Genomic DNA, 230,686 nt, shown 5'->3' on the forward strand with positions numbered 1-230,686 from the left:
CGTGGATGCGGTCCTTGCTGTCGATCCGGGCGACGCGCTGGAGAGCGACAGCATCGACGGCACGGTCGATTACGGAGTCGCCTTCGGCGTGATCGAGAAGATCGTCACCGGCGAGCGCCGCTTCCTCATCGAGGCGCTGGCGCTGGCTGTCGCCAAGGCGCTCATCGCGCGCTATCCGCAGATCAGGCGCGCCGAAATCACGGTGCGCAAGCCGAATGCGCCGGTCGCCGGTGTGCTCGACCATGTCGAGGTGACCGTTGTCTGGCCGGGTTGAGGTGCGCGCCTTTCTCGGCCTCGGAGGCAATCTCGGCGATCCGGCGGCGTCCATGGCTTCCGCCCTGAAGATGATCGACCGGGACGCCGCGACGCGTGTCGTCGCGGTATCGTCGCTTTACCGCACGCCGCCCTGGGGCAAGACCGACCAGCCGGATTTCCTCAACTGCGCCGCCGAGATCGCGACCGGCCGCGATCCGCGCGAATTGCTGGACCTGTGCCTCGCGACCGAGCAGGCGCTGAAACGGGTCCGCGCCGAGCGCTGGGGTCCGCGCATCGTCGATCTCGATGTGCTGGTCTACGGCGATGCGACCATCGAGCAACCCGGCCTGGCCATACCGCATCCACGCATGCTGGAGCGCGCCTTCGTCATGGTGCCGCTGGCCGAAATCGCCCCGACGCTCACGCTGTCGGGCCGCAGCGTCGCCGATCACGCCGCCGCTCTCGATGTCGAAGGCATCACACGGCTGGAAACGCCCGCCGCGTGGTGGCGCGGATAGGCGTTGGGATTTCAGCCGGCGAAGCCGCCCTCGTCGAGAAACGCCTGTTCATCCGGTGTCGTCTCGCGGCCCAATATGCGGTTGCGGTGCGGAAAGCGGCCGAAACGCCTGACGATGTCGTGATGCCCGACGGCATGCTTCAGGAATTCGCCGCCGAGCGGTTCATTGAGCTGCACCGCGAGTTCCTGATCCGTCAGGTCTTCGGAATGCGAGAACGGCAGATAGAAGAACACGCGGGCGGACGCTTCGATCTTCTGGTCATGCCCCGCGGCGAGCGCCTTGCGTGCGAAATAGCGGGCAAGGGGATCCGTGGCGTACATGTGGCCGGTGCCGCGAAAGCTGTTGCGGGGAAACTGGTCGAGCAGGATCATCAGCGCGAAGGCGCTTTCGAAATGCTCGATCCAGTCGTCGTGCTCGCGGCGGGCAGCGGCGAAATGCTGGTCGAGAAAGCGCGCCTTGAATTCGGCGTCGAACGCCTCGTCCTTCGCGAACCATGCCTCGAAGCCCGCGTCCAGCCAGAAGCTGGCGCAGGCCTTGGCTTTCGGATCGGGTGATCCCGTCACGGCGTCCTCCTATCCTGCATTGTCTTCGGCGAGGTCGTTCGGCTGCCGGCCCAGGGCGTCCTGCGTCTCTTCGTTCATGGCGCGGCCTGGCCGCTTCGGTGGCGTCAGCGGCGTCGGAACCGGCATGTTGCCCTTGAAGTATCCGCGGCCGGCCTGCAGGCCGCCTGTCATCTGGGCTTCCAGCCGCGCGCTGTCGCGTCGACGGACATCGGCGATCACGTCCGCCGCTTCCTCTTCGTCGATGCCGAGCGTTTCAAGCACCGCCTGACCGAAGGACAGCGCGGATTCGAATGTCTCGCGGACCTGATAATCGACGCCGATATTGATCAGGTCCAGCGCGATGCCGCGGTCGAACGCCCGCGCCATGATCTTGGCCAGCGGAAACTCCGATTTCAGGACTTCGGCGATCCGCACCGCCGTCTCGCCCTTGTCGACGCAGATCAGGACGGCCTGGGCGCGTCCGGCACCCGCCGCATGCAGTATGTCCGGCCGCGTGCCGTCGCCATAATAGACCTTGAAGCCGAAACTGGCGGCCGCCTGGATCATCTCGACGTCATTGTCGATGATCGAGACGTCGACGCCGCGCAGAAGCAGCGGCTGGCTGGCGATCTGACCGAATCGGCCGAAGCCGATGACAAGCACGCTTCCTTGCAGCCCGTTCGCCGCCTCGACGCCGTCGAGCGACACCTCCTCGCGCTTCGGCAGGAGACGGCGCATCCCGATGATCGCCAGCGGCGTCAGCACCATGGAGATGATGATGATCGCCGTGAGCGTGGCGTTCTCCTCGCCGTTTATGATGCCGACGGCCATTGCCGACGAATAGAGGACGAAGGCGAACTCGCCGCCTTGCGCCATGATAACGGCGCGCTCCAGCGCTTCGGCGTGCCCGCTCTTCAGGAGGCGCGCGACGAGATAGATGCCGAGGGCCTTCACCACCATGTAGACGATCACGAAGGCGGCGATGAGCTGCCAGTTCGCCGCGACCACGGTCAGATCGAGCGACATGCCCACGGCCATGAAGAAGAGACCGAGGAGGATGCCGCGGAACGGTTCTATGTCGGCCTCGAGCTGGTGGCGGAAGGTCGATTCGGACAGCAGCACGCCGGCGAGGAAAGCGCCCATCGCCATGGACAATCCGCTGGACTGCATGACGAGCGCGGCGCCCAGCACCACAAGCAGCGCCGCCGCCGTCATGACCTCGCGCGCATGCGCGTCCGCCAGAATGCGGAAAAGCGGGTTGAGCAGGTAGAGACCGGCGACCACCAGCGCGACGATCGCGGCAAGCCCGATCCCGACGTCGACGAAGCGCTCGGCGAGGCTGGTCTCCACAGCCCCCGGCGCGAGGAAGGCCACCAGCGCCAGCAACGGCACGATGGCCAGATCCTCCAGAAGAAGGATGGAGACGATCCGCTGTCCTTTCGGTTCGGCGATTTCGCCGCGCTCCTCGAGCACCTGCATGACGACGGCGGTCGACGTCAGCACGAAGCCGGCGGCGGCGACGAAAGACGCGGCGATCGGAAAACCGGCGGCGAATCCCACGGCGGTCAGCAGCAGGGCGCAGAGCCCGACCTGAAAGATGCCCAGCCCGAAGATCTCGCCCCTCAGGTTCCAGAGCCGGCTCGGCCGCATCTCCAGCCCGATGATGAAAAGAAACATGACGACGCCGAGTTCGGCGACGTGCAGGATTGCGGCAGGGTCCGAGAATACGCCGAGCCCGAACGGGCCGATGACGAGACCGGCGGCAAGATAGCCGAGTATCGAGCCGAGCCCGAGACGCTTGAAGATGGGGACCGAAATCACGCCGGCGCCGAGCAGGGCGACGACGCTGATCAGTTCGCTATTCGCTGCTTCCGCCGCCATGCGTGGCCCGTTCCCGGTCAGAGTGAGTTCATACGCGGCAAGGGCGCATGCACGTCAACATAATGAACGTTCGGCGGAATCCAACCTGCAACAGACGCGCTTGTCGGCGCGATGACGAGAGAATGGCTGTGATGAGAGGAAAAGCGCGGCTTGGCCGGCACGATGCCTGCCGGATCGCGACGTCAGTCGATGGAGCCGACCGTCGCGCCGTCGACACGCCTGAGGTTCACGCCGATCACCGGCACCAGCTTCTTGTCGACCTTGACCGACACGGTGACGTTCATCGTGTTGTCGTCGGGTATGCGCGCCTGCATGACGCCGTCGAGCTGTGCGCGGTTGACCGCGAGGATGACTTTCTTTTCGTCGACGACGTTGCCCGAGACGATGTCGAGGCCCTTGCCGGCGGCGCCGTCCATGAACTTGCCCTTGTAGTTGCGGCCGTTGTGTTCGAACGACGCTGACATCTTCTGCGTGAACACGCCGACACGGCAGTCGCCGTCGAGCGACATGCCGGCCTTGCCGGATTTCGCCGAACCGGTGAAGTTGCACACGAATTTCGTACCCTTGTATTTGCCCGCGACGATCTCCCCGGGGCCGGTCCATGTGCCGGAAACGTTGCGGAAAAACGCTCCGTCGCGGTCTCCCGCGGACGCCGGAACGGAGAACGCCGCGGCAGCGGCCAGCGATAGACAGGCAAACGACAGGGCACGCTTCATCGGGACTTTCCGCAGGCAGAGAAGGCTGAACTGATCGACCCGAACCATGCCCAAGAATGGTTAACGGTTTCTTCGACCGGGAGCCAGACGCCCGCTGGATAGCCTTGCAGCCGAAGCCGCGAAATCCCTGCGGCGCTTACTTTTCCTGCGTTTTCCGCGCCGTGAAAGTGGTCAGCGCCGAAAGGAAATCGCCGAGGCCCGGACGTTTCGTGGCCGCGAAGGGAAGCGGGCGTGCGGTCTCCATGGCGGCGACGCCGATTCGCGCCGTCATCATGCCGTTGATGACGCCCTCTCCGAGCTTGGCCGAAAGCCGCGCGGCCAGGCCGTGGCCGACCAGTTGCTGCACGATGCTGTCGCCGGCCGCGATCGAGCCGGTGACCGCGAGATGGGCGAGCACGTCGCGGGTAAGGCGAATGAAGCCGAGCGTGCCCGGCCGGCCGCCATAGAGCTGCGACAGCCGGCGGATAAGCCGGCCCGATTCGAATACGACATAGGCGATGTCGACCAGCGAGAGCGGGCTGACCGCCGTGACCAGAGAAACACGCTTGGCGGCGTCGAGCACCAGCGTCTTGGCCTGTATGTCCAGCGGCAGGAGAAGCTCGGTTTCCGCGAGCCGCACCAGATTCGCGCCGTCGATGATATCGCCGCGCAAGTCTTCGAGGGCGCGTCGGCCGGCGGCGGTTTCCGGTCGCGTGGCGAGCAAGGCGATAAGTTCGTCGGTGACGGATCGCGCGGCCTTGGGATCGTCGCGAAGGATTGCGTCGGCGCCGCGCTGGCGCAGTTTCTCGACGGAGGCGAGGCGGAACAGGGCCAGCATTTCGCGCGCAAGGATGATGACGAGCGACAATGCAACCGCCGCCGCCGCCGCAACGCCGACCCAGCCAAGCCAGTCCGCGCGGCTGAAAAGGTCGCGGATGAGCTGATCCGTCCAGAGGCCGAGCGCCAGTGTCAGCAGAGCGCCGAGCGCGCTCCAGAAAATAGCCGCGAGCCGCGAGCGGCGGCGCGGCGCGACAGGCAGCGGCGGTTGGTCGGCGGCTTGCGCTTCGACGTCGAACACGTCGATCTCGGCAGGCACGACGACCGCGGTATCGGGTCGGGCGGCGCGCGGCTTGCGCACCTGCGGTTCCGACGGACGCTCGGCTTCCGGCACCGGTTCGGTTTCGGTTGTTATGCGGAAGGATGCGGGTTTGCGTGGCGTCGTCATGCCAGGCGGTCTCCGAGCAGGAACTGCAACGCCCGGTCGAGGCGGATATGCGGCAGCGATAGCGTCACCCCCTCGGTGGAGCGTTCCAGTTTCGGCGGCCGGAAACGGACGAAGCGCAGCGCAAGCTCCCCCGGCGCCGCCTTCAGCGCCGTTTCGGGCGAGACTGGCAGGTCGCCGGGAAACACCGCCGTCTCGGTCTTGCCGTCAAAGGTCTCGTCGCCGATCGTTTCGCCCTTGAGCGGCGTGCCGATGATGACCGGCAGCGTCTCCCGTCCGTGCTTCACCGTGCCCTCGCGCGTGGCGCGCACGGCCGCCATGGCGAGGACCTCGACCTCGGCGCCGGAGAAATCGGCGCGTTTGATGGCGCGGTCGGCAAGCCGCCGGACGATGGTCTGCAGCCGGTCGTGACTTTCATGATGCAGGTGGTCGGCCTTGGTCGCGGCGATGAGGATGCGGTCGATGCGCCGCGAGAACCAGTCGGTTAGGAAGCTGCCGCGTCCCGGCCGGAAGCAGGCAAGGATCTCCGTCAGCGCGCGTTCGAGATCGGCCACCGCGTCCGAACCGGCATTGAGCGATTGCATGGCATCGACGAGCACGATCTGGCGGTCGAGCCGCGTCACATGCTCGCGGAAAAACGGCTTCACCACATGCGACTTGTAGGCTTCGTAGCGGCGCTCCATCATCGCGTGCAGCGATCCGGAACGTGCGCGCTTGTCAGCGAGATCGGGCAGGGGCGCGAATGTCAGCGCCGGAGACCCTTCGAGATCGCCCGGCATCAGGAAACGGCCCGGCGGCAGCGTGGAAAGCGCGCGCTCGTCATCCTTGCAAGCCTTGAGATAGGCCGAAAAGGTCTCGGCGAGCCTGCGTGCCGTCATCTCGTCGGCATTGGCGTCGGGATCGACGGATTGCGCCGTTGCACGCCACGTCTCGGCAAGGTCATGACGGTTCGCGAGTTCCGCCAGTTCGAAGGACTCCATCGAGAATTGCCGGTAGGATTTGCCGAGCAGAGGCAGGTCGAGCAGCCACTCCCCGGGATAGTCGACAATGTCGACCGAGAGTTTTCCGGCGGAGAACATGCGGTTCCAGCCGGAAGCCGACTCGTATTCGATGGTGAGGCGCAGTTCGGAGATCGCGCGCGTCGAATCCGGCCAGACGCGCGACTTGATCAGCGCCTGGACGTGGTCTTCGTATTGGAACCGCGGCACCGCGTCGTCCGGCTGCTCCTCCAGGTAGGCGCGGCTTATGCGTCCCGACTTCTGAGCCTCGAACAACGGCAGGCGGCCGCCATGCAGGATGTTGTGGACCAGCGCGGATATGAAAACGGTCTTTCCCGCCCGTGACAATCCGGTGACCCCCAGGCGGATCGATGGCGCGAACAGACTTCCCGTCCGCTCCGACAGCGTATCGAGCGCGATCAGCGCCTCGTCGGCAATGGTGGTGAGTGAGGCCAATCGCTGCTCCATCCGCAACAGCGATATAGGGGTGAAAGCGGGAATTTGAAATGCGGGCGCGCCGCCTCAAATGTTTCCGGGGTGGAGGAATGCGTCGAGCCAGCCTTTGCCCGGCGCGACCTGCGAAAGTGGCCCGTCGAACCGGATGACCGCCAGCCCGGCTGTGGGGAAGCCGCCTGCGAGCACGCCGAGCGCATTCATGTCGCCGCCACCCGGGAGCGCCGTGCCCAGATCCTCCATCATCGGATTGTGGCCGACCAGAAGCACGCTCTCGGCCGCGCCGACCGTGCGTATCGCGTCGAGATATCCGCCTGCATCGGTGCTGTAGAGTGTTTCGGAATAGGCAACGTTTTCGGCCTTCAGGGAAATGGCCACCCCTTCCAGCGTCTCGCGGGCTCTCAGCGCGGCCGAGCAGAAGATCAGTGCGGGCTTGTATCCATCCCTGGCCATCGCCGCGCCCATGGCGCGCGCATCGCGACGGCCCGTCTCGTCCAGCGGGCGGTCGTAGTCGCGCATCCCGGGCAGCGCCCACCCGGCTTTCGCGTGTCGAAGCAGAAACACCCGGCTCAAAATCAATGGCTCCCGTGCCTGCGGTCCAAACCTTCCGCAATTGCTTTAGCGGCAGGCGCGGTGGTGTGCAATTGCCTTGGTTCTCGGCAGGTTGCGGCACCGTTATGACAAAAGATTCAGCAGTTTATACCGCAGCGTTGCATAAGGATCACGACACCTCATGCGGCGTTAACATTCCGATGATCGGCGCGCGATAAATCTTGTTTCGACAATCTTGCCCGAATATATAGGCGCCGAAATGACGGGTCTTGGGATGAGTCGAATGAGTGCGCTCGTGGAAGCAGACTATACGCCGTCCGAAGAGGAGCCGTTCATGAACGAACGGCAGAAATCCTACTTCAGAGCCAAGTTGATCGCCTGGAAGAACGATATCCTGCGTGAAGCACGCGAAACGCTGGAAATCCTGCAACAGGAAAATGCCAACCACCCCGATCTCGCCGATCGCGCCTCCTCGGAGACCGATCGCGCCATCGAATTGCGGGCGCGAGACCGGCAGCGCAAGCTGATCTCCAAGATCGACGCAGCGTTGCAGCGCATCGACGAAGGCACCTACGGCTATTGCGAGGAGACTGGCGAACCGATTTCGCTGAAGCGCCTCGACGCCCGGCCGATCGCGACCTTGTCAATCGAAGCGCAGGAGCGCCACGAGCGCAGGGAAAAGGTCTATCGCGAAGACTGATCGGTTTTCGCCGGGGTACGGCGGAATCGTCAGGCCTGACTTTTACTTCTTTCCGCCGGACAGCTCGCCGAGAAGACGCGTCATCTCTTCCTCCAGCGAGGCCTCGGGCCGTTTCGCGGTTTTGTCGCGTTCGTTGTCGAGGGAGACTTCAAGCTCATGGAGCAGCGTTTCGTCTATGTCGTCCACGGCGGGCTTTGCCGCCGGCGGCGCGGGACGGGGCGCAGCTCCGGAAGGCAGCGGCGCGGCCTGACGCGGGATGGAGCGGATCTCGGAGGTCGGTTCGTGCGGCCGCTGGGTGACGGGCTGCGCGACGGGACGTGACGCCGGAGCACCGCTTTGGGCGGGGCGCGGAGCGGTTCCGGCGGCGGGAGGCGGCGCATCCGCGGGCCTTGGCCGCTGCGCGGCCGTCTGATTCGCTCCTTCCGGGGGCGCGGGACGGCGCACCGGCGCGTTGAGCCTGATGTTCTGCTCGACGACGATGTCGCTGGTCCCGCCGATCAGCAGCAGGTGCTCGACATCGTCACGCCGTACGAGCACCAGCCGGCGATGACTGTCGACCGCCGTCGCGTCCATGATGGCCAGCCGGGTCTTGCGGTTGCGCCCGCCGGCGACGAAGGTGCCCGACGACGCGCGGCGGATGACCTTCACCACGATCAGAATGGCCACCAGCGCGGCGAGCGCCGCCAGCGTCCAAAGCACCGCAGGCACATATTGCGGTCCTGCAATGCTTTCCAACCATTCGAGCATAAGGCTTCCCCATACGACCGACTGAAAGAGTAGACTTTAGACGAGTGCGTCTGCAAGTTGCCAATATAGCGCGCCGTGGCAAGGGTTTTCGCCAGCTTTTTCCGTCAGGCACTTCACGCGATTCGCAGAATATGATCCAAGCGCGAGAGGGAATCGCGCTACCGGGGACGCCGAGCAGAGGGCAATGGCCAAAGAGAATCGCAGCGATTTCAACCCGGCACCGGTCGTCGACAACGTCATGCGGCCGGGCGCCATCACGCGCCTCATCATCTTCATCATCGTGCTGATCGGCGGAGCGTTCGTCTTCGGCTTCTTTCGGGACCGTTTCGGCAATCCGTTCCTGCTCGGCCTGCTCGGCGTTCTGGCGATGATCGGCGTCGGCTATCTTTTCGCCACGGCGATTGGCTTCGTGCAGATCGCGCCGCGGTCGGGCGGCGGCGATCTCTCAAAGTCTTTCGTCGACTCCATGAAACAGGGTCTCCTGGTCACCGACGGGCGCGGGCACATCATCTATGCCAACCGCGCCTATGGCGACATGACCGGCGCCGCCTCGGCGGCCGACCTGCGCCCGCTGGAAAGCATCCTGTCGGACCTGCCCGACGCGTCCGCGCTCGCTTACCGTCTGGCCAAGGGGTTGAAGGACGGCGCGGCGGGGGACGGCGAATTCCGGCTCCAGCAGTCGCTCAGGCCGGGCGGCGAAGCCGGCGCGCACTGGTACCGGGTGCATGCCCGCCGCTTCCCTTCGCCCGGTCATCGCGAGCCGTTGCAGGCCTGGCAACTGGCGGACATCTCCCACGAACGTGCCGAGCAGGAGCGGTTCTTCCTCGACCTGCAGAAGGCGATCGACCATCTCGATCACGCGCCGGCTGGTTTCTTCTCCGCCGATCCGGACGGCAAGGTCACCTATGTGAACGCCACGCTGGCCGAATGGCTCGGCATCGACCTCGCGAGCTTCAGCCCCGGCTCCATTTCGCTGCACGACATCGTCGCGGGTGACGGCATGGCGCTCGTCCGCTCGGTGAAGGCCGACCCCGGCACGACCCGCAACGCCGTCATCGACCTCGATCTTGCGACCTCCAGCGGGGAAGCGCTGCCGGTGCGCTTCATGCACCGCGTCACGGCGAGCCGCGAGGGCCAGCAGGGCGCGACGCGCACCATCGTGCTCAATCGCGCGGAGGGCGAGGACGTTTCGGCCGAACTGCGCGCGTCCGAGGTGAGATTCACGCGCTTCTTCAATTCGACGCCGATGGCCATTGCCGGGATCGACCAGCGTGGCCGCATTCTGCGCACGAATGCGCCGTTCCTGTCGCTTTTCGCCAGCGTGGTCGACCGGGATGCCGTCGACCGCCGGATAAGGCTGGACACGGTGATCCACGAGCGCGACCGGGCGGCCTTTGCGAGCGCGGTCGAGAAGGCCAAGCAGCATCAGGCGGATATTCCGCCCATCGATACGGTCCTGCCGGACAATGAGGAGCGCCATGTGCGCTTCTACGTCAACGCCGTGGTCGACGGTATCGGCGACGAGGGCGCGGAGGAGGCTGCGATCGTCTACGCGGTCGAGACGACCGAGCAGAAGGCCCTCGAAAGCCAGATGGCGCAGAGCCAGAAGATGCAGGCTGTCGGACAGCTCGCAGGCGGCATCGCGCACGATTTCAACAATGTGCTGACCGCGATCATCATGGCGTCGGATCTTCTTTTGACGAACCATCGTCCGTCAGACCCGTCCTTCCTCGACATCATGAACATCAAGCAGAACGCGAACCGCGCCGCCTCGCTCGTCCGCCAGCTGCTTGCCTTCTCGCGCCGGCAGACGCTGCGCCCGGAAGTGCTCAGCCTGACCGACGTTCTGGCGGATTTGCGGATGCTGCTGGCGCGGCTCGCGGGCAACGACATCACGCTGAAGATCGACCACGGCCGCGATCTGTGGCCCGTCCGGGCCGATCTCGGGCAGTTCGAGCAGGTCATCGTCAACCTGACGGTCAATGCGCGCGACGCGATGCCGGACGGCGGCGGGCTGACGGTGCGCACCCGGAACGTCACCGCCGCCGAATGCGCCGACTACGGCTACCGCGAACTGACGCCGGCGGATTACGTGCTCGTCGAGGTGCAGGACACCGGCACCGGCATAGAACCCGAGGTGATCAAGAAAATCTTCGAGCCGTTCTTCACCACCAAGGAAGTGGGGAAGGGCACCGGCCTCGGCCTTTCCATGGTCTACGGCATCGTCAAGCAAACGGGCGGCTTCATTTTCTGCGAATCCGAGGTCGGCGACGGAACGACGTTCCGCATCTTCCTTCCGCGCCATATTCCGGAGGTCAAGCCGGCCGATCCCGCCCTTCCGGAAGGCGGCGCGGCTGCCACCGCATCCGCCAAGCCGGCCGAGGCGAACAGGGATCTTTCCGGTTCGGCCGTGGTGCTGCTCGTCGAGGACGAGGACGCGGTTCGCATGGGCGGCATGCGCGCGCTGAGATCGCGCGGCTATACCGTGCATGAAGCATCGTCCGGCGTGGAGGCTCTGGAAATCTTCAACGAACTGGAGGGCAAAATCGACATCGTCGTCTCCGACGTCGTCATGCCTGAGATGGATGGGCCGACCTTGCTCGGCGAACTGCGGAAGCTTCAGCCGGACATCAAGTTCATCTTCGTTTCCGGCTATGCGGAAGATGCATTCGCCAAGAACCTGCCAGCCGACCAGAAGTTCGGCTTCTTGCCGAAACCGTTCTCCCTGAAGCAACTCGCCACCGTGGTGAAGGAAGTGCTGGAAGGCTGACCGACGCCACGCGGACAGACCACGCCGGTCGGCCGACCCGAAGCCGCGAAAAGAGTTATTCCTATTCGCGCCCCGGCTCTTATTGTGCGATGATGCCGCCGGGATCGCGGTTCTGGGGATTGGGATGACGCCGCATCTGGAGGCCGCGTCGGGCGACTATGCGGAAGCCGTGCTTCTTGCCGGCGACCCGGACCGCGTCGCGTTCATTGCCAAGACCATGCTTGAGAACGCCCGCTGCATCAACAGGGTGAGGGGCGCGCTCGGCTTCACGGGCTTTCATCGGGGCAATCGCGTCAGCGTGCAGACTTCCGGCATGGGGCATGGGTCGTTTGCCATCTACGCCAACGAGCTTGTGACGTTCTATGGCGTCAAAACTCTGATCCGGGTGGGCAGCTGCGGCAGCCTGACGCCCGAGATCGGACTGCGGGAAGTCGTCGTCTCGGAGAAGGCGGTCACCGATCAGGTTTCCGGTGGCAGCACCTTCGGCACCGTCGAACATGGCATCCGCGCGGATGCCGGCCTGCTGGAATTGACGCGACATCTGGCGCCCGAAATCGGATGCCCGGTTCATTGGGGCCTGACGGGCGCGAGCGACTATTACTACCATCCGCTCGGTCTCGCGCGGATGTCCGGCCTTATGGCCGACCGCGCGATCGCCATCGATATGGAAACGCATGCGCTTTATGCGCTGGGGGAGCGTCTCGGCATCCGCGCCTTGTCCATATGCACGGTCGTCGACAGCCTCGTCGCAGGCGACGCGATCGAACGCGCCGAACGGCAGGCGGTGTTCGCGCCCATGGCGCGTCTCGCGCTCGATGTCGTCGCACACGCGGCCGCCTGAGCGCCGGACAATTTCACGCCAGCCTGCATTCCGGCTAATATTACAAACAGATTGGTGAGTCGGGTTGCGCCGCTTCCGCAAGGGAGCAAGGTTGGCGCAGGCGTCGAGCGATAGAAGGAGTTCAGTTCCAAGTCGGTTCATTGCGTTGGCAGGTTTTGGGGGCACGAAACCAATGCAGGACAATATCGAGGACTGGGCCAAGCGGCGGCTGACGGAGCGCGTCGACTTGCAGACGGCAATCACCATATTGCGTGAGCGAGGCTACGACATCGATGAGATGCTCGCGGAACTGACGCGTCTTTTCTACGTCGATCTCGACGAATTCAACGAACTGGTCCAGGCGGCCTGATCGCTCTTTCGGCGGGATTGCGCGCGAAGCAGGCGTCCGGGCGGCGTCTGCTTGGACATTTTCCATTTTTCGCCGCAATTGACATACAGGCAGAATCACGGCGGGTGGACGCACGAGAACGTGATCCGAGCTGGAGAGAGGGATTGATGAAGACCAAGATTATTGCGGCCGTTGCGGCCACCGCGCTGCTGGCCGCGTGCACGACCGATCCCTATACCGGACAGCAGAAGGTGTCGAACACCGCCGGCGGCGCCGCGATTGGTGCGGGGCTCGGCGCTTTGGCCGGCATCGCGCTCGGCGGCGGCAACGACCGCCGCAATGCGCTGATCGGCGCGGGCGTCGGCGCTCTGGCCGGCGGCGCGATCGGCAACTACATGGACCGCCAGGAGGCCGAGCTGCGCGCCCAGCTTCAGGGGACGGGCGTCAGCGTGACGCGCAACGGCAACCAGATCATCCTGAACATGCCTTCGAACATCACCTTCGCGACCGATCAGGACCAGGTGATCTCCAGCTTCTATCCGACGCTGAACTCCGTCGCGCTGGTCATCAAGAAGTTCAACCAGACCATCGTCGACGTCTACGGCCACACCGATTCGACCGGCAGCGACCAGCACAATCAGGATCTGTCGGAGCGCCGCGCCATGTCGGTCGCCAACTACCTCTACAATCAGGGCATCGACGGTCGCCGCTTCGCTGTGCAGGGCTACGGCGAATCCCGCCCGATCGCGTCGAACAGCACGCCTGACGGCCGCGCCGCCAACCGCCGCGTCGAAATCCAGCTTTCGCCGTTGTCGTAACCTGTGAAACTTAGAGCTCGCGGGCGATCCGCGCCGCGAGCCGGGCGTTGTTCTCAACCAGCGCGATGTTGGTCTTGAGGCTGGCGCCGCTGGTGATCTCGAGAAGTTTGGCGAGGAGGAAGGGCGTGACCTCCTTGCCGCCGATCTTCTGATCGACCGCCGCCTGCTGAGCCGTCTCGATATATCCGGCCATGATTTCGGCAGGTATTTCCGATTCCGCCGGAACGGGATTGCCGACGAGCATCCCCCCGCCCAGCCTCAGAGCCTGCCGCGTCACGAAGAAGCGCGCGATCCGCTTCGGATCGTCTAGCCGCAGCGGCGCCTTGTGGGGCGACTGCCGCGACCAGAAGGCCGGCATCACGTCCGACCCGAACACGACCACGGGAACGCCGCGCGTCTCCAGCACCTCCAGCGTCTTCTCGATGTCGAGTATGGCCTTCGCGCCTGCCGAGACCACGATAACGGGTGTGCGCGCCAGTTCGTCAAGGTCGGCGGAGATGTCGAAGCTGGTCTCTGCCCCCTTGTGGACCCCGCCTATGCCGCCGGTTGCGAAGACGCGGATGCCGGCGAGCGCGGCCGCGATCATCGTGGCGGCGACGGTGGTGCCGCCGGTGCGCCGCTCCGCGACGGCGAAGGCCAGATCGGCGCGCGACAGCTTCATCGCGCCGGAGACCTGGGCGAGAGCTTCCCGCTGGTCCGTGGAAAGCCCGATCTTCAGCCTGCCGTCCACCACCGCTATGGTGGCGGGCGTCGCGCCTTCCTCGGCGATGATCGCTTCCACGCGCGCGGCCATCCGGGCGTTGTCCGGGTAGGGCATGCCATGCGTGATGATCGTGCTTTCCAGCGCTACGACCGGCGTGCCGGCGGCAAGCGCAGCCGCGACAGGCGCGTCGATGTCGATGAACTGGCGAGCGGCTTCAGGTGTCATGGGAACTCCGGATTTCCCCTCATGCCACTTCGACCGCGGAAGGCACAAGCGCAAGCGTCGATTCGAAAGCCTTATCGTCGAATGCCGGAACGGCGGTCTCCACTCCGATTGCGAGATGCGCCGCCGCTACGCCCTCACGCAGGGCTTCCGGCAGCGCCATTCCTTTCAGGAGCGCGGCGACGGATGCGCCGGCGAGCGCGTCGCCAGCGCCGGTGACGTCAACTATGTGGCGCGGCTTCGGCGGAACGACACGCCAGACCTTGCTCTGGTCGAAGGCGAGGACGGCTCGCTCACCCTCCGAGATCACGCCCCGGCCGAGACCGGCGCGTCGGAGCGCTGCGACGAATTGAACGGCGTCGTCCCCGCCGGCTTCCCCGGCTCTCGCCAGCAGGGCGGCCGCCTCGCGCCGGTTCATGAACAGGCAGGAGAGTTTCGGCAGAACGCCGGCGAGGCGCACGGCTTTCGCGGGCGAGATGGCTATGGCAAAAACCGGTATGCCGGCGGCGGCCGTCGTCAGACGCTCCAGCGCGGCGTCCGGCAAATTGGCGTCGGTCAGCAGCGCATCGGCGTCAAGAAGCTCGGCGCGGATCTTGGCGCGGCGCATCTGCTTGGGAAACGCCGTGTCGTAAAGGTCCATGTCGGCAAGTGCGGCGACCACATCGCCGTCGCGATCGAGCAGCGCCGTGTAGCTCGGCGTGGCGCGGTCGAGGAAGATGGCAGATGCGTCCGCGATCCCCTCCGCAGCCATGGTTTCCGCGACCCGCATACCGGCGCCGTCGCCGCCGCGCACAGACATCAGCGTGCCGCGTGCCCCCCGGCGCACCGCCGTGCGCAGGGCATTGAACGTGCCGCCGCCGACATCCTCGCGCATCGTACCGGGGATCGAGGCTCCCGCGACGAACTCGGCGGTCATGCGGCCACGCCGGTCTATATGGGCGCCGCCGACGGCGAAAATATGCGGGACGCGGAGAGTCGATGCCATGCAACACGCCTGAAAACCGGAGCGCGACCATAGGCGGCGTCAACGGAACGTGCAATTGCGACGGCGGGATCGGCCGGCATTTGATCCAGCGTCATCCGAGACGCCGTGCCATGCCCCGAAACCGGTGGCGCCACGCCTGCGATCGGTGCTTATTCTGAGCCGGAGGGGAAAACATGCGACCGACAGAATATCCGGATTTCGGCCTGACCGAGGAACAGCGCCACGAGGCGACCTTCGGTCATTACTATGAATATCCCGGCATGGATGGCGAGCGCGGGGAGATCTGGTGCTACACCGACCGCTTCTCCTATCGGCCGGGCGACACGGCGGCGTTCAAGGTCAGTTCCACCGCGCCGCGTTTCGACATCGCGATCGCGCGAGACGGCGCGGCTGAAACGCCTGTCTGGTCGCGATCCGGCATAGCGGCGCGCTGGCAGGACACGCCGGACCAGTGTTCGGTCGAAGGCTGCGGCTGGGAGACCACCTTCGAGCTGCCCATCCCTCCGGAATGGCCGTCCGGCGCCTACAAGGTGGCGTTGAAGGCTGATGGACGCGACGGAAGCCCGGTCACGAGCGAGCATATCTTCATTCTGTGTCCCGCGCGTCCGCAGCGCGGCCGTATCCTGCAGGTCGCCGCCACCGGCACCTGGACCGCCTACAACACCTGGGGCGGCTCGAATCATTATCAGGGCATCACCGGGCCGGGCCGCAATGAATATGCGCGGCAGGTCAGCACGCAGCGGCCGTGGTGCCGTGGCTTCGTGACGCTGCCCGCCGACGCGCCGCGCGTGCCGATCGAGATCGCGCTGCCGCCGATGACGAAGCCGCGCTATCCGCATATGGAATGGGCTTACGCTACCGGCCATTCCAAGAAATACGCATCGGCGGGCTGGGCGAGTTACGATTCGCACTTCTTCAAATGGGCGGATCGGACGGGCTGCGGCATCGACCTGATCAGCAACCACGAGCTGCATTTCTCGCCGGAAATCCTCGACGGCTACGACCTGATCGTCTGTGTCGGCCATGACGAATACTGGTCTTGGGAAATGCGCGATGCGGTCGACGCCTATCTGGAGAAGGGCGGGCGCGCGGCGCGTTTCGCCGGCAATTTCCTCTGGCAGACGCGGCTCGAGGACGAGGGCCGAAGGCAGGTCTGCTACAAATACAATGCCCGCAAGGAAGATCCGGTCTACCGCTCCGCCGATACCTCCCGCACCACCAATGCGTGGGACGCGCCTGAGGTCGGCCGCCCTGCGACATCGACCTTCGGGCTGAATGCGCTGAAGGGCGTCTACGCAGGTTGGGGCGGCTGCCTGCCGCGCGGCGTTCGCGGCTTTCCGATCTACCGTCCCGAGCACTGGGCGTTCAGGAACACCGGTCTCTATTATGGAGACGTGCTGGGGCAGGAGAGCCACATCTTCGGTTATGAGGTCGACGGGCTGGATCATGTCATCCGCAACGGCTTGCCGGAGCCGACCGGAACCGATAATCCGCCGGACGGCGTCCAAATCCTTGGCGTCGGCCTCGCCACGCAGGTCGAGGAGAGCGCCGATGTTCCGACCGGCTGGCTGAACGACGAGGATGGCCGTTTCGCCGCTGAAACGCTCTACGGCTCCCCGAGCGACGAGAACCTCGAAAAGGTGAAGCGCGGCAACGGCATGATCGTCAACTTCGCCAAGGGCAAGGGCGAGGTCTTCCACGCCGGAAGCTGCGAGTGGGTGGCCGGCCTGCTGCGCGGGGATGCGATGGTGGAAAGGGTGACGCAGAACGTCATGGACAGGTTTTTGGGGAAATCCGCATCGTGACGGCGCCGATCAAAAATCTCTTCTACTACACGCGCCTGCCGCGTCCGACGGTCGAGCGCGCCGAGGGTATCTATCTCTGGGACAAGGCCGGAAAGCGCTACATCGACGGGTCGAGCGGCGCGGTGAATGTCAATATCGGTCACGGCAACCGCAACGTGATCGACGCCGTATCGCGCCAGATGGACAAGGTCTGCTTCGCCTACACGATCCACTTCGAGAACGAGCCGGCGCTGGAACTCGCCGCCGATCTCGCGCGGCGCATCCCCGGGATGGATCGTATCTATTTCGTGTCAGGCGGCTCCGAGGCTGTCGAAGCCGCGCTGAAGCTGGCGCGGCAGTGGGCCGTCGCCATCGGCCAGCCGAAGCGCCGGATGATCATCGGCCGCATGCCGTCCTATCACGGCATCACGGTCGGCGCGCTGGGTGTGACCGGCGACCATGTGCTGACGGACGCCTTCGAGGACATCGGCCGCTATATGCCGCTGATCCCCGCGCCGATGATTCACCGCGACCGCGACAACCTGTCGGACGACGCGCGCGGCCTGCGCTATGCGGACATGCTGGAGGCGAAGCTTATCGAGGAAGGCCCCGAAAGCGTGCTCGCCTTCATCATGGAGCCGGTCGGCGGCGCGGCTACTGCCGGCCTCGTCGCGCCTGACAGCTATTATCGGCGCATCCGCGAGATCTGCGACCGCTATGGCATCCTGCTGATCCATGACGAGGTGATGAGCGGGGCAGGGCGCACCGGAAAATTCCTGGCCGGCGAGCATTGGAACTGCCGTCCTGACATCGTCATTCTGTCGAAGGGCCTGAGTTCCGGCTACCAGCCGCTCGGCGCCATCGCCGCGCCGGATCGCATCGTGGCGCCGATCATCGGCATGGGCGGCTTCCTTCACGGACACACCTATGCCGGCAATCCGGTCGCCTGTGCGGCGGGGCTGGCGGTGCTTGCCGAAACCGACAGGCTGGGCCTGATCGCGCGCGCGGAGGAAATGGGCGCGATCCTGCGTGCCGAGCTGGTGTCGATGGCGAAGCGGTTTCCCTTCGTCGCCGATATTCGCGGCAAGGGCCTGCTGCTCGGCGCGGATATCTACGCCGATCCCTTCACAAAGACCCCGCTGGCGCCGGAGAAATTCGCCAACACGCGGCTTATCGATCTCGCGTTCGAACGCGGGCTGATCGTCTATTCGCGGCGGGTCAAAGGCGGCGCTTTCGGCGACAATTTCATGGTCTGCCCGCCTTTGATCGTCACCCGGGAGCAGATCGGCGAGATCATGTCGATCCTCGGCGACTGCCTCCAGCTTCTGGCGGATGAATTCCACCTGCCGGTGGATGGCTGACATGGCTTCGGCGGATGGCGTTCGAATCCGGCAGGCCACCTCGGTGGATGCCGAGGAGATCCATCGCGCGCTGCTCACCCTTGCGACGCATATCGGCGACATCGCCAAGGTGAGGAGCACGCCTGAAGATCTGCGTCGCTACGGGTTCGGCGCCGATCCTGCCTTCGAATGCCTGATTGCCGAGAAAGCTGGAGAAACCGCCGGCATCTGTCTGTTCTTCCGAAGTTTTTCGACCTGGTTCGGCCGACCCGGCGTCTATGTGCAGGATCTGGTCGTTCACGACAGATTTCGGGGTTTGCGGATTGGCGAACGGCTCCTGCGCCGTGCGGCCGCGATCGCCAGGCAGCGCGGCTGCGTCTATCTGCGGCTCGCGGTCGACCATGAAAACCCGTCCGCGATGAAGTTCTATGAGCGGCTCGGGCTCGTGCACCGCTTTGACGATCTGATCTATGCCGCTTATGGCGAAGCCTTCGACGCGCTGGCAACCGAGCGGGGGGACGAGTCGTGAAAGCATTCTATGCCGAGGAGCAGAAACGCCACGATCCCAGGGCATTCCTGTCAAGCGGCGCGCCGCAGCCCAATCCGGAACAGCCGGAACGCGTCGAGAGGCTGCTGACCGGCGCGAGGGCGGCCGGCTGCGCGATCGAACGGCCCGCGGACTTTGGGCTGGCGCCGATCGCCGCCATCCATACGCCCGAATATCTGGCGTTCCTGAAGAACATCTTCGTGCGCTGGCAGCGCATCGAAGGCGCTTCCGAGGAAGTCATTCCGAACATCCATCCGCTGGCGCGCGACGGCTCCTATCCCGCTTCGGCAGTCGGGCAGGCGGGCTATCACATGGCGGACACGGCGTGCCCCATCTCTGCCGAAACCTTCGACAGCGCCTGCTGGAGTGCATGGAGCGCCGTGGCGGCGGCGGAAGCCGTAACGGGCGGAGAGTCGGCGGCTTACGCCCTTTGCCGGCCGCCGGGCCACCATGCCTTTGCCGATGTCGCCGGCGGTTTCTGCTTCCTCAACAATTCCGCCATAGCCGCCCAGCGCCTGCGCCGCACGGTCGAGCGCGTCGCGATCCTCGACGTGGATTTGCACCACGGCAACGGCACGCAGGGGATTTTCTATGCCCGCCCCGACGTGCTGACCGTGTCGCTGCATGCCGATCCCGTGCGTTTCTACCCGTTTTTCTGGGGACATGCGGACGAGCGTGGAGAGGGACCGGGCCTCGGCTACAACTACAATCTGCCGCTGCCGCGCAAATCCGGAGACGACGTGTTTCTCGAGGCGCTGAAAAATGCGTTCGAGCGCATTCGGGCGTTCGCGCCGGATGCGCTCGTCGTCGCGCTGGGTCTCGATGCCTTCGAGGGCGATCCGTTTGGCGGGCTTTCGGTGAGCACGCCAGGTTTCGCGCGCATCGGCGAGGCGATCGGCGGGCTGAAGCTGCCGAGCGTCATCGTGCAGGAAGGCGGCTATCTGTGCGACGCGCTTGGCGACAACCTGAGGTCGTTCCTGACCGGATTCGGCAACGCGCGCGGATAACCGGCCGCGTAAAGCGGCCGGTCCCTTCAGTTCGCGAGGGCGCGGGGCGGAAGAGCGTCGATCCCGAGCAGCGTGTTGATGGGCCGCGACTTCACCAGATCGGCGATGCTGTGGCGCATCAGGACCTCGAAAAACGCGCCGAGCGCCTCGCGCAGCGCCGCATTGAGACCGCAGGAATCAACGAGCGGACAGTCCGTAGCGTCATTCTCGAAGCACTCCGCCATGGCGAAATTCTCCTCGGTGACGCGAATGACGTCGAAGAGCGTGATGTCGGCGGCCGGACGGCCGAGCTTCACGCCGCCATTGCGGCCGCGAACAGTCGTCACCAGCCCGTTTTCGACGAGCGGCTGCAGGATCTTGAAAAGGAAGAGCTCCGATACGGAGTATGCGGCCGCGATCTCCGGAATGCGCGAGAGGTGGCCCTCATTGGCCGCGCAATACATCAGGATGCGGATGGCGTAGTTGGTTTGGCGCGTCAGGCGCATGGCACAGATTCCATTAAGCGTGGGTGGACTATGGCCCATAGATTAGAATAATTCCAGACATGATCGCCAAAAATATGAATGCGAATGTCAGGAATTTATGTTCAGCGGCATATGCCGCTCTTGCTCGCGTTCATATGGGAAGCTTGTGGCTTGAAATCATGGGACCAGCGCCGCAAATCCCTTGCCATGACAGAAACTAGACTCCCCGATCCTGCCGCTGCCGAGCCGCTTTCGGAGCAGGAGACCGCAAAGATCGCGATCCTGCGCCGGACCAAGATGCTGGCGACCGGCGCGCTCGTGGCCTGCGTGCTGCTTTTCATCGCGGCGAAACTGCTGGAAAGCCGCTGGCCGGTTTTCGGATTCGTCGCGGCCTTCGCCGAGGCGGCGACCATCGGCGGTCTGGCCGACTGGTATGCGGTAGTCGCCCTGTTCCGCCATCCGCTCGGCCTGCCGATCCCGCACACGGCGATCATCCCCGAGAATCAGGGCCGCATCGCGGACAATCTTGGACGATTCATCGAGAACAATTTTCTGGCGCCCGAACCGGTGCGCGCCAAGCTGCAACAGGTGGATTTCGCCGCGCTTGTGGCTGACTGGCTGTCCGACGGCGAGCGGGCGAGGGGCCTTTCCGGCTTCGTCGCCCGTCTCGTGCCGAAGATGCTCACCTCTGTCGAAGGCTCCGGCCTGCGCGACTTCGTCGGCAAGCGCCTGACGGAGCAGCTCGACCGGATCGAGGTGGCCCCGCTCGCCGCCGACCTGCTGTCGGCCTTCACGGCGGACCGCAGGCACCAGAAGCTGTTCGATCAGCTCACTCGCGCGCTGGGAAAATTCCTCAGCGACGAGAACGCCCTGGCGGTTATGCGGGAGAAGATCAGGCAGGAGCTGCCGACCGTCTTCAACATGTTCAAGGCGGACGCCTTTCTTCTCAGGAAGATCGTGGCGTCGGCCGACGCGCTGCTGGAAGAGGTGCGCGGCGACCCCCACCACCCGCTGCGTGGCGAGTTCGACCATTTCATCGACGGATTCATCGAGCGGCTCCGCAAGTCGAAGGATTACGCGAAGCGGGCCGAGCGGCTGAAGCGTGATTTCCTGGCGCGTCCCGAGCTGAAGGACCTCACCGAGGACATGTGGCAGAGCTTCCGCGCCTTCGTGGAGCAGGACGCGGCCTCGGACAACTCGGTCATCCGTCAGCATCTTTCGGGTATGTTTGTCGAGGTCGGCCGCCATCTGGCGACGGACGAGCAGATCCGCGCCGACATGAACCGGGGTTTTGTGGTGGCGCTCACCGCCTTCGTGGAGAATCAGAAAAGCGGCGTTTCGGCATTCATCGCCGATCAAGTGAAGGGCTGGGATCTGGCGCAGCTCGTGCGCGTCATCGAGACCAATGTCGGCCGCGACCTGCAATATATCCGCTTCAACGGCATGCTGGTCGGCGGCCTCGCCGGGCTGGTGCTCCACACGATCGAGCTGCTGTTCCTGCGCTGACCTCAGAACCGCGTGATGACGCTGATGCCCGTTCCCTCGAAGCGGTCCATGGCCATCAGCGCCGCCGGCGCTTCCTCCAGCGAGATGCGCTTGCCGACCAGCAGGTCAGGCGACAGCTTGCCGGCCGAGATCATGTCCAGCATCGGCTTGTAGCGGAACGCCTGCATGCCGTGGCTGCCGCGGATTTCCAGCTCGAAGGCGATCACCTTCGCCATGGGGATCGCCGCCTTGGCGTGGTCGCCGAGCATCAGGCCGACCTGCATGTGACGGCCGCGCCGGCGCAGGTTCGATACGGAGTTGAAGCATGTCGTCGGGTGGCCGAGCGCATCCATCGACATGTGCGCGCCGCCATTCGTGACCTGCTTCACCGCCTTGACGACATTCGGCGTTTCGCTGGCGTTGAGCGTCGCGACGGCGCCAAGCTGCTTTGCGAAAGCGAGCTTCTCGTCGCTGAGGTCGATCGCGACGACATTCGCGCCCATGGCGCTGGCGATCATGATGGCAGAAAGGCCGACGCCGCCGCAGCCATGCACCGCCACCCATTCGCCCGGCTGCACGCGCCCCTGATCTACGACGGCGCGGAACGACGTCACGAACCGGCAGCCGAGGCTCGCGGCCGTCGCGAACTCCATATCGTCCGGCAGGCGGATGAGATTGGTGTCGGCGTGGTCGATCGCGACATATTCCGCGAAGGAGCCCCATGCGGAAAAGCCAGGCTGGAACTGACGCTCGCAGACCTGATGGTTGCCGGAGGAACATTCGAAGCACTGGCCGCATGCTGCGACGAACGGCACCGTGACGCGGTCGCCGGTCTTCCAGCGTCCGACCGATTTTCCGGTCGCGGCTACCGTTCCCGCCAGCTCGTGCCCCGGCACATGCGGCAGGCGGACGTCCGGATCGTGTCCCATCCAGCCATGCCAGTCGCTGCGGCAGAGCCCGGTCGCCTCCACCTTGATGACCACGCCGTCATCGGCGGGCGCGGGATCCGGCACGGTCTCGACAGTCGGCGGCTGGCCAAAAACTTCGAAAAGGACGGCTTTCATTGCGATACTCCCGAACTGTCCGCCCTGATGCCGGCAGCGGACGTGCGGAAGTGGCTACACGCGCGAGCCACTGCGGACAAGGAGAAGATCGGGTTGCCGCGTTGCGCCAGCCGGCGTGACGGGCCTTGCTCAACGCTTGAGTGAAAGGCCCTTGAAGCTTGCCGTCTGGTCGCGGATCGCCGCTTCCGCCGGCAGGCGCTCCATGCTGGACGCGCCGTAGAAGCCGTGCATGCGCTCGCAATTGGAGAGGATGTAGGCCGCGTCGTCCGGCATCGAGATCGGGCCGCCATGACAAAGCATGATGACGTCCTTGCGCACGGAGCGCGCCGCTGCGGATATGGCGTCGATCTCTTTCACGCAATCGTCCAGCGATTTCGCGCTCGTAGCCCCGATCGTCCCGCCGGTCGTCACGCCCATATGCGCCACGATGATGTCCGCGCCGGCCTTCGCCATCGCCTTCGCTTCCTCGGGATTGAAGACGTAAGGCGTCGTCAGCAGGTCCATGGAATGCGCGAGCGCGATCATGTCGACCTCCAGCCCGTAGCCCATGCCGGTTTCCTCGAAACTCTGCCGCATCGCCCCGTCGAAAAGGCCGATGGTCGGAAAATTCTGGACCCCCGAAAAACCCATCTCCTTCAGTTCGGCGAGGAAACGCGGCATCAGCACGAACGGATCGGTGCCGTTGACGCCGGCCAGCACCGGCGTTTTCTTCACCACCGGCAGCACCTCGACCGCCATCTCCTTCACGATCTTGTTGGCGTTGCCGTAGGCGAGCAGGCCTGCCGCCGAGCCGCGCCCCGCCATGCGGTAGCGGCCGGAATTGTAGATGATGATGAGGTCGATGCCGCCGGCTTCCTCGGCCTTGGCCGAAAGCCCGGTGCCAGCGCCGCCGCCCACGATGGGCTTGCCCGCCTCGATCATGGCGCGGAATTTCGTCAGTATGTCCTTGCGCGGAATTGCCGGCATCGTCGTCTCGTCAGTTTGCGATTTCCTTGAAGGCCGCCACGGCGGCCTCGGCGAATTCAGGGTCGTTGATGTGCAACGGCAGCCGGATCAGACGCCGGTCGGGAGCCGCCTTCAGCGCCGTTTCGATCGCCTCGAAGAGCGCGTCGTCCGCTTCCGGATTCCAGAAGGCGTTGCCTTCGATATCGAGCGCCGACACGCCTTTCTCCGGGATCAGGAACCTGACCGGCCCGTTGCAGGCATTGAGTTTTCCGGCGATCCAGCGGCCGATTTCGCGGCACTCCTCCTGCGTCGTCCGCATCAGTGTCACGTTGGGGTTGTGCTTGTAGAACAGCCTGTCCCTGAAGTGTTCGGGGATCGTCGGCGGCGCCCAGAAATTCACCATGTCCAGCGCACCGACTGAGCCCACATAGGGAATGCCGGTGCGCGCGATCGCGCCGAACCTGTCCTGTGTGGCGGCCAGCACGCCGCCGACCAGCAGGTCGCAGACCTCCGTGGTCGTCATATCGAGCACGCCGGCAAGCAGACCGCTGTCGGCAAGCTTCTCCATGGAGCGGCCGCCCGTGCCGGTGGCGTGGAAGACCATGCAGTCATAGTCGCCGCGCAGGCGTTCGACCATCGCCGTCACGCACGGCGTGGTCACGCCGAACATGGTGAACCCGAGCGCCGGCTTGCCTTCCGTGCTTGCGGCCGGCGCCTTCGCCATCCCGGCGATGGCATGGGCGGCGTTGCGCAGGATGACGCGCGACAGCCGGTTGAGACCGGCCATGTCGGTGATGGACGGCATCATGACGATGTCGGAAACGTCCACATAGGGCGACACGTCGCCGGACGCGAGCGTCGACACCATGAGCTTTGGCAGGCCGAGCGGGAGCGCCCGCATCCCGGCCGTGATGATCGACGTGCCGCCGCCGCCGCCGATGCCCACGATCCCGGCAATATCGGTGCGGCTGGTGACGAAAGCGGCGAAGGCTTCTCCCATCCGCGCCACGGCGGTGCCGCGGTCGTCGCCGCTGAGAACCGCGTCGACGCCATCGGGATGGTGATCCGCGACCTCCCGGGCCGAAACGTCGACGGGCACGGTCGGCATGCGCGTCCCGACGTCAACGCGCACTGCTTCTGCCCCCGCTGCCGTGACGGCGTCAGCCAGATAGGCGAGTTCCTCGCCTTTCGTGTCGGCGGTGCCGGCGACGTAGATCCTCCCCATCGGTCCTCCCGCGCGACGTTCTCGCGTCGTATCCCGCCGTTCGCCGGCAGTTGCATGCAAAATGAGACGAGAGTATCGTATTGATATGGACGTCTCACGTCAACAAACGGAAACCCGCATTGAGCGTGGTCCCAGGGCGCGGACACGCAGGCTCATGCTTGCCGCCGCGACACGGCTGATGCAGGCGGGAACCATCCCGTCCGTCACCGATGTGGCGGAGGCTGCGGATGTCTCGCGCGCCACGGCCTATCGCTATTTCCCGTCGCAGGCCGCTCTGGTTCATGCCGTCGTCGACGAGGCGCTGGGACCTATCCTGGACTGGAAGTCGGGATCGCGAGACGCGCGCGTCCGCACGAAATCCCTGCTGACGGCGTCGATACCCCGCATCGAGGCATTCGAGGCGACCTTTCGCGCCGCGCTGAAACACGCGCTCGACCAATGGGCGATGCGCAACGCCGGCACCGAGAGCAGCGAGCCTCAATTCACGCGCGGCCATCGTATCGCGCTGCTGCGCGACGCGGTGGCCCCGCTTGCGGGCAGCATGGCGCCGCACATGCTCGACCGGCTTACCAAGGCGCTTTCGCTCCTGTTCGGCATCGAGGCGCTCATTATCCTGAAGGACATATGGGGCATGGAGGGCGAGGAGTCGAGGGAGGTTATTTTATGGGCGGCAGACCTTCTCGTCGCGTCCGCGGACAATCACGGGAGATGAAAAGTCACGACCGTTTGCGCCTTAACTGGTCCGACCAATCCTTGCGGTTATGGCTGGGGGCCGATTGGAAGCTTCTATGTTAAATCGATTACAACATCGCTTTGACGCTTGGAATAAAGGCGATAAGCTGCGATCTTGGGTGTCGAATTTGTGTTTGGAAGAAAGCCCTTGACCATCATCGACCATTGGTAATACCAGATTATCGTGATAAGGATGGCCGCCGGGAGGCAAGGAAAGGGCCTCGATCCGACTGTCGAAAGTCGAACACAGGGAGGTCGGATCGGGCAGGGACGAGGAACGGAGTCTGCCGTCTGGCAGTGTGCCGGAGGCGCAAAGGCGGCATCTGGCAGGGTGGAACGGAAGCGCGAAGGGAGGAGAACCGATATGCGCAAGGGATTGGCTGGCTTGTTGGCCGGTATTTCGATGCTGGCCTACAGCGGCTCGGCATGGTCGCAGGAATTGACGATATTTTGGGCGGAATGGGACCCGTCCAACTATCTTCAGGAACTTGCGAACGAGTACGAGAAGGAAACCGGCGTCAAGGTCACGGTCGAGACGACGCCGTGGTCGGATTTCCAGACGAAGGCCTTCACCGAGTTCAACGCGAAGGGATCGGCCTATGACATGGTCGTCGGCGACTCCCAGTGGATCGGCGCGGCTTCCGAGGCTGGTCACTATGTCGACCTGACCGACTTCTTCAACAAGCACAAGCTGAACGAGACGATGGCGCCGGCCACCGTGAAGTATTATTCGGAATACCCGTCCGCTTCCGGCAAATACTGGTCGGTTCCGGCCGAGGGTGACGCCGTGGGCTGGTCCTATCGCAAGGACTGGTTCGAGGACCCCAAGGAAATGGAAGCGTTCAAGGCCAAGTACGGCTACGACCTCGCGCCGCCGAAGGACTGGAAGGAGTTGCGCGACATCGCCGAGTTCTTCCACCGCCCGGACGAGAAGCGCTACGGCATCGCCATCTACACCGACAATTCCTATGACGCGCTGGTGATGGGTGTCGAAAACGCCATCTTCTCTTATGGCGGCGAGCTTGGCGACTATGCCAATTACAAGGTCGACGGCATCGTCAATTCCGATAAGAACGTCAAGGCGCTCGAAATGTATCGCGAGCTCTATGGCTTTACGCCTCCTGGCTGGGCAAAGTCGTTCTTCATCGAGGATAACCAGGCGATCACCGAAGGCTTGGCGGCGATGAGCATGAACTACTTCGCCTTCTTCCCGGCACTCGTGAACGAGGCCTCGAACCCGCACGCCAAGAACACCGGTTTCTTCGCCAATCCGGCTGGTCCTGACGGCGACCAGTATGCGGCGCTCGGCGGGCAGGGCATCTCGATCGTGTCCTATTCGCAGAATCAGGAAGAGGCGTTCAAGTTCCTCGAGTGGTTCGTGAAGGACGAGACCCAGAAGCGCTGGGCCGAGCTTGGCGGCTATACCTGCAACGTCTCGGTTCTCGAAAGCGCCGAGTTCCAGAACGCCACGCCGTATAACAAGGCGTTCTACGACACCATGTTCAAGGTGAAGGATTTCTGGGCGACGCCGGAATATGCCGAACTGCTGATCCAGATGAACCAGCGCGTCTACCCGTTCGTGACGGCGGGGCAGGGCACCGCGAAGGAAGCGCTTGATAACCTCGCGGCGGACTGGAACGCCACGTTCAAGAAATACAACCGTCCGCAGAACTGAGGACGACAGATCCGGAGGGGGCGGCAGTCCCGCCCCCTCCGTTTTCTTTCCGGAATGCTCTCAGGGGAGGAGAGTCGGTGGCCACAGCCGTCATGACAAGGCTTGATCCGAAATCGCGCGCCGCCTCCCGCGGCATGAGCGATATCACGATCCGCAACCTCTTCATCATTCCGACGATCCTGTTCCTGATCGTCTTCAACATCTTCCCGCTGATCTATTCGCTGGGTTATTCGTTCACCGACTTCCGCGCCAATACGAATACCGGCTGGAATTTCGTCGGCCTTCAGAATTACCGTGAACTGCTCAACGACCCCTTCATCTGGTCGAATTTCTCGATCACGGCGAAATACGTCATCGTCTCGGTGGTCGGGCAGGTCGCGGTCGGCTTCGGCGTGGCGATGCTGCTCAACCGCGAAATCCCGTTCAAGGGGCTTATCACGACGCTGCTTCTGCTGCCTATGATGCTGTCGATGGCCGTCGTGGGCCTGTTCTGGAAGCTGCTCTACGATCCGTCCTTCGGCATCATCAACTATGCGCTCGGCCTCGGCACCTTCGAATGGCTGTCGAACCCGGACATGGCTCTTTATGCCGTCGCCATCACCGATATCTGGATGTGGTCGCCTTTCGTGATGCTGCTCTCGCTGGCCGGGCTGTCCGCTGTGCCGAAGCATCTCTACGAGGCCGCCGCCATCGACCGTGCGGGACCGTTCTACACCTTCTTCCGCATCACGCTGCCGCTTGTCGCGCCGATCCTGATGATCGCCATCATCTTCCGCACCATGGAGGCCTTCAAAACCTTCGACCTGGCCTACATCCTGACAAGCCAGCCGACGACCGAGGTGATCTCGATACGGCTCTACAAGATGGCGTTCCAGGAATGGCAGACGGGCCGCTCCTGCGCGCTGGCCTACATCGTGCTCGTCATGGTGCTTGCCATCACCAACATCTACGTCAAATATCTAAACAAGGTGAAGGAGCGCTGAGACGACCATGGCCGCCGTCACCACATCCTCCGAACGCACGCTGAACAAGCTCGCCATCGTCGGCGTGCTGATCGTGACGCTGATCTTCCTGGCGCCGATCTACTGGATCGCCTCCACGGCCTTCAAGCCGCGCAACCTGTCGACCACCATTCCGCCGACGGTCGTGTTCACGCCCGAAATCTCGCCATGGGTGAAGCTCTTCACCAAGCGCTCGCAGATGCGGGCGCCGGTCAACCCCGAGGAATACGAAGCCGCGCCCTGGTGGGAGCGACTGGTTTTCGACGGCGGCGAGAAGGTGGTGCGTGACGGCAGGGGCAATGTGCAGTGGTCGGGCTACCCCAGCCGCTTCATGAACTCGCTGATCGTGGCCATCGTCTCGACGGTGCTGGCGGTCGGCATGGGCACCTTCACGGCCTACGGCTTCTCGCGTTTCAAGGTGAAGGGGGAGGGCGACCTGCTCTTCTTCATCCTGTCGACCAGAATGCTGCCACCCGTGGTGGTGGCTATCCCGATGTTCCTGATGTACCGGGTCGTCGGCCTCAACGACACGCATTGGGGCCTGATCATCCTCTACACGGCCTTCAACCTGTCCTTCTCGGTCTGGCTGATGAAGGGCTTCATGGACGAAATCCCGAAGGAATATGAGGAGGCTGCGCTCGTCGACGGCTACACGCGCATGCAGGCTTTCTTCAAGGTCGTGCTGCCGGAGGCCGCCACCGGCATCGCCGCGACCGCCGTGTTCTGCTTCATCACGGCGTGGAACGAATATGCCTTCGCGCTCATCATGACGAACCGCCGCGCCCAGACCGCGCCGCCCTTCATCCCTTCGCAGGTCGGCTCCGGCCTGCCCGACTGGACCGTCATCGCGGCCGGCACGCTGCTGTTCCTGCTGCCGGTGGCCGTCTTCACCTTCCTGCTCCGCAAGCATCTCCTGCGCGGCGTTACGTTCGGAGCGATCCGCAAATGATACGGTCGGACAAGCTTCAGAGGGTAGCGGAAATCGTCATGGTTCTCGGCATCGTGGCGCTTTGCCAGCCGTGGAACCTGTTCCTTCACCGCTACGGCCTCACCATCGTCATTGTCGGTCTGATCACCTTCATGCTGACCAACTGGTTCGGGTCGAAGCCCGAGGCGGCGCCGAAGGCCGAGCACGGGGAAGGTCACTGATGACCCAGATCGAGCTACGCGGCGTCCAGAAGTTCTTCGGGGCGGTGCAGGTAATCAAGGACCTCAACCTGAAGATCGAGGACAACGAGTTCATCGTGCTGCTCGGCCAGTCCGGCTGCGGCAAGACGACCACGCTGCGCGCCATTGCCGGGCTGGAGACCATCGACGAGGGCGACATCCTCATCGACGGCCAGCCCGTCCAGCACCTCAAGTGCTCGGACCGGGACATCGCCATGGTGTTCCAGTCCTTCTCGCTCTACCCCCACATGACCGTCTACGAGAACATCGCCTTCCCGCTCAGGGCTACGCGCATGAGCAAGGGCGAGGTCGACAAGGCGGTGCGCGAGATCGCCAAAATCCTGCGCATCACCGAGCTTCTGGACAAGAAGCCCTCGGCGCTTTCGGGCGGCGACATGCAGCGTGTGGCGATCGGCCGGGCTCTCGTCAGGCGGCCCAAGGCCATGCTGATGGACGAGCCGATCGGCGCGCTCGACGCCAAGCTGCGCGAGGAAATGCGCGCCGAGATCAAGCGGCTGCATCTGAAGCAGGGCTCGACCACCATCTACGTCACCCATGACCAGATCGAGGCTATGAGCCTCGCGGACCGCATCGTCATCATGCACGAAGGCGTTCTGCAGCAGGTCGGCTCGCCGGCGGAAGTCTACGCACACCCGACCAACATGTTCGTAGCGCAGTTCGTCGGCAGCCCGGTGATGAACATCGCCGACGCCACCGTTTCCTCCGCCGGCAAGGAAGCCACAGTCGCCGTCGACGGCACAGGAGAGGGCTTTGCCTTTCCCATCCAGCTCCTCGGCATGCTCGACGCTGCGAATGGCAGCAAGGACAGGCTGGCGCTCGGCATCCGGCCGGAAGGCGTTCTGGTGGCCCGCGAGCCGCAGCAGGGATATCTGCCGGTCGAGGCCCACATCATCGAACCGCTCGGCTCCTACGACATCGTCGATCTCAAGGTCGGCTCACAGATGCTTCGCGCTCGCACCCGTTCGGGCTTCGTGCCGCAGGCCGGCGAGCGCGTCTTCGCCCGCATCGACCCCGCCCAGGCCCATTTCTTCGACAAGGCGAGCGGCAACTCGCTCGGCGTGAGGCTCTGAAGATGGCGCATATCCAACTGAAGAACATCACCAAGACATTCGGCCGCCACGTCGCGTTGAAGGATCTGAGCCTTGAGATCGCGGACGGCGAGTTCTTCGTGCTGCTCGGTGAGACCGGAGCGGGCAAGACCACCACCTTGCGCCTCATCGCGGGTCTGGAAAAGCCCACGGACGGCCAGGTCTTCATCGACGGTGTCGATGTGGCGGACTGGGGCGCGGCGGAGCGCGACGTGGCGCTGGTGCTGCAGCAATACTCGCTCTATCCGCGCTATACGGTGCGCGAGAATCTGGAGTTCCCGCTGAAATCGAAGATCCGGCGCGTGCCGGACGCCGAGATCAAGGAACGCGTCGCCCGCGCGGCGAAGACGCTGCGAATCGAGCATCTGCTGGAGCGCAAGACGGACCGCCTCTCGGGCGGCGAGATGCAGCGCGTCTCGATCGGCCGCGCCATCGTGCGCAAGCCGCGCGTCTTCCTGATGGACGAGCCGCTGTCGGCGCTGGACGCGAAGCTGCGCGAGGCGCTTCGCACCGAGCTGAAAAACATCCAGATGAACCTCGGCCAGACCTTCCTGTTCGTCACGCACGACCAGATCGAGGCCATGTCGATGGGCGACAAGGTCGGTGTGCTCAACCACGGCAGTCTGGTTCAGGTCGGCACCCCGCAGGAGATCTACAACAATCCGCGCGACACCTTCGTCGCATCCTTCGTCGGTTCGCCGCCGATGAATCTTCTCGATGGCCGTCTCGTCGGCGGGCGCGCCGTGTTCCAGCCGATGAGCTTTGAATTGCCCTATGAAGGCGTCGCGAAGGCGGGAACGCCGATGGACGAGCGGCCGCTGACCTTCGGCATCCGGCCGGAGGACGTTGCGCTCGATCCCGCAGGCCCCGTGGAAGCGAAGGTTCACGATGTGGAGAATCATGGCGTCGAGAAGATCGTTACGCTGCGGGTTGGCGATACGATGCTACGGGCAACGACATCGGCCCGCACGGATGTCAGCATCGAGGATTCCGTGCGTTTCGGCTGGAATCCCGGCAAGGTCGCGATCTTCGACAAGGGCTCGGGCGTCAGCCTGCGGCATGCGGGGTAGACGCTTGGTTCGGAAGGCTTGAGCCGCAAGGATTTGCGCCTTACTCTCCAAAGCGAATGTTGCCCCTCATCCGCCTGCCGGCGTCTTCTCCCCGCAAACGGGGAAAAGGCCGCTTCTTCAGCCTTTCCGGATGTTCTTCAACACTGGTGGTGAGCGAAGCCGAAGCGGCAGCCCGCCTTCTTCCCATTTGCGGGGAGAAGACGCCGGCAGGCGGATGAGGGGCCGTGCACGCGCCGGGTTTCAAGACGTAGCCCCCCAGCCAACACATTTCGAAGGAAGCTTTCATGACGAAACGTATCGTTTTCACCGGCGGCTCGGGCAAGGCCGGCAAGCATGTCGTGCCATGGCTGAAGGAGCGCGGCGACTACGACATTCTGAACGTCGACCTGAAACCGCTCGATTGCCCGGGCGTCAACACGCTGATCACCGACGTCACCGACAGCGGACAGGTCTTCAATGCCCTGTCGATGCATTTCGGCTTTGACGGCTATGAGAAAGCCGCCGTTCCGGCCGCGCCGGACGCGGTCGTTCACTTCGCGGCGGTTCCCCGCGTCCTGATCAACCCCGACAACGTCACCTTTTCCGCCAACGTCATCAGCACGTACAACGTGATCGAAGCGGCGATGAAGCTCGGCGTCCGCAAGGTCGTCATCGCGTCGAGCGAGACGACCTATGGCGTCTGCTTCACCGAGGGTGAGAAGGATTTCAAGCAGTTCCCTCTTGAGGAAGACTACGAGATCGATCCGATGGACAGTTACGGCCTGTCCAAGCAGCTCAACGAGCACACGGCGCGCGCCTTCGCCGCCCGCTACGGCGCCGATATCTACGCGCTGCGCATCGGCAACGTCATCGAGCCGCACGAATACGGCCCGTTCAAGACCTATGCGGCCAATCCGCCGCTGCGCAAGCGCAATGCGTGGAGCTATATCGACGCGCGCGACCTCGGCCAGATCGTGCATCTCTGCCTTGAGAAGGACGGCCTCGGCTTCCAGGTCTTCAACGCGACCAACGACACCATCACCGCCAACGAGCCGACTGCCGAATTCCTGAAGAAATGGGCGCCGGATACGCCGGTCACGCGCCCGCTAGAAGGCTTCGAGGCGCCGCTTTCCAACCGCAAGATCCGCGAAGTGCTCGGCTTCAAGGAAGAGCACGACTGGCGCAAATACGCCTGATCCCAAGAAAATCGGCGAAGGCATGGCGGATGACGCGCCATGCCGTTTCAGGCGACAAAGCGTTGCGGCCCGCCTACGCCGCCCATTTCCTGGCAAGGAACGCTGCGCGCTGGAATTGCGGCGCGACCTCGATCTCGTGCCCGAGGGTTGCGGCTGCCCGCCAGGGCCAGCGCGGATCGGCGAGAAGGGCGCGGCCGATAGCCACGATGTCGGCGCGGCCCCCTGTGATGATATCGTTCGCCTGATGCGGCTCGTCGATCATGCCGACAGCCCGGACGGGAATATCGACGCGCTGCTTCACATACTCGGCCAGATGCACCTGATAGCCCGGCCCGGACGGGATTTTTTGAGCAGGCGAATTGCCGCCGCTAGAGCAGCAGACATAGCTGATGCCTACGGCTTTCAACGCCTTGACTACCTCGACCGTATCGTCCTCGACCAGCCCGCCATCGACCCAGTCCTTCACCGAAAGGCGGATGCCGAGCATCAGATCGGGTGCTGCCTTGCGCACTTCCCGCGCGATCTCCACGACGAAGCGCATGCGGTTTTCGAGGGAGCCGCCCCAGTCGTCGGTTCGATGATTGGAGAGCGGCGAAATGAACTGGTGGATGAGGTAGCCGTGCGCGCCGTGCAATTCGATGAAATCGAAGCCGGCGCGGGCGGCACGGCGGGCAGCAGCGGCATATTTGCTAATCATTGCCGCGATCTCCGGCTCGGTCAGCGCATGCGGCGTGTGCCAGCCGGCATCGAACGGGATCGCCGAGGCCGAAACGGTCTGCCATGGGTCCTGATCCGGGGCGAGGGGACCGCCGCCTTCCCATGGGCGCTGGCATGAGGCCTTGCGGCCGGCATGCGCGATCTGGGTGCCGAACTTCGTGCCGGGCGCGGCGACGCGTTTCGCCGCGGCCAGCGCCCGCTCCGCCGCGGCTTCGTCGGCGTCCGAATAGAGGCCGAGACAACCATGGCTGATCCGGCCACGCCGTTCGACATCGGTCATTTCGACGGTGACCATCGAAGCGCCCGACATTGCGAGATTCATCCAGTGGTAGAGATGCCAGTCGCTCGCCGCGCCGTCATTGGCGGAATACTGGCACATTGGCGCAACGGCGATGCGGTTCGAAAACTCCAGCGCGCCCAGTGTGATGGGCGAGAAAAGATCGGTCATGGGAAAAAGGCTCCGGTAGGATAGATCAATAATCTAGGATGCATGCCGCACCGCACAATAGGCGATTTGGCGGCCCCTGATGCCGGGTGGGATACCGCGGGCGTGCTATATTGGAAAACGGCTGCGATAGCGTTCGACTGCTTCGGCATTGCGCAGGTTGAGCGGCAGTTCGCCCGCAAGAACGCGCAACGCTTCCTCGACGGCGCCGAGACCCATGCGCAGCATGCTGTCTTCGGTAATCCCCGCCATGTGCGGCGTGATGATCACATTGTCGAAACTGAAATATGGATGATCCGGCGGCAGCGGCTGCGCAGCGAAGACATCCAGCGCCGCGCCGCCGATGCGTTGTTCCCTGAGCGCTCTGATCAGCGCGTCGTCATCGATCACCGGGCCTCGCGATACGTTTACAAGAAGGCTGTGCGGCTTCATCCGGGCGATCCGCTCGCGATTGACGAGACCCGTGGTCTCCGGCGTCAGCGGGCAGCACAGGACGATGATGTCGGCCTCGCCCATCAGCGCGTCGAGATCGGCGAACCTCACGCCTTCGGACAGGCTTTCGGCGCGGCGGCTGTTGGCGATCACCTCCATGCCGAAGCCGTGGCGCGCGATCGACGCGATGGTCTTGCCGATATTGCCCATCCCGACGATGCCGAGGACCTTGCCGGAGAGGTCCGATCCGCGTTCGGCATGCGCGCGGCCGGCAAGCCAGCCCTTTTCCCGCAGATCGCCGTCGACCTTGCGGAAGCGGCGCAGCAGCGCGATCGCGGCGAAAAAGACGTGTTCGGCGACCGTGCGCGCATTGGCGCCGGGCACGTTGGCGATAAGGACGCCTGCGCGCGTCGCCGCCTCGTACGGGATCATGTCGATGCCGGCACCATGACGAACCGCTACTTTCAGCCGCGGCGCATTGTCGAAAAGAGCTGGGGGAAGCGGCGCACGAACGATGATGACATCCGCCTCGCGGCCTTCGCGTTCGAGTGTTGCCGCATCGAGCGCGGACGCGATGGAGAGCTTCGCCGCGCTCGCCAGCCGCGCCTCGGCGCGGGGATGCAGCGGGTGGGTGGAATAGACGATCGGCTCAGGCATGCTGAAGGGGACGATCCGCCTCGTTCGAGGCCTCCGAAGGCTCGATAAGGCCTTTCCAGTAGCTCTCCGCGCCTTGCAGGTGCGCGCTCATCAGCGCCTGGGCGAGATTGCCGTCGCGCCGCAGCAGGGCGTCGAATATCTGCAGATGCTCGGCATGGGATTTCCGGCCGCGTTCCGGATCGTTGAAATAGATCGGCAGCCGCCCTTCGCCCATCACATAATAGACGCTGCAGATACGATGGAAGACGCTGTTCTTGGTGGCGCGGACGATCTCCAGATGAAAGTCGCGGTCCTCCAGCGCCAGGCCCTCGCCGGCGGCCAGCCGATCCTCGGAGGACTTCAGGATCTCGCGCAGCCTTTCGTAGTTCTCCTCGGTGGCGCGGGAACACGCCAGTTCCGCCGCCTTGATCTCGTGGATCTTCCGCAACTCGACCGTTTCATAGATCTGCACAGGGTCGAGCGGCACGCCGGCCTTGGCGAAAAGCGCCATCGCCTCCACGCTCGCCTGCCGGGTAGTGAGGTAGATGCCCGACTTCGCGCGCCGCTCCACGATGCGCATGGCCTCCAGAATCGCAAGCGCCTCGCGGATCTGGCCGCGCGACACGGCGAAATGGTCGGCGAGCTCGCGTTCGGAGGGAAGCCGCCTGCTCTCCGTCCTGGAACAGGTGAAGAGATAGGACGCCAGTTCGGCGAGCAGATTCTTCTCGGTCATGTCCAAGGCTCTAGCCCTTCATGGCGTGTGCCTTCAAGAAACTTTCAGAGACCGTGACGCCAAGTCCCGGCCGATCCGGAATGGCCACCGCCCCGTCCTTCAGGTCGACGTCCTCCTCGACGAGATCGTGCAGCATCGGATTGGCGCCGAGCGAGTATTCGACGATGAAGCTGGCCGGCGATGCCGCGCAGACATGCAGGCCGGCATAAAATGCCGGCGCGCCCGCCCACAGGTGCGGCGCCAGCCTGAGATTGAACGCCGACGCGATCGCCGAGATGCGCATCGCCTCGGTGATGCCGCCGCAGAAGGCGAGGTCCGGCTGGAAGATGTCGGCGGATTTCGCCACGGCCATGTCCCGGAAGTCGAAGCGCGTCGTCTCGCTTTCTCCCGCCGCGATCGGCACGATCGATGCCGCCCGCACCTCGGCCATGCCGGCCTTGTCGTCGCCGACGACGGGTTCCTCGAACCAGGCGAGGTTGCTTTCCTCGCTGAGCTTCGCGAACCTTTTCGCATCCGCCACGGTGTAGGTGCCGTGTGCGTCCACCATCAGGTCGATATCGGGTCCCAGCGCCTCGCGCGCCGCCTCGACCCGCCGCGCGGAAATGTGCGGCGCGCCGTCCATGGCGCCGACGCGCATCTTCACGGCCTTGAACCCGCCCTTCGCTATGTAGCCGAGCAGTTGCTCCCCGATCTCGTCCGCGTTCGCCCAGCCGCCGGAAGCGTAGGCCTTCATCCGGTCGGTCTTGCGGCCGCCGAGCAGGCGCCAGACCGGGACGTTCAGCGACTTGCCCAGAATGTCCCAGAGCGCAAGGTCGACCGCGCTGATCGCGGCCATCGAGATGCCGCGGCGCGAAAGCTGTGGCATGGCATGGCCCGACAGTTTTGCCGAGTGATGCCGCACGCCATTGTAGAGCGTATCCCAAATATCGCTGATGTCGCGCGGATCGCGGCCGACCAGATGCGGGCCGACCTCGTGGTTCAGCATGTGCACGAGCGCGCCATAGGTCCCGGCGCTGCCGGCCGCGTTCTTGCCTTCACCCCAGCCGACGATGCCGTCATCGGTCTCGATGCGCAGGATCGCCGCATCGAACGTCGCGATCTGCCCGAAGTCGCTCCGGTGCTGGTTGGCGGCAGCGATGGGTACGCTCACCCACCAGGCTTGGACACTTCTGATTTTCATTCTGGTCCTCGGCCCTCGCGCAACACCCGCGCGAGGGCTCAAGAGTGCTCGGGGAGGCTACTTGATCAGCGGCAGGATCGTTTCCGCCGTGATCCGCATCTGGTCCGTGTAGAATTTCTCGGTCAGAACGCTGGAGCCGTGATCCTGGATGAACTTCAGCTGCTCGGGCGAGATATCCACCGGATTGCGCTCCACCATTTCGGGATAGCGATTGGCCGGCGTGCGATCCACCGGGGCGACGAACTCGTTGGTCAGCGCCCCGTCATAGCCGACTTCCCGCAGGGTCTTGACTAGCCCCTTCCAGTCGATCGTGCCGAGACCGGCTGCAAAGCGGTTGTTGTCGGCCACATGGAAGTCGAAAAGCCGCTTGCCGGCCTTGCGGATCGCTTCGTGAACGTCGAATTCCTCCATGTTGAGGTGATAGGCGTCGAGGCAGACGCCGCATTCCGGGCTCACCGCGTCGGCCAGCGCCAGCGCCTGCTCGCCGCGGTTGAAGAGATAGGTCTCGAAACGGTTCAGCGGCTCGACCGCGATCCTGACGCCGACCTTCCTGGCGTGGGCGAAGCATTCGCGGGTCGCGTCCACCACCCAGGTCCACTCCTCTTCCTCCGTGCCGTCGGGCACCACCTTGCCGACGGTCGCCGGCACCAGCGTGATGATCTCGCCGTCCAGTTCGCTCACCATGGTCAGTACGTCCTTGACGTACTGGACGGAGCGCTCCCGCTGGCCCTGATCCTTGGCCGCGAGGTTGCGTTCGCCGAGCATGAGCGTCACCGCGCCCCAGCAGCGTATGCCGTGCTCCTTCAGCAGCGCGCGCGTTTCGGCAGGCTTGTACTGTTCAGGTTCGCCGGAGATCTCGATCGATTCGTAGCCGAACTTCTTGATGCGCTTGAGCGTCACCTCGAGCGGCTCGGCGCGCATCCAGTTGTGGGTCGAAAGATGCATGGTCTCTTCCTCTTCAAATCGCCTGATATCGCCCGTGGAACGCGGGACGGCTCTCCTCCCCAACAGCCGATCTTGAAAACTGGTTCGACCAATTGGGCTCCAGCGGCTTTCTAACGGATTTCCCATATTGCCGCAAGAAGGCGAGGCTCAGGCGCGGAACAATCGGCTAGGCATTTGTAATCGATATGAAAAATATGATGCTCTGGATAATTTTCCGGATTCGTTGCGTCATGCGCTTGCCTTGACCTTTTTCAAAGACTTGGTAATACCAGAGCGTGGAGGTGAGCTTGTCGGCGCTTGGGTGGCGCGGCGATCTCGCAGGGAGGGCAGGTGCATGCCGGCCATCGCTTCGGGCGGGACGCGGTGGCCGGTGCACTTCCGCGACGATTTTTCCGTGGGGTTTTGCCGGCTTCGGTGATTTGATGGCCGGCGATATATAGCGAACGCGCCTCCGGCGCGGCTCTGGAGGAGGAGCTTTCGAAATGCCAACGACGATCAAGGGGCCGGCGATCTTCCTGGCTCAATTCGCGGGCGACGCCGCACCGTTCAATTCGCTGCCGGCCATCGCGAAATGGGCCGCCGGGCTGGGTTACAAGGGCGTCCAGATACCGACATGGGACGGGCGTCTGTTCGACCTGAAGAAGGCCGCCAGCTCGAAGACTTATTGCGACGAGGTCAAGGGCATCTGCGCCGACGCCGGCGTCGAGATCACCGAGCTTTCCACGCACCTGCAGGGGCAGCTTGTCGCGGTGCATCCGGCGTATGACGCCCAGTTCGACGGCTTTGCGCCGGCCGAAGTCCACAACAATCCGAAGGCCCGGCAGAAATGGGCGGTCGATCAGATGAAGCTGGGGGCCAGGGCATCGAAGAACCTCGGGCTTAAGACGTCGGTCACGTTCAGCGGCGCGCTGGCGTTCCCCTATCTTTATCCGTGGCCGCAGCGTCCCGCCGGCCTGATCGAGGAAGCGTTTTCGGAGCTCGGCAAACGCTGGAAGCCGATCCTCGACGCCTATGACGACGCCGGCGTCGATGTCGGCTACGAGATCCATCCCGGCGAGGACGTCTTCGACGGCGCGACCTTCGAGATGTTCCTCGATGCCGTCGGCGGCCATGCGCGCTGCAACATCAACTATGACCCCTCGCACTTCCTGCTGCAGCAGCTCGACTATCTCGCTTTCATCGATATCTACCACGAGCGCATCAAGGCTTTTCACGTGAAGGATGCCGAGTTCAATCCGGACGGCCGGCAGGGGGTCTATTCGGGGTATCAGGGCTGGGTGCAGCGCGCCGGTCGCTTCCGCTCGCTCGGAGACGGGCAGGTGGATTTTTCGGGCATCTTCTCCAAACTCACCGCCTATAACTACGATTCCTGGGCGGTGCTGGAATGGGAATGCTGCCTCAAGCATCCGGAAGACGGCGCGGCCGAGGGCGCCCCGTTCATCCAGAGCCACATTATCCGGGTCACCGAAAAGGCGTTCGACGATTTTGCCGGCGGCGCGACCGACAAGAAGGTGCTGCGCGGAATGATGGGCATCTGACAAACGACGACAGTCGACAGCAGGCAATCGGCAGTCGGAGGACGCATCGCCTCTGATCAAACGGCTGCCGAACCCCGACTGCCAAATCAGGGAGGAGACGTTTCATGGTCAGCGGCAGGCAGGTTGAATCGGGCAGCGGCCCGATCCGCTATGGCATGGTCGGCGGCGGGCAGGGCGCCTTCATCGGCGGCGTGCACCGCATCGCGGCGCGCATGGATGGCGAATTCCAGCTTGTCGCGGGCGCGCTCTCTGCCAATCCCGAGAAGGCGCGCGCGTCGGGCGTGGAACTCGGGCTCGATCCGGATCGCGTCTACGGTTCCTATCAGGAGATGGCGAAGGCCGAGGCAAAGCGGCCGGACGGCATCGAGGCGGTGGCGATCGTGACTCCGAACCACGTCCATTATCCCGCCGCGAAAGCGTTTCTCGAAGCTGGCATCCATGTCATCTGCGACAAGCCGCTGACCTCGAACCTCGCCGATGCCAAGAAGCTTGCCGCCCTTGTCGAAAAATCCGGCAAGGTCTTCGTGTTGACGCACAATTATACCGGCTACCCGATGATCAGGCAGGCTCGCGAGATGGTGGCCAAGGGCCAGCTCGGCGAACTGCGCGTCGTGCAGGCCGAGTATCCGCAGGACTGGCTGACGGAAGCGATCGAGCAGACCGGCCAGAAACAGGCGGCGTGGCGCGTCGATCCGGCGCAGTCGGGCGTCGGCGGCTCGACCGGCGACATCGGCACGCATGCCTACAATCTGGCGCGTTTCGTCACCGGTCTGGAACTCGACAGCCTGTCGGCGGACCTCGATTCCTTCGTGCCGGGTCGCCAGTTGGACGACAACGCGCATGTCATGCTCCGCTTCAAGGCCAAGGGAAGTGGTCATCCGGCAAAGGGCATGATTTGGGCGAGCCAGGTCGCCCCGGGTCACGAGAACGGGCTGAAGCTGCGCGTCTACGGCACCAAAGGCGGTATCGAATGGGTGCAGGCTGATCCGAATTATCTCTGGTTCACGCCCTACGGCCAGCCAAAGCAGCTCATTACACGCGCCGGTGCGGGTGCCGGCGTGGCGGCCTCGCGCGTGACCCGTGTTCCGTCCGGTCATCCGGAGGGTTATCTCGAAGGCTTCGCCAACATCTATCAGGAAGCCGCCCGCGCCATTCGCGCCGCTCGCCGAAAGGGCGGCAAAATGCTGAAGGACGTCATCTATCCGACGGTTCAGGACGGCGTCGAAGGCGTGGCCTTCGTCGAGGCCTGCGTGAAATCGTCGAAGAAGAACGCAGCCTGGACGAAACTGTAGCCGGCAGGAAAGAGGCGCAAGCGTCGCGACGCGCTGCCCTGATCGGACCACGCCGCACCCCCTCTTCGTCATCCCATGGCAAGCGCAGCGAAGCGGAGCGCGACCATAGGATCCATGCCTGACCATCGCGGACCGATGATACGCCGGGCGACGGGCGCCCGTTCCTGCACAGCCACGCCTTCAGTGGCGTTCAGGCATGGATCCTCGGGTCAAGCCCGAGGATGACGAAGCGGAGAGGATGGCGCGACCGGCCGGCATGGCAGGCGCCGCAGACCGTTCCCCAAACGGGGATAAGTCCGCCGCCAGGGAGCGCGACTTTCTGGACAGTGCGCGGATCGGCGGCTAAAAGCCCACATCCTGTTGCCGGCCTCGGGAGCGCCGGCAATTCTCTTCAAGGGCGTTTCGATGAGCGGCGTAAGCGAGATCCGGTCGACCTTTCTCGACTATTTTCGGAAGAACGGGCATGAGATCGTGGCCTCCAGCCCGCTCGTCCCGCGCAACGACCCGACGCTCATGTTCACGAACGCCGGCATGGTGCAGTTCAAGAACGTCTTCACCGGGCTGGAGCAGCGTCCCTACAACCGCGCCGCGACGGCGCAGAAGAGCGTGCGTGCCGGCGGCAAGCACAACGATCTCGACAATGTCGGCTACACTGCGCGCCATCTCACCTTCTTCGAGATGCTCGGCAACTTCTCCTTCGGCGACTATTTCAAGGAGAACGCCATCGAGTTTGCCTGGAACCTGATCACGAAGGATTTCGGGCTGCCGAAGGACAAGCTGCTCGTCACCGTCTACCACACCGACGACGACGCGGCGTCGCTTTGGAAGAAGATCGCCGGTTTTTCCGACGACCGCATTATCCGCATTCCGACCTCCGACAATTTCTGGGCGATGGGCGATACCGGCCCGTGCGGTCCCTGCTCGGAAATCTTCATCGATCGCGGCGAGCACATCTGGGGCGGTCCTCCCGGCAGCCCGGAGGAGGACGGTGACCGCTTCCTCGAATTCTGGAACCTCGTCTTCATGCAGTTCGAGCAGGTGACGAAGGAGGAGCGCGTGCCGCTGCCGCGTCCCTCGATCGACACCGGCATGGGGCTGGAACGCATGGCGTCCATCCTGCAGGGCGTGGAAAGCGTCTTCGAGACCGACCTTTTCCGCCATCTGATCGACGCGACAGCTTCTGCGCTGGGGCAGGGGCCGGATGCGGAGAACGTCGCTTCCTTCCGCGTGATCGCGGACCATCTGCGCTCGTCGTCCTTCCTCGTCGCCGACGGCGTCCTGCCGTCGAATGAAGGCCGTGGATACGTGCTTCGCCGCATCATGCGCCGCGCCATGCGCCATGCGCAGCTTCTCGGTTCGAAAGAGCCGCTGATGTGGCAACTCGTGCCCGCGCTGGTGCGCGAGATGGGCACGGCCTATCCCGAACTCGTGCGCGGCGAGGCGCTGATCACGGAGACGCTGAAGCTGGAGGAAACCCGCTTCCGCCAGACCCTTGCGCGCGGCCTGACGCTGCTTGCCGATGCCACTGCGGATCTCAAGGCCGGCGACATGCTGGATGGCGAGACCGCGTTCAAGCTCTACGACACCTATGGGTTCCCGCTCGATCTGACGCAGGATGCGCTGCGCCAGCGCAGCATCTCCGTCAATCTGGACGGCTTTCAGGACGCCATGGAGCGTCAGAAGGCCGAAGCACGCAAGAGCTGGGCAGGCTCCGGCGAGGCCGCGACCGAGACGATCTGGTTCGGCATCCGCGAGAGGACCGGCGCGACGGAATTCCTTGGCTACGATACCGAGCAAGCCGAGGGCGTCGTGCTGGCGCTCGTCAAGGACGGCAAGGAAGTGTCCGGGGCGGCCGAGGGCGACACGGTTTCGCTGGTGGTCAACCAGACGCCCTTCTACGGCGAGTCCGGCGGCCAGATGGGCGACACGGGCGTCATTCATGGCGAGGGCTTTTCCTTCACCGTCATCGACACGCAGAAAAAGGCCGATGGCCTTTTCGTCCACAACGGCAAGGTGACGAAGGGCACGTTCAAGGTCGGCGCGGCCGCCGAGCTGAAGGTCGCGCATGAGCGCCGCTCGCGCCTCAGGGCAAACCATTCCGCAACGCACCTGCTGCATGAAGGCCTTCGCGAGGTGCTCGGCACCCATGTGGCCCAGAAGGGTTCGCTGGTGGCGCCGGAGCGTCTGCGCTTCGACTTCTCCCATCCCAAGCCGATCTCGGTGGAGGAGCTGGAGCGCGTCGAGGAACTGGCCAACGAGATCATCGTCCAGAACGCGCCGGTGACGACTCGCCTGATGAGCGTCGACGATGCGATCGCCGAGGGCGCCATGGCGCTGTTCGGCGAGAAATATGGCGACGAGGTCCGTGTCGTGTCGATGGGCACCGGCCTGCATGGCGCGAAGGAGAACCGGGCCTACTCGGTCGAACTCTGCGGAGGCACTCATGTCAGGGCGACGGGCGACATCGGCCTCGTGCGCATTGTTTCCGAAGGCGCGGTGGCTTCGGGCGTGCGCCGCATCGAGGCGTTGACCGGCATTGCAGCCCGCCAGCATCTGGACGAGCAGGACCGCCGGCTGAAAGCCGTCGCGGCCGCGCTCAAGGTCGGGCCGGGTGATGTGCTCGGTCGCGTCGAGGCTCTGATGGAGGAGCGCAAGAAGCTGGAGCGCGAGCTCACGGAGGCCCGCAAGAAGCTGGCGCTCGGTGGCGGCAGCTCTGGCGCGTCGGCGGATCAGGGCGAAAGCGTTGCCGGCGTCGGCTTCCTCGGCAAGGTTGTCTCCGGCGTCGCGCCGAAGGATTTGAAAGGGCTGGCCGACGAGGGCAAGAAGTCGCTCGGCTCCGGCGTCGTCGTATTCGTCGGCGACGCGGACGGCAAGGCGAGCGTCGTCGTCGCGGTGACGGAGGACCTGACGTCGCGCTTCAGCGCCGTCGATCTCGTTCGCCTCGCCTCAGCCGCGCTTGGCGGACAAGGAGGCGGCGGGCGTCCGGATATGGCGCAGGCGGGCGGACCGGACGCATCGAAGGCGAATGAGGCGATTGCCGCCGTCAAGGCGGCGATTGCCGGATAAGATGAAGGTAGCGCCGATCAGGCCGGCGCCACCCTTTTTTCGGAATCAGTCGCTCCAGCGTTGCATCGCGCCCACCGCCGACGCGTCCGCGTTGAGGATCAGGCGATTGTTCGTTCGCGCGAAATGTTCGAGAGGCACCACGATGTCGCGGTCCGGATACCCGGCCCGATTGTCGAAATCGATCACCAGCGCCGTGGGCGTCGTCCTGTCGGCCCCGACCACATCCTCGACTTCGCCGATCTCGGTGCCGTCCGTGAGGTAGACGTCCCAGTCGTCGACCGTGTCGGCATTCGCGCCGAGCGCCGGTACCTCGACCTTGTCGTCCACCTCCACGAGGGTCTGCTGGGCATAGGCAGCCGACATGGCAGCCGCGACGGCAAGGAGCGATATGACGATGCGCTTCATTCTTATTCAGTCTCTCGTTGATCGGTGAATGTGGCTAACCCTGCATCCTCGGTTTGGTTGCGATAGTCGGAACACATTGCGCGGGCGTTTGCAGGATGCGCCGTTCTGTGAACAGCCTGTTCGGCGTTCCCTCACTTGTGTGAACGATGAATCTCACCGATTTTTGGCGGAGAAAGCAACACGAAATTCTGGCGAGGCGAGGATGCCATTCACGCGACGGACAATCCTTGCAGGTGCGGGGCTTGCCGCCTTGGGCAACAGGGCCGCTGAAGCGGCCACGGAGAACACGATGAGCGAACTGCCTTTTTCCGGCACCACGCCGATCAGCATTTCCAGCGTCGGGCTGAAGGCGCGAGATGCCGAAAACCTTGCCGCCTATTACAAGGCGCTGCTCGGCTTCACCGAAATCTCGCGCTCCGGCGGCAACATCACGCTCGGCGCGCACGGCAGGCCGCTGCTCACGATTGAATCCGCGCCGTCCGCGAAGCCAGATGATCCGCGCGCCGCAGGCCTGTTCCATAACGCTTTCCTGCTGCCGTCGCGCGCCGATCTCGGCCGCTGGATACGCTTTGCCATAGAGAATCGCATCGCAGTCGACGGCGCCTCGGACCATCTGGTCAGCGAAGCACTGTATCTCACCGACCCGGAAGGCAACGGCATCGAGATCTACGCCGATCGGCCGAAGGGCAATTGGGAGTGGGACGGCGATCAGGTCGCCATGGCCACGAAGCGGCTCGACATAGACGGCGTCATCGGTTCGATTCCGGCTGGCGATGCAGAATGGAAAGGCGCGCCCGAAAACACGATCATCGGCCATGTGCATCTGCGCGTCGGCGACCCCGGTGAGGCGGAACGGTTCTGGCACGACGCCTTCGGCTTCGACACGGTGGCGAAGTATGGTCCTGCTGCTGTGTTCCTTTCCTCCGGCGGTTATCACCACCATATCGGCGCCAATGTCTGGCAGAGCGTCGGCGCGGGGAAGCGTGATGCGGATCGTTCGGGGTTGAGCTGGGTTGAATTGCGCGCCAGCGAAGGAAAGTATGCTGGCGAGACGGTCGACCCGTGGGGCACGGTGATCCGGACGGTCGAGGCAGCGCCGGCGTGAGGATACCGGCGACGGCTTGCGGCTGTCAGGCCTCGCCGAACACCCGCCTGAAGATCGTGTCGACGTGCTTGGTGTGATAGCCAAGGTCGAACTTTTCGCGGATTTCCTCTTCGGAAAGGGCTGCGCGCACATCCTTGTCGGCGAGCAGTTCCTCAAGGAAATCGGCACCTTCCTGCCAGACCCTCATGGCGTTGCGCTGGACGAGCCGATAGGCGTCCTCGCGGGAAACGCCGGCCTGCGTCAGCGCCAGCAGCACGCGTTGCGAATGCACCAGGCCGCGGAATTTGTTGAGGTTCTTTTCCATATTGTCCGGATAGACGACCAGCTTTTCGATCACGCCGGTCAGGCGCGCCAGCGCGAAGTCGAGCGTAACAGTGGCATCCGGCCCGATCATACGCTCGACCGACGAATGCGAGATGTCGCGCTCGTGCCAGAGCGCGACGTTCTCCATCGCCGGCAGGGCGAGGGCGCGCACCATGCGGGCGAGGCCCGTCAGGTTTTCCGTCAGCACGGGGTTGCGCTTGTGCGGCATCGCCGACGAACCCTTCTGGCCCGGCGAGAAATATTCTTCCGCTTCCAGCACTTCGGTGCGCTGGAGGTGGCGAATCTCGATCGCCAGCCGCTCGATGGAGGAAGCCACGACACCGAGTGTCGCGAAGAACATCGCGTGCCGGTCGCGCGGGATGACCTGCGTCGAGACGGGTTCCGGCGTCAGGCCGAGCTTTGCCGCGACGTGCTCCTCGACATAGGGTTCGATGTTGGCGAAGGTGCCGACCGCGCCCGAGATGGCGCAGGTGGCGATCTCGTCGCGCGCCGCGACGAGGCGGGCGCGGCAACGCGAAAACTCCGCATAGGCCTGCGCCAGCTTGACTCCGAAGGTCGTCGGCTCGGCATGGATGCCGTGGCTGCGGCCGATCGTGACCGTATCCTTGTGCTCGAAAGCACGCTTTTTCAAAGCGGCAAGCAGCCTGTCGACATCGTCGATGAGAATGTCGCTTGCGCGCTTCAACTGTACAGCGAGACAGGTATCGAGCACGTCCGACGAGGTCATGCCCTGATGGATGAAGCGCGCATCCGGCCCGACGAACTCGGCCAGATGCGTCAGGAAGGCGATGACGTCGTGCTTCGTCTCGCGCTCGATCTCGTCGATGCGGTCGACGTTGAAAACAGCCGCGCCGCCTTTTTCCCAGATGGTGCGGGCGGCTTCCTTCGGGATCACGCCGAGTTCGGCGAGCGCGTCGCAGGCATGCGCCTCGATCTCGAACCAGATGCGGAAACGGGTCTCGGGCGACCAGATAGCGACCATTTCCGGCCGCGAATAACGCGGGATCATGAGGGGCGACGTCCAGGCTGGCTTTCGTTGCCCGCCTCCTAACAGCCAATCAGTCTTGGTTCAACGCGGCAGGCGCGCAAACCACAGTGCAGCGGCGAACAATGCGAGAAGCCCGAAGGGGAGATAGAGGCGCAATCCGAGAACAGCGAACTGGTAGAGCGCGCCTGCGACGGTGAAGACGAACTGGAACGCCCACGTCAAGCTGAACGCCGGTGCATGCCACTCGGTGTAGTAGCTGCGGTAGTCAAGCGCATAGATCGTGGCTGTGAGCCCGATCGTCATGACGCCGAGCGACAGGAAGAGGGCTGCGAACGCTGCTTCCCGCTTTCCGCCCGCGGACAAAAGACGGCCGAGCCACAGCGCAGGTACGAACGCGATTAACGCCCCCGCCAGATAAAGAGCTGCAATTTCCCGTGCTTTCGCCGCCGTCTGCCATCCGTCCGCATGGAGAGCGAAAAGCGCGCTGGCCATCATGGCGGCCGCCCATAGGGCCGAACCCGCTAAAGCTGCGCGGATCGAAGGGAAGGCGTTGCGCAGGCGAGCCGCCGCAGACACGCGCGGGGCCGCGTCGCTCGCGACGGTTTCATGATCTCGCGAGAGAGCGACGCGGCTCACCGGCGACCCGTCACCGCAATCCAGCGGAAGTCTGGTCCCTCGAAGCCGACGCGCTGGATGGCGACGAGAACCGCATAGGCGCTGAAATGCTGTGGCCCGAAGGTCTGCAGCCCACCCAGCCGGTAGCCGATGGCGCAGCCGCGGCTTTGCGGTACGAATTTATCCTCGTGCAGGACTTCCGTCTTGCCGTTTTCCGCATCCACGCTCAGCAGCCGGAAGCCCTTGAGTTCGCCAAGATCGAAACAGCGCTGCTCCCCGCCGGGCAAGGGAAATTCCTCGAGCCGAAACTCGACAGGCGGCTCGATCGGCGGGAAATAGGGCTGGGGGGACGCCACGATGCGGTGCGGATCGGCGTTCAGCTCGGTCACGGCGTTGAATGCCGCGGTAAAACCCCGGTTTGCGTCGAGGATATCCTGCGGCACGATCTTCTCGCCGGCTTCCCGTGCCTTTTTCCGAGCCTCGGGCACATTCGCATTCTCGTCTTCCAGCGTCACGCGAACCGGCGATCCGTCCACGAATTCGTCTGTGGCGGTGTCGATATAGAACCGGTTGGCATAAGGGAAACCGGAGCCGTCCTGGACGCCATATTCCTCGAAGGCGAAGATGCCGCCGTCTTTGCTGAAGCCGAGAATGTTGAGCTCCGCCGTATCGCCCGCCAAGACCGTCACGGTGAAGGCAGGAAAGCAGAGCGCAAAGAACGCCGCCCCGGAAATCGCCCTGTGCGTGAATTTCAGCATGCCCGACTCTACCCGCTCGACGTAACCGCAACGTAAAGGCGTCAAGGTTCGACGCAGCCGTCAGATCTCTGCCCGGCGATTGCCGCTATTCGGGGCGGGAAGACCATACCGGAAAGATATCGTTGGCGGCCGGTGTCGCGGCGTAAACGGCCCGGGCGATGGCGCGCGCCATGGTCGCGCTGGCCGCCGCATAGTGGTCGATGGCGTCGTCGAGGGCGAGACGCTTGCCGCTGTTTCCCGTCGCCAGGGCAAACACCAGATCGCCGTCGGCCGGCGTGTGGGTGGGCCAGATCGCGCGCGCGAATCCGTCATGAGCGGAAATGGCGAGGCGCTTTGCCTCGGCCTTGGTAAGGATCGCGTCGGTGGCGATCACGGCGATCGTCGTATTCTCCAGCCCTCGCGACTTGTCGCGAAACTTGAGCCGAACCTTTTGCGCATCGGATGGCAGCGGCGACGGAAAGCCGAGACCGCCGAATTCGTCACCGATCTCCCATGGAGCAGCCCAGAAGTGACGCGAACTCCCGACGGTCACGGAGCCGACCGGGTTGGCGACGACGAGCGCGCCGACCGTCACGCCGTTCGGCAGGATCGTGGATGCCGAACCGAGCCCACCCTTCAGCCCGCTGGAGAGCGCGCCGACGCCCGCACCGACGGTGCCGAGCGGAAAGTCCGCCCTTGCGTCGTTCGCTGCTTCGTAGCCCAGTTCGCGGTAGGGTGGGTAGCGCCCCCAATTCTTGTCGCCGCCATTCGTCAGGTCGAAGCAGATCGCTGCGGGAACGATGGGTATCAGCTGGTCGCGCACGGCAAATCCCACGCCGCGTTCGCGCAGCGCCGCCTGAACCCCGGACGCGGCGTCAAGGCCGAAGGCGGACCCGCCGGACAGCACTACTGCGTTGACGGTCTCGACTGCATTATGAGGCTCCAGCAGGTCGGTTTCCCGCGTTCCGGGTGCGCCGCCAAGCACCTGCACGGCGGCCGTCGCCGGTTCGTCGCAGACGACGACGGTCACGCCGGACTTCAGCTTGTGATCCGCGGCGTTGCCGACGCTCAGACCCGCAACGTCCGTGATCAGGTTCTTCGGGCCGGCATGAAAGCTCATTCGGATTCCAGCGGCCGGAAGCGGCCGCCCTCGAAGCGGTAGATGCGATACGGGTTCTCGGTCAGGTCGCCCTTGGCGTCGAACTTCATCGGCCCGATCACGGTTTTGAACGTATTCGCGTCGAGCGCTTGTGCTATTCCGTTCGCGTCGCCCGTCCGAAGTGCTTCCGCCGCGATCTGGACTGCCGCGTAAGCAGGCAGGACATAGCCTTCGGCGACGGTTCCGCCGGACTGGATCGAGTCCACGACGGTCCGATCCGCCACCTCAGCCCATTCGGGCATGGCGATCATCAGCGTGCCCTCGGCAACGGTCATCTCGCCGGGAGCGGCACGCAGCGTCTCGCCGCCCGCAATGATGAGTGGCGCGTCCAACTGGCCCGCGTCGCGCCCCATGATGGCGATGTCCTCGCGGTCCCCGCCCGCCAGGACATGCGTGGCGCCGGCCTTCCTCAGGCGGCCGACAAGCGCGATCTGGTTGTCCATCTGCGGCCGGAACGTATCCACGAAGACCGGCTTCAGGCCGGACTGCTCGGCCGCGAGGCGGAAGGTCTCGGCCAGTTCGCGTCCATAGATCGTGCCGTCGTCCACGATGGCGAAAAGGTTATCGCGCCACAGCCGCGTCAGAATGGATGCGGCCGCATTGCGCTCGCTCTCGGCACGCGGCCCGGCGCGGTAGATCGGCCAGCCGGTCTTGATGCGGCGATCCGTGATGCCATCGGTGCGCACGCCGACGGCTATGGCAGGAATATTCGCCGCCTTCAGCACGGGCAGGGCCGCCTCGATCGTTTCCGTGCACAGATAGCCGACGACGATGGATACTTTTGCGGCGGCGAAACGTTCCGCCGCCGTCTTGCCGCCTTCGGCCGTGCAGGCGTCGTCGACGATCTCGATTGTCACGCCGAGCGACGCTGCGGCGGCCCTCGCGCCGGCCTCGATCTGCCGGCCCAGTATGGCTGATGCGCCGGACAACGGCGCCGACACGCCGATGCCTTCCGCATGCGCGGCGGATGCGGCGAGGCTAGCGGCAACTGCCGCTGCTATATGAAGTCCGGTCAGGCGCAACTCAGCTTTTCCACCGCCTTTGGCGTCGCGCGATTGGTAGTGACTCGCGCGCCCATGTGCAATCAACGTTTCTTGTGGGCCCGCAAGCCGCGCCATATATACGGAATGCTGAAGTCCGGAATCGATCTTGCTGAAAAAACCCGTTATCGAGCCGCAGAGCTATCGCGACGCCATGAGCCGCTTCGCGGGAGCCGTGCATGTCGTCACGACGGACGGTCCCGCCGGTCGACGCGGAACGACGATCATCGCCGCCTGTTCGGTGTCGGATGAGCCGCCGACGGTGCTGGCCTGTCTCAACCGTCACAATCCCAACAATGACCTGTTCGTCCAGAACGGGAATTTTGCGCTGAACACGCTGGCGGTGAAGCACGAGCCGATGGCGGTGGCGTTTTCCGGCGTGACGGGTCTGGCGACGGAGGAGCGCTTCGCGTTCGGACACTGGGATGCGCTGTCGACAGGCGCCCCGACGCTCACCGATGCGGTTGCGGTCTTCGACTGCGAGTTGATCGACTTCAAGGACATCGCCACGCATCGCGTGCTTTTCGGCCGGGTGACAGGCCTGCGTATCGGCGATAATTTGCGGCCGCTGATCTATCACGACCGCGCCTATCACGTCCTCTAGCCCAAGGCGGCACATGTCCGAAGTCTCCCCGCGTCCCGTGCCGCAATCGATCGACGAAACGCTCGAAATGCTCGCCGGAGCCGATTACGTCGCCGACCGCGCTCTCGCCACGGTGCTCTTCCTAAGCCTCCGCATGAAACGGCCACTCTTTCTTGAGGGAGAGGCCGGTGTCGGCAAGACGGAGATCGCCAAGGTGCTTGCCTCTGCGCTGGGGCGCCGGCTCATCCGCCTGCAATGCTACGAAGGCCTCGACGTGGCGTCGGCCGTCTATGAATGGAACTACGCCGCGCAGATGATCGAAATCCGCATGGAGGAAGCGGTCGGCGCGGTGAAGCGCGAAGACATGGAGCGCAACGTCTTTTCTGAAAAATACCTGATCCGCCGGCCGGTGCTCGATGCGCTCACCGGCACGAAGGGCGCCGCGCCGGTCTTCCTGATCGACGAGCTCGACCGTACCGACGAGGCCTTCGAGGCCTTTCTTCTGGAAATCCTCTCCGATTTCCAGGTGACGGTGCCCGAACTCGGCACGATCAAGGCGGAGGAGCCGCCGATCGTCATCATCACCACCAACCGCACGCGCGAAATCCACGATGCGCTGAAACGCCGCTGCCTGTATCACTGGGTCGACTACCCGAACGCGGAACGCGAACTGGAGATCGTCGCGCGCAAGGTTCCGCAGGCCAACAGCAGGCTTTCCGCGGAGGTGGTGAAGTTCGTGCAGAAGCTGCGCGAGATCGAACTGTTCAAGGTGCCGGGCGTTGCCGAAACCATCGACTGGGCAGGCGCGCTGACCGAGCTCGACAAGGTCGCGCTCGATCCCGAGACGGTTTCGGACACCATCGGCGTGCTGCTGAAATATCAGGACGACATCGCCCGCATCGAGCAGGGCGAGGGCCGCCGCCTGCTCAACGAGGTGAAGGCGGAACTCGCCGCGGCGGAGTAGGCTGCTGCCATGAACACCTCATCCGCAAATCCCGACGGCCGCATCGCCGACAACATCGTCTATTTCGCGCGTGCGCTTCGCAAGGCCGGCATGCGGGTCGGGCCTGCCTCGGTGAAGGATGCGATCGAGGCGGTGCTGGTCGCGGGCATCGGCAGCCGCGACGATTTTTACTGGACGCTGCATGCAGTGCTCGTCACCCGCCACGAGGACCATCCGGTATTCGACGAGGCCTTCCGGCTGTTCTGGAAATCGCGCGAGCTGATCGAGAAGATGATCGCCATGTTCTCGCCCATGGCTCCGGACCATCGCGAGAAGCAGAAGCCGCGCGCGGCGGAAAACCGAGTCAGCCAGGCGATGTTCGAGGGCCACCAGAAATCGCAGCCACAGAAGGAGATTCCGGAGATCGAGGTCGATGCGCGGCTCACCGTTTCCGGCAACGAGGTGCTGCGGGCGAAGGATTTCGCGCAGATGACGGCGGCGGAACTTGGCCACGCGAAGAAGGCGATTCAGGATCTGCGTCTGCCTTTCGACTCTGTCGTGACGCGGCGTTTCAAACCCGATCCGCGTGGCCGCCGCGCCGATCCGCGCGCCATGATGCGCTCGGCCGTCCGTACCGGCGGGCAGTTGATCCTGCCAAAGTTCCGCTCGCCGCGCGAAGTGCATCCGCCGCTGGTGGTGCTGGCCGACATTTCCGGCTCGATGAGCCAGTACACGAGGATTTTCCTGCACTTCCTGCATGCCCTGACCGAGAAGCGGCGGCGCGTGCACACCTTCGTCTTCGGCACGCGGCTGACCAATCTGACGCGGCAGATGCGCCATCGCGATCCCGATCAGGCATTGGCCGAATGCGCGGGCGCTGTGAAGGACTGGTCCGGCGGCACGCGCATCGGCGACACGTTGAACGAGTTCAACCGGCTGTGGTCACGACGCGTTCTGGGGCAGGGGGCTGTGGTGCTCTTGATTACCGACGGTCTGGAGCGCGATGATGTGACCGGCCTTGCGGAGGAGATGGAACGGTTGCGGAAATCATGCAGGCGGCTGATCTGGCTGAACCCCTTGCTGCGCTTCGACGGCTTCGAGCCGCGTGCGCGCGGGGTGAGGGCGATGCTGCCGCATGTCGATGAATTTCGCGCGGTCCATAACCTGAATGCGCTGGCAGATCTCTGCGAGGCCCTGTCCGGCACGCATACCGGCCAGAAATCCGATCCACGCCGATGGTTCGCGGCAAGCCGTGTCGCCTGATCCGCGCGAAGACAGGAGATGTTTCCCATGGAGAGCCTGCATCTGGATGAAAGCCGCGATCCGTTGCTGATCGCGGAGGACTGGGCCGGGCATGGACGCAAGGTGGCGCTGGCGACCGTGGTGGAGACATGGGGGTCCGCGCCCCGGCCGGTCGGCAGCCATCTGGTCATAGATGCCGACGGCAATTTCCACGGCTCCGTCTCCGGCGGCTGCGTGGAGGGCGCCGTCGTGTCGGAAGCGCTCGACGTCATCGGCAACGGCGAGCCGAAGATGCTGGAATTCGGTGTCGCCGACGAAACGGCGTGGCGTGTCGGCCTCTCCTGCGGCGGGCGCATCAAGGTCTATGTCGAGCGGGTGGGCTGAACATGGACCCGCACTCCCTGAAGACAGTCAATGCCGAACGCCGGGCGCGCCGCGCCGTTATTCTGATGACGGACATGAGAGGCGGGACCGATCGGATCGTCCGGGAAAATGAAGCCGACACTATTGGCGGCGAACTCGGAGAGGCAGTGCGCAATGCCTTCTATACCGGCGTGTCGCAGACGGTGAATGTCGGCGAAAAATCCTGTTTCCTCAACGTCTACATGCCGCAGCCGCGATTGGTCGTGATCGGTGCGGTCCACATCAGTCAGGCGCTGGCGCCCATGGCGAAGATCGCGGGTTATCCGGTCGAGATCATCGACCCGCGAACCGCTTTCGCGAGTGCGGAGCGTTTCCCCGACACGGAGTTTTCCGCAGAGTGGCCGGAAGACGCGCTGAAGGCGAGGCCGCTCGACCCGTATTGCGCGCTGGCCGCTGTCACCCATGATCCCAAGATCGACGATTTCGCGCTGAAGGCCGCGCTCGATGCGGACTGCTTCTATGTCGGTGCGCTTGGCAGCAGGAAGACACACGCGAAGCGCGTCGAACGCCTGCTCGCAACGGGCGTCCCGGCGGAGCAGATCGAGCGCATCCATGCGCCGATCGGCGTGAACATCGGTGCGCTGACACCTGCCGAGATCGCTGTTTCCATATTGGCTCAGGTCGTCGAGGCGTTCCGCTCCCGGCGGCGCGCGCTACGCGAGGCGGCGGCATGAAATTCGGTCGGGTCCCGATCGCGCAGGCGGAAGGCGCGCTGCTCGCGCACGCGACGGCGGCGGGAAACGTGCGGCTGCGCAAGGCGCACAAATTGACCGTCGAGGATGTGGCGGCTTTGCGGGCCGCAGGTGTCTCGGAGGTGATCGCGGCCACGCTCGCGGAAGACGACCTGGACGAGGATGAGGCCGCGCTCCGCATCGTACGGGCGATGGCTTTCGATGGCGTCGAAATCCGTCCGCCTTCGACGGGCCGTGTCAACCTGCATTCCAGGGGCGGCGGCGTCTTCACGGTAACCCGCGATATGATCGATCGCATCAATGCAGTCGATCCGGCAGTGACGATCGCGACATTGGCCGATTACGCCGCCGTCGAGGCGGGCCAGATGGTCGCGACGGTCAAGATCATTCCCTTCGCGGTCGCTGGAGCGATCGTCGCGAAGGTCGAGGAGATTTGCCGCGAAGGCAGGATATTTGCGGTATCGGCCTTCCGGCCGAGCAAGGTGGCGGTGATCCAGACGGAACTGCCGACGGTGAAGCCGAGCGTGCTCGACAAGACCATCCGGGTCACGGAAGAGCGGCTGGCGCGCTCCGGCAGCCGCCTGATCGCGGAACGCCGCTCCGCGCATACCGCCGAAGCCGTCGCCGGGCAATTGAAGCCGCTGCTGCGTGACAGCGACATGGTTCTGGTATTCGGCGCTTCCGCCATGAGCGATTTCGACGACGTCATTCCGGCGGCGATCCGTCAGGCGGGAGGTTCGGTCGTCCGTGCCGGTATGCCGGTCGATCCCGGCAATCTGATCGTGCTCGGCCGCATCGACGGCAAGCCCGTCATCGGCGCGCCTGGCTGCGCGCGCAGCCCCAAGGAAAACGGTTTCGACTGGGTGCTGGACCGCCTGCTGGCCGGCATCGACGTCACCAGCCGCGATGTCGCGGCCATGGGGGTGGGCGGCCTGCTGATGGAGATTGCCAGCCGGCCGCAGCCGCGCGAGGCGCCGGTCCCGCAGAAGCGCGGAACGGTCGAGATCGTGCTTCTCGCCGCGGGCCGTTCCAGCCGCATGGGCGGACCGAACAAGCTTCTCGCGCTCTTTGATGGAAAGCCGCTGGTGCGCCGCGCCGCCGAGCGGGCATTGGCCTCCCGCGCCGGCCGCACAATCGCCGTCATGGGCCATCAGAAGGAGCGCGTCCGCGCCGCCCTGCAGGGTCTTGATCTGCGGCTGGTCGATAATCCGGATTTCGCCACGGGCCTCGCAAGTTCGCTGAAGGCAGGCGTCGGTGCGGTATCGACCAGCGCCACCGGGGCGATGATCGTGCTTGGCGACATGCCCGGCGTGTCGCGCGCCGATCTGGACCATATGATCGACGCGTTTGTCGCCGATGGCGGACGTTCGATCGTGCGGGCGTCGTTTCGTGGAAAGCGCGGCAATCCCGTCATCCTGCCCCGCAGCCTCTTTGCGGCTGTCAGCCGGCTCGAAGGCGATGTCGGCGCCCGTTCTCTGATCGAGTCGGAAGGGGTCAACGTCATCGATGTAGAGATAGGCGAGGCGGCTTTCATCGATGTCGACACGCCCGATGCGCTCGCCGAGGCCGGCGGTGTGTTGCAGGATTGAGCGAATGCGCATCCTGAATCGCGCGCTGGCGCTGACGGCAGTCGTGGCATCGACCTTCTGGGCTACGATAGCGTCTGCGGACTCACTGAAACCCTACAAGGATGACCTGTTCGCCTATCCCGGCATCCTCTCGGATCAGGGGGCCTACAAGGTCGTGGACTATTCGGAGGCGCGCGACATCAACGGGCGCGACGAAGTGCCGGAGCGCCGCGTGCGTGCGAAATATGTCTCGCTCGGCGTGCGCAAGGTGCAGAAGGATCTGGCCCTGAAGACGGACGACGGAGCGACGATCCGGCATTTCGCGGTCGGCAGGACCGAAGGCGCCCGCTTCATCGTGCTCTACCTGCACGGGCAGGGCGGCAGCCGGAAGCAGGGCGTCGACGACTTCACCTTCGGCGGAAACTTCAACCGAATCAAGAACATCGCCGCAGCCAATGATGGCCTCTACCTGACCCCCGATTTCCCCGACTTCGGCAAGGGCGGCGTGCGCACGGTCTCGGCGCTGATCGGCTACTACGCCGCCCGCTCGCCGGGATCGCCGGTGATCGTCGCCTGCGGTTCGATGGGAGGCCAGATCTGCTGGGGTCTGGCATCCAGCACTGTCGGTGAGCGCCTGTCGGGCCTGCTTCTGTTGGGCTCGCTCTGGGACGACGGCTTTCGTTCGTCGCCCGCGTTCGGGCGCAGGGTGCCTGTCTTCTTCGGCCATGGCAGCGAGGACACGGTGTTTCCGGTCGAGAAGCAGGAGGCGTTCTTCCGCTCGCTCGGCGCGAACTATCCCGCGCGCTTCGTGCGGTTCGAGACGGGAACTCATGGCACGCCCATCCGCATGTCCGATTGGCGGGAGGTGCTCGACTGGATGCTGGCGCTGGCGCGATAGCCTCAACGCTTGAGGTGTCGCGTGATCCGGCGCTCGATCCAGTCTATCGCGTGGCGCAGCGTTTCGACGATCGCCAGATAGATCAGCGCGGCCCAGATATAGGTCTGGAAATCGAAACTGCGCGAAAAAGCCTGTCGCGTCATTCCCATCAGGTCGAAGACGGTGATGAGGGCGACGATGGCCGATCCCTTGATCATCAGGATGATCTCGTTGCCGTAAGGCCGCAGCGCCACGATCAGCGCCTGCGGCAGGATGATCTTGCGCAGCGTCAGCAGGCGCGGCACGCCGAGCGATGCGGCCCCTTCCCATTGACCTTTCGGAACGCTCTGGATGGCGCCGCGCAGGATCTCGGCCTGATAGGCGGCGGTATTCAGGGTGAAGGCGAAGACGCCGCAGTTGAAAGCGTCCTTGAAGAAATCCCACAGGCCAACCGCCTGAAGCTGTGGGCGGAAGGAGCCGAGGCCGTAGTAGATGAGAAAGGTCTGCGCGAGGAGCGGCGTGCCCCGGAAGAAATAGACGTAAGCATAGGAAAGTGTCTGCAACACCGGGTTCGACGAGAGGCGCGCGTAGCAGATCGGCACGGAAAGAATGGCGCCGAAGAAGATCGAAAGCACGACCAGCTTGATCGTCACCCAAAGGCCGCTCATGTAGCCGGGAAAATAGCGTTCCACGAGCTCTGGATTCCAGGACGTCACGAGATACAGCACCAGCGCGATGCCGAGCACGATCCAGAAGCCGACCAGCACGTTGCCGATCTTGCGCTCCAGCGTCCACCGCCGGACTTCCGGAGGCCGTTCGACCTCGGCGGCAGGCGTTTCGGCGATCGCGCTCATCGTTGCACCGCCTGCCTGCCGACGCTCCGCTCGATGGCGTTGATGCCGACGGAAGAGATGATGGCGAGGACGAGATAGATCAGGCAGGCCAGACCGTAGAACAGAAACGCCTCCTTGCTGACACGGGAGGCGATGTTGGTCTGCCTGAGAATGTCCGAAAGGCCGATGGCCGAGACGAGCGCGGTGTCCTTGAGCAGGATCAGCCAGAGATTGGCGAGGCCGGGCAGGGCGATGCGCACCAGTTGCGGCAAGATGACCAGCCGCATTGTCTGTCCGCCGGAGAGGCCTACGGCATATCCGCCTTCATACTGGCCGCGCGGTATGGCCCGGAAGGCGGACAGGAACACCTCGCTGGCATAGGAGGAAAACACCACGCCGAGCGCCACCATGCCGGACACGAAGCTGTTCACCTCGACCGTCGCATCCGGCATGACGAGGCGCACCGCGCTCTGAAGTCCGATCTGCACGCCGAAATAGACCAGAAAAAGCGTCAGCAGCTCCGGTAGGCCACGGAAGATCGTCGTATAGACATTGCCCGCGAGGCGCAGGGACGGTTCCTGCGACTGCTTTGCCAAAGCCACGAAAAAGCCGATGAGCAGACCAAAGGGCAGCGTCGCAAGCGCAAGAGAAACGGTGATGAAGACACCGTGCGCGATGTCGTCGAGCCAGCCCTCCGGCCCCCAGCTCAGAAGTGTCCAGACGCTCTGCATCGGCTCGCTACGTTCCCCTTAGCCGCCGTGTCGTTGAAATGCGGACGGCGCTTTTCACGCCGCCCGCTGCGTCAAGGGAGATCAGTTTTCGGCGCCGTAGACGTCGAATTTGAAGTACTTGTCGTTGATTTCCTTGTATTTTCCGTTGGCGCGGATGGCCTTGATCGCAGCGCTGAAGCGGTCGGCCAGCGCCGTCTCACCCTTGCGGACGGCGATGCCCGCGCCCGGTCCGAAGATCTCGACCGGCTGGGGTTCCGGCACGCCGAGGATCTTGCAGCACGCGCCGTCAGGAGAATCCAGCCATTGGCTGAGCACCACTATGTCGTCCTGAATGGCGTCGAGACGGCCATTGGCGAGATCGAGCTGCTCCTCGGGGCTTGACGGATAGCCCTTCACGTCGCTGTCGGTGTAGGTCTTCTGGGCGTAGTTCAGGTGCGTCGTCGAGGTCGCGGCACCGATCGACTTGCCAGCCAGATCTTCCTTGGTCACGCCCTTGAGTTCGGTGTCCTTCGGAGCCGCAAGCGCCGACGGCGTGTTGTAGTACTTCTCCGAAAAGTCCACTTTCTGCTTGCGTTCGTCGGTGATCGACATGGACGCGATGATGGCGTCGAACTTGCCGGCCTGCAGCGCGGGGATGATGCCGTCCCAGTCCTGCGTGACGAATTCGCACGTCACCTTCATCTCCTCACAAAGCGCATTCGCGATGTCGATGTCGAAACCTTCCAGCTTGCCGTCGGCGGTCAGGTTGTTGAAGGGCGGATAGGCGCCTTCCGTGCCGATCTTCAGCGTCTCTTGCGCCTGCGCGGCGCCGAGCGAAAGCGCCAGCGCGGCGGCCGAGACGGCCAGGATTAAACGCTTGGAAATACGCATGATGTTCCTCTCTGTTTGCTTCTGGCCGTCTTTGACATGACGACCGTCGAGCGGCGCTCCCACCGCTCGCTGGGCGGATATTCCCACTCTTTTTTCACAAAAAGCAATCTCTAAACCGTTTGATTATGCATGGCTTTCGCGCAATAGCGCCGCTTGCCGTAACGTCATATGGTTGGAGATTCAGCCAGGCCTGCTTCAGCGGCGGGTCAGCTTCATCGTCTTTTCGATGAAGTCCGCGACCACTGCGACGTCGTCCACGTCGAAGACCGGAAGGGCCTCGTCAGGCTGGGGGCGATCGGCCGCGACCGCGACGATGTTCGGGTCGCCCGGCGCCAGCGGCCGTGTGTCCTTCGCGCCCAAGCGCCGCACCTCGATTTTTTTATGCGTCTCGCGCTTATAGCCTTCCACGAGCACCAGGTCGCAGGGCGCAATGCGTTCGAGAATGGCGTCGAGCGCCGGCTCGTCTTCACCGCGCAGTTCGTGCATGAGCGCCCAGCGCCGCCCCGAGACCACCGCGACTTCGCGGGCGCCTGCGGCGCGATGCCGGAAACTGTCGGTGCCTTCGATGTCGATGTCGAAATCGTGGTGCGCATGCTTGATGGTCGAAACGGACCAGCCGCGACCGCTCAATTCCGCCACAAGCCGCTCCGTCAGCGTGGTCTTGCCGGAATTCTTCCAGCCGGTGATGCCGAAGACGCTATGTCTCATGGTTGGAACCCCGCCATGATGCGCTCCGCCGTCTCGAGGTCGTCCGGCGTATTGATGTTGAAGAACGGATCGATCTTGCCGCCGCCCGTGTCGAGAAGGGCAAAGTCGACGTAACGATGCGGCCTGGTCTCGATCAACCGGAGCACGCTCGTCTTTTCTCCCGATTGAAGAAACGCAAGGACGGGATCGATGGCGCTCACAGGCCAGAGGCTGAAAACGGGGTGCGGGCGGCCTCCGCTTCTCGCGACATGGATCGCATCACCATCGCCCGTGTCTCGAAGCCGCATCACGAGGTCTTGCGGAAAGAACGGCATGTCGGTGGCGACCGAGATCACGTGGCCGAAGCCACGGTTCCGCGCCCACTGAAGGCCTGTCAGGATTCCAGCCAGCGGCCCGGCGAAGCCGCCGATACTGTCAGCGACGACATCGATGCCGAGAAAGCCGAAGCGTCCGGGATCGCCGTTGGCGCTGATCACAAGCTCTTCCACCTGCGGCCGCAAGCGTTCGACGACGAGCGAGACGAGCGGTTGTCCGGCGAGCGTCACGAGGCTCTTGTCGGAACCCATGCGCCGCGCGCGTCCGCCTGCGAGGACGACGCCGGCAACGTTCAACCGCATCTCAGGAGGCCGATCCTGCGGCCGGTCGCGCATGCCGCCTCATAGCCCGTCCGGGAACATTTCGGCGTTCGTGCTGCCGGATGCCACCTTGGCGCGTCCGGTCACGCGCTCTCGGTAGAGCGTGTAGATTCCCGATCCGATGACGAGCACGGCGCCGGTCAAGGTCGGCAGGTCCGGAAAATCCGAAAAGAGGACAAGTCCCATCAGCAACGCCCACAGAAGCGATGTATAGCGAAATGGCGCGACAAACGAAATGTCGGTCCCTCGGACGGATATTATGATCGTCTGATAGCCGACGAGAATCAGTATGCCGGCGCCGAACAGCAGAACAAGATCGTATGGGGAGATCGGCGACCAGCCGCCCATGGGGACGATCAGCAAAGCGCCGAACACGGCAACGACGCCGGCCGTAACGATCGACAACTGAAGAGTTCCCACGGAATGCGGGATACGGCTGGTGGTGAGGTCGCGCAGGGCGCAGAACACGACGCAGATCAGCGTGAAGACAGAATAGATCGTGAAGCCCTCTAGGCCGGGCCGCACGATGATCAGGATGCCGATGAAACCCACCATGATCGCGATCCACCGTCGCCAGCCGACGGGCTCCCGGAAGAAGAGGACCGCACCCAGCGTGACCGCCAGCGGCAAAGCCTGGAACACCGCCGACACATTCGCCAGAGGCAGGTGGGCGAGCGCGATGAGATAGAACAGCGTCGCACCCAGTTCGCCGATCGTACGCAGGCCCACTATGGGTTGAAGCGTGTTGCGAAATCCTCCGAGCCCATCCTGGTACCATGCAAGCACGAGCAGGAGCATCGTCGCGAACAAGCCCCGGATGAACATGACCTGCCCCATGTTCATGTGCTCGGAAACGGCCTTCACCAGCGCGTCGTTCAGCGTGAATGCCGCCATGGAGACGGACATGAACAAGGCGCCGCGAACATTTTGCGAGAGAGCCAACAGGTAACCGGGATTTTGAGCGTATTGACGGGTCCTGACGTCAGTTCTCTAGCCATTTGGCTGTGGATCGCAACGGAAAACCCCGCCTGTGCCAGCAGCCTCCCGCTACTGGCGAGCACGCCGACACACGGATTCGCTGCGGCGCGAGAGCGTCCGCGCCGCGGATGTTCTCGCCTGCGATGGTTCGGAGATCATGCCGGGAGTCGCCCGGCAGTGCGGGCGGACCGCCGTCAGATCATGTAGTCGCCGCCATTGACGTTGAGGCTGGCGCCGACGAAATACGATCCTTCGTCCGAAGCCAGCAGGAGGAACACGGGCGCCACCTCGTCGACCTCGCCGAAGCGGCCTATCGGCAGTTCGCCCTTCTTCCTTTCAAGCCAGTCCTGCGGCAGGCCGCTGAGCAGCGGCGTATTGATCGGACCGGGGTTGACGCAGTTCACGGTGATGCCGTCGCGCGCGACCTCATAGGCGAGGGCGCGCGTGAAACCCATGATGCCCGCCTTCGCCGCGACGTAGTGGACCATCGTCGGCGCGCCCTTGTGAGCGAGCTGCGAGGAAAGATTGATGATGCGGCCCCACTTCTTCCTTTTCATCGCCGGCAGCACGGCGCGGGTGAACAGAAAGGTGCCGCGCAGGTGAACGTCGATCATCCGGTCCCACATGTCTGTGGGCATGCCGTCGAGCTCATGAGTGGTGTCCATGCCGGCATTGTTGACCATGATGTCGACGTCGCCCAGCGCCGCGACCAGAGACTTCAGGCCGGCCGCCACGTCTTCCTCCTTGCTGACATCGCCGGTCGCGATCGCCGCCTTGCCGCCCGCGGCGGCGATCTCGTCTGCGACGGCCTTGGCGTTGGCGGCGTTGAGATCGAAGATGCCGACGTACGCGCCTTCACTGGCGAAGAGTTTGGCCACGCCCCGTCCTATGCCGCTCCCGCCGCCGGTGATGACGGCAACCTTTCCGTCGAGCTTGCCCATGATCGATCTCCTGCTTTTCACTCGAGTTCAGTTTGCGGCAGCGACCGGAACGCCCGCGCCGAGAATCCTGTCCGCCTCGCTCTGGAAGCGGCCGAAACTGTCGAAATTCTTGTCCAGCGCAGCGACCTCCTCGTGTCGGTAGCAGCGCACCGTATGGTTCTCCGCAACTGTCTCGACCGGCGGCATCTTCTCGCGGCACGGATCGATGACCATGGGGCAGCGGCCGGCCAGATAGCAGGCGGGCGGCAGGTTGATCGGGCTCGGGATTTCCCCGGCAAGCCTAATCTTGCCGCCGGCGCGGATGCGCGGATTGGGCAGCAGCACGGATGACAGCAGCGCGACGGAATAGGGATGTGAGGGCTGCGCGAAAAGCTTCGCGGACGGTCCCTGTTCCACGATCTTGCCGAGATAGAGAACGGCGATGCGGTGGCTGATATGGCGCACCGCCGAAAGGTCGTGGCTGATGAAGAGATAGGCCGTGCCGAGTTCGCGCTGGATGCGGATGAGAAGGTCGATGATTTCCGCTCGGGCCGTGGGATCGAGCGCCGAAGTCGGCTCGTCGAGCACGACGATCTCCGGCTCGGAGATCATGGCGCGCGCCACGCCGACGCGCTGTTGAAGGCCCATGCTGATTTCGGCCGGATAGCGCTCCAGAAGCGCTTCGGCCAGCCCGACGCGGCGGGCGGCCTGGCGCACCTTCTTCTCGCGGTCCGGCCGCGTCAGTTTCAGGGCGCGCAGCGGCTCGTCGATCTGCTCGAAGACGCGCATCCGCGGATTGAGGGATTCGGCCGGCTCCTGGAAGACAAGCTGCAGCTTGCCCCGCAGGTCGGGCGAACGGACCGTCCGGCGGCCGCCAAGCACCATGCCATTGTATTCGATGCGTCCGCCGGTGGGTTCGATGAGGCCGAGCACGCAGCGGCCGATCGTGGTCTTGCCTGAGCCCGACTCCCCGACCAGCGCCAGCGTCTCCCCCTTGTCGAGCGAAAAGGAGACCCCGTTGACGGCGCGCACGACGGATTTCGAGCCCGCGATCGGAAAGTGCTGGACAAGCTCGTCTACGGTCAGGACGCTCACGGCCGCTCCACCGGAAAATGGCAACGCACGAAATGTCCCGGCCGGCGTTCCGTCAGCGCCGGATGATCGCCGCGGCAGCGCTCCTGCGCTCGCACGCAGCGGTTCTGGAAGGAGCATCCGACCGGGCTCGGACCGATGTTTTCCCGCACCTTGTCTTCGCCCAGCCAGTAGCGCCGCAAGCGCTCGTTCTGGGCGAAAGCGGCCAGCAGAAGAACCGTGTAGGGATGCTGCGGATCGTCGAAGAAGACCTCACGGTCGGCCACCTCCATGATCTCGCCGGCATAGATGATCGCGATACGCTCGCAGTAATGCGCGGTGATGCCGATGTCGCGGGTGATGAACATCATCGACGTGCCGCGCTCGCTCACGAGATTGCGGATCAGTTCCAGCACCTGCGCCTGGACGGTCACGTCGAGGCCGCTCGTCGCGTCGTCGGAGATGATGAAGCGCGGCGAGCAGGCGAGCGCGATGGCGATGACCACACGTTGCGCCATGCCACCGGAAAGCTCGTGCGGATAGGCGTCCAGCCGCCGTTGCGGGTCGGGAATGCTGACCTGCTTCAGAAGGTCGAGCGCGCGTTCGCGTATCTGCCTGCGATCCAGGTCGAGATGATGGCGCAGGACGTTGCCGATCTGCTGCCCTACGGTCTGCAGCGGGTCGAGTTCGCCGCGCGGATTGGAGATGATCATGGCGATGTCGCGTCCGCGCATGCGCCTGAGCGACTCTTCGTCCAGCTTGCCGAGGTCCTTGCCCTCGAATTTGACCGTTCCGGTGGTGATTTCGCCGGGCTGCGGCACGAGCCGCATGATCGCGCGCGCCAGCATGGTCTTGCCGGAGCCGGATTCGCCGACGAGACCCAGAATCTCGCCGCGACGGATCGTCAGGCTGACATCCCTCAGCGCCTCGGACGACGCTGTCCCGTAGCGCGGAAACGCTACCGACACGCCGTCGCATTCGAGCAGCGGTTCCGCCGTCGCCGGCCCGGCCCGTGTCTCGTCTTTTACGCTCGCGGCCATCAGCGCATCCTCGGATCGATGGCGAAGTAGATCAGGTCGACGATCAGATAGATGACCAGCGACAGGATGGCGGAATAAAGCACGAAACCGAGGACCGGATTGAGGTCTGCGTTCAACACGCCCTGCACCGCATACTGTCCGGCTCCGCCCCAGCTGAACACGATCTCGACCAGCACCGCGCCGCCGATGAGAAAGCCGTAGAGCACGCTGACGATGGTGATGATCGAGGGCAGGGAGTTCCTGAGCGCCTTGCGCGCCACCACGTTCCGGGGCAGCCCGCACATCTCGGCATAGCGGCTGAAATCGGCCTCCAGCATGCGCTCCATCGTCGACACCGTCATCTTCAGGATCGGCGCGGCGTTGATGATGCCGAGCGTCAGCACCGGCAGGATGAGATGTCCGGCCGCATTCTTGAGCGCCGGCCAGTTGCCGCTGATCAGGCTGTCGATGAGGAGCGAACCGGTGACGTCGGGCGGCGGAATGATGGTGAAGTCGATGCGGCCGAGAGGCGCCGGGACCATGCCAAGCATCGTGTAGAACACGAAGATCAGCACAAGGCCGAACCAGAAATCCGGCAGGGCGCCGGCCGCCAGCCCGTAATAGTCGGCGAACTTGCGGACAATGCCGTCCTTGTTGCGGGCGCCGACGACGCCGAGCGGCAGGCCGATGGCGAGCGCGAGCAGCAGCGAAAGGGTCACCAGTTCCAGCGTCGCCGGAAAGCGCTGCGCGAGGTCCGACGTCACCGGCATCGTCGTCTGCCAGGAGGTTCCGAGGTCCCAGTGCAGCACGCGCCAGAGATAGATGCCGAACTGCTCGACGATGGAGCGGTCGAGGCCGAGTTCGGCGCGCAGCCGGGCGAGGCCTTCGTCCGTCGCGAACGGGCCGAGCATCATCACCGCCGGGTCGCCGGGAATGAGTTTCAGGAGAAGGAAGGTGACGAGCAGGATGCCGATCAGTTGCGGTCCGACGAAGATCAGGCGGCGGCCGATATAGGTGAGGATCTGCATGGCCTCCTCCTATGCCCGGCCTGACGCGGCGGCGATGGCCTTGCGGCTGCGCCGGTCGCGGATTTCGCCGGCCATCCGGCCGCGGCGAACGGGATCGGCCAGCACCTCGACGCTGGCGCCGACGAGCGAGAACCCGAAGATGGTTAGCGCGAGCGCGAGGCCCGGGAAGATCGAAGGCCACCAATGCCCGGTGATGATGTTCTGGTAGCCCATGGCGATCATGCTGCCCCATTCGGGCGTCGGCGCCTCGACGCCCGCACCAATGAAGGAGAGGGCAGCTGTGAGCAGGATCGCCCAGCCGATATTCACCGAAAGCTGCGCCAGCACTGGCGCCATGGCGTTCGGAATCACATGCCTGGTCAGGATGCCGAGGTCGGACGTGCCGGCAATGTAGGCCGCTTCCACGTAGCGGAGGCGCCGCACCGACAGGACCTGGCTGCGCATCAGGCGCAGATAGATCGGCGCGTTCACGAAGGCGACCGCCAGCACGATCGAGTGCAGGCTCTGCCCCAGCACGGCGACGACGGCGATGGCGAAGACGAAGACCGGAAAGGCCTGGATGACATCCGAGCTGCGCATGATGAAACCCGATACCATGCGGCCGAGACCGCGCTTGGTCTCGTAATAGCCGGCAACCGCGCCGAGGATCGAGCCGATCACGGCGGACACGACGGTGCCGGCAAGCGCAATGGCAAGATCGATGCGCGGCGCGTAGATGACGCGTGAGAAGATGTCGAGCCCGGTCGCGTCCGTGCCCATGATATATGGCCATCCCGGCGGTTGCAGGAATGCCGAGGGATTTGCCTGTTCGGGATCGAAGGGCGCAATGAGCGGCGCGAAGATGGCGAGCAGCGTGATCAGGAGCACAATGCCATAGCCGAGCGCGAACTGCGGGCGTGTCCGCAGCACGGCCAGAAAGAAAGACCAGCGACCAGAGGCGGGCGCCGCGCCCGCCTCCTCGTCTTTCGCTGCCTGGGGCGCGGCCGCGCCCTGGGGGGCCGACGTCACGTCAGGCTCAGCGGCTGAAGTCCTGGAACCGGATGTTGTTGGACGTGTAGTAGGTCCAGCCCTTCAGATCGGCCTTCCGGGCCATGGTGTAGTTCGGATAGGTCACGAAGGTCCAGGGAGCCTCGTCCATGATGATCTTCTGCGCTTCCTTGGCCTTGGCGAGGCGGACATTCTCGTCGGCTGTCGCCGCCATTTCAGCCAGCAGTTTGTCGACCTCCGCATTGGCGTAGTTCGAGTAGTTCACGTAGCTCTTGCTGTCGAAGTAGAGCGTCAGCGAATAGCCCGGGTCCGGGCACCATGGGCTGTCGACGTAGAAGATCATCGGCTGCTTGCGGTCGGTGACGAAGTTGTAGAACGAGCCGGCCGGCACCTTCTTCAGTTCCAGCTCAACACCGATCTTCTTCAGCGCGGACTGGTAGATGATGGCGATGGGTTCCTGCACCGGGTCGCCCGCATTGTAGGCGAGGGTGCTCTTGAAGCCGCTACCCATTCCGGCCTTGTCCAGAAGCTCCTTGGCCTTGTCGAGATTGTGCTCGTAGCTGTAGAACTCGCCCGAGAAGCCCGGATAGATGTTGGGCATGCAGCCGTTCAGCGGGCTGGCGAGATCCTGGTAGACAGCCTTGATTACTTCCTGCTGAGGGAAGGCGAAGTTCATGGCGCGGCGCACGTCGACATTGTCGAACGGCGCGATCTTGGCGTTGAGCTCGATCCAGATCATGAACGAAGCCGGCACGGTCTCGACCGCGACGCTCGGCACGTTCTTCAGGCTGATGATCTCCAGCGGCTGCAGGTACTGCGCGATGTCCACCGCGCCGCCCTGCAGAAGCTGGACGCGCGACGCCGAGGTCGGCACCTCCTTGAACACGACGGTATCGATCGCCGGCTTGCCGCCATAATAGTCGGCGCGAGCCTGGAAGACGGCCTGCTGGCCGCGCACCAGCTGCTGTAGCTGATAGGGGCCGAAGCCGGCGCTGTTGTTCTCGATGAACTTGCGCGCCCACGGATCGTCCGTGCCGCCTTCCGCCTTGCATTTCACGCTGTCGTAGACGGGCGTATAGAGATTGGTGTGAATCTTCAGCAGAAGCGGGTTCGGCTCCTCCACATTGAAGGACACCACGTATTTGTCCTCGACCTTCACGTCGTCGGGCTTCTTGAGGCCGGTCACGGCCGTATAGAAGGCGCCCAGCGCGCCGAGTTCGAAGGCGCGGTTCCAGGTCCAGCGCACGTCCTCGGCGGTGAGTTCGTTGCCCCAGTTGCTCATCACGCCCTGACGCAGCTTGAAGACGGCGCGCTTGCCGCTCGGATCGAGCTCCCAGCTTTCCGCCAGCTTGCCGACCATGTTGACACCGCCGGGCTTGTCGCCGTGGAATGCGATGTCCTCGCGGCGGGCGTCAGGGGCCTGAGCATCGGGAATCTTCTCGAAGCCGAGCAGACCGTCATAGAGCGCCGCGATCGCCTCGAACGTGCCGAGGCTGACGTCGAAATTGCAATCGAGGCTCTGCGGCGTAGCGGGCGCGGCAATAACGAGCGTCGAGCCCGCCTGGGCATAGGCGGACGGGATATTCAGAATGCGCGGCATCACCGCGGCGGCGGCAGAGGCAGAAGCCGCCTGCAGCATGTTGCGGCGGTTGAGTTTCGGCCCGAGAAAATCGCGAAATGACGACATGACAGTTCCCCTTCTTATATTTGGTGACGCTTTGGGTGCCGTCTGCCGCCAGGACAGATACCGCACCTGCGAACGGATCGACTATGCGATGCGGGCACTGCCGAGTCTAATAATGAAAGGGACATCATTGATCTGAAACGAGCATCAAATCGGATGACGGGAGCCCTATCAGTCCATCCAGCCCGGGCTGCGACGCGTGTTGGTGAAATCCGGATTCCAGTCCACCTCGGGTAGGCTGACCGGATAGCCGTGCGCATAGTCGTAGGGCGGGCGTATCACGTATTTCCGCGTGAAGGGCGCCCATTCATACGCCTCGCCGGAGCGGATGATGTGGGGCCAGTCGGGCTGGGCAAAGAGCGGCCTGCCGACCGCGACGAGATCGCCGGCTCCGGTCTCCAGAGGCTCCTCGGCGGTGGCGCCGTCGATGATGCCGCCATTGACGATCACCGGCTTTCCGCTCGCCTCCCGCAGGGCCTTTGGCATCGGCGTCGGATCGGTATCGTCCCTGTTCTGGTTCCAAGCGAAGCTCGACCAGTGCAGCGCATCGGCATCGCAATCCGCCAGCGCGCGGCCGATTTCCCGGGCATAGGCGACGCCGCCCGGCCATGCGCCGGCGAAGTCGTCGACGCCGTCCTGGCTGAGACGCAGGGTGATGACCTTGTCCGGGCCGATGGCCTCCCGGACCCGCCGGCAGGCGAGCTTGGCCAGGCGGACATTGTTCTCGGCCGATCCGCCGTAGTCGTCGGTGCGCCGGTTGGTTTTCGGATGGATGAACTGGTAGAGCAGGTAGCCGTTCGCGCCATGAATCTCGACGCCGTCGAAACCCGCCTCGACCGCGCGGGCCGCGCCTTCCGCAAAGCCGTCGGCGACGCGCTCGATCTCCGCGATTGTCAGCGCGCGGGCCGGCGGGAAGGTCACCTTCGGCCAGTCGCCCGGAATGCTCCTGTTGTTCTTCTCGTCGTCATTGTCCGTGTAGAGGACCCAGCCCGGACTCTGCGTATCGCTGGCGCTCACGGGTTGCTCGCCGGGATGGATGCAGCGGGGATCGCTGACGCGTCCGCCGTGCATGAGTTGCAGGATGATGGGAGTCTTGTGCGCGTGCACGGCGTCCACGACCTTCCGCCATCCCTCGATATGACGCCGCGTGGCGATGCCGGGCTGGTTCAGATAGGCGACGCATCCCAGTTCATCGTTCTCGAAGGTTCCTTCGGTGACAATCATGCCGACGCCGCCCCGCGCCCGCCGGGCATAGTAGGCGACCATTTCGTCGTTCGGCGTTCCGTCGGCTTCCGCTGCCTGCCGCGTCAGGGGCGCCATGACGATCCGGTTCTTGAGCGCGAGCTTTCCAAGCTGGAATTGCGAGAAGATTCTGGAAAACGGCTTTGTCACATTGATCCCCTGCGAAAATGCCGGGCAGGCCCGAGTGGCTGTCCGGTTTCATCATTGCTTTTTGCGCATTAGTACAGAGGCGCTGTTTTCCGTCAACGTGGAAGTATGGATATTCGGTTTTCCGGCACCGCCGGCGCTTGGTGGAGCGAAGCGCCGCGACAGGATCATCGCCGCCAAATCAGATTTCTGCAATGATTTTAGTGTATTTCCGGGTTCTTCTGATCTTTGTGCAGCCTTGATGGACGGTTGCCCCTTTTAGGACGCTGCACCCCTCCCATCCCTGAATGCGCCACATAGGCAGGAGCAGACACTCCCGGGCAATCCGATCAGGTCGTATTGATGCATAATTCCTGTTTTATTGATGCTATTTTCTCATTATTCGTGTGGTTCACGCATCAGATTAGGAGTGGCTTCCGGAAATAACCCACCTGCCGGGGATCATCTGCGACACTTTCGAGAAGAGCCGGGTACGCGCGGCAAGCATAACGCGCGCCTGAAACTGCGTAGCGCTTGGTTGAGCGGGCCGGGAAGCTAAAGGTCGCAGCCGGCCGCTCGGAAAGGATCGGACGCCGTGCCTGCGGGCGCCGCCGACAGGAGCAGCAATACCTGCATACTTGCCAACGCCTGCAAGACGGGCCGCGGTGACACCGAATTGATTGAAAAGACTGGCACGCCCAACGGGAATCGAACCCGTGTTTCCGCCGTGAAAGGGCGGCGTCCTGGACCGCTAGACGATGGGCGCGCAGACAGCGGGCTTATAGTCAGCTTGTTTCGTCCCGGCAACCCGCTGGAACCGGAAATCTTCGACTTTTTTCAGGCCTTTCGGCGACGGCAGCGCCAGTTCCAGTCGCGCTCGGGGCCGATGTCGACATGCACGGATTCGGTGTGGCAGTAGGTGCCCACTCCGCCGCGGCCGGGGAGCGACCGCACGTAGTTAGCGATCTCCCACTTGGTGACGCCGGCGACCTGAATGTCCGCCGCGGCGCAGTACATGTGCTGCGAGCGCTTGGCGCCATTCACCCGCCTGTTGTAGCTCGGGCTGCGGTAGCCTGAAGTGACGACGACCTTGCGGCCAAAGTGTCCTTCGATCTGCCGCAGCATCTTCACGAGGCCGGGTTTCAGGCAGCCGACATCGACGCTGTCCGTCTGCCGCAGCAGGCCGTTGGGCGCGAGACGGGCCATGCCGGCCGCCGAGGCGACGCGCACTGCCGGAAACTCGTCCTCCTCATGCAGGTCGACGTCGCTGTCATCATCGAGGCCGGAACGGCGCTTGATTTCGAAGAGGGCGCTTTTGCGAACGCCGGGAAGCGCATCGCTGCCCCAGGACCCGGTGACGGAGCCGGAGAGTTCGGACTGGTCGGAGGGTTCGAGAGACGCCAGTTTGACCAGTGGAGCGGCCGGCTTCCTTTGCTTTTCCGTCGATCCATCGTCGTCGTTCGACGCGGTGGCGAGTTGTTTGACCTTGGTCGCAGCCGGCGCCGGCGCGGCCGCCGCCTGATTCGACGAGAACAGAGACGACAGGAAACCGCGCTTCTTCGGTGCCGGCGCGAGCGCGGCCGGATCTGCTGCCGTGAGCACCTGCTCTGTCCGCGTGTCCGGACCGGCGGTGAGAATCTGCTCTTTTGCGCGAGGCTGCTTTTCGGCTTCCGGCGCGGCAGCCGTAGCCACGGTCTGGCTCAGGTCTGCCGTGTCTGGTTTGGTTTCGGCGGTTGCCGCTGCGCCGGAGGCTTCCGCCGCCGCGGCGACGCCCGCCTCGGGAAAGGACGAGGCCGGCTTGCTGCCCGGCAGATAAGCCACTTGGTCGGGGAGATTGCCGTCGACCGTCGTGGCCGTCTCGGTGACCGCGCCGTCGTTCGCGGAATCGGCTTCAGGCGTCAGCCCGGGATTGGACAATGCGAAACTTGCCTGGCCGTCGGGCGACGTGGAGCAGGACGCGGCGATCAGGCAGGCGGCGGCTCCGAGAGCATACAGGAACTTCTTCGCGGAACGCGATCGCGCAAGGTCCAAAATCGCTTCCCTCTCACTACGGCACCGGCTGGCGGAACACGCCGGATGGTCTGTACGGCACCGGGACGGAGCCCGGCTCGAATCGCCTTGGCGGCAGACTGCAAGCCCTCTCCGCCGGGCTATGGCTCAAATGAGGCGAGAACAAGGTTCACGCCACCTTTTCGCCCGGATCGAGGCAGCGCGTCAACGCCCGTGCGTTTCGTTTTCCCTGCTTTCCGCAACGCCGTTCTGCGCTCAGACGCGCACCTTCACATAGCTGCCGGGTGCGTCGCCGAGGGTCTTCGACGCGCCGGGAAGCTTGCGCGCGGGCACCTTCCTGTTGTCCTTACCCTCGATCCAGCGCTGCCAGTGGCTCCACCAGGAGCCGGGGGTCTCGGCCGCCTTCGCCACCCAGTCCTCGAACGCGCCCGTCGGCTTGCCGTCTGTCCAGTACTGGTACTTTTGCGAGGTGGCGGGATTGACGACGCCGGCGATATGGCCCGAGCCTGCCATGACATATTCGACCTCGCCTCCGAAATACTGGCAGCCGAGGAAGACGGAGCGCGCCGGGGCAATGTGATCCTCGCGCGCGGCGAGGTTGTAGACCGGGATCTTGATGTCGCCGAGAGACACGGCCTGCCCGGCCAGTTCCATCCTGCCTTGCGAGAGGTTGTTCTCGAGATAGCAATTGCGCAGATAGAAGGAGTGATTGGCGGCCGCCATGCGGGTGGAATCCGCATTCCAGTAGAGCAGGTCGAAGGGCAGGGGCACCTTGCCGCGCATGTAGTTGTTGACGACGTAGGGCCAGATCAGATCGCCGGCGCGCAGCATGTTGAAGGCCGTCGCCATCTTGGTGCCGTCGAGATAGCCCTTTTCGTCCATGGATTTTTCGAGCGCGGCGATCTGGTCCTCGTCGACGAAGACCTTCAGGTCGCCGGCATGGGTGAAATCCACCTGCGTGGTGAAGAAGGTGACCGACTTGATGCGGTCCTCCCGCTCCTTGGCGAAGAGCGCCAGCGCCGCCGCCAGCAGCGTGCCGCCGACGCAATAACCGATGGAATTGACTTCGCGTTCGCCGGTCGTCTTCTCCACGGTGTCGAGACCGAACTGTAGCCCCTCGCGGATATAGGCCTCCCAGCCCTTGCGGCCGTGACGCTCGTCAGGGTTCACCCATGAGATGACGAAGACCGTGTGGCCCTGCGACACCGCCCAGCGGATGAAGGATTTTTCCGGGTTAAGGTCGAGAATATAGAACTTGTTGATCCATGGCGGGCAGATGAGAAGGGGCCGCTTCAGCACCTTCTCTGTCGTCGGCGCATACTGGATGATCTCGGCCAGCGCGCTGCGCGCAACCACCTTGCCGGGTGTCGTGGCGATGTTCTCGCCGACTTCGAACCGCGAATAATCGGCCTGGCGCAGCTTCAGGTCGCCATGGCCGGCCTCGATATCCTCGGCGAGCATCTGCATGCCGCGCACGAGGTTCTCGCCGTTGCTGGCGACGGTTTCGCGGAACAGTTCGGGATTGGTGAGGATGAAGTTCGAGGGCGAGATGGCGTGCGAAAGCTGTTTTACGTAGAAGCCGGCCTTGTGCTTGGTGTGCGGGTCGAGTTCGGCGTTTTCGACGAGATCGTTCGCCCAGCGCGAGGTGACGAGATAGGTCTTTTTCAGAAAATCGAAGAATGCGTTCTTCCCCCATTCGGGGTCCTGGAACCGCTTGTCGCCACGCTCCGGCACGATGGCGTTCGCCGGCTCCTCGCCGCCGCTGCGCTGGATCGCGTCGTTCCAGACGTCCATGTAGCCGGCGAAGAGCCTCGTCTGCGCCTCAAGCGCGCGCGCGGGATCGGAAAGCCAGTATTCGGCGAGTTTGGAGAAGGTCTTGACCATGTCGGCCATCGGCTCGGCGACACTGTCGCGCACTTCGCCCTTTTCGCGGGGGGCCACCCATGCGGATGCGGCCTTGCCGGCCTGCTCGACCATCTTGGCAAAATTGATGGCGAACTTTTCCGGGTCCTTGATCAGATATTGGTCGACCGGGGACTTGTCGCCCGTGCCCTTTTTTGAGTCGGCATCGTTCGCCATGATCGCGCTGGTTCCTCCTCCGGACTTTTTTCTTGACACAATATCATGTCAACTTCGACAAGGTCCAACGCTCTGACCAGCAAGAAGAATCAGAAATATGACATATCACGCTGATACGGCAAGGATTTTGGCTGGCAGGGGAGGGGTTGCCGCGGTGCTGCTGTGCAGCATGGCGTTGCTGGGCGGATGCGCGTCGGACATCAACGAGGGTGTCGGCCCGGCCAGCACCGCGCCATCGCTCAGCGGCTCGCAGCCGCAGGACACGGGAACCTACCCGAACCTCAACATCAGGCCGCAGGCCGCCGCGTCGCAGATCACCCCAGAGCAACGTGCGGCTGCCGGAGCAAACCTTACCTCCGCGGCGCGGAGCGCGCAGGCCGGCGCGGGCGGCCGGACGATGTCCGCCGAGGAGCAGGCGCGGCTCAAGAAACTCGCCGACGACAAGGGCGCCAGCGTGCTCGCGGAAATCGAAGGGAAACAATGATCCCGCCGGCGGGCCGATCCTATCGACCGGCCGGGCGAATACGTGTATAGCCGCCGCGAATTTCCACCTACCCTCTGACTGGTCGCCACGATGGAAGAGTTTCACAAGGTCCGCCGCCTTCCGCCCTACGTCTTCGAGCAGGTGAACCGGCTCAAGGCCAGCGCGCGAGCCCGTGGCGCCGACATCATCGACTTGGGCATGGGCAATCCCGATCTGCCGACCCCCAAAGCCATCGTCGACAAGCTCTGCGAAGTGGTTCGCGACCCGCGCACGCATCGCTATTCCTCCTCGCGCGGCATTCCCGGCCTGCGCCGCGCCCAGGCCAATTATTATGCGCGCCGTTTCGGCGTGAAGCTCAATCCCGAGACGCAGGTCGTCGCGACGCTCGGCTCCAAGGAAGGCTTCGCCAATATGGCGCAGGCGATCACAGCGCCGGGCGACGTGGTGCTGTGCCCGAACCCGACCTATCCGATCCACGCCTTCGGCTTCATCATGTCGGGCGGGGTTGTCCGCTCCATTCCGGTGGAGCCGGACGAAAATTTTATCCCGGCGCTCGAGCGCGGCGTGCGGCATTCGATCCCGAAGCCGCTGGCGATGATCCTCAACTATCCGTCGAACCCCTCGGCGCTGGTCGCCAGCCTCGATTTCTACAAGGACGTCGTGGCCTTCGCCCGCAAGAACGAGATCGTCATCCTGTCCGATCTCGCCTATTCCGAAATCTATTTCGACGGCAATCCGCCGCCGTCAGTGCTGCAGGTGCCGGGCGCGATGGATGTGACGGTCGAGTTCACCTCCATGTCGAAGACCTTCTCCATGCCCGGCTGGCGCATGGGCTTCGCCGTCGGCAACGAGCGGCTTATCGCCGCCCTGTCGCGGGTGAAATCCTATCTCGACTACGGTGCCTTCACGCCGATCCAGGTCGCGGCGACGGCGGCGCTCAATGGGGACGGTTCGGACATCGCTGAGGTACGCGCCGTGTACCACAAGCGCCGCGACATCATGGTGGACGCGTTCGGTCGCGCCGGATGGGACATTCCGGCGCCTCCTGCGTCGATGTTCGCATGGGCCCCGATTCCGGAGCAGTTCCGCCATCTGGGCTCGCTGGAATTCTCGAAGCTGCTCATCGAGCACGCCGACGTCGCGGTGGCGCCGGGCGTCGGCTTCGGCGAGTACGGCGACGACTATGTGCGCCTCGCGCTGGTCGAGAACGAGCACCGTATCCGGCAGGCGGCGCGAAGCATCAAGAAGTTCCTGGCGATGACGGAAAAGCAGCCGAACAACGTCGTTCCGCTTGCGGCTCGTCGCGGCGCCTGAACTGATCCGAAATCCAGACTGAGAGAGGCGGGACGCGATGGCGGAAGCTTTGCGGATCGGCATTGCCGGACTTGGCACGGTGGGAAGCTCTGTCGTCCGGCTTCTGGCCGGGAAGGCGGCGGAGATCACCCGCCAGTGCGGCCGGCCGGTCGTGGTTGCGGCCGTCTCCGCGCGCGACCGCAAGCGCGATCGCGGGATCGACCTTTCCGGCGTGGAATGGTTCGACGATCCGGTCGCGCTGGCGGCAAAGGCCGACATCGACGTTTTCGTGGAGCTGATGGGCGGCGACGAGGGCGCGCCGCGCGAGGCGGTGAAGGCCGCGCTGGAAGCCGGCCGCCATGTCGTCACCGCGAACAAGGCGCTGCTTTCCAGGCATGGCGTGGCGCTGGCGGAGATCGCCGAGAAGAAAGGCGTCCTGCTGAACTACGAGGCGGCCGTCGCTGGCGGCATACCGGTCATCAAGACCATGCGCGAGGCTCTTGCCGGCAATACGGTGACCCGTGTCTTCGGCATCCTCAACGGCACCTGCAATTACATATTGACGCGCATGGAGCGCGAGGGCCTGTCTTTCGAGGCCTGTCTGGCGGATGCGCAACGGCTTGGCTACGCCGAAGCCGATCCGACCTTCGACATCGAGGGCAACGACACTGCCCACAAGCTGTCGATCCTGACCAGCCTCGCCTTCGGTTGCAGGATTTCGGCGGCAGACATCTATCTGGAAGGCATTTCCAACATCACGCAGGCCGACATCCGCGCCGCCGGCGAGCTCGGCTACCGGATCAAGCTGCTCGGCGTCGCGCAGCGGACGGAAAGCGGCATCGAGCAGCGTGTACATCCGACGATGGTGCCGACCGCCTCGGTCATCGCGCAGGTGCATGGCGTGACCAACGCGGTCGCCATAGAGACGGACATTCTGGGCGAATTGCTTCTCTCCGGCCCCGGCGCGGGCGGCAACGCGACCGCCTCGGCCGTGATCGGCGACATTGCGGATATCGCAAAAAGCCGTCCCGGTTTCCAGCACGGCCCGGTCTTTGGCCGCCCGGCGAAGGAGCTGAAACCCTATAAGAAGGCGCAGATGCGCAGCCACGCAGGCGGCTATTTCATCCGCCTTACCGTGCATGACCGTATCGGCGTCTTCGCGGCGATCGCCAAGCGCATGGCGGACAACGAGATTTCGCTGGAATCGATCGTCCAGCACGCCGTCGGCTCGCAGGCGAATGACCAGAAGACGGTGATTCTCGTCACCCACGAGACCACCGAGGCAGCGGTCAGGAAGGCCGTGGACGGCATCACCAAGGACGGGCATCTGACGGACAAGCCGCAGGTGATCCGCATCGAGCGGGCCGGGTGACGACATTCTCCGCGCCCCGGGAAAGCCGGCGTCGGAATCGCCGGTTCAAGAGCCGGAATAGGCGAAGATCGGCATTTGCAGATCGGCGCTGCGCGTCCGTTTCGTCTTAAACCGATCTTATGCCGGCTGCCTGACTTGCGGTTGTCACGAGGCTTTGACACAAGCCTTGCAATCGCAAGGAACAGGGAACCATCATGGACTCTCCGAACAGAGATGCTGCAATGCCGACCGTCGGCGGCCTCGACCGAATTCTGACGATCGAGCTGGTGCGCGTGACCGAACGCGCCGCGGTGGCGGCGGCCCGCCTGCGCGGCCGCGGCGACGAGAAAGCGGCCGACCAGGTCGCCGTCGACGCCATGCGCTCCGAGCTCAACCGCCTGCCGATCAAGGGCACGGTCGTGATCGGCGAGGGTGAGCGCGACGAGGCGCCGATGCTCTATATCGGCGAAAACGTCGGGACGGGCGAGGGGCCGGCAGTGGACATCGCGCTCGACCCGCTGGAAGGCACCACCATCTGCGCCAAGAACCTGCCGAACGCGCTCGCGGTCGTCGCCATCGCGGAAAAAGGCAGCCTGCTCAACGCGCCGGACGTCTACATGGACAAGATCGCCATCGGCCCCGGCTATGCGGAGGGGACCGTCGACATCGACGCGTCGCCGGCCGAGAACATCGAGAGGCTGGCCAAGGCCAAGGGCGTGCCGGTGAGCGAGATCACGGCTTGCATCCTCGACCGGCCGCGCCATCAGAAGCTCATCGAAGCGGTTCGCGCCACCGGCGCGGCGATCCGGCTGATCGGCGACGGCGACGTTGCCGGCGTCATCCATACCACCGATCCCGATGAAACCGGCATCGACATCTATCTCGGTTCGGGCGGAGCGCCGGAAGGTGTGCTCGCGGCCGCAGCGCTGCGCTGTATCGGCGGCCAGATGCAGGGCCGTCTCATCCTCGACACGCCGGAAAAGGTCGCGCGCGCGGCGAAGATGGGGATCGCCGATCCGACGCGCGTCTATCGCGCCGAAGACATGGCGCGGGGCGACGTGCTTTTTGCCGCGACCGGCGTGACCGACGGCAACATGCTGGCCGGCGTCAAATTCGGCAAGGACTCGATCCGCACCCACACCATCGTGCTGCGCTCCTCGACCCGCACGGTGCGCGAGATCAAGGCCCGGCATCAGGACACGGACAAGTTCGGCCCGAACTGAGCGCCGTCAGGTGCTCAGTGTGTTGGAGGCGCGCAGACTTACCCCGGTGATGCGGAAGACGCCGTCGGGTTGCAGTTCGAGCGTGTAGACCGCCTCATAGTCCTTGCCGTCCGGCCCGACGATCAGCACCTGCTGCGTGATCGAGTTCGGGCCGGTCTGCTCGACCTTGCCGAAGGCATAGCTCTTCGGCCGGTAGACCGGCATATAGCCGCCGGTCACCATGCCCATGAATGCCTCGACGGTCGGAAAGATGCGCTGCACATTCGGCGCGGCGTAGCCGTAGGCGGTCTGCGTATCGTCAGCAAGGAAAGCTCTGATCTGGCTGTCTATAGTCGTCTGCGCGGCTTTGAACTCGGCCTCGCCGGCCAGCGCGGCGGCGACGGGCGCGAGCAGCGTGGCGCATATGATCAAGACGATCCGCAGCATGGCTTTTTGCATCCCGCATTCCGGTCGGTTTTGTCGCATTATACGGCAATAGCGGCGCGCCGGTTTACGTCTGCGGCAAAATTCCTTGGCAGCGGGCCGCATCTTGCTCTAAGAGCCGACACGATAAACCGGCGGTGCGATGATGAGAGCCTTCTTCGTGCAGATCAAATGCGAGCTCGGCAAGAGCTACGAGGTTGCAAGCGCGCTTGCCGATGCCGAGATCGCTTCGGAGATCTACTCCACCGCGGGCAGCTTCGATCTCCTGGCAAAATTCTACGTCGAGGAAGACGAGGTCGACATCGGCCATTTCGTCAATGAGCGGGTCCAGGTCATCCCGTACATCAAGGACACCTATACGATCGTTACCTTCCGGGCTTTCTGAAGCCCGTCCTTTGGGCGTTTTCTGCCTCTTGTCGCATCATGCTGGCGTGAATCTGCCCACATTTCGCGGTTGAAGCCGCGCACAGCCCGCATCCTGCTAAATGCGCTTGCATTTCTCCCCCGAGCCCGTTGAATAGGCGGCACAGGGGAGATTTTGTTTGGTCGCTTTCGACGAAATGCATCCGGAAGGCGCTGGTATTCGCAAACCATACGCCGCCTACGAAAGCTGGCTAAGCACCCAGGACCCCAAACGGCTTGCCGACAAGATGCGCGACGCCGAACGCGTTTTCCGCAGGACGGGCATCACCTTCAATGTCTACGGGGAGGAGGAGGCTGCCGAGCGTCTCATCCCCTTCGATATCGTTCCGCGTATCCTGTCGGGCTCCGAATGGCGCAGGCTGACGCAGGGCATCGAGCAGCGCGTGCAGGCGCTCAATGCGTTTCTGGACGACATCTATCACCGGCAGGAAATCCTGAAGGCCGGCCGCGTGCCGCGCGACCTCATCGCCAAGAACGAGGCGTTTCTGCCCGAGATGATCGGGGTCAGGCCGCCCGGCGGCGTCTATACGCACATCATAGGCGTCGACATCGTCCGCATCAGCGAGGGCGAGTTCTACGTGCTGGAGGACAATGCGCGCACGCCGTCGGGCGTCTCCTACATGCTGGAGAACCGCGAGACGATGATGCAGCTCTTCCCGGAGCTGTTTCAGCGCGTGCGCGTGCGGCCCGTCGAGAACTATCCGCAGCTTCTGCGCAAATCGCTGTCATCCGTCGCGCCCTCCGCGGTGAAGGGGACGCCGACGCTGGCGGTGCTGACGCCGGGCAGCTACAACGCGGCCTATTTCGAGCATGCCTTCCTCGCCGACCAGATGGGCGTCGAGCTGGTCGAGGGGCAGGATCTCCGCGTCGTGGACGGGCACGTCGCCATGCGCACGACGGAAGGCTACAGGCAGATCGACGTGCTCTACCGCCGCGTCGACGACGCCTTTCTCGACCCGCTGACCTTCCGGCCGGATTCCGCCCTCGGCGTGCCGGGCATCATGGATGTCTACCGCGCCGGCAACATCACCATCGCCAATGCGCCAGGCACCGGCATCGCCGACGACAAGGCGATCTATTCCTATATGCCCGAGATCATCGAGTTCTACACGGGTCGCAAGGCGATTCTCGGCAACATCCCGACCTGGCGCTGCTCCGAACCTGACAGCCTGAAATATGTCCAGGAGCATCTGGCCGAACTGGTGGTGAAGGAAGTCCACGGCTCCGGCGGCTACGGCATGCTTGTCGGCCCGGCGGCGTCGAAGAAGGAGCGCGAGGAGTTCGGCAAGAAGCTCGCGGCCAAGCCGTCGAACTACATCGCCCAGCCGACGCTTTCGCTCTCGACGTGCCCGATCCTCACCGAGAGCGGGCTCGCTCCGCGCCACGTCGACCTGCGCCCCTTCGTGCTTGTGTCGGACCGCATCCAGATCGTTCCCGGCGGATTGACGCGCGTCGCGCTCAAGGAAGGGTCGCTGGTGGTGAATTCCAGCCAGGGCGGCGGGACGAAGGACACGTGGGTGCTGGTGGATGAGTAGGAGTGAACAGTGAGCGGTGAACCGTGAACAGTGACACTTCGGTTATAGAGGCTGGCGTGCCGGCCGCTCGTGCAAACGAACAGCTTCCTGCTGTGAAGTCATATCGTGACTTGCGTGTCTGGAGTGCGTCGATTGATCTCGCGGCCGAATGTTACACCCTTACCAAGACTTTCCCCACGTCCGAACTTTATGGGCTGACCTCGCAGATTTGGCGCGCGGCAACCTCGGTTCCGGCCAATATTGCGGAGGGATATGGGCGGGGGACGCGCCCTGGCTTTGTTCAGTTTCTCCGCATCGCCCAAGGTTCCCTGAAGGAACTGGAGACGCATCTTGTCGTCGCGAAGCGGGTCGAAATCATAAGCAGTGCCTTGCTTGCGGGCATTCTTCAGAAAACGGACGAGGCAGGCGCGATGCTGTATTCGCTTATTCACAAACTGCAGACCAAGAGCGAGTTCCGTGAATGAACACTGATCACTGTTCACTGTTCACTGTTCACGGGTCGTCATAATGCTCGGTCGCACAGCCAACGGCCTCTACTGGATGAGCCGCTACATTGAGCGCTCGGAAAACATGGCGCGGCTTGTGGACGCCGGCCTGCGCATGGCGCTGACACGCACCGAAAACACGGCTGAGGAATGGTCGTCGGTCGTCACCAGCGCCGGCGCGGAATTCGCCTTTGCTGACGCCCATGGCAACGACTTCACCGAGGCCACCGTCTCCGACTTCCTGCTGCGTGACCGCAACAACCCGTCGAGCGTCATGTCGGCCATGGAGACGGCGCGGCAGAACGCCCGCATGGTGCGCACCGCGCTGACGCGCGAAACCTGGGAAGCGATCAACGAGGCGTGGATGGCGCTCAGGCGCCTGCTCGCGGACCCGATCGACGGGCGCGAACTGCCGGCGGTGCTTGACGCCGTGAAGCGGGAGTCGGCGCTTATCCGCGGTTCGTTCTACAGCACCATGCTGCGCAACGAGATTTTCGATTTCTACCAGATCGGCACCTATATCGAGCGCGCCGACAACACGGCGCGCATCCTCGATGTCAAATACTACGTGCTGTTGCCGTCAATCTCATGGGTTGGCTCGTCGCTCGACAATTATCAATGGGAATCGATCCTGCGCTCCGTGTCGGCGCACCGCTCCTACCGCTGGGTCTACGAAGCCGAGTACAAGCCGACGAACATCGCGGATTTTCTGATCCTGAATGGTCGCATGCCCCGTTCGCTGGCCTTTTGCTACAGGATGATCTCCGAACATCTCGGCTTTCTCGCGACGACCTACGGGACGCGCCATCCGAGCCACGATGCGCTCGATCGGATCTTCGCGAAGATGCGGGTGGGGTCGATCAAGGAAATCATCGATTCAGGGCTGCATGAATTCCTCTCGGATTTCATCCGCGAGAACAATCAGTTGGGAGATCAGGTCGCGCTTGACTACCGGTTCCACTGAGACGCTTAGAGCATTTCCTGTGAACTTTGGGTCACTCTGCCGGAGGACATTTGGCCCAAGGCCGAGGGTTACGGCGAATGTCGTGGTGATGCCACGGCCGAGCCGGAAGCCGAAGGATTCGGGCCAAATGCACCCGGCCCGAAGGGTTTCCCGCTGGCGGGCGCCCGCGGCGTCAGCCGGACTTGGCCGTATCACCGGTACGACCTGCGCCGCCTTCCTGGCGGATCGCCACGCCATCGGAGAAACAGAGCAGCCCAAAGTTCACAGGAAATGCTCTAGATGAGACTGAAGATCGCTCATCGCACCGAATATCAATACGACGCGCCGGTGCCCTATGCGCTGCAAAGGGTACGGCTGGTGCCGTTGAACAACGACCTGCAGGCCGTGTTGTCATGGTCCCTTGAAATCGAGGGTGCGCGGGAGGAACTGCGTTTCGTCGATCATTTCGGCAATGACACACGGCTATTGAGCGTCAGCGGCGGGCCGCATCTGATCGCGGTCGAAGCCGCAGGGGAGGTTGAGACAAGCGATCGCGCGGGCGTGTTCGGGACTCATCGCGGCTTCGCGCCGCTCTGGCTTTTCGTGCCGCATACGGCGCTGACCGAGCCCGGCGCGGGGGTGACAGGGCTGGCGCAGTCGATCGCCGCCGGTCCCGATCTGGAAAGGCTGCATGGCCTGATGGCCCTGATCGGCGAAAAGGTGGCTTACGAGCCCGGCGCGACGACGACGGTGACCACCGCCGAGGACGCGCTGGCGAAAGGTGCCGGCGTCTGTCAGGACCACACGCATGTCTTCCTCGCCGCGGCGCGGCTCATGGGTTTTCCAGCTCGCTACGTCAGCGGCTATCTCATGATCGGGAGCGCCGGCAAGCAGGTCGCCACGCATGCCTGGGCCGAGGCGCATGTGCAAGGTCTCGGCTGGGTCGGCTTCGACGTGGCGAACGGCATATCGCCGGACGACCGATATGTGCGCATCGCGACAGGCCGGGATTACCGCGATGCCATGCCTGTTTCCGGGATTCGGCTGGGGCAGGCCGACGAACGTCTTGAAGTGAGGATTACTGTAGAGCAGTAATCGCGGCGGCGAAAAGAAACGGGAATCGGCGCGGCCGATCTTCACCTCATGACTTATTGTGTCGGCCTCCAGATCGACCAGGGCCTTGCCTTCATGTCCGACACGCGCACCAATGCCGGCGTCGACAATATCTCGACTTTCCGCAAGATGCGCATCTGGGAGGAGCCAGGCGAGCGCGTCATCGTGCTGATGTCCTCGGGTAATCTTGCCACGACCCAGTCCGTGGTGAGCCTGCTCGACGAGCGTTCCAAGGCCGTGTCGGAACGCGCGCCGACCTTGCTGGAAACGCCGTCGATGTACCAGACGGCCCGGCTCGTCGGTAATACGGTGAAGGAAGTGATCGCGAATTCCGCCCCGGAGGGGCAGAAGGCCGAATCCTATTTCAATGCTTCCTTCATTCTCGGCGGACAGATCCGGGGCGGCGAGCCGCGCCTGTTCATGATCTATCCGGAAGGCAATTTCATCGAATCCAGCGAGGACACGCCGTTTTTCCAGATCGGCGAGACCAAATACGGCAAGCCGATCATCGTGCGCACCTACGACCGCAAGATGGACTTCGCCGAGGTCGCCAAGCTGCTGATGGTGTCCTTTGACTCTACGCTGAAATCGAACCTCTCGGTCGGCCTGCCGCTCGACATGATGTTCTATGAGCGGGACACTTTCCGCGTAGGATTGAAGCGGCGCATCACGCAGGACGATCCTTATTACCGGACGGTCTCCGACGGCTGGTCGAACGCGCTGAAAAGTGCGTTCACGGCGCTGCCGGACTATCCCGAGCAATAGTTCGCCGGAGGTCGGTCATGGATAGTGAGGCCTTTCGCAAATGGTCGCATCGCGCGGCCGATTGGGGCGCGGACTATCGCGAAGGCATTCGCGGCAAGCCGGTGCGGGCGCAGACGAAGCCGGGGGAGATCGGTGGGTCCATAGCGGACAGCCCGCCCGAACAGCCGGAGACGATGGAAACGATCTTCGCCGACTTCGAGCAGAAAATCCTTCCCGGCATGACGCATTGGCAGCATCCGCGCTTCTTCGCCTACTTTCCGGCCAATGCCGCGCCGGTCTCCGTGGTGGCGGAGTATCTGGTCAGCGCCATGGCAGCGCAATGCATGCTCTGGCAGACCTCGCCTGCCGCGACGGAACTCGAGATCAAGGTCACCGGCTGGATGCGGCAGGCGCTCGGCCTGCCGGAAGGGTTTGCTGGAGTGATCCAGGATTCGGCCTCGACCGCGACGCTTGCCGCCGTGTTGACCATGCGGGAGCGGGCGCTCGATTGGCGGGGCAACAGGACGGGCCTCTCCGGACAGCCGCGCGTCCGCATCTACGCGACGGATCAGGTGCATACGTCCATCGACCGCGCCATCTGGATATCCGGCATCGGCGAGGAAAATCTCGTCCGCATTCCGACGACGGGACCCTTGCGGAGCATGGATGCCGGTGCGCTGGATGCGGCGATCGCCGCCGACCGCGAGGCGGGACTGCTGCCAGCTGGCATCATCGCCTGTGTCGGCGGCACCAGCGTCGGCGCGACGGATGACATCGCGGCAGTCGCTGAGGTGGTGCGGAAACACGGCCTCTATCTCCATGTCGATGCCGCATGGGCCGGTTCCGCGATGATCTGCCCCGAGCACCGCCATCTTTGGGCTGGCGTCGAGCAGGCCGATTCCATCGTGTTCAATCCGCACAAATGGCTCGGCGCGCAGTTCGATTGCTCGATCCAGTTCCTGCGCGAGCCGGAAGACCTCGTGAAGACGCTCGCCATAAAGCCGGAGTACCTGAAAACGCATGGCAGGGACGGCATCGTCAACTTCTCCGAATGGTCCGTGCCACTCGGCCGCCGCTTCCGGGCGCTGAAGCTCTGGTTCCTGCTCAGGGCGCATGGGCTCGACGGGCTGCGCGCGATGATCCGCAACCATGTCGCATGGTCGGCGAAGATCGCGGAACGTCTCGGTGCGACGACCGGCTTCGAGATCGTCACGCCCCCGATGCTGTCGCTGTTCGCATTCCGCCATAGGGGCGGGAAGGATATGGACGCGCACAATCTGGCGCTGGTCGAGGCCATCAACGCGGACGGCCGCATCTATGTCACCCAGACGCGGGTGGATGGCCGCGTCGCGATCCGCTTCCAGGTCGGGCAATTCGAAACCACCGAAGCGGATGTCGACGCCGCATACGATGTCATCACGCAGACAGCGGCGGCGCTGAAATGACACCCGCATGGATATGGCGCCCGCTGAATCCATTGTCGATTTCCGAAAAATTCGTTTGCCGGCTCAGCGCAGTGGCATCGGCTTTCGTTTTTTGCTAGAAATCGGGAAAACGAAAGTCTGAAAGGCTACCTTATGTTCCTGCCGCCCCGTCACGCCGAGATCGTCCAGATGGCGAAGGACACGGGGAGGGTGCTGGTCGACGATCTCGCGACGCATTTCAACGTGACGCCTCAGACCATCCGCAAGGATCTCAACGATCTCTGCGAGCAGCGGCTGCTCACCCGCATCCATGGAGGGGCGCTGTTTCCCTCCGGCATCGAGAATGTCGAGTATGAGGCGCGGCGCAAGATAGCCGCCGACGAGAAGGATGCGATCGGCGCCGCGGCTGCAAGGCTGATCCCGGACAATGCCTCGCTGTTCATCAATATCGGCACGACCACCGAGGCGGTCAGCAAGGCCTTGCTCGACCATACCGGGCTCATGATCATCACCAATAATATCAATGTTGCCAACAGGATGCGCGTTTATCCTTCGATCGAGGTCGTGATCGCCGGCGGCGTGGTGCGCGGCTCGGATGGCGGCATCGTGGGTGAGGCGGCGGTCGATTTCATCAAGCAGTTCAAGGTCGACTATGCCGTGATCGGCGTGTCGGCCATCGATCATGACGGCGCGCTGCTCGATTTCGATTTCCGCGAGGTGAAGGTGGCGCAGGCGATCATCGCCAATGCCCGGCACGTCATCCTGGTTTCCGACAAAACGAAATTCGAACGCACCGCGCCCGTCAGGATCGCGCATCTCTCCCAGGTGGACACGTTCATCACGGATCGCTGCGAGATTCCCGCGATCCGTAAGATCTGCGTGGAATCGGAAGTCGAGCTCATCGAAACCTCCATTTGACCGGATTCATCGAAGCGTCCGAATTTCGTTTGACATTCGTTATTGGTTCGAAATAATCCTCTCACGTTTTCGAATTGGCAGAGAAATGCTGCACTGCGAAAACGGGGAGGGGAAATTTGGACGAAGGTCCGATCTACGACGTTTTCGTCATCGGCGGGGGCATCAACGGATGCGGCATCGCGCGTGACGCCGTCGGACGCGGATTCAGCGTCATTCTGGCGGAGATGAACGATCTCGCGAGCGGCACGTCTTCCGGTTCCACCAAGCTGATCCATGGCGGCCTGCGCTACCTCGAACACTATGAGTTCCGGCTGGTGCGCGAAGCGCTGATGGAGCGCGAGGTGCTCTGGAAGATGGCGCCGCACATCATCTGGCCGATGCGCTTCGTTCTGCCGTTTTTCAGCGGCGGCCCGCGTCCGGCCTGGATGCTCCGGCTCGGCCTTTTCCTCTACGACCACATCGGCGGCCGCAAGCTCCTGCCGGCGACGAAGACGCTGGACATGACGCGCGACCCGGCTGGGAAGCCGTTGAAGCCGCTGTTCACCAAGGCCTTCGAGTATTCGGACGGCTGGGTGAACGATGCGCGCCTCGTCGTGCTCAATGCCCGTGATGCTGCCGACCGGGGCGCTGTCATCCGCACCCGCACCAAGGTCGTCGGCGCACGCCGGGCGGGGGACCACTGGCTCGTGACGATGGAGGCGACGGACGGCCATTGCGAGATCGTCAAGGCACGGCTCGTCGTCAATGCGGCGGGGCCGTGGGTCGATCATGTGCTGTCGGCGGCGGTCGGGCAGAACGACGTCCACAATGTCCGCCTGGTGCAGGGCAGCCATATCGTCGTCGGCAGGAAGTTCGATGACCCTCGCGCCTATTTCTTCCAGAACAATGATGGCCGGATCATCTTCGCCATTCCGTATGAGGAGGACTTCACCCTCATCGGCACCACCGACCAGGATTTTCACGGCGATCCGCACGATGTCCGCATCAGTGACGGCGAGATCGACTACCTCTGCGCCGCCGCCAGCGAGTATTTTGCGAAGCCGGTCACGCGCGGCGACATCGTCTGGACCTATTCGGCCGTGCGTCCGCTTTTCGACGACGGCGCGTCGAAAGCACAGGAGGCGACACGGGATTACGTGTTGAAGGCGGAAGCGCCTGCCGGGCAGGGTGCGATCGTCAACGCCTTCGGCGGCAAGATCACCACCTATCGCCGTCTCGCGGAATCGATGCTGGAGAAGATCGAGGAGGTGCTCGGCAAGCGGGGAAAGTCCTGGACGGCGACCGCGCCGCTGCCCGGCGGCGATTTTCCCGCGACCGGCTTCGATGCGCAGGTCGCGAAGCTCAAGGCCGAATATCCGTTCCTCGACGCGCGTCTCGCGCGGCGGCTCACCCGCCTTTACGGCACACGCGCAAGGTCGATGCTCGGCCTTGCGCGGTCGCTCGGTGATCTCGGGCGGGATTTCGGGGGGGATTTGTATGAGGCTGAAGTGCGGTATCTTGTCGAGCACGAATGGGCCGCGACGGCCGAGGACATTCTGTGGCGCCGCACCAAGCGCGGGCTGAAACTGTCGCCCGAGCAGGCCGCCGCGCTCCAGGCGTATCTGGATAGAAACGGCGCAGGCGGTCGGCAGGCAGCGGAGTAAGGTTTCCGGAAGCTCAGGGAGGAGCAGCGGAATGCTTGAGTTGAGGAACGTGACGAAGGCGGTGGGAGGCGTGGATCATATCCGCGACGTTTCGCTGACGCTTCAGCACGCTTCGCTGAACGTGCTTCTCGGGCCGACGCTATCCGGCAAGACCAGCCTGATGCGCCTGATGGCGGGACTAGACACGCCGACCGTGGGCACGATCTGGTTCGACGGCCAGAACGTCACCGGCGTGCCGGTGCAGAAGCGCAACGTCGCCATGGTCTACCAGCAGTTCATCAATTATCCCGCGATGACCGTTTACGAGAACATCGCCTCGCCGCTGCGCGTTGCCGGCGCTGCCAGGGACCGCATTGACCGCGAGGTGCGGCGCGCGGCCGATCTCCTGAAGCTCACGCCCTATCTCGACCGCACGCCGCTCAACCTTTCCGGCGGCCAGCAGCAGCGCACCGCTCTGGCTCGCGCCATCGTCAAGAACGCCAAGCTGGTGCTGCTGGACGAACCGCTCGCCAATCTCGACTACAAGCTGCGCGAGGAATTGCGCGAGGAACTGCCGAAGATTTTTGCCGAGACGGGCGCGATCTTCGTCTACGCCACGACCGAACCGCATGAGGCGTTGCTGCTCGGCGGCAACACCGCGACGCTCTCGGAGGGGGGCGTCACGCAATTCGGGTCGACTGTCGAGGTCTTCCGCCAGCCGGCGGACCTCGTCACCGCCCGGACCTTCGCCGATCCGCCGCTGAACACCATCGTGCTCAGGAAGGTCGGCCGGAATTTCCAGCTTGATGGTGGGGTGAACCTCCCGGTGCCGGCGGCTTTCGCCGGTATTGCCGACGGCGCATATACGATCGGCTTTCAGCCCCACCATCTTTCTTCTTCGCGCCCGACGCAGGATGCGGTCGCCCTCACGGCCAAGGTGATCGTCACTGAAATCACCGGCTCGGAAAGCTTCGTGCATCTCGACTTCGCCGATGCGCGTTGGGTGATGCTGGCGCCGGGTGTGCGTGTCTACGAACCCGACGACGCCATCGAGGTCTTCATCGATCCGCGTCACATCATGGTCTTCGACCAGAGCGGCCGCTCCATGAGCGCGCCCGCAAGGCTGGCGGCATAGGAGAGGTCATGGCGCGCATCGATCTCGACCACATACGTCACGCCTACGGCTCCAATCCCGGGCCTGACGCGGTTTACGCGCTCAAGGAAGTGCACCACACCTTCGAGGACGGCGGCGCCTATGCGCTGCTCGGACCGTCGGGCTGCGGAAAGACGACCCTGCTCAATATCATTTCGGGTCTGCTGCATCCGTCGCACGGCCGCCTGCTTTTCAACGATCAGGACGTCACCGACCTCTCCACGCAGCAGCGCAATATCGCGCAGGTGTTCCAGTTTCCGGTCATCTACGACACCATGACCGTCTACGACAATCTCGCCTTCCCGCTGCGCAATCGCGGCGTGCCGGAGGCCGATGTCGATCGCAAGGTACGCGAGACGCTGGATATGATCGATCTTGCGAGCTGGGCAAAGCGCAAGGCGAGGGGACTCACTGCCGATCAGAAACAGAAGATCTCGCTCGGTCGCGGGCTGGTGCGCTCGGACGTCAACGCCATCCTCTTCGATGAGCCGCTGACCGTCATCGATCCGCATATGAAATGGGTGCTGCGCTCCCAGTTGAAGCAGCTTCACCGCCGCTTCGGCTACACGATGGTCTATGTCACGCATGACCAGACCGAGGCGCTCACCTTCGCCGAGCACGTCGTCGTCATGTATGACGGCCAGATCGTGCAGATCGGCACGCCGGCCGAGCTGTTCGAGCGGCCGCGCCATACCTTCGTCGGCTATTTCATCGGCTCCCCCGGCATGAACGTGCTGCCGGTCGAGATCGAGGGCCGTGACGCCGTGATCGGCAGCCAGCGGATTGGACTTCCCGGCGCGCCGAAGGCCGCGACAAGCCCGGACGAACTCGGCATCCGCCCCGAATATGTGCGTGTCGGCGCCGAGGGCATGCCGATCTCCATCCGCAAGGTGGAGGATATCGGTCGCCAGAAAATCGTACGCGCCAGCCTCGAAGGACGCGAGATCGCGGCGATCGTCGGCGAGGACCAGAGCATTCCGGCGGACCCGAAAGTGGCCTTCGATCCGGCCGGCATCAACCTCTATGCCGGTTCCTGGCGCGTCGAGATGGAGCGTTAGCCATGGACAAGCCGTGGAACAACAGAGCGTGGTCCATGGTGCTGCCGGTGCTCGTGCTGGTGGCGTTCTCGGCGGTCATCCCGCTGATGACGGTCGTGAACTATTCGGTTCAGGACACTTTTGGGAACAATCAGTTCTTCTGGGCGGGCACCGAGTGGTTCGAGGATGTGCTCGGCTCCGATCGCTTCTGGCAGGCCATGGGCCGCAACCTCGTCTTTTCCTTCATCATCCTCGCCATCGAGATCCCGCTCGGCATCTTCATCGCCTTGAACATGCCGAAATCCGGATGGGGCGTACCGGTCTGCCTTGTGCTGATGGCGCTGCCGCTGCTCATTCCGTGGAATGTCGTCGGCACGATCTGGCAGGTCTTCGGGCGCAACGACATCGGCCTGCTCGGCTATTACGTCAATGCGATGGGCATCGATTTCAACTATGTCCGCGACACCTATGACGCGTGGTTCATCGTCATCCTGATGGATGTCTGGCACTGGACCAGCCTCGTCGTGCTGCTCTGCTACGCCGGTCTCGTCTCGATACCCGACGCCTATTATCAGGCGGCGAAGATCGACGGCGCCTCGCGCTGGGCGGTATTCCGCTACATCCAGTTGCCTAAAATGAACCGCGTGCTGCTCATCGCCGTTCTGCTGCGCTTCATGGACTCGTTCATGATCTACACCGAGCCCTTCGTGGTGACGGGCGGCGGGCCGGGCAATTCGACGACCTTCCTGTCCATCGATTTGGTCAAGACCGCGCTCGGCCAGTTCGACCTCGGCCCGGCGGCTGCGATGTCGATCATCTACTTCCTGATCATCCTGCTGCTGTCGTGGGTCTTCTACACGGTCATGACCAATGTCGGGGCGGATCGGACGAAGGAGGGCGGCCATGGCTGAGTCCGACGCGACGACCATGCGCGACGACAAGCTGCCGTCCTCGCAGCCTATTCCCGGTACTGCCGCCGCAAGCGCGGGGCGGGACAGCGTTTCGCGCGCCATGCGTCGGCGCGGCGACCAGTCGCGCTTCTGGTGGCTGGTGCCGACGCTTTACATCGTCTTCCTGCTGCTGCCGATCTACTGGCTCGTCAACATGAGCTTCAAGACCAATACGGAGATCGTCACCGGGCTGACGCTCTACCCGCATCAGCCAACACTCAGGAACTATGCCGTCATCTTCACCGACGCCTCATGGTATTCGGGCTACATCAACTCGATCACCTATGTCGTCATGAACACGGTGATTTCCGTTCTGGTTGCGCTTCCGGCGGCCTACGCCTTCTCGCGCTACCGGTTCCTCGGCGACAAGCATCTGTTCTTCTGGCTGCTGACCAACCGCATGGCGCCGCCGGCCGTCTTCGCGCTACCCTTCTTCCAGCTCTATTCGGCCTTCGGGCTGATCGACACGCATATCGCGGTGGCGCTGGCACATTGCCTGTTCAACGTGCCGCTGGCGGTGTGGATTCTCGAAGGCTTCATGTCGGGCGTGCCGAAGGAGATCGACGAGACGGCCTATATCGACGGCTATTCGTTCCCGCGCTTCTTCGTGAAGATATTCATGCCGCTGATCGCGTCCGGCATCGGCGTGGCAGCCTTCTTCTGCTTCATGTTCTCATGGGTGGAACTGCTGCTCGCCCGCACGCTGACCACGACCAGCGCCAAGCCGATCGCGGCGGTCATGACGCGCACCGTGTCTGCATCCGGCATGGACTGGGGCCTGCTCGCCGCCGCCGGCGTGCTGACCCTCATTCCGGGCGCGCTCGTCATCTGGTTCGTGCGCAACTACATCGCCAAGGGCTTTGCCCTGGGGAGGGTATGATGACCGCCACACGCCGTTGGCAGCTTCCCCTCATTGTCGTTCTCGTGGCCTATGCCGTTCTGGCAGGCCTGCTCGCGGCCGTGGTTCCTGTCAAGAACGAGGCACGCGACTGGACCGCGCCATTGATCAACGGCGGCTGGATGGCGTGGACCTTCCCGACGGCGCTGTTCTTCCTGACGATCTTCCTGCTGCTCGCCCTGATGGCGGTGTGGGAATATGCCTCGCCCGGCGGCAATCCGCGGGTTGGGATTCTCCACTTCGAGACGACGCGCGGCGATCGTCTCTTCATTTCGCTGCTCGGCAGCGCCTTCATCCATCTCGCATGGCTGGGTCTTGTCGGACCCAGCCTGTGGTGGGCTCTCGCTCTATCGATCGTCTACGCCGTGGGGGTGTTTCGATACGTCTAGGGAGGGAATGAGTTGGAGCGGCCGCGTGCCGGCGACCGCTCCGATCGCACTTGAAACCTGATAACTGTGGAGGAAACGAAATGCGACGGCAGCTTCTAGCATCAACGACGGCCCTCATTCTACTGGCAGGCGCGGGCAGCGCCTATGCCGGGATGGACGAGGCCAAGGCCTTCCTGGACAAGGAAATCGGCGACATGTCGACCCTCGACCGCGCCGCGCAGGAAGCCGAAATGCAATGGTTCATCGATGCGGCAAAGCCCTTTGCCGGCATGGATATCAAGGTCGTTTCGGAAACGATCACGACGCACTCCTATGAGTCCGAAGTGCTGGCGCCGGCTTTCTCCGCCATCACCGGCATCAAGGTCACCCACGACCTGATCCAGGAAGGCGACGTGGTCGAGAAGATTCAGACCCAGATGCAGACGGGCGAGAATCTTTACGACGCATGGGTGAACGACTCGGACCTCATCGGCACGCACTGGCGCTACCAGCAGGTGCGCAACCTCACCGACTTCATGGCCAACGAAGGCAAGGACGTCACCAATCCGAATCTCGACCTCGCCGACTTCATCGGCACGTCCTTCACCACCGCGCCGGACGGCAAGCTCTACCAGCTTCCCGACCAGCAGTTCGCGAACCTCTACTGGTTCCGCTACGACTGGTTCAACGACGAGAAGAACAAGGCCGACTTCAAGGCGAAATACGGCTACGATCTCGGCGTTCCGGTCAACTGGTCGGCCTATGAGGACATCGCCGAGTTCTTCACCGGCCGCGAGATCGACGGCAAGAAGGTCTACGGCCATATGGACTACGGCAAGAAGGACCCGTCGCTCGGCTGGCGCTTTACCGATGCCTGGCTCTCCATGGCCGGCAATGGCGACAAGGGCATCCCGAACGGCAAGCCGGTCGACGAGTGGGGCATCAAGGTCGACGAGAATTCTCGGCCGGTCGGCTCCTGCGTCGCGCGCGGCGGCGACACCAACGGTCCTGCGGCGGTCTATTCCATCGAAAAGTATCTCGAGTGGATGAAAGCCTATGCCCCCGCGTCGGCGCAGGGCATGACCTTCTCCGAATCCGGACCGGTGCCGAGCCAGGGCGAGATCGCCCAGCAGATGTTCACCTACACCGCCTTCACGGCGGATTTCGTGAAGGAGGGCCTGCCGGTCGTGAATGCGGACGGCACGCCGAAGTGGCGCTTCGCTCCGAGCCCGCACGGCGTCTACTGGAAGGACGGCATGAAGCTCGGCTATCAGGACGTGGGTTCCTGGACGCTGATGAAGTCGACGCCGGACGACCGCGCCAAGGCCGCCTGGCTTTATGCGCAGTTCGTCACCTCCAAGACCGTCGACGTCAAGAAGAGCCATGTCGGTCTCACCTTGATCCGCCAGTCGAGCATCGATCATCAGAGCTTCACCGAGCGCGCGCCGAAGCTTGGCGGACTGATCGAGTTCTATCGTTCGCCGGCCCGCGTGCAGTGGTCGCCGACCGGTACGAACATTCCCGACTATCCGAAGCTCGCGCAGCTCTGGTGGCAGGCGATCGGCGATGCCTCGTCGGGCGCCAAGACCGCGCAGGAGGCGATGGACTCGCTCTGCGCCGAGCAGGAAAAGGTGCTGGAGCGTCTGGAACGCGCCGGCGTGCAGGGCGACATCGGGCCGAAGCTCGCCGAGGAGCACGATCTCGAATACTGGAACAAGGATGCGGTCGCCAAGGGCAACCTCGCGCCGCAGCTCAAGATCGAGAACGAGAAGGAAAAGCCGGTCACCGTCAACTATGACGAACTGGTGAAGAGCTGGCAGAAGTAATCCTTTCGGAACTCGCCAATACCGGGGAGGCGGCCTTGCCGCCTCCTCTCCATGTCAGGAGGCCTGAATGACCGGTTTCGTGCTCGCCATCGACCAGGGCACCACCTCCAGCCGCGCCATCGTGTTCGACCGCGACATGAAGGTGGCGGGTGTCGGCCAGAAGGAGTTCAGGCAGCATTTTCCGGCTTCCGGCTGGGTCGAGCACGATCCGGAGGAAATCTGGTCGACGGTGCTGGAAACCTGCCGCAAGGCGCTGTCCACGGCGGATATCAAGGCATCTGACGTCGCTGCCATCGGCATCACCAACCAGCGCGAGACCGTGGTCATCTGGGACAAGGCCACCGGCAAGCCGATCCACAACGCCATCGTCTGGCAGGACCGGCGCACCGCGCCGCTCTGCGCCAAGCTCAAGAAGCAAGACCTCGAAGCGAAATTCACGAAAAAGACCGGCCTGCTGCTCGACCCGTATTTTTCCGGCACCAAGATCGCGTGGCTGCTGGACAAGGTGAAGGGCGCCCGCCGCCGCGCCGAGAACGGCGAACTGCTCGTCGGCACCATCGACAGCTTTCTGATCTGGCGGCTGACCGGCGGCAAGGTGCACGCCACCGATGCCACCAACGCCTCGCGCACGTTGATCTACAATATAGAGACGAACCGATGGGACGCGGAGCTCCTGAAGATCCTGCGCATACCGGAAGCGATGCTGCCGCAGGTCAAGGATTGTGCCGCCGATTATGGCCGCACGGAGCAATCGCTCCTCGGAGCCGAAATCCCCATTCTCGGCGTTGCCGGCGACCAGCAGGCGGCGACCATCGGTCAGGCCTGTTTCAAGCCGGGCATGATGAAATCGACTTACGGCACCGGCTGCTTCGCGCTGCTGAACACCGGCGCCGACATCGTGCGTTCGAAGAACCGGCTGCTGACGACGATCGCCTATCGCCTGAATGGCAAGACCACCTATGCGCTGGAAGGCTCGATCTTCATCGCCGGCGCCGCCGTGCAATGGCTCCGCGACGGGCTGCGCGTTATCGGTCGCGCTGACCAGACGGGTGAGATGGCCGCGCTCGCCGATCCCTCGCAGGACGTCTATCTGGTTCCGGCCTTCGTCGGGCTGGGGGCGCCGCATTGGGACGCCGAGGCGCGGGGCGCGATGTTCGGCCTGACCCGGAACACCGGTCCCGCCGAATTCGCGCGAGCCGCGCTGGAGGCGGTGGCCTACCAGACGCGCGACCTGCTTGACGCCATGAAGAAGGACTGGAAGGGCGGCTCGGCGAAAACGGTGCTGCGCGTCGATGGCGGCATGGTCGCGTCTGACTGGACCATGCAGTGCCTTGCCGACATACTCGACGCGGCCGTGGACAGGCCGACGATCCTTGAAACCACGGCTCTCGGGGCGGCATGGCTCGCCGGCTCCCGGGCCGGCGTATGGCCGAAGGCTGCTGAATTCTCCCGGAAATGGGCGCTCGACCAGAGGTTCCAGCCGGCGATGGACGAGAAGACACGCGGCCGCAAGCTCAAGGGCTGGCGTGATGCGGTGCGGCGCACGCTTTCCGCGTGAACAACATCCCAGAAAGAAGGCCCGATGAGCGGGCCTTCGATCCGGCTTGGTCGTAACCGCGATCAGCTATAGGGCGAATAGCACTGCTTGCGCGGGCCGTTGTAAGGCTGGAACGTGTTGTCCGAAGCCCTGTAGGAGCGATAGCGGTTGTAGCACCACTGGGTGTGCGCGCTGCCGCCGTCACGATAGATGACGCGCGGCTGGTTCAACGTGTTGCCGATCACCGCGCCTGCGGTGAAGGCAGCCAGCGGGAACCACCAGCCATTGTTGTGACGGCGATAACCCTTACGCCACTCGCGGTAGCCGCGATGGCCGTTCCAGTAGCGATAGTTGCCGCGATCACGCCAGCGCGCATCATTGCGCCAACTGTTGTTGCCTCGCCACTGCCGATCGCCGCGTCGCCATTCACCGCGAAACTCACGTTGGTTCGGCACGCCAAGACCGTGTTCAGGATTGCCGCCGCGCCGCTGGCCACGGGGTATCCAGATGCGCTCCTGCACCTTGATGGCGTCGTTCGCCTGGGGTACGGACGGCTGAACCACCGGCGCGGCATTCATCGGCACCGCCGATGCCGCGACCATCGAAAGACTCATCGCGGCGGCCATCAGACCGGAAAAAAGTTTTTTCATCTCGGATCTCCTCGAGAAATTCGAACAATCCCTTCCAGAACTCAATATAGGGTGCAAGGTTCCGAAAACCGACTCCTTGCCGCTCAATTTTCCGACACACCCGCGTCTGCGAAAGTCGCCATGCCACTATGGCATGCAGCGGCCGAGCGCAGGATATGCACCGCGAGGCAAGCGCCGGAAGCTTCGCCGAGACGCATTCTCATTTCAAGGATCGGACTCAACCCGATCTTTTCGAGCAGGCGCGTGTGTCCAGCCTCGGCCGACCGATGCGCCGCCTGCGCGTGGTCGAGACCGCCTGTCGCCAGCAATCCGAGCGGCGCCACGGCTGCGGTTGACACGAAACCGTCGACCAACACGGCCGCACCCTTGTGCCGTGCGGCGAGAGCAGCGCCGAACATCGCCGCCAGTTCCCGCCCGCCAACCCGGCGCAACACCTCCAGAGGGTCACGCAACGCATCCCCGTGACGGGCGATCGCGGCGTCCACCACATCGGCCTTCCGCTTGAGTCCGGCATCGTCGACCCCCGTGCCGCGACCGACCCAATCCGTCCCGTCTCCGCCGAACAGCGCAGCCGCCACCGCCGCCGCCGTTGTCGTGTTGCCGATGCCCATTTCTCCGATACAGAGGAGTTGCGTCCCGGTCGAAAGCGCCTCGTAGCCTGTCGAGACCGCCTTCAGGAAATCCGCTTCCGACATGGCCGGCGCTTCGGTAAAATCCGCCGTAGGGCGCTCCACCTCCAGCGCGATCACCTTCAGTTCCGCACCGGCGGCCTTTGCCAATTGGTTGATCGCCGCACCACCCGCCGCGAAATTCGCCACCATCTGCGCCGTCACTTCGGCCGGAAAGGCGGAAACGCCGCGTCTCGTGATGCCGTGCGAGCCGGCGAACACCAGGACTTCGACCTTTTCCAGCGTCGGGATCGCCTTTCCCTGCCACCGCGCGAGCCACACGGCCAGATCCTCCAGCCGCCCGAGGCTGCCCTGCGGCTTGGTCAGCGTGCCTTGGCGCGCCAGCGCTTGCGATGCCGCATCTTCGTTTCCGGCCGGCATATTGGCGCAGGCCTCGCGTAGCGCGGCCATGGTTTCGAATGCGGGCACGGGCGATCTCCTTGGCAAACGGCTATGAATGAAGGGACAGGGCGACCAGCAACACGATGATCTCGCTGCCCTGCTGCAACGTGCCGAGCACGTCGCCTGTCTGGCCGCCGATCTGGCGTTCGCTGAGCGATTTCAGCAACAGGAACCATACGACCAGCACGGCGGCCGAAAGCAGCGCTGCGAAAGGGCCAAGCGCCAGCAGCCCGACCAAGCCGAGAGCAGCGGCGAGCAGGCTCGTGTTGAAGGAAACCGTGCCCGCGTTCGCCGATAAGCCAGTGGCGCGGGCAGGCGGCAGCACGGTCATCATCGCCGGCATGATGCTACGCGAAGCCATGTGCACGGCGACGAATAGCGCGAACATGGAAATCGACCCCGACAGGGCCGCGAGCGCCGACCAGCGCACCAGCACCGTGAGAAGCAGCGCCAGCACGCCGAACGTGCCGATGCGGCTGTCCTTCATGATCTCCAGCTTGCGCTCGCGCGTCGCACCGCCTCCAAAACCATCCGCGACATCGGCAAGGCCATCCTCATGCAGGCAGCCGGTCACCAGCATGGTCGTGGCGAGCGCTATCGCCGCCGCGATTTCGGGAGGCAGGTTCAGCCACGATGCAATGCCGAACGCGCAGGCGCCGACGACACCGACGAGAATGCCCACAAGCGGCACGGCCCAGACGGCATCGGCCAGCCGCCTGTCCGTGATGCCGCCTGCCGGAATACGCGTGAAAAAACCGACGCAAAGGAGCGTGTCGCCGAGAATAGTCGCGAACAGCCCCGGCTTCACCTCAGCCTCGCGCAATCGCGTGGAAGAAGCTGCCAGTGACGTGCCCACGCCGCCCGCCGGCCGGCCCGAGCGGTTTGCCGAGCCCGTCGGCCAGTTCGACTAGCGGCTCGTCGCTGCCGGCTGAGACCACGCTGGCATAGTGGAATTCATGTCCCCGGATCGTATCGCCCTGTCGGCCGAGCGCGCAATCGGCCAGAAGCGTCGCCTGCCGATAGCCGAGGTTCATCTTGCGCTTGGCGAAGCTCGTCGCATGCCCAAGCAAGTCGAGCATTTCGTGCGTCTTGCCGCCCGCATCCTCGATCGAAGCACCGAGCGCCATGTAGCCGCCGCACTCGCCATGCACCGGCTTGGTCTCCGCGAATTTCCTCACACCGGTCCGGAATTTCTCCGCTTCCGCCAGCCGCTCGCCGTGGAGTTCGGGATAACCGCCGGGCAGCCAGCAGACATCGCAACCCGGGGCAGGGGCTTCGTCGGCCAGCGGCGAGAAGAAGGCGAGTTCCGCGCCCTTCGCGCGCCAGATCGATTGCAGATGCGGGTAAAGGAAGCCGAACGCCGCATCGTTTGCCAGCGCGATGCGCTGGCCGGGCGGGTTGATCGTCTCGGGCGGCACATCCTTGCTTCCGCCGATATGCGCGAAAGGCGCGGCGGCGGCAACGATGCGGTCGAGATCGAGCGACTTTTCCATGACATCGGCCAGCCGGTCGATGAATGCGTCGAGTGCAGAATGTTCCCGCGCCTGCACCAGTCCGAGATGCCGCTCCGGCAGTTCCATATCCGGGTTGCGCATCACCGTTCCGAGCACCGGCAGGCCGATCGCCTCGACCGCATCGGCGCATTGCGCGCGATGACGCTCGCTCGCCACCTTGTTGAGCACGACGCCGGCAATCCGCACCTGCGGATCGTAGACCGCAAACCCCTTGGCAACGGCGGCCGCCGTCCGCGACTGGCCGGAGACGTCGAGCACCAGCACTGTCGGCAGCCAGAAGCGGGCCGCAATATCCGCCGCTGCGCCGGAACGGCGCTTGCCCGCCTCGATGCCGTCGAAAAGGCCCATCGCACTTTCCGCGATGATGATGTCTGCGTCTGCGCTCAGGCCTGCCGCCAGATGGTCGAGCAATGCCGGCGCCATCGCCCAGCTGTCGAGGTTGACGCCCGGCCGGCCCGTCGCTGCGGCATGGAACTCCGGATCGATATAGTCCGGGCCGGATTTCGCGCCGCGCACCCTGATGCCGCGTCGGGCGAGCGCTCGCAGCAGGCCGATGGTGACGCTGGTCTTGCCGGAACCGGAGCGCGGCGCGCCGATGATGAGACCACGCGCCGTCATGCGCTGCGCATGCTCCGCGCCAGTTCGATCAGCTCCGCCCGCATGGAAACGATCTCGCCGACGATGATGAGCGCCGGCGACACGATGCCCGCCTTCGCCGTCTCGCCCCCGATATTCGCCAGATCGGAGACGACCACCCGTTCGTCAGGCGTGGTCGCAGCCATCACCACCGCCACCGGCGTCGTCGGTTTCAGCCCGCCGGCGACCAGCGACGCGGCGATCGGCACGAGGTTCCTCAGTCCCATATAGACGACGATGGGCTGGCCGGTCTTTGCGAGCGCCGCCCAGTCGAGATCCTGCGCTGTTCCGTCGGCGGCGTGTCCCGTTGCAAGGATGATCGCCCTGTTCATGCCGCGCATGGTGGCGGGTATGCCGACGCTCGCCATGGCGCCGAAAGCCGACGTCACGCCCGGCAGGATGTGAAACGGAATGCCGGCATGCGCCAGCGCCAGCGCTTCCTCGCCGCCGCGGCCGAATACGTAAGGGTCGCCGCCTTTAAGCCGCAGCACGCGCTTGCCGCGTCGCGCGAGCGCGATCAGCAGCGCGGTGATCTCGTCTTGCCGCACGGATTCCTTGCCGCCGCGCTTGCCCATGAAATGCAGTTCCGCGCCGTCGGCGACGTTCAGCACGGCGCTGTCCACCAGCGCGTCATAGACGATCGCGTCAGCCTGGCTCAGCGCCGAGACGACGTCGAGCGTCAAGGCGCCGGCGCTGCCCGGCCCGGCGCCCGCCAGCCACACATGGCCGGGCTCGAGGTCCTTCAGTTTCGGCGCGAGGCGGGCGATCGCCTTGTCGAGTGTCATGTCTGTCCGGCCCTTCCGGCCTTTTCGCCGTGACGCGATGCCGGGTGCGCCCTATAGGAGATTTCATGAGCAATGACGAGCAGCCCCTGCGACGCGGCTGGACGACCGGCACCTGTTCGGCCGCCGCCGCGAAGGCTGCGTGCGCCGCACTCCTGACCGGCGTTTTCCCCGATCCCGTCGAGGTAACGCTGCCCGGCGGCCAGCGGCCGGCTTTCGCGCTGGCCAGATGGGAGCTTCGCGACGACGAGGCGGTCGCCGCCGTGGTCAAGGATGCCGGCGACGATCCCGATGTCACTCACGGCGCGGTGATGACGGCGACCGTGCGACGCGCCGCGCCGGGTTCCGGCATCACCTTCATCGCCGGTCCCGGCGTCGGCACGGTCACGCGCCCCGGCCTGCCGATGCCGCCCGGCGAGCCGTCCATCAACCCGGTGCCGCGCCGGATGATCGCGGAGGCCATCGCCGAAGTGGCGGGCGAGGGCGCTGATTTCGAGGTCGAGATTTCCGTGCCCGACGGTGAGAAGATGGCGCTGCGCACGCTCAACGGCCGCCTCGGCGTCGTCGGCGGCATTTCCGTCCTCGGCACGACCGGCATAGTCGTGCCTTATTCCTGCTCGGCCTGGATTCACTCCATCCATCGCGGCATCGACGTCGCCCGCGCCGCCGGGCTCACGCATGTCTCCGGCGCGACCGGCTCGGCCTCCGAGGCGGCGGCGCAGAAATTCCACGGCCTGCCGGAAATCGCCCTCATCGACATGGGCGATTTCGTCGGCGGCATGCTGAAATACATCCGCGCCCATCCCGTGCCCCGCGTCACCATCGCCGGCGGCGTCGCCAAGATGACCAAACTCGCGCAGGGCATGCTCGACGTGCATTCCGCGCGTGGCGCGCCGGACCTGACCGCGCTGGCAGAATTCGCCATCGGTCTCGGCGCGAGCGCGGCGGTCGCCGAGCGCATCGGCGCTGCAAACAATGTCGCGGAAGCATTTGAGATCGCGAAAGAAAACGATCTCGCTCTCGGTGACGTCGTTGCCGAAAAGGCATGGGAGACGGCTGCGCCGATCCTGCGCGACGCCGATGTCGAACTCGAAATCCTCGTCTTCGACCGCACAGGCGAGCTGATGGGAAGGGCGCCGTTCCGCCGTCATCGCGAGTCGCGTCCCCTGAACCGCCGCTGATAATAGGCGTCGTAGAGCGAGCTCTCGCGAAAACCTTCCGCCGCCAGCGAACGCCCCACGAAGATGATCGCGGTCCGCTCGATCGGCGCCGCCGCATGCAGTGTCCCGATCGTGCCCAGCGTGCCGCGCAGGATGCGCTCTTCCGGCCACGACGCGTTCGCCACAATGGCCACCGGGCAATCCGCGCCGTAGAGCGGCGTCAGTTCCGCCACCACGCGATCCAGCGCGTGGATCGCCAGATGGATCGCCAGCGTGGCGCCCGTCGCTCCGAAAGCGGCGAGCGTCTCGCCCTCCGGCATGGGCGAGGCACGCCCGAAAACGCGCGTCAGCACGAGGCTCTGCGCCACTTCCGGTATCGTCAGTTCGCGCCCGAATGCGGCCGCCGCCGCCGCGAAGGAAGGCACGCCCGGCGTCAGCGTATAGGGAATGCCGTTGCGCTCCAGCCGCCTGATCTGCTCGGCCACCGCGCTCCACACGGAAAGGTCGCCCGAATGCAGACGCGCCACGTCATGTCCCGCGCGCTCGGCGGCAAGATATTCGGCCTCGATCTCGTCGAGCGACATGGGCGCGGTGTCGACGATCCTCGCGGTGGGCGGGCAATAGGCGAGCAGATCGCGATGAACGATGGAACCGGCAAAAAGACACACGGGGCTTTTCGCGATGAGGTCGCGTCCGCGCACTGTGATGAGGTCCGCCGCGCCCGGTCCCGCGCCGATGAAGTGTACTGTCATGGCAGCAGTTCCATCTCGGCCAGCGCGCAGGTGACCGGTCCCGCGACGACGCGCGGCCCAAGCAGCGCGCCGTTCTCGCCTGCCGTCGCCAGCGCGGATGCCTCCGAGAGTGACGGTGAACCGGTCGCTTCCGCCGATCTTTCGGAATGCGTCGCCAGAAGCGACGCGACCTCCGCCAGCGCCTCGTCGCCGACATAGTGCAGCGGCACGCCGAGCATGCCGGCGGCGACCACGATGGCCGTCTCGTCGCGCTTGGCGGCGCCCGTCGCGAGCCGCGAGAGGTCCGCGCGCGCTCGGCGGTATTCGGCGAGCGCTGCGTCGATTGCGTCGATCACCGCCGTCGCCGCCACGCCTTTCCTGCATCCGATGCCCGCGACGATCATGGTTTTTCCCATGTCCATTGCGTCACCGGCATCGCCGCCCGCCAGCCATGCATGGAACCGACCGGCTCGGCGCGGGAAACGGCGATCCGCGTCAGCGTTCCACCATGCCGCGCTTGAAGGTTGAGCAGGACGGCCTCCATCTCCAGCGTCACCGCATTGGCGACCAGCCGCCCGCCACGGCGCAGGGCCGCCATCGCCGCGTCCATGACGCCCGCTTCGCTGCCGCCTCCGCCGACGAAGATCACGTCCGGCATCGGCAGTCCGGCCAGCGCAGCCGGCGCAGCGCCCTCCACGATCTTCAATCCCGGAACGCCGCACGCGCGTGCATTGCGCCCTATGCGCTCCGCGCGCTGCGCATCCGCCTCGATCGCAACGGCGCGCATCGACGGGTCGGCCAGCATCCACTCGATGGAGATCGAGCCCGAGCCCGCGCCGATGTCCCACAGAAGCTCGCCCCAGCGCGGCGCAAGCGACGACAGCGTGACCGCCCGTATCTCACGCTTGGTGATCTGCCCGTCATGCTCGAACAGCGCGTCACTCAGGCCCACCGTCAGCGGCAGCACGCGTGCGCCGCCTGCGGCCTCGACCGCGATGGCGACTACGTTGAGGGGCTGGATATCGTCCAGATCGAAATCGTCCGCGCGGGCGGTACGGATGCATTCGCCGTCCCCGCCCAGCGCTTCCAGCACGGTCAAAGCCGAACCGCCGAAACCGCTCTCCGCCAGCAGCGCTGCGATCTCCGCCGGCCCGTTTTCGTCAGAGGTGAGCGCCAGCACGCGCCGGCCGGGATGCAGCAGCGGCCGGATCAAATCCAGCGGCCGGCCGTGCAGCGAGATCGTTTCCACCTCCTGCAGCGGCCATCCGAGGCGCGAGGCCGCGAGGCTGAAAGCGGACGGCGAGGGGAGGACCAGCATGTCCTCCGCCGGGATCACCCGTGAAAGTGTAGCGCCGACACCGAAGAAAAACGGGTCGCCCGATGCCAGCACGCAGACCTTGCGGCCAGCCAGTTCGCGGACGGCGGCCATGGCGCTGTCGAACGGCGTCGGCCAGGTCCGCGCCTCGCCCGTGACGAGCGTCTTCGCCAGCGCCAGATGGCGCTCGCCGCCGAACACGAATTCCGCCTCGGCGACCAATCTTTTGGCCTCGTCGCCGAGTCCCGCGACGCCGTCCTCGCCGATGCCGATGACGGTAAGCCACTTTTTGGCCGTTGAAGTTTTCCGCTCGCCGATCCTAGAAAGCATGATGGCTCACCGGATTCTGATCCTCGGCGGCACCACGGAAGCGCGCGAACTCGCTGCGCGCTTGGCGCAACGCGCCGATCTGGCGATCACGCTGTCGCTCGCCGGCCGAACCGCCAATCCGGTCGCTCAGCCCGTGCCGGTGCGTGTCGGCGGCTTTGGCGGCACGGAAGGTCTGGCGCGCTATCTTGCGGCCGAGCGCATCGATCTCCTGATCGACGCGACCCATCCCTTCGCCACGCGCATATCCGCCAATGCCACGGCCGCGGCAAAGGCGAGTGCGGTTCCCTTGCTCACCCTGCGCCGGCCGGAGTGGAAGGCGGTCGCGGGCGACGACTGGACGTTTGCGGATACGATCCCCCAAGCGGTTATCGCGCTCGGAACCGAGCCGAGAACGGTTTTCGTCACGCTCGGCCGGCAGGAGCTGAAGCCGCTGGAGGCCGCGCCGCAGCATTGCTACGTCATCCGCAGTGTCGATCCGGTCGAGCCGCGTCTCGCCATGCCGCGGGCCGAATACATCCTCGATCGCGGTCCTTTCGAGGAAAGCCGCGAACGCGCGCTGCTCGAACGTCTCGGCGTGGAGGTCGTCCTCTCCAAGAATAGCGGCGGTTCCGCCGCCTACGCAAAGCTCGCGGCGGCGCGCAGCCTCGGGATTCTGGTCATTCTGGTCCGCCGCCCGCCGGTTGTCGGCAAGGCTGTCGAGACTGTCGACGCGGCGGTGGAAGCGGTCGCTCATCTCTTGCCGCCTGTTGCCTGACGCGGCGAATAGACCAGCGGCGCGCGGCCTTCGCGCTCGACGATGCGCGTTTCCGGCGAGCCGATGATGATGCAGGTCGCCATATCGGCCTGCGCCGGATCGGTATCGCCCAGCGTAAAAATCCTGATCGCCTCGTCCGGCCGGAATGCCGCCCGCCCGAAGATGACCGGCGTCTGGCCGGGCAATATCTCCTGCAGCGCCTCGAACGTCTTGCCGAGTTGCCAGGGCCGCGCCTTGCTGATCGGATTGTAGAGTGCGATCACGAAGCCCGCGCCGGCTGCTGCGCGCAACCGGCTTTCGACCAGTTCCCACGGTTTCAGATTGTCCGACAGCGAGATGGCGCAGAAATCGTGCCCCAGCGGCGCGCCGGCTCGCGCGGCCACGGCCAGCATCGCCGTGACGCCCGGCACCACCGACACGTCGATATACCGCCAGCTTTCCGGGCCGTGCTCGATCGCCTCGCAGACCGCCGCCGCCATGGCGAAGACGCCGGGATCGCCGCCTGAAACCACGGCCACCTGCTTTCCCGAGGCCGCGGCTTCCAGCGCGGCGCGGGAGCGGTCCAGCTCCTCGCGATTGTCCGAGGCGTGGCGCGTCTGCTCCGGCCGCAGCGTCAGACGGTCGAGATACGGCGCATAGCCGTAAAAATCCGTGGCGGTCGCGACGGCCGCCGAAGCTTCCGGCGTCACCTGCGAGGCATCGCCGGGGCCGAGCCCGATCACCGTCAGCCTGCCGCTCAAAGCACCACTCCGGAGGCGAGCACACCCGGCCGGTTCGCCCAGCCGGCGACGAGGATGATGCTGAAATAGGGGGCCTTGTCGTCCGCTTTGTCGGCGAGCCGCATGGAAGCCGCGTTCGCCATCGTGCCGCGCTCGACATACATCGCGCCGTCGAGCTTGCCGGAGGCGGCGAGAGCGCGCCTGATCTTCGGCAGGTTGCGGCCGACCTTCATGATGACGGCCGCGTCCGTGTCCGACAGCCGCCGCGTCAGTTCGAATTCGCTCATCGTGCCGGGCAGGACCGACAGCACGTCGTCGCCCTGCACGATGGGCTGTCCGGTGCTCGACCAGCAGCCGGCCATGGCGGAAACGCCGGGTATCACTTCGGTCGGGAAGCGATGCGCCAGCCGCACATGCAGATGCATGTAGGAGCCGTAGAAAAATGGATCGCCTTCCGAGAGCACCGCCACCGTGCGCCCCGCGGCGAGATGGCTTGCCACCGCCTCAGCCGAGCTCTCGTAGAAGGCGAGGATCTGGGCCTTGTAGTCGTCGTGATCCTTGTCGATCTCCGTCGTCACCGGATAGTGCAGCGGCAGTTCGGTGATGCCCGGCCGCACATGCGCTTCAACGATCGCGCGGGCATTGCCGTTAGAGCTGCGCTTGGCGAAATGCGCCAGCACATCCGCTTGAGCCAGCGCGCGCACGGCTTTCAGCGTCAAAAGCTCAGGATCGCCCGGGCCGGTGCCGACGCCGATCAGCCTTCCGGTCTTTTCCGCCAGACTCATCAGATGCCTGTTCTGGCGAGCGCGTTGAGGGCCGCAGCCGTCATGGCGCTGCCGCCCATGCGGCCGCGAACGATCGCGAATGGCACGCCGCGCGGATTCTCTGCCAGCGCGTCCTTGGATTCCGCCGCGCCGACGAAACCGACCGGCATGCCGAGGATGACCGCCGGCTTCGGCGCGCCTGCGTCGATCATGTCGAGCAGATGGAAAAGCGCTGTCGGCGCGTTGCCGATCGCCACAACCGCCCCTTCGAGCCTGTCGCGCCATAGCTCCAGCGCGGCTGCCGAGCGCGTATTGCCGAATTTTGCCGCGAGCAATGCGGTGCGTGGGTCGCGCAGCGTGCAGATCACCTCGTTGGAGGCAGGCAGACGGGCGCGCGTGACGCCATGCGCCACCATCTCGGCATCGCACAGGATCGGCGCTCCGGCAGCCAGCGCACGTTTGCCCGCTTCCGCGAAATCGGGCGAAAAGACGAAGTGTTGCGCCGCTTCCACCTGTCCGCAGGCATGGATCATGCGGATGGCGATATCGGCTTCCGCCTCCGAGAAGCGGGACAGATCGGCCTCCGCGCGGATGATGGCGAAGGAACGCTCGTAGATCGCCGTCCCGTCCTTGATATACTCATGCGCTGTCATGCCGAATTCCCGTGCCGCATCGCCATGCGGATACTGTTTCGCGTCCCATGTCGCGCCTGCTCATAACGCGTTGGAAAGCGGCGGCAACTTCTCTTTCGGCGACACGGTCCAGTTCGACACCGCTGCCTCCATCGACGATGCGCGCCCCGTCCGGCGTCCCAATGATCGAAAAGGCCGGGGAAGGTGGTTTTGAGCAGCCTTTTTCGCAGCCGGAGACATGAACGAGACCGCTTTCCGGCAAGACGCTGCGGGCAGCGATTTCGGTCGCGATATCCTTCGTATGAATTGTCGCGGAGGTACATGCTGGAGCCCCCGCGCAGGCGACAATGCGCAACCGCGCATCTTGTGGATCGACGATGAACCCGATCTGCTCCGCCGCCCGCTTGGCGGCATTGGCGGTTGTTTCATCGTCGCAGATAGCCAGAAGGGCATGGCCGAACGCGAGACGGAATTCGCGAATTCCTATCTTCTCAATGGTTTGCGAGAATATTTTGATCTGCTCTGTCGTGGCTTGCCCGAACGGCAACGCCATTCCGAAAGCAATGCGTCCTGCTTTCAGCCGGAAGAAGCCGACCGGAAGTCTTGGCGACTCGGGCGTATCCAATTGTTTGTCAGCGCTTGCCCACCGTCGTTCCGACGAACCAAATTCTTCGACGCCAGCTGCTTGGCATGCTTGAGAAATTCGCTCCGCGCTCAAGTCCTTGCCGCGCGCGGCACGTCCCAATTCCACGACGGCGCGAAGCAGTTCGATTGCGAGCGGGATGGCGCGGTCATTCGGCACGATGGCGACGGGTCGGGCGTTTGTCTCCGTCCCGCCAACCGAAACCCTCCATCGTACGGACGCATCGGTGTTCACGGCGGTCAATCTCACGTCGGCGAGCAGGTCCGCCATCGACAGTTGGCCGCCGCCATCCACCACAATCGAGAACTTCGGCGCCAGCAGCCTGCGAAAATTCTCTTTTTCAATTCTATCAATAATTTGATCGGCGGTGCTGCGGCCATCCATAAGCTCAGAAGGGTCCAATCCGGCGAGTGGATCCGTCTCCACCGGAACGCCCGAGCGCACATTGATTCCGTTATTCAAAACCTCATCTGAGAAGAGCTGCGCGCTTTCCTCGGTGAGCCCCCTTATCTGAAGACTGCCGCGCCGGGTCACCTCCAGAATGCCGTTGCCGTGCCGTTCGGCGGCTTCGGCAATAAGCCTGAGATGATGCGGTGAGATGGAACCGTCCACCGTGTTGATGCGCGCCAGCAGCCCGTCGCCGGTCGGCATGGGTGCGGCGAGGGAAGGGCAGGCGTTGCGGCGCATGGAGGCGCTCATGGCCTCTGTCCGGCGTTGGTTTCGATGCTTTGAACACTGTTCAATGACTGTCGGACGGTCGTGCGGGCTTCGATTTCACCTGTTTGAACAGTGTTCATTTCCGCTTTGGCTTCCGCGATCAGGGCCGCGAGGTCGTCATCAACCGAGTTGCGCAGCGGATGCCACAGATTCCGCCTTCGAGCGGAGGCGAAACGCTCGGCGACAAATCTGGCAGCGGCCGGATTCTGGTCGAGCATGAACGCGCGGACTTTCGGATCGCCGACATAGGCGTCGTAAACCACACCGATCAGGTCGCCCGGAATCGCGGCGGTGGTTTCGGCGAAACCGATGAGCCTGTCTACCGTCTCGGCGAATTCCGCCGCGCCCCGCGGTCCATGGCGCATCTGGCCCTGAATGAAACGGGAGTTTACGGCGCGAGCGCGAACGGTGCGTGTCACGGCCTCGGCGACGGAGCGGGCGCGGGGCTTTTGCGGGTCGGTCGTGTCGAGCGCGACGAGGTCCGCCTTGCCGCCGAGCGCGGCCAGTGCTGCCGAAAATCCGCCGATGAAGGCGACGTCGGCCGAACCTTCCAGAATATCCCGGCCGGGATCGTCGCCGGAATGGACGAGGAGATCGGCGTCGGCAACCTGCGCGGCGAATGCGCCGGGCAGGGCGATCCCCTCGCCATCGGCACCGCCGAAACTGTGCGATGTCGCGGCGAGATAGGTGTGGCCGAGTTCGGCGCGATCCTGCCACACCCCGTTGGAGAGCAGGCTTTCTATGCCCGCGCCATAAGTGCCCGGCGAGGAACCGAAGATGCGGGAGAGGCGGGGCGACGCAGACTGTTGGTTGCGGGGCGAGGCGGCACCCCCACCCCTAACCCCTCCCCACAAGGGGGAGGGGGACACGGTTGCACTGGCGCGACGGATCGCTCCGTCCGTGCCTTGTGGCGGGGTGGTGTCTAAGTATTCCCCTCCCCCTTGTGGGGAGGGGTTAGGGGTGGGGGTATTTCTCTCAAGATCGCTTTGCGTGGAGACGGTCGCTCCATCGGTCTTAGCAATTGACGACGATGTCAGACTACGCAGCGCCTCCGCCAATGGATTGACATCATTTGGTTCGTCGCGCTCCGCTACGGCGGAAACCGCAGCGCCCATGAGCGCGATCTGGGTCGGGAACATATCGCGGAAAAGGCCCGATATGCGCCATGTCACGTCGACGCGCGGACGGCCGAGCGCGGCGGGCGGCAGCACCTCGATGCCGGTGATGCGGCCGGTAGCGAAATCCCATTGCGGGCGGCAGCCCATCAATGCAAGGCCCTGCGCGATCTCCTCGCCGCCGGTGCGCAGCGAGGCCGAGCCCCAAAGGTCGATGACCAGCGAACGCGGCCATTCGCCATGATCCTGCAGGTAGCGGCGAAGCACTTCGTCAGCCGCCATCTTGCCCAGTTCAAAGGCGGTCGGCGTCGGCATGGTGCGTGGGTCGGCGGCAAAGATGTTGCGGCCGGTCGGCAGCACGTCGGTTCGGCCACGTGCAGGGCTGCCGGAAGGGCCGGGCGCGACGTGCCGGCCATCGAGAGCGGCAAGAAGCGCATCGTGCTCGGCGAGCGCGCTCTGGACGCGCATAGTATCGGTCTCGTCACCGTCGGCGCGGCCGAAGACGTGCAGTCCATCCTTGATGGCGAAATCCTTGAGGTCGCAGAGCCAGGCGTCGATCCGCATCAGGGCCGCGTCGGGATCGTCGGCCGCATCGACGCCGGCTTCCCTCGCGAGGCCGGACTTCTGCGCCGTCTCGACAATGAGCTTCGCGAGGCGATCGCGGCGGCGGCGGTCGAGCCCGTCAGCCTGTGCATATTCATCGACAAGCCGTTCAAGAGTCTGATGATTTTCATCGAGCCCGGCGGCGGCGAGCGGCGGCGGCAGATGGCCGATGGTGACGGCCGCAATCCGTCGCTTGGCCTGCGCCGCCTCGCCCGGATTGCTGACGATGAAGGGATAGATGACGGGCAGCGTGCCGGTGACCACCTCCGGAAAGCAGGATTCGCCAAGCGCCACCGTCTTGCCGGGCAGCCATTCGAGCGTGCCATGCGCGCCGACATGGACGATGGCATGACAGCCGAGCGTCCGCCGAAGCCACAAGCCGAAGGCGACGAGTTCGTGGCGTGGCGGCAGGGCGGGGTCGTGATAGTCGGCGCGCCGGTCTTCCGAACGTCCACGGTCAGGCGCGAGAGCGACGGTGACGTTGCCGAACTGCGCGGCGCGGAAGGAGAAATGCCGTTCCGCAACCTGCGCGGCATCTCCCCATGCGCCGGCGATCTCCTGTCGCGCCTCGATGGGAAGCGTCGCAAAGGCCATCGCATAGTCCGAGCATGGGAGAGCCGGCACCGGACATTCCAGAGCACGCATCAATTCCTTGGCAGTTTCCGGAATATTTTCAACGCGATACCCGGCGTTCTTCAGATCGTTCAGCATGGAAAGAACGCTCTGCGGAACGTCTAGACCGACAGCGTAGCCGCTGCGGCCCGGCGCGCTGGGATAGTCGGGAATGAGAATTGCCAATCTGCGGTCGGCGGATGGCGTCTGCTGGAGACGTATGAATGACGCGATGCGCGCGGCGGCCTGCGCGACGCGGCCGGGCTCCGGGCGGTTGACCTGTCCGAGCGAGCCAAGCGCCTCCGCCTCTTCCGCTGCGGCCTTGAAGGAAATCGCGCCGGCGAGGATGCGCCCGTCGAGTTCCGGCAGGACGACATGCATGGCGAGATCCGCGGGCGCCAATCCGCGCTGGCCGCTTTTCCACGCCTCCCGGCGCGTGGTGGCCATGACGGCCTGAAAGACCGGGATCTTCAGGCGCTCGAACAGCGTTTCGCCGCCTTCGGAACCAGCGGAGAAAGCGGTGGTGGTGACAAGCACCGCCGGATGGAGCATCGAAACGGCCGCTTCGACGAATTCCACGGCAGTGCGGTCCTTCAGGCTCGACACGAAGATGGGGACTGCCGCGATTCCTCTTTCCGCGAGCGCGGCGGACAGCGCATCGATCGGCGCGATATCCGAGGCGAGCAGCATCGAGCGATAGAAGAGTAGGGGCGCGACGGCTTTTGCGCCGGCGCAATGCTCGCGAGCCTGCTCGGACGAGACGGGGCCAAGGTCCGGCAGATAGTAGCCGGCCTTCGGCAGGGGGCGCGCATCTTCGAAGAAGAGTTCCGCGCCGGCATGGGTCGAGAGACGCTTCAGAAGCTCGGCCATGTTTTCGGGGCCGCCCTCGCGAAAATAGGCGAGCAGTGCGTCGAGCTCGTCGCGCGGCAGTGTGGACATTTCCGCAAGCCGCTCATCCGTTTCGCGGCATTCGCCGGGCAGCAGCGCCAGCTTGATGCCGCGCTGGCGGGCGGCCGCCGAAAGCTGCTCGACGCCGTAGCGCCACCAGTCATAGCCGCCGAGAAGACGGACGAGGATGACTTTCGCCCGTCGGGCGACCCGGTCGATCCAGATATCCACGGACATCGGATGGCGCAGTTCGCGCAGCGCCGTCAGCCGCAGCGAGGGCAAGGTGTCATTCGTGTTCGCATGAGCCGCCGAAAGAGCGGAGAGATCGCTGTCCGTGAAGGAGAGCGCCAGTATTTCGGCCGGTTCCTGACGCAGATCGACAGGCTCGACCAGATCGTCGAGCGAAGCCGTCGTCGTCGCCAGAATGTGCATGGCGTACTATCGCACCTCGACCCTATGCCGTCAGGATACGCTCGACGGCGGCGCGGTCCAAGCCTTTGAGGCCGATGACGACGAGGCGCGTCCGGCGATCCTCGGAGGCTTCCCAGGCGCGGTCGTAGTAGTGCGAGACGCGCGGCCCGACGGCCTGCACCAGCAGCCGCATCGGCTTGCCCTCGACATGCACGAAACCTTTTAGGCGGAGCACGTTGGCGGCTTCGGCGGCTTCAGTCACCTTGCGCGCCAGTTCGTCCGGGTCGGAGACGGCTGGAAGTTCCAGCACGAAGGTATCGAAATCGTCGTGCTCGTGGTCGAGTTCGTCGTCGTGATGCGTCTTGCGGTTCTCGATGTCGTCCTCGACGGCCAGGCCAAGGCCGAGCAGCACGGACGGGTCGACATTGCCATGCGCCGACGGGACGATCTTCACGGCGCGGCCGAGATGTTCGCTGACGATGCCCCTGGCCTTCGCGGCACCGTCGCCGTCGAGAAGATCGCTCTTCGACAGGATGATGAGATCGGCGCAGGCCACCTGATCCTCGAACACTTCCTCGACGGGGTCTTCATGGTCGATGGAATCGTCGGCCGAGCGCTGTGCTGCAAGGGCATCCATGTCTGAGGCGACGCGGCCCTCCGCCAGCGCCGGGCCATCCACCACGGCCACGACGCCGTCGACGGTCACGCGCCCCTTGATCGCGGGCCACTGGAAGGCCTGCACGAGCGGCTTGGGCAGAGCAAGGCCGGAGGTCTCGATCAGGATGTGGTCGACCTTGGGCTCGCGGGCGAGAATATGGTCGAGCGCGGGGACGAAATCGTCCGCCACGGTGCAGCAGATGCAGCCGTTTGCGAGCTCCACGATGTTCTCCTCCGGACAGACATCGATGCCGCAGCCCTTGAGGATTTCGCCGTCGACGCCGACATCGCCGAACTCGTTGACGATCAGCGCGAGACGCTTGCCTTTGGTGTTTTCGAGCACGTTGCGGATGAGCGTCGTTTTTCCGGCGCCGAGAAAGCCTGTGATGACGGTGCAGGGAACGCGGTCGACGGCGGTCATGAAACGGAATCCTTATGGGAGAAGATCGGCGGGATGCGGGCGACGAGGCCGCGCTTGAGGGAATCGGGACGGCCGCGCCACGGCATGAGGCCATCCTGCGACGCAGCAAGGAGACGCGCGCCTTCGATCAGATCGGCGCCGCAGGAAGGCGTGAGGTCGCCGAAAACATAGCTCCAGCCACCTACGCGCAGGATGGAGGCCGACAGCCGGCGCTTGCAATTGCCGAGGCATTCGACGGTTTCGACGCGGAACGACGTACCGGCGGCGACCCATCGCGTCTCGTCGGCAAGGCGCTCGCCGGGGCGGGGGCGGGCGTCCGAACCGGTCTCGTCGCGGCAGGAGCTGCATATAACGATCGCGATGCGCGCATCCTCGAGGGTGCTCCCTTCGGGGGCACGCATCTCACCGGCAGCAGTTTCGCAGTCGACCTTCACAGACGCTCCTCGCCCCGGTCGCCCGCCGGGCATTGGCAAACTCGTCGTGACGGCAGGTCTCCTGGCTCGCGCGTCGTCGCTTGTCGCCGCCTTCCCGGACATCTCCAGTGGCAATCGGCGGAAGCTGGGCGCCTACAGTTGCGGGGACAGCTGCGGCGTCGAATTTTCCTACCGCATTCCCTCTTAGCTCCGCCCGATGAAAGGCGAAGACCGTCAGGCGGCATTTAGGCCGCGTCGCATCCGGCTGTCAACGCGGCGCAAATATGGTTTGCCGCACGGGCGATTTGGGCTATGAATCCGGTGTCGTCGGTTCCGAATGGACCAAAGGGAATGCGGTGCGGGGCTTTCGCCCCAATGCCGCTGCTGCCCCCGCAACTGTATGCGGCGAGCCGGGTCCGAACGCCACTGGGAAACCGGGAAGGCGGATCAGGCGTCAAAGCCGCGAGCCAGGAGACCTGCCGGCGACGAAACTTGGCTTGAGGCCCTCGGGTGGAGGGCGAAAGGAAGAACTGATGAACGCGACTACCACACTCGGCGCCGTCTCCTCGCAATCGCGCACCATGCAGCTTGCGATGGCCGGCCTGCTCGGACTCTTCATCGTCGGATTCGTGGGCTTCTCCCACATGGAAGTGGTCCACAATGCGGGCCACGACTACCGGCACTCGATGAACTTCCCCTGCCACTGAGGGGATTCCGATATGACCTATTTTCGTAACGTCGTGTTCGTCGCGGCGATCGCGGGGCTTATCGCCGGCGTCGCCATGACCCTCATGCAGGCTTTCACCACCGATCCGCTGATCCTGCAGGCGGAAACCTTCGAGAATGCGGCGCCGGCCGAGGATCACAGCCACGCTGCAACCACAGCTGAAGGCGGGGAAGCTGCGACTGCCGCGCACGATCACGGAGAAGAGGCATGGGGACCGGCCGACGGGGCCGAGCGCATGTCCTATAATTTCCTGGTCAATCTCGTCGGCGCCATCGGCTTCGGCCTCGTTCTCGTCGTGGCGTCGGAGTTCGCCGGCGGTATCGCGAACTGGCGGCAGGGCATGTTCTGGGGCCTTGCCGGCTTCACCGTCTTCACGCTGGCGCCGAGCCTCGGGCTGAATCCCGAACTGCCCGCCATGCCCGCGGCCGATCTTCTGGCGCGTCAGGTCTGGTGGATCGGCACGGCGGCCGCGACGGCTGTAGCGCTTTACCTGATCTTCCTGCGCAAGACGGCGGCTCTCGCCGCGCTGGGCGTGGTCATCCTGGTGCTGCCGCACATCATCGGTGCGCCGCAACCGGAAGATCATGCGACTCCGGTCCCGGAAAACCTGCATCATTCGTTCATCGTCGCCTCGACGCTGACCAATCTGGTGTTCTGGGTGATCCTCGGCGCGGCGGTGGCCGTGGTGCGGGCGCGCTTCGCGCAGCCGGTCGAGGCGACGCGCAAGAGCTTTGCCTGAGGGACGGCTGACCTTCGTTATCGGCGGTGCGCGCTCGGGCAAGAGCCGCCACGCCGAGGAACTGGTCTCGAAACTCGCGCCGCCATGGACATATATCGCGACGGCGCAGGCCTATGATGCCGAGATGCGCGAGCGGATCGCACATCATCGCGCGCGGCGGGACGGGCGCTGGATCACGCTCGATGCGCCGCTCGACCTTGCCGGAGCGCTCGCTGCCGTCGGGGAGGGCGTTCCGGTGCTGATCGACTGCCTGACGCTCTGGCTGTCGAACCGGATGCTTGCGGAGCACGATGTCGAAGCCGCGTCAGCGGAACTGGTCGCGGCACTGAGATCAAGGCGCGGGCCGATATTCGTCGTGTCGAACGAAGTGGGGCTGGGCATCGTGCCGGACAATGCGCTCGCGCGACGGTTTCGCGATGCGCAGGGGCGGCTCAACCAGCAGGTGGCGGCGATCGCCGACGAGGTGATCCTCATGGTCGCCGGCCTGCCGATGAAGGTGAAGTGAATTGACCGTTTCCGGGACAGAGGCAGAGCGTCACAAGGCCAAGATGGCCAAGCGCAAGGCTGTGCAGGACGCCGAAGTGGCGTCGAAGACGGTCGAGAAGGGATTGCTGATCGTCAACACCGGGCCGGGCAAGGGCAAGTCGACGGCCGCCTTCGGGCTGGCGCTCAGGATGCTCGGCTATGGCCGGAAGGTCGGCATCGTGCAGTTCATCAAGGGCGCGTGGCATTCCGGCGAGAAGGGTGCGCTGGCGATGTTCGGCGACCGGGTGGAATGGCACACGATGGGCGAGGGATTCACCTGGGAGACGCAGGACAAGGAGCGCGACATCGCCGCGGCACGGCGCGCCTGGGCGAAGGCCGTGGAACTGATGGGCGATCCCGAAATGAGCCTCGTCGTGCTGGACGAACTCAATATCGCGCTTCGCTACGACTATCTCGATCTGGATGAGGTGGTGGCGGCGCTGAAATCCCGGCGGCCGGACCTGCATGTCGTCGTCACCGGCCGCAACGCCAAGCCCGCGCTGATGGTCGCCGCCGATCTGGTGACGGAAATGACGCTGGTGAAGCACCATTTCGCGGCGGGCGTGAAGGCGCAGCAGGGCATCGAGTTCTAGCCGATGCCCGCCCGCGCGCTGATGTTTCAGGGCACCGGCTCGGATGTCGGCAAGTCGCTGGTGGTGGCGGGACTGGCGCGCGCCTTCGCCAATCGCGGGCTGACGGTGCGGCCGTTCAAACCGCAGAACATGTCGAACAATGCGGCGGTGACGGAGGACGGCGGCGAGATCGGCCGCGCGCAGGCATTGCAGGCGAGGGCGGCACGCGTCGGACCGACCGTTCACATGAATCCGGTGCTGCTGAAGCCCCAGGGCGCGACCGGCGCGCAGATCATCGTGCAGGGGAAGGTTTTCGGTTCCGCCAGAGCGGCGGAATACCAGACGATCAAGCCGAAACTGATGGATGCGGTGCTCGACAGCTTTTCGAGGCTGAAGGGCGAGGCGGACCTCGTGCTGGTCGAAGGCGCGGGCAGCGCGTCCGAGATCAATCTGAGGACCAACGACATCGCCAATATGGGCTTTGCGCGGGCGGCGGACGTGCCGGTCGTGCTGATCGGCGACATCGACCGAGGCGGTGTGATCGCCAGCCTCGTCGGCACCAAGACGGTGATCGAGCCGGGCGACGACGCAATGATCGCGGGCTTTATCGTCAACCGGTTCCGGGGCGACCCACGACTGTTCGAAAGCGGAATGGCCGATATTGGCCGCCGAACCGGCTGGCAATCGTTCGGGCTGCTGCCGTTCTTTCCCGATGCGCGAAAACTGCCGGCGGAGGATGCGCTCGGCCTGTCCCGCGGCAAAGGGAGCGAAAGGCGAACGGGGCGGATCAGGATCGCGGTGCCGATCCTGCCGCATATCGCCAATTTCGACGATCTGGACCCGCTCGAAGCGGAACCGGACGTCGAAATCGCTCGGGTCTGGCCGGGAACCGCGTTGCCGGGCGACGCCGATCTGGTGCTGCTGCCCGGCTCGAAGGCGACGATCGCCGACCTCAGGGCGTTTCGGGCGGCCGGGTTCGACGTCGATCTTGCCGCCCATATCAGGCGCGGGGGCAGGGTGCTCGGCCTCTGCGGCGGCTACCAGATGCTCGGCCGCTCGATAGACGATCCGGACGGCATCGAAGGTCCGGACGGCAAGGTCGAGGGTCTCGGCCATCTGGATGTGGCGACGGTGCTGACCGGCAGCAAGCGGCTCGTTCCGGCTTCCGGCCGGACGTCGGACGGCATCGGCTTCCGCGGCTACGAGATGCATATGGGCGAAACGACCGGGCCGGATCTTGCTCGCGCTTTCGCCACCATGGCGGACGGGACGAGCGAGGGCGCGGTGTCGGCCGATGGACGTGTCGCCGGAACCTATGTCCACGGCTTCTTCGTCGATGATGCACAGCGGAGCGCATGGCTGGAACGCCTCGGCGGATCGCCGTCAGGCGTGAATTACGACGATGGCGTGGATGCGGCGCTCGATGGGCTGGCCGCTCACATGGAGGCGCATCTCGATCTGGACGGGCTGCTCAGCCATGCGCGGTGAGCAGCAGGCTTGCCGCGACCAGGCCGATCAGCGCGACAAGCAGCGCATCGGCGATCCAGTAGAGCCTGAGCGCGCGCCGAATGTCCGCCGCCGTCGCTTCCCGGCGACCCCGCCCCATCGGCGCATCGGTGGTCAGCACACCGCCATAGTGGCGCGGGCCGGCGATGGAGAGGCCCAATGCGCCGGCAAAGGCGGCTTCCGGCCAGCCTGCATTCGGCGAGCGGTGATGTCCTGCGTCTCGCCAGACCGCGCGCCATGCCTCGGCAGCGCTCGCGCCGGGCAGCAGAAAGGCAGCAACGATCACCAGCAGAGCCGTGAGCCGCGAGGCGGGCAGGTTGATCAGGTCATCGAGACGGGCAGATGCCCAGCCGAACGCGCCATGGCGCTCGTTCTTGTGGCCGATCATGGAGTCGGCGGTGTTAACAACCTTGTAGATCGCCGCGCCCGGCAAGCCGCCCACCGTCAGCCAGAAGGCAGGCGCGACGATGCCGTCGGAAAAGTTCTCGGCGAGGCTTTCGATCGCAGCGCGGCAGACGGCGGCTTCATCGAGACGGTCGGGGTCGCGCCCGACGATCATAGAGACGGCTTTTCGGCCTTCCGGCAATCCGCCGGTTTCAAGGGCCGCGGCGACGGCCGCGACGTGAGTGGCAAGGCTGCGTTGCGCCAGCAAGGCGCTGCCCAGCACGGCGACTATGACAATGCCGAAGGTCAGGGGGAGCAAAAGGCGCTCTATCCCCCATGCCACACCGCCGGCGATGACGATGAGCAGGCAGAGCGTCAGAACGCCCATTGCGCGGCGACGGGCCAGAGTATCTTCCGGCCGGTTGAGCCGCCTGTCCAGCAGGCCGATGAGCTTGCCGATCCAGATCACCGGATGGCCGATTGTACGGACCAGCCGGTCGGGATAACCCACGAGCAATTCCACCAGAAGCGACAGGAAGGCGAGGGGAGCTGACATGACGCTTCGAAAGGAGTTTGCACCGGTGCTGATCAATTCGGGGAGAGCGGATGCTTTCATGCACGCCGCGACCGCGGATCGATCTCGCGACCGGTATCAATCCGCGCGCCTGTCCGCAACTCGCCATGCCATTCGAGGCGCGATGCTTCGGGATCGTCACCGAACATCAGCGACCGGCAGCCTTGCGAGACCGGAATGACGGCAGGATGATCTACGTTACACCACTGTCGAAACTGGACGAGACGCTGGCGCTTTCCGGCGCGCAGCGGCTTGTCACACTATTGCGCAAGGACAGCACGTTCGCCCGCCCGGCGGGTGTCCTGCGCGAAAACCATCTGATCCTGCAGATGCACGACATCACGGAAAAGACGCCGGGCATGATCGCCCCGTCGCGTCGGCACGTCACCGATCTCCTTCGCTTCGCGCGCAACTGGGACCGGTCGGCACCACTCGCGATCAACTGCTATGCCGGGATCAGCCGCTCCACCGCCGCGGCCTATATCATCGCGGCAGCACTCGCGCCGGATCGCGACGAGACAGAACTCGCCCGCGAACTGCGCGCGCGGGCGCCAAGCGCCACGCCGAACATCCGTCTGATCGCGCTGGCCGATGCGCTGCTCGGCCGTGAAAGTCGCATGATCGAAGCCGTGAAGAGCATCGGGCGCGGGGAGGAGGCTTTCGAGGGCATACCCTTCGCTCTCGACATATAGGACGGAGGTCGAGGTTGCGATGCCACATTTCATGGCGCATTTTGTGCTCAGGGACTCAGCCGGAACCGGCGGAACCGTGCGCTCTGCTTCCCGTTGAGGACGGGAGACGCGGCAGGCGCGGGTACTCCGCGTTGCAGTATTCCGTCTGAGCCATTCGCATTCTCGATTCTCATGCTCAATCAAACGCCGACATTGCAGAAGTCACTGGTGACCACCCTCCGCAAGGGTGCGCCGCGCTACATCGAATTCGACAGCGACCACTGCACGTCGATCGCGTCCTACAACATCCATAAATGCGTGGGGACGGACGGACGCTTCATGCCGGAGCGAACCGCTGACGTGGTGGTCGAACTGAACGCCGATATCGTCGCGCTTCAGGAGGCGGACGAACGGCTCGGAAACCGGAATGGCCTGCTCGATCTCGACACGCTGCACAAACGCACCAACCTTGTCCCACTGCATCGCCCCGACAATGATTTCAGCCATGGCTGGCATGGCAATCTGATCCTTGCGCGCGAAGGCATCGTCAAGGAATGCAGGCAGATCAGGCTGCCGGGCGTCGAGCCGCGCGGAGCAGTCATTATCGACCTCGAACTGAAAGGCGCGACGGTTCGCATCATCGCCGCGCATTTCGGCCTGTTGCGACGGTCGCGGTCGCAGCAGGCCTCCACGCTGCTGGATGCGGCGCGCTCGGTGCTGCACCCGACGATTCTTCTCGGCGACCTCAACGAGTGGCGCGTCGGCAACCGTTCGTCGCTGCTTGGGCTGCTGCCGCATTTCGGGCCGGTGCATGCGGTACTGCCGAGCTTTCCGTCGCGCTATCCGCTGCTGGCGCTCGATCGCATTCTGGCCCGGCCCGCAAATCTCATCTCCAGCATCGAGGTGCACAACTCGCAGCTTTCGCGCGTCGCGTCCGACCATCTGCCGATCAAGGCCAGACTGAACCTCGCCGCCGCGGCGCGGGCTGCCGGTGGCTGACGGAGAAGGCGGCCGCAGGCGCGTCTCAAAGGGCAGAACACCGCGATCTGGAAGCCGGGGGCCTGATTGTAGCCCTGATAGCATCACAACCTTGTGCGTTGCCCGTGGAACGCCAGATGGCGCGTGCGCATTCTGAATTCGTGGCGCATCTGGATGCCGATGGCGATCCGCATCCGGGCGCTTGGGAAACCGGGCCGGAACCGGCTTCAAGAGCGAAAGGACAAGCTATGGCGATTCCCAAGAACACGATTTGCCTTTGGTACGACAAGGACGCCGAGGCTGCTGCCCGCTTTTATGCGGAGACCTTTCCCGACAGCCGGGTCGGCGCCATCTACCGCGCGCCCGGCGACTTCCCGTCCGGCAAGCAGGGCGACGTGCTGGTGGTCAATTTCACGGTTATCGGCATGCCTTGCATCGGCCTCAACGGTGGTCCGGCGTTCAAGCATGACGAAGCCTTCTCGTTCCAGATCTCCACCGACGATCAGGAGGAGACCGACCGCTACTGGAACGCCATCGTCGGCAATGGCGGCCAGGAGAGTGCGTGCGGCTGGTGCAAGGACAGATGGGGCGTCAACTGGCAGATCACGCCGCGCGTGTTGATCGAGGCGCTCGCGGTGGGCGGGGCCGAAGCGAAGCGGGCGTTCGACGCCATGATGGAGATGAAGAAGATCGACGTCGCCGCGATCGAGGCTGCCCGGCGCGGCTGATCGTTCCACCGCTGCCTGTCAGATACTGCATAAGGCGAGCCTCGATCAGGCTCGCCGTCTTTCCGCCATCAGGAGCAGCGCCAGTATGCCGCTCAGCAAGGCAAGGGACAACGGCAGCCCCTGATGCCCAACCAGATGCATCGCCAGTCCTGTCGCAGGCGAGCCGACAATGCCGCCGAGGCCCCACACGACCGCGAAGGCCGCGTTGCCGGCGATCAGGGCCTGACCGGTGAAACGCTCGCCGAGCTGGATCAGCGCCATGGTATAGATCCCGAACGTGGCCCCGCCCCAGACGAAGACGAGCGGCCAGACGAGCCACGCGTCGAATATCGCCGGCAGCAGCAGGCAGCCTGTCAGCGAAGCCAGAACGCAGAACAACAGCGTGCATCTTGAGCCGAACCGTTCGGCTCCGCGCCCGAGCAGGATCTGCAGAATGGCGTTGCCCGCGACGAAACAGGCGAGCAACGAGGTGATGCGCTGCTCGCCTCTGCCGAGCGCGGCGCCATAGACGGCGAGCAGGGACATCAAAGTCTGCTCGAAGACAGCGGCCGTGAAAACCGCGAACAACAGGAGCGGCGCCAACGCGAAGAAGCCGCCGACCGATGTCGCCTCGCCTTCATGCGGCATTTTCGGCAGGCGCAACGCCACGCCGAGCACGATCAGGCCGCAGAGAAGGAAGGCCGCGATGCCGATCATGAAGGGCGGCCAACCTTCGGTGCCGACCAGCCAGAGCGACAGCGGACCGATGGCGAAGCCGCCCGAAACGATCGATGAGTAGAGGCCCATGATGCGGCCCCGGCGGGACGCAGGCGTCAGCGTGATCAGCCAGGTCTCGCTGACCACGTAAAGCGGATTGGCGAAGATGCCGATCAGAAAGCGCAGCGGCATCCACGTCCAGACGTCCTCCGCCCAGCCGATTGCGAACAGCGTGGTTGCCGCCAGGAATGAACACAGGATCGCAAGGCGCGCGCCGCCCAGGCGCCGCGCCAGCGCCGGAATGAAGGGGGCGGAGACGATGAACCCCAGTGGCGTCATCGCGGCGGACAGACCGATGAGGCCGGGCGTGGTCCCTTGCCGTTCCAGGATGAAGCTGAGCAGCGGGTAGGTTAGTCCCTGTGCCACGGCGAACACCGTGACGGTCGCGATGATGCCAGCCATCGCGGCCCATGGAATTCGATCCTCCCGCAGTGATGCGGTGCTTTCGGCCGTCATGCGGACTCCACGTAGCTTCGCCCAGCAAGAGGCTGTATTCTGCAGGATCGGAATCGCGTCGTACCCAAGCGCTCCCAAATAGTTCCAAAAACTTCCAAACGGGCTATAGATGCGCCGCATGCAAGGATCGCGCTTTGCTTTTGGCCCGTTCGTGCTTGATCCGAACGCGGGAACGCTCCTTCGGAACGATGCTCCTATTGCCGTTGGCTACCGGGGACTGAAGCTGCTTGCCGCGCTTGTCAGCCGGCCCGGCGAAATCCTGAACAAGGCCGAATTGATGGACGCTGCATGGCCGGGCAGGGCGGTCGAGGAGGGCAACCTCACCGTCCAGATCGCGCAGCTCAGGAAGCTGCTTGGTCCGGCCAGCGATGGCGGCGAATGGATCGCCACGGTTCCACGCGTCGGCTACCGCTTCACGAAGACCGTCGAAAAGCCCGCTGACACGAGGCAAAAGACACTGCCGCTGCCAGACAAGCCATCGATAGCCGTGCTGCCATTCGTGAATGTCAGCAACGATCCCGGGCAGGAATCCTTTGCGGACGGATTGACTGAAGACCTGATCACGGACCTGTCCCGAATCTCCGGCCTGTTCGTCATCGCCCGCAACTCGGCCTTCGCCTACAAGGGGAAGGCTATGGACGTGCGCGCGATCGCCAAGGAGCTTGGCGTGCGCTACCTTCTGGAAGGCAGCGCGAGACGCGCCGCGGGACGCGTGCGGATCAACGCACAACTCGTCGACGCGGCGAGCGGCGATCATCTGTGGGCGGAACGCTTCGACCGTAGCGTGGACGATATCTTTGCCGTTCAGGACGAGGTGACGGCCAAGATCGTGGAGGCGTTGCTCGGCCGGCTGCGCGCCCCGCCGCCACGTCATCGCCCCAGAAACCTCGAGGCCTACGATCTCTGCGTCCGGGCGCGCAAGTTAATGGATGATTCGCCGCAGGCGGCGCAGGAAGCACATCTGCTGCTCGCGCGCGCGGTGTCGCTCGATCCGGAATACGCCGAGGCCTATCGCTGGCTTGCCATGAACCACTGGATGGGATGGGTGCACTCCGGCGGACCGACCGCATCTTCTCGCCGTGTTGCCCTGGAATTGGCGCGCAAGGCGGTCGCGATCGATCCCAACGATGCCGGCAGCCGCTGGGTGCTGGCTTACCTGCTTGCGTACGATCGCAGCTTCGCCGAGTCGGATGCGGAATTCGCCAAAGCGATCGAGCTCGACCCGAATGAGGCCGACGCCTGGGCGGCATTGTCCGACATCGCGGTTCTGGCCGGGCGGACAGAGGAGGGCCTTGAGCACATCCGCAAGGCGTTCCGGCTGAACCCGTTTCCGGCAAGCTGGTACTATCTGACGCTTGGACAGGCGCAGTATGCCGCCGGGGAATACGCGGCTGCTATAGAGACGCTCCGCAGGGACGAAACGTATCGGACAAGCTCGCGCCGCTTCCTGGCGGCGAGCCTTGCGCAACTCGGCCGGATTGACGAGGCGCGCGCCGAGGCCGAACTGTTCCTTGTCGGCAACCCGCAATTCACCACCGGCCACTGGGCAACGACAGAGCCGTTCCGCGACGCCGCGACGCTCGAGCATTTTGTCGATGGTCATCGCAAGGCTGGTCTTCCGGAGTGACGCGCCGGCGCAGCGTCCCAAATTGCGGAGCAGGGCGATCCGGCAAGCACTTGTCATACCTTCTGATTGCTGCATCCGTCAGTCGCATAAGATAGATTATGGAACTTACGGATATGGCAGAATGCCGGGCAAACCGGGCTTTGCGGCCCTCGCCGGAAAGCCTCAGTCCTCAGGATAAGGTATCTCGATGACCAGACCGTCATGGGCCGGGCTGACGTGGGCCGGCGTTTCGGCTTCGACCGTGTCGTAGTCCAGCGGCACATGCATGTGTGTCAGATAGGCCCGTTTCGGCTTCAGCGCGGCGATGCACTGCAAGGCTTCGTCGAGCGACAGATGGCTTGGATGCGTCAGGTACTGCAGCGCGTCGATGATGAGCACGTCGAGCCCGGCGAGTTGGGCAAGCGTTGCCTCGGGAAAGGCGCTGACGTCCGGGCAATAGGCCAGTCTGCCGATCCGGAAGCCGAGCGACATGATCTCGCCATGGACCTGAACCAGCGGCCGAAGGGCGAGGGCACCCCCCTTCCCTTCGATGACGACCGGCTTGTCGTGGTCGATGGTATAGCGCGTGAGGATCGGCGGATAGGAACTGCCGGGCGGCGTCTCGAAACAGTAGCCGAAGGCATCCATCAGCCGCTGCTGCGTTTGCAGGTCGGCATGGACGTCCATCCTGCGCCGCTGGTCGATCGCATAGGTTCTGAGGTCGTCGATACCGTGGATGTGATCGGCGTGCGGATGCGTGTAGACGACCGCGTCGATATGAGTGACGGCGGCAGCGAGCATCTGCGCGCGAAAATCCGGTCCCGTGTCGATCACCACTCGCGTGACGCCCTGCGCGGAGATGCGTTCCACCATCGCAGCGCAACGCGTGCGACGGTTCCTCGGGTTCGCGGGATCGCAATTGCCCCAGTCGCCGTTGACGCGCGGGGTGCCGGGCGAGGAGCCGCAACCGAGGACAGTGAAGCGCAGCAGGTCGCCCACGCTCTACGACCTGACTTCAGCCGGTCTCGGCATCTTGCTGAAAAGGCGAAAGAAATTATCTGTCGTGAGATTTGCAATCTCGACCGTGGAGATACCGATCGTCTCGGCCAGAACCGCCGCCGTATGCGCGACGTAAGCCGGTTCGTTGCGCTTGCCGCGATGGGGCACCGGCGCGAGGTAGGGTGCATCGGTCTCCACCAGCAGCCTGTCGCGCGGGACGTCGGCCGCTATGTCGCGGATGTCCTGCGAGTTCCGGAACGTCAGAATGCCCGAGAAGGAAACGTAGCCGCCAAGCGCCACACCCACTTCGGCAAGCCGCCTGCCGGAGGAAAAGCAATGCAGAATGAAGGGAAAAGCCCCCTTCCCGCTTTCCTCTTCCAGTATCGCGATCATGTCGTCGTCGGCGCTGCGCGCGTGGATGACCAGCGGCAGCCCGGTTTCGCGCGCCGCCGCGATATGGGTGCGAAAGCCCTTTGCCTGATCGGGACGCGGCGACTTGTCGTAGTGATAATCGAGGCCGGCTTCACCGATCGCGACCACCTTCGGATGTGCCGCAAGGCGGATCAGTTCGTCCGGAGTGACGTCGAGTTCCTCGGCGGCATTGTGCGGATGCGTGCCGACCGAACAGAAGACTTCCTCATGCGCTTCCGCGATTTCCAGTATCTGCGGAAAGCGCCGGACGCGGGTCGAGATCGTGATCATGCGGCCGACGCCGGCTTCGAGCGCGCGGGCGATTATGTCCGCGCGCTCGTCGGCGAAATCCGGAAAATCCAGATGACAGTGGCTGTCGACGAGCATGCTCAGGCAGCACCTTCCGCCTTCTCGACATAGCGCGGGAAGACCGGTTCCGGCGCCGGCAGCACATCGCCGGAGACAAGAGCGTGTTCGTCGCCCAGATGGACGAAGTCCCGCGCCTCCTGCTGCACAGCGAGCAGATCGAGCAGCCTAGCGGCGGAAGCCGGAACGAAGGGCTGGCAAAGGATCGCCACCCGGCGCACCGTCTCGGCCGTGGTCCAGAGCACGGTTTCCATGCGGGCCGGATCGGTCTTCTTCAATGCCCACGGTTCCTGTCCGGCGAAGTAGCGGTTTGCCTCCGCAACGACGGCGAAGATGGACGCCAGCGCAACATGGATCTGCTGGTCGGCCATGGCCTTGCGCGCCGTGTCGAGAGCGGCCGCCGCCTGATCGAGAATGGCACGATCGGTCTCAGTCAGGTCTCCCCTCACAGGCACCTTGCCGCCGACATTCTTTGCGATCATCGACAGCGAACGCTGTGCCAGATTGCCAAGGTCGTTGGCGAGATCCGCATTCGTCCGGTTGACGATCGCCTCGTGGCTGTAGTTGCCGTCCTGTCCGAACGGCACCTCTCTCAGCAGGAAATACCGCACCTGATCGAGGCCGTAGTGCTCGACCAGCGCGAAGGGATCGATGACGTTGCCGACCGACTTCGACATCTTCTCCCCACGGTTGAAGACGAAGCCGTGACCGAAGACGCGCTTCGGCAAAGGTATGCCGGCCGACATCAGGAAGGCAGGCCAGTAGACCGTATGGAAGCGAACAATATCCTTGCCGATGATGTGAACGTCGGCAGGCCAATAACGCCAAAGATCAGCCTTTTCATCAGGATAGCCGACGCCGGTGATGTAGTTCGTCAGCGCATCGACCCAGACATACATCACATGCTTCTCGTCACCCGGCACCGGCACGCCCCAGTCGAAAGTGGTGCGCGAGACCGACAAATCCTTCAGGCCGGAGCGGACGAAGCTCATCACCTCGTTGCGGCGCTCCTGCGGGCCGATGAAGCCGGGTTCGCTTTTATAAAGGGCCAGAAGCTTGTCCTGATAGGCAGACAGACGGAAGAAATAGCTCTCCTCCTCCACCCATTCGACTGGCGTACCCTGCGGCCCATAGCGCACGCCATCGGAGCGGACCTCCGTCTCGTCCTCGCCATAGTAGGCTTCGTCGCGCACGGAATACCAGCCGGCATAGCCGCCCTTGTAAATGTCTCCATTGGCCTCCATCGCCTTCCAGATCGCCTGCGAGGCGAGGCGGTGGCGCTCCTCGGTGGTGCGGATGAAGTCATCGTTGGAGGCGTTGAGCGCGGCGGCCATGCGCTTGAACTCGGCGGAGTTGCGGTCGGCGAGCTCGCGCGGCGTGACGCCTTCCTTGCGCGCCGTCTGCACCATTTTCATGCCGTGCTCGTCGGTGCCGGTCAGGAAATAGACGTCCTTCCCGTCATGACGCTGGAAGCGCGCCAGCGCATCGGTGGCGATCAGTTCATAGGCGTGGCCGATATGCGGCTTGCCGTTCGGATAGGAAATGGCCGTGGTGATGTAAAACTTGTCGCGGGACATGATGACGCCGTTCGAATGCCTGGAAGTTGGGAGGGGGCATAGCGCATCGGGACGGCGGTTGCCATCCCGAGCCGACAGGCGGCGTCACATTCGAAACGTGTCGTTCAGACGAAAGATCATGTTCAGCGCGTGTTGCTTGCGATCCAGATTGTACGTGTCCGCTTCATCGATCGCAATCCGCAATTCGCGCCAGACCTCCGAAAGCCGCCCGGCGCGGGAAACATCGTCTGCCCTCGCGGCTGATGATGCGGCGGAAGCGAGCATGCCAAGGACATGGTCGTTGAACATATCAAACTGAACGGCGCGGTCCCGGCCGGCGACCGCATCCGCCAGCCTGTGCGCGTCGGCGGCCTCCACCCTGCCCTTGCCGATCAGCCGGTCGAGCCCTTCGGAGATTTCGAGGCCGCCATACTGGGTGAGCAGAATGGCCTGGCGCACACTGCCGCCTGCTCTCGCCCGTAGTGCGGCACGGGCCTCGGCATTGTCCGGGAGGGTGAAACCAGCATGTTCCAGCGCCGTAGCCATGGCCGCGTCGCCAAGCGGCGCCAACCGCACGATCTGGCAGCGCGACCGTATGGTGGGCAGCAGCGCACCGGGCGAGTTGACGATCAGAACAAACAGCGCTTTCGCGGGCGGCTCCTCAAGATTCTTCAACAAAGCATTGGCGGCATTGACATTCATGTCGTCAGCCGGGTCGATGATGACGATGCGGTAGCTGCCGTCATGCGACGTCATCGACAGGAAGCGGTTGATGCGCCGCACCTCGTCGACGGTCAGCGCCGACTTGAAAGCCTTGGTTTTCTCATTGACCGGCCGGGTGAGGTGCAGCACGCCGGGGTGCGCGCCGGTGGCAACCTGCCGGAAGATCGAAGAGGCGGGATCAGGCGACGCGATTTGGTCCGGCGCATTTTCGGGCGACGGATGGCGCAGCAAATGGTTGGCCAGATGAAAGGCGAGCGTCGCCTTGCCGATGCCGCGGGGACCCACGAACATCAGCGCGTGGGGCAGCTTGCCGCTCCGATAGGCGGCAGCGAGCATGCGCGACGCCTCATCATGGCCATAGAGCGCCGTCGCCTCCGCCGGCTCCGGGACGTCGTCAAGCGTGTCGTGCTGCTCCGGGGCAAGCCGCTCCATGCGTTTACGCTCCGGCCGTGTTGAAGGACTTGATGGTGCGCTCGGCCAGAGCCGCGAAGACGGCGTCCGTCACATCATCCTCGACGCTTTCGACATTCTGTCCGGCGTCGATGACGACACAGCGCTCGGGCTCGGCCGCCGCGATAGCGAGGAACGCTTCCCGCCGTGTGCGATGCACTTCGAGCGTCTCCTTCTCGAAGCGATCCGCCGTTTGAGCGCCACGCCGTGCGGTCGCACGACGAAGCCCCACTTCCGGATCGAGGTCGAAGATCAGCGTCAGATCGGGCATCGCGCCATCGACGGTGACCCGTTCCAGTTCGCTCATGAATTCGGGATCGAGCTTGCCGGTGACGCCCTGATACACCCGGGACGAGTCGAGGAAGCGGTCGCACAATACGATCGCGCCGCGATCGAGTGCGGGGCGGATCACCTGCGAGACATGGTCGGCGCGCGCCGCTGCGAAAAGCAGCGCTTCCATGCGCGCGCCCATCGGCTCCGCCGCGCCGGACAGCAGCACGGCACGAATCGCTTCCGCGCCCGGCGAACCGCCCGGCTCGCGCGTGACCAGCACGTCGTACCGCTTCTCGCGCAGCTTCTTCGCTAGCCGCGCGATCTGCGTCGACTTGCCTGCGCCCTCTCCGCCCTCGAAGGTGATGAAGAATCCCGGATCGGCCATGTCCGTTTCCTGCTGGCCTCTGTTTAGTCACGCCGGCGGCAAAGGTCCACCGGCAAGCACCCCCTCAGAAGTTGCGCAGCCAGCCGACGGCAAGTTCCCTGAGCGCATCGAACGCTCTCTTGTGCAGCGGGCCAAGCGCCACGGTTTCGGCCGCAACAAGCGGCGTCTCATGGCTGATGCCGCCTTCCGAGCGTATACGCAGAACGCCGACCGGCGATCCCGTCTCGACGGGCGCGGCGAGCGGTCCATCGTAAACGATCTCTGCCGCCGGCATGCCACCATCGGTCGCGAGCAGCAGGCCGACCGGCTCCGCCGGCTTCAAGGCTATATCGGGCTGTGCGCCGCCATAGACCGCTACGCGGCCGACGATCTCCTCTTCACGAAAAAGCTCTTTTTTCACAAAGCCCTGGGAGATCCAGTCAAAGAGCTTTCGAGATTCGTCTGCGCGCTCCTTGTCGGTCTTCATGCCACCCAGAGCCGCAAACACCCGCTTGCCGTCCTTGTTGACCGAACCGACGATGGAATAGCCGGAGCCTTCGGTGAAGCCAGTCAGCACGCCGTCAGCTCCGACATCCATCCGCAGCAACGGGTTGCGGTTGCGCTGCAGGATCTTGTTCCAGGTGAATTCCGGCAGCGCGTAGTAGGCGAAGAGCGTCGGATGCTCGCTTGCCAGATAGCGCGCCAACTGGACCAGCTCGCGCATCGTCATCACCTGTCCCTCGGCCGGCAGGCCGGTGGAATTGACGAAAATCGAGTTCTTCAGGCCGATATCCCGGGCGCGCGCGTTCATCCGCTCGACGAATTTCGCCTCGCTGCCCGCCATTCCCTCGGCGAGGATAATGCAGCCGTCATTCGCGCCCTGCACCATGACGCCCTTGATCAAATCCTCGACGCGGATCGAGGATTTGAGCGCGGCGAACATGGTCGACGTGCCGGATGGAGCGCCGCCCGTGCGCCAGGCGTTCTCGCTGACCGTAAACGTATCTTCCAGCGACAGGCTGCCAGCCTTGATGGCGTCGAACACGACCGCCATGGTCATCATCTTGGCCATGGATGCGGGTGGAACGGGCTTGTCGGCATCCTTCTCGAGCAGGACCGTGCCGGTGCCGGTCTCGACGACATAGGCCTCCGTCGCCAGCGTCTCGAAAGGCGCTGCCAGCGCCACAGGCGACAGGCACGCCGTCAGCAGGGCGGCGGTAACGACAACATGGCCGGGCAGACCGGAGCAGAAACGGAAAATCCTCAATGGCCGGCTCCCGCGAGTCGGCGAAAGGCTATCAACGCCTTTCCGACAACAGCAAGACGACAGCGGTTCCGCGGCTAGTTGCGCACAACAAAGGCGTCCCGCGCGCCATTCTTCCAGGCGGCATCGAGGACGTCGTCGACCGACGCGCCGGAACGCGGATAGAGGTTCACGGCATGCCATAGCGTGCCGTCGAACTCTGCGCTCTCGACTTCGACGCGTCCGTAGGAAGCCAGCCTCTTCGCAACCGAATCGGCCTCGCCGGCATCCTCGAACGAGCCGGCCGCGACGTAGGGCGCGAAATTCTCCTGCGGCGCCGCGTCCAGCGCAGCGAACGCCCGCGCCGCGCGCGGTGCCGGCTCGCCCGCGTAGGACATGATCGCCGAAGCGACCACGATCTCGCCCGGCAATTCGTCGAGGCCGGGACGTTCCGGCGCGATCGGTCCGAGCGCCGGCAGCATCAAGCCGCCATCGGCGATGTCGCTCATGGCAAGCGCAGGCGCCGTAGTCGCGATGTCCGTCAGCTCGCCGGGGAACGGCACCGCGGCCTGCGGGGCGCTTCCGCCCGGCGTCGAGCCGTTCATGGCGATCATGACGCCCGTGGGAAGCCCGTCCGACGGATCGGGCGCGGCGTTGCCCGGCCGATAGGACGCCACGAGATATGCATCGTCCTGACCGTGAAGCGGCGCGCGGCCGACATACTCGACCTTCACCGCCGCCGTGCCGCTATGCGTGTAGTCGAGCATTTCGGCCGCCCTGCGGGACAGATCGATGATGCGGCCGTTGGAATACGGTCCGCGATCGTTGACGCGCACGATAACGGAACTGCCGTTCGCGGTGTTGGTGACGCGGGCATAGCTCGGCAGCGGCATCGTCGGATGCGCGGCGGTCAGATGCGTCATATCGTAGATTTCGCCGTTGGCGGTCAGGCGACCGTGGAAGGCGTCGCCATACCAGGAGGCGACGCCCTTCCTGGTGTAATTCCTGACTTCCTTCGGATAATACCACTGGCCGCGCACCTTGTACGGCTTGCCGAGCTGATCCCGGCCACCGCCGCGCGGCAGGCCCGACTTGAGGTTGGAGACGCGCGGGCTCGCCTTCACGCCATATTCGGACTCGGCGAAATACTCTTTCGAGCGCGGCTTCTTCACCACCATCGACTTCGGTTCCGGCGCGCTGCCACATGCGGTCAGCAATGCCGCCGATATGGCGACAACCATGAACGAACCGGAACGGAAGAAACGTCCGCGCTTCAGAAACCGAATTCCCAAATCGCCCCCACCTACCATCGCCGACAGTCGATTTCTGATCCGGACCGTCATCTGGCGGAACCGCATTGCGCGTCTGCCCCGCCCCTCCTCTAACCGAACAGTGCTTATCGGCCGATTAACCGATTATGTCGAGATCGGGGCTGGATTGTGGCAGAAGTGGCGTGCGACGCACAGCTTCCATGCAAGTGCGCAGAGCAATGCATCCGACAGCGCACGTCAGGCGCCCGCGAGCCATCCCCAAAGCCTGCCATAGGTCTCGATGACGGTTTTGAGTGACAGTCCGCCGATCCAGAGATGAGCGGCGATCAGCAGCGTCGATCTCAGCAGGTTGGTCGGCTTCTTCTGCCTCAGCACATTTGTGATGAGCCCGGCCGCTATCGGCAAAAGGACAAGCCCGAGATGCGCGAGGAAAATCGTGACACCGTCACGGACTGCGCCCAACATCCCGGGCCAGGGCGGGATCGTCCAGGGGATGAAGCTCCAGACGAGACCGACATAAATGCAAAGGATCACCAGCAGCCAGACGACGTGCGAGAAACGGTCGCGCAGCGATGTCGGCACGGTGTTGGTGTCGGTGCGATCCGGATCGTACCATGCGCTCTGCACCACCGAGCGGTCGGTGAAGAGCTTGCCGGGCGACTTCATCACGGGGTCCATGACGAAGGCATTTCTTTCCATCGACTTCCGGTAGCGTCTTCCCGACATCCTTACCGGGGTCCAGGGCACGACGAACTTGCCTTCGCGCTTCAGGGCCTGCGCAAACGGCGTCTCCTCGCCCCAGAACATCTTTTCGGGGAACCCACCCGTCGCATCGAACGCCTCGCGTGTGCAGAACATGAACGGCCCGCCGGTGAACCCCGTGAGGATGGCGCCGACGAGAAGTCCGGCGTGGCCGACCCGGGCGTAGAGCGGAACTTTTTCGCCGCGTTCGAACCACGTCGCGCCACCACCGCCTGCGGTCCCTTCCCTCATGGCCTTCAGGGCGGCGCCTACGGTTCTCGGGTTCGGAAGCGTGTCGGAATCGACGAAAAAGATGAATCTGCCGCGGGCCGCACGCGCTCCAGAGTTTCGCGTCGCCGCGATCTGGCGATGGTGGGCGGTGACGACGCGCGCGCCGGCCTGTTCGGCGATCTCCGCAGTCCGGTCGGAGGAATTGTCGTTTGCGACGACGATCTCGTAGCTTTCGCCAAGCGCGCAGGCGGCCTCATGGATTGCCTGCAAAGTCCGGCCGATGAAAGCCTCCTCGTTGTAGGCCGGAATTACAAAGGAGATGGACGGCGCCGGCGCGGCGCCGGCGGTCGTTTCACCCACGCTTTCCGCGCCTGTCGCAGTGCGCCCTGAAGAATCTGTAGCCATTCGAAGACCCCGTTCTTCTATCCCTTGAGGCGACCGGAAAGTGCGGACGGCAGCGAACCTGTCAGAGTCCGATGCAACCCGCAGTCTCGGGGCGCCGGCTGGAGTCGACATTCGCTGCGCGATATGCCTAACCACCAGCTTCCCGCATAGCGCGAAAATTGGCGACATGAGGTCGCAGACGTGCCAAACAAGGACCAATCCGACCGTGCGACATCCGATCAGAGAGTGGAATCCGTACGGATCGAGCCGATGCCTACCCGCCGTGAGCGGCCTGCAATGATTCGCCTGGAGCCGATAACCAGCTTCGATCGCCCGCTGTCGGTCTCCGAATACTATCACGCCAGCCTGGGGAGCAGCGGCGGCATCGTCCAGCCCGTCGAGGCGACTTTCATTCTGGAGGGCGACGGCGCCGACTTCGAAGAGAAGGCCTGGCGGCAGGCGCTCGACAAGGCAAGTATGGCCAACCCCGGAAGCCGGGTCAGGCTCGTGGGATGTTCCTTGTTCGCGCGCTGGCGGAGCGACGGACCGATGCCGCGCTTGCGCATCGTCGAGCGAACCGACTGGGACGGCACGTCCTGCAAAGGCGCCGGGTTTCTGCGTCCGTCCGCCTTCTCGGTCGAAGAAGGGCCTGCCGTCGAACTCCTGCTCGTCAATCGGTCGCCGCGCGGCCGTCTGGTCGTCATGCGCACGCCGCATGCCGTAATGGACGGGCGCGGCGCGCTGCATTTCCTCGCCGAGGTGTTCCGCGCGCTGCGCGGCGAACCCTTGCTAGGCTCCAACGCGCCCTTCACCGACGTCGACGTCATGCGGAAGTTCGACCCGAAGAAGACGATTTCGCGCCCTATCCCGACAGGCCGGCTAACGGGAGAACCGGAGGGCGAGGAAAGCGGCGACGAATGGCGGCGGATCACGCTCGACGTCAGCAGCCGGGACATCGTCAGCCGCGTCGCGCAGGCGGCTGCCGAGCACATGCATCTGCACAGCGATCTTCCCGCGCTTTTCACCGTGCCGGTCGATATAAGGCGGCACGTGCCCGGTCTCATTTCGACCGCAAACTTCTTCGGCGTCGTCTTCGTGCCCCTGCAAAAAGGCGAGAGCGCCGAGGTTTTTCAGGAGCGATTCCGTTTCATGCTCGCCGGACGCATGGAATGCTACTATCTGGCGATCGGGCAGCTGTTCAAAATCCTGCCGCGCCGCTGGATCGATCGGATGCTGGCTCGATATTCGGGCTACAACCCACTGAAAAAGCACATTCACACGCTTGGCATCTCCAATGTCGGGCGCATGGACCCCGCGCTCTACAGTTGGGAGGGTTATTCGATGCGATCATGCTTCGTGATCCCGCTGCAGGGAACGAACCTGACGCTGATGGGAGCAGGCGACGGCGTCGAGATAGCGATAAACATACCGAAGGTATTCGCCAGCAATGGGCGTTTCGACGCTTTCGTGGATCATCTCCGGCAACGGCTTATCGAAACCGACCGTCGATGAGTCGCGAGTCCATAACTCGACGCTTTCCGTAACGTCATGATAGTCAAAGGCACGGCTCGCAGCAGGAAGCGCCGCCGGAACCTTGTTGACGCGGCGATCCGGAGAGCGGTAAAGCCGAGCACGTAAACCGGCGTTCGGTAGAAAAATGGTAGCAGAAACCCGAAACAGGGGGACGCAGGCCATAGCGAAACAACGTCGGAGGGATGGCCGAGCGGTTTAAGGCACCGGTCTTGAAAACCGGCGTGGGCGCGAGTTCACCGTGGGTTCGAATCCCACTCCCTCCGCCATATCGTTGTTGCTTTATGGATTTCGACAGCGCGGCGTCCGGCCCCAGCGTGATGCGCGGATCGCAGCCCTCCGGCAGTGCCGGCATGGGCATCGCCGCGAAATGACGCGTCGCCAGCGGACACCAGCTTAGAAAAGATACTCCCGGCTCCTCAAGGCTGCGGCGCTTCTGCCTGCTTCACCAGCACAGCATCCTCGAGCGCCTGAAGATCATTGCCGACGCGGTCGATCAAGTCCTGTACGTCCTCGGCGCTGATGCCGTGCTTCAACGCAAACGCCTCGATATCCTCGACCCGCTCGGTCTTCAATTTAGGATTGTTCACGGCAACCTCCTTCCGGAAAATCACCCGCCGCTGCCTGACAACGGCATGCGCAGCGCCGGGTTCCCTGTTTCCGTAGCGCGTACCCGGGCCGGAAAAGGCTCGCGGCCTTGCATCGCCCCGCCATTCATATCTAAGTCGGATCGATGCGAATATTCCACTCGTATTCTTGCCGGTCGGTTGCCAAATCCCCGCAACGGGGATTCGTCTGAACGTGCGCCCCGCGCTTCTCGATCCGCTTTTCGTGCCGATCACCTCGCTGGAAGGTGTCGGGCCGAAGGTCGCGCGCATGATCGAGAATGTCGTGCCGGCCGATCTCGGCGGCCGGGAGGCGCGCGTCGGCGATCTCATCTTCACGCTGCCGCATTCGGTCATCGACCGCCGAAACCGCCCGGGAATCGCGCTGTCTCCGGAAGGCGCCATCGTCACGCTGGAAGTCCGGGTCGATCGCCACCAGCCGCCGCCGCGCGGCAATCGTTCCGTGCCGTATCGTGTCTACGTCCATGACGAGACGGGGGAGATGGCGCTTACATTCTTTCACGCCCATGCCGCCTATCTCGAAAAGGCGCTGCCGGAGGGCGAGACAGTCATCGTGAGCGGGCGGATGGAGTGGTTCAACGGCCGCCCGAGCATGGTCCATCCCGACCATATCGCGCGTGTTGGAGATGCGGAGAGCCTTCCGCTGGTCGAGCCGGTCTATCCGCTGACGGCAGGCCTTTCGATGAAAGTGCTGCGGCGCGCGATCGGGCAGTCTCTGGCACGGCTGCCGGGCCTGCCGGAATGGCAGGACGCGGACGTCATGCGGCGGCAGAATTTTCCGTCGCTTGCGGATTCGCTGACCCGCCTGCACAATCCTGCCGATCCGCCCGATGTTGCGCCGGAAGGCACGGCGTGGCGGCGGCTCGCCTATGACGAATTCCTTGCGGGGCAAATCTCGCTGGCGCTTGTCCGGGCGCGGACGAGGCGGCTGGCGGGACGTCCGCTGACAGGCGACGGCAGGCTGGAAGAGGCCGTGCGCCGCGCCCTGCCCTATTCGCTCACGCGCTCGCAGGAACGCGCATTGCAGGAAATCAACGCCGACCTCGCTAAGCCGGAACGCATGCTGCGGCTGCTGCAAGGCGATGTCGGTTCGGGCAAGACGGTCGTGGCGCTGCTGGCTGCGGCGCGCGCCGTTGAGGCCGGGGGACAGGCCGCGATCATGGCGCCAACCGAAATCCTCGCGCGACAGCACCTCGCCACCATCGCGCCGCTGGCCGAGCGGGCCGGCATGCACGCCGCGATCCTGACTGGTCGGGAGAAGGGCCGCGAGCGCGCGGAGGTTCTGGAAGGGCTCGCCAGCGGGCAGATAAACATCGTCGTCGGCACGCACGCGCTGTTTCAGGAGGCCGTGGACTATAAGGACCTCGTTCTCGCGGTCGTCGACGAGCAGCATCGTTTCGGCGTGCACCAGCGGCTCGCCATCACCGCCAAGGGCAACGCGCCCGACATGCTGGTGATGACGGCGACGCCGATCCCGCGCACGCTGGTGCTGACCGCCTTCGGCGACATGGACGTGTCGCGCCTGACGGAAAAACCCGCCGGCCGCCAGCCGATCAGGACCGTCACGCTGCCGCTCGAACGGCTGGAGGAGCTGGTGGGGCGGATGCGCTCGGCCGTCGAGGAGGGCCAGAAGATCTACTGGATCTGCCCGCTCGTGGAAGAATCCGAAGAGATCAAGCTGATGTCGGCGGAGGACCGGTTCAATTCGCTGAAACCGGTTTTCGGGGATGCGCTGGGACTCGTCCATGGCCGCATGAAAGGCGCGGAGAAGGACGAGGCGATGCGCGCCTTCAAGGCCGGCGAGACGCGCGTGCTGATAGCGACGACGGTGATCGAGGTGGGCGTCGACGTGCCGGACGCGACGATCATCGTCATCGAGCATGCCGAGCGTTTCGGGCTGGCGCAGCTCCACCAGTTGCGCGGCCGCGTCGGGCGTGGCGACCGCGCCTCGACCTGCGTGCTGCTCTATAAGGACCCGCTCGGCGAAACGGCGAAACGACGGCTTTCTGTGATGCGGGATACCGAAGATGGTTTCGTCATTGCCGAGGAAGACCTGAAACTGCGCGGCGAAGGCGAATTGCTGGGCACGCGCCAATCCGGCACGCCCGGCTTTCTGGTGGCGCGCATCGAGCACCATTCGGATCTGCTGGAAATCGCGCGGGACGATGCGCGACTGCTGCTGGCACGCGACCCGGACCTGCAAAGCGAGCGCGGGCAGGCAATAAGGCTGCTGCTCTATCTGTTCGGGCGCGACGAGGCGGTAAGACTGCTGAGGGCTGGGTGAGGCAGGCTCCCCCTTCTCCTCTTGTGGGAGAAGGGGGAGCCTTCGTCCGAGCGTAGCGAGGACGAGAAAAGGCGACGGATGAGGGGTGTTGGACGGATCGCAACGCCTCATTTCTTCCAAGACCCCTCATCCGACCTCGCTTCGCTCGGCCACCTTCTCCCACAAGGGGAGAAGGAAGATTGCGCACCCTACTCCGTCGCCTTCTTGCGCAGCTCCTTGGCGACATCGACCAACGCCCTGGTCTTTTCCTCGATCTCCGGACCGACCAGCCCGGCGGAGATCAGCATCTTGGCCGCGTCCTCCACGCTCATGTCGAGGGGGATGAGGTCGCGCTCGTCCACGAACAGCAGATAGCCGGTCGTGACGTTGGGCGTGATCGGGCGGAACACGGCCACGGTACGGCTGTGCTGCTTCGAAAGCGCCCGGTTGATTTCGGTGTCCTGCTGCTTGGCGATGAAGACGATCGACCAGCTTCCCTTGCGCGGATACTCGAACAGGGCGACCTTGTTGAAGAGTTCGGAGCGGTTGGCGAGAACCGTTTCGAACATCTGCTTCAGGCCGTTGTAGACATTGCGCACCAGCGGCATGCGGTTGAGCAGGCGCTCGCCAAAGCCGACTATGGCGCGTCCGACGAAGTTCGCCGTGACGAAGCCGATAAAGGTGATCATCAGCAACGCGAAGATGAGGCCGACGCCAGGAACCGGAAAATCGAGATAGGTGTCCGGATTGTAGCGCGCCGGGATATAAGGCTTCATCCATGCGTCTACCCAGCCGATCACAGTCCACGCCAGATAGGCCGTGATCGCCAGCGGCGCAGTGACGATGATTCCCGTCAGGAAATAGTTCCTGAGACGGGTCATACCGGTGTGTCCTGTGGTGACGACATGCTTATCCCGATTGTGCGATGCAACCGATTAGAGCAGCGCGCCACGCTTTGGACAATCAAATAAGACGGAGAACGCAAACGCCGACGGCAAGCCGCAGCGATGCGCGGCGATCACCTTATTCGACCGTGACCGATTTCGCCAGATTACGCGGCTGGTCGACATCCGTGCCCATGAAGACGGCGGTGTAGTAAGCGAGCATCTGCACGGGAAGCGCATAAAGGATCGGCGCGATGATCTCCGGCACGTCGGGCAGGACGATCGTTTCGAGTGTCTTGACCGTCGAATGCTCCTCACCCTTCTTGTCGGTGATGAGGATGATCTTGCCGCCGCGCGCGGCCACCTCCTGCATGTTCGAAACTGTCTTCTCGAAGATGCGGTCGTAAGGCGCGATCACGACGACCGGCATGTTCTCGTCGATCAGCGCGATCGGGCCATGCTTCAACTCGCCCGCCGCATAGCCTTCGGCATGGATGTAGGACAACTCCTTGAGCTTGAGCGCGCCTTCCAGCGCCAGCGGATAGCTGGTGTCCCGGCCGAGATAGAGCACGTCGCGATGATGCGCGAGCTCGCGCGAGACACGCTCGATCTGTTCTTCCAGCTTGATGACCTGCGTGGCGAGGCGAGGCGCTTCGGCCAGTTGCTGCACGAGCTTCCGCTCCTCCTCGGCCGAGATATGGCCCCGCTCAACCCCTGCGCGGATGGCGAGCGCGGCCATCACCGAAAGCTGGCAGGTGAAGGCTTTCGTCGAGGCCACGCCGATCTCCGGCCCTGCGAGCGTGGGCAAAGTCACATCCGCCTCGCGCGCCATGGTGGATTCGCGCACATTGACGATGGCGCCGATCGGCACGCCTTCCTTGCGGCAGTAGCGGAGCGAGGCCAGCGTGTCCGCCGTCTCACCGGACTGGGAGACGAATAGCGCCGCGCTGTTCTTCGACAGCGGCATTTCGCGGTAGCGGAATTCGGAGGCGACGTCGATGTCCACCGGCAGCCGCGCCAGCCGCTCGAACCAGTATTTGCCCACCAGACCGGCGAGATAGGCCGTGCCGCAGGCGGATAGCGCCAGCCGGTCGACCTTGGAAAAATCCCAAGGCAGTTCGAGCGCCTTGGCCTTGCCGTTGGTGAAGTCGATGTAATTGCCGAGCGTGTGGGAGATAACTTCCGGCTGCTCGTGGATCTCCTTGTGCATGAAGTGGCGGTGGTTGCCCTTGTCGACCAGAAAACTCGTTCCGATCGACTGCTTGCGGGCGCGCTGCACGGGCTCGCCGTCCATGTCGAAGATCTGGATCTGGTTTCGGCGGATCACCGCCCAGTCGCCGTCCTCGAGATAGGTGATGGAATTGGTGAAGGGCGCGAGCGCGATCGCGTCCGACCCGAGGAACATCTCGCCCTCGCCATGGCCGACCGCGAGCGGCGGCCCGTTGCGCGCACCGACGATCAGGTCGTCGTCGCCCTTGAACATGATGGCCAGCGCGAAGGCCCCGCGCAGACGCTTCAGCGCGCGGAAGGCGGCATCGACGGGCCTCGCGCCGCGCCGCAGCTCCCGCGACACGAGATGCGCCACGACTTCGGTGTCGGTCTGCGAGGTGAACTTGTAGCCGTCCTTTTCAAGCTCTGTGCGGAGTTCGGCAAAATTCTCGATGATGCCGTTATGGACGATGGCGACATCATCGGAGAAATGCGGATGCGCATTCGTCTCGTTCGGCACGCCATGGGTCGCCCAGCGCGTGTGGCCGATGCCGATGGTGCCGTCGAGCGGCTCGGCGTTGAGCCGGCGCTCGAGGTTGATGAGCTTGCCCTCGGCGCGCCGCCGGGCGAGCTCGCCATGCTCGATGGTCGCCACGCCCGCTGAATCATAGCCGCGATACTCGAGGCGCTTCAACGCGTCCACGATCAGAGGCGCCACCGGCGAATGGCCGACGATCCCCACAATGCCGCACATGCAAAACCTCGATTCCCGCCGTTTTGGTCAGCTCGTGTGTAGGCCTGCCGGTCGCGCGAACAGAAATCACATTCGATTTCTATTCGTGTCAGGTGGAAGCGCCGCGATCAATCATGACCGATGGCGATTGAAAACCGGTTACCGGGCCTGTTTTGCTTCTTTTGCTGCCCGAAGCCGGTCGCGCAGCCGCTTTCCCCGTTCGGGAAGCGTGGTTTGCTTTGCCCGGCCGAACGCCAGCGCATCGTCCGGGATGTTTTCCGTAACGGTGCTGCCGGAGGCGACATAGGCGCCCGCGCCGATGGTGATGGGCGCAACAAGGGACGAGTTCGAGCCGATGAAAGCGCCGGGCCCGATGTCGGTGAAGAATTTGCTGAAACCATCATAGTTGCAGGTGATGGTGCCTGCGCCGATATTCGCCTCCACGCCGATACGCGCATCGCCGATATAGGTCAGGTGGTTGACCTTTGCGCCCTTCTCGATGGTCGCCTGCTTCACCTCGCAGAAATTGCCGACCTTCGCCTTTTCCTTGAGGTCCGTGCCGGGGCGGAGGCGCGCATAAGGGCCGACCTGTGCGCCCGCGGCCACCTTCGCCCCTTCGAGATGGGAGAATCCGTGGATAACCGCGCCGGATTCGATCTCCACGGCCGGCCCGAAGAAGACATGCGGTTCGACAACCGTGTCCTGGCCGATCTTCGTGTCATGGGAGAAGAAAACGGATTCGGGTGCGACGAGGCTGACGCCGTCCAGCATCATCTCGCGGCGCTTGCGCCGTTGCCATATGGCCTCGGCGTCGGCGAGTTCGACGCGGTTGTTGATGCCGAGCACATTCTCGAAGGCCACTTCCTGCGCGACGACGCGCAGATTGCGGCCGCGCGCGATCTCGACGATGTCGGTGAGATAGTATTCGCCCTTCGCATTGCCGTTGCCAACGGCGTCGAGCAGCGACAGCGCATGCTCGCCGGCGATCGCCATCAACCCGCCATTGCAGAATTTTATGCGCCGCTCCTCCTCGGAACAGTCGCGCTCCTCACGGATGGCGACCAGCTCGCCTTTGTCCTCGATGAGCCGGCCATAGCCCGTGGGATTTTCGGTGCGGAAGCCCATGACCACGACGGCCACACCGGTTTCGAGAGGCGTCCGCGCTGCCGCGAGCGCCGCCGCCTCGATCAGCGGCGTGTCGCCGAACATGACGAGGATGTCGTCATAGCCTTTCGCGATCGCATTCCGCGCCGCCAGAACCGCGTGTGCGGTGCCGAGCCTTTCCGTTTGAACGAAGGTGGCTGCTTCAGGCGCGAGTTTCGCCAGTGCGTCGCGCACTTGCTCTCCGCCGTGACCGGTCACCACCGCGACATCACCGCCCAAGGTGTTCGCGGCCTTCACCACATGGCCGAGCATGGGCAGGCCAGCCACCGGATGCAGGACTTTTGGCAACGCGCTCTTCATGCGCGTGCCCTCTCCGGCGGCGAGGATGATCGACAGGCAGTTGCGTGCGGTCATGGGTGATTCCGGCGTTCGAACAGGTTTCAGCCTGTAGCATTCGCCCGGTAATCCGCCAATTGCGAGGCTGTGATCAGCCGATCTGCTGGAAGACCGGAAAGGTTTCGAGCAGCCAGTAGGAAGCAGTGCGGATGCCCCCGGTGATGAAAAGGATGCCCGCGACGACGAGCAGGCCGCCTATTACCTTCTCGACACGGCCGAGATGGGCGCGGAAACCGGACATCCAGCGCATGAAGGCTCCCGAGAACAGGGCAGCGACGATGAACGGCACGCCGAGGCCGAGCGAATAGACCAGCAGCAGCAAGGCGCCCTCCCCGACCGTCGCGCTGCCGCCGGCAAGCGTCAGGATCGGGCCTAGCACGGGACCGATGCACGGCGTCCAGCCGAAGGCGAAGGCGAGTCCCATGACGTAGGCTGCCGCCGCGCTGGCCGGCTTGCCTTGCGACTGAAAACGCGCCTCGCGCGACAGGAGCGGAATGCGCAGGACACCGAGGAAATTCAGGCCCATGATGATGATCAGGATGCCCGCGACGATCGCCAGCGGCTCCTGCCAGGCGCGCAGGAAGCGGCCGATGGTCGAGGCTCCCGCGCCAAGCGCCACGAAAACCGTGGTGAAGCCGAGGACGAAGGCGAGCGAGGCGACAAGCAGCGCGGCGCGCGTACCCTGGCGGACGGCTTTGTCCGCGCCCTGTCGAAAATCCTCGACGCTGACACCAGCCATGTAACAGAGATAGGGTGGCACCAGCGGCAGCACGCATGGAGAGAGGAAAGAAAGCGCGCCCGCCCCCGCCGCGGTCAGATATCCGATGTCGACTGCCATCTTCCCTCGCCCGCCGGATTCGACGGATTGAACACGCCAGCGGGCATATAGATTGGCGGATGGCGCGACGCCAATCACCGTTGCGTGGTGCATTGCCGCAGCACCGGCCCGAGGCTCATCAGAGCGCCCGCTTTTTCGGTTGACCGGCTATTTCTCTCTCCCTATGTTCCGCCGCACTTTCCTGGGCGGCGTCTGCCGCCTTTCGGGAGCGCGTAGCTCAGCCGGTAGAGCAACTGACTTTTAATCAGTAGGTCCTGGGTTCGAGTCCCAGCGCGCTCACCAATACCTCTCGATAAAACAGAGGGTTACCGGCTCTTACGGTAACATTTGTCGGTTTTATGCGCCTTCGCGTTGGTTCAGCGCGATGGCGCGCTTTTCAGCAATTGGCGGCAAGTCCGTGGCATATAGATAAGCCCGCCGCCAGAAACCCGGCGACGGGCCTTTCACGTTTTACCCCGCGATGAACTCGGCGTCTCAAGCGCGACGCTGGACCAATGTTCCTAGGACGTAGACTCATTACCTCGGAGCCAGATTCGGACTGAGACGAGCTTGAGGGCGGCGAGGTAGTTTTCGGCGAGCTTGTCGTAGCGGGTTGCCACGCGGCGGAACTACTTGGCCTTGTTGAAGAAGCGTTCCACAAGGTTGCGCGCCTTATAGAGGAAGGGGCTGAAGCAGATCGGCTCCTTCCGGTTGGCCTTTGGCGGGATGTTGGCCCAGGCTTTCTTCTCTTTCACGGCGACGCGCAATGCGTTGGCGTCATAGCCTTTGTCGGCCAGGAGCATGGCACCTTCCGGCAGATCGGCGATCATGTCTTCCGCCGAGGCAATGTCGCTCTTTTGGCCCGGTGTAAGCGTCAGCTTGATCGGCCTGCCCGTGGCATCAACGAGTGAGTGGATTTTGGTTGTCAGTCCGCCTCGGGAACGACCGAGACAGTGATCGTGATCCCCCTTTTTGCCGCCGCACCCTGCTGGTGGACGCGAACGATGGATGTGTCGATCATCTGTATCTTGCCGTCGCGAGCCTTGGTGATGGCATCCATCAGGCGGTCCCACACACCGGCTTTGCGCCAGCGGTTGAAGCGGTTGTAGATCGTGGTGGGCGGACCATAGCGGGTGGGCAGATCGGCCCATCGTGCGCCTGAGCGCAGAACCCAGAAGATACCGTTCAAAACGCGGCGGTCATCAACACGGGGCACGCCCCGCACCTTGGTGGGCAGGTGCGGCTGGATCGCACGCCACTCAAAGTCGGTCAGGTCGTAGCGGTTCATGACAACCCGTCCATCTGCCGATGGAGCGGCGTGCCTTCCAGATCGCCATTAATGAGCCTCTCAAGCTCGATAAGGCTTTCCCGCACCCGCGACATCGCGGCCGGGTCCAATCGCAATTCGTTCTCATACCCAAACCTCAGCATCAGTTGCACAAGATCGCGCAATTCGGCCTTGTCGGCGTCCCCGACCTCGGTGAGGTCACCATGGTTGTATCCGTAACCATAGCTCTGCTTGATCTTAACGAGATAGGGTCGAGGACCGGCGCTCTCGATCCACCAATCGATCATATCCAGGACGATGCTGCGCTTCAGCCCCCAAACCTCGTCCGTCTTACTAAACCCGAAAACGCTCAAAACATGAGCCCCTTGCCGCAGAGATAAACAACCCATGGTCTAGCAGACAACTTACTGGTGTAACACGCTTCCCGATTTATGGGTTTACGGCCTAGGCGGGCGCGTCCCGGCCAGCCTTGCTCGCGATCGCAGGTGTCACCTTGGGGTCCTCAATCAGTATGTCCGCGTGACGAGCAAATTCGACGAACGCTGCACGAGCATCCTCTACCGTACCTTTGCCGAGCAGCGCATCCCGGCACGCAGCAATGGCAGCGGCATGTCTCGCGTCACGAGCCTGTCGCCAGTCATCAAGGATGATAAGCGCACCGTTTGCGGTGCGGATCTTGGTCGGGAAGCCGAGGCCAATGAGAATCGAAACGGGCTTAGCGAACGTGCCAATCATGTTTCCTCCAGCGAAATGCGAGATGCGTTCGATTTAGGAAAACATTGCCCAGCTTCAAGCGGCACAAAGGAGCCTGCCTTGGTTTTTGTACGGAACATTTCTGCGACGACGACATTTCCGGGGTCTAGTCTGTGCTTCGAACAGCACAGAAATGCCCGCCGGGATCACGCCGCACACAGGCGACCGGCGGGCCTTGGTTTTCCGACAATTCCCGTAGAAGGCAGATTTCAATCTGCGCAACTGCTAAATAAAAAGACCGCCCTCAGCATCGGCCAAGGGCGGTCGTTTATTGACGGAGAAGCTGCTACCAGGGGCGGCTCCACCCTTCGAACACGGTCTGCTTGTCCCGATGGTTTCCGCCCATGACGGCGCCGTAATAGGCGCCTGCGGCTCCGATCATCAACGATGCCGCTGTGATGAAGGCCGCGACGACAGCGATGCGCCGTGCGTGATCGGCAGCTTCCCTGGCCTGCGTTTCGAGTTCCTGGGCCTGCGTCCAGACCTGATCGACACGCTGCTGAACTTCCTCCGCCGGAATGCCTGTCCGCGCAGCGACGGTGTCGATGATATACTGCCGGTCAGCCTGATCCATTTCCCCCGACGCCAGCGACGAAAGGATAATGCGGCTCACTTCCTGACGCTGGTCTGCCGCGCTTGCCGCATCGGCGGTTGCCGGAGCACCGGCAGGCGCGCGGAACAGGCGATCCACGAGCAGATCGTTGTCGGAGATAGCGTCCGCCGCGGCATTGACAGCGCCGCTCGCGGCTCCAGAGACAAGCGTCGTAGCCGCATTCGTCGCCGTGGAAACTGCGGTCGCCACGCCCGAGAACGTCACGACCGCACCGATCAGCACTCCGAGCGCCCAGACGGTCAGGCCATGAGAGCCGTCCCTGATATCCGATTCCTTCTCCGTCGCGTCGTAATTGCGGCGGCGGAGCCGGCCGGTGAGATATCCGCCAGCCATGAAGCCCGACACCTGAACCCATATCAGCCACAGCGCCGCGGCGATCGAGAAGCCGACCATCGAAATGCCTGTGTTCTCATGCGCCGAAGTCAATGACAGTCCCAAGGCTGACCCGAAGGTAAGCAACACCAGGGAAATCGCCGAAGCCAACACCGTGCCGGCGAAGATGGCCGGCCAATCGACGTATGATGTGTCAGTCTGTTTTCCAACCTCGACCTGAACGGCCGCGGGAACGTCGGTTATCGCCATTTCAGCTCTCCTTCTTGCGTTTGAGAGCGGGTTCAGCGCAGGCCGAACAGCGACAAGATGGCCATGATGACCACCACGAGACCGACCAGATAGATGATGCCATGCATGGGGAAGCCCTCCAGTGAATGATCTGGCAAACATCCCTGGAGGCCAAAGGTTCCCTTCGGCCTGTGTGGCGCCGCATTTCCTCGACGGCGGCCTTCGTGAAGTGCCGGCAACGACCTCTTCCACTTTACGCGGCAATCAGGCGCTCATATAGTTTCAGGCCTGCGGGGGTGGGCGCGGATGGCCGACTTTCATGGATTCCGAAAACCGGTAGATCCGGCGTTCGAGAAGTTCGACCGCGAGGATGGCGGCATCGTCGAGTTCACGAACAGTGCGCTCATCTACCAGATGCTGCCGGTCGGCGGCCTGCGCATGATCAGCGCCACCTCGCCGGCGGATCTCGCCTGCGTCGTCGAGATTGCCAAGCCGCTCGCCGAGTTCGGCCGCCGCACCTTCACCAGCACCGTGTCCCCCGCGCAATTTGTGCCGCCGCCGACGCCGGACCGTTTCCGGCAGGCCCTGCCGGCCGGAATGCACATGGTATTCGAGGTGCGCGGTCTGGCGGCGGGGCACACCGAAATCGTGCTGCGGGCGGCTGGCGGCGGCCCCCTGGCGTCGATGCGCCTAAGCGTGAAGTCGGAAGTCATGGTCACCATGAGCGCCTGCCGGCTGACCGACATCGTCACCGAGAACCCCTTCACCGAGAACGAGATCCGCGCATGCGTCGCGCGAGCCAAGGAGATCTACAGGAACACGGCAAATGTGACGCTGATCGACGACCCCACCATCTATCACGTCGAGAGCGACATCGAGCTCGGCAATCCCATCGTCCTCGGCAAGCAGATCACGGAGTACAGCAGCGAGGATTCGACGGTGCTTCGCCACATACGCGCGAAAGTCCCGCCGGCGGCTCGAGCAGCTCGGTTTGTCTGCATTTTCGGCTGGGATTTCGAAATTACGCACGCGCCGCTTGTCGGGGTCCAGATCGGGCAGCTTTGTTTTGTCGAATGGAATACGTCCGACCGCAGCCGCGCCATGACGCTGGAGCACGAGCTTGGCCATGCAATGGGTCTTGGACACACTGCCATCTTTTCGATCATGGCGGGCTCCGGCATCGAAGGTATCGAGCGTTTTGAGGAAGCGCATATCGAAATCCTCAACAAGTCCGGCAACACGCCATAGGGATTGTCAACATGGCTCTGACATCCGTCCTGTTCCGCGAATGCAGGGAATTGCAGATGTGCGCGGTCAGCCATGCCGCGCATGTCGTGCCGGGTGCGAAGGGCGAGCATGTCGCGCGCATCAAGAAGGCGCTAGACGTGCTTGACAACGCCGTCATCGACCCTGAGGAAATAAGAACCCGCACCTACGGCAAATCGACCGCAGCCGCCGTACTCGCCTACAAGAAGGCGCGGGCCGTCATCAACACCAGCTACCAGACGAGCGCCGACAACATCGTCGGCATCATGACGATTGCTGCGATGGATAAGGAGCTCAACGAAGCGCGGGATCTGCCGCAGAAGACGCGCGGCCGCCGCTGCACCCGGCTCGGATAAGCGTGCAGCCTACAGCCTGAAACTCCAATAAAGGCACGCGAGTGTTGCCGCGACAAACAGCACAAAGCCGAGTGTCCGCGTAAGGACATTGCGCCGGAATCCATCAAGGAACTGATGTGCAATCAGGATCGCAGCGGCGAATCCGAACTGCCAATCGAGAAACACACCCAACGCCGCGATGCTGCCGAAAGCGGCGCGGGCGACCTGAAGGCCGACGATCGCCGCCAGGAGCACGACCGAGGCAGAAAAGATCGGACTGGCGGCGTTCGCATACATGAAGCCTGCGGCGCGGGCCGGAGCAAGGACGATCAGCATCGCTGCGAAGGCATACAAGGCGGCCAACGGCACAAACGTCGCCGCGCCTGCAAGAGCGTCGAGCCGGGAAAGCCCGGTGGCCCCGTGCGGATAGCCTTTCGTCTGGACGGCGATGCTCAGCGCCGCCAGCAACGCTGTCAGGATGGTCACCACCAGAAAGAGAACTGCGGTCTGTTTCATGCGATAGGCCGAAGAATCATGCTTCCAAGTCAATAAGCCTGGACGCGAGAGGTTGGAAGTCTCACGGCAGGCGGCTGTTCACTCTGCTAAAGCGTCGGGAAGAAGTCGCACCACGGCATCTTGCCCAGGCGCTCGAGGTGTTCCGGCCGTATGTGATCCCGCTTGTCGTTGATCGAAAAGACGCTCGTCGGATCCCTGACTGTCGTGGGCGCCACCGGATCGTCGTCATGAACCGTCAGGCCGGTCGCATGAATCATCTCGTGCAGCAATGTCAGCCGGTCCGGCCGCGTCTTGTTCGAGTTGATGATGATGAAGTTCGGAAACATCTTTCCGTCAAACGCGCCGCCGTCGGTGATGCCGAATTCCGGCGCGGTGGATACGAACGGATGGACGATGACGCGCAGTTCCGAAAGAAACATCGGCCGCGCCTTTATCGCGGCCTTCGCCAGGCCGAAAACGTCTGACGGCACTTTCGCATCGATCGTCATCGGATAATCGAACGGCGCCACAAACCTGAGATCGCCGCCGACGGGGACGATGAGCAGATTATCCATCAACTGGTTGCCGGCATCCATCATATCGGTATGGCGGCGGCCGTCCGTCTGGACACCGAGATTGGTGATCTGCCAACCGACGCGAAGCACCTTCGGCAACTCGAAGCCAATGCGGGTCTCCCCGACGCCGAAAGCCTGCGTGGCCGCGAACTGCGATGATTGCGCGCGTCCGGCGCTGCTGCCGCCGATGGGGTCTCCACAGCAATTCCGGCGAGGGCTCGTCCGCTCGATCCTGGCCATCTCCTCGTCCAGAGCGCGGATCGTCATCTTGCCGACAATGTTGTCAGGCTTCGACTGGTACGCACGATTGATGATGGCTCGCTGCGTTTTGTAGGCCAGAACCGCGCCGGCGGTCGACGTCCCATAGGTCATCGTCGTGACGTCGGCCTGACTGATGGAAGCGTCGGCGAGGACGAGCAACGCTCGCTGCACCTTGTTGACGAACGGTCCTCGCGTGCCGATCGTGAGGTGTGCCTGGTCGTTGACGAGACAGGCCTCCAGGCGCTGATCTCCGCTGAAAAGCTGCGACACAAGCGGCATGACACCTCCCCCGACTGTCGGCCAACGCTATCAGGTCTGCGCGCAGGCGCAAAATGACGTGTGGATGTTGTATCGCGGGAATCCCGTGAATGCTCCAACCCTTCAAGGCGTTGGAGCATCACGCAGCACTGACCTCAATAGTCTTTCTCGTAGAAGACGCCGACGCTGGAATCGCCGTCGGAGCCGACCGCGCCCTTGGCCTTGAAGTCGTCGGTAATGTCGAGGTTGATGGTACCGCGCGTCGTGCCTTTGGCTCCCGCTTCCACCCCCAGATAGATGTTGTCGCGGATGTAGCGGCCGGCGCGGACGGCGGCGTTGCCTTCGCTGTCGGTGACGACGTCGAGGTCATCGAGGCCGGTCGCGCTGCGCAGCGAGCCGAGCAGGGACGTGTTGGAGCCGCCGGCCAGTTCGGCCGCTGCTGCCGCGAGCTGCGCGATCTGCAAAGGCGAAAGTTCGCCGAGGCTGCGCTTGAAGATCAGGCGTGCAAGCACCTCGTCCTCGGGGAGCGCGGGCTGCGAGGAGAAGCTGATGTCCAGATCCGACACGCGGCCGCGCACGGTGATGAACACCGTAATGTCGTCGCCCTCGGAGCGCGCCACGAAGTTCAGGAACGGATCGAGATCACCGACAAGCGTCACCTCGCCTTCGTCGAAGGTGATGCGCTGGCCGAGGATCGACAGGCGTCCCCGGATCAGGCGGAAGGCGCCCACCGGCTGGATGTTCGTCACCGGTCCGGTAAGGCGTACGGAGCCGCCGATTTCCGCGTCCAGTCCCCTGCCGCGAATGAAGATCTGGTTCGGCGCGCTGACATTGATGTCCAGCCGGACGACGCTCGGGCGCCCCTGCGGCACCGGCGTGCCGTCATTCGCCCTGGCGCGGCGGAGCGTTTCCTGCACGGCCTTCGGCGGCTTGATGTGCTTGACGTCGATCTGCGCCGCACCACCCGCGAGGTTTTCGGGCACCATGATCTCGGCACGATCGACATTGATCATGCCCGACAGCAGCGGATCGCGGGTCAACGGACCGGTCATGGCGAGATTACCGCTGACCGTGGCGATGACCATCGTGCCGTCCACATAGCGGGCATTGTCGAGAACGATCCTGAGATCGGCGGGGAAACCGGCCGCGGCGTTGGTCGAGACGGTGCCGCCGGCGCTGATGCGTCCGCCGGTCGAAAGTGCTGCCGAGGCGCTGCGCAGCGTGACCTGCTCGCCATCGATCGCACCCATCACCGCTATGTCGTTGAGCTGGATATTGGCCTCGGGGTCGACCACCGTCGCGCCGATGGTGGAAAACATGCCGCGAATGACGGGCTGCTGGAGCGCGCCGGTTACCGACGCGCTGAGCGACACGGTGCCCGAGACCTGTGTGCCGCGATCTGCAAGGAAGCGGTTCGCCAGCGATAGCGGCGCCTCGCCGTTCAGCGAAACGTCGAGACCGGAGCCGGCGAAAGGCACGCGGCCGTTGCCGGAAACACGCAGGCCTTGCGGTCCCGCGACCGTGACCTGGGAGAGTGCGACCGCATTGTTCCCGTAGGAGCCGGCCGCGCTTACCTCCAGCGGCGACAATCCCGCCTCGTCCAGCACCGTGGCACGAACGCCCGCGCCGCGTATGTCGAAGCGCGCGGCTGGGTCGGAAAGCTTGCCGGTGACCTGCGCCGTGCCCGAAAGGTTGCCGCCGAGCCCCTGCCCTCGCGCCACCGCATTCATCACGGCAAGGGGAAACGCGGCGAGATCGACGTTGAGATCGAGGTTGCCGTCATCGAGCGGCACCGCGCCGGAGATCGAGGTTCGCAGGCCCTCGGGACTTGTCACGGATGCGCGGATATCGAGACGGGTCGTGGAGGATTGACCGGAGGCATCGACGTTCAACGTGCTGAGCCCGGCCTGTCTCAGCGCGGCAGCGGCGAGATCATTGCCTTTCAGCGTGAAATTGATCGCAGGCCGGAGCCGCGTGCCGCCGACCGTGGCCTTGCCGTCGATGGTGCCGCCAAGTTGCAGGTCGGGACGGATCGCATTGGCCACAGCGAGCGGCAGGGCGGAAATATCGACATTCAGGTTGAGCGTGTCGGCAATTTCGCCTGCCGCGCTCAGACGGCCGCCGCCGACATCAAGAGCGAGATTGTCGATGCGGACATTCTGGCCCTGAACCAGCAGCGAAGCGGGTTCGGCAAGACGGGCGGCGAGGCTGCCCTGCGTCAATTCCATCTGGGAAAGCGCGAGGCGGAAACCGCCATCCACCGGCGTCAATGCGCCCGTCACGGATGCGTCGGCGCCATTGGCCAGCGCCGCCGTGGCGTTGAAGTCCGTAGTCGTGCCCTGCCTTGTGGCCTTCGCGTCGAGGCGTGTGACGTCGATGCCGGCCGCCTTGACGTTTGCAGCGGCGACCGTGCCGTCGACCATCGGCACGCCGAACAAATCCGCGACGGATGCCGTTATGTCGGCCCTTCCGACCGCTGTCTGTTCCACGGCAAGATTACGGACCTCGGCCTTCACGCCGGCATTCTGCACGCCGTCGTTCGGCGTCAGCGTTATTTCGGCGTCGATGGCGCCCTTCGCCTCCATGATGGCGAGCGCCGCGAGCGTCGAAATGTCCGCAGCGTCGAGCGTCAGGTTTCCGTTCAGCAAGCCATCGGAGCCCTGCGTGAGATCGCCCTTGATGCTGGCGCCACCGGCCGTGAAATTCAGGCCGGTCAGCCTGCGTTCGCCATTGGCGACGGAGACGCCGCTGGAAAGTTGCGCGCGAATGCCGTCGAGGAAGGCGTTCCCGGTCACCTGTCCGTTCAGATTGCCGTCCTGAAGCGTGCCCTCGAAGGCCATTTTCGTATCGGTGAGATTCTTGCCGACGACGGAGCCGTTCGTGATGTCGGCGCCGAAGGTCAGGCCGATAAGGCCATCGCTGCCAGCAGCCTTTCCGGCTGCGGACAGCCGGCCGGTCACCCGGTCCGACAGTTGCGAAAGGTCTTCCAGCGTCAGGTCGAAGCCGAAATTAGCCGCTCCCGTGGCGTAGGTGCCATCCGCCGTCAGCGCGACCTGATCGTTCGCCAGCCGGAACTGTCGGGCGACAAGACCCTGCTCGCCGCGCCCGACGCCGCCGGTGAGGCGCGTTTCGCCGCGCAGAAGGTTGTCGGCAGCCGTGATGTCTGTGGCAAGGTTGCTGCCGGTTCCGTCGATCATGAGATCGAAACCGCCGGAAAGCGGGGAAATCGTGCCCTTGGCCTCCAGCCTGACCCCACCCTTCAGGTCGCGGCCCGCAAGTCCGGAAAACGGCGAAATGTCCGCGGCGTCGACGTTTACGGTTCCATTGAAAATCGATTCGGCAATCTGCCCGGCCAGACCAAGGCTGAAGCCATTGGCCGCGATCCTCGCCACCGGAAGATCGACCGGCTGTCCGGCGCGCCAGCTCCCGTCGACATTGAGCGTGATGATTTCTCCCAAAGCCTGCGCAATTGCCGCGTCCGTCGCGACGACGCCGGATGCACCGCCCTTGGCGGAAAACGTCACGGTGCGGTTCGCCGGATCGTTGAGGTTGGTCGCGAGGCCGCCGAATTCGATGTCGACCACTTTCGAGCCGAAGGTGGTGGTCGACAGAGCGTCGATCCGTATACGCCCGTTCCAGGCGTCGGACGCATCCTCGCCGAACGAGAGATCGACAACGGCCTTGCCCACCGTGGCATCCGCCCCGCCGATCGGCAGAAGAGTCCTTTCCTCGTTGGGATTGTCGATCACCGCGTTGAGACGGACGCGGCGCAGGAAATTGTCTGGCGTCGTTTCGAGCGCGGCCTGCACCGCGAGCGCCGCGCTGTTGATCGTCAGCGAGTCGAGCGCCAGCCCGCCGGCCGAGCGCACCGTGCCGCTTGTCTGCAGGCGCGTGTCGGCGCCGAAGAACGAACGGAAGCGCGGCGCGATCAGCGTCGAGATCGGCCCGCCGACATCGGCGGTGAAGCGGATGCCGTCCGCGGCCTGCCGCAGGCTGGTCGTACCCTCGAGCACGCGCTCGGCGTTCGCATCCATGGTCAGCGCCAGATCGAGCGTCGATACCGGCCCGTTGCCTTGCAACGTCAGCGCGATCGGAGGCCGGCCCTCTATGCCGAGCAGATTGGCGATCACGCCATCCGCAGGTTCGCTGAGCGCGAGATTGAGCGCCAGAACCTGCGTGGCATTGGCGTAGTTCGCCGTGAAGTCGAACTTGCCGCCGGGGCCGTCGAGGCGTGTCACGTTCAGCGCCGTATCCAGAGCACCGTCAATAAGCGAGAGCCTGCCGGCCACGGAAATCTGCGCCGCAAGGCCGAAGACGTCTTCTCCGAAGGTGACAAGCGGCACCTGCAACTCATCCAGTTCCACCGACAGGGGCAGTTCGGGAACGGAGAATCCGGCGCCGGCTTCCGGCGACGGCAGCGACTCGTCTGGCAAGGGCTTGCGCAGGATGTCGATGCGATCGGCGGCGAGCCGGTCTATGTCGAGCCGTCCACGCAGCAGGGCGAGACGAGTCCAGACGATCTGTGCGTTCGTGATCCGCAGCCAGACGCCCTCCCGGTCGGCAATGGTGATCTCGCCGATGGTGGCGTTCGAAGAAAGCACGCCCTGTATGTTGTTGATGCGGATCTGCCGGTTCGGCGTCGAAAGCTGCTCTTCGACATAATTGATGAAATAGGAGCGCTCCTCCTCCGGCGTCTCCTGCGCGAAAGCGGGCGCGGCGAAGAGAATGAGCAAGAGGACAAGGAGGAACCGCATCAGAACGCCTGCCCTATGCCGACATAGAAGGCGAAGTCAGGGTCGCCGTCGCCGGGATTGAGCGGAACGGCCGCATCAAGACGGATAGGCCCGAGCCCCGTCAGATAACGCAGGCCGATACCGGCGCCGACCTTGATCTCCTCGGAGAATTTCGGCAGCGAATCCGCGCCGACATAGCCGGCATCGGCAAAGGCGACGACGCCGATCGAATCCGTCACCTTGCCGCGCAGTTCCGCCGACGCCTCGACCAGCGAGCGCCCGCCGACCAGACCAGCGGGCGTCTCGACGCCGATGTTGCGGTATTCGTATCCGCGCACCGAACCGCCGCCGCCGGCGAAAAACAGTTTGTCGGGCGCGATCTCCGCTATGCCGGGACCGAGGATCGAACCGAGCTTCAGCCGCCCGGCGGCGACGATGCGCGCATCCTCGTCGAAGGCGTAGTAGGTCCGCCCCTCGGCGACCATGCGCAGCGCCGGATTGCCGTAGTTGAACTCGTAATAGGGCTCCATCTCGAAATCGAGGTAGAAACCGCGCGTCGCGTTAGCCTTGTTGTCACGACCGTCATAGGTGACGCCGCCGATGAAGCCGGCAGTCTGGAATTCCCGCTTGCCGAACACGTCGTCGTCGAACTTGGCATAGCCGCCCGTGGCGAAGATCCGCCCCGAAAGCTCGTCGGTGAAGATGTGCGTGAAGCCGGTCGTCGCGATCACGGCATTGCGCGTATAGGCGTCCAGCACCTCGCGCTCGCCGACCAGCGAGGCAATGAAATCCGTGTCCGGCGTATAGACTCCCGGCTTGGTGAAAGCGGCAGCGACGCGATAGGTGAACTCGTCCACCTCGAACGTGTCTCCTATGCCGGCGACTTTCGCGTCGAAGCGCAGCCGCTCCGCCTTTCCGAACAGGTTGCGGTGCATCCAGTAGGCTTCGAGCCCGAGGCCATCGAGGGTGGAATAGCTCGCGCCGAAGCCGAAGCGGCGCGGAAGGCGCTCCTGCACGATGACCGCGACCGGCAGACTGCCGTCGGCGCCGATTTCCTCCGCCTCCTCGATGCGCGCGGCGCGGAAGACATCCAGACGGGCGAGCCGGTCGTTCGCCTTCTTGATCTCATCGGGATCATACTCCTCACCGATCGGCAAGCCGGTCATGTAAGCGACGAAGTCCGGGTCCATGCGCTCGGTGCCTTGCACGGTCACCGGCCCGAAAGTCGCATGGCCGCCGGGCTCGACGACCAGCGTCGCGTCGACCACGTCCTGATCGTGCGCGGCCTCGACACGGCGCTCGGCCACTTCGGCCTTCGGATAGCCCTGCTGGCGCCAGGCTTCGACCGAAAGCTTGCCGGCCTGCACGATGACGCCGGATCGTGCGATCTCGCCTGCCATGAAGCCCGCCTTTTCAGGTGACATGACCTGATCCTTGCGGTCATCTGTCGGCGGAGCGCGGTTGACGATGTCGGCCTGACGGAAATGGAAAAGCGGCCCCGGATCGACAGAAACCCGGATCGTCGCCGGGTTGGAAACCTGCGCATCGGGCGGCAGGTCGGCCGCCTCGCGGCCGTCGATCGTGATGCTGATGGAGCCGCCGTATCGCGCTTCGGCATAGAGCGATGCCAGCAGCCGCCGGTAGTCGCCCCGCGCCTTCGCCAAAAGACCGGCGGCACCGGACGCCGCTTTCTCGCGGTCCTGCCAGAGGGTCGATGCGCCTTTCAGAACAGCGTCGAGATCGGCTTCGTCGGCTGTGGGAGACGTCGAGAACTCGATGGAATAGCGGTAGGGCTCGCCGATCGTATCGTCAGCTTCGTCTTCCTTGCCACCAAATATCTTGATGCCGAACAGTTCGAAGGAGTGCGCAGGCAACGTCGACCCGGCCAGAACGACGCCAAGCGCGACCATACATCCCCATACTGGCCAGCGCCTGGACGGCGGTACTCTCACTGCTTCTCCCCGACGCGACCGCCCCAAGCCCTCCCTTGTTGCGTTATAGCGTCCCGAACGAAATACTCTACCCGAAAACGACACTTGCCTTCCGGCTTTCCGTCGTTTCCGCCTGAAGGTATCGACCTTATCTTACCGTATTCTTCCCGAGAGACGGGCTTTGTCGGAAAATCCAGGGATGGAGCGGGAACCTTTCCCGCCTGGCTTCGTTTTCATCGCCGACGGGCATCTCCCCGCCCCCAACCCCATGCCCGTCATTTCAAGCCGGCTGCAACGCCGGCTTTTTCTTGTCATTAAGGCGGGTCGGTGTCCGTTAGAGGCCCACCTTGACGGCACCGAGACACCTCTTTACGGCATGCCTTCATACATCTTCGAGGATGCACTCCATGGAAATCTTCACCGCCGCCGGCTTTGAGGCTCTGCTCAAGGTCATCGCCATCGATCTGGTGCTGGCCGGCGACAACGCCATCGTAATCGGACTCGCCGCAGCCGGCCTGCCTGCCGATCAGCGAAAGCGCGCCATCCTCGTTGGCATCATCGCGGCGACGGTGCTCAGGATCGGCTTCGCGCTGATCACGACGTGGCTGCTGCAGATCGGCCCATTGCTCCTGATCGCCGGCGGTCTGCTGCTTCTCTGGGTGTGCTGGAAGATGTGGCGCGAACTGCGCGGCGGGCATCAGGAAGAGGAAGAGGCCGCGGAGGCCCTCAGCGACACCGATCTCAACGCCAGCGGCGCGATTGCGGACAGGGCTCCGCGCAAAACCTTCGCCCAGGCGGCGTGGCAGATCGTGATCGCCGACGTCTCGATGTCGCTCGACAACGTGCTGGCGGTGGCGGGCGCCGCCATGGAGCATCCGACGGTGCTCATATTCGGTCTCGCGCTGTCGATCGCCCTGATGGGGTTTGCCGCGTCCTACATCGCAAGGCTGCTGCACCGGTACCGTTGGATCGCCTATGTCGGCCTGCTCATCATCCTTTACGTCGCCGTCGAGATGCTGCTGGGAGGCGCGGTCAAGCAATGGCCGGACCAGCTCGGCTTCCTGAGCGGCTGGTTCGGCGGAGGGGTCGGCGGCCACTGACGGACCGCGCGGGGCGTCCGCCGCGAAATGCGCCGCTTGCGCTGACTGAGATTACATTCGGGGCGCGCCTGTGATAGGTGGCCGCCTTCTTCAAGAAGAGCTGAATGGAAATGGCCGCTCCACGCATAAGCTTTGTGAGCCTCGGTTGCCCGAAGGCGCTGGTGGATTCCGAGCGCATCATCACCCGTCTCCGCGCCGAAGGATACGAGATCAGCCGCAAGCATGACGGCGCCGATCTGGTGGTGGTCAATACCTGCGGCTTCCTCGACTCCGCCCGCGACGAGTCCCTCAACGCCATCGGCTCGGCGCTCTCGGAAAACGGCCGAGTGATCGTCACCGGCTGCCTCGGCGCAGAGCCGGAGGTCATCCGCGAGAAGCATCCGAACGTTCTCGCCATCACCGGTCCTCAGGCCTATGAGAGCGTGATGGCGGCGGTTCACGAGGCCGCGCCGCCCGCGCACGATCCGTTCGCCGATCTCCTGCCGCCACAGGGGGTGAAGCTGACGCCGCGCCACTACGCCTATCTGAAAATTTCCGAGGGCTGCAACAACCGCTGCACCTTCTGCATCATCCCCGCGCTGCGTGGCGACCTCGTATCGCGGCCCGCCGCCGATGTGCTGCGTGAGGCCGAAAAGCTGGTCTCCGCCGGCGTCAAGGAAATCCTCGTCATCTCCCAGGACACAAGCGCATACGGCATCGACCTCAAATACCAGACGAGCGTCTGGCAGGATCGCGAGGTGCGCACAAAGTTCCTCGACCTGTCGCGCGAACTCGGTGAGATGGGGGTATGGGTGCGCATGCATTACGTCTACCCCTATCCGCATGTCGACGAGGTCATCCCGCTGATGGCGGAAGGCAAGATCCTCCCCTATCTCGACATTCCGTTCCAGCATGCCGCGCCGCAGGTGCTCAAGAACATGCGGCGGCCGGCACATGCCGAGAAAGCCGCCGACCGCGTCCGGCGCTGGCGCGAAATCTGCCCGGACCTCGCTGTCCGCTCGACCTTCATCGTCGGCTTTCCGGGCGAGACGGACGAGGATTTCGAAACGCTGCTCGACTGGCTGGAAGAGGTGAAGATCGACCGGGCCGGCTGCTTCAAATACGAGCCGGTGAAAGGCGCGCGGTCCGAGGATCTCGGCCTTCCCGAAGTGCCGCAGGCCGTAAAGGAGCAGCGCTGGCACCGCTTCATGCAGCGCCAGCAGAAGGTTTCCGCCCAGCAGCTGAGAAAGAAGGTCGGCAAGCGGCTTTCCGTCATCATCGACGAGGCGAACGGCATGGCCGCGAAGGGCCGCACCAGATACGACGCGCCCGAGATCGACGGTGCGGTGCATTTCACTGCCCGCCGCCCGCTGCGCGTAGGCGACATCGTGACGGTCAAGGTCGACCGCGCGGACGCCTACGACCTTTATGGCGAGGCGGTCTCCTGAGGCGCAGACGCGCTTAACGTTTCCATCGCGACTTTGCGGTAAGGATCGGGCCTTCTTTTCCGGGGTGTCCATTGACCGCGCCGCAGAACCCGTTCGACCGCATCGCGACGCTCGACCTGCTGAGACTTGTCGCGGCCCTTGCCGTGGTCGGTTTCCACTATTTCTTCAGGGGTGCGGCGGCCGACGGCTATCTGAATGTGGCCTATCCTTCGGTCGCCTCCGTGGCGATCTACGGCTATCTCGGCGTCAACCTCTTCTTCCTGATAAGCGGCTTCGTCATCGCATGGTCGGCAGAGGGGCGCAGCTGGCAGGCTTTTGCCGTCGCGCGCTTCGCCCGCCTTTATCCCGGCTTCGTCACCTGCATGGCGATAAGCTGGATCGTGCTCGCAGCCGCCCAGCATCCGGCCTTCCCTGTGACGATGAAGCAGTTCGTCGCGAATCTCATCATTTTCTCGCCCGCGCTCGACGAGCCGTTCGTAGACGGCGTCTACTGGTCGATCGTGCTCGAGCTCATCTTCTACGGGTGGGTGACGCTGGCGATCATGGCGGGCGTGTTCTCCCGCCTCAAGCTGCAGCTTGTCGCCGGCTGGCTTGCGATGTGCGCGCTCAACGAATTCTACCTCGGCAGTGAGGCGTTGCGTCTTCTCTTCGTCACCGAATACGGCGCGCTTTTCGCAGCCGGTATCCTCGTGCAGCACATCCTTGCGAACGGGCGGTCCACCGAAACGCTGATGCTCTTTGCGGCGGCGTTTCTCTTGTCCTGCAACACCATGACCGTGGGCAGGGACTGGATGCAGGATCACTACGGCATTTCGATTCCGCTGGCGCAACTCGTGCTCGCCAATGCCGCGATCCACGCCATGCTTGTCGGCGCCGTCATTTCTCGCGAGCGTTTGGCAGCGACACCTCTGATCCTGATGGCTGGCGGCATCACCTATCCGCTCTACCTGCTTCACCAGCATGTCGGCTACGTCGCGATCAACGCGCTTGCACCGCGCCTCGGGGCGTGGGGCGCGGCACTCGCCACCATCCTCCTGATGCTGCTTGCTTCATGGGCCGTATGGCGGTTCGTCGAGCGGCCAGCGCGACGCCGCATCGTTGCCGTGCTTGGGCCTGCGATGGATCGTCTTGCCGCGCGGCTCCGCCGCCCGCCGGCAGCCGCCGAACCGCGAGCGTGACGAAAAGGCGGGCGAGGTTCCCCTCGCCCGCCTCACATTCTGAAACCCGCGTTCTACTTCGCGATGCAGGTATCGGCCGTTTCCGGCGTGCAGACGTCAAGACCGGTATAGGTCGGATCGGCCGGAGCCGGCTTGCCGTCCTTCATGTCCCTCAGGAAGAACATGGTCTTGTAGCCCATTTCGAACGGACGCTGGCCGACCTGGCCGAGCGAAAGGCCTTCCTTCATCTGGTCCATCTGCACCGGCAGCGTGTCGGCGACGACGAGCGCCAGTTCCTTCTTGGCGATCTTGTCCTTGTAGGGCTCGACCGCGGCGCGGTTGGCGTCCGGCACGAACTGCGGGAAGCCGCCCGTGGGCGTGAAGGCATCGAGGTTCGGCATCTTGGCCATGAAGTCCTGGAACTGCTGGACCGCGACCGGGAAGTCGTCGTTCGTGTAGAGCGGGCAGCCTTCGGCTTCCGTCCAGCCGTTCTCGCCGGCCAGGCGGTCGCCCGGCGACGTGGTGCCGGTCTTCCCGGCAAGCGTGTCGCGGATGCCCTGCATGCGCTCATTGTGGTTGGCCGCGGCCGCTCCGCCCGACTGGATGCAGATGCTGCCGCCGCTCGGCTTGATCTGCTGCACGATCTTGGCGATGTTCACGCCGATCTCGTAGTTATGCGTGCCGACATAGGCGACGCGCAGATCCTTGTTTTCCGGCAGCAGATCCGAATCCCAGGTGAGGACCGGAATGCCGGCATCCTTGGCTGCCTGGAGCGCAACGGCCATCGCCGCGGCATTCGAAGGCGAAACGGCGATGCCGTCGACCTTCTTGGCCACGAGATCCTGCACGATCTGCACCTGCTCCTCGCCGCCGCCATGCTCGCCGGGGCCGATATACATGCACTCGAACGCGCCGTTGGCTTCGGCTTCGGCCTTCTTGCAGCCGTCGCGCGCCTGATCGAAGAACGGATTGTTCATGTTCTTCGGCACGAGCGCGAAGACATATTTCTGCTGCGCGTAAGCCTGTCCCGCCATCAGCGCGGAAAGCGCCACGGCGGCCGTCAAAACATACTTTTTCACTGCTTCCTCCACTGGTTCTTCTTACTGACCACCAAAGCCCGGCAGCCTCCTTCCTGCCACCGGATTCCCAGGACATTTCCGTGCCTCTTCGAGCAACGGAAATGTCCTATCTCTCTGTATTTTCAGTCAATCCCGGACACACGGCCGATATGTGCCTTGCCGGAACCGTTCTAACCGCGCCTCCAGGTAAACAGCCCCTCCAGTGTCGCCATGAGCGACTTTCCGCTGGTCTGCATGCCGAGAAGCACGGCGAGAATGATGAAGATGCCGACGAACGCGCCCTGCCAGTTCGAATCGATACCGGCCATCAGCAGCGCGTTGCGGATGACTTCGAGGAAGGCGGACCCGATGACCGCGCCGAAGGCCGTCCCGTAGCCGCCCATAAGGTTGGCTCCGCCTATGACGGTGCCTGCAATGACACGCAACTCGTAGCCGGTTCCCATCGCGTTGATGGCCGAGCCGCTGTAGCCGAGCAGCAGGAGCGAGGCGATCGCCGCGCAGAATGCCGAGAAGACGTATGCCTGGAACTTGATCCAGTCGACGGGCACGCCGGTCAGCCGCGCCGCATGCTCGTTGCCGCCGATGGCGAAGAGATGCCGCGCCCATGCGGTGAAGATGAAGACGAAGCCAAGCGCCAGCGCCATGACCACCATCACCCAGAAATGCGAGGAGAGCGACGGTATCCAGGTCGGAAGCCAACTGTCGGCGGTGTGGACCGGCCATTTCGCCTGCCCGATGGCCTTGACGATCGGCGCATCCGGCCCGAACTGGTAAAGCATCTGGTTACCGGAAAGCACGACGGCGAGCGAGCGGGCGATAGAAAGCATGCCCAGCGTCACGACGAAGGACGGCATGCCGATATAGGCGACGAAGAAGCCGTTGAAGGCGCCGCATGCCAGTCCGGCCAACAGGCCCGCGCCGAAGGCGACATACCACGAATAGTGCCAGGTCAGCATAAGCCCGGCAACGATGGCGACCAGCCCCATCACCGAACCGACCGAGAGGTCGATGCCGCCGGTGATCAGCACCACCGTCATGCCCAGCGCCATGATCGCGATCGGCGCGAAGTTGCGCGTGATGTTCGTGACGTTGTCGGTCGTGCCGAAGCTCGGTTCCAGTATGGTCATGAAGACGATGAGCATCGCCAGCGCGACCGTCACCCAGAACGCCTGGCTGGTGATCATTCTCTGGAAGGCGGTATGCTCCTTGATCCCGACGACGTCGGAAATCGAAGCGTGGCCTTCATTGACGGCTTCGGTTTCGCTAGGCGGCACGGATCGCTCCCGTGATGAGGCCGGTGATCTCTTCCGGCGAGGTTGTCTCGGTGCGCTTGTCGGCGACCTTCGTACCCCGGCGCAGAACGACGATACGGTCGCAGACGGCAAACACGTCGGGCATGCGGTGACTGATGAGCATGACGGAAACGCCCCGCGCCTTGAGCCGGCGGATGAGTTCGAGCACCTCCGCGACCTGCCGCACCGAAATCGCCGCGGTCGGCTCGTCCATCAGAACGAGCTTGGCGTTCGAGAGGCGCGTGCGTGCGATGGCGACTGCCTGACGCTGCCCGCCGGACATCTTCTTGACGAGATCGCGCGGCCGCGTCTCCGATTTCAGCTCCGCGAACAGCCCGGCCGAACGGTCGATCATCGCCTGCTTGTCGAGGATGCGGAACGGCCAGAAGCCCTTCTTGACCTCGCGCCCGAGGAAGACGTTCTGCGCCGCGGTCAGATTGTCCGCCAGCGCGAGATCCTGATAGACAACCTCTATACCCTCGGCGCGCGCCTCGATCGGCTTGTGGAAATGACAAACCTTGCCATCGACGGTGATCTCGCCTTCGGACGGCGGAAAATTTCCTGCGATCAGCTTCACCATCGTGGACTTGCCGGCGCCATTGTCGCCCATCAAGCCGATGACCTCGCCGGCGCCGACCGCGAAGCTCACATCAGACAAAGCGCGGATTGCGCCAAAGCTCTTGCCCACGCCGCGGACTTCAAGCAGCGACATTCAGCCTTCTCCTCCCGTCCGCCGGTCGTTCCCACTGGTCGGACCAGCTAGTCTAATCAGAGAATTTGTCCGTCGTCACCCCTTAAGCGACCTTTTTATAGATCGATTTAAACGTTTGCGCCGGAATGACGCAAATGACAAAGGGCGCCGGTTTCCCGACGCCCTTTCCCAGTGCATGAAATGTATGCAGGCTTACTGCGGAAGTTTGTCGTCGACGCCCTTCACATAGAAGTTCAGACCGAGCAGAACGCCGTTGTCGGCAACTTCGCCGGCCTTCAGCCACTCGGTCCCGTCCTGTTTGGTGATGGGACCGGTGTAGGGATTGAACTCGCCCGACTTGATCTTCGCCTCGGCCTCCTCGGCCGCCTTCTTCACGTCGTCCGGCATATTGGCGTAGGGCGCCATGACGACATGGCCTTCCTTCATGCCGCCCCAGATGTCGACCTGCTGCCAGGTGCCGTCGATGACCGCCTTGATCCGCTCAGCGTAATACGGCCCCCAATTGTCGACGATCGAAGTGAGCTGGGTCTCCTTGCCGAAGTTGATCATGTCGGAGGCCTGGCCGAAGGCCTTGATGCCGCGCTCGGCCGCCACCTGCATCGGCGCCGTGGAATCGGTGTGCTGGGTGATGATATCGGCGCCCTGGTCGATCAGCGCCTTGGCGGCGTCAGCCTCCTTGCCGGGGTCGAACCAGGTATTGGCCCAGACCACCTTCACCTTGAAGTCGGGATTGACCGACTGCGCGCCGAGCATGAAGGCGTTGATGCCGAGAACGACTTCGGGGATCGGGAACGAGGCGATGTAGCCCGCTACGCCTGCTTTCGACATCTTGGCGGCGATGACGCCCTGAACGTACCGGCCTTCATGGAATTTCGAGTTGTAGGTCGCGACATTCGGATGCTCGCGCTTGAAGCCGGTGGCGTGTTCGAATTTCACGTCGGGGAACTTGCCCGCCACCTTGTTGGTAGCGTCCATATAGCCGAACGACGTCGTGAAGATGATGTTGCAGCCGGACCGCGCAAAGCGCTCCAGCGCGCGTTCCGCGTCCGCGCCTTCCGGCACGCTTTCGAGATAGGCAAGCTCGACCTGCTCTTCGCCGCCCAGCTCCTTCTGCGCCTCGAGCGCGCCCTGATGATGCTGATAGGACCAGCCGAAATCACCGATCGGGCCGACATAGATGAAGCAGGCCTTGACCTTTGCCTCGGCCGAAACCGCTCCGAACGCGGTGACGGCGGCAGCCGCCGCCAGTGTCAGAAGTGTTTTTTTCATTGACCTTGATCCTCTAGAGGTTTGAAGCACAGGGCTTTCCCGTCTTTTCTCCTTAGCGGTCTGGCACGAACGGCCGGCCCAGTGATGCCGGTGTGTTGATCATGGTCAGACGCCTGTTTCGGGAGATTAGAACAAGAACGAGGATCGTCGCCAGATAGGGCAACGACGAAAGTAGCTGTGACGGCACGCCTATCCCCAGCGCCTGCGCGTGGAGCTGGCCGATGGTGACGGCGCCGAACAGATAGGCGCCCGCCAGCACCCGCCACGGGCGCCATGAGGCGAACACGACGAGGGCCAGCGCGATCCAGCCGCGCCCGGCCGTCATGTTCTCCACCCATTGCGGCGTATAGACGATCGACAGATAGCCCCCGGCAAGCCCGGCGCAGGCGCCGCCGAACATCACCGCCAGATAGCGGATGCCGATGACGTTGATGCCCAGCGCATGCGCCGAGGCGTGGTTGTCTCCGACCGAGCGCAGAGTGAGTCCCGCCCGTGTGCGGAAGAGAAACCACGCGACGCCTGCCGTCAGCGCGATCGATACGTAGAAGATGGGGTCCTGGCCGAACACCAGCCTGCCGACAAGCGGCAGGTCGGAAAGATACGGGATATAGATGTTTCCGAGCTTCACCCCCGGCAGGCCGACGAAACCCTCGCCGATCATGCCCGAGAGACCGAGACCAAGCAGCGTCAGCGCCAGCCCGGTCGCAACCTGATTGGTGACGAGCGAAAGCGTCAGCACGGCGAACAGCAGGGAAAACAGCGCGCCGACGACGAGGGCGGCAAGAAAGCCGAGCCACGGCGAACCGGTCGTGAGCGCCACGCCGAAGCCCGTGACGGCGCCCATGATCATCATGCCCTCGACGCCGAGATTGAGCACGCCGGAGCGCTCCACGACGAGCTCCCCGATGCCGGCGATGAGCAGCGGCGTCGCGGCGGTGGCTATGGTCAGCAGGACGGCCTCGAAGATGCCCACGCTCAGGCCTCCGCCGTTTTGGCCGCCGCAGTCCGGACCAACCTGATCTTATAGTGGATGAGCGTGTCGCAGCCGAGCACGAAAAAGAGCAGCATTCCCTGGAAGGCGCGCACCACCTTGTCGGACAGGCCCACCGATATGGAAGCGGCCTCGCCGCCGAGATAGGTCAGCGCCAGCACCAGCCCCGCCGCGACGATGCCGAGCGGGTTCAGCCGGCCGAGGAAGGCGACGATGATGGCAGTGAAGCCGTAGCCGACCGACAGCTTCTCGTTGAGCGCGCCGACCGCGCCCGAGACTTCCGATATGCCGGCCAGCCCCGCGAGCGCGCCGGAGACGAGGAAGGCGAAGAACACCATGCGCGATGACGAGAAGCCGGAAAAACGGCCGGCGCGCGGGCTTTGGCCGAGCACCTTCACCTCGAAGCCCTTCAGCGTCTTCGACAGCATGAACCAGACGACGACCGCCGCAACCAGTGCGAAGACGAAGCCCCAGTTGGCGCGTCCGGCTGCCGGCCAGATCTCCGGCAGAATGGCGTATTCGTGGAAAGGAGCCGTGCCGGGAAAGCTCATGCCCTGCGGGTTGCGCCAGATGCCGCGTACCAGCCAGTCGTTGAAGAGCTGCGCGACATAGACCAGCATCAGGCTGGTCAGGATCTCGTTGGTATTGAAGCGCACTTTCAGGAAGGCGGGAATCGCCGCATAGGCCGCCCCGCCCGCCATGCCCATCAAAAGCATCAGCGGCAGGACGATCCAGGACTGGAATTGCGGGAACAGGACTGGAAGGATCGACCCGACTACGGCGCCGATGATGAACTGGCCCTCGGCCCCGATATTCCAGTTGTTGGAAAGATAGCAGACCGAGAGACCCACCGCGATCAGGATGAGCGGGGCGGCCTTGATCGCCAGTTCGTGCAGCGACCACATCTCGCGCAGCGGATCGATGAAGTAATAGTAGAGCGCTTCCAGCGGGTTCTTGCCCAGCAGCGAGAACATGATGACGCCGGCGATCAGCGTCAGCGCCAGCGCGATGAAGGGCGACAATGCGCTGAAAAGGGCGGAATGCTGCGGTCGCCTGACGAGTTCGATGCGCATCACACGACCTCCCTCTCGCGGTGGTCGACATGGCCCGGCTCGGACCCGCCCATCAGCAGGCCGATCTTCTCGAAGGTCGCCTCGGCGATCGGAATGGGCTTCGAAAGTTCGCCATTGTGCATCACCGCGATCGCGTCCGAGATCTCGAATAGCTCGTCGAGGTCCTGGCTGATCACCAGAACGGCGGAACCGCTGCGCGCGAGTTCGATCAGCGCCTGACGTATTCTGGCCGCCGCGCCCGCATCAACGCCCCAGGTCGGCTGGTTGACGACCAGGACGCTCGGCCGCCGGTCGAGCTCGCGGCCGATGATGAATTTCTGCAGATTGCCGCCCGACAGCGCCGCAGCCTCGGGGTCGACGGCGCTCTTGCGCACGTCCATGGCCTCGACGATGCGCTGCGAGGCGCTTGCGACGGCGCTTCCGGCAATGACGCCCAGCGTCTTCAGGAATGCCTTGCGGTCGGTCCTGTGCCTGGAGAGCAGGAGGTTTTCCGACAGCTTCATGCGCGGCGCGGCGCCGTGGCCCAACCGCTCCTCCGGCACGAAAGCCGCGCCGAGCAGCCGCCGGCCGGATATGCCCAGCCTGCCGACCGGCTTGCCGCGCACCGTGATCACCTCGGGGCTGTCCTGCAGCGCCTCGCCGGAGATCGCCTCGAAGAACTCGCCCTGCCCGTTGCCGGCAACACCAGCGATGCCGAGCACCTCGCCACCCTTGACGCTCAGCGAGATGTTCCGCAGCCGCATGGAGAACGGTCCCGCCGGCTTGCGGCTCAGCCCGTTGATGCCGAGCAGTTCGGCGCCGCCATCGGTTGCCGGAGGCGTGCGCTCGGCGCTCTTCACCTCGGTGCCGACCATCATCCGGGCCAGCGAAGCCGCGGTCTCCTTGCGCGGATCGCAATGATCGACGACCTTGCCGTGCCGCATGACGGTGGCGCTGTCGCACATGCGCTTCACTTCCTCGAGGCGATGCGAGATGTAGAGGATCGACTTGCCTTCGGAACGCAGGCGTTCGAGCGTCTCGAAGAGCTTGTCCGCTTCCTGGGGCGTCAACACCGATGTCGGCTCGTCGAGGATGATCAGATCCGGCGTCTGCAGCAGGCAGCGGATGATCTCGATGCGCTGCCGCTCGCCGACCGATAGATCGCCGACGACGGAATAGGGGTCGAGCGGCAGGCCGTAGCTGTAGGATAGCGCCTTGGACTTGGCGGCGATCGCGCCGATCGGCGTCTCCCGGTCGAGCGAGAGCGCGATGTTCTCGGCCGCCGTCAGCGCATCGAACAATGAAAAATGCTGGAATACCATGCCGATGCCGAGCTTTCTTGCAGCGTTCGGATTGGCGATGCGGACGGCGCGCCCGTTCCACACTATTTCCCCGTCATTCGGCTCCAGCGATCCGAACAGCATCTTGACGAGCGTCGATTTGCCGGCGCCGTTTTCGCCGAGCAGTGCGTGGATCTCTCCCTTGCGGATCTTGAGATCCACATGGTCGCACGCCTTGAGCGTCCCGAAGACCTTTGTCAGGCCGCGAGTCTCAAGCAGGTACGGGCCTGCTCCGACGGAGCCTGGCTGCACGTAATCCCCCATTCTTGCTTTTCTTTGTTCCCTTGAAGGCATCGTAGGGCCGAGCGCACAGGAGTGCAACGCACGCGGCAGTTTGAAACAGCTTCAAATTATCGAGCGGATTTCCGCAAGGGTATCGATCGGTCACGGGATGAGGATCGTCGTGCCCGTCGTCTTGCGCGCCTCGAGATCGGCGTGGGCACGCGCGACATCGGCAAGCAGGTAGCGCTGGTTGATGCGGATATGGACCGCACCCTTCGCGATCACGTCGAAAAGGGCGTCGGCGGCAGCCTCGAACTCCGCCCGCTCCGCGATATAGGCGAACAGCGTCGGCCGCGTCGCATAGAGCGAACCTTTCTGGGACAGGATAGCCATGTTGAACGGCGGGATCGGTCCCGACGACTGGCCGAAGCTGACGAACATTCCGCGCCGCCGCAGGCAGTCCAGCGAGCCCGGAAACGTATCCTTGCCGACCGAATCGTAGACGACGTCGCATTTCTTCCCGTCCGTGATCCGGGCGACTTCCGCGACGAAATCCTGCTCGCTGTAGTTGATGACGTGGTCGTAGCCGTGCTCCAGCGCGAGCGCCACCTTCTCAGGCGAACCGGCAGTGCCGATCGTCGTGACACCGAGGTGCCGCGCCCATTGCCCGAAGAGCAGGCCGACACCACCGGCCGCCGCATGATAGAGCACGGTCTCTCCGGGCTTCACCTTGTAGGTGCGGCGCAGCAGATACTCGACCGTCAGGCCCTTGAGCATCACGGCGGCAGCCTGCTCGTCGGTGACGCCGTCGGGAATCTTCACCAGCTTGTCCGCCTCGATCACCCGCTGTTCGCTGTAAGCGCCGAGGGAAGTGATGTAGGCGACGCGGTCGCCCTCCTTCAGCCCTTGCACGCCGGTGCCAAGCCCGACGACCACGCCCGCCGCTTCGGCCCCCGGAATCACCGGCAAATGCGGCGTCGGGTAAAGCCCGCTGCGATAGTAGGTATCCAGAAAATTCAGCCCTATTGCGGTGTGCCGGATCAATACCTCGCCGGGACCGGGAACGCCGGGATCGACGTCCTCGTAGATCAATACCTCAGGGCCGCCATTGGCGTGGATACGGATCGCCTTGGCCATGGTCATTTCCTTTTTGCGCCCAGTTTCGGAAAGAGCTGCATGACGCCGCCGATGCAGAACAGGTAGATGCCGGTGACGGCGATGCCTGTCTTGGTGACAACATCCACATGCTCGCCCAGCACGCCGATGCGATTATAGAAGGCGGCCATGGCGGCCTGCGCCAGGGCAAGCGCGCCGAACGCACACCATAGCAGCGTCACGCCGAGGTTGATGGTCCGCAACCGCACGACCCGTACCGGATGAATGAAATAGACCGGCACGAAAGTGAGAATGCCGGCGACGACCACGACGCCGAACGCCACCCATTCGCCTGGTTCGATGACGAAAAGGGTGAACACGACCATGTTCCAGACGACGGGAAACCCTTTGAAGAAGTTCTCCTTCGTCTTCATGCCGGTGTCGGCGTAGTAGATGGCGCTCGACACCACGATGATGGCCGCCGACAGGAAAGACAGCCCCTCCCCCATGAAGCCGCGCTGGTAGAGCGCGAAGGCCGGGATGATGACGTAGGTCGTGTAGTCGATGACGTTGTCGAGCAGTTCGCCGGACCATGTCGGCAGAACCTCCTTGACGTCGAGCTTGCGCGCAATCGGCCCGTCGATGCCGTCGACCAGCAGCGCCAGCCCGAGCCACCAGAACATCGCGGTCCAGCGTTCCTCGCTGGCCGCCACGAGCGACAGGAAGGCGAGGAAAGAACCCGACGCCGTCAGCACATGCACGAGGAAGGCGCGGGCCTGCGGCCACGTCACCTTCTTCTTCGGCATCGGTATCCTCTCCGCAAGCTTCTTGCGGGTGTTGCGGGCGCTCACGGTCCGCGCCAGTCGAGTTTGCAGATTTCCGCGGAACGGCCCGCGAAATTCCAGTTGCGCCCGAAAGCGCGCATCCTGCTCTTTTCCGACCTGGCGACGATGATTTCCGGGGCGATCCAGTATTCGGAATTGACGATCTTCGTGTCGCTTTCGCGATCCTTTCCCGGAACGGGCGTCACCGCGCCATCGATGATCTTCGGAATCTGGAAAATCCGGGTCCGGTCGCGAACCTCATAGGTGATGGGCGCGCGCTGGACGCCGAGGAAGTTGCCGACGAGGATGGACAGCAGCGATGTCGTGCCGCCGGCCTTGCCGGAAAAAATCCTGCCGATCGCCTTCGCCGCGTAGATCGAGGCGCGCTCGTCCACGAAAAGGCCCGCGGTCCAGTTGCCCCGGCTCATATAGCCGGGAATCTCCATGACGAGGCCGAGATTCAGGCCGGAGAGATCGACATCGCCGAAGTGTCCGGCATCGATGCGAAAGCCGGCCCATGTCTGGCAGTAGCCTTCGGTCGGCGGATGGTTGCCGAGCGACAGCACGCACGGACAGAAAACGGTGCAATTGCAGGAGAGGACAAGCTCCCCCTTCAATGCCCAGCTCTGGTCGGCCATGCTCTTCCCTTGCGCGTCAAAGCGACAGTAATAGCAGCGCCGCGCCCCAGACAAGCAGTATCACACCTGCGACGCGACTAATCACAGCGCCGTTCAACTGTTTTTCGGCAAGCGCGAACACGCCGAGCAGCGCCATCCAGAACACGTTCATCAGGCCCACGGCGAACATGACGAGCATCAGCGCCCAGCAGCATCCGAGGCAAAAGAGGCCCTGCTCCACGCCGAGCCGGAATATGCCGGACGGCGTCGTCGTCCAGCGGGAGAAAAGCACGCCGAACGGATTGCGGCACTTTTCGAGACAGGCCTGCTTCAACCGGCTGAACTGGTATAGGCCGGCAACAGCCAGCGCCGCGGCGGCCGCAGGATAGGCGGCCCTCTCCGAGCTTCCCGTACCAATCTTCTGGATCGCGACGGTAATCGCGGCGAGGACCAACGATGCGGCAAGCCATACCGTCAGATATCCGCCGACAAGGACCAGCGGATGCACAGCGGCGTGCTTCTGCCGGCCTGCCGTGTCGGCAAGCTCGCAGTAGGTCCGGATCATCGGCACGGCCGAAGGCAGCATCATCGCCACAGACATGAGGAACCACATCAGCGAAAATGCCGGAAACGCCTGCGCGGCGGATACCTGAAGGCCGACCGGGCCGAGACAGAGATCGAGCAATCGCTCAAGGGCCAGAGGCAGCGGCAGATCGGGCAGGTATTCGAACAGATGCGCGCCGGGCGTTCCGATACCGGATGTTTCGGCGCTTCGTGCCGCGAAGCCGATGAGGATTGCCCAGGAGACCGCCAAGGCAAGCGCGAGCGCCGCGTATATCACGCCTTTCGGGGACACGGACAGGCGCGCTGCCGCCCGGCCGGCGCGGTCGAGATTGTCGAAACCCGGTTCAACCGACGTCATTTTCGAGCAATGGGCCGAATCGCCGCGTTGATCAAGGACGGGCGGTGCGCCTAGTTAGATGGATGCAGCGTCGCCTTGATCGCGGTGAGACCATGACCGACCGAGACCGAAATCCAATTCTCGTCGCAGGGACCGGCCCGGCCGGTCTGCTGGCGGCGCTGGGTCTGGCAAGGAGCGGACGGGAGATAACCCTTGTCGGCCCTGCCGCCGCGGACGATCGGCGGACAACCGCGCTGATGACCCCGGCGCTGCGCTACCTTCAGGAACTCGGTCTGCTCACGGCGATCGCACCGCAAGCGGCGCCCTTGCGGACGATGCGGATCGTCGACGCCACCTCACGCCTGATCCGCAGCCCGTCTGTCACTTTCCATGCCTCCGAGATCGGCGAGGACCATTTTGGCCTCAATATACCCAATACGGTGCTTCTGGACGCACTTTGGCAGGCGGTTCGGACGTCGCCCACGATCGACTGGCGCGAGACGACCGTTGAAACGTGGCAACTGGAGCCTGCCGAGGCGCGCGCGCTGCTCGCGGACGGCACGGCCGTTTCCGCTCCCGCGGCGATTGCGGCCGACGGGCGAAACTCCCCCGCGCGAAACGCGGCCGGTATCCGCGTCTCCACCACGGCCTATCCGCAAGCCGCTCTGGTGGTCAATTTCAGCCATACACGCAGCCACGGGTCTGTTTCGACGGAGTTCCATACCGAAACCGGGCCGTTCACGCAGGTGCCGCTTCCCGGCCTTCGGTCGAGCCTCGTCTGGGTGCTTGCGCCGGCCGTCGCAAAGGAGATGGCCGCGCTGGACGATGGGAAGCTGTCCCGCCGCATCGAGGAGCGCATGCAATCCATGCTCGGAGGTGTGACGGTCGAGCCGGGCCGGCAGGTCTATCCCCTTTCGGCCAGCCTGCCCGGCCGGTTCGCGTCCAATCGCGTCATGCTGGTCGGCGAGGCCGCCCACGTGTTCCCGCCAATCGGGGCGCAGGGGCTCAATCTCGGCATACGCGACGTGCAGGACGTGCTCTCCGTAGTTGAGGATTTTCCGGCCGACCCCGGCGCACCGGCCGCTCTCGCGCGATATGACCGGCTGAGGCGGCCGGATATCGTGGCGCGGACGACAGGCGTCAACCTGCTCAACCGCTCGCTGTTGTCGGACATGCTGCCGGCGCAGATGGCGCGGGGCGTTGGCCTCTCGCTGCTCGGGCAGGTGCCGCCGCTGCGCTCCTTCTTCATGCGCGAGGGTCTGGCGCCCGGAAGCGGCTTTCGCGGCGTGCTTTCGGACCTACGGAAACAGGTCCGGCGGTAGCGTTCCCGATTTGATCAGATAGAGCAGCGTCGTCACTGAGCCGACCGACAGCATTGTGGTGAGCAGGATGCTGGCCGATGCACGCTGCACCCATACGCCGTATTGCTGCGCGATCACAAACACGTTCGTCGCCGTGGGCAGCGCGGCAAGCAGGACCGCGGTGAACACCCAGGTTTCGGAAAAATTGCCGATCCAGCTCAACATCAGATAGCAGGCCGCCGGGTGAACGGCGAGCTTCAGCAACGCGATCGCCCCGAGTTCTACGGGCACCCGGTTGAGAGGCCTCAGGGCCAGCGTCACGCCCATGGCAAAGAGCGCGCAGGGCGCAGCGGCGCGCGAGAGATACTCGAAGAACCGGTCGATCGGCTCAGGCGGCCTCAAATGCAGCGCCGCCACCGCGACGCCGAGCGCGGTGGCAATGATGAACGGATGAAGCACGATACGACGCAAGACGTTGCCCGCGAGCCTCACCGGAGACGTCCTGTCCGCGCCCGCCAGCGCCATCATCATGGGCGCGATGGCGAAATGCATGATGTTCTCGAAACAGAAGATCAGAGCGACGGGGACGGCCGCTTCCTCGCCGAAGGCGAGCAGCGCCAGACCCGGACCCATATAGCCGATGTTGCCGTAGGCCGATGCCAGGCCTTTTATCGTCGCTTCGCGGATCTCGCCGCCCGACATCACCACCGAGGCGACGAACATGATCGAAAAGACGATATAGGTGGTGAACACGGAACCGAAGATGAAGCTCCATTCCGTCAGGCGCTCGATCGGCGTCTTGCCGAGAAGCTGGAAAAACAGCGCCGGCAAGGCGATGTAGACGACGAAGGTGTTCATCCAGCCGAGCGCTTCGAGCGGCTGGCGCGTGATGCGCGCGGCAAGGAAGCCGACCAGGATCAGGCCGAAGAAGGGGACGACAAGACCGATGACGTCGGACATCAGGATTCCAGAGGCAACCGGAACCGCGCTACGCGGCGCGTCCATCTGCGTCAAGGCCGACAGGGATTGAATTGCCCCGGACGAAGGTGCAATTAGCGGTCAACAACAGAAGAATGACATGGCAAGCGTCAAGACGGCCAAATTTCAGATCGGACAGGTTGTCCGACATAGGGTGTTTCCGTTTCGCGGCGTGATCTTCGACGTCGATCCGCAATTCGCGAACACGGAGGAATGGTATCGGTCCATTCCGGCCGAGGTGCGGCCGCGCAAGGATCAGCCCTTCTATCATCTGCTCGCTGAAAACTCGGAAACGGAATACGTCGCCTATGTTTCGGAGCAGAACCTGCTGAGCGACGATTCAGGCGAGCCGGTGCGGCATCCGCAACTGAGGGATATGTTCGACCGCATGCCTGACGGCCGCTACACGCCCAAGGCCATCGCGCGACACTGAGGCCGCATATATCGGAGAGTTGACAAAAAACGGGGCGCGAGGCCCCGTTTTCCTTAAGCTCCGAAGCCGGACGGATCAGTTCGCGGCTTTCGCCTTTTCCTGCTCTTCCTTGAGCTTCTTGGCGAAGTCCTCGTTGTTCTTCGACACGAAGTCCTGAAGCTTCTTCTGGCGGTCCTCGATGTCCGACTGCTGCAGAGGCGCACCATCATACGCGCCGGTGAAGCCCTTCAGCGTCACCTTCACCGGGTTCTGCTGGTTCTGGAAGTTGACCGATGTCAGGGTCAATTCCGAACCCTTCTTGAACGAGGCGACGAGCTGGTCGCTCAGCGGCACCTCTGCCACGCAGCGGTCGGGGAAGCAGATCACGTAGTCGAGCTTCTGGGCCTTGCCGCCGTCGATCTGCAGGCCGATGCCGGGGGGCACGAGGCGCCCGGTCGGCACGGTGACCTGAAACACCTTGCGGTTCACCTTGCCCTTGAGTTCAATCAGGCTGACGCCGGTGACCAGTTGGCCGCTGTCGGCCACGACGATGTTCTGCACGTTGCAGATGTCAACGTCCTCCTGCTTGGTGCAGGCCTTGAACCAGCCGTTCGGCACCTGCTGCTGCTGTGCCGAGGCCGGAGCGATTCCGACAGCGAGCAGGGCCGCGGCGCCGGCAGCCAGCGCCGAGAGAGGAGCAGCCGCGCGCATCGATCCGTTGATCTTCATAGATACCTCTTGCGATCCCGTTCGGCCGCCCACCCGGCCGGTGTCATTGGCTACCTGTTGTGCAAATGAGGCAACAGGATGACTTGGGAGCGCCTGTTACACCGGCACCGGGCGGGAATCCAGACAAAACGACATGACCAGGTGCGGAGTTCTACGAACACGGTTAGCCTCGGGATCGTGATAGGTTCAGCCCCGAATCATCTGCCTGGCACTGGAGGTCCGCGGTGGGCCGGAGGTTTTTGAATGCTCTGCTGATCGGGCTCTTCATGCTCGCTGGCATCGGCATGGCGTCGGCGCAGAAGTCGCACGGCATCGCGATGCACGGCGAGCCTGCGCTTCCCGCCGATTTCGCGAACTTTCCCTATGTCAATCCGGACGCCCCGAAAGGCGGACGCGTGGAATATGCCTGGCCGGGCACGTTCGACAGCATCAACCCCTTCATCGTGCAGGGCAGCGGCGCGCGCGGCAGCCTCGACCTGATGTTCGGCAACAATGTCTTCGACACGCTGATGATGCGTTCCGCCGACGAGCCGTTCACGCTCTATCCGCTGCTGGCCGAGGCGGTCGAGACCGACGACGCGCGAAGCTTCGCCGAATTCACGCTGGATGCGCGGGCCAGATTCTCGGACGGCGAGCCGGTGACGCCTGAAGACGTGATCTTCACCGTCGAGCTTCTGCGGGACAAGGGATTGCCGCGCTACGGCGTGACGGCCGGCAAGATCGCGTCCATGGAGAAAGTCGGCGAGCGCGGCGTGCGCTTCACCTTCAAGCAGCCCGACCGCGAGCTGCCGCTGATTCTCGGACTGATGCCGATCCTGCCGAAGCACGCGATCGACGCCGAGCGCTTCGACAAGTCGACGCTGACGCCGATGATCGGCAGCGGGCCGTATCGGCTCGCCGAGGTCAGGCCGGGCGATTCGCTCACCTTCCGGCGCAATCCGGATTATTGGGCGAAGGACGTCCCTTCAAAACGCGGCTTCGACAATTACGACGAGATCCGCCTCACCTACTACCGCGACGAGAACGCGCTGTTCGAAGCCTTCAAGAAGGGGCTGGTCGACGTCCTGCTGGACGAGAACAGCAGCCGCTGGACCACTCAGTACGACTTTCCCGCGGTGAAATCCGGCGCTGTCATCAAGGACACGATCGAGACGAAGCTACCGTCCGGCATGTTCGGCATCGTCATGAACACGAGGCGTCCGGCGCTCGCCGACCGCAGGCTGCGCGACGCGCTGACGGCGCTGTTCGATTTCGAATGGGTCAATCGCAACCTTTTCTCGGACACCTACACGCGCACGCGCAGTTTCTTCGACAATTCCGACCTTTCCAGCGCCGGCCGGCCGGCGAGCGAGGGAGAGAAAGCGCTGCTGGCCGCGTTTCCGGACGCGGTGCGGTCCGAGATCATGGCAGAAGGCTGGCTGCCGCCGAAGTCGGACGGCAGCGGGCGCGACCGAGCTTTCCTGCGCGTCGGCTTCGAGAAGCTGAAGGCCGCCGGCTATACGTTGCGCGATGGACGAATGATGGATGCAGACGGAAAGCCGCTGTCGTTCGAGATCATGCTGAAGGGCAGCGAGAACCAGCAGATCGCGGTCGCCTTCCAGCAGACCCTTGCCAGGCTGGGCGTGGACATCGTCATCCGCTCCGTGGACGCCGCGCAGTTCCTGCAGCGGCAGATCGACTACGATTTCGACATGATGTTCTTCCGCTACACGGGCTCGCTGTCACCGGGCGTGGAACAGGCGAGCCGCTGGGGCTCGGAGGTGCGCGACAAGCCCGGCACCTTCAACTATGCGGGCGTCGCCAATCCGGCGGTCGATGCGTTGCTGGATCATCTGGTCAATGCGCGGACACGACCGGAATTCATCGATGCGGTGCGGGCTCTGGATCGCGTCCTGTTGAGTGGCGCCTATGTCATCCCGCTCTATTTCAAGCCGGAACAGTGGGTGGCGCGCTGGGCGCGCATCGAGCGGCCCGACGTGATTCCCATTCAGGGCGCTCAGTTCCCCACTTGGTGGCACAGGAAGGACTAGCCATGGCCGACAAGCAGACCGTCACCGTCGATGTCGTCTCGGATGTCGTCTGCCCGTGGTGCTATATCGGCCAGAAGCGGCTGGAGCGCGCCATCACCGCCGTTCCGGAGCTCGACGTCGAGGTGCGCTGGCGTCCCTACCAGCTCGATCCGACGATTCCGGCAGAGGGCAAGGATCGACGGCAATACATGATCGACAAGTTCGGCAGCGAGGAGCGCATCGCCGAGATCCACGAGCGGATCGAGAGTCTTGGCAAGGACGAGGGCATTGATTTCGCCTTCGACAGGATAAAGATCGCTCCGAATACGCTGGATGCCCATCGCGTCATCCGCTGGGCCGGAGCGGCAGGCAACGGCATCCAGAACGAACTCGTAAGGCGACTGTTCAGCCTGAATTTCGAGCAGGGCAGGAACATCGGCGATCCAGCGGTCCTGATCGACGCGGCGCGTGATTCCGGCATGGACGAGGCGGTGGTGATGACCCTGCTGCCGACCGAGGCGGACCGCGCCGAGGTTCAGAACGAGATCGCCACCGCCTCGCGCATGGGCATTACGGGCGTGCCGTGCTTTCTTCTCGAAAGCAAATACGCCGTCATGGGCGCGCAGGACACCGCGACGCTGGCGGATGCGTTGAGGCAGGTCGCGGCAGAGAAGGCCGGCGCGTAGACGCCGCACCCGCTAAGCCGCAGCCTTCTCCACCAACCGCGCCAACTGCGTCATCACCACCGCGGAGCCTGCCAGCCGCTTGTCAGGCGTCGGCCAGTCGCGCGCAAACACCACGCTCTGGTCGGGTCTGATCTTCGCCAGCGAGCCTTGCTCCCCGATGTAGCGGACCAGCCCTGCTGGATTGGCGAATTCGCGTTTGCGGAAATGGATGACGACGCCTTTCGGTCCGGCATCCAGCTTCTCGACATTCGCGCGGCGGCACAGACCCTTGATGAACATGATCTTGAGCAGGTGTGCGACTTCGTCCGGCAGCGGGCCGAAGCGGTCGATAAGCTCCGCGCCGAAGGCATCGATCTCCTCCGGCTTCTCCAGCTCGCCGAGCCGGCGGTAGAGGCCGAGGCGCAGTTGCAGATCCGGCACGTAACTTTCCGGGATCATGACGGACGTGCCGACCGAGATTTGCGGCGACCAGTCGCCGTCCGAAACCTCGCCGCTGCCCTTGATCTCGGCGACGGCCTCCTCGAGCATCTGCTGGTAGAGTTCGAAGCCGACTTCCTTGATGTGGCCCGACTGTTCCTCACCGAGCAGATTGCCGGCGCCGCGTATGTCGAGATCGTGGCTGGCAAGCTGGAAGCCCGCGCCGAGCGTATCCAGCGACTGCAGCACCTTCAGCCGCCGGTCGGCAGTGTCGGTCAGCTTCTTGTTGGCCGGCAGCGTGAACAGCGCATAGGCGCGCACCTTCGACCGCCCCACCCTGCCCCGCAACTGATAGAGCTGGGCAAGGCCGAACATGTCGGCGCGGTGGACGATCAGGGTATTGGCGGTCGGGATGTCGAGGCCGGATTCCACGATCGTCGTGGACAGGAGAACGTCATACTGCCCGTCGTAGAATGCGTTCATGATGTCGTCGAGCTCGCCCGGCGCCATCTGGCCGTGCGCGGTGCCGACCTTCAGCTCCGGCACCTGCTCGGCCAGAAATTCCTTGATTTCGCCGAGGTCTGAGATGCGCGGCACGACATAAAAGCTCTGGCCGCCGCGATAGCGCTCGCGCAAAAGGGTTTCGCGGATGACCAGCGGGTCGAAAGGCGAGATAAAGGTGCGCACGGCCATGCGGTCGACCGGCGGCGTGGCGATCAGCGAGAGCTCGCGCACGCCCGTCAGCGCCAGTTGCAGCGTGCGCGGGATGGGCGTGGCCGAAAGCGTCAGCACATGCACGTCGGTCTTCAGCTCCTTCAGCCGCTCCTTGTGCTTCACGCCGAAATGCTGCTCCTCATCGACGATCAGCAGGCCGAGATTCTTGAAGGTGATCGAACTGCCCAGCAGTGCGTGGGTGCCGACGACGATATCGACGGTGCCATCGGCCAGTCCCTTCTTCGTGTCCGCCAGCTCCTTGGCCGCAACCAGCCGCGACGCCTGCCGCACCGTTACCGGAAGCCCCTGAAAACGCTGTGAAAATGTCTTGAAGTGCTGGCGGGCCAGAAGCGTCGTCGGCACGACGACCGCGACCTGCACGCCCTCCATCGCCGCCACAAACGCCGCGCGCAGGGCCACCTCGGTCTTGCCGAAGCCGACGTCGCCGCAGATCAGTCGATCCATCGGCTTGCCGAGCGAAAGATCGTCCAGCACCGCGTCGATGGCGCTATGCTGGTCGTCCGTCTCCTCATAGGGGAAGCGGGCGGAGAATTCGCCGTAGAGGCCGTCCGGCGCGTGGAATTCCGGCGCGGCACGCATCTGGCGTTCGGCCGCAAGCTTGATGAGCTGCCCGGCCATCTCCAGCAGGCGGCGTTTCAGCTTCGCCTTGCGCGACTGCCACGCGCCACCGCCGAGCTTGTCGAGCACGGCTTCGGCCGAATCCGAGCCGTAGCGCGATAAAAGCTCGATATTCTCGACCGGCAGGAACAGTCGTCCATCGGCCGCATAGTGGATTTCGAGGCAGTCGTGCGGCGCGCCAGCGGCTTCGATGGTCTTCAGTCCGACGAAACGCCCGATGCCGTGATCCGAATGCACGACGATGTCGCCGGCCGAAAGCGACGCGACTTCCGCGATGAAATCGGCGGCGCGCTTGCGTTTCTTGCGACGCACCAGCCGGTCGCCCAGCACGTCCTGCTCGGCAACCACGACGAGGTCGGCGGTCTCGAAACCCGATTCGAGCGGAAGAACGGCCAGCGCCGCAGCTCCCGCCTTCAGCTTCGCGATTTCGGAGAACTTCGCCACCTTCTCCAGATTGCCGAGATGGTGCTCGGCCAGGATCTGGCCGAGACGGTCGAGCGAACCTTCGGTCCAGCCGGCGATGATCACCTTGCGTCCGGCCGCCCGTTCCTTGCCGATATGCGCCACGACCGCATCGAACACATTGGCATTCGGGTCGGCGCGCTCTTGCTCGAAGCTCCGGCCGGCCTTCGATCCGCCGTGCAGCAGCCTGCGGCCACCACCCCCGGGCGCGTCGAAGGGTGTCAGGTCGATGCCCATGTTGTCCGCAAGGGCTTTTGATACCTCCTCGGGAGAAAGATAGAGCCGCTCGGGCGCGACGGGTTTATAGGGCACCGCATCCTTGAGCGCGCTGTCCGCCTGTTTCCGCCGCGCCTCGTAGTGGTCGAGGATCAACGCATGCCGCTCCGACAATGCCTCGTGCGCCAGATGGTCGAAGACGACCGGCGCTCCCGGCAGATAGTCGAAAACGGTGCCCAGCCGTTCATAGAAGAGCGGCAGCCAATGCTCCATTCCGGCGAAGCGGCGGCCTTCCGATACGGCCGCATAGAGCGCGTCGTCGCGCGACGGGGCGCCGAACGTCTCGATATAGTTGCGACGAAACCGGCTGATCGCTTCCGGCGTCAGCGTCACCTCGCTCATGGCCTGAAGCTTCATGGCATCGCGCTGGCCGGTGGTGCGCTGGGTGGCGACGTCGAAGGCGCGGATGGATTCCAGCGTATCGCCGAAGAAATCCAGCCGAAGCGCTTCGGGGGTGCCGGGCGCATAGAGATCGAGGATGCCGCCGCGCACCGCAAATTCGCCGACGTCGCGCACCGTCGAAACCCGGTCGAAGCCTGCATTCTCCAGCCGCGCTGTAAGCGCGTTCATGTCGACCTGATTGCCCGGTCTGGCGCGAAAGGTCTGCGCGTCGATGACGTCGGCGGGCGGAATGCGCTGCAGAAGCGAATTCGCGGTCGTCAGCACGATGGCGCGGTGTGGCGTTCTCGCCAGGCCGATCATGGCCCCAAGCGCATCCAGCCGGCGCGCGGCTGCGTCGGCGCCCGGAGAAACGCGATCATAAGGAAGGCAGTCCCATGCCGGAAAGTCGAGCACGGGAAGCTCCGGCATGACGAAACCCAGCGCTTCTATCAATGCCGGCAGTTTCTGGCCGTCGCGGGCGACGAAGATGACCGGCCGGTCGTCGCCGGTCTCCCTGACGATCTCGGCGAGCGCGAACGCCTCGTAGCCGTCCACCACGCCATCAACGGTGAAGAGGCCGGTCCTACCCTTGGGCAAACCGATGGTCGGCAGGAGTTTCATCGTATTGGTCGCGTTCAGAATGTCATCGTCCTTCGGAACGCCAGAACGCGCTCCAGAAGCGGGCTGGCGTGCTGAGGCGGGACCGGCAGGTCGCCCATGATCCAGCCCAGAAGATCGGTGTCGGGAATATCCAGAAGCCGTTCATATTGTTTGATTTCAGCGTCGGTCAAGCCGTCGACGGCAGCATCGGCGAATGTACCGAGAACGAGGTCCAGTTCACGCAACCCGCGATGCCAGGAGCGGAACAGGAGTTTCCGCCGCCTGATATCCAAACCGATGCTGGAACGTGCCGTGCCTGTCATCCTGCCCTCTCTGCGGCCGCATATAGCGCGGCAGGCAGGACGTGTCAGCCGTGGCGACGATTATGAGGGAACGCCGAGACGATTACGCCGAAAACGGAGACAGGCGGAGCTGGCCCCCAACTCCGCCTGCAATATATTGAACGAAACCAATGAATTGCACGCCAATGTTAGCGATACATCGCCTCACTGACACGTTTCGGCGTGCTGCGGGATATGGTGGTGGACACCACCGCAGGCGGATCGCTGGCCGGAAAGCTGTCTTCCAGCCCGGTCTGCAACTGCTCTTCGAGCGTGATCCTGTTCTCGGACCGTCCCGGCGTACGGCGCATCGCCGCCGATTCGAGCGGCTGCTTGTTGTCCGGCAGGGAACGAACGTCCTTGATGGCCGCGAAAAGCTGCTCGACCGCAAATTCCTTCACGTCTTCGAGGTTCGACATTTCCGCTTCATGACATTCGATGCGGTCCACCATCGCCTTCTCGAAGGCTTGCAAGCCCGCATCGCCTTGAATCTGCGCGATTCTGTGCAGGGCTTCCCGGAGAATCATCGGTCCGAAAGCCGTGCAGGCATCCAGTTTCATCTGGGCAAGTTTCTCAGGCTGCATTCTACCGAGGTCAGACATTGTCGATCTCCGTGGAGCAAAGGGTGCGACGACAACTTCCGACAGGCGACATAGGTTCCCGCATAAATCCTTTCGCCATCGGGACAGCAGACGGTTGAAGCGGGGTGACGTTTCGCCGAAGCAGGTTATTGTTCGCATCCAAAATGATTTGAGAGGACGTCATGGATCTTGGAATACGCGGCCGGACAGCAATCGTCTGCGCCTCCAGCAAGGGCATCGGGCGCGGTTGCGCGCAGGCGCTGGCCGAAGCCGGTTGCGATCTCGTGCTCAACGGACGGCGCGCCGAAATACTCGCGGCCACCGCGAGCGACATTCGAAGCCGTTACGGCGTGAAGGTGGCCGAGGTCGCCGGCGATATCTCCGACCCGGTGGTCCAGCGCGACATGATCGCTGCTGCCGGAACCGTCGACATCCTGGTCAACAACAATGGCGGCCCGCCGCCGCGTCCCTTTGCCGAGCTCGATCGTGAAAAGATCCTTGCCGGGGTCACGCAGAACATGGTCACGGCGGTGGAACTCGTGCAGGCTGTCCTGCCGGGTATGACCGAGCGCCGTTTCGGCCGCATCGTCAACATCACCTCGCTTTCGGTCTATGTTCCGATACCCGGCCTCGATCTTTCGTCGGGGGCGCGGGCGGGTCTCACCTCCTTGCTCGCGGGCGTGGCGCGGACGGTGGCGGACAAGAACGTCACGATAAACAATCTGCTGCCGGGCAAGATCGACACGGACCGGTTGAAGACGACGAGCGGGGGCGACGAAAGCGACGATGAGCGGAAGGCGAGGCTGTCGGCGACCGTGCCGGCGAGACGTCTCGGCACCATCGAGGAATTCGGCCAGATTTGCGCCTTTTTCTGCTCGGTGCATGCAGGCTATCTGACGGGACAGAACATCCCGATCGACGGCGGGACCTATATCAGCGCGTTCTGATATAGGGGAACGGATCGGCAGATCGCATTTGGGGAGCGAACATCATCATGGATCAAGAGGCCAAGAAACCCGTGCGTTCGGATCTCGACGAGGCGGCGCTCTTCTTCCATCGCTATCCAACTCCGGGAAAGCTGGAAATCCAGGCGACGAAGCCGCTGGGCAACCAGCGCGATCTGGCGCTCGCCTATTCGCCCGGCGTCGCCGCGCCGTGTCTGGAAATCCACGCCGATCCGGTCACGGCTGCCGACTATACCGGCCGCGCCAATCTGGTGGGCGTCGTCTCCAACGGTTCGGCCGTGCTCGGCCTCGGCAATATCGGTCCCCTCGCCTCGAAACCCGTGATGGAGGGGAAGGCCGTTCTCTTCAAGAAGTTCGCCGGCATCGACGTGTTCGATATCGAGATCGACGCGCCGGAAATCGAAACGATGGTGTCGACGATCGCGGCGCTCGAACCGACCTTTGGCGGCATAAATCTCGAAGACATCAAGGCGCCGGAGTGCTTCGAGGTCGAGGAGCGGCTGAAGGCGCGGATGAAGATACCTGTCTTCCATGACGACCAGCACGGCACGGCCATCATCGTCGCCGCCGCGGTCCTCAACGGGCTGGAACTTGCCGGAAAGAAGATCGCGGAAGCCAAGATCGTCACCTCCGGCGCGGGCGCCGCGGCGCTCGCCTGCCTCAACCTGCTCGTACAGCTCGGCGCGCGGATGGAGAACATCTGGGTGACCGACCGCTTCGGCGTCGCCTACAAGGGGCGCGTCGAAGAGATGGACCGGTGGAAGGACCCCTACGTCAAGGACACCGACGCCCGCACGCTCGCCGATGTCATCGGCGGCGCCGATGTGTTTCTCGGCCTGTCCGCGGCCGGGGTGCTGAAACCGGAACTCCTGGCGAGCATGGCGCCTAAGCCGCTGATCCTCGCGCTCGCCAACCCCACGCCGGAGATCATGCCGGAGGCGGCGCGGGAGGCGCGGCCCGATGCGATGATCTGCACCGGCCGTTCCGATTTCCCCAATCAGGTCAACAACGTCCTCTGCTTTCCTTATATCTTTCGCGGGGCGCTCGACTGCGGCGCCAGCGCGATCAACGAACCCATGAAGATGGCGGCGGTGCGCGCCATCGCCGAACTGGCGCGCGAGGAACCCTCGGATGTCGCCGCGCGCGCCTATTCCGGCGAAACGCCGACCTTCGGTCCGGATTTCCTCATCCCCTCGCCTTTCGACCCGCGTCTTATCCTGCGGATCGCGCCGGCCGTTGCAAAAGCCGCCTGCGAGACGGGCGCGGCGATGCGGCCGATCGAAGACTGGACCGCTTACATCGACCGGCTGAACCGCTTCGTCTTCAAGTCCGGCCTCGTCATGAAACCGATCTTTTCGGCGGCGAAGACCGCGGCGGCCAAGCGCGTCATCTATGCCGACGGCGAGGACGAACGGGTACTGCGTGCAGCGCAGGTCTGCATCGAGGAAGGTATCGCCAAGCCGATACTGGTGGGTCGCCCCGCCGTCGTCGATGTCCGGCTGCGCCGCTACGGCCTGAAAATCCGGCCGGGCGACGATTTCGAGCTGATCAATCCCGAGGACGATCCGCGCTACCGCGACTATGTCGACCTGCTCATCCGCCTCTCCGGGCGACGCGGCGTGACGCAGGAGGCGGCGCGGACCATGGTGCGCACCGATTCGACCGTGATCGCGGCGATCGCCGTCAAGCGCGGCGACGCGGACGCGATGATCTGCGGCCTCGAAGGCCGCTTCGAGAAACATCTGCGCAATGTCAGCCTGATCATCGGGCCGCGACCCGACATCACCGACCGCGATCTGTCGACGCTGTCCATGCTGATCTCGCAGCGCGGCGTCACGTTCCTCACTGACACGCATGTGACGGTCGAGCCAACCGCCCATGAAATCGCGGAGATGACGGTGCTCGCGGCGGAGGAAATACGCCGCTTCGGCATCGAACCAAAGGCGGCGCTGCTGTCACACTCCAATTTCGGCTCGCGCGATACGGCGAGCACGAAGAAGATGCGGGAAGCCGTTGAAATCATTCATCGGATACGGCCAGATCTGGAATGCGACGGGGAAATGCACGCCGACGCCGCGCTTTCGGAGACGCTGCGCAACAGGGTCTTCCCGCACTCCAAGCTGAAGGGCGAGGCAAATCTGCTGGTGTTCCCGAACCTCGATGCGGCCAACATCACGCTGAACGCCGTCAAACAGATGATGGACGCGCTGCATGTCGGGCCGATCCTGCTCGGAACGGACAAGCCCGCCCATATTCTCGGCCCGTCCGTCACCTCGCGCGGCGTCGTCAACATGACCGCGCTCGCCGTCGTCGAGGCGAACCAGAAGCTGCAATACAATGTGAAGGCAGGTTGATCGGTGCGGTAAACGAACGGTTAACCGGCGGCCATATAGCGTTTGAAGCGCGCGGCCGCGCGAGTCGCGCAGGGCACAATCCGATGGATACCGGGAAGCAGACGCTATTCGCAGGCCTTTGTCTGCTGGCGACGGTTGTTGGAACCGTCACGGCGGCACATGCCGACGCGCGTACCTGCCGCCGGCTCGAGGCCAAACTTGCCTCTCTCCAGACGTCAGGCGATCCGGATATCCGCGACCGCTACGAGCGCGCTGTGGCCGAACAGCGCGACGAATTGATGGCCGCGCGGAAGCGCGCGCGGACACTGGATTGCGGCTTCGTCCTGGGATTCGGCAGCGCCGAGTGCCAGGCCCTGAATATGCGCATCGAACAGATGGAGGCCAATCTCGCCGATCTCCAGCGAAAGCGTGACCTGCTGGCGCGACGCGCGGGCGACGGATACGATCGCGAGCGCGCGATGGTCGAAGGGCAGATGGCGGCCGCCGGGTGTACGGGAGACCGGTATGCGGATCGCCTGCGGGAGCTTGGGCGCGGGCCGACCGCGATCGACGAGAACGAAGGCAACCTCTTCGACAGGCTCGGCAACAGCAGCATCGAATATGCCGTACGCGGCGACGACAACGTGATCAGCATCCCCTCGCAGCAGGACGACTATTCCATCAAGGCATACCGCACCATGTGCGTGCGGACTTGCGACGGCTATTACTTCCCGATGTCGCCGATGTCGTCGCGTGACGATTTCGGCCGCGACCAGCAGAATTGCGAGTCGATCTGCCCCGGCACGGAAATGCGCGTCTATTACCAGCCGTCAGGCCGGTCGGATGTCGGCACGATGATGTCGGCGGCTACCGAAGAGCCCTATCCCGACCTGTCCACGGCCTATCTCTACAGGCGGGCCGACGTGGAGCGGCCGCCTGCGTGCGGATGCGGCAGGATCGCGACGGCCCAGAACTATTCGATCATAGCCGGCGCCGGCTCGGCTGCGGCGGAAGAAGCCCCCGCTTCCCCGGTGATTCCGCATCCCTGGAGCCGCCCGGACGTCGCTGCCGATCCGGAGACGCTGTCCAACGCCGAAGGCGGTCTCGACATCCGCCAGATGCGCGAATTGACGAAGCCGAAGGCCGCGAAGCTGCCGCCGCCCGGCGAGCGCCGGATCAGGGTCGTCGGGCCAACGTTCCTTCCCGACCCAACAAAGGCAGAAGCTCCGCCAGTTCAGGACCCGACGAAAGTCCGGTAAGCGCGAGCCTCAGCGGCATGAACAGCGATTTGCCCTTGCGGCCGGTCTCCTTGCGGACATTGTCGGTCCAGATCTTCCATGTCGATCCGTTCCACGGCTCCTCCGGCAACAGCGCGAAGGCCTGGCGCAGGAACTCCCGGTCGGTTTCGCCGATCTCGTCGGTCGCCTCCGGCCCCTTGCGCACGATCGCCCACCAGCGGGCCGCATCGCGGATCGTATCGAGGTTCCCACGGACGGCATTCCAGAACGGCTCGGCGATCTCGCCGGAAATGGTCATGGCGCCGAGCCGTTCGCGCGCGTCCTCGAACGGCATCTTGTGCAGAAGCGTCCGGTTCAGCGTCATCAGCTCGGCCGGATCGAACTTCGCCGCCGACTTGGAAGTAGCCGATATGTCGAAATGGCCGGCGAGCTCGTAAAGGTCGCGGGCTGCGACGATGTTCTCCGACGTGCCGACCAGCACGGCGAGGGAAGCAACCGCCATCGCCTCGATACCCTGCTCCCGCAACCCTTCGATCGACAGCGAACCGGTGCGCTTGGACAGGCCTTCGCCACTGACGGTCGTCAGAAGATTGTGGTGCCCGAAGCTCGGCGGTTCGCTGCCCAGCGCCTTGAAAAGCGCGATCTGAACGCCGGTGTTGGTGACATGGTCGTCGCCACGGATGACATGCGTGATGCCGAGGTCGATATCGTCGACGACGGAGGGCAGCGTATAAAGGTACGTGCCGTCCTCTCGCACCAGCACCGGGTCCGACAGCGACGCCAGATCCACCGTTTCCTCGCCGCGAACGAGATCGGTCCAGGTGACCTCCGTGCGCTGTGTTTCCTGCGGTTCGGTGGCGAAGTTCGGCAGGAGGAAGCGCCAGTGCGGCCGCCGCCCGGCGCTCTCGAACCCGGCGATCTCCTCCCTGGTGAGCTTGAGCGCCTCGCGGCCGTAGACGGGGGGAAGCCGCCGCGTCAGCCGGATCTTGCGCTTGAGTTCCAGTTCCTCCTGCGTTTCGTAGCAGGGATACAGAAGCCCGGCGGCCTTCAGCTTCTCGACGGCGGCATCATAGAGCGGAAAACGACGGGACTGGTATTCGGTCGCATCCGGGAAGACGCCCAGCCAGTGCAGATCGTACAGGATGGCGTCGGCATATTCCTGCTTAGAACGCTCGACGTCGGTGTCGTCGAAGCGCTGCACGAAACGGCCATTGTGCTTTTGCGCGAAAAGCCAGTTGAACAGGGCCGTGCGCGCGTTCCCGATATGGATCTTTCCCGTCGGCGACGGGGCGAAACGGACGGTTATGTTCATGCGGGCGGGGGTTAAACGATGCGCCCGCGCTTGGCAAGTTGGCCAACCGGGCAGCGTTTCGGGCGGATTCAAGCCTGCAGGCGTCTCTTTCCGAGGAAACGTGAAACCGGCACCATTAGAAGCGACACGCCGACGCAATAGAGTCCCATCGCAAGGATCTGGCCGGGATAGCTCACGCCGAGATCGATCAGATAACCTGTGAGCCCTGGCCCGACGGCCGATGCGAGCACGCTTGCCGACACGACGAGGGCGCGGATCGAGCCGAGATTCTTCAGGCCGTAGATTTCCGGCCAGACGGCGCCGAACAGCGTGGTCGACAGGCCGTTGGACACGCCGAGCAGCGCCATGAAGGCAAAAGCGCTCCATTGCGCGTCGATCGATCCAAGCACGAGACAGGCGGCCCCGAGCGGCAGGAGCACGAAGGGCAGCAGCGAGACGCCCGAGAATCGGTCGATGAGTTGGCCCACAAGCAGCGTGAAGCAGCTGTTCACCGCTGCGCTGACGGCGAACGAGGCAGCAAACGCCTCCATCGACCAGCCGCGGCTCTCCACCAGATAGACCTGGTGGAAGAAGATCACCGTGACGATGAAGGACGGCGCCATGACCGCCAGCATCAGCAGATAGAAATAGGGATCGCGGATGACTTCGGAACGCTTCCAGTCCCGCGCATCGCTGACGCGTGGCGTCGGGTCCGACGCGCGCGGGGTGCGGTTGACGGCCGCGAGCGACGACACCAGAGGCAGGGCGAATAACAGCAGGCTTACCGCCGCCAGCAGCCAGCCGTTGCGCCAGCCGATCGCGCCGGCAACGCTGACGAACAATATAGGCATCAGCGCATCGCCTGCATTGTGGCCCAGAATGATGACCGACAGCGCTCTGCCCCGCTGCGCGGAAAACCATCGGGCAGTGCCCGTATAGGCGGTGTGAACCATCATCCCCTGCCCAAACAGCCTGAGCAGATAGATGACCGGCAACAGCAGCGCGACATGATGGGAGAAGCCCATGGCGATCGCGCCAATGGCGAGCATCGGTATGACGACCATGGCCACCCGGCGGACGCTGTAGCGGTCCACGACCTGCCCTGCCCTTGTGAGCGTCAGCGCGCTGGCGAGGGTGGCGATCATATAGATCGTGCCGAAACCGCCATGCGAAAGCTCGTATTCCCGACGGATATCGCCGGCCGACAGAGAAATGAACGTCGTCTGCCCGTAGATGGAGAAGAACGTCATCAGAAAGCCGGCCGCAAGCCAGCGCGCGTTCTCACGCAGAAAATGAAGGTAGGACATTCTTGGCGGACCCGGGCGCGCGAGCCTTGGGCGAATCGCGACACCGCGTCAAACGATAGACCGCCTCCGCACAGGCGTCGCGGGGATTTCCTCAGCGCTTCAGGCGCATAGCACCGCCTTGGTCATTCGCCCATATACTGCCGCAGTTCTTCCGGCGAATGGTTGACGCCGATCGACATGGACAGGATGCGCGAGAGCTGCATGCGCGGCAGGCCGGTTTCCTGCACCCATGTGTTGATCTGCTGCTGAATCTTCGCGAGGTCCTTTTTCGACGTCGGGCTTTCGGCGATGTCCAGTCCGGCATCCCGAAGCGCCGCGGCCATGTCGGACGAGATGACGAATGCATCCCAGCCTACCCATCGAAGGAAATACTGCCCGGTATTGCCGCCGAGCCGGCTGCCGTTCTTGCCGAGGAAGTCCATGAGGCCGACCTGATCGTCGGCGGGCCAGTCAGCGAGGAATTTTCCGAAACCGCCATGCTCGCCCGAGACCCGGTCGACGAAAGCGGCGTTCTCCCGGACGGAGCGTATCTTTTGCGGGTTGCGCACGATGCGTTTGTCGGAAGCGAGGTCGTGCCAGAAGTCATCCGGCTGGAAGAGCAGCCGTTTCGGCTCGAAGCCGAGAAAGGCTTCCTCGAACCCCGGCCATTTCTGCTCGATCACGCTCCACACGAACCCGGCGGAAAAGACTCGTTCCGCCATGGCTGAAAGGATGCGGTCGTCAGGAAGATCGGCGACTATGCGATTGTCCGGCGCCTTGCCAAGAAGCGTCGACAGCGCAGCCTCGCCGCCCTTGCGTTCCGCCGCCCGCGCACGAATCTTCTGGAAGGAGAACATCACCGGCCTCTCTGTGGAAAGGGCCGGAACCTAGCACGTCTCCGCGCCGCGACCCAACATCGACCGCGACCAGATCAAAGGGTGGCCCTAGATAGCCCGCCCTGCGAAATGCTCGGCCACGGCGAAAATCCATATGCCCGCAACAAGAACGATGGAAATCAGCACGGCGAGCGAGCCGCAATCCTTTGCCAGCTGGATGTCGATGTTGAATTCACGGCTGACCGCGTCGCAGGCTGCTTCGATGCCGGTGTTCAGGACCTCGACCACGATCAGGAACAGCACCGCGCCGATCAGCACCGCATAGCCGCGCCAGCTCGACGTGATCAGCCAGGCAAGCGGAAAGGACAATATGAGCAGGCCGAGTTCCTGCTGGAAGGCCGCTTCCGTTCGCGCCAGCTTGCGGAATGCCCGCACCGAATTCTGAAAGGCCTTGATCAGCCGTTCCATGAGTCACCCCGCTTTCGCCTCGTCATCCGACAAATCGCAGCCGGTGACAAGCCATGCCCAAACGTCACGCAACCCGATGCGCCATCATGCAGGAATCCTTCTCCAGACACGCCGCAGCATGTCCCAGGTCCGGCGATTGCTATGATTTTAATAAACAATTAGCGGTCGAGGGCTATAAGATCCATATTGGGTTTGCTTCAATTCCTGCTAACGGCCTGGTTGATCGCGCGCTTTCTTGGTCTGCGCTTTTCGCTTGACCGGCAGTCGGACCAAAGCATCGGGTGGACTATCAAATGCAGGCTGCCAGCGTCCAAGGTGAACGGACGGCAGACGTTGTGGCGACGATCGTCGCCACGATGCGGCAAATGGGCGTGGCCGGCTTTCCCCGAAACTACGAGATCTTCTACGAGGCGCTGACAGGTTCGAATCCCGAACTGGCCATGGATCTCGTCTCGCTCAGCAAGCGCCCTACCCAGTCCGAACTGGACGAACTCGGCCAGAAATATTTTGGACAGAACCACGGGCACCGCATCGTCGAGCAGGCGCGCGAGATCATCGCGCATGAGCTCGAAGACATCGCGAAACTGCTGCGAACCGAGAAAAGTAGCCTGGAGCGCTACGGCGAAATCCTCAGCGAGACCTCAAACGGCCTGGCAAATCCGCGCGTCGTCACGCGGGAGATCGTGGCGAAAATCGCATCCGTCATGGCGGTCGCCACCGAGACCACGCTGGATCAGGGGCGGCAGCTTGCAAATTCGCTTGGCGAGAAGACGATCGAACTCGAAAGCGTCAAGTCGAAGCTCGAGGAATACAAGAAACTCGCCGATACAGACGCGCTGACGCAGGTTCTCAATCGGCGTGCCTTCGACAAGCAGATCGCGGCCGTCTACAACGATCAGAAGTCCGTGATGTTCGGCTCCCTGATCCTGGCCGACATCGACCGCTTCAAGGAAGTCAACGATCGTTTCGGCCATCCCGTCGGCGACAAGATCATCCAGGCCGTGGCCGGCATCCTGCAGTCGAGCCTTCGCGGCAAGACATTCGTCGCGCGCACCGGAGGCGAGGAATTCGCAATCGTGGTGGACGGGGTCAGCGAGGATGCCGTGATGGGCATCGCGGAACGCCTGCGCAATGCCGTGGCCCAGACGCCGTTCATCCACCCGCATACGGGAACCGGCTTCGGCCAGATCACGGTTTCGCTCGGTGTCTGCATGGCATCGGAAGCCGAAGGCCCGGACGATCTCTACACCAAGGCCGATCGCGCGCTCTATCGCTCGAAGGTGACCGGGCGCAACCGCGTCACCGCGCATTCGATGCTGATCGCGGCGAATGCGGGCGCCAGCAAGAACTGGATGCTCTACAAGTCCGAATGAGGCACGCGAGCGTACATCGTCGCTGTGCGCTTCTCCGGCATCAGCCGTTCACGACCTGCTTGCGCGGCTGCGAGACGTGGCTCTTCTTCAACAGATCGGAAACGAGGAACGCCAGTTCGATCGCCTGATCCGCATTGAGGCGCGGATCGCAATGGGTGTGGTAGCGGTCCTGCAATTCCTCGGCCGTGATGGCCCGGGCCCCGCCGGTGCATTCGGTCACATTCTTGCCGGTCATCTCGACATGAATGCCGCCGGGATGCGTGCCCTCGGCGCGGTGCACGTCGAAGAATGACTGGACCTCGCGCAGGATGCGCTCGAAGGGCCGGGTCTTGTAGCCGGCGGCGGTGATCGTGTTGCCGTGCATCGGGTCGCAGGACCAGACGACCTTGCGGCCTTCCTTCTCCACCGCGCGGATGAGCTTGGGCAGATGCTCCTCCACCTTGTCGTAGCCGAAGCGCGCAATCAGCGTCAGGCGGCCGGCTTCGTTTTCCGGGTTGAGCAGGTCGATCAGCTGGAGCAGGCCGTCCGGCGTCAGAGACGGGCCGCATTTCAGGCCGAGCGGATTCCGGATGCCGCGGCAGTATTCCACATGGGCATGGTCGGGCTGACGCGTGCGGTCGCCGATCCAGATCATATGACCGGACGTGGCGTACCAGTCGCCGGAAGTCGAGTCGACGCGGGTCAACGCCTCCTCGTAGCCGAGCAGCAACGCCTCATGGCTGGTATAGAAGTCGGTCTCGCGCAGCGAATAGTTGGTTTCCGAGGTGATGCCGATGGCCCGCATGAAGTCCATCGTCTCGGTGATGCGCTTGGCGAGGGACTCGTATTTTTCCGCCTGCGGGCTGTCGGAAACGAAGCCGAGCATCCAGCGATGGACGTTTTCGAGGCTCGCATAGCCGCCCTGCGCGAACGCGCGAAGCAGGTTCAGCGTGGCTGCGGACTGGCGATAGGCCATTTCCTGGCGCGCCGGGTCTGGTATACGCGACTTCTCGTCGAAGTCGATGCCGTTGATGATGTCGCCGCGATAGCTGGGCAGCGAAGCGCCGTTCTTGGTCTCGATATCGGCCGAGCGCGGCTTGGCGAACTGGCCGGCAACGCGGCCGACCTTCACCACCGGCTGCGAACCGGCGAAAGTGAGCACGACCGACATCTGCAGGAAGACGCGGAAGAAGTCGCGGATGTTGTCCGCGCCGTGCTCCGCAAAGCTCTCGGCGCAGTCGCCGCCCTGCAGCAGAAATGCCTCGCCTTCGGCAACCGAGGCGAGTTGCTTCTTCAGCTTGCGTGCCTCACCGGCGAAGACCAGCGGCGGATAGGTCGCAAGCTGTTTTTCAGTCGCGGCAAGGGCGGCGGCATCCGGATAGGACGGCACCTGCTGGATCGGCTTGCTTCTCCACGAGTCCGGCGACCATTTCGTCATTCAAGCACCCATTCCCGCTCCGGCACCCCCGCGCGATGGGGAGCCTTCCCCTCCACAGGGGACGCGGCTCTATACAAGAAGTGAGATAGCTATTCCACCTGTTTGACGCGCGGCGGCGGGCAGTACGGCGTCATGTCGCGCTGTTGGACGAAACCGGCGGCGCGGGACGGTGCCGAATGATGCCGAGCAGGAGATCGGCGACAGCGCGTCCATCGTGCTCCCCGCGTGTCCACGCGTCCTCCAGATCCCCGGACATATGGATCAGGCCGTGGCGACGGCAGAAGGCGTCGAGTTCCCCATGCCGCAGGTAACGGGACCTGCCGACGGTCTTGTCGAAGGGAAACAGTTCGGTGTTGCTAACGACGTGGGTCAGCAAACCGGGGCCGGCACCCGCCGCGCGCAGGAAAATTTCCATCTGTTCCGCCAGATCCATACCCCGCGTTTCAGGGCATTCGAGGATATTGCCGACGAATATTTTTGGCGCCGCGTCATTCGCTCTGACCGTCCGCGAAACGCGATCCACAAGAAGGTGGGGCAGGATGCTCGTATAAAAACTGCCGGGGCCGAAGACGATCATATCCGCAGCATGCAGGGCCTCCAGCGCGCGGGCGTTCGGCTCGATGACACCATCGCCCGAGGTCAGCTCGATGTCCGCGACACCGATCCCGGAATCGGCTTCGTTCATCCTGGTGACGAGATGCTGGCGTTCGAGCCGCCGTCCATCGCGAAGCGTTGCGGCCAGTTGAACGTCGGCCTGAACGGAGGCCGGCCAGACGTTTCCCTCGATCGAACAGAGTTCCCGAAATTTCAGGATTGCAGTGTCGATGTCGCAACCGTGAGCGAAGAATGCTCCGGTCAGGATGAAGTTGCCTATGCTACCGTTGCGAAAGTCGAAATCGCCGGGAACGCGCTTCAGGAATAGCCTGAGGTAGCCAAGGATCACGTCCCTCATCTGCGGCGCCATCCGCGCAATGAGCGGGTGCGCCCCCGTGACGTAGTAGTCCAGTTCCGACCTCGCATCGTCATTGCCGAGCGTGTCGGACAGGCGCGCATTGCAGATCTTCACGATGTCGCCTGCCCTGCCCTCGCCATGCGCCATGGTCATCAGCGCCTGGCGCACATCGCCCACCGGCAGCATGCCGAAAGCCTCGCGCAATACCCTCGAACTGCCTCCGCTGTCCCAGGCCGGCACGATGCGCGTCAGCCGCACACCCATGCGTGACAGAGCGATGTTTATGTTCCGGCAGGCGGTGCCGCCTGAAAAGAGCACGATGTGCGGCGTGCGCGCCATCGGCTGTCAGCTTACGCGCTGACCGTCACGGACCCGATAGGTCGGCGTGTACATCGTCACGAGTTCTTCGGCAGCGGTCGGATGCACCGCCATGGTGCGGTCGAAATCGTCCTTCGTGAGGCCTGCCTTGACGGCGATGCCCAGCAACTGGGCCATCTCGCCGGCATCCGGCCCGACAATGTGGACACCGAGAACGCGGCGCGTCGCGCCGTCGACGACGATCTTCATCAAAGCGCGCTCGGTCCGTCCGGAGAGGGTGTTGCGCATGGGGCGGAAGTCGGTGCGATAGATTTCCAGCTCGGGAAATCTGGTTGCCGCATCGTCCTCGGACAAACCAACAGTGCCGATTTCAGGCTGCGAGAACACCGCCGTCGCGACATCGTCGAAGTCCGGCGCCGTCGGCCTTGCCTTGAACGCGGTCTCGACGAAGCACATGGCTTCGTGAATCGCGACGGGCGTAAGCTGGACGCGGTTGGTGACGTCCCCGACGGCCCAGATGTTCCCTACATTGGTGCGCGAGTAGCGATCGACCACGATCTCGCCGACCTTTCCGAGTTCGACGCCGGCCGCCTCCAGCCCCATGCCCTCGGTGTTGGGAATCCGACCAAGCGCCAGCATCACCTGATCGGCCAGAAGCGTCCCGCCATCCTTGATATGAGCGGCAAGTCGTCCGTCCGGCCGCTTCTCGATTCTGTCGAAGATCGATTCACAGTGAATAGTGATACCTTTCTCCGACATCGTCTTCTGCAGATGGTGTCTCAGATCCATGTCGAAACCGCTCAGAATCGCCTTGCCGCGATAGACGAGATCGGTCTTGACCCCGAGCCCGTGGAAGATGTTGGCGAATTCGACGGCGATGTAGCCGCCGCCGGCGATGACGATCGATTTCGGCAATTCCGGGAGGTCGAAGGCCTCGTTGGAGAAAATGCAGTGTTCATGTCCCGGCAGGGCGACGTGCGGATTGGGCCGACCGCCGGTGGCAATCAGGATCTGGTCCGCGGTGACCGTCCGGTTCTCGCTCTCGATGCGGATCGTATGCGCATCGACCAGCATGGCCCGGCTCCTGAAGGTCGTGCCGCCATTGCGCTCGACGCCGGCCTGATAAAAACCCTCCAGCCGCGCGATCTCGCGGTCCTTGTTGGCAATCAGGGTGGGCCAGTCGAAGCTTGCCTGCGGAACCGTCCAGCCGTAGCCGGCCGCGTCCTCGAAATGCTCGGGAAACTGCGAGGCGTAGACGAACAGCTTCTTCGGAACGCAGCCGCGAATGACGCAGGTGCCGCCGAACCTGTATTCCTCAGCGATCGCGACGCGCTTGCCGAGCGCCGCCGTCAGGCGCGCAGCGCGCACGCCGCCGGAACCGCCGCCGATGACAAAGAGGTCGTAGTCGTATTGTGCCATCGATGCGCGATTCCGATTGTTTCCGCGCAACAGTTAGGGGTGGCCCGCGCAAAAAGAAAGCCCGGCAAGTGCCGGGCTCGCTCGATCAGACGGTTTGTCCGGTCAGTTGTTGGACGTCGTTCCTTCGGCCGGCTTTGCCGGATCGCCGGGAACGGCGGCGCCGGTGAGCCCAGGGCCTTCCACCGGCTGCGCCACTTTGGTCTGCATTTCCTTGGCGACCGCTTCCGCAAGATCACGCGCAATGCCATTCTGCCAGATCTCGGCGGCTTTCGCGACCTCGCGCGTCGCGATCGGACCCTGCTTGAGCAGGTTGAGACCAGCCGGCGAATTGTAGAAGGTCGCGATGGCGTTGAGGTCGTCTTCCGAAAGCACGCGCGCAAAGGCCATTGCGGATTCGCGCTCGAGATCGGATCGGCGGCTGGCAAGCTCCAGCGCCTTCGAGTCGACGATCGTGGTGATGTCGCCCGTGAGATCCGGATTCTTCTGGATCAGCTCCCGTTTCAGGGCAGACGCCGCATTCGGCAGGATATCGTCGTAGAAGTCGGTCGCGTTGATCGCATCGACCGCGGCGCGGGCGGCCTTCAGATGCGCTTCGGAAATCTCCTGCGCGATGGAGGGAGACGCGATTGCCAACATTGCAACGGCGGCGATTGCGGCCGAGCAGCGGCGAACGCGAAGGGCAAAGGTCATAATGTCTCAAACTCCCTGATGCGGGGTTGCGTGCAAGCTTTTGACGCGGTCGCTGCCGGCAATGATCGCCGTATGGGCGAGGCCGAGGAACAGACCATGTTCGACAACGCCGGGAACGGCATGAAGAGCATCCGACAGCGCTCTTGTATCCGGAATGCGGCCAAAAGATGCATCGAGGATGTAGTGCCCGCCATCTGTAACAAACGGCGCGTCGCGCGTCATCCTCAACTTGACGACGCCAGAGAGACCGAGCCGCGACGCAATGTCTCCGACGGCGAGTTCGGTGGAACGCCGGCCGAACGGGTTGATCTCGATCGGCAGCGGAAAACGGCCGAGCGTCTCGACGACCTTGGTCTTGTCGGCGATGACGATCATGCGGCGGGATGCGGCGGCCACGATCTTCTCGCGCAGCAGCGCGCCGCCTCCACCCTTAATCAGCGAAAGCTCGGGGCCGATCTCGTCGGCGCCGTCTATGGTGAGGTCCAGCCTCGGAATTTCATCGAGTGTCGCCAGGGGAACGCCGAGCTGGAGGCAAAGGGATGCCGTGCGTTCGGACGTTGGCACGCCGATCACCTTGAGGCCCGCTGCAACGCGCTCGGCCAGCAGCTTCACGAACTCGTTCGCGGTGGAACCGGTGCCGATGCCGAGGCGCATGTCGTCTTCGACATAGCTCAGCGCAACCTTCGCGGCTTCGATCTTCAGCGCTGTGGCATCCATGCGGCGGCGTGGTGTCCGTTCGTCTTGGCGCCGCTCCTAACATCTTTGCCGCGCCAGGCAAAGCGCCTGAGGATCATGCCAATGCAACGCGTTCGGATGAATGGTGGGCGATGTAGGGATTGAACCTACGACCCCACCCGTGTGAAGGGTGTGCTCTCCCGCTGAGCTAATCGCCCGCCTGAAGCCAAGTGGCTTGGCGCGGGGCGATATAAGGGACCACCGCAAACGAAGTCAAGCAGCCCGCCGGGCGGGTGCTGTCTCAGTTTGAATTCCGGCTTCTGGATGGTATGACGCCGTCTCGTCTGGATACCGCCCATTGAGCTATAAACTGACATGGCACAGTCAGATCAGCACTTCATCAATTTGCGCATCATCATAGAGCGGCCAGTCGTCGGCGTGTTCCACAGCCTTCAGGCGAAGGATGAATCGCCGCTCGATCCGAAATGTTCGCATGAGGGCGAGGCGCTCCTGTTCGATTTTCAAGTTCGCGTGGGACCGGGGCCAAAATTCTTCGGCGATCAGGTGCGCCGGGAAGGTCCCGCGCGGAGATTTGTCTATATTCGCGTCGGCCAATTGGCCGGCGACCCCTCGTCGCCCTGGTCCCGCCGGATGAAGATCGACATTCACGACATTGGCAACGATCTGCTGGATCGTGCGGCCGACGGCGGAGGGGTCATCGAAACAACGGCCATTGGCACCGGAAAGGACGGCACTCCCGCCTGCGCCACGGTGCGGCCAACAGGCTGGCGTATCGTCGAGCGCTGAGACCGGACGGCAGGCCGGGGCACCACGCCGGGCGAATCTGCCGTCTTGCCTCTCCGTTCTCTCGCCTCAGCGATTTGCCGAGGCGATCAGGTCGTTGACGAGTTCCACAGTCAGCGAATCATAGTGCGAGATGATTACGGACGGCTCGAATTCGCGGACGTGAAGGGCGGTGTAGCCGAAGTCCACCGCGATCACCGGAATGCCCGCAGCCTTCGCCGTATCGATGTCGGTGCGGGAATCGCCCACCATGACCGCCCTCGCCCGGTCGCCCATGGCGAGGGCGATGGTTTCGAGCAGATGGCGCGGATCGGGTTTCCGGAAAGCAAAGGTGTCCTGCCCTGTGATCGCCGCGAAGCGCGGCGCCATGCCGAGCGCGTCGATGAGGCTGCGGGCCGTGGCGAAATGCTTGTTGGTGCAGATGGCGAGCGTGAATCCCGCCGTCGCAAGACGGTCCAGCGCCGCGAGGACACCCGGGTAAGGCCTGGACTTGCCCGGGATGCCCGCCGAATAATGCTCCAGGAACGTCCTGAAGAACTCCCGCTTGATCTCTTCGGTCATCGGCTTGTTGTGCCGGGCGAAGGCCTTTTCGAGCATCGCCATGCCGCCGAGGCTGACGAAGGCGTTAAACCCCTCGGACGCGACCGGCGGGATGCCGCCATTGGCGAGGCTGTGGTTTATGCTGTCGAGAAGATCCGGCGCGGTGTCGATCAGCGTGCCGTCGAGGTCGAAGACGGCGATGGGTCTGGTCATGCTGTATCCCGTGTTTTCGCGCCGGATTAGCGCAGCGGACCTGCGGCTGCAACCGCGGTTGCCGCGCCCTAGCTGGCGGGAGCGCGGGCGGCGGCGGTGAGTTCCATGGCCGTATTCAGGTGGCTGTCCCGGTCATAGACGTCGTTGAAATACTCGACGGCCCCATTCGGCGTCGGCCATGCGGTGAAATAGGCGACATAGACGGGAATCTTGCGCGTCACCTTCTCGGATGAGTGGCCCGCCGCGATTTTCCCATCGACATATTCACGCGACTTGCCGAGCACGGCGGCCGCCATGCCGCGCGGATCCTGAAGCCGGATGCAGCCGTGGCTCAGGGCACGGTTGTCCCGCTCGAAGAACTGCTTTTGCGGGGTATCGTGCATGTAGATCGCATGCTTGTTCGGAAACAGGATCTTGACCGCCCCCAGCGCGTTCGCCTCGCTCGGCGACTGCCTGACGCCGAACGGAACCTTGCTGCCGTAAGCGCCCCAGTTCACCGAGGCGGAACTGACGCGCTTTCCCTTGGCGTCCGTCACTTCATAGCCGGCGCGGTCGAGATAGCCTGGATCGCGCATGAGGCGCGGCAGCATCTCGTTGACGATGATCGACTGCGGAACGCCCCAATAGGGGTTGAAATCGACCTGTTCGATCTCGTCCATGAAGAAGCTGGTCTGATTGGCGGGCGCGCCGATGACGGTCCGCGTGGTCAGCTTCTCGAGATTATCCTCGAAGTAGCTCGCCATGAAGGACGGCTGGTTGATGAAGACCCGCGTCGCGCCAAGTTCCTGCGGCAGCCAGCGGATTTCCTCCAGGGCGTAGCGAAGCTTGGCGATGCGATCGGCTTTCGATTCGCCGGCGAGTTTCGACACGGTGCGCGGCCCGATCACGCCGTCGGATTTCAGCCCTACCGACTTCTGCGCCGCCTTGATGAGAGGCACGAGTTCGGGAACATAGACCTCGCCCGTTCCATGCTGCGCGATCACATCGGCGAATTCGATGCGCAGGTCCTCCGCGCCGTTCGCCGCGATAAGGGCGATCATCTTGGGAAGCTCGGCGCTGCTCTCGCCGGGCTTCAGCAACAGCTTCGGGTCGACGACGATCTCGTTCTCCTCGCTTGCGCCAAGTGTTTCCAGTTCGACGCGCAATGCCTGGTATTCGGGCAGTTTCGGATGGAAGGATTCCATAAACTCACGGGCGTCGTAGGTGGTGGCCAGCACCTTCAACGCGCCGGCCATGTCCAGCGTTTCAGGCGCAAAATCGTGGTATCCGGAAATCAGATTGGGATTGATACGGCCGCTATAGGCGTCGCGAATATAGCGCAGCACCCGCGCGGACATCGTCAGCTCGAACCGGATCAGTTGCTGAAGCCGACTTGCCGTATCGTCCATCGCGAAGCCGGCGGCCGGCACCGCCACGGCATATTCGGCCGGCACCAGGGCGTGGCTCGCCGCGTCCCCGAACGTCCGCAGGGCATCCTGCGCGCGGCTGTTGGCGCTGAAACCGGTCACCCAGATGAATTCGGGGTTGGCGGCATAATAATCCACCACCGCCTTTCCGATGTCCTTCTCGGCAAAAAGCTCGAAGTCCGACAGCCCGGCCGTCGCCTCCCGGAAGTTCGACAAGGTCAGGATCGGCCCGAAGGACGCCGTCTGCGGCAGGCTGGTCAATCGCGAAAAATCCACCTTGGACAAGGCTTCGGCTTTGTAGGTGTAATAGATCGGAGAGCTGATTTTGGCCGGCGCCGCCGCCGGGCGCCGCTTGGCAGCGCCTTCGCGCGGCGGCGGCGGAAATTCTCCCGCCTGCTTCTTCTGCTTGATCGGACCGCCGAACAGGATGTCGAAAAGGTTTTGCGCGCCGGCCGGCGCCGGCGCCAGCACGACCGACAATGCCAGCAGCGCGACCAGCATCGAACCGTTGCGCGTCGTCTTGGTCATGTGGTCCCCCATTCGATCGAAGCACCAGCATATATCGCACGAGCGGTGTTCAGAATCCGAATGACGAGCGGGACGCACGAAAACGTGAGACTGTGACGCCGTCTCAACAGTAGCGAGGGCTGACCGCGTCAGTGACGCGAAGCGACGGTGGACAATCCCGACACGAATGCCACCGTCGCGTCAACCGTGCGCGGGTCGCCGAGGATGCGGCGATGACCGGCGCCGTCGACCCACAACAGATCGACGTGAGACCCCGCGGCGGCATAGCGGTGCGCGCTTTCAGCCGATACTTCGCGGTCATCCGGCGCATGGATCACCAGGGTCGGCCTTTCCATCCCGGCGAGCTGCTTCGCTCCGAGGAAATCCTCGAGCGGACGGCCGGCGACGCGCTGGACGCGCCGCGAGATCGCGCGGTGAGATCTTGGCCCGACATTCACGATGCGGCCGTATTGTTCGAAAACCTCCGGCATCGATTCCGGCGCGGAGATGAGAACCAGCTTTTCTGTTTCCACGGGCGCGATGCCGGGAATGCTCCCCGTCACCGCATTCACCGCCAGTGCGCCGCCGAACGAATGTCCGACGACCGCCTCGAATGGTCCGAACCATGTAGCGACCATCCGCGCGGCGTCCACCGCGCGCGCCATGTTCAGCTTGCGGCCGCGCGAGCCGCCGTGTCCGGGAAGGTCGAGTGAAACGACCCGAAAGCCCGCATCGCGCAATCCTTCGATGATCGAACGCATATATTCGGTGCGCGAACGCCAGCCGTGCATGACGAGCACGGTACCACGGAACGCAGCTTCGGGCCGGAACTCGTGTACGACGACGCAGTCGGTTAGCGTTTGCAGGCGATGCTGCCTCGCCTCCCGCATGAAGGCAGACGCTGCCGCGATCGCCTTCCTTTCATTGATCGTGAGCTGGCGCTCGCTCGGCGTGCGGCAGAACAGTTCGAAGGCGAGCCAGCCGGAAATGGAGGGCGACATTCGTTCGCCGATGCCGAAAGCACCGCGGATGACCTTCAATCCAAATGATGCCATAGTGGACTCGGATTCCGTTCAAGGATGAACAAAATAGTTCAAGGATGAACAATACGCAAGCTTTGCCGTGGGATAATCCGCGCTTCAGAAACTGGATCGCCCTCGTACGTGCGGAAAAGGCCGTGGTCCGGGCGCTTACCAGGGCGCTGGCGCCGCTCGATCTCAAGATCGGCCAGCTGGATGTGCTGATGAACCTCTATCGCCACCCCGGCATGTCGCAGCACGATCTCGCGCGGCGGCTCCTCGTCGGCCGGTCCAACATCACAATGCTGCTGCCGCAGATGGAGAAGCAGGGTGTCCTTCGCCGCGAGAGCGACGCCAAGGACAAGCGCATCATGCGCCTTTTCCTTACCGGAGAGGGCGAAGCGCTCCTCATGGAGGCATTGAAGGTCTACAATGCGATTATCGAGCGCGTGATGGCGCATTCGAGCGCCGCGGAATGCGACCGCATGGGCGAACAGATGCGGCGCATCGAGGAAATGCTCGGCAACGATTGAATCTATGCGGATGCGGCGCCGCGCGTCGGTTTCGCAGCGCGTGGCGGCGAACCGCTTTTCTTGTACGCTCCGCGGAGAAAAGCTCCCGCCGCGACCGCAATGCCCGCAGCGAGGACCCACCAGGCAGGCCGGATCGTGTAGCCGAACTGCAGATTCGCGGAGAGGACCCGCATCGGCGGCACATTGGTGGCAAGACCATACCAGGCGAACTCGATGGCTGCCGTACCGACAGCAGCGGCGACCGCGACTGCGAGGAGGACGAACGGCGAGGTGAGCGACAGTCCCCATCTATGCGCCAGACGGTAGAGGAACAATGCGAGAAGGAAGCCGGCCATCAGCGTCGCCTGATAGACATCGAGTTTCGTCTGGATGAAGAAGTGCAGCACCGCCAGGACGGCGATCGGATAGACGATGCCGTGCAGCCTGTTCCAGTGGCGGCCAAGCCGGCGGATCATGGCGTCGGTGGACGTCGCCGCCAGCGCCGAGAGACCAAGCAACGCAACGAAGCCGATCGTCAGGTAGAAACGCAACGCAATTTCGGACGCGATGAAGCCCAGTCGGAATTTCTGGTCGAGTGCATAGAGCGAAAGGTGCGTCAGCGCATAGAAGAATGCCGCCAGACCAAGCATGCGGCGGACGTTTATCAGCGCCGGCCATTGCGCGATGCGGCGCAGCGGCGACACGCAGAGCGACAGGATCAGGAAACGGATCGCCCAGTCGCCGGTGCGATGGATGAGTTCGGTGATCGGCCGGGCGCCCAGCGGCCCAACCGCCGCTCCGCTTGTCAGGCTTCCGGTCATCAGCCCCCAGACGAGATAAAGCGCCGGAAGCAGCGTGCCCGCGAGGACGATAGCCTTCAGCGGCGAAAATCGTCCGGCGCGATCGGTCCAGGGCATCATCCGCAACATTTCGTTGTGCTCGTCACAGATACGGTCCCGCGCGACGATAGTTACATCGAGGCCGGGATTTTTCGACGATACGTCCTTCTCTCTTCGCGCGCCGGAATGGTCTGACGCTGTTTGCCCGGAGGATCAGTCCCGCGAAAGCCCTTTCCCGTTCAATTCAGCGAGATAGTCCGCCCAGCGGCTTTCGCGTTCATGCCCGAGCGTATGAAGGTAACTCCAAGTGTAGATGCCGCTGTCGTGCCGGTCGTCGAAGACGATGCGCACCGCATAATTGCCGACCGGCTCGATCCGGGAGATGGCGACATTTCGCTTGCCGGGAACCGTGACGCGCTGCTCCGGCGAGTGGCCCTGCACCTCGGCGGACGGCGACAGCACGCGCAGCAACTCGGCCGGCAGTTCCTGCGGCGCATGGTCCGGGAACGTGATCGTCAGCAGCCGGCGATCCTTCGACACGCGGAGTTCTTTCGGTGCGATCATGCCGAAACTTCCATGACCTCATCGCCCGGCAGTTTCATCGTGCGAAGCCGGCTATCGGGTGGGCGGCGAGAAATTCCAGCACCCGCTTCTTGAATGTGCGGTCGCCGACGGACAGCATATGATCGCGGCCCTCGATGTCAAAGCTCTCCGCATTCGGCATCAGGGCGGCGAGTTCGGACGGCGAGCCGCCGATGTCGTCGCGCGTGCCGACGGCTATCAGCACGGGTTGCGCGATGCGGGCCACATCGGCCTCGGAGAGGTCCTCGCGGGATGTCGCGATGCAGGCGGCAAGCGCGCGGCGGTCGCTTTTCGTCTGATCGGCGAAGGCTCGGAACATTTTTCCGCGCTGGTGCGTGATTGCGGCGGAATCGGGCGTGGAAAGCGCTTCCGCGATCGGGTCCCAGTCGCCGACGCCGTCGACCATACCGATGCCGAGCCCGCCGAAGATCAGGGCGTTCACCCGGTCGGGGTGTTCGAGAGCCAGGAAGGCGCTGACGCGTGCGCCCATCGAATAGCCCATCACATCCGCGACCGGAATGTCGAGATGGTCAAGCAGCGCTGCCGCGTCGCCCGCCATCATGGACGGCGTATAATCGGCCGGATCGTAGCTTTTGGACGTATCTCCGTGACCGCGATGGTCGAAGGCGATGGCGCGGTATCCCGCGTCGTTGAGCGTTTTCACCCAACCCGGCGAAATCCAGTTCACCCGCATGTTCGAAGCGAAGCCGTGGATGAGGAGGACGGGTTCGGCCGTCGCCGGCCCGGTGTCCAGATAGGCGATGTCGAACTGATCGTGACGGAAAAAATTCATCTGGTTCCGAAGCGTCGAAAATCTGTCCGATCAGGGTCCGGCATCTTCCCTCGACGGCGCGTGCGCCTATCCGGGAGAAGCGCCGTTGACCTTGCCGTCTACAGCATCGATCTCGGGATGGCGAATCCGCGCTCCTGTCTCGATGCCGCGCGCGGCGGCGGTTCCGGCGTTGAGTTCGAGGACGAAGCGAACCGGCGCATTGGGAGAGATGACCGCTTCCGACATAGGCTCGCCGTGCCGGATCGCCTTGACCTTGCCGTCCTCGCCGATGAAGATCAGGTCCAGCGGCAGCTTGGTGTTCTTCATCCAGAAGCCGACGTCGCGGGTCTGCTCAAAGACGAAAAGCATGCCCTGATCGGTCGGCAGGTAGTCGCGGAACATCAAACCCATGCTGCGTTCGGCCGTATCGTCCGCGATCTCCACCTTGAACGACAAATCGCCCGACGGCGTTTCGGCGATCAGCGGCGCGGGATCGACGGGCAGCATCATCGCCTTGTTTTCGGCGACGGCATAGACGACCGATGAAATGAGGAGCGCCAACGACAGTCCGCCGCCGACAAGATTGTTGCGCAGTCCAGAGCGCCGCATGAAGTACCCCGAAATTGGCCCGGTCGCGCCTAGTGCGAGACCGGCAGCGTTCCGATATCGGGATGAATTTCGGCAGCCATAAGGCCCTTGGTGCCGCGTCCGAAACGACAGAGCACGACCTGCCCCGGGCGCAGTTCGGTGATGCCGTACCGGCGCAGCGTCTCCATATGCACGAATATGTCTTCGGTGCCCTCCCCGCGCGTCAGGAAGCCGAAGCCCTTGGTGCGGTTGAACCACTTGACCAGCGCGCGTTCGAGACCGCTTTCGGCCGTCACAGCGACATGCGTGCGCGCCGGCTGCTGTTCGGCCGGATGCACCGCCGTGGACATATCCATCGACAGGACCTTGAACGCCTGAAGCCCACGGTCCCCCGGCTTCGCCAGAACGACGATGCGAGTTCCTTCGAGCGCTGTCTGGAAACCGTCGCGGCGCAGACATGTCACATGAAGCAGCACATCTCCGGTGGCTGGCAGGTCAGGGAGAATGAAGCCGTAGCCTTTTGCGACGTCGAACCACTTGATGGCGCCGGAGACTTCAAACAAGCCGGCGGCGTCGGTTCCCTGATCCAGCCCCTCGTCCTGGTCCGAATCATGCCCCATCCAAGAGGCTTTGTCCCCCATACCTCCGACCCCTTCGCAATAAACGCCGCACTGATTCTTACTTTCAAATTAACACTGGCGGTTCCCGTGTGCGCAAGTGCCAAGGCCGGAATTTTGATGAATTGACCGGCCTCGACTCTCCCTGACACCCCTGTCAAAGCTCCGGAAGGTTGCCCACAACCCCGCGACCGCCATATGTTGGGGACCGACAGGCAGGAAGGACAGGAAATGCGCTACCTCCACACGATGGTCCGTGTGACCGACATCGACCAGTCGCTCGACTTCTACTGCAACAAGCTCGGCCTCAAGGAGGTCAGGCGCCACGAAAACGCTCAGGGCCGCTATACGCTGATATTTCTCGCGGCGCCGGACGATGAGCGGAGCGGCGTTGAGAACAAGGCCCCACTGGTCGAACTGACCTACAACTGGGACCCGGAGGACTACAAGGGCGGGCGGAATTTTGGTCATCTCGCCTATGAGGTCGACGACATTTACGAGACTTGCCAGCGCCTGATGGACAATGGCGTCACCATCAATCGCCCGCCGCGCGACGGCAACATGGCTTTCATCAAGTCACCGGACGGCATTTCCATTGAACTGCTGCAGAAGGGGCCCGCCAAGGAGAAGGCCGAACCCTGGGCTTCCATGGCCAACACCGGCTCCTGGTGACGGCCGCGATATATCCGGCATCCAACAGCCGGCGACGGCCGCGAAGATTGACAAAAGGCGTCGCCGGGTGTCCGCTTTCTTCAGGGAGCGACCCGATGACTGCGGATGCTGAAATCCGGACAGCGTACAACGGCCTGCCGGACCTTCAGCCGACACTGCCGACTGACGATTACGTCAGGGCCGACGCTTTCGACCGGGAACTTGAAGCGATCTGGTATCGGAACTGGGTCTATGTCTGCCGGGAGAGCGATCTGCCGGAGGCTCTCCACTATCGCACCGCGCGGATCGGCACGCAGTCGATCATCATATTGCGCGACGAGACCGGCGTGCTCCGTGCATTTCATAACACCTGCCGGCATCGCGGATCGGAACTGTGCTCCGCGAACGAAGGCAGGTTGAAGGCCCGGCTTCTCACCTGTCCCTACCACGCATGGTCCTACTCGCTGCGCGGCGATCTTGTGCGCGTGTCGTCGAAATCGCTTCCGCCGGGCTTCGACAAGGCTGACTATCCGCTTTATCGCATTGCGCTGTCGGTTTGGCGCGGCTTTGTCTTCGTCAATCTGTCGGAAAAGGCAGACAGTTCGGTGGAGGCGAGCCTTGATCCGCAATCGGGCGACCTCGGCAACTGGCCCAACGAGACGCTTGTGCGCGGCCATGTCGTGGAGAAAACGATCGCCTGCAACTGGAAGATTTTCTGGGAGAACTACAACGAATGCCTGCATTGCCCGGGCGTCCACAAGCACCTGTCGCAACTCGTGCCGATCTACGGACGCGGCCTTATGGCGCGGGAGGACGATCCCGAATGGCAAATCCGCGCGGACAATGATGCGCCGGAATATGCAGGCGGTCTGCGCCGCGGCGCCGAAACGTGGTCGGAGGACGGTCTCGTTCACGGCCCGACCTTTGCCGGTCTCACCGATGCGGAGCGCAAGGCCGGCCAGACATATGCGACCCACCTGCCCTCCATGTTCGTCGTCGGCCATGTCGACTATGTGCGCGTGGTGAGCCTGCGACCGCTCGGGCCGACGCAGACTCACCTTACCGCCGAATGGCTTTTCCCGGCCGAGGCGCTTGGCGATCGCGTGGCCGTCGAGAACGTGGTGCGGTTCGGCGCCCGCGTCCTCGACGAGGACGCAGCCATCTGCGAGGTAAACCAGCGCGGACTTGGGTCGAGGCGACACCGGCACGGCGTGTTGATGCCGGAAGAATACGACCTGTTCCGCTTCCACCAGTGGGTGCGCGAAAAGACGTCGCCAAAATCCTGAGTTCACATTGATTTCGGCATATATCTCCAGGTGATTGCAGCGCATATCGCGCAGAAGATCCCGAGCGTCACGAAGATTGCGCCGAGATTGAAGAAGCCGAGGACGATCGAATAGACCAGCGGCGGCAACAGATCCGAAAGATCGAGATAGGTACGATAGATCGACGTCATTTCAGCCCGCTCCCGCGGCTTCACGGCGCGAAAGAAGGCGTTTGATCCGAGCGCGTCCAGCGCGATCGTGAAGAAGGTACAGACCAGCAATATCGCTGCCGTGAGCAGCGGATGGTCCTCCCCGGTGAAGCCGGCGAGGCAAAGCGTCACCGTCATGGCGGCAAACGCCAGCGCCATGATGAGGCGTGTCCCGGCGCGTCTGGCGATCCAGCCCCAGAACAGCGCCGTGAACAGAAGCGCGTTGCCGGCCGAGACCAGCAGGCCGCCCGCCAGTTTTCCCTCGCCTGTCACCACCATCAGGATCGGGCCGTAGATGAAGAACGTCGTCCAGAAGCAGGAGCGCCCGAAAGCGATCAACCATGCGAGCCGAAGGCGCGGCTGGCTCACGAAGCGTCTGATGTTCTTGAGCGGATTGCTCGGCTTGGCCTTGCCTGGCCTGATGGCGGAATTCTCGCTCAGGCGGAAATACCAGAACAGAATGAGCAGGGTTACCGAGCACAGGACCGAGAGCCCGTGCGCGGCCAGCAGACCGAAATGGGTGTAGATGAAAACGCCTGCCGCCGGCCCCAGCGTCCAGCCGAACGTCGACCATGCCATGCGCAGCGATTCGGCGTGGACGAATTCGGTCTTTCTTATGTGGTCCATGATGTAAAGATTGAGCGTGATCGCCAGCGCGCCCGCCCCGCCGGCCCGCGCCAGCATGCCGATGACCTGTCCCGACAGGCTGTTCGTCAGGAATGCCGCCGCGCCGAGAATCAGCAGGCATACGCCCAGCGAATAGACCCACCTTCGCGGCACAACCCCGATCAGAAGCGGGAGGGCGAGCGTTATGCCGAGAGCGCAGACGGAAACCGCCGTGTAGAGCAGCGAGATCTGCTGCTCGTTCTGCAGCAATTCGTAGGCCTGGATCGGGATCACGCTGGCCACGAGCGCGCGGGCGAAGGATTCGATGGCGTAAAGGCCGGCGAAAGTCCTCGCACCCGGCTCGCGCATGACCGGAAGCCAGATCGGATGCCGAACCTGAGTTGCCATGTCTGGCGGATGCTCTGCTTTTCGGGTGAGACAGGATTTCGGCAAGGATGCAGATGCGTCCTGCAAAAACTGTTGAGAGAAATCGACCTCCTGTGCCGCAAATGCATGAACGGCCACAGAATATTCGGCCGTGGCATAATCCGGTCGGGCCGGGCAGCCATGCACACGGGCCAACAACGACGTTGACGCGACCTGTTGCCGGCCTCATGTGCTGTGGCTGACACAACCGGAATTGAACGCATGCGTGCACCGCCGCCCAGGACTCCCCGCGTGGACGGGCTCGACGTGGCGCGAGGTCTCGCGCTGCTGGCGATGGCCAGCTACCATTTCACCTGGGATCTCGAATTCTTCGGCTATATCGAACCGGGCACGACCGCCCAGGGGCTGTGGAAGCTTTATGCGCGGGCCATCGCTTCGACCTTCCTCCTGCTCGCGGGGGTAAGCCTCGCGCTCGCTCACGGCAACGGCATCCGCTGGCAGGCCTTCTGGCGGCGTTTCGTCATGGTTGCAGCCGCCGCCGCCGCGATTTCGGCCGCCACCTATCTGGCAGTGCCGAACGGCTTCATATTCTTCGGGATACTTCATCAGATCGCATTGGGCAGCCTGCTTGGCCTCGTGTTTCTGCGGCTTCCTCCGCTGATCATCCTCGCTGCCGCACTGGTCGTCATCGGAGCGCCGCATTTCCTCAAATCGCCGATGTTCGATCATCCCTGGCTCTGGTGGCTCGGCCTGGCGCCGATCAATCCACGGTCGAACGACTATGTGCCGGTGTTTCCGTGGTTCGGCGTGGTTCTCGTCGGTATCGGGCTTGCGCGCTCGTTCCAGCAGGCCGGGCTCATCGCGCGGCTCGCTGCGATCCGCGCCAGGGATTGGACGAAACCGTTCCGTTTCGCGGGCCGTCACAGCCTCGCCGTTTATCTCATCCACCAACCTGTGCTGATCGGCCTCGTCTGGCTTTTCGCCCAAATCTGGCCCGCGCCGATGGTGACCGAGCAGGCACGTTTCACCGTCTCCTGCGAGTCGCGTTGCGCCGAAACCCAGAACGAGACGTTCTGCAAACGCTACTGCGGCTGCATGCTCCAGCGGATCGAGGACGCCGGTCTTCTGGCGCCCATTTTCTCCGGGACGGCGAGCGAAGAGCTCAATAGCCGTATCGGCGATTTGGCGCTATCGTGCAGCGCCGAGATCGAAGGGCTGGAGGACTCGCCACCGTGACCGACATACAGGCGCGCCCGAGCAATTTTCCGTGGCCACCGCTCATCTATGTCGCGGCCATCGCAGCGAGCATCCTGCTGCACTTCCTGCTCGAACTGCCCTGGCTGCCGCCCCCGGTCTCCGATATTCTCTTCGCGATCGGATGGGTGCTTGTTGCAGGCGGCGTTGCGCTCATCGTCGGCGCCCTGCGTGCGATGCGCGCCGCAAAAACCACATCCGCGCCTCACAAGCCAGCCGCGCATCTGGTGACGAACGGTGCTTTCGGCATCACCCGCAACCCGCTTTACCTTGCCAACACGCTGGTCATGCTGGGCATCGGGCTGATCGCGGGCATGCCCTGGTTCCTGATCCTCGCGCTCGTCGCCGCCTTCCTCACGCAGAAGCTGGCGATCGAGCCGGAAGAGCGGCATCTCGATGCCCGTTTCGGCAAGAAATATCGGGAGTATGCGAAGAAGGTCCGGCGCTGGATCTGAGCCGTCTTCCGGAGGTCAGGTCTTTACGCCGAGTTCGGCCAGCCTTTCGACGCAGGAATCCTCGGCCCGGTCGAGTTCCACCAGCGTTTCCTCGAGATCGCGCCGCTTCTGCCGCAGATCCTCACGCTTCTCCTCGATGCGCTTCAGCATCAGATTGAGCTGACCGACCTCTCCGGGCGGCTCCTTGTACATCTGGATGATCTCGCGGATCTCGCTGATCGAAAAACCCAGACGCTTTCCGCGCATGATCTGCTTGATCAGATGACGGTCGGACGGCCGAAAAAGCCGCGTGCGGCCGCGGCGGACCGGCTGGATCAGCCCTTCGTCCTCATAGAAACGCAGCGTGCGCGTGGAGACGTCGAATTCGCGCGTAAGTTCGGTGATGGTATAGTATTCGCGCATCCCGACATCATCCCACGCTTGATTCAAGCGGGGATTTCGCACGGCGCTTACGTAAAAGTCAATTGCCGCTCTCGCCCTCGCTACATCAGCCCGAACCACCAGGTGGCGAGGCCGAGGAAGGCGAAAAAGCCGACGACATCCGTTACGGCCGTGACGAATACGGCCGACGCCACCGCCGGGTCCGCGCCGACCTTGTCCAGCACGAGCGGGATGATAATGCCGGCAAGCGCGGCCACGAACATGTTGATGATCATGGCGCAGGCGATGATGCCGCCGAGATTCGGATCGCCGAACCATAGTCCCGCCACCGTGCCGATCAGAGCAGCGAAAATGATGCCGTTCAGGAAGCCGACGCCCATCTCGCGGCGGATGATGCGGCCCGCATTGTATATGTCCAGATCCTTGGTCGCGAGCGCGCGGACAGTGACGGTCATGGTCTGCGAACCGGCATTGCCGCCCATGCCCGCCACGATGGGCATCAGCACCGCAAGCGCGACGATCTTCTCGATCGTATGATCGAACAGGCCGATGACGGAGGCCGCCAGGAAAGCCGTGAGCAGATTGACGAGCAGCCACGGGACGCGGGAACGCGACGTGGCGAGCACCTTGTCGGACAGTTCCTCGTCGCCGACGCCGCCCATGCGCAAGAGGTCCTCTTCCGCCTCCTGCTGGATCACGTCGACCACGTCATCGATGGTGAGCACGCCGACAAGCCGGTCGTTCTCGTCAACCACGGCGGCGGACAGAAGGTCGTATTGCTCGAATTCACGCGCTGCCTCCTCCTGATCCATCGTGGCCGGAATGGCATGGCGCGTTTCGTGCATGATGTCGGCGATCTTCACCGAGCGCTTGGTCCGCAGGATCTGGTCGAGATCGATCGCGCCGAGCAGCTTGAAGGTCGGATCGATGACGAAGATCTGCGAGAAGCGCTCCGGCAGGTCGGTATCCTCGCGCATGTAGTCGATCGTCTGGCCGACGGTCCAGAAAGGCGGAACGGCGACGAACTCCGTCTGCATGCGCCGGCCGGCGCTCTCCTCGGGGTAATCGAGGGCGCGTCTCAGCCGGATGCGTTCGGTGAAAGGCAGCTTCGCAAGAATCTCGTCCTGGTCTTCCTGATCGAGATCTTCGAGGATGTAGACGGCGTCGTCGGAATCGAGTTCCTGCACCGCCTGCGCGATCTGCTCGTTCGGCAGAGCGTCGACAATGTCGTGGCGGATGGCGTCATCGACCTCCGTCAGCGCGGAGAAATCGAAGTCCGAACCGAGGAGATCGACCAGCGCGTGGCGCTGTTCGGGCATCAGGGCTTCGAGAAGGTCGCCAAGCTCCGACTGGTGCAACTCGCTGACGTCACGCTTGAGCGTGATCGTGTCGCGATCGGCGATCGCCGCCCCGATTCGCGCCAGGAACGAGGCGGCGATGCTGCCGTCTTCTCCATAGATCCCGGAATGCGCCGCCTCAGGCGTCGGAGCGGCTTTTTCTTCTTCCGTGCCTTCCACCGGCGCCTCCCTCGAAATCCGGGGCGTTTCGGGTCAACGTCTAGCCTGCATCATCGTGAAAGACAAAACGAAATGCGCGTCCGTCGCGACACGCGTCAATCCGCGTATCGGTGCGACAGATATGCAGCGGCACTCTCGCAGCCGACGCTACGGACGAGAGGCACGCCTTTGCGGCGCAACTCAAAATCTGTCCGACAGCCGCCGGAATAATCGGTTGGCGGCTTGTTTCCCCGAAAGTGATTTGCTACATGCCCGCGGGCCGGCTCTGACCGGCTCTTCTGTGACGTGCGGTCGTGGCGGAATTGGTAGACGCGCAGCGTTGAGGTCGCTGTGGGGCAACCCGTGGAAGTTCGAGTCTTCTCGACCGCACCAACACTCCCTTCGAAATCAAGGCAAACGGCCTGCGGCGCTGTTCTTTAATGCCGGCTGCCTGCATTTTTGCGCGTTTCTCTTCTCCCCGCATGAAAAAGCCCGCCCCGGCTGAACGGAGCGGGCCTGCTTTCGTTTCGGCTCGATAGCTCAGCGCGGCTTGATGATGCCGCTCAGCGAAAATTCCGGCAGATGCCACCCGAAGCAACGTACGGTATGCATATGATTCTCCAGTTGTCTGAGACTTGCTTGCAGACCGTATACTGACGTTGCGGAAAGACATGTCAAGCATGAACGCCACGCAGAATTGCTTTAGTGCAGCGCCTTTGAAGGCCGAAATGATGCTGGATTCGTCCGATTGCCGCATCCTATATCCTTGACATGATGTTGCGCGACGACCTCTCCGCCAATTTTCTGCCCGCCATCGGCGCGCCATCCGTCGAATGGCGCGTGGAACCGGGGCTGACAGCCTATCCCGACGCGGTCGCCTTCATGGAACAGCGCGTTGCCGAAATTCGGGACGGTACGGCGCCTGAACTCGTCTGGCTGGTGGAGCACCCTCCGCTCTATACCGCCGGCACCAGCGCGAAGACCGACGATCTGGTCGATCCCAACCGGTTTCCCGTTTTTCCGTCGAGCCGCGGCGGCGAGTACACCTATCATGGTCCCGGACAGCGGGTGGCCTATGTCATGCTCGATCTGAAGCAACGACGGGAGGACGTGCGCGCCTTCGTCGCGGCTCTGGAGACATGGGTCATCGAAACCCTTGCCGCCTTCAACATACGCGGCGAACGGCGCGAGGATCGCGTCGGTGTATGGGTCGTGCGGCCCGACCGCCCGCCCCTGCCGGATGGACGGCCGTCCGAGGACAAGATCGCCGCGATCGGCATCCGGTTGCGCCGATGGGTTTCGTTCCACGGCATCTCGATCAATGTCGAGCCGGACCTCGGTCACTTCGCCGGGATCGTACCCTGCGGCATCCGCCAGCATGGCGTCACCAGTCTTGTCGACCTCGGCCTGCCGGTCACGGTGGACGACCTCGACGCCGCTCTCAGGACGACGTTCGAGAAGGTGTTTGGACGAACAGAACCGGTGCGATCGACTCTTGAGCGCGCCGCGGGATAAGGATCAAAGGCTGCCTATCCACATGGCGACGGATACGAGGAAGGTGCTCATGCACACCATGGAGATGACATCCTGAAGCAGATCCTGCATGGTGGAACTCTCCGTGTTTTTAGTCTGTTTTTATTATGTTCTATTTTTGTTCACATCGTCAATCCTCGCCGGCGCTTCTTACTGACATGAACTGACGCGCAGCCTTCGAGCGGTTAACGATCGGTTATCGGAGCGACCTCGCTTCTTGGAGGTCTCGGCGGTTGCAGCCTAGCGATAGGAGCACCAAGTCGTTCCCCCGCTTTTTGCGAAGCCGGGGTGATGGTTTGCGGGAGGCGGGCGCATGGCCGGGCGCCTGTTGTGAATGTTTAGTGACGCCTTGCCATGCGCCGCTGGCGTTTTCTCTCCGTCCGGACCCGGCCCAACGTCCGTCCGGAGGAAGCCGGACGGAACAGCGAGCGCACGAACCCGAGCGCCGGGGACAGCAACTCTGCCGCAAACCCAACGGCGATGATGCCGCGCCACACTTGTCTGGATGACCGGTCGTCGACACCCGTTCCCGCCGGCAAGCTGCCGAGGAGAAGGATAGAGGCAGAAGCGGATGCGGGGGCAAGTTCGGGGTGCGAAATCGCGCAAGCGACTGATGTCGCGGGCGGAAAGTTTTCGGAGGCGGCGGATTTGTCCCCGCTTGTGAGCGCTTCGTCAGGTCTGTCGGACTTGCCGTCCCGGCGTTCGCGCCATTCTCTCCACCTCGTCATCCTCGGGCTTGACCCGAGGATCCATGCCTGAACGCCGATGAAGGCGTAGCGGTGAAGGACGGGCACCCGTCGCCCGCCGTCTCATCCGTCCGCGACGTTCAGGCATGGATCCTATGGTCGCGCTCCGCTTCGCTGCGCTTTCCATAGGATGACGAAGGGGAGAAGGTGGGATGCGCGGCATGAGCCGTTTCGCGCAGTTCGGCCGCCGCCGGGATCGAGCCGCGTGTCTCGATCCGTCCTTCGGACCCCACAAGAGAGAAGGAAGGGCGCTCGTTGCCCGACCGCTCATCCCTCGGCGGCGTCGTCAAAACTCTCGCCGCCGCCATTCTCAAGGAATTTCTCGGCAATCAGGCCGGCATTCTGGCGTAGCGCCGTCTCTACCTCGTGCGCCAGTTCGGGATTGTCGCGCAGAAAATTCTTGGCGTTCTCCCGGCCCTGGCCGAGACGCTGCGAATTGTAGGAGAACCATGCGCCCGACTTCTCGATGACGCCGGCCTTGACGCCGAGGTCGATCAACTCGCCCGTCTTGGACACGCCCTCGCCATACATGATGTCGAATTCGACCACTTTGAAGGGTGGAGCCAGCTTGTTCTTGACGACCTTCACGCGGGTCTGGTTGCCGACGACCTCCTCGCGGTCCTTGACCGAGCCGATGCGGCGGATGTCCAGACGTACCGAAGCGTAGAATTTCAGCGCGTTGCCGCCCGTCGTCGTCTCCGGCGAACCGAACATAACGCCGATCTTCATGCGGATCTGGTTGATGAAGATGACCATGGTGTTGGAACGGGAGATCGAGGCCGTCAATTTGCGTAGCGCCTGGCTCATCAGGCGGGCCTGCAGGCCGGGCAGCGAGTCGCCCATCTCGCCCTCGATCTCGGCGCGCGGCGTCAGCGCCGCGACCGAATCCACAACCAGCACGTCGATGGCGCCCGAGCGCACCAGCGTGTCGCAGATTTCCAGCGCCTGCTCGCCGGTATCGGGCTGCGAGATCAGGAGATTTTCGAGGTCGACGCCGAGCTTGCGGGCATAGACCGGATCGAGCGCATGCTCGGCATCGACGAAAGCGCAGATGCCGCCCTTCTTCTGCGCCTCGGCGACGGTATGCAGCGCCAGCGTGGTCTTGCCCGAGCTTTCCGGCCCGTAAATCTCGATGATGCGGCCGCGCGGCAGGCCGCCGACGCCGAGCGCGATGTCGAGGCCGAGCGAGCCCGTCGAGACCGTTCCGATCTCGACCACCTGCTCATTGGCGCCGAGCCGCATGATGGAGCCTTTGCCGAACGCGCGCTCGATCTGGGAGAGCGCCGCATCCAGGGCCTTCGATTTGTTGTCCACCTGTCTTTCCTCTACGAGCCGCAGCGTATTCTGAGCCATGATACATTACCCCTTGATCGTCAATCGAAGCCCGGAGGCGTCATCGTCAGGGCATAATCTGTACCTATTTTGTTCTAATTTGGCAAGGGGCATCAACGTATTGATTCAAATAGGAAATGCAGATTTGTTCTATTTTTGTATCGGCGATTTCCAGGAGATTGGACTTCCCTGAGCACGACGCAGCGACGCCCCGAAGTCCGCGCGCCGCGACGAAGGCGATTCTCTCCCCGGGCCTCCACCCAACGGAGGCGGGCGTACCGATGCGCGGAAGTCCGTCCTTATCCCTCCATGCTGTGGACATCAAAAGAACGCACTTGCGCTCTTTGCGAGGCTCAATATGCCCACTATAGAGGGGCCGTGCCGGCCGGCGCGGAAAGGAATCCATGGCGAAAGCGGTCTTCGTCCTCAACGGACCAAACCTCAACATGCTGGGCAGACGGGAGCCTGCCATCTATGGCGGCAAGAATCTGGCCGCCATCGCCAATGACTGCAAGGAGGCCGGCGCGGAGCTTGGCCTCGACGTCGATTTCCGTCAGTCGAACCACGAGGGCGATCTGGTCGACTGGGTCCAGGAAGCGGCCGAGAAGGCCGGCGGCGTGGTCATCAATCCCGGTGCCTATGGCCATACCTCCATCGCGCTTCACGACGCCATCCGCGCGGCGGCGCCGCTCCCCGTGATCGAGGTGCATCTTTCCAATATCCATGCGCGCGAGCCGTTCCGGCACCATACGATGACGGCGCCGGTGGTGGTCGGCGTGATCTGCGGGCTCGGCCCGCTGGGCTACACGCTGGCGTTGCGCGCTCTTGCCGACCGGATCTGACCCGGACAGAAAGGACAGACAGGACATGTCGACAAAGAAATCCGGCATCGACCAGCAGCTCATCCGCGACCTCGCGGAAATCCTGAACGAAACGCATCTCACCGAGATCGAGATCGAGCAGGACGACCTGCGCATCCGCGTCTCGCGGCAGGCCGCAGCCGTGCAGGCGGTGGTTCCGGCTCCCGTTTCCGCGGCTGTTGCGGCTCCGGCGGCATCCGTCCAGAGCGCGCCGGCCGCATCGGCCGATCCGGGCAAAAATGCCGTGCCGTCGCCGATGGTGGGCACGGCCTACCGTGCGCCCTCGCCCGACGCGCAGGCTTTCATCGAGGTGGGCCAGAAGGTGCGCGAGGGCCAGACGCTGCTCATCATCGAGGCCATGAAGACGATGAACCAGATCCCCTCGCCCCGCGCCGGCACGGTGACAGCGATCCTGTTCGAGGACGCGCAGCCTGTGGAGTATGGTGAGCCGCTGGTCGTGATCGAGTAGAATTCAGCCGGCATTTTCGGCTCACCCTGATCTGAATCCGGGCAGGTAGGTATGTTCCAGAAAATCCTCATCGCCAATCGCGGCGAGATCGCGCTCCGCATCCTCAGGGCCGCCAAGGAGCTGGGCATCCAGACCGTGGTGGTCCACTCCACGGCGGACGCGGACGCCATGCATGTGCGCCTCGCCGACGAGAGCGTCTGCATCGGCCCGCCCGCCTCCCGCGACAGCTACCTGAACATCCACCAGATCGTCGCGGCCTGCGAGATCACCGGCGCGGACGCCGTGCATCCGGGCTACGGCTTCCTCTCCGAGAACGCCAGGTTCGCGGACATTCTGGCGGCCCACAACATTACCTTCATCGGCCCTTCCGGCGACCACATCCGCATCATGGGCGACAAGATCGAGGCCAAGCGCACCGCCAGGCGTCTCGGCATCCCCTGCGTGCCGGGCTCGGACGGCGCGGTGTCCGACCCGGCGGAGGCGAAGCGCATCGCCGCCGATATCGGCTATCCGGTCATCATCAAGGCGGCTGCCGGCGGCGGCGGACGCGGCATGAAGGTGGCGCGCACCGAGGCCGATCTCGACATCGCGCTGGCGACGGCGCGCACCGAGGCGGGCGCGGCATTCGGTGACAACAGCGTCTACATCGAAAAATATCTCGAGAAGCCGCGCCACATTGAATTGCAGGTCTTCGGCGACGGAGCCCATAGCGGCATCCATCTCGGCGAGCGCGACTGCTCGCTGCAGCGGCGTCACCAGAAAGTGTGGGAAGAGGCCAATTCCCCTGCCCTCAACACCGAGGAGCGCGCCCGCATCGGCAAGATCTGCGCCGACGCCGTGGCGGAGCTTGGCTACTCCGGCGCGGGCACGATCGAATTCCTGTACGAGAACGGCGAGTTCTACTTCATCGAGATGAACACGCGGCTGCAGGTGGAGCATCCGGTGACGGAGGCGATCACCGGGATCGACCTCGTGCACGAGCAGATCCGCGTCGCGTCCGGCGGCGGCCTGTCGACGCGGCAGGACGAAGTGCGCTTCCAGGGCCACGCCATCGAGTGCCGCATCAACGCCGAGGACCCGCGCACCTTCACGCCTTCGCCGGGAACGATCACCCATTTCCATACACCCGGCGGGCTGGGCATACGCGTCGATTCCGGCGTCTATTCCGGCTATCGCATCCCGCCCTATTACGACAGCCTGATCGGCAAGCTGATCGTGCATGGGCGCAACCGGGTGGAATGCATGATGCGTCTCAGGCGCGCGCTCGACGAGTTCGTGGTGGATGGCATCAAGACGACGCTGCCCCTCTTCCGCGATCTGGTCGGCAATTCGGACATCGCCAATGGCGACTACGACATCCACTGGCTGGAAAAATACCTGGCCGACGCAGGCTAGAGCCTTTCATGGCTACCCGGAATCGTTCTGCCGGAGAGCATTTGGTCCCAGGGTCGAGAGTTTCGGCGAAAGGCGTGGTGGCGCCACGGCCGAGCCGAAAGCCGAAGGAAATGGGCCAAATGCACACGGCCCGAAGGGTTTGCCGCTGGCGGACGCCCGCTTTGTCGGCCGGATTTGGCCGTACCCCGGTACGACCTGCACCGGCCTTCGCGCAGATCGTCCCGCCATCGGACAAACAGAAGCGTTTCCGTGTAGCCATGAAAGGCTCTAGGCCCGAGCGATGACCCGTCCCTATGCGCCGGGTTACCGCATCCCGCCAGACCTTCTGCTGAAGGCCTACGCGTCAGGCGTGTTCCCCATGGCGGAAAGCGCCGCCGATCCGGAGGTTTTCTGGGTGCGGCCGGAAACGCGCGGCATAATTCCGCTGGACGCATTCCACGTCTCGCGCAGCCTGCGCAAGATCGTGCGGCAGGCGCGCTTCGACATCCGCTACGATTTCGACTTCGAAGGCGTCATCGACGGTTGCGCGGAGACCCGCACCGGCCGCGATTCGACCTGGATAAACCGTCCTATCCGCGAGGCCTATGGCGAGCTTTTCCGGCGCGGCAACTGCCATACGGTGGAAGCATGGCGGGACGGAAGGCTGGTCGGCGGTCTCTACGGCGTGTCGCTCGGCAGGGCGTTTTTCGGCGAAAGCATGTTTTCGCGGGAACGCGACGCCTCCAAGGTCTGCCTCGTGCACCTCGTCGCCAGATTGGCGGAGCGTGGCTTCACACTTCTGGATACGCAGTTCACGACCGAACATCTGAAGACCTTCGGCGCCGTGGACGTGCCGCGCGGCAAATATGAGCGCCTGCTGGAACACGCCCTGCAAGGCGAAGCGAGCTTCTGAATCCCGAAGGCGATCGCGGAACCAACCGCCGACGTCGGCATTTCTCCCGGGCGTCAACCGAGGTGCGAGCCATGGTCACTTTCAGGGAAATGAGCGTGCAGCAGATCGCCGAAGACACCGAACTGTCGACGGAGGAGAAGATCGAAAAACTGCTCGAAATGGAATCTGAAGCCCGCGGCCTGCAGCGCGCGGCCTCGGAAAGCCCGATGAACGCCGATGACGGCTGGGAAGCGGATCTGCGCAGGATACGGATGGTACTGGAAAAACTCGGCTGGAAAGAGCCGAAGAAGGGCGCGGCCACGCTTTAACCGGACCGGGGCGCATCCTTTGGAAAAGCATTTTACGGCCATCGCCAACAAGGTCGCATATTTTGCGGGGAAGCCGGCGACCTTCGTTGTCTGCGTCGCCCTTATCGTGGTCTGGGCGGTAAGCGGGCCGATCTTCGGATTTTCCGACACGTGGCAGCTCATCATCAATACCAGCACGACAATCATCACCTTTCTGATGGTGTTCCTGATCCAGAACACCCAGAACCGCGACGGCGCCGCGGTTCAGGCCAAGCTCGACGAACTCATTCGCGTGTCGAAGGCGGAGAACGACCTCATCGGCATAGAGCATCTCACCGAAAGCGAGGTGGAGGAGTTCCGCAGCCGGTGCGAAAAGATGGCAAAAGAGGCAGACGAGCGCCTTGAGCAGATCAGGAAGAAAAAGCACAAGGCCGCCTAGAGTTTGCTAGGACGTCGGCTGGCCTGCCGGACTTGAATAACTGCGTCCGTGGTGTCACATGTGGCCGGAGAACCTGCCTCACGCAGTCCCGATTTCCGGATTTTCCATGGTCACCTATCTCGACGCCGCCACGGCTCCCTTGCGCAATACGGGCCAGATCAGGCTTTACGGAGCCGACGCATTCGACGGCATGCGCAAGGCTTGCCAGCTGACGGCGCGCTGTCTGGACGAACTGGTCGACATCGTGAAGCCGGGCGTGCCGACCGAGGCGGTCGACCGTTTCGTGTTCGAGTACGGCATGGATCACGGCGCAATGCCGGCGACGCTCAACTATCGCGGCTACACGAAATCCTCCTGCACCTCGATCAATCACGTCGTCTGCCACGGTATTCCCGACGCCAAGCCGCTACGCGAAGGCGACATCGTCAATATCGACGTGACCTATATCCTGGACGGCTGGCACGGCGATGCGAGCCGCATGTATCCCGTCGGCCAGATCAAGCGCGCCGCCGAGCGTCTGCTCGAAGTGACCCACGAATGCCTGATGCGTGGCGTCGGCGCGATCAGGCCGGGATTGCGGACCGGCGTCATCGGCGCGGCGATCCAGAACTATGCCGAAGCCGAACGCTGCTCGGTCGTGCGCGATTTCTGCGGACACGGCGTCGGCCTGCTGTTCCACGACGCGCCCAACATCCTGCACTACGGCACGGCTTCGGAGGGCGTGGAGATGCGACCCGGCATGATCTTCACCGTCGAGCCCATGATCAATCTCGGCCGGCCGCATGTGAAGGTGCTGTCCGACGGATGGACAGCGGTCACGCGGGACCGATCGCTGTCGGCCCAGTACGAGCACACGGTCGGGGTGACAGATACGGGCTGCGAGATCTTCACGCTGTCGCCTGCGGGACTCGACCGTCCGGGCCTGCCATCGTAGCCTCGACGGCAGAACGCCGGACAAGGGGGGACGACGGCTGGCATGAAGGGTGAGGAAGAGGCCGACGAGCGCGCGTTTTTCGGCGAAGGTGTGTCGCGCCTGGCGTCAAAGCCGGCCACGTCGGCCGCCGGCCGGCCGGGCAACGGAAGAACGGCCGAAGCGCCGCCGTCGACGGAAGGACCGTCTTCGTCACCTGATCCCAGCGCGGTCGTGGAAGCGTCCAAAACGCCTCCGCCGCATTATGTCGATCATCGCGACCGGCTGCGCGACCGCTTCGTCCGCACCGGCTCCGACGCGCTCGCGGACTATGAGCTGCTCGAGCTTCTGCTGTTTCGTTCCGTCTCGCGCGCCGACACGAAACCGATCGCCAAGGCGCTGCTGGTGCGATTCGGCTCGCTCGCCGAAGTTCTCGGCGCTCCGACCCATCTCCTGCGCGAGGTGAAGGGTGTCGGCGAGGCGGTTGCGCTCGACCTGAAGATTGTCAATGCGATGACGCAGCGCGCCTTGCGCAGCGAGGTCGTCAAACGCGAGGTCCTGTCCTCATGGGAAAAGGTCCTGAGCTACTGCAAGGCGGCAATGGCGTATGAGGACCGAGAGCAGTTCCGCATCCTGTTCCTCAACAAGAAGAACGAGCTGATCGCCGACGAGGTGCAGAACATCGGCACCGTCGACCACACCATGGCCTATCCGCGCGAGGTGCTGCGGCGAGCGCTGGAACTGGCGGCGAGCGCAGTGGTGCTCACGCACAATCACCCGTCAGGCGATCCCGAGCCTTCCCGTGCCGACATCGAGATGACCAAGGCCATCATCGCCGCGCTGAAGCCGTCCGGCATCGCCGTGCACGACCACGTCATCATCGGCAAGAAGGCCTTCGCCTCGATGAAGGGCCTGCTGCTGATCTGAAAAAGAAAAGCCGCCCGAAGGCGGCTTTCCGATGTCCATAAGGCAGCGCCTTATTCGGCCTCTTTTTCCGCATCCTTGGTGGCAGCCTTCTTCTTGGGCGCGGCCTTCTTCTTCGGGGCGGCTTCCTCGGCGTCGGCGGCCTTCGCCTCTTCGCCCTCGGCGGCCTTGGCCTTCTTGGCCGATGTCTTCTTCGCCGGCTTCGCCTTCTCGCCCTCGGTCGGCTCCTCGGCCAGCAATTCTTCCTTGCTGACCTTCTTGTCGGTCACCGCAATCTGACCGAGCAGATGGTCGACGACCTTCTCCTCGAAGATCGGCGCGCGGATGGCGGCGAGTTGCTGCGGGTTGGAGCGGTAGAACTCGAACACCTGCTGCTGCTGGTCCCCAGGGAAGCGGCGCACGAACTCGAACAGGCCGCGCTGCATCTCCTCGTCGGAGACCGTCACGCCGGCCTTCTCGCCGATTTCTGCGAGCACCAGCCCGAGACGCACGCGGCGTTCCGCCAGACGATTGTACTCGGCGCGGGCGGCTTCTTCCGTCGTATCCTCGTCCTCGAAGGTGTGACCGGCTGCGGCGAGATCGCGGCTCACCTGGTTCCAGATGTTGTTGAACTCGGCCTCGACCAGCTTCGACGGCGCTTCGAACGAATAGCTGGCGTCGAGTGCGTCGAGCAGTTCGCGCTTCACCTTCTGGCGCGTCATCTGGCCGAACTGGCTCTCGATCTGGCCGCGGATGATCTCCTTGAGGCGCTCGGCGGTGTCGATGCCGAGCTTCTTCGCCACCTCGTCATTGACCTCGGTGCTGTCCGGCGCGGCGACTTCCTTGACCTTGATGTCGAAGGTCGCGTCCTTGCCGGCGAGATGCGCGGCCTGATAATTCTCCGGGAAGGTGACGGTGATGACCTTTTCGTCGCCCGCCTTCACGCCGACGAGCTGATCCTCGAAGCCCGGGATGAACTGGCCGGAGCCGAGCACCAGACCCGAATCCTCGGCGGTGCCGCCATCGAACGGCTCGCCGTCGATCTTGCCGAGATAATCGATGGTCACCTTGTCCCAGAGCTCGGCCTTGCCCTTCTTCGGCGCGTAGTCGCGCGCATCGGCGGTGACGCGGCGAAGCTGCTCGTCGATCTCGGATTCCGGCACGTCGTAGATCTGCCGCGTCACCGCGATGCCCGACACGTCCTTGATCTCGATAGGTGGCAACACCTCGTAGTTGAGCTGGAACTCGAAATCGGCGCCGCCGGCGAGAATCTTCTCGGCTTCCTTCTCGTCCTCGGTCATGACGACCTCGGGCTGCATCGCTGCCTTCTCGCCGCGCTCGGAAAGGATGTCGCGGGTCGAGTTGTTGAGGATCTCGTTGACGACCTCGGCCATGAAGGACTTGCCGTAGACCTTGCGCAGATGCTGGACCGGCACCTTGCCGGGACGGAAGCCATTGATGCGCACCTTGTCCTTGGCGTTGTTCAGGCGCTGCATCAGGCGATCTTCCATGTCCTTGGCGGGCACGGTGACCTTGATCTCGCGCTTGAGGCCGGAATTCAGCGTTTCGGTGACCTGCATCATAAAACCTTTGCTTTGACGCATCCGGGCCCGGCGGGAGCTGCCGTTCGGGCCATCCGGAGTGCGTGCCGGGAGTGCCAATCTGTGCGGACGGTGTGTCGAGATTTCGGCGCAAACACCCGAAAAGCCATCACACGGGCCGTTGCGCTTCTGAGAAAACCGCGGCAATCTCCTGATCTGCCTGAGTTTTTCTCCAACTGCGCCAACGACTGTTCGGCCGTCTGTCACATTCGGCTCGCCTTTTGTCACACGCGACCGCGATTTTCAACCGATTTCGGGGGATTGGCGGGCGCAAGGCCCGGCTCCATATTCATTGACAGGCGCGGCGACACATGGGATTGCGGGCACGCTGAGCGGATGTGGCGGAACTGGTAGACGCCCCGGATTTAGGTTCCGGTGCCGAAAGGCGTGGGGGTTCGAGTCCCTTCATCCGCACCAGCCACCTTTTCCGGCTGCTAATAGGGCGGTTCCTCGTAGACGCGGACGTCGCCGTCCATAAGCGCCTTGATCTGCGGCGTGCCATCGGCTGCGAGCGCGACGACCACGCCGAAGCTGCGTACATTCAGATCCTTTTCGATCTGCCGGCCCTCGCCTTCCGGCACGTAGAAGCGTTCGATGCCATAGGAAACCGCGATTTCGGCCCCCGGCTCGATACGCCAGAGGCCTGCGGTCATGCCGCGCACGTCCAGCTCGCCGGCAACCGGCGGCGCGACCGCCTTGCCCAGCATCGCCGAACGGGCGCGCCAGTAGCCGTCCGCATCCCTGCCGATACGGACCATGATCGGGCCGGCCGGCAGCGCCGCGTCGCCCTGCGGCAGATTCGACACCAGCGCGACGGGAATGCGCGATATGTCGAAGCCGAGGCGCACATAGTCTCCGCGCAGCAGGTCACGCGGATCGACGGGCTCGACTTTCAGCAGCGCCTCCGGGCCGTTGCGCAGCACGGCGGCGCGTCCCGCGATCATCCAGCCGAGAAAGCCGATCTGGAGCGCGGCGACGAGCAGCGCCAGCGCAACGGTGCGGGAGCCCTTCATGCCGCGCCTCCCTGCATGGCGGGGCGTCCCGTCATGCGTTTCTCGATCCGCACGATGATGAAGGCCACGACTGCGAGCGCCAACCCCGAGAACAGGAACAGGCCCGCCGTATCGATCATGCTGCCGACCGTGACGATGTAGGCGAAGCAGAGCTCGATCGCGAAGGCGACATAGGCGATCCAGCGCATGAGGCGGCTTTCGCGGCCGCGCAGCACGAGAGCGGCGATGATGCCGGCGAAGGCGATCAGGGTCGCGAGGAGCATGGGGACGAAATGTTCGTAGACCTCGACCTGGATCATCGCCATCCCGATGAGAAAACCGATTAGCGGATGAGCGGGATAAGGACCGCCGAGCCGCGCGAGGCGTTCGACGGTCTCCTGCGCCCAATGCGCGGCGGCGAAGACGGCCGCTGAGACCAGCGCAAGGGCGAGCCCGGCTTCGACCGGGCGGCCGTCTATACCGACGACGAAAGCCCACAGGATCGCCGACAGGAGCAGCAGATGCCGCGCGGCACGCCCATGGGTCCAGTAGGATACCGCCCAGATGACGATACCGAGCAGCAGGAAGGCGTAGCGGTAATCGCGCGCCGCATTGTAGTCGGACTCCTGCATCAGGAGCCATGCCACGGCGATCAGGACGGCGGCGGCGGTCAGCACGGGCGAGCGCAGCACCGCCGCGGCAAGGGTGGTTCCGAGGCACCAGGTCAGGACCGCCGCCGTTTCGTCGCCGGTCATGTGGTACATCTGGCCGATCAGCGCGATCGCGGCGCCGAAGGACGCGGCGCCTATGATGAAGAGCGCCTCGCCGAAGCCGGGATGATCGCGGCCTTTCAGCACCGCGCCGCCCACATATCCGGCCGCTATCAGCGCGAAAAGCGCGCCGACCCTCGCCAGCCGAGGAATGGCCTCCCAGTTGGCGGCGATGAAGACGAGGATAGCGGCGGCGACGAGGATCGCGGCCATGATCGCCAGCACCGAGCCGAACGACATACCCTCGTCCTGACGCGTCTCGACGTCAAGGAGGAGACGTTCGGCGGTCGTCCCATCAACCAGTCCGGCGTCACGCCATCGAACGATTTCGCGGCGGAGATGCGATCTCTGGGCGAACATTCTCAGGGCCCTGCCTGTTGCAGTGCAAAAGATTCACAAACCTGCGTAAACCGCCGTTTCCACGCGATTTTGGGACGGTTTCCGATTTTCGCCATAAAAGCTAAAACTCGTTAATGGTGCATTGCACAATTGCATTGCTGCTATGCACGCTTGTCGCTTTAATTCCGGACAAGGCGGGCCTATCTACGTCTCGTACAAAAAGAGAAGAACGAAAGACGCTAAGAGAACTACCATGAACCTGATCCGCAACTATCGCAACTGGCGCCGCTATCGTGAGACGGTGACGGAGCTGAACCGCCTGACCAATCGCGAACTGAATGACCTCGGCATCAGCCGCAGCGACATTCCCTTCGTGGCGAGGAAGTCGATCTAATTCAATCGCGCCGCGATCCGGCGCGACAAGCTGCAAAGAACGAGAATAGAAATGAACCTGATCCAAAATTTTCGTGACTGGCGCGCTTATCGCGCGACGGTTTCCGAGCTGGACAGCCTTTCCAACCGCCAGCTCGCTGATCTCGGCATTGCCCGTCATCAGATCAAGACCGTCGCCCGTACGGGCCGCCGCTGAGTGAAAGATTTCGTCGGGCTCATCCTCCTCCCAGACCCCGGCGGATATGGTCGGCAATCTCCTCCTCCCGATTGCTGACCGGCAAAAACGACTTCCGCCGGATCTCCTCCCCCGGCGGAAGTTGTTCCCCGAGGTCTCCGCAGCCTCGATAAACACAGGCGGAAGGAATTTCGTCGGCGCCTACCTCCTCCCAGGCAAAGACGGATACGGCCGGCCTCTCCTCCTCCCGATGGCCGGTCGGGCGTAACGACACCCGCCGGATCTCCTCCCCCGGCGGGTGTTGTCTTTTGGGACTCTCCGAATCCGCTGTTTCATTCCGAAGTCTGCGTCCGGTGCGCATCGACGCTGGCGTCGGCGTGTCCGTCGCCCTATGTTCATCGGAATCCTCGCCAACCCTCCCCGGAGCTTCATGATGAAAAAGCGCCCGCTCGGCCGCACCGGCATCGCCATCGCCCCTGTCGTCTTCGGCGGCAACGTCTTCGGATGGACGGCGGACAAGCAGACGTCTTTCGCCCTTCTCGACCGGTTCGTGGAGGCCGGATACAACGCCATCGACACGGCCGATGCCTATTCGCGATGGGTGCCCGGCAACTCCGGCGGCGAATCGGAGGCGATCATCGGCGAATGGCAGAAGAGCCGCGGCAATCGCGACCAAATCGTCATCATCACCAAGGTCGGCTCCGACATGGGCCAGGGCCATACGGATCTCTCGGCGCAATGGATCGCCGAGGAGGTCGAAGCCTCGCTGCGGCGCCTGCAGACCGACCATATCGACGTCTACCTGTCGCATTGGCCGGATTCGCGCACGCCTTACGCCGAGACGCTGGGCGCTTATGAGAAACTGATGAAGGCCGGCAAGGTCCGCTCCGTCGGGGCCTCCAACCTCGACGCGGCGCAACTGCGCGAAGCGCTCGACGTGTCGGCGAAGGAAAATCTGCCGCGCTACGACGTCCTGCAACCGGAGTACAACCTCTACGATCGCGGCTCCTTCGACGGCCCGCTGCGCGATCTCACCATGGCCGAGGAGATAGGCGTCATTACCTACTTCAGCCTTGCGAAGGGCTTTCTGTCCGGAAAATACCGCGAGAAGGCCGATCTTGGCAAAAGCCCACGCGGTGGCGGTGTCGAGGGCTATCTCAACCCGCGCGGCTTCGCGATCCTTGCCGCGCTCGATGAGGTTTCAGCCAAACACGGGGCGACGCAGGCGGAAGTCGCCCTCGCCTGGATCGTCGCGCGCGAAGGCGTCACAGCGCCGATCGCCAGCGCCACGTCACTCCAGCAACTGGAAAGTCTGAGCAAGGGCGGAACGCTCGAGCTCGACCGGGACGACATCGCCCGGCTGGACAAGGCAAGCGCGCCGGCCTGAGCGGGGATCAGCGCTGGCCGCCCACGCCGCGCCTCTTCCATTCGCTCAGGGGCATGATGTCAGGCGCGCCGCCGGCTGGCTCGTACCAGCTGTCGACCGTCCATTTCTTGCCCGATCGCTCCTGCAGGACGGCGGTGAAATGCGGATAGCGGCCATCCGCGAAGAAACCGCGTGAGGCGCGGCGCATCACCTTGTGATGCTTCAGCAGTCCGCGCCTTTCTGCGAGCTTGAGAATGGACGTCGTGTTGGTCGACTCGTCCACGCAATCCATCTGGCCGCGTTCGCGTCCCGCGCCGAAATCGGATTTCGGACGATCCCTGATACCCACGACCGCCGCTGCGCGACGCTCATAGAACTGCACCAGCCTCGACACGGCGCGCCGCTCCGCCGCCGGAGAGCCGTGGCCTGAACGCAGGATCGAAGTGATCTGCCGCATATCGCCTGCGCCGAGCGTCAACCGCGTCTTGAAGTGACAGGAATAGCCATGACAGACGGTGAGCTGTTCCGCATGAGCGTTGCCCGAAAACAAGGAAACCGCCGCGATCAAGCCGGCGAACAGCGTGGCTTTGGTCAGCATCATGCCCCTTCATAGCGCATATCCATTAACGGCAACTCTGGCGCCGCGCGCAGATTGCTTTCCGATTGTCGCCGCCTTATGTCCCCGGCATGACGACAACGAAGCCCATTCATGTCATCGGCGGCGGTCTTGCCGGCTCGGAAGCGGCCTGGCAGGCGGCCGAAGCCGGCGTGCCCGTGATCCTGCACGAGATGCGGCCGGTGCGCGGCACCGAGGCGCACAAGACGGAAGGCCTTGCCGAGCTCGTCTGCTCCAACTCGTTCCGCTCGGATGATGCGCAGACGAACGCCGTCGGGCTGCTGCACGCCGAGATGCGGCTCGCAAACTCTCTCATCATGGCGTCCGGCGACGCGCATCAGGTGCCGGCCGGCAGCGCGCTGGCCGTGGACCGCGACGGCTTTTCCGACGCGGTGACGGCGAAGCTCGAAGCGCATCCGCTCGTCACGATCGTGCGCGAGGAAGTCGCCGGCCTGCCGCCGGCGGACTGGGATCAGGCGATCATCGCCACAGGCCCCCTCACCGCGCCGTCGCTCGCCGAGGCGATCGCGCGGGAAACCGGCGCGGATGCGCTCGCCTTCTTCGACGCCATCGCGCCGATCGTGCATTTCGACACGATCGACATGGATGTCTGCTGGTTCCAGTCCCGATACGACAAGGTCGGACCCGGGGGCACCGGCAAGGACTACATCAACTGCCCGATGGACAAGGCGCAGTACGAGGCCTTCGTGCAGGCGCTGATCGACGGCCAGAAGACCGAGTTCAAGGAATGGGAAGGCACGCCCTATTTCGACGGCTGCCTGCCGATCGAGATCATGGCCGAGCGCGGCGCCGAGACGCTGCGGCACGGGCCGATGAAACCTATGGGCCTGACCAATGCGCATAATCCGACGGTGAAGGCCTATGCCGTGGTGCAGCTTCGGCAGGACAACGCGCTGGGCACGCTCTACAACATGGTCGGCTTCCAGACGAAGCTGAAGCATGGCGAGCAGACCCGCATCTTCCGCATGATCCCGGGACTTGAGAACGCGGAATTCGCGCGGCTCGGCGGCCTGCACCGCAACACCTACATCAACTCGCCGACCCTGCTCGACGGCAGCCTGCAACTGAAGTCACGGTCCGGCCTGCGCTTCGCCGGCCAGATCACCGGCTGTGAAGGCTATGTCGAAAGCGCGGCCATCGGCCTCTTGGCCGGGCGCTTCGCCGCCGCCGCGCGGCTCGGCAAGCCGGTTCCGGTTCCGCCCGCCACGACGGCGTTCGGCGCGCTGCTCAACCACATCACCGGCGGACACATCGTCTCCGACGACGAGCCCGGCAAGCGTTCGTTCCAGCCGATGAACGTAAATTTCGGCCTGTTCCCGCCGCTGGAGCCCGGCACGAAGCTCAGGCCGGACGGGTTCGAGGGCCGTTTCCGCGGCAAGGACAAGTCGATCGCCAAGAAGAAAGCCACGGCCGCGCGCGCCTTGCGCGACTGCCGGGAATGGCTCGGGATTGCCGAGGCGCGCGAAGCGGCGGAGTAAATCTCCGTCGACCTCCGGCGGTACTATTCCGCCGGTTGAACCGCTCCTGCCGCGCCGCTCTTGCGTGGCAGATCGGGCAGGCCCTGCATCCCGGCCTGTTCGGGATGCAGCATGACATATTGCGCCTTCAGGTCGTCGGACGTCTTGCGGCTGCCGTCATGGCTCCATCCGGGCGGCGCGAACATGTACATCAGGCGCTCGCGAAACGTCAGGCCGGGTTTCATCACGTCCTTGAAGATCGAAATCCACTCGTGGAAAGCGACGTAGAACAGGTTGAACGTGCCGATGTTCTGGACGAGCCCGTATTTCGGCATGTCCTCGTCGCGCTCCTCGACGAAGGTGCCGAACATCCGGTCCCAGATGATGAAGACGCCGCCATAATTGGCGTCGAGGTAGCGCGGATTGCTCGAATGATGCACGCGGTGATGCGACGGCGTGTTCATCACATACTCGATCGGCTTCCAGAGCTTGCCCACCGTCTCCGTGTGCAGGAGGAACTGGTAGGCAAGATTGATGCCGCCGACGAAGAGGATGAGCAGCGGGTGGAAGCCCAGCCACGCCAGCGGCAGGTAGAGCAGGAACGAGCCGGTGAAGATGGTCGTCCAGGGTTGTCGCAGCGCCGTGGTGAGATTGTAGTGCTGGCTCGAATGGTGGTTGACATGGTCCGCCCACCACCAGCGGATGCGGTGCAGGCCGGCGTGGTACACATAACGCCTGAAATCGTCGAGCACGAAGCACAGGACGGCCGACCACCAGGTGATGCCGGGATCGAATATCCGGTAGTTGTAGGCCCACTGCATCATCGCGATGAGCGCGATTGCGTAGATGATGCCCGTCGCGACATTGCCGACACCCATCAAAAGGCTCGTCATCGCGTCCCGGCGCTCATACTGGCCCCTGGCCTTGCCGAGCCAGATCAATCCAAGCTCGATCAGGATGCCAACGACGTAAAGCGGGATCGCAAGTTGCCCCGTGTTCGGCAACTCGATGTTCGCCAGGCTGTCCATTCGGCCGCTCCGCCTGCGGTTTAAGGAAGCGTTTACTATGCCAGATCGGGCGCCAGAACGAAAGTCGAGGAACCCGGGAGACTTTTCAGTCCGGCGAAATCGTCTCGGTTATGGTAAACGGCCGGCGTGACGTATCAGCTTTGGCCGAGTGCGGCGCTGACGAAATCGCGGTCGGCGGCCGAGGCAAAGTCGAAGCGCAGGCGGCGCAGCGTGACGTCGTGAAAACGTATGGTGAGGGCGTTCTCCCCGCTGCGGGCGAGCTCCGCAATGTCCGCTTTCCCGATTTGCCGGACCACGAACCTGTCGCCGAGGCCGCGCACCAGCCCGATGCCGCCATCCGGCAGTTCGATGAAGGCGTTGCGCCTGTCCGGGGTCACGATCACCCGGCCGGCGGTGGAAGCGTCCAGTTCGGGGTGCTCGGCATAGAACGCGTCCAGCGCCTCGGCTTCCGAGGACAATCGCCCGCCGCTCTTGTTTCCGGCAAAGCGCAGCAGCACGTCGATCAGCACCAGTCCGCCGACGATCAGGCCAACAAGCAGAAGAGGATGCATCCCACCTCACCCGACACGCGCAACCGGGCAGCAAACGTGAAAGCAGGCGCAGTCCCGCATCGCCACCACGACTCGCAGGAATAGCCGAGACGCCTCCCCGCCGTAAGGCCTTGCGCGCGATTCCCGGCTACCAGCCCCGACTGGCCGCGCGCAGCAGCAGCCAATGCCGCCGTAGCGCGGAAAGCCCGGACGATGAGGTCGGCGCGCTGGCCCCCGATGCCGACAACCTTCCGAGATAGGCGGGCGTCAGCGCCAGCGGCAGGAAAGCCGGACGCAAAATGGCCGGCAGCGCGTCGGCATGCTTTCGGAAGGCCGCGAGATGCTCGCTGGCAAGGGCGATCATCGCTTCGACCGCCCGGCGGGAGGCAACCCCGTCGGGCGAGGCGACGAACTCCTCCGGCGTCGTTCCGGCAGCCGCGAGAATGTCGCGCGGGACGTAGCACTGTCCCCTCGCCCGATGCAGCGGCAGCAGCCGCAACAGGCCGGTGATCCCCTGCGCGCATCCGGCATGGCCGGCGAGTTCCGCCTGCTTCACGGCGGCGGCCGGATCGAGAATCATCGCCGCAAGCTGGATGACCGCGGAGGCGGTTTCCCCGCAATAGCCCTCCAGATCGCCGCGCGTCGGCATCGGATCGTCGAAGAGGTCGAACATGCGGGCTTCGAGGTAGTTGGCGAAAGCGCCACGGGGCAGATGATGCTCGTCGATGGTCCGGAGCAGCGCCTCCGCGACCGGATGGCCGTCGGCCGAGCGCCCGAATCCCGCGTCGATGACCTCGTGCCACCATTGCAGACGCACCTCGCCCGACAGCGCCTCGCGGATGCGGTCGCGGATGCCGGCCACTTCGGCATTGAAGGCATAGAGCGA

The 230,686-nt window shown here is 63.9% G+C and carries 218 protein-coding genes, 6 tRNA genes, 1 pseudogene and 2 riboswitches (2 of these 227 cut by a window edge); of the genes and pseudogenes, 101 read left to right on the top strand and 124 right to left on the bottom strand.

What is annotated here, in order from left to right:
* Positions 1-274, top strand: the 3' portion of a protein-coding gene (gene folB, locus M9955_20985; GenBank protein ID MCO5084119.1) for a dihydroneopterin aldolase. The gene continues 89 nt to the left of window position 1, outside the view; only the last 274 of its 363 coding nucleotides appear in the window; the start codon falls outside the window, past its left edge; the stop codon is at positions 272-274.
* Positions 258-773, top strand: a complete 516-nt coding sequence (gene folK, locus M9955_20990) for a 2-amino-4-hydroxy-6-hydroxymethyldihydropteridine diphosphokinase (protein ID MCO5084120.1) — start codon at positions 258-260, stop codon at positions 771-773. The genes folB and folK overlap by 17 nt, the downstream gene beginning before the upstream one ends.
* 11 nt (positions 774-784) lie before the next feature.
* Here the strand turns inward: folK and M9955_20995 are convergent, their stop codons facing one another.
* The 6 genes from M9955_20995 to M9955_21020 form a co-directional block, all read right to left on the bottom strand.
* Entirely contained in the window at positions 785-1,336 is a 552-nt protein-coding gene (locus M9955_20995; protein MCO5084121.1) for a DUF924 family protein, read from the bottom strand.
* Positions 1,337-1,345: 9 nt separating this feature from the next.
* Entirely contained in the window at positions 1,346-3,196 is a 1,851-nt protein-coding gene (locus tag M9955_21000; protein MCO5084122.1) for a monovalent cation:proton antiporter-2 (CPA2) family protein, read from the bottom strand.
* A gap of 182 nt (positions 3,197-3,378) precedes the next feature.
* Positions 3,379-3,912 (bottom strand): hypothetical protein, encoded by a 534-nt coding sequence (locus M9955_21005; GenBank protein ID MCO5084123.1) that lies wholly within the window; start codon positions 3,910-3,912, stop codon positions 3,379-3,381.
* 136 nt (positions 3,913-4,048) lie between these two features.
* Entirely contained in the window at positions 4,049-5,116 is a 1,068-nt protein-coding gene (locus M9955_21010) for a TIGR01620 family protein (GenBank protein MCO5084124.1), read from the bottom strand.
* Positions 5,113-6,567: a YcjX family protein gene (locus M9955_21015; GenBank protein MCO5084125.1), complete on the bottom strand. Its 1,455-nt coding sequence runs from the start codon at positions 6,565-6,567 to the stop codon at positions 5,113-5,115. Before M9955_21015 ends, M9955_21010 begins: the two co-directional genes overlap by 4 nt.
* 66 nt (positions 6,568-6,633) lie before the next feature.
* Positions 6,634-7,137: a histidine phosphatase family protein gene (locus M9955_21020; protein ID MCO5084126.1), complete on the bottom strand. Its 504-nt coding sequence runs from the start codon at positions 7,135-7,137 to the stop codon at positions 6,634-6,636.
* Positions 7,138-7,399: 262 nt separating this feature from the next.
* Here M9955_21020 and dksA point away from each other — a divergent pair, with 262 nt between their 5' ends.
* Positions 7,400-7,816 (top strand): RNA polymerase-binding protein DksA, encoded by a 417-nt coding sequence (gene dksA / locus M9955_21025; GenBank protein ID MCO5084127.1) that lies wholly within the window; start codon positions 7,400-7,402, stop codon positions 7,814-7,816.
* Between the two features lie 42 nt (positions 7,817-7,858).
* Here the strand turns inward: dksA and M9955_21030 are convergent, their stop codons facing one another.
* The gene (locus M9955_21030) at positions 7,859-8,563 is read right to left on the bottom strand and encodes a flagellar biosynthetic protein FliO (GenBank protein MCO5084128.1); all 705 of its coding nucleotides are present in this window, start codon (positions 8,561-8,563) and stop codon (positions 7,859-7,861) included.
* Between the two features lie 184 nt (positions 8,564-8,747).
* Between M9955_21030 and M9955_21035 the strand changes: the two genes are divergently transcribed.
* From M9955_21035 to M9955_21050, 4 genes are all read left to right on the top strand, one after another.
* On the top strand, positions 8,748-11,333 hold the full coding sequence (locus M9955_21035; GenBank protein ID MCO5084129.1) for a response regulator: 2,586 nt from the start codon (positions 8,748-8,750) through the stop codon (positions 11,331-11,333).
* A gap of 124 nt (positions 11,334-11,457) precedes the next feature.
* Entirely contained in the window at positions 11,458-12,174 is a 717-nt protein-coding gene (locus M9955_21040) for a purine-nucleoside phosphorylase (GenBank protein MCO5084130.1), read from the top strand.
* Between the two features lie 172 nt (positions 12,175-12,346).
* Positions 12,347-12,523, top strand: a complete 177-nt coding sequence (locus M9955_21045; protein MCO5084131.1) for a hypothetical protein — start codon at positions 12,347-12,349, stop codon at positions 12,521-12,523.
* Positions 12,524-12,666: 143 nt separating this feature from the next.
* Positions 12,667-13,320 carry an OmpA family protein gene (locus M9955_21050; GenBank protein MCO5084132.1) on the top strand — a complete coding sequence of 218 codons (654 nt, stop codon included), beginning with the start codon at positions 12,667-12,669 and terminating at the stop codon, positions 13,318-13,320.
* 10 nt (positions 13,321-13,330) lie between these two features.
* Here M9955_21050 and M9955_21055 read toward each other — a convergent pair whose 3' ends face one another.
* Both M9955_21055 and M9955_21060 read right to left on the bottom strand, forming a co-directional pair.
* A complete protein-coding gene (locus M9955_21055; protein ID MCO5084133.1) occupies positions 13,331-14,248 on the bottom strand; it encodes a pseudouridine-5'-phosphate glycosidase in 918 nt (305 codons plus the stop codon).
* 19 nt (positions 14,249-14,267) lie between these two features.
* Positions 14,268-15,230, bottom strand: coding sequence for a carbohydrate kinase family protein (locus M9955_21060; protein ID MCO5084134.1), 963 nt, complete (start codon positions 15,228-15,230; stop codon positions 14,268-14,270).
* A 173-nt stretch (positions 15,231-15,403) separates the two neighbouring features.
* On the opposite strand from M9955_21060, the gene M9955_21065 reads away from it, so the two are divergent.
* Genes M9955_21065 through M9955_21080 form a run of 4 tightly spaced genes read left to right on the top strand, consistent with a single transcriptional unit; the run spans position 15,404 to position 19,908 of the window.
* Positions 15,404-17,035, top strand: coding sequence for a hypothetical protein (locus tag M9955_21065; GenBank protein MCO5084135.1), 1,632 nt, complete (start codon positions 15,404-15,406; stop codon positions 17,033-17,035).
* The gene (locus M9955_21070) at positions 17,032-18,375 is read left to right on the top strand and encodes an aspartate aminotransferase family protein (GenBank protein MCO5084136.1); all 1,344 of its coding nucleotides are present in this window, start codon (positions 17,032-17,034) and stop codon (positions 18,373-18,375) included. Before M9955_21065 ends, M9955_21070 begins: the two co-directional genes overlap by 4 nt.
* 1 nt (position 18,376) lies before the next feature.
* A complete protein-coding gene (locus M9955_21075; protein ID MCO5084137.1) occupies positions 18,377-18,883 on the top strand; it encodes a GNAT family N-acetyltransferase in 507 nt (168 codons plus the stop codon).
* Positions 18,880-19,908, top strand: coding sequence for a histone deacetylase family protein (locus M9955_21080; GenBank protein ID MCO5084138.1), 1,029 nt, complete (start codon positions 18,880-18,882; stop codon positions 19,906-19,908). Before M9955_21075 ends, M9955_21080 begins: the two co-directional genes overlap by 4 nt.
* Before the next feature lie 26 nt (positions 19,909-19,934).
* Here the strand turns inward: M9955_21080 and rirA are convergent, their stop codons facing one another.
* Complete coding sequence (gene rirA / locus M9955_21085) at positions 19,935-20,393, bottom strand: iron-responsive transcriptional regulator RirA (GenBank protein ID MCO5084139.1); 459 nt, start codon at positions 20,391-20,393, stop codon at positions 19,935-19,937.
* A 186-nt stretch (positions 20,394-20,579) separates the two neighbouring features.
* Here rirA and M9955_21090 point away from each other — a divergent pair, with 186 nt between their 5' ends.
* A complete protein-coding gene (locus M9955_21090) occupies positions 20,580-21,878 on the top strand; it encodes a DUF445 family protein (GenBank protein ID MCO5084140.1) in 1,299 nt (432 codons plus the stop codon).
* Positions 21,879-21,880: 2 nt separating this feature from the next.
* Here M9955_21090 and M9955_21095 read toward each other — a convergent pair whose 3' ends face one another.
* The 3 genes from M9955_21095 to M9955_21105 form a co-directional block, all read right to left on the bottom strand.
* A complete protein-coding gene (locus tag M9955_21095; GenBank protein ID MCO5084141.1) occupies positions 21,881-22,921 on the bottom strand; it encodes a zinc-dependent alcohol dehydrogenase family protein in 1,041 nt (346 codons plus the stop codon).
* Between the two features lie 129 nt (positions 22,922-23,050).
* Positions 23,051-23,887 carry a phosphoenolpyruvate hydrolase family protein gene (locus M9955_21100; GenBank protein MCO5084142.1) on the bottom strand — a complete coding sequence of 279 codons (837 nt, stop codon included), beginning with the start codon at positions 23,885-23,887 and terminating at the stop codon, positions 23,051-23,053.
* A gap of 10 nt (positions 23,888-23,897) precedes the next feature.
* Entirely contained in the window at positions 23,898-25,091 is a 1,194-nt protein-coding gene (locus M9955_21105) for a Tm-1-like ATP-binding domain-containing protein (protein MCO5084143.1), read from the bottom strand.
* A gap of 85 nt (positions 25,092-25,176) precedes the next feature.
* On the opposite strand from M9955_21105, the gene M9955_21110 reads away from it, so the two are divergent.
* The 8 genes from M9955_21110 to M9955_21145 all read left to right on the top strand — a co-directional run bounded on the left by M9955_21110 (position 25,177) and on the right by M9955_21145 (position 33,020).
* Entirely contained in the window at positions 25,177-25,803 is a 627-nt protein-coding gene (locus M9955_21110) for a TetR/AcrR family transcriptional regulator (protein ID MCO5084144.1), read from the top strand.
* A gap of 384 nt (positions 25,804-26,187) precedes the next feature.
* Positions 26,188-27,498, top strand: a complete 1,311-nt coding sequence (locus M9955_21115) for an extracellular solute-binding protein (GenBank protein ID MCO5084145.1) — start codon at positions 26,188-26,190, stop codon at positions 27,496-27,498.
* 77 nt (positions 27,499-27,575) lie between these two features.
* Complete coding sequence (locus tag M9955_21120; GenBank protein MCO5084146.1) at positions 27,576-28,481, top strand: sugar ABC transporter permease; 906 nt, start codon at positions 27,576-27,578, stop codon at positions 28,479-28,481.
* Between the two features lie 7 nt (positions 28,482-28,488).
* On the top strand, positions 28,489-29,448 hold the full coding sequence (locus tag M9955_21125; GenBank protein MCO5084147.1) for a carbohydrate ABC transporter permease: 960 nt from the start codon (positions 28,489-28,491) through the stop codon (positions 29,446-29,448).
* The gene (locus M9955_21130; protein MCO5084148.1) at positions 29,445-29,648 is read left to right on the top strand and encodes a hypothetical protein; all 204 of its coding nucleotides are present in this window, start codon (positions 29,445-29,447) and stop codon (positions 29,646-29,648) included. Before M9955_21125 ends, M9955_21130 begins: the two co-directional genes overlap by 4 nt.
* Positions 29,648-30,757, top strand: a complete 1,110-nt coding sequence (locus tag M9955_21135; GenBank protein MCO5084149.1) for an ABC transporter ATP-binding protein — start codon at positions 29,648-29,650, stop codon at positions 30,755-30,757. The genes M9955_21130 and M9955_21135 overlap by 1 nt, the downstream gene beginning before the upstream one ends.
* A gap of 2 nt (positions 30,758-30,759) precedes the next feature.
* Positions 30,760-31,845 (top strand): ABC transporter ATP-binding protein, encoded by a 1,086-nt coding sequence (locus tag M9955_21140; GenBank protein ID MCO5084150.1) that lies wholly within the window; start codon positions 30,760-30,762, stop codon positions 31,843-31,845.
* A gap of 284 nt (positions 31,846-32,129) precedes the next feature.
* Complete coding sequence (locus tag M9955_21145; GenBank protein MCO5084151.1) at positions 32,130-33,020, top strand: NAD(P)-dependent oxidoreductase; 891 nt, start codon at positions 32,130-32,132, stop codon at positions 33,018-33,020.
* A 73-nt stretch (positions 33,021-33,093) separates the two neighbouring features.
* On the opposite strand, the gene M9955_21150 is transcribed toward M9955_21145, so the two are convergent.
* From M9955_21150 to M9955_21170, 5 genes are all read right to left on the bottom strand, one after another.
* Positions 33,094-34,185, bottom strand: coding sequence for an NADH:flavin oxidoreductase/NADH oxidase (locus M9955_21150; protein MCO5084152.1), 1,092 nt, complete (start codon positions 34,183-34,185; stop codon positions 33,094-33,096).
* A 105-nt stretch (positions 34,186-34,290) separates the two neighbouring features.
* Positions 34,291-35,271, bottom strand: a complete 981-nt coding sequence (locus M9955_21155; protein MCO5084153.1) for a hydroxyacid dehydrogenase — start codon at positions 35,269-35,271, stop codon at positions 34,291-34,293.
* The gene (locus tag M9955_21160) at positions 35,264-35,983 is read right to left on the bottom strand and encodes a FadR family transcriptional regulator (GenBank protein ID MCO5084154.1); all 720 of its coding nucleotides are present in this window, start codon (positions 35,981-35,983) and stop codon (positions 35,264-35,266) included. Before M9955_21160 ends, M9955_21155 begins: the two co-directional genes overlap by 8 nt.
* 10 nt (positions 35,984-35,993) lie before the next feature.
* Positions 35,994-37,163 (bottom strand): mandelate racemase/muconate lactonizing enzyme family protein, encoded by a 1,170-nt coding sequence (locus M9955_21165; protein MCO5084155.1) that lies wholly within the window; start codon positions 37,161-37,163, stop codon positions 35,994-35,996.
* A gap of 57 nt (positions 37,164-37,220) precedes the next feature.
* Positions 37,221-38,108: a sugar phosphate isomerase/epimerase gene (locus tag M9955_21170; protein ID MCO5084156.1), complete on the bottom strand. Its 888-nt coding sequence runs from the start codon at positions 38,106-38,108 to the stop codon at positions 37,221-37,223.
* A 482-nt stretch (positions 38,109-38,590) separates the two neighbouring features.
* Here M9955_21170 and M9955_21175 point away from each other — a divergent pair, with 482 nt between their 5' ends.
* From M9955_21175 to alaS, 3 genes are all read left to right on the top strand, one after another.
* Positions 38,591-39,646, top strand: coding sequence for a sugar phosphate isomerase/epimerase (locus M9955_21175; protein ID MCO5084157.1), 1,056 nt, complete (start codon positions 38,591-38,593; stop codon positions 39,644-39,646).
* A 104-nt stretch (positions 39,647-39,750) separates the two neighbouring features.
* Positions 39,751-40,938: a Gfo/Idh/MocA family oxidoreductase gene (locus M9955_21180; protein MCO5084158.1), complete on the top strand. Its 1,188-nt coding sequence runs from the start codon at positions 39,751-39,753 to the stop codon at positions 40,936-40,938.
* A 405-nt stretch (positions 40,939-41,343) separates the two neighbouring features.
* A complete protein-coding gene (gene alaS, locus M9955_21185) occupies positions 41,344-44,004 on the top strand; it encodes an alanine--tRNA ligase (protein ID MCO5084159.1) in 2,661 nt (886 codons plus the stop codon).
* A gap of 45 nt (positions 44,005-44,049) precedes the next feature.
* On the opposite strand, the gene M9955_21190 is transcribed toward alaS, so the two are convergent.
* Positions 44,050-44,409, bottom strand: coding sequence for a PRC-barrel domain-containing protein (locus tag M9955_21190; GenBank protein MCO5084160.1), 360 nt, complete (start codon positions 44,407-44,409; stop codon positions 44,050-44,052).
* A gap of 289 nt (positions 44,410-44,698) precedes the next feature.
* Here M9955_21190 and M9955_21195 point away from each other — a divergent pair, with 289 nt between their 5' ends.
* The gene (locus M9955_21195; protein MCO5084161.1) at positions 44,699-45,514 is read left to right on the top strand and encodes a VOC family protein; all 816 of its coding nucleotides are present in this window, start codon (positions 44,699-44,701) and stop codon (positions 45,512-45,514) included.
* Positions 45,515-45,539: 25 nt separating this feature from the next.
* Here M9955_21195 and purB read toward each other — a convergent pair whose 3' ends face one another.
* The 5 genes from purB to M9955_21220 all read right to left on the bottom strand — a co-directional run bounded on the left by purB (position 45,540) and on the right by M9955_21220 (position 50,359).
* Positions 45,540-46,847 carry an adenylosuccinate lyase gene (purB, locus tag M9955_21200; protein MCO5084162.1) on the bottom strand — a complete coding sequence of 436 codons (1,308 nt, stop codon included), beginning with the start codon at positions 46,845-46,847 and terminating at the stop codon, positions 45,540-45,542.
* 60 nt (positions 46,848-46,907) lie between these two features.
* Complete coding sequence (locus M9955_21205) at positions 46,908-47,462, bottom strand: hypothetical protein (protein MCO5084163.1); 555 nt, start codon at positions 47,460-47,462, stop codon at positions 46,908-46,910.
* On the bottom strand, positions 47,459-48,199 hold the full coding sequence (locus tag M9955_21210) for a DUF2259 domain-containing protein (GenBank protein MCO5084164.1): 741 nt from the start codon (positions 48,197-48,199) through the stop codon (positions 47,459-47,461). Before M9955_21210 ends, M9955_21205 begins: the two co-directional genes overlap by 4 nt.
* A gap of 85 nt (positions 48,200-48,284) precedes the next feature.
* On the bottom strand, positions 48,285-49,298 hold the full coding sequence (locus tag M9955_21215) for a P1 family peptidase (GenBank protein ID MCO5084165.1): 1,014 nt from the start codon (positions 49,296-49,298) through the stop codon (positions 48,285-48,287).
* Positions 49,295-50,359 (bottom strand): branched-chain amino acid ABC transporter substrate-binding protein, encoded by a 1,065-nt coding sequence (locus tag M9955_21220; GenBank protein MCO5084166.1) that lies wholly within the window; start codon positions 50,357-50,359, stop codon positions 49,295-49,297. Before M9955_21220 ends, M9955_21215 begins: the two co-directional genes overlap by 4 nt.
* A 127-nt stretch (positions 50,360-50,486) precedes the next feature.
* Here M9955_21220 and M9955_21225 point away from each other — a divergent pair, with 127 nt between their 5' ends.
* Genes M9955_21225 through M9955_21255 form a run of 7 tightly spaced genes read left to right on the top strand, consistent with a single transcriptional unit; the run spans position 50,487 to position 56,726 of the window.
* On the top strand, positions 50,487-50,981 hold the full coding sequence (locus tag M9955_21225) for a flavin reductase (GenBank protein MCO5084167.1): 495 nt from the start codon (positions 50,487-50,489) through the stop codon (positions 50,979-50,981).
* A gap of 13 nt (positions 50,982-50,994) precedes the next feature.
* A complete protein-coding gene (locus M9955_21230; GenBank protein MCO5084168.1) occupies positions 50,995-51,924 on the top strand; it encodes a MoxR family ATPase in 930 nt (309 codons plus the stop codon).
* A 9-nt stretch (positions 51,925-51,933) separates the two neighbouring features.
* The gene (locus tag M9955_21235; protein MCO5084169.1) at positions 51,934-53,166 is read left to right on the top strand and encodes a VWA domain-containing protein; all 1,233 of its coding nucleotides are present in this window, start codon (positions 51,934-51,936) and stop codon (positions 53,164-53,166) included.
* Positions 53,167-53,193: 27 nt separating this feature from the next.
* Positions 53,194-53,529 (top strand): XdhC family protein, encoded by a 336-nt coding sequence (locus M9955_21240; protein MCO5084170.1) that lies wholly within the window; start codon positions 53,194-53,196, stop codon positions 53,527-53,529.
* A 2-nt stretch (positions 53,530-53,531) separates the two neighbouring features.
* Entirely contained in the window at positions 53,532-54,242 is a 711-nt protein-coding gene (locus M9955_21245) for an XdhC family protein (GenBank protein ID MCO5084171.1), read from the top strand.
* Positions 54,239-55,849, top strand: a complete 1,611-nt coding sequence (locus M9955_21250) for a molybdopterin-binding/glycosyltransferase family 2 protein (GenBank protein MCO5084172.1) — start codon at positions 54,239-54,241, stop codon at positions 55,847-55,849. Before M9955_21245 ends, M9955_21250 begins: the two co-directional genes overlap by 4 nt.
* A 4-nt stretch (positions 55,850-55,853) precedes the next feature.
* Complete coding sequence (locus tag M9955_21255) at positions 55,854-56,726, top strand: alpha/beta hydrolase (protein MCO5084173.1); 873 nt, start codon at positions 55,854-55,856, stop codon at positions 56,724-56,726.
* A 2-nt stretch (positions 56,727-56,728) separates the two neighbouring features.
* On the opposite strand, the gene M9955_21260 is transcribed toward M9955_21255, so the two are convergent.
* From M9955_21260 to M9955_21320, 13 genes are all read right to left on the bottom strand, one after another.
* Positions 56,729-57,559 (bottom strand): ABC transporter permease, encoded by an 831-nt coding sequence (locus tag M9955_21260; protein ID MCO5084174.1) that lies wholly within the window; start codon positions 57,557-57,559, stop codon positions 56,729-56,731.
* Entirely contained in the window at positions 57,556-58,269 is a 714-nt protein-coding gene (locus tag M9955_21265; protein ID MCO5084175.1) for an ABC transporter permease, read from the bottom strand. The genes M9955_21260 and M9955_21265 overlap by 4 nt, the downstream gene beginning before the upstream one ends.
* An 81-nt stretch (positions 58,270-58,350) precedes the next feature.
* Positions 58,351-59,139, bottom strand: a complete 789-nt coding sequence (locus tag M9955_21270) for an ABC transporter substrate-binding protein (protein ID MCO5084176.1) — start codon at positions 59,137-59,139, stop codon at positions 58,351-58,353.
* Positions 59,140-59,334: 195 nt separating this feature from the next.
* On the bottom strand, positions 59,335-59,847 hold the full coding sequence (gene mobB, locus M9955_21275) for a molybdopterin-guanine dinucleotide biosynthesis protein B (protein ID MCO5084177.1): 513 nt from the start codon (positions 59,845-59,847) through the stop codon (positions 59,335-59,337).
* A complete protein-coding gene (gene mobA / locus M9955_21280) occupies positions 59,844-60,464 on the bottom strand; it encodes a molybdenum cofactor guanylyltransferase MobA (protein ID MCO5084178.1) in 621 nt (206 codons plus the stop codon). Before mobA ends, mobB begins: the two co-directional genes overlap by 4 nt.
* Before the next feature lie 39 nt (positions 60,465-60,503).
* The gene (locus tag M9955_21285) at positions 60,504-61,388 is read right to left on the bottom strand and encodes a DMT family transporter (protein MCO5084179.1); all 885 of its coding nucleotides are present in this window, start codon (positions 61,386-61,388) and stop codon (positions 60,504-60,506) included.
* Positions 61,389-61,654: 266 nt separating this feature from the next.
* Positions 61,655-62,401 carry an SDR family oxidoreductase gene (locus M9955_21290; GenBank protein MCO5084180.1) on the bottom strand — a complete coding sequence of 249 codons (747 nt, stop codon included), beginning with the start codon at positions 62,399-62,401 and terminating at the stop codon, positions 61,655-61,657.
* A gap of 27 nt (positions 62,402-62,428) precedes the next feature.
* Positions 62,429-63,475 (bottom strand): ABC transporter ATP-binding protein, encoded by a 1,047-nt coding sequence (locus M9955_21295; protein MCO5084181.1) that lies wholly within the window; start codon positions 63,473-63,475, stop codon positions 62,429-62,431.
* Positions 63,472-64,491, bottom strand: a complete 1,020-nt coding sequence (locus M9955_21300) for an ABC transporter ATP-binding protein (protein ID MCO5084182.1) — start codon at positions 64,489-64,491, stop codon at positions 63,472-63,474. The genes M9955_21295 and M9955_21300 overlap by 4 nt, the downstream gene beginning before the upstream one ends.
* On the bottom strand, positions 64,491-65,498 hold the full coding sequence (locus tag M9955_21305) for an ABC transporter permease (GenBank protein ID MCO5084183.1): 1,008 nt from the start codon (positions 65,496-65,498) through the stop codon (positions 64,491-64,493). The genes M9955_21300 and M9955_21305 overlap by 1 nt, the downstream gene beginning before the upstream one ends.
* Before the next feature lie 9 nt (positions 65,499-65,507).
* Positions 65,508-66,506: an ABC transporter permease gene (locus M9955_21310; protein MCO5084184.1), complete on the bottom strand. Its 999-nt coding sequence runs from the start codon at positions 66,504-66,506 to the stop codon at positions 65,508-65,510.
* A 7-nt stretch (positions 66,507-66,513) separates the two neighbouring features.
* Positions 66,514-68,172, bottom strand: coding sequence for an ABC transporter substrate-binding protein (locus tag M9955_21315; protein MCO5084185.1), 1,659 nt, complete (start codon positions 68,170-68,172; stop codon positions 66,514-66,516).
* 168 nt (positions 68,173-68,340) lie between these two features.
* Complete coding sequence (locus M9955_21320) at positions 68,341-69,489, bottom strand: NADH:flavin oxidoreductase (GenBank protein MCO5084186.1); 1,149 nt, start codon at positions 69,487-69,489, stop codon at positions 68,341-68,343.
* On the opposite strand from M9955_21320, the gene M9955_21325 reads away from it, so the two are divergent.
* Positions 69,488-69,820, top strand: coding sequence for a hypothetical protein (locus M9955_21325; protein ID MCO5084187.1), 333 nt, complete (start codon positions 69,488-69,490; stop codon positions 69,818-69,820). The genes M9955_21320 and M9955_21325 overlap by 2 nt on opposite strands.
* A gap of 407 nt (positions 69,821-70,227) precedes the next feature.
* On the opposite strand, the gene M9955_21330 is transcribed toward M9955_21325, so the two are convergent.
* The 3 genes from M9955_21330 to phaC form a co-directional block, all read right to left on the bottom strand.
* A tRNA-Glu gene (locus M9955_21330) sits at positions 70,228-70,303 on the bottom strand.
* 71 nt (positions 70,304-70,374) lie between these two features.
* The gene (locus M9955_21335) at positions 70,375-71,568 is read right to left on the bottom strand and encodes a YcbK family protein (protein MCO5084188.1); all 1,194 of its coding nucleotides are present in this window, start codon (positions 71,566-71,568) and stop codon (positions 70,375-70,377) included.
* A gap of 234 nt (positions 71,569-71,802) precedes the next feature.
* Positions 71,803-73,626, bottom strand: a complete 1,824-nt coding sequence (gene phaC, locus M9955_21340) for a class I poly(R)-hydroxyalkanoic acid synthase (protein ID MCO5084189.1) — start codon at positions 73,624-73,626, stop codon at positions 71,803-71,805.
* A gap of 169 nt (positions 73,627-73,795) precedes the next feature.
* Between phaC and M9955_21345 the strand changes: the two genes are divergently transcribed.
* From M9955_21345 to glpX, 4 genes are all read left to right on the top strand, one after another.
* Positions 73,796-74,110 carry a hypothetical protein gene (locus M9955_21345; protein MCO5084190.1) on the top strand — a complete coding sequence of 105 codons (315 nt, stop codon included), beginning with the start codon at positions 73,796-73,798 and terminating at the stop codon, positions 74,108-74,110.
* Between the two features lie 90 nt (positions 74,111-74,200).
* Entirely contained in the window at positions 74,201-75,424 is a 1,224-nt protein-coding gene (locus M9955_21350) for an LL-diaminopimelate aminotransferase (GenBank protein ID MCO5084191.1), read from the top strand.
* A gap of 37 nt (positions 75,425-75,461) precedes the next feature.
* A complete protein-coding gene (locus M9955_21355; GenBank protein ID MCO5084192.1) occupies positions 75,462-76,775 on the top strand; it encodes a homoserine dehydrogenase in 1,314 nt (437 codons plus the stop codon).
* Between the two features lie 221 nt (positions 76,776-76,996).
* Positions 76,997-77,977 carry a class II fructose-bisphosphatase gene (gene glpX / locus M9955_21360; protein ID MCO5084193.1) on the top strand — a complete coding sequence of 327 codons (981 nt, stop codon included), beginning with the start codon at positions 76,997-76,999 and terminating at the stop codon, positions 77,975-77,977.
* 6 nt (positions 77,978-77,983) lie between these two features.
* Here glpX and M9955_21365 read toward each other — a convergent pair whose 3' ends face one another.
* On the bottom strand, positions 77,984-78,403 hold the full coding sequence (locus tag M9955_21365) for a DUF4864 domain-containing protein (protein ID MCO5084194.1): 420 nt from the start codon (positions 78,401-78,403) through the stop codon (positions 77,984-77,986).
* 142 nt (positions 78,404-78,545) lie between these two features.
* On the opposite strand from M9955_21365, the gene M9955_21370 reads away from it, so the two are divergent.
* The 16 genes from M9955_21370 to glpK all read left to right on the top strand — a co-directional run bounded on the left by M9955_21370 (position 78,546) and on the right by glpK (position 95,397).
* Entirely contained in the window at positions 78,546-78,785 is a 240-nt protein-coding gene (locus M9955_21370) for an Lrp/AsnC ligand binding domain-containing protein (protein ID MCO5084195.1), read from the top strand.
* Between the two features lie 157 nt (positions 78,786-78,942).
* Positions 78,943-80,358 carry a circularly permuted type 2 ATP-grasp protein gene (locus M9955_21375; protein MCO5084196.1) on the top strand — a complete coding sequence of 472 codons (1,416 nt, stop codon included), beginning with the start codon at positions 78,943-78,945 and terminating at the stop codon, positions 80,356-80,358.
* A gap of 56 nt (positions 80,359-80,414) precedes the next feature.
* Positions 80,415-80,822 (top strand): four helix bundle protein, encoded by a 408-nt coding sequence (locus M9955_21380; GenBank protein MCO5084197.1) that lies wholly within the window; start codon positions 80,415-80,417, stop codon positions 80,820-80,822.
* A gap of 40 nt (positions 80,823-80,862) precedes the next feature.
* Complete coding sequence (locus tag M9955_21385; GenBank protein ID MCO5084198.1) at positions 80,863-81,807, top strand: alpha-E domain-containing protein; 945 nt, start codon at positions 80,863-80,865, stop codon at positions 81,805-81,807.
* 279 nt (positions 81,808-82,086) lie between these two features.
* Positions 82,087-82,881, top strand: a complete 795-nt coding sequence (locus M9955_21390; protein ID MCO5084199.1) for a transglutaminase family protein — start codon at positions 82,087-82,089, stop codon at positions 82,879-82,881.
* 48 nt (positions 82,882-82,929) lie between these two features.
* Complete coding sequence (locus M9955_21395) at positions 82,930-83,664, top strand: proteasome-type protease (protein ID MCO5084200.1); 735 nt, start codon at positions 82,930-82,932, stop codon at positions 83,662-83,664.
* Between the two features lie 17 nt (positions 83,665-83,681).
* A complete protein-coding gene (locus M9955_21400; GenBank protein MCO5084201.1) occupies positions 83,682-85,088 on the top strand; it encodes a pyridoxal-dependent decarboxylase in 1,407 nt (468 codons plus the stop codon).
* Positions 85,089-85,220: 132 nt separating this feature from the next.
* Positions 85,221-85,985, top strand: a complete 765-nt coding sequence (locus tag M9955_21405) for a DeoR/GlpR family DNA-binding transcription regulator (protein ID MCO5084202.1) — start codon at positions 85,221-85,223, stop codon at positions 85,983-85,985.
* A 116-nt stretch (positions 85,986-86,101) separates the two neighbouring features.
* Complete coding sequence (locus M9955_21410; GenBank protein ID MCO5084203.1) at positions 86,102-87,628, top strand: glycerol-3-phosphate dehydrogenase; 1,527 nt, start codon at positions 86,102-86,104, stop codon at positions 87,626-87,628.
* Between the two features lie 31 nt (positions 87,629-87,659).
* A complete protein-coding gene (locus M9955_21415) occupies positions 87,660-88,742 on the top strand; it encodes an ABC transporter ATP-binding protein (protein ID MCO5084204.1) in 1,083 nt (360 codons plus the stop codon).
* An 8-nt stretch (positions 88,743-88,750) separates the two neighbouring features.
* Positions 88,751-89,818, top strand: coding sequence for an ABC transporter ATP-binding protein (locus tag M9955_21420; GenBank protein ID MCO5084205.1), 1,068 nt, complete (start codon positions 88,751-88,753; stop codon positions 89,816-89,818).
* A 2-nt stretch (positions 89,819-89,820) separates the two neighbouring features.
* A complete protein-coding gene (locus M9955_21425) occupies positions 89,821-90,708 on the top strand; it encodes a sugar ABC transporter permease (GenBank protein MCO5084206.1) in 888 nt (295 codons plus the stop codon).
* Entirely contained in the window at positions 90,701-91,627 is a 927-nt protein-coding gene (locus M9955_21430; protein ID MCO5084207.1) for a carbohydrate ABC transporter permease, read from the top strand. Before M9955_21425 ends, M9955_21430 begins: the two co-directional genes overlap by 8 nt.
* Complete coding sequence (locus tag M9955_21435; GenBank protein MCO5084208.1) at positions 91,627-92,034, top strand: DUF2160 domain-containing protein; 408 nt, start codon at positions 91,627-91,629, stop codon at positions 92,032-92,034. Before M9955_21430 ends, M9955_21435 begins: the two co-directional genes overlap by 1 nt.
* Positions 92,035-92,114: 80 nt before the next feature.
* Positions 92,115-93,839: an ABC transporter substrate-binding protein gene (locus M9955_21440; GenBank protein MCO5084209.1), complete on the top strand. Its 1,725-nt coding sequence runs from the start codon at positions 92,115-92,117 to the stop codon at positions 93,837-93,839.
* A gap of 67 nt (positions 93,840-93,906) precedes the next feature.
* Entirely contained in the window at positions 93,907-95,397 is a 1,491-nt protein-coding gene (glpK, locus tag M9955_21445; protein MCO5084210.1) for a glycerol kinase GlpK, read from the top strand.
* 62 nt (positions 95,398-95,459) lie between these two features.
* Here the strand turns inward: glpK and M9955_21450 are convergent, their stop codons facing one another.
* From M9955_21450 to cobA, 5 genes are all read right to left on the bottom strand, one after another.
* Positions 95,460-96,026: a BA14K family protein gene (locus M9955_21450; GenBank protein MCO5084211.1), complete on the bottom strand. Its 567-nt coding sequence runs from the start codon at positions 96,024-96,026 to the stop codon at positions 95,460-95,462.
* 83 nt (positions 96,027-96,109) lie between these two features.
* Positions 96,110-97,105, bottom strand: coding sequence for a nicotinate-nucleotide--dimethylbenzimidazole phosphoribosyltransferase (cobT, locus tag M9955_21455; GenBank protein ID MCO5084212.1), 996 nt, complete (start codon positions 97,103-97,105; stop codon positions 96,110-96,112).
* Between the two features lie 40 nt (positions 97,106-97,145).
* Positions 97,146-97,904 (bottom strand): adenosylcobinamide-GDP ribazoletransferase, encoded by a 759-nt coding sequence (cobS, locus tag M9955_21460; GenBank protein ID MCO5084213.1) that lies wholly within the window; start codon positions 97,902-97,904, stop codon positions 97,146-97,148.
* Between the two features lies 1 nt (position 97,905).
* Positions 97,906-99,228: a cobyrinate a,c-diamide synthase gene (locus tag M9955_21465; GenBank protein MCO5084214.1), complete on the bottom strand. Its 1,323-nt coding sequence runs from the start codon at positions 99,226-99,228 to the stop codon at positions 97,906-97,908.
* The gene (gene cobA, locus M9955_21470; GenBank protein ID MCO5084215.1) at positions 99,225-100,031 is read right to left on the bottom strand and encodes a uroporphyrinogen-III C-methyltransferase; all 807 of its coding nucleotides are present in this window, start codon (positions 100,029-100,031) and stop codon (positions 99,225-99,227) included. The genes M9955_21465 and cobA overlap by 4 nt, the downstream gene beginning before the upstream one ends.
* Positions 100,032-100,096: 65 nt before the next feature.
* Between cobA and M9955_21475 the strand changes: the two genes are divergently transcribed.
* Positions 100,097-101,209, top strand: a complete 1,113-nt coding sequence (locus M9955_21475; GenBank protein ID MCO5084216.1) for a cobalt-precorrin-5B (C(1))-methyltransferase — start codon at positions 100,097-100,099, stop codon at positions 101,207-101,209.
* Here M9955_21475 and cobM read toward each other — a convergent pair.
* The 3 genes from cobM to cbiE are packed head-to-tail and all read right to left on the bottom strand — an operon-like array spanning position 101,176 to position 103,564.
* On the bottom strand, positions 101,176-101,940 hold the full coding sequence (gene cobM / locus M9955_21480; GenBank protein ID MCO5084217.1) for a precorrin-4 C(11)-methyltransferase: 765 nt from the start codon (positions 101,938-101,940) through the stop codon (positions 101,176-101,178). The genes M9955_21475 and cobM overlap by 34 nt on opposite strands.
* Complete coding sequence (locus M9955_21485; GenBank protein ID MCO5084218.1) at positions 101,937-102,341, bottom strand: cobalamin biosynthesis protein; 405 nt, start codon at positions 102,339-102,341, stop codon at positions 101,937-101,939. The genes cobM and M9955_21485 overlap by 4 nt, the downstream gene beginning before the upstream one ends.
* Positions 102,320-103,564: a precorrin-6y C5,15-methyltransferase (decarboxylating) subunit CbiE gene (gene cbiE / locus M9955_21490; GenBank protein MCO5084219.1), complete on the bottom strand. Its 1,245-nt coding sequence runs from the start codon at positions 103,562-103,564 to the stop codon at positions 102,320-102,322. Before cbiE ends, M9955_21485 begins: the two co-directional genes overlap by 22 nt.
* Position 103,565: 1 nt before the next feature.
* Between cbiE and M9955_21495 the strand changes: the two genes are divergently transcribed.
* Complete coding sequence (locus M9955_21495) at positions 103,566-104,318, top strand: cobalt-precorrin-6A reductase (GenBank protein MCO5084220.1); 753 nt, start codon at positions 103,566-103,568, stop codon at positions 104,316-104,318.
* Here the strand turns inward: M9955_21495 and M9955_21500 are convergent.
* The 7 genes from M9955_21500 to M9955_21530 are packed head-to-tail and all read right to left on the bottom strand — an operon-like array spanning position 104,294 to position 112,901.
* Entirely contained in the window at positions 104,294-105,058 is a 765-nt protein-coding gene (locus M9955_21500) for a precorrin-3B C(17)-methyltransferase (GenBank protein ID MCO5084221.1), read from the bottom strand. The two genes, M9955_21495 and M9955_21500, sit on opposite strands and share 25 nt — an antisense overlap.
* A complete protein-coding gene (locus M9955_21505) occupies positions 105,055-105,822 on the bottom strand; it encodes a precorrin-2 C(20)-methyltransferase (protein ID MCO5084222.1) in 768 nt (255 codons plus the stop codon). The genes M9955_21500 and M9955_21505 overlap by 4 nt, the downstream gene beginning before the upstream one ends.
* On the bottom strand, positions 105,822-106,454 hold the full coding sequence (locus M9955_21510; GenBank protein MCO5084223.1) for a precorrin-8X methylmutase: 633 nt from the start codon (positions 106,452-106,454) through the stop codon (positions 105,822-105,824). Before M9955_21510 ends, M9955_21505 begins: the two co-directional genes overlap by 1 nt.
* Positions 106,441-107,775: a precorrin-3B synthase gene (gene cobG, locus M9955_21515; protein MCO5084224.1), complete on the bottom strand. Its 1,335-nt coding sequence runs from the start codon at positions 107,773-107,775 to the stop codon at positions 106,441-106,443. The genes M9955_21510 and cobG overlap by 14 nt, the downstream gene beginning before the upstream one ends.
* Positions 107,772-111,443: a cobaltochelatase subunit CobN gene (gene cobN, locus M9955_21520; GenBank protein MCO5084225.1), complete on the bottom strand. Its 3,672-nt coding sequence runs from the start codon at positions 111,441-111,443 to the stop codon at positions 107,772-107,774. Before cobN ends, cobG begins: the two co-directional genes overlap by 4 nt.
* 22 nt (positions 111,444-111,465) lie before the next feature.
* Positions 111,466-112,500 (bottom strand): cobalamin biosynthesis protein CobW, encoded by a 1,035-nt coding sequence (cobW, locus tag M9955_21525; GenBank protein MCO5084226.1) that lies wholly within the window; start codon positions 112,498-112,500, stop codon positions 111,466-111,468.
* Positions 112,497-112,901, bottom strand: coding sequence for a DUF1636 family protein (locus M9955_21530; GenBank protein ID MCO5084227.1), 405 nt, complete (start codon positions 112,899-112,901; stop codon positions 112,497-112,499). Before M9955_21530 ends, cobW begins: the two co-directional genes overlap by 4 nt.
* Positions 112,902-112,967: 66 nt before the next feature.
* Positions 112,968-113,164, bottom strand: a riboswitch (cobalamin riboswitch).
* A 60-nt stretch (positions 113,165-113,224) separates the two neighbouring features.
* A riboswitch (cobalamin riboswitch) is annotated at positions 113,225-113,412 on the top strand.
* Positions 113,413-113,443: 31 nt separating this feature from the next.
* On the opposite strand from M9955_21530, the gene M9955_21535 reads away from it, so the two are divergent.
* Genes M9955_21535 through M9955_21555 form a run of 5 tightly spaced genes read left to right on the top strand, consistent with a single transcriptional unit; the run spans position 113,444 to position 116,964 of the window.
* Positions 113,444-113,620 (top strand): CbtB-domain containing protein, encoded by a 177-nt coding sequence (locus M9955_21535; protein ID MCO5084228.1) that lies wholly within the window; start codon positions 113,444-113,446, stop codon positions 113,618-113,620.
* Between the two features lie 12 nt (positions 113,621-113,632).
* Entirely contained in the window at positions 113,633-114,379 is a 747-nt protein-coding gene (locus tag M9955_21540) for a CbtA family protein (GenBank protein ID MCO5084229.1), read from the top strand.
* Positions 114,372-114,884 (top strand): bifunctional adenosylcobinamide kinase/adenosylcobinamide-phosphate guanylyltransferase, encoded by a 513-nt coding sequence (gene cobU / locus M9955_21545; GenBank protein ID MCO5084230.1) that lies wholly within the window; start codon positions 114,372-114,374, stop codon positions 114,882-114,884. The genes M9955_21540 and cobU overlap by 8 nt, the downstream gene beginning before the upstream one ends.
* A gap of 43 nt (positions 114,885-114,927) precedes the next feature.
* Positions 114,928-115,497 (top strand): cob(I)yrinic acid a,c-diamide adenosyltransferase, encoded by a 570-nt coding sequence (cobO, locus tag M9955_21550; GenBank protein ID MCO5084231.1) that lies wholly within the window; start codon positions 114,928-114,930, stop codon positions 115,495-115,497.
* A 3-nt stretch (positions 115,498-115,500) separates the two neighbouring features.
* Positions 115,501-116,964: a cobyric acid synthase gene (locus M9955_21555; protein ID MCO5084232.1), complete on the top strand. Its 1,464-nt coding sequence runs from the start codon at positions 115,501-115,503 to the stop codon at positions 116,962-116,964.
* On the opposite strand, the gene cbiB is transcribed toward M9955_21555, so the two are convergent.
* Positions 116,948-117,922 carry an adenosylcobinamide-phosphate synthase CbiB gene (cbiB, locus tag M9955_21560; protein MCO5084233.1) on the bottom strand — a complete coding sequence of 325 codons (975 nt, stop codon included), beginning with the start codon at positions 117,920-117,922 and terminating at the stop codon, positions 116,948-116,950. The two genes, M9955_21555 and cbiB, sit on opposite strands and share 17 nt — an antisense overlap.
* A gap of 206 nt (positions 117,923-118,128) precedes the next feature.
* Here cbiB and M9955_21565 point away from each other — a divergent pair, with 206 nt between their 5' ends.
* The 3 genes from M9955_21565 to M9955_21575 all read left to right on the top strand — a co-directional run bounded on the left by M9955_21565 (position 118,129) and on the right by M9955_21575 (position 120,317).
* A complete protein-coding gene (locus M9955_21565) occupies positions 118,129-118,632 on the top strand; it encodes a protein tyrosine phosphatase (GenBank protein ID MCO5084234.1) in 504 nt (167 codons plus the stop codon).
* A gap of 207 nt (positions 118,633-118,839) precedes the next feature.
* Positions 118,840-119,610 carry an endonuclease/exonuclease/phosphatase family protein gene (locus tag M9955_21570; protein ID MCO5084235.1) on the top strand — a complete coding sequence of 257 codons (771 nt, stop codon included), beginning with the start codon at positions 118,840-118,842 and terminating at the stop codon, positions 119,608-119,610.
* A gap of 233 nt (positions 119,611-119,843) precedes the next feature.
* A complete protein-coding gene (locus tag M9955_21575; protein ID MCO5084236.1) occupies positions 119,844-120,317 on the top strand; it encodes a VOC family protein in 474 nt (157 codons plus the stop codon).
* Between the two features lie 45 nt (positions 120,318-120,362).
* Here the strand turns inward: M9955_21575 and M9955_21580 are convergent, their stop codons facing one another.
* Positions 120,363-121,529, bottom strand: coding sequence for an MFS transporter (locus M9955_21580; protein MCO5084237.1), 1,167 nt, complete (start codon positions 121,527-121,529; stop codon positions 120,363-120,365).
* A gap of 109 nt (positions 121,530-121,638) precedes the next feature.
* Between M9955_21580 and M9955_21585 the strand changes: the two genes are divergently transcribed.
* Positions 121,639-123,156 (top strand): winged helix-turn-helix domain-containing tetratricopeptide repeat protein, encoded by a 1,518-nt coding sequence (locus M9955_21585; GenBank protein ID MCO5084238.1) that lies wholly within the window; start codon positions 121,639-121,641, stop codon positions 123,154-123,156.
* 162 nt (positions 123,157-123,318) lie between these two features.
* Here the strand turns inward: M9955_21585 and M9955_21590 are convergent, their stop codons facing one another.
* From M9955_21590 to M9955_21625, 8 genes are all read right to left on the bottom strand, one after another.
* A complete protein-coding gene (locus M9955_21590) occupies positions 123,319-124,134 on the bottom strand; it encodes an MBL fold metallo-hydrolase (protein MCO5084239.1) in 816 nt (271 codons plus the stop codon).
* A gap of 3 nt (positions 124,135-124,137) precedes the next feature.
* Entirely contained in the window at positions 124,138-124,932 is a 795-nt protein-coding gene (locus M9955_21595; protein ID MCO5084240.1) for a TatD family hydrolase, read from the bottom strand.
* A gap of 2 nt (positions 124,933-124,934) precedes the next feature.
* On the bottom strand, positions 124,935-126,488 hold the full coding sequence (gene metG, locus M9955_21600) for a methionine--tRNA ligase (protein ID MCO5084241.1): 1,554 nt from the start codon (positions 126,486-126,488) through the stop codon (positions 124,935-124,937).
* 84 nt (positions 126,489-126,572) lie between these two features.
* Positions 126,573-127,622 (bottom strand): DNA polymerase III subunit delta', encoded by a 1,050-nt coding sequence (locus tag M9955_21605; GenBank protein MCO5084242.1) that lies wholly within the window; start codon positions 127,620-127,622, stop codon positions 126,573-126,575.
* A 4-nt stretch (positions 127,623-127,626) separates the two neighbouring features.
* Positions 127,627-128,298 carry a dTMP kinase gene (gene tmk, locus M9955_21610; protein ID MCO5084243.1) on the bottom strand — a complete coding sequence of 224 codons (672 nt, stop codon included), beginning with the start codon at positions 128,296-128,298 and terminating at the stop codon, positions 127,627-127,629.
* A 64-nt stretch (positions 128,299-128,362) separates the two neighbouring features.
* A complete protein-coding gene (locus M9955_21615) occupies positions 128,363-129,544 on the bottom strand; it encodes a D-alanyl-D-alanine carboxypeptidase (GenBank protein ID MCO5084244.1) in 1,182 nt (393 codons plus the stop codon).
* 74 nt (positions 129,545-129,618) lie between these two features.
* On the bottom strand, positions 129,619-130,761 hold the full coding sequence (locus M9955_21620; GenBank protein MCO5084245.1) for a septal ring lytic transglycosylase RlpA family protein: 1,143 nt from the start codon (positions 130,759-130,761) through the stop codon (positions 129,619-129,621).
* A 267-nt stretch (positions 130,762-131,028) separates the two neighbouring features.
* A complete protein-coding gene (locus M9955_21625) occupies positions 131,029-132,123 on the bottom strand; it encodes a glycosyltransferase (protein ID MCO5084246.1) in 1,095 nt (364 codons plus the stop codon).
* 294 nt (positions 132,124-132,417) lie between these two features.
* On the opposite strand from M9955_21625, the gene M9955_21630 reads away from it, so the two are divergent.
* Both M9955_21630 and M9955_21635 read left to right on the top strand, forming a co-directional pair.
* Entirely contained in the window at positions 132,418-133,659 is a 1,242-nt protein-coding gene (locus M9955_21630; protein MCO5084247.1) for a hypothetical protein, read from the top strand.
* Positions 133,660-133,856: 197 nt separating this feature from the next.
* Positions 133,857-133,946: transfer RNA gene (locus M9955_21635), tRNA-Ser, on the top strand.
* Between the two features lie 150 nt (positions 133,947-134,096).
* Here M9955_21635 and M9955_21640 read toward each other — a convergent pair.
* The gene (locus tag M9955_21640; GenBank protein MCO5084248.1) at positions 134,097-134,267 is read right to left on the bottom strand and encodes a hypothetical protein; all 171 of its coding nucleotides are present in this window, start codon (positions 134,265-134,267) and stop codon (positions 134,097-134,099) included.
* A gap of 199 nt (positions 134,268-134,466) precedes the next feature.
* On the opposite strand from M9955_21640, the gene recG reads away from it, so the two are divergent.
* Positions 134,467-136,587, top strand: coding sequence for an ATP-dependent DNA helicase RecG (gene recG / locus M9955_21645; GenBank protein ID MCO5084249.1), 2,121 nt, complete (start codon positions 134,467-134,469; stop codon positions 136,585-136,587).
* A 188-nt stretch (positions 136,588-136,775) separates the two neighbouring features.
* Here recG and M9955_21650 read toward each other — a convergent pair whose 3' ends face one another.
* The 4 genes from M9955_21650 to M9955_21665 all read right to left on the bottom strand — a co-directional run bounded on the left by M9955_21650 (position 136,776) and on the right by M9955_21665 (position 141,730).
* On the bottom strand, positions 136,776-137,447 hold the full coding sequence (locus M9955_21650; GenBank protein ID MCO5084250.1) for a DUF502 domain-containing protein: 672 nt from the start codon (positions 137,445-137,447) through the stop codon (positions 136,776-136,778).
* Positions 137,448-137,589: 142 nt separating this feature from the next.
* Positions 137,590-139,413: a glutamine--fructose-6-phosphate transaminase (isomerizing) gene (glmS, locus tag M9955_21655; GenBank protein MCO5084251.1), complete on the bottom strand. Its 1,824-nt coding sequence runs from the start codon at positions 139,411-139,413 to the stop codon at positions 137,590-137,592.
* A 138-nt stretch (positions 139,414-139,551) separates the two neighbouring features.
* Entirely contained in the window at positions 139,552-140,910 is a 1,359-nt protein-coding gene (gene glmU / locus M9955_21660) for a bifunctional UDP-N-acetylglucosamine diphosphorylase/glucosamine-1-phosphate N-acetyltransferase GlmU (GenBank protein MCO5084252.1), read from the bottom strand.
* A gap of 73 nt (positions 140,911-140,983) precedes the next feature.
* Positions 140,984-141,730 carry a cytochrome c biogenesis CcdA family protein gene (locus M9955_21665; GenBank protein ID MCO5084253.1) on the bottom strand — a complete coding sequence of 249 codons (747 nt, stop codon included), beginning with the start codon at positions 141,728-141,730 and terminating at the stop codon, positions 140,984-140,986.
* Between the two features lie 206 nt (positions 141,731-141,936).
* Between M9955_21665 and M9955_21670 the strand changes: the two genes are divergently transcribed.
* A tRNA-Lys gene (locus M9955_21670) sits at positions 141,937-142,012 on the top strand.
* Positions 142,013-142,230: 218 nt separating this feature from the next.
* Here M9955_21670 and M9955_21675 read toward each other — a convergent pair.
* The 4 genes and pseudogenes from M9955_21675 to M9955_21690 all read right to left on the bottom strand — a co-directional run bounded on the left by M9955_21675 (position 142,231) and on the right by M9955_21690 (position 144,945).
* Positions 142,231-142,997, bottom strand: a pseudogene (locus tag M9955_21675) (IS5 family transposase).
* Positions 142,994-143,350 (bottom strand): hypothetical protein, encoded by a 357-nt coding sequence (locus M9955_21680; protein MCO5084254.1) that lies wholly within the window; start codon positions 143,348-143,350, stop codon positions 142,994-142,996. Before M9955_21680 ends, M9955_21675 begins: the two are co-directional and overlap by 4 nt.
* A 91-nt stretch (positions 143,351-143,441) precedes the next feature.
* Positions 143,442-143,732, bottom strand: a complete 291-nt coding sequence (locus M9955_21685) for a DUF982 domain-containing protein (GenBank protein ID MCO5084255.1) — start codon at positions 143,730-143,732, stop codon at positions 143,442-143,444.
* A gap of 304 nt (positions 143,733-144,036) precedes the next feature.
* Positions 144,037-144,945 (bottom strand): hypothetical protein, encoded by a 909-nt coding sequence (locus M9955_21690; protein MCO5084256.1) that lies wholly within the window; start codon positions 144,943-144,945, stop codon positions 144,037-144,039.
* A gap of 285 nt (positions 144,946-145,230) precedes the next feature.
* Here M9955_21690 and M9955_21695 point away from each other — a divergent pair, with 285 nt between their 5' ends.
* Positions 145,231-146,172 (top strand): hypothetical protein, encoded by a 942-nt coding sequence (locus tag M9955_21695; GenBank protein MCO5084257.1) that lies wholly within the window; start codon positions 145,231-145,233, stop codon positions 146,170-146,172.
* A gap of 11 nt (positions 146,173-146,183) precedes the next feature.
* The gene (locus M9955_21700) at positions 146,184-146,546 is read left to right on the top strand and encodes a hypothetical protein (protein ID MCO5084258.1); all 363 of its coding nucleotides are present in this window, start codon (positions 146,184-146,186) and stop codon (positions 146,544-146,546) included.
* 9 nt (positions 146,547-146,555) lie between these two features.
* Here the strand turns inward: M9955_21700 and M9955_21705 are convergent, their stop codons facing one another.
* The 4 genes from M9955_21705 to M9955_21720 form a co-directional block, all read right to left on the bottom strand.
* Positions 146,556-147,041, bottom strand: coding sequence for a hypothetical protein (locus tag M9955_21705; GenBank protein MCO5084259.1), 486 nt, complete (start codon positions 147,039-147,041; stop codon positions 146,556-146,558).
* 86 nt (positions 147,042-147,127) lie between these two features.
* Positions 147,128-148,135 (bottom strand): hypothetical protein, encoded by a 1,008-nt coding sequence (locus M9955_21710; protein ID MCO5084260.1) that lies wholly within the window; start codon positions 148,133-148,135, stop codon positions 147,128-147,130.
* Between the two features lie 134 nt (positions 148,136-148,269).
* Positions 148,270-152,868: a translocation/assembly module TamB domain-containing protein gene (locus M9955_21715; GenBank protein ID MCO5084261.1), complete on the bottom strand. Its 4,599-nt coding sequence runs from the start codon at positions 152,866-152,868 to the stop codon at positions 148,270-148,272.
* Positions 152,868-154,757 carry an autotransporter assembly complex protein TamA gene (locus tag M9955_21720; protein ID MCO5084262.1) on the bottom strand — a complete coding sequence of 630 codons (1,890 nt, stop codon included), beginning with the start codon at positions 154,755-154,757 and terminating at the stop codon, positions 152,868-152,870. Before M9955_21720 ends, M9955_21715 begins: the two co-directional genes overlap by 1 nt.
* A gap of 428 nt (positions 154,758-155,185) precedes the next feature.
* Between M9955_21720 and M9955_21725 the strand changes: the two genes are divergently transcribed.
* From M9955_21725 to M9955_21735, 3 genes are all read left to right on the top strand, one after another.
* A complete protein-coding gene (locus M9955_21725; protein ID MCO5084263.1) occupies positions 155,186-155,878 on the top strand; it encodes a TerC family protein in 693 nt (230 codons plus the stop codon).
* A gap of 110 nt (positions 155,879-155,988) precedes the next feature.
* Entirely contained in the window at positions 155,989-157,305 is a 1,317-nt protein-coding gene (gene rimO / locus M9955_21730; protein MCO5084264.1) for a 30S ribosomal protein S12 methylthiotransferase RimO, read from the top strand.
* A gap of 71 nt (positions 157,306-157,376) precedes the next feature.
* The gene (locus M9955_21735; GenBank protein MCO5084265.1) at positions 157,377-158,483 is read left to right on the top strand and encodes an acyltransferase; all 1,107 of its coding nucleotides are present in this window, start codon (positions 157,377-157,379) and stop codon (positions 158,481-158,483) included.
* A 53-nt stretch (positions 158,484-158,536) separates the two neighbouring features.
* On the opposite strand, the gene M9955_21740 is transcribed toward M9955_21735, so the two are convergent.
* From M9955_21740 to M9955_21790, 11 genes are all read right to left on the bottom strand, one after another.
* Positions 158,537-159,541 (bottom strand): substrate-binding domain-containing protein, encoded by a 1,005-nt coding sequence (locus M9955_21740; GenBank protein MCO5084266.1) that lies wholly within the window; start codon positions 159,539-159,541, stop codon positions 158,537-158,539.
* A gap of 170 nt (positions 159,542-159,711) precedes the next feature.
* Entirely contained in the window at positions 159,712-160,725 is a 1,014-nt protein-coding gene (locus M9955_21745; GenBank protein MCO5084267.1) for an ABC transporter permease, read from the bottom strand.
* 79 nt (positions 160,726-160,804) lie between these two features.
* Positions 160,805-161,545, bottom strand: coding sequence for an ATP-binding cassette domain-containing protein (locus tag M9955_21750; protein MCO5084268.1), 741 nt, complete (start codon positions 161,543-161,545; stop codon positions 160,805-160,807).
* 192 nt (positions 161,546-161,737) lie between these two features.
* The gene (locus M9955_21755; protein ID MCO5084269.1) at positions 161,738-162,814 is read right to left on the bottom strand and encodes a BMP family ABC transporter substrate-binding protein; all 1,077 of its coding nucleotides are present in this window, start codon (positions 162,812-162,814) and stop codon (positions 161,738-161,740) included.
* Between the two features lie 52 nt (positions 162,815-162,866).
* Entirely contained in the window at positions 162,867-163,787 is a 921-nt protein-coding gene (locus M9955_21760; protein MCO5084270.1) for an ABC transporter permease, read from the bottom strand.
* A gap of 2 nt (positions 163,788-163,789) precedes the next feature.
* Positions 163,790-164,878 carry an ABC transporter permease gene (locus tag M9955_21765; GenBank protein ID MCO5084271.1) on the bottom strand — a complete coding sequence of 363 codons (1,089 nt, stop codon included), beginning with the start codon at positions 164,876-164,878 and terminating at the stop codon, positions 163,790-163,792.
* On the bottom strand, positions 164,878-166,461 hold the full coding sequence (locus M9955_21770) for an ABC transporter ATP-binding protein (protein MCO5084272.1): 1,584 nt from the start codon (positions 166,459-166,461) through the stop codon (positions 164,878-164,880). The genes M9955_21765 and M9955_21770 overlap by 1 nt, the downstream gene beginning before the upstream one ends.
* 120 nt (positions 166,462-166,581) lie before the next feature.
* Positions 166,582-167,556 carry a quinone oxidoreductase gene (locus M9955_21775; protein ID MCO5084273.1) on the bottom strand — a complete coding sequence of 325 codons (975 nt, stop codon included), beginning with the start codon at positions 167,554-167,556 and terminating at the stop codon, positions 166,582-166,584.
* A gap of 2 nt (positions 167,557-167,558) precedes the next feature.
* Complete coding sequence (locus M9955_21780; GenBank protein MCO5084274.1) at positions 167,559-168,320, bottom strand: phosphatidylcholine/phosphatidylserine synthase; 762 nt, start codon at positions 168,318-168,320, stop codon at positions 167,559-167,561.
* Positions 168,321-168,361: 41 nt separating this feature from the next.
* The gene (locus tag M9955_21785) at positions 168,362-168,976 is read right to left on the bottom strand and encodes a DUF1326 domain-containing protein (GenBank protein ID MCO5084275.1); all 615 of its coding nucleotides are present in this window, start codon (positions 168,974-168,976) and stop codon (positions 168,362-168,364) included.
* Positions 168,977-168,992: 16 nt separating this feature from the next.
* On the bottom strand, positions 168,993-169,877 hold the full coding sequence (locus M9955_21790; GenBank protein MCO5084276.1) for a DUF2182 domain-containing protein: 885 nt from the start codon (positions 169,875-169,877) through the stop codon (positions 168,993-168,995).
* Positions 169,878-169,969: 92 nt separating this feature from the next.
* On the opposite strand from M9955_21790, the gene M9955_21795 reads away from it, so the two are divergent.
* On the top strand, positions 169,970-171,178 hold the full coding sequence (locus M9955_21795) for a UbiH/UbiF family hydroxylase (GenBank protein ID MCO5084277.1): 1,209 nt from the start codon (positions 169,970-169,972) through the stop codon (positions 171,176-171,178).
* Here M9955_21795 and M9955_21800 read toward each other — a convergent pair.
* Entirely contained in the window at positions 171,155-172,117 is a 963-nt protein-coding gene (locus tag M9955_21800) for an AEC family transporter (protein MCO5084278.1), read from the bottom strand. The two genes, M9955_21795 and M9955_21800, sit on opposite strands and share 24 nt — an antisense overlap.
* A gap of 118 nt (positions 172,118-172,235) precedes the next feature.
* Between M9955_21800 and hspQ the strand changes: the two genes are divergently transcribed.
* Positions 172,236-172,568 (top strand): heat shock protein HspQ, encoded by a 333-nt coding sequence (gene hspQ, locus M9955_21805; protein ID MCO5084279.1) that lies wholly within the window; start codon positions 172,236-172,238, stop codon positions 172,566-172,568.
* Between the two features lie 75 nt (positions 172,569-172,643).
* Here hspQ and M9955_21810 read toward each other — a convergent pair whose 3' ends face one another.
* Positions 172,644-173,276: an invasion associated locus B family protein gene (locus tag M9955_21810; protein ID MCO5084280.1), complete on the bottom strand. Its 633-nt coding sequence runs from the start codon at positions 173,274-173,276 to the stop codon at positions 172,644-172,646.
* Between the two features lie 239 nt (positions 173,277-173,515).
* Here M9955_21810 and M9955_21815 point away from each other — a divergent pair, with 239 nt between their 5' ends.
* The gene (locus tag M9955_21815; GenBank protein MCO5084281.1) at positions 173,516-175,306 is read left to right on the top strand and encodes an extracellular solute-binding protein; all 1,791 of its coding nucleotides are present in this window, start codon (positions 173,516-173,518) and stop codon (positions 175,304-175,306) included.
* Between the two features lie 2 nt (positions 175,307-175,308).
* On the top strand, positions 175,309-175,971 hold the full coding sequence (locus M9955_21820; protein MCO5084282.1) for a DsbA family oxidoreductase: 663 nt from the start codon (positions 175,309-175,311) through the stop codon (positions 175,969-175,971).
* A 12-nt stretch (positions 175,972-175,983) separates the two neighbouring features.
* Here the strand turns inward: M9955_21820 and mfd are convergent, their stop codons facing one another.
* From mfd to M9955_21835, 3 genes are all read right to left on the bottom strand, one after another.
* A complete protein-coding gene (gene mfd, locus M9955_21825) occupies positions 175,984-179,481 on the bottom strand; it encodes a transcription-repair coupling factor (GenBank protein ID MCO5084283.1) in 3,498 nt (1,165 codons plus the stop codon).
* Positions 179,482-179,495: 14 nt separating this feature from the next.
* Positions 179,496-179,783, bottom strand: coding sequence for a succinate dehydrogenase assembly factor 2 (locus tag M9955_21830; protein MCO5084284.1), 288 nt, complete (start codon positions 179,781-179,783; stop codon positions 179,496-179,498).
* Positions 179,784-179,950: 167 nt separating this feature from the next.
* Positions 179,951-180,403, bottom strand: coding sequence for a hypothetical protein (locus tag M9955_21835; GenBank protein ID MCO5084285.1), 453 nt, complete (start codon positions 180,401-180,403; stop codon positions 179,951-179,953).
* A 161-nt stretch (positions 180,404-180,564) separates the two neighbouring features.
* Here M9955_21835 and M9955_21840 point away from each other — a divergent pair, with 161 nt between their 5' ends.
* From M9955_21840 to M9955_21850, 3 genes are all read left to right on the top strand, one after another.
* Positions 180,565-181,329 (top strand): SDR family oxidoreductase, encoded by a 765-nt coding sequence (locus M9955_21840; GenBank protein MCO5084286.1) that lies wholly within the window; start codon positions 180,565-180,567, stop codon positions 181,327-181,329.
* 47 nt (positions 181,330-181,376) lie between these two features.
* Positions 181,377-183,701, top strand: a complete 2,325-nt coding sequence (locus tag M9955_21845) for an NADP-dependent malic enzyme (protein ID MCO5084287.1) — start codon at positions 181,377-181,379, stop codon at positions 183,699-183,701.
* An 83-nt stretch (positions 183,702-183,784) separates the two neighbouring features.
* On the top strand, positions 183,785-184,939 hold the full coding sequence (locus M9955_21850) for a DUF2865 domain-containing protein (protein ID MCO5084288.1): 1,155 nt from the start codon (positions 183,785-183,787) through the stop codon (positions 184,937-184,939).
* On the opposite strand, the gene gltX is transcribed toward M9955_21850, so the two are convergent.
* The 4 genes from gltX to M9955_21870 form a co-directional block, all read right to left on the bottom strand.
* A complete protein-coding gene (gene gltX / locus M9955_21855) occupies positions 184,857-186,230 on the bottom strand; it encodes a glutamate--tRNA ligase (GenBank protein MCO5084289.1) in 1,374 nt (457 codons plus the stop codon). The genes M9955_21850 and gltX overlap by 83 nt on opposite strands.
* 68 nt (positions 186,231-186,298) lie before the next feature.
* The gene (locus tag M9955_21860) at positions 186,299-187,516 is read right to left on the bottom strand and encodes an MFS transporter (GenBank protein MCO5084290.1); all 1,218 of its coding nucleotides are present in this window, start codon (positions 187,514-187,516) and stop codon (positions 186,299-186,301) included.
* A 122-nt stretch (positions 187,517-187,638) separates the two neighbouring features.
* Positions 187,639-188,352: a DNA-3-methyladenine glycosylase I gene (locus M9955_21865; GenBank protein ID MCO5084291.1), complete on the bottom strand. Its 714-nt coding sequence runs from the start codon at positions 188,350-188,352 to the stop codon at positions 187,639-187,641.
* An 87-nt stretch (positions 188,353-188,439) separates the two neighbouring features.
* Complete coding sequence (locus tag M9955_21870; GenBank protein MCO5084292.1) at positions 188,440-188,799, bottom strand: diacylglycerol kinase; 360 nt, start codon at positions 188,797-188,799, stop codon at positions 188,440-188,442.
* A gap of 293 nt (positions 188,800-189,092) precedes the next feature.
* Between M9955_21870 and M9955_21875 the strand changes: the two genes are divergently transcribed.
* Complete coding sequence (locus M9955_21875; GenBank protein ID MCO5084293.1) at positions 189,093-190,172, top strand: GGDEF domain-containing protein; 1,080 nt, start codon at positions 189,093-189,095, stop codon at positions 190,170-190,172.
* A gap of 40 nt (positions 190,173-190,212) precedes the next feature.
* Here M9955_21875 and M9955_21880 read toward each other — a convergent pair whose 3' ends face one another.
* From M9955_21880 to M9955_21905, 6 genes are all read right to left on the bottom strand, one after another.
* A complete protein-coding gene (locus tag M9955_21880; GenBank protein ID MCO5084294.1) occupies positions 190,213-191,589 on the bottom strand; it encodes a 3-deoxy-7-phosphoheptulonate synthase class II in 1,377 nt (458 codons plus the stop codon).
* Positions 191,590-191,719: 130 nt separating this feature from the next.
* Positions 191,720-192,880, bottom strand: coding sequence for a YvcK family protein (locus tag M9955_21885; GenBank protein ID MCO5084295.1), 1,161 nt, complete (start codon positions 192,878-192,880; stop codon positions 191,720-191,722).
* Positions 192,881-192,886: 6 nt separating this feature from the next.
* Positions 192,887-194,278 carry a glutathione-disulfide reductase gene (gene gor / locus M9955_21890; protein MCO5084296.1) on the bottom strand — a complete coding sequence of 464 codons (1,392 nt, stop codon included), beginning with the start codon at positions 194,276-194,278 and terminating at the stop codon, positions 192,887-192,889.
* A gap of 102 nt (positions 194,279-194,380) precedes the next feature.
* Positions 194,381-194,968: a DUF2059 domain-containing protein gene (locus tag M9955_21895; GenBank protein MCO5084297.1), complete on the bottom strand. Its 588-nt coding sequence runs from the start codon at positions 194,966-194,968 to the stop codon at positions 194,381-194,383.
* Between the two features lie 6 nt (positions 194,969-194,974).
* Positions 194,975-195,685, bottom strand: a complete 711-nt coding sequence (gene rpiA / locus M9955_21900; protein ID MCO5084298.1) for a ribose-5-phosphate isomerase RpiA — start codon at positions 195,683-195,685, stop codon at positions 194,975-194,977.
* A gap of 101 nt (positions 195,686-195,786) precedes the next feature.
* Positions 195,787-195,861, bottom strand: a tRNA-Val gene (locus M9955_21905).
* A gap of 157 nt (positions 195,862-196,018) precedes the next feature.
* Here M9955_21905 and M9955_21910 point away from each other — a divergent pair.
* On the top strand, positions 196,019-196,450 hold the full coding sequence (locus M9955_21910; protein ID MCO5084299.1) for a DUF5990 family protein: 432 nt from the start codon (positions 196,019-196,021) through the stop codon (positions 196,448-196,450).
* Between the two features lie 66 nt (positions 196,451-196,516).
* Here the strand turns inward: M9955_21910 and M9955_21915 are convergent, their stop codons facing one another.
* The 3 genes from M9955_21915 to M9955_21925 form a co-directional block, all read right to left on the bottom strand.
* Entirely contained in the window at positions 196,517-197,200 is a 684-nt protein-coding gene (locus tag M9955_21915; protein MCO5084300.1) for an HAD-IA family hydrolase, read from the bottom strand.
* A 68-nt stretch (positions 197,201-197,268) separates the two neighbouring features.
* A complete protein-coding gene (locus tag M9955_21920; protein MCO5084301.1) occupies positions 197,269-199,134 on the bottom strand; it encodes a L,D-transpeptidase family protein in 1,866 nt (621 codons plus the stop codon).
* Positions 199,135-199,262: 128 nt separating this feature from the next.
* Positions 199,263-200,168, bottom strand: a complete 906-nt coding sequence (locus M9955_21925) for an alpha/beta fold hydrolase (protein ID MCO5084302.1) — start codon at positions 200,166-200,168, stop codon at positions 199,263-199,265.
* Between the two features lie 44 nt (positions 200,169-200,212).
* Here M9955_21925 and M9955_21930 point away from each other — a divergent pair, with 44 nt between their 5' ends.
* The gene (locus tag M9955_21930) at positions 200,213-200,665 is read left to right on the top strand and encodes a MarR family transcriptional regulator (GenBank protein ID MCO5084303.1); all 453 of its coding nucleotides are present in this window, start codon (positions 200,213-200,215) and stop codon (positions 200,663-200,665) included.
* Positions 200,666-200,667: 2 nt separating this feature from the next.
* On the opposite strand, the gene M9955_21935 is transcribed toward M9955_21930, so the two are convergent.
* The 5 genes from M9955_21935 to M9955_21955 form a co-directional block, all read right to left on the bottom strand.
* Positions 200,668-201,564: a sulfoxide reductase heme-binding subunit YedZ gene (locus M9955_21935; protein MCO5084304.1), complete on the bottom strand. Its 897-nt coding sequence runs from the start codon at positions 201,562-201,564 to the stop codon at positions 200,668-200,670.
* A 132-nt stretch (positions 201,565-201,696) separates the two neighbouring features.
* Positions 201,697-202,047, bottom strand: coding sequence for a DUF971 domain-containing protein (locus tag M9955_21940; GenBank protein ID MCO5084305.1), 351 nt, complete (start codon positions 202,045-202,047; stop codon positions 201,697-201,699).
* A 34-nt stretch (positions 202,048-202,081) separates the two neighbouring features.
* On the bottom strand, positions 202,082-202,858 hold the full coding sequence (locus M9955_21945; protein ID MCO5084306.1) for an alpha/beta hydrolase: 777 nt from the start codon (positions 202,856-202,858) through the stop codon (positions 202,082-202,084).
* Positions 202,859-202,924: 66 nt separating this feature from the next.
* Entirely contained in the window at positions 202,925-203,446 is a 522-nt protein-coding gene (locus M9955_21950) for a DUF192 domain-containing protein (GenBank protein ID MCO5084307.1), read from the bottom strand.
* A gap of 29 nt (positions 203,447-203,475) precedes the next feature.
* Positions 203,476-204,066: a CspA family cold shock protein gene (locus M9955_21955; protein ID MCO5084308.1), complete on the bottom strand. Its 591-nt coding sequence runs from the start codon at positions 204,064-204,066 to the stop codon at positions 203,476-203,478.
* Positions 204,067-204,273: 207 nt separating this feature from the next.
* Between M9955_21955 and gloA the strand changes: the two genes are divergently transcribed.
* On the top strand, positions 204,274-204,714 hold the full coding sequence (gloA, locus tag M9955_21960) for a lactoylglutathione lyase (protein ID MCO5084309.1): 441 nt from the start codon (positions 204,274-204,276) through the stop codon (positions 204,712-204,714).
* A gap of 95 nt (positions 204,715-204,809) precedes the next feature.
* A complete protein-coding gene (locus tag M9955_21965) occupies positions 204,810-205,979 on the top strand; it encodes an aromatic ring-hydroxylating dioxygenase subunit alpha (GenBank protein MCO5084310.1) in 1,170 nt (389 codons plus the stop codon).
* A gap of 2 nt (positions 205,980-205,981) precedes the next feature.
* Here the strand turns inward: M9955_21965 and M9955_21970 are convergent, their stop codons facing one another.
* Positions 205,982-207,181 carry an MFS transporter gene (locus M9955_21970; GenBank protein ID MCO5084311.1) on the bottom strand — a complete coding sequence of 400 codons (1,200 nt, stop codon included), beginning with the start codon at positions 207,179-207,181 and terminating at the stop codon, positions 205,982-205,984.
* A 240-nt stretch (positions 207,182-207,421) separates the two neighbouring features.
* Here M9955_21970 and M9955_21975 point away from each other — a divergent pair, with 240 nt between their 5' ends.
* Together M9955_21975 and M9955_21980 are read left to right on the top strand one after the other, a co-directional pair.
* Positions 207,422-208,396: a DUF1624 domain-containing protein gene (locus M9955_21975; protein ID MCO5084312.1), complete on the top strand. Its 975-nt coding sequence runs from the start codon at positions 207,422-207,424 to the stop codon at positions 208,394-208,396.
* Positions 208,393-208,869, top strand: coding sequence for an isoprenylcysteine carboxylmethyltransferase family protein (locus tag M9955_21980; GenBank protein MCO5084313.1), 477 nt, complete (start codon positions 208,393-208,395; stop codon positions 208,867-208,869). The genes M9955_21975 and M9955_21980 overlap by 4 nt, the downstream gene beginning before the upstream one ends.
* Before the next feature lie 15 nt (positions 208,870-208,884).
* Here M9955_21980 and M9955_21985 read toward each other — a convergent pair whose 3' ends face one another.
* Positions 208,885-209,271: a MerR family DNA-binding transcriptional regulator gene (locus M9955_21985; protein ID MCO5084314.1), complete on the bottom strand. Its 387-nt coding sequence runs from the start codon at positions 209,269-209,271 to the stop codon at positions 208,885-208,887.
* An 80-nt stretch (positions 209,272-209,351) separates the two neighbouring features.
* Positions 209,352-210,767 (bottom strand): magnesium transporter, encoded by a 1,416-nt coding sequence (mgtE, locus tag M9955_21990; protein ID MCO5084315.1) that lies wholly within the window; start codon positions 210,765-210,767, stop codon positions 209,352-209,354.
* Positions 210,768-211,054: 287 nt separating this feature from the next.
* Between mgtE and M9955_21995 the strand changes: the two genes are divergently transcribed.
* Both M9955_21995 and lipB read left to right on the top strand, forming a co-directional pair.
* Positions 211,055-211,139 (top strand) — tRNA-Leu (locus tag M9955_21995).
* A gap of 378 nt (positions 211,140-211,517) precedes the next feature.
* On the top strand, positions 211,518-212,261 hold the full coding sequence (gene lipB / locus M9955_22000) for a lipoyl(octanoyl) transferase LipB (GenBank protein ID MCO5084316.1): 744 nt from the start codon (positions 211,518-211,520) through the stop codon (positions 212,259-212,261).
* A gap of 1,031 nt (positions 212,262-213,292) precedes the next feature.
* Here the strand turns inward: lipB and recA are convergent.
* On the bottom strand, positions 213,293-214,378 hold the full coding sequence (gene recA, locus M9955_22005) for a recombinase RecA (protein MCO5084317.1): 1,086 nt from the start codon (positions 214,376-214,378) through the stop codon (positions 213,293-213,295).
* 383 nt (positions 214,379-214,761) lie between these two features.
* Between recA and aroQ the strand changes: the two genes are divergently transcribed.
* The 8 genes from aroQ to radC all read left to right on the top strand — a co-directional run bounded on the left by aroQ (position 214,762) and on the right by radC (position 220,536).
* The gene (aroQ, locus tag M9955_22010; protein MCO5084318.1) at positions 214,762-215,199 is read left to right on the top strand and encodes a type II 3-dehydroquinate dehydratase; all 438 of its coding nucleotides are present in this window, start codon (positions 214,762-214,764) and stop codon (positions 215,197-215,199) included.
* A 25-nt stretch (positions 215,200-215,224) separates the two neighbouring features.
* A complete protein-coding gene (gene accB / locus M9955_22015) occupies positions 215,225-215,686 on the top strand; it encodes an acetyl-CoA carboxylase biotin carboxyl carrier protein (protein ID MCO5084319.1) in 462 nt (153 codons plus the stop codon).
* 51 nt (positions 215,687-215,737) lie between these two features.
* A complete protein-coding gene (gene accC, locus M9955_22020; protein MCO5084320.1) occupies positions 215,738-217,081 on the top strand; it encodes an acetyl-CoA carboxylase biotin carboxylase subunit in 1,344 nt (447 codons plus the stop codon).
* A 280-nt stretch (positions 217,082-217,361) separates the two neighbouring features.
* A complete protein-coding gene (gene aat / locus M9955_22025) occupies positions 217,362-217,973 on the top strand; it encodes a leucyl/phenylalanyl-tRNA--protein transferase (protein MCO5084321.1) in 612 nt (203 codons plus the stop codon).
* 71 nt (positions 217,974-218,044) lie between these two features.
* Positions 218,045-218,281 (top strand): hypothetical protein, encoded by a 237-nt coding sequence (locus tag M9955_22030; protein MCO5084322.1) that lies wholly within the window; start codon positions 218,045-218,047, stop codon positions 218,279-218,281.
* Between the two features lie 19 nt (positions 218,282-218,300).
* Positions 218,301-218,699: a low affinity iron permease family protein gene (locus tag M9955_22035; protein MCO5084323.1), complete on the top strand. Its 399-nt coding sequence runs from the start codon at positions 218,301-218,303 to the stop codon at positions 218,697-218,699.
* A 106-nt stretch (positions 218,700-218,805) separates the two neighbouring features.
* Complete coding sequence (gene map, locus M9955_22040) at positions 218,806-219,633, top strand: type I methionyl aminopeptidase (protein MCO5084324.1); 828 nt, start codon at positions 218,806-218,808, stop codon at positions 219,631-219,633.
* A gap of 42 nt (positions 219,634-219,675) precedes the next feature.
* Positions 219,676-220,536: a DNA repair protein RadC gene (gene radC / locus M9955_22045; protein ID MCO5084325.1), complete on the top strand. Its 861-nt coding sequence runs from the start codon at positions 219,676-219,678 to the stop codon at positions 220,534-220,536.
* A 50-nt stretch (positions 220,537-220,586) separates the two neighbouring features.
* On the opposite strand, the gene tig is transcribed toward radC, so the two are convergent.
* A complete protein-coding gene (tig, locus tag M9955_22050) occupies positions 220,587-222,092 on the bottom strand; it encodes a trigger factor (protein ID MCO5084326.1) in 1,506 nt (501 codons plus the stop codon).
* 353 nt (positions 222,093-222,445) lie between these two features.
* Between tig and M9955_22055 the strand changes: the two genes are divergently transcribed.
* Positions 222,446-222,530 (top strand) — tRNA-Leu (locus M9955_22055).
* Positions 222,531-222,547: 17 nt separating this feature from the next.
* On the opposite strand, the gene M9955_22060 is transcribed toward M9955_22055, so the two are convergent.
* Positions 222,548-223,126, bottom strand: a complete 579-nt coding sequence (locus M9955_22060; protein ID MCO5084327.1) for a GDYXXLXY domain-containing protein — start codon at positions 223,124-223,126, stop codon at positions 222,548-222,550.
* A complete protein-coding gene (locus M9955_22065) occupies positions 223,123-224,235 on the bottom strand; it encodes a DUF2157 domain-containing protein (protein ID MCO5084328.1) in 1,113 nt (370 codons plus the stop codon). Before M9955_22065 ends, M9955_22060 begins: the two co-directional genes overlap by 4 nt.
* 232 nt (positions 224,236-224,467) lie before the next feature.
* Here M9955_22065 and M9955_22070 point away from each other — a divergent pair, with 232 nt between their 5' ends.
* From M9955_22070 to M9955_22080, 3 genes are all read left to right on the top strand, one after another.
* On the top strand, positions 224,468-224,608 hold the full coding sequence (locus tag M9955_22070; protein ID MCO5084329.1) for a DUF1127 domain-containing protein: 141 nt from the start codon (positions 224,468-224,470) through the stop codon (positions 224,606-224,608).
* A gap of 51 nt (positions 224,609-224,659) precedes the next feature.
* Positions 224,660-224,803, top strand: a complete 144-nt coding sequence (locus tag M9955_22075; GenBank protein MCO5084330.1) for a DUF1127 domain-containing protein — start codon at positions 224,660-224,662, stop codon at positions 224,801-224,803.
* 412 nt (positions 224,804-225,215) lie between these two features.
* Complete coding sequence (locus M9955_22080; protein MCO5084331.1) at positions 225,216-226,169, top strand: aldo/keto reductase; 954 nt, start codon at positions 225,216-225,218, stop codon at positions 226,167-226,169.
* A 7-nt stretch (positions 226,170-226,176) separates the two neighbouring features.
* On the opposite strand, the gene M9955_22085 is transcribed toward M9955_22080, so the two are convergent.
* Positions 226,177-226,749 carry a hypothetical protein gene (locus M9955_22085; protein MCO5084332.1) on the bottom strand — a complete coding sequence of 191 codons (573 nt, stop codon included), beginning with the start codon at positions 226,747-226,749 and terminating at the stop codon, positions 226,177-226,179.
* Between the two features lie 86 nt (positions 226,750-226,835).
* Between M9955_22085 and trmFO the strand changes: the two genes are divergently transcribed.
* Positions 226,836-228,263: a methylenetetrahydrofolate--tRNA-(uracil(54)-C(5))-methyltransferase (FADH(2)-oxidizing) TrmFO gene (gene trmFO, locus M9955_22090; protein MCO5084333.1), complete on the top strand. Its 1,428-nt coding sequence runs from the start codon at positions 226,836-226,838 to the stop codon at positions 228,261-228,263.
* 23 nt (positions 228,264-228,286) lie between these two features.
* Here trmFO and M9955_22095 read toward each other — a convergent pair whose 3' ends face one another.
* From M9955_22095 to M9955_22105, 3 genes are all read right to left on the bottom strand, one after another.
* Positions 228,287-229,270 carry a sterol desaturase family protein gene (locus M9955_22095; protein ID MCO5084334.1) on the bottom strand — a complete coding sequence of 328 codons (984 nt, stop codon included), beginning with the start codon at positions 229,268-229,270 and terminating at the stop codon, positions 228,287-228,289.
* A gap of 134 nt (positions 229,271-229,404) precedes the next feature.
* Positions 229,405-229,779: a hypothetical protein gene (locus M9955_22100; protein ID MCO5084335.1), complete on the bottom strand. Its 375-nt coding sequence runs from the start codon at positions 229,777-229,779 to the stop codon at positions 229,405-229,407.
* Between the two features lie 169 nt (positions 229,780-229,948).
* Positions 229,949-230,686 carry the 3' portion of a phytoene/squalene synthase family protein gene (locus tag M9955_22105; protein MCO5084336.1) on the bottom strand. It continues 81 nt past the right edge of the window, so 738 of the gene's 819 nt are visible here — the last part of the coding sequence; the start codon falls outside the window, past its right edge; its stop codon occupies positions 229,949-229,951.

The sequence above is a fragment of the Rhizobiaceae bacterium genome (genome assembly GCA_023953845.1).
GTDB lineage: Bacteria > Pseudomonadota > Alphaproteobacteria > Rhizobiales > Rhizobiaceae > Arvimicrobium.

Coding starts and splice junctions, on each gene's coding strand:
- M9955_21955 (MCO5084308.1), bottom strand. CDS start 204,066: ATGGGGGACAAAGCCTCTTGGATGGGGCATGATTCGGACCAGGACGAG.
- hspQ (MCO5084279.1), top strand. CDS start 172,236: ATGGCAAGCGTCAAGACGGCCAAATTTCAGATCGGACAGGTTGTCCGA.
- M9955_21130 (MCO5084148.1), top strand. CDS start 29,445: ATGATACGGTCGGACAAGCTTCAGAGGGTAGCGGAAATCGTCATGGTT.
- M9955_21140 (MCO5084150.1), top strand. CDS start 30,760: ATGGCGCATATCCAACTGAAGAACATCACCAAGACATTCGGCCGCCAC.
- M9955_21270 (MCO5084176.1), bottom strand. CDS start 59,139: ATGCGTATTTCCAAGCGTTTAATCCTGGCCGTCTCGGCCGCCGCGCTG.
- M9955_21630 (MCO5084247.1), top strand. CDS start 132,418: ATGCCTACCCGCCGTGAGCGGCCTGCAATGATTCGCCTGGAGCCGATA.
- M9955_21415 (MCO5084204.1), top strand. CDS start 87,660: ATGCTTGAGTTGAGGAACGTGACGAAGGCGGTGGGAGGCGTGGATCAT.
- M9955_21705 (MCO5084259.1), bottom strand. CDS start 147,041: ATGAAACAGACCGCAGTTCTCTTTCTGGTGGTGACCATCCTGACAGCG.
- M9955_21055 (MCO5084133.1), bottom strand. CDS start 14,248: ATGACACCTGAAGCCGCTCGCCAGTTCATCGACATCGACGCGCCTGTC.
- M9955_21190 (MCO5084160.1), bottom strand. CDS start 44,409: ATGAAGCGCATCGTCATATCGCTCCTTGCCGTCGCGGCTGCCATGTCG.
- M9955_21870 (MCO5084292.1), bottom strand. CDS start 188,799: ATGGAACGGCTGATCAAGGCCTTTCAGAATTCGGTGCGGGCATTCCGC.
- M9955_22070 (MCO5084329.1), top strand. CDS start 224,468: ATGAACCTGATCCGCAACTATCGCAACTGGCGCCGCTATCGTGAGACG.
- M9955_21840 (MCO5084286.1), top strand. CDS start 180,565: ATGGATCTTGGAATACGCGGCCGGACAGCAATCGTCTGCGCCTCCAGC.
- M9955_21300 (MCO5084182.1), bottom strand. CDS start 64,491: ATGGCCGCGAGCGTAAAAGACGAGACACGGGCCGGGCCGGCGACGGCG.
- M9955_21540 (MCO5084229.1), top strand. CDS start 113,633: ATGACCTATTTTCGTAACGTCGTGTTCGTCGCGGCGATCGCGGGGCTT.
- M9955_21260 (MCO5084174.1), bottom strand. CDS start 57,559: ATGAGCGCGATCGCCGAAACGCCTGCCGCCGAGGTCGAACGGCCTCCG.
- cobA (MCO5084215.1), bottom strand. CDS start 100,031: ATGACACTCGACAAGGCGATCGCCCGCCTCGCGCCGAAACTGAAGGAC.
- M9955_21405 (MCO5084202.1), top strand. CDS start 85,221: ATGTTCCTGCCGCCCCGTCACGCCGAGATCGTCCAGATGGCGAAGGAC.
- M9955_21305 (MCO5084183.1), bottom strand. CDS start 65,498: ATGCAGATCCTCACCTATATCGGCCGCCGCCTGATCTTCGTCGGACCG.
- M9955_21920 (MCO5084301.1), bottom strand. CDS start 199,134: ATGACCAAGACGACGCGCAACGGTTCGATGCTGGTCGCGCTGCTGGCA.
- M9955_21430 (MCO5084207.1), top strand. CDS start 90,701: ATGGCTGAGTCCGACGCGACGACCATGCGCGACGACAAGCTGCCGTCC.
- M9955_22095 (MCO5084334.1), bottom strand. CDS start 229,270: ATGGACAGCCTGGCGAACATCGAGTTGCCGAACACGGGGCAACTTGCG.
- M9955_21100 (MCO5084142.1), bottom strand. CDS start 23,887: ATGCCGGCAATTCCGCGCAAGGACATACTGACGAAATTCCGCGCCATG.
- M9955_21395 (MCO5084200.1), top strand. CDS start 82,930: ATGACTTATTGTGTCGGCCTCCAGATCGACCAGGGCCTTGCCTTCATG.
- M9955_21620 (MCO5084245.1), bottom strand. CDS start 130,761: ATGGTTGTCGCCATATCGGCGGCATTGCTGACCGCATGTGGCAGCGCG.
- M9955_21790 (MCO5084276.1), bottom strand. CDS start 169,877: ATGACGTCGGTTGAACCGGGTTTCGACAATCTCGACCGCGCCGGCCGG.
- M9955_21885 (MCO5084295.1), bottom strand. CDS start 192,880: ATGGCGCGCACGCCGCACATCGTGCTCTTTTCAGGCGGCACCGCCTGC.
- M9955_21930 (MCO5084303.1), top strand. CDS start 200,213: ATGAACAATACGCAAGCTTTGCCGTGGGATAATCCGCGCTTCAGAAAC.
- M9955_21170 (MCO5084156.1), bottom strand. CDS start 38,108: ATGCATCTTTCGACCCACAACTGGATGCGCGCCGAGCCGCTCGAGGTG.
- M9955_22060 (MCO5084327.1), bottom strand. CDS start 223,126: ATGAAGGGCTCCCGCACCGTTGCGCTGGCGCTGCTCGTCGCCGCGCTC.
- M9955_21115 (MCO5084145.1), top strand. CDS start 26,188: ATGCGCAAGGGATTGGCTGGCTTGTTGGCCGGTATTTCGATGCTGGCC.
- glmS (MCO5084251.1), bottom strand. CDS start 139,413: ATGTGCGGCATTGTGGGGATCGTCGGCCATTCGCCGGTGGCGCCTCTG.
- mfd (MCO5084283.1), bottom strand. CDS start 179,481: ATGAAACTCCTGCCGACCATCGGTTTGCCCAAGGGTAGGACCGGCCTC.
- M9955_21250 (MCO5084172.1), top strand. CDS start 54,239: ATGAAATTCGGTCGGGTCCCGATCGCGCAGGCGGAAGGCGCGCTGCTC.
- M9955_21695 (MCO5084257.1), top strand. CDS start 145,231: ATGGCCGACTTTCATGGATTCCGAAAACCGGTAGATCCGGCGTTCGAG.
- M9955_21000 (MCO5084122.1), bottom strand. CDS start 3,196: ATGGCGGCGGAAGCAGCGAATAGCGAACTGATCAGCGTCGTCGCCCTG.
- M9955_21180 (MCO5084158.1), top strand. CDS start 39,751: ATGGTCAGCGGCAGGCAGGTTGAATCGGGCAGCGGCCCGATCCGCTAT.
- M9955_21850 (MCO5084288.1), top strand. CDS start 183,785: ATGGATACCGGGAAGCAGACGCTATTCGCAGGCCTTTGTCTGCTGGCG.
- M9955_21435 (MCO5084208.1), top strand. CDS start 91,627: ATGACCGCCACACGCCGTTGGCAGCTTCCCCTCATTGTCGTTCTCGTG.
- gltX (MCO5084289.1), bottom strand. CDS start 186,230: ATGAACATAACCGTCCGTTTCGCCCCGTCGCCGACGGGAAAGATCCAT.
- M9955_21970 (MCO5084311.1), bottom strand. CDS start 207,181: ATGGCAACTCAGGTTCGGCATCCGATCTGGCTTCCGGTCATGCGCGAG.
- M9955_21145 (MCO5084151.1), top strand. CDS start 32,130: ATGACGAAACGTATCGTTTTCACCGGCGGCTCGGGCAAGGCCGGCAAG.
- M9955_21005 (MCO5084123.1), bottom strand. CDS start 3,912: ATGAAGCGTGCCCTGTCGTTTGCCTGTCTATCGCTGGCCGCTGCCGCG.
- M9955_21095 (MCO5084141.1), bottom strand. CDS start 22,921: ATGAAAGCCGTCCTTTTCGAAGTTTTTGGCCAGCCGCCGACTGTCGAG.
- cobW (MCO5084226.1), bottom strand. CDS start 112,500: ATGACCGCCGTCGACCGCGTTCCCTGCACCGTCATCACAGGCTTTCTC.
- M9955_21830 (MCO5084284.1), bottom strand. CDS start 179,783: ATGACAGGCACGGCACGTTCCAGCATCGGTTTGGATATCAGGCGGCGG.
- aat (MCO5084321.1), top strand. CDS start 217,362: ATGACCCGTCCCTATGCGCCGGGTTACCGCATCCCGCCAGACCTTCTG.
- M9955_21040 (MCO5084130.1), top strand. CDS start 11,458: ATGACGCCGCATCTGGAGGCCGCGTCGGGCGACTATGCGGAAGCCGTG.
- M9955_21215 (MCO5084165.1), bottom strand. CDS start 49,298: ATGAGCTTTCATGCCGGCCCGAAGAACCTGATCACGGACGTTGCGGGT.
- M9955_21365 (MCO5084194.1), bottom strand. CDS start 78,403: ATGCTGCGGATCGTCTTGATCATATGCGCCACGCTGCTCGCGCCCGTC.
- M9955_21555 (MCO5084232.1), top strand. CDS start 115,501: ATGCCCGCCCGCGCGCTGATGTTTCAGGGCACCGGCTCGGATGTCGGC.
- M9955_21045 (MCO5084131.1), top strand. CDS start 12,347: ATGCAGGACAATATCGAGGACTGGGCCAAGCGGCGGCTGACGGAGCGC.
- M9955_21135 (MCO5084149.1), top strand. CDS start 29,648: ATGACCCAGATCGAGCTACGCGGCGTCCAGAAGTTCTTCGGGGCGGTG.
- M9955_21110 (MCO5084144.1), top strand. CDS start 25,177: ATGGACGTCTCACGTCAACAAACGGAAACCCGCATTGAGCGTGGTCCC.
- trmFO (MCO5084333.1), top strand. CDS start 226,836: ATGACGACAACGAAGCCCATTCATGTCATCGGCGGCGGTCTTGCCGGC.
- M9955_21030 (MCO5084128.1), bottom strand. CDS start 8,563: ATGCTCGAATGGTTGGAAAGCATTGCAGGACCGCAATATGTGCCTGCG.
- M9955_21065 (MCO5084135.1), top strand. CDS start 15,404: ATGCGACCGACAGAATATCCGGATTTCGGCCTGACCGAGGAACAGCGC.
- dksA (MCO5084127.1), top strand. CDS start 7,400: ATGAGTGCGCTCGTGGAAGCAGACTATACGCCGTCCGAAGAGGAGCCG.
- M9955_21755 (MCO5084269.1), bottom strand. CDS start 162,814: ATGAAAAAAACACTTCTGACACTGGCGGCGGCTGCCGCCGTCACCGCG.
- M9955_22085 (MCO5084332.1), bottom strand. CDS start 226,749: ATGATGCTGACCAAAGCCACGCTGTTCGCCGGCTTGATCGCGGCGGTT.
- aroQ (MCO5084318.1), top strand. CDS start 214,762: ATGGCGAAAGCGGTCTTCGTCCTCAACGGACCAAACCTCAACATGCTG.
- M9955_21325 (MCO5084187.1), top strand. CDS start 69,488: ATGACGATCCGGTTCTTGAGCGCGAGCTTTCCAAGCTGGAATTGCGAG.
- M9955_21650 (MCO5084250.1), bottom strand. CDS start 137,447: ATGACCCGTCTCAGGAACTATTTCCTGACGGGAATCATCGTCACTGCG.
- M9955_21075 (MCO5084137.1), top strand. CDS start 18,377: ATGGCTTCGGCGGATGGCGTTCGAATCCGGCAGGCCACCTCGGTGGAT.
- M9955_21925 (MCO5084302.1), bottom strand. CDS start 200,168: ATGGCATCATTTGGATTGAAGGTCATCCGCGGTGCTTTCGGCATCGGC.
- M9955_21165 (MCO5084155.1), bottom strand. CDS start 37,163: ATGAAAATCAGAAGTGTCCAAGCCTGGTGGGTGAGCGTACCCATCGCT.
- metG (MCO5084241.1), bottom strand. CDS start 126,488: ATGTCCCGCGACAAGTTTTACATCACCACGGCCATTTCCTATCCGAAC.
- cbiB (MCO5084233.1), bottom strand. CDS start 117,922: ATGTCAGCTCCCCTCGCCTTCCTGTCGCTTCTGGTGGAATTGCTCGTG.
- rimO (MCO5084264.1), top strand. CDS start 155,989: ATGGCCGCTCCACGCATAAGCTTTGTGAGCCTCGGTTGCCCGAAGGCG.
- mobB (MCO5084177.1), bottom strand. CDS start 59,847: ATGAGACATAGCGTCTTCGGCATCACCGGCTGGAAGAATTCCGGCAAG.
- M9955_21390 (MCO5084199.1), top strand. CDS start 82,087: ATGAGACTGAAGATCGCTCATCGCACCGAATATCAATACGACGCGCCG.
- M9955_21585 (MCO5084238.1), top strand. CDS start 121,639: ATGCGCCGCATGCAAGGATCGCGCTTTGCTTTTGGCCCGTTCGTGCTT.
- M9955_22075 (MCO5084330.1), top strand. CDS start 224,660: ATGAACCTGATCCAAAATTTTCGTGACTGGCGCGCTTATCGCGCGACG.
- M9955_21105 (MCO5084143.1), bottom strand. CDS start 25,091: ATGGGGAGGATCTACGTCGCCGGCACCGCCGACACGAAAGGCGAGGAA.
- M9955_21155 (MCO5084153.1), bottom strand. CDS start 35,271: ATGCCTGAGCCGATCGTCTATTCCACCCACCCGCTGCATCCCCGCGCC.
- alaS (MCO5084159.1), top strand. CDS start 41,344: ATGAGCGGCGTAAGCGAGATCCGGTCGACCTTTCTCGACTATTTTCGG.
- M9955_21965 (MCO5084310.1), top strand. CDS start 204,810: ATGACTGCGGATGCTGAAATCCGGACAGCGTACAACGGCCTGCCGGAC.
- M9955_21235 (MCO5084169.1), top strand. CDS start 51,934: ATGAACACCTCATCCGCAAATCCCGACGGCCGCATCGCCGACAACATC.
- radC (MCO5084325.1), top strand. CDS start 219,676: ATGAAGGGTGAGGAAGAGGCCGACGAGCGCGCGTTTTTCGGCGAAGGT.
- M9955_21945 (MCO5084306.1), bottom strand. CDS start 202,858: ATGAATTTTTTCCGTCACGATCAGTTCGACATCGCCTATCTGGACACC.
- M9955_21175 (MCO5084157.1), top strand. CDS start 38,591: ATGCCAACGACGATCAAGGGGCCGGCGATCTTCCTGGCTCAATTCGCG.
- M9955_21745 (MCO5084267.1), bottom strand. CDS start 160,725: ATGATCACCAGCCAGGCGTTCTGGGTGACGGTCGCGCTGGCGATGCTC.
- M9955_21345 (MCO5084190.1), top strand. CDS start 73,796: ATGGCGTTGCTGGGCGGATGCGCGTCGGACATCAACGAGGGTGTCGGC.
- M9955_21290 (MCO5084180.1), bottom strand. CDS start 62,401: ATGGGCAAGCTCGACGGAAAGGTTGCCGTCATCACCGGCGGCGGGAGC.
- map (MCO5084324.1), top strand. CDS start 218,806: ATGGTCACCTATCTCGACGCCGCCACGGCTCCCTTGCGCAATACGGGC.
- M9955_21265 (MCO5084175.1), bottom strand. CDS start 58,269: ATGCAGAGCGTCTGGACACTTCTGAGCTGGGGGCCGGAGGGCTGGCTC.
- M9955_21845 (MCO5084287.1), top strand. CDS start 181,377: ATGGATCAAGAGGCCAAGAAACCCGTGCGTTCGGATCTCGACGAGGCG.
- M9955_21975 (MCO5084312.1), top strand. CDS start 207,422: ATGCGTGCACCGCCGCCCAGGACTCCCCGCGTGGACGGGCTCGACGTG.
- M9955_21935 (MCO5084304.1), bottom strand. CDS start 201,564: ATGATGCCCTGGACCGATCGCGCCGGACGATTTTCGCCGCTGAAGGCT.
- M9955_21315 (MCO5084185.1), bottom strand. CDS start 68,172: ATGTCGTCATTTCGCGATTTTCTCGGGCCGAAACTCAACCGCCGCAAC.
- M9955_21420 (MCO5084205.1), top strand. CDS start 88,751: ATGGCGCGCATCGATCTCGACCACATACGTCACGCCTACGGCTCCAAT.
- cobG (MCO5084224.1), bottom strand. CDS start 107,775: ATGAGCGCCTCCATGCGCCGCAACGCCTGCCCTTCCCTCGCCGCACCC.
- lipB (MCO5084316.1), top strand. CDS start 211,518: ATGATGTTGCGCGACGACCTCTCCGCCAATTTTCTGCCCGCCATCGGC.
- glpK (MCO5084210.1), top strand. CDS start 93,907: ATGACCGGTTTCGTGCTCGCCATCGACCAGGGCACCACCTCCAGCCGC.
- M9955_21440 (MCO5084209.1), top strand. CDS start 92,115: ATGCGACGGCAGCTTCTAGCATCAACGACGGCCCTCATTCTACTGGCA.
- M9955_21450 (MCO5084211.1), bottom strand. CDS start 96,026: ATGAAAAAACTTTTTTCCGGTCTGATGGCCGCCGCGATGAGTCTTTCG.
- M9955_21785 (MCO5084275.1), bottom strand. CDS start 168,976: ATGGCCGACCAGAGCTGGGCATTGAAGGGGGAGCTTGTCCTCTCCTGC.
- M9955_21770 (MCO5084272.1), bottom strand. CDS start 166,461: ATGGGGGATTACGTGCAGCCAGGCTCCGTCGGAGCAGGCCCGTACCTG.
- M9955_21605 (MCO5084242.1), bottom strand. CDS start 127,622: ATGGAGCGGCTTGCCCCGGAGCAGCACGACACGCTTGACGACGTCCCG.
- M9955_21690 (MCO5084256.1), bottom strand. CDS start 144,945: ATGGCGATAACCGACGTTCCCGCGGCCGTTCAGGTCGAGGTTGGAAAA.
- purB (MCO5084162.1), bottom strand. CDS start 46,847: ATGATCCCGCGTTATTCGCGGCCGGAAATGGTCGCTATCTGGTCGCCC.
- M9955_21125 (MCO5084147.1), top strand. CDS start 28,489: ATGGCCGCCGTCACCACATCCTCCGAACGCACGCTGAACAAGCTCGCC.
- M9955_21230 (MCO5084168.1), top strand. CDS start 50,995: ATGTCCGAAGTCTCCCCGCGTCCCGTGCCGCAATCGATCGACGAAACG.
- M9955_21775 (MCO5084273.1), bottom strand. CDS start 167,556: ATGGCCAAGGCGATCCGTATCCACGCCAATGGCGGCCCTGAGGTATTG.
- gor (MCO5084296.1), bottom strand. CDS start 194,278: ATGGCACAATACGACTACGACCTCTTTGTCATCGGCGGCGGTTCCGGC.
- M9955_21245 (MCO5084171.1), top strand. CDS start 53,532: ATGGACCCGCACTCCCTGAAGACAGTCAATGCCGAACGCCGGGCGCGC.
- tmk (MCO5084243.1), bottom strand. CDS start 128,298: ATGGCCGATCCGGGATTCTTCATCACCTTCGAGGGCGGAGAGGGCGCA.
- cobO (MCO5084231.1), top strand. CDS start 114,928: ATGGCCAAGCGCAAGGCTGTGCAGGACGCCGAAGTGGCGTCGAAGACG.
- M9955_21010 (MCO5084124.1), bottom strand. CDS start 5,116: ATGACGACGCCACGCAAACCCGCATCCTTCCGCATAACAACCGAAACC.
- M9955_21060 (MCO5084134.1), bottom strand. CDS start 15,230: ATGGCATCGACTCTCCGCGTCCCGCATATTTTCGCCGTCGGCGGCGCC.
- M9955_21665 (MCO5084253.1), bottom strand. CDS start 141,730: ATGGCAGTCGACATCGGATATCTGACCGCGGCGGGGGCGGGCGCGCTT.
- M9955_21255 (MCO5084173.1), top strand. CDS start 55,854: ATGCGCATCCTGAATCGCGCGCTGGCGCTGACGGCAGTCGTGGCATCG.
- M9955_21720 (MCO5084262.1), bottom strand. CDS start 154,757: ATGGTCGCGCTTGGCGTCGTTCTGGCCGGGTCGACGTTGCCTGCGCAC.
- M9955_21035 (MCO5084129.1), top strand. CDS start 8,748: ATGGCCAAAGAGAATCGCAGCGATTTCAACCCGGCACCGGTCGTCGAC.
- rpiA (MCO5084298.1), bottom strand. CDS start 195,685: ATGGATGCCACAGCGCTGAAGATCGAAGCCGCGAAGGTTGCGCTGAGC.
- M9955_21940 (MCO5084305.1), bottom strand. CDS start 202,047: ATGATCGCACCGAAAGAACTCCGCGTGTCGAAGGATCGCCGGCTGCTG.
- M9955_21950 (MCO5084307.1), bottom strand. CDS start 203,446: ATGCGGCGCTCTGGACTGCGCAACAATCTTGTCGGCGGCGGACTGTCG.
- M9955_21685 (MCO5084255.1), bottom strand. CDS start 143,732: ATGATTGGCACGTTCGCTAAGCCCGTTTCGATTCTCATTGGCCTCGGC.
- M9955_21495 (MCO5084220.1), top strand. CDS start 103,566: ATGGCTCACCGGATTCTGATCCTCGGCGGCACCACGGAAGCGCGCGAA.
- M9955_21505 (MCO5084222.1), bottom strand. CDS start 105,822: ATGAGTCTGGCGGAAAAGACCGGAAGGCTGATCGGCGTCGGCACCGGC.
- M9955_21580 (MCO5084237.1), bottom strand. CDS start 121,529: ATGACGGCCGAAAGCACCGCATCACTGCGGGAGGATCGAATTCCATGG.
- recA (MCO5084317.1), bottom strand. CDS start 214,378: ATGGCTCAGAATACGCTGCGGCTCGTAGAGGAAAGACAGGTGGACAAC.
- M9955_21510 (MCO5084223.1), bottom strand. CDS start 106,454: ATGACAGCGCATGAGTATATCAAGGACGGGACGGCGATCTACGAGCGT.
- M9955_21320 (MCO5084186.1), bottom strand. CDS start 69,489: ATGGCGCCCCTGACGCGGCAGGCAGCGGAAGCCGACGGAACGCCGAAC.
- cobN (MCO5084225.1), bottom strand. CDS start 111,443: ATGCACATTCTGGCGACGACGACGGCTTCGCTCGACGATCTGGTCGAG.
- accC (MCO5084320.1), top strand. CDS start 215,738: ATGTTCCAGAAAATCCTCATCGCCAATCGCGGCGAGATCGCGCTCCGC.
- M9955_21715 (MCO5084261.1), bottom strand. CDS start 152,868: ATGCGGTTCCTCCTTGTCCTCTTGCTCATTCTCTTCGCCGCGCCCGCT.
- tig (MCO5084326.1), bottom strand. CDS start 222,092: ATGCAGGTCACCGAAACGCTGAATTCCGGCCTCAAGCGCGAGATCAAG.
- M9955_21985 (MCO5084314.1), bottom strand. CDS start 209,271: ATGCGCGAATACTATACCATCACCGAACTTACGCGCGAATTCGACGTC.
- M9955_21400 (MCO5084201.1), top strand. CDS start 83,682: ATGGATAGTGAGGCCTTTCGCAAATGGTCGCATCGCGCGGCCGATTGG.
- M9955_21090 (MCO5084140.1), top strand. CDS start 20,580: ATGACAGAAACTAGACTCCCCGATCCTGCCGCTGCCGAGCCGCTTTCG.
- M9955_21875 (MCO5084293.1), top strand. CDS start 189,093: ATGCAGGCTGCCAGCGTCCAAGGTGAACGGACGGCAGACGTTGTGGCG.
- M9955_21350 (MCO5084191.1), top strand. CDS start 74,201: ATGGAAGAGTTTCACAAGGTCCGCCGCCTTCCGCCCTACGTCTTCGAG.
- M9955_21895 (MCO5084297.1), bottom strand. CDS start 194,968: ATGACCTTTGCCCTTCGCGTTCGCCGCTGCTCGGCCGCAATCGCCGCC.
- M9955_21530 (MCO5084227.1), bottom strand. CDS start 112,901: ATGCGTGCCCCCGAAGGGAGCACCCTCGAGGATGCGCGCATCGCGATC.
- M9955_21835 (MCO5084285.1), bottom strand. CDS start 180,403: ATGTCTGACCTCGGTAGAATGCAGCCTGAGAAACTTGCCCAGATGAAA.
- M9955_21160 (MCO5084154.1), bottom strand. CDS start 35,983: ATGACCGAGAAGAATCTGCTCGCCGAACTGGCGTCCTATCTCTTCACC.
- M9955_21750 (MCO5084268.1), bottom strand. CDS start 161,545: ATGTCGCTGCTTGAAGTCCGCGGCGTGGGCAAGAGCTTTGGCGCAATC.
- M9955_21910 (MCO5084299.1), top strand. CDS start 196,019: ATGGCACAGTCAGATCAGCACTTCATCAATTTGCGCATCATCATAGAG.
- mobA (MCO5084178.1), bottom strand. CDS start 60,464: ATGCGGTTGAACGTTGCCGGCGTCGTCCTCGCAGGCGGACGCGCGCGG.
- M9955_21485 (MCO5084218.1), bottom strand. CDS start 102,341: ATGGACATGGGAAAAACCATGATCGTCGCGGGCATCGGATGCAGGAAA.
- M9955_21595 (MCO5084240.1), bottom strand. CDS start 124,932: ATGCTCGTCGACAGCCACTGTCATCTGGATTTTCCGGATTTCGCCGAC.
- M9955_21915 (MCO5084300.1), bottom strand. CDS start 197,200: ATGACCAGACCCATCGCCGTCTTCGACCTCGACGGCACGCTGATCGAC.
- glmU (MCO5084252.1), bottom strand. CDS start 140,910: ATGACCGCACGCAACTGCCTGTCGATCATCCTCGCCGCCGGAGAGGGC.
- M9955_22080 (MCO5084331.1), top strand. CDS start 225,216: ATGAAAAAGCGCCCGCTCGGCCGCACCGGCATCGCCATCGCCCCTGTC.
- M9955_21150 (MCO5084152.1), bottom strand. CDS start 34,185: ATGACCGATCTTTTCTCGCCCATCACACTGGGCGCGCTGGAGTTTTCG.
- cobT (MCO5084212.1), bottom strand. CDS start 97,105: ATGGCCGCGCTACGCGAGGCCTGCGCCAATATGCCGGCCGGAAACGAA.
- rirA (MCO5084139.1), bottom strand. CDS start 20,393: ATGCGCCTGACGCGCCAAACCAACTACGCCATCCGCATCCTGATGTAT.
- M9955_21880 (MCO5084294.1), bottom strand. CDS start 191,589: ATGACGAAATGGTCGCCGGACTCGTGGAGAAGCAAGCCGATCCAGCAG.
- M9955_21795 (MCO5084277.1), top strand. CDS start 169,970: ATGACCGACCGAGACCGAAATCCAATTCTCGTCGCAGGGACCGGCCCG.
- M9955_21780 (MCO5084274.1), bottom strand. CDS start 168,320: ATGCCGAAGAAGAAGGTGACGTGGCCGCAGGCCCGCGCCTTCCTCGTG.
- M9955_21765 (MCO5084271.1), bottom strand. CDS start 164,878: ATGCGCATCGAACTCGTCAGGCGACCGCAGCATTCCGCCCTTTTCAGC.
- M9955_21285 (MCO5084179.1), bottom strand. CDS start 61,388: ATGTCCGTCTCCATGGCGGCATTCACGCTGAACGACGCGCTGGTGAAG.
- M9955_21240 (MCO5084170.1), top strand. CDS start 53,194: ATGGAGAGCCTGCATCTGGATGAAAGCCGCGATCCGTTGCTGATCGCG.
- M9955_21565 (MCO5084234.1), top strand. CDS start 118,129: ATGATCTACGTTACACCACTGTCGAAACTGGACGAGACGCTGGCGCTT.
- M9955_21860 (MCO5084290.1), bottom strand. CDS start 187,516: ATGTCCTACCTTCATTTTCTGCGTGAGAACGCGCGCTGGCTTGCGGCC.
- M9955_21370 (MCO5084195.1), top strand. CDS start 78,546: ATGAGAGCCTTCTTCGTGCAGATCAAATGCGAGCTCGGCAAGAGCTAC.
- M9955_22030 (MCO5084322.1), top strand. CDS start 218,045: ATGGTCACTTTCAGGGAAATGAGCGTGCAGCAGATCGCCGAAGACACC.
- M9955_21800 (MCO5084278.1), bottom strand. CDS start 172,117: ATGTCCGACGTCATCGGTCTTGTCGTCCCCTTCTTCGGCCTGATCCTG.
- gloA (MCO5084309.1), top strand. CDS start 204,274: ATGCGCTACCTCCACACGATGGTCCGTGTGACCGACATCGACCAGTCG.
- M9955_21210 (MCO5084164.1), bottom strand. CDS start 48,199: ATGCTGAAATTCACGCACAGGGCGATTTCCGGGGCGGCGTTCTTTGCG.
- cobM (MCO5084217.1), bottom strand. CDS start 101,940: ATGACAGTACACTTCATCGGCGCGGGACCGGGCGCGGCGGACCTCATC.
- M9955_21865 (MCO5084291.1), bottom strand. CDS start 188,352: ATGTTCTCCTTCCAGAAGATTCGTGCGCGGGCGGCGGAACGCAAGGGC.
- M9955_21475 (MCO5084216.1), top strand. CDS start 100,097: ATGAGCAATGACGAGCAGCCCCTGCGACGCGGCTGGACGACCGGCACC.
- M9955_21725 (MCO5084263.1), top strand. CDS start 155,186: ATGGAAATCTTCACCGCCGCCGGCTTTGAGGCTCTGCTCAAGGTCATC.
- accB (MCO5084319.1), top strand. CDS start 215,225: ATGTCGACAAAGAAATCCGGCATCGACCAGCAGCTCATCCGCGACCTC.
- phaC (MCO5084189.1), bottom strand. CDS start 73,626: ATGGCGAACGATGCCGACTCAAAAAAGGGCACGGGCGACAAGTCCCCG.
- M9955_21710 (MCO5084260.1), bottom strand. CDS start 148,135: ATGCCGCTTGTGTCGCAGCTTTTCAGCGGAGATCAGCGCCTGGAGGCC.
- M9955_22065 (MCO5084328.1), bottom strand. CDS start 224,235: ATGTTCGCCCAGAGATCGCATCTCCGCCGCGAAATCGTTCGATGGCGT.
- M9955_21810 (MCO5084280.1), bottom strand. CDS start 173,276: ATGAAGATCAACGGATCGATGCGCGCGGCTGCTCCTCTCTCGGCGCTG.
- M9955_21700 (MCO5084258.1), top strand. CDS start 146,184: ATGGCTCTGACATCCGTCCTGTTCCGCGAATGCAGGGAATTGCAGATG.
- glpX (MCO5084193.1), top strand. CDS start 76,997: ATGCCGACCGTCGGCGGCCTCGACCGAATTCTGACGATCGAGCTGGTG.
- M9955_21355 (MCO5084192.1), top strand. CDS start 75,462: ATGGCGGAAGCTTTGCGGATCGGCATTGCCGGACTTGGCACGGTGGGA.
- M9955_21425 (MCO5084206.1), top strand. CDS start 89,821: ATGGACAAGCCGTGGAACAACAGAGCGTGGTCCATGGTGCTGCCGGTG.
- M9955_21465 (MCO5084214.1), bottom strand. CDS start 99,228: ATGACGGCGCGTGGTCTCATCATCGGCGCGCCGCGCTCCGGTTCCGGC.
- M9955_21820 (MCO5084282.1), top strand. CDS start 175,309: ATGGCCGACAAGCAGACCGTCACCGTCGATGTCGTCTCGGATGTCGTC.
- cbiE (MCO5084219.1), bottom strand. CDS start 103,564: ATGCTTTCTAGGATCGGCGAGCGGAAAACTTCAACGGCCAAAAAGTGG.
- M9955_21195 (MCO5084161.1), top strand. CDS start 44,699: ATGAGCGAACTGCCTTTTTCCGGCACCACGCCGATCAGCATTTCCAGC.